This is a genomic window from Haloarchaeobius marinus, assembly GCF_051207415.1.
GTDB lineage: Archaea > Halobacteriota > Halobacteria > Halobacteriales > Natrialbaceae > Haloarchaeobius.
The window spans coordinates 608215-827606 of sequence record NZ_JBPKGD010000001.1 but is presented as its reverse complement, the minus strand read 5'-3'; the positions used below and the strand labels follow the sequence as shown (position 1 = coordinate 827606).

General features: G+C 68.5%; 223 protein-coding genes, 2 tRNA genes and 2 pseudogenes (2 of these 227 only partly in view). 124 read left to right on the top strand and 103 right to left on the bottom strand.

Going from position 1 to position 219392, the window contains the following annotated elements; all coding sequences use genetic code 11:
• The 4 genes from gatB to ACSC1W_RS04250 form a co-directional block, all read left to right on the top strand.
• A protein-coding gene (gatB, locus tag ACSC1W_RS04265; RefSeq protein WP_435345621.1) for an Asp-tRNA(Asn)/Glu-tRNA(Gln) amidotransferase subunit GatB crosses the window boundary here: on the top strand, positions 1–285 show its 3' portion. Its footprint begins 1200 nt before the window's first position; the window shows 285 of its 1485 coding nt (coding positions 1201–1485); the start codon falls outside the window, past its left edge; it ends in the stop codon at positions 283–285.
• Positions 286–373: 88 nt separating this feature from the next.
• Positions 374–1711: a right-handed parallel beta-helix repeat-containing protein gene (locus ACSC1W_RS04260; protein ID WP_435345620.1), complete on the top strand. Its 1338-nt coding sequence runs from the start codon at positions 374–376 to the stop codon at positions 1709–1711.
• 304 nt (positions 1712–2015) lie between these two features.
• Positions 2016–4523, top strand: a complete 2508-nt coding sequence (locus ACSC1W_RS04255) for a right-handed parallel beta-helix repeat-containing protein (RefSeq protein WP_435345619.1) — start codon at positions 2016–2018, stop codon at positions 4521–4523.
• 212 nt (positions 4524–4735) lie between these two features.
• Positions 4736–7234, top strand: coding sequence for a DNA topoisomerase I (locus tag ACSC1W_RS04250; protein ID WP_435345618.1), 2499 nt, complete (start codon positions 4736–4738; stop codon positions 7232–7234).
• Between the two features lie 17 nt (positions 7235–7251).
• Here the strand turns inward: ACSC1W_RS04250 and ACSC1W_RS04245 are convergent, their stop codons facing one another.
• Positions 7252–7914 (bottom strand): hypothetical protein, encoded by a 663-nt coding sequence (locus ACSC1W_RS04245; RefSeq protein ID WP_435345617.1) that lies wholly within the window; start codon positions 7912–7914, stop codon positions 7252–7254.
• 172 nt (positions 7915–8086) lie between these two features.
• Between ACSC1W_RS04245 and dcd the strand changes: the two genes are divergently transcribed.
• The 5 genes from dcd to ACSC1W_RS04220 are packed head-to-tail and all read left to right on the top strand — an operon-like array spanning position 8087 to position 12442.
• Positions 8087–8680: a dCTP deaminase gene (dcd, locus tag ACSC1W_RS04240; RefSeq protein ID WP_435345616.1), complete on the top strand. Its 594-nt coding sequence runs from the start codon at positions 8087–8089 to the stop codon at positions 8678–8680.
• On the top strand, positions 8677–9573 hold the full coding sequence (locus ACSC1W_RS04235) for a thiamine-phosphate synthase family protein (RefSeq protein WP_435345615.1): 897 nt from the start codon (positions 8677–8679) through the stop codon (positions 9571–9573). The genes dcd and ACSC1W_RS04235 overlap by 4 nt, the downstream gene beginning before the upstream one ends.
• Entirely contained in the window at positions 9570–10271 is a 702-nt protein-coding gene (locus tag ACSC1W_RS04230) for a class I SAM-dependent methyltransferase (RefSeq protein ID WP_435345614.1), read from the top strand. Before ACSC1W_RS04235 ends, ACSC1W_RS04230 begins: the two co-directional genes overlap by 4 nt.
• Positions 10272–10330: 59 nt before the next feature.
• Positions 10331–11848, top strand: a complete 1518-nt coding sequence (locus ACSC1W_RS04225; RefSeq protein WP_435345613.1) for a SagB family peptide dehydrogenase — start codon at positions 10331–10333, stop codon at positions 11846–11848.
• A gap of 45 nt (positions 11849–11893) precedes the next feature.
• Positions 11894–12442 (top strand): hypothetical protein, encoded by a 549-nt coding sequence (locus ACSC1W_RS04220; protein WP_435345612.1) that lies wholly within the window; start codon positions 11894–11896, stop codon positions 12440–12442.
• A gap of 39 nt (positions 12443–12481) precedes the next feature.
• On the opposite strand, the gene ACSC1W_RS04215 is transcribed toward ACSC1W_RS04220, so the two are convergent.
• The 10 genes from ACSC1W_RS04215 to ACSC1W_RS04170 all read right to left on the bottom strand — a co-directional run bounded on the left by ACSC1W_RS04215 (position 12482) and on the right by ACSC1W_RS04170 (position 21316).
• Entirely contained in the window at positions 12482–13414 is a 933-nt protein-coding gene (locus ACSC1W_RS04215; protein ID WP_435345611.1) for a sulfide-dependent adenosine diphosphate thiazole synthase, read from the bottom strand.
• An 81-nt stretch (positions 13415–13495) separates the two neighbouring features.
• Complete coding sequence (locus tag ACSC1W_RS04210; protein WP_435345610.1) at positions 13496–14086, bottom strand: DUF6517 family protein; 591 nt, start codon at positions 14084–14086, stop codon at positions 13496–13498.
• A 1-nt stretch (position 14087) separates the two neighbouring features.
• On the bottom strand, positions 14088–14864 hold the full coding sequence (locus ACSC1W_RS04205; RefSeq protein WP_435345609.1) for a hypothetical protein: 777 nt from the start codon (positions 14862–14864) through the stop codon (positions 14088–14090).
• A 123-nt stretch (positions 14865–14987) separates the two neighbouring features.
• The gene (locus ACSC1W_RS04200) at positions 14988–15740 is read right to left on the bottom strand and encodes a 4-phosphopantoate--beta-alanine ligase (protein WP_435345608.1); all 753 of its coding nucleotides are present in this window, start codon (positions 15738–15740) and stop codon (positions 14988–14990) included.
• A gap of 64 nt (positions 15741–15804) precedes the next feature.
• Entirely contained in the window at positions 15805–17163 is a 1359-nt protein-coding gene (locus tag ACSC1W_RS04195; RefSeq protein WP_435345607.1) for an outer membrane protein assembly factor BamB family protein, read from the bottom strand.
• Positions 17164–17213: 50 nt separating this feature from the next.
• On the bottom strand, positions 17214–18044 hold the full coding sequence (locus tag ACSC1W_RS04190) for a pantoate kinase (RefSeq protein ID WP_435345606.1): 831 nt from the start codon (positions 18042–18044) through the stop codon (positions 17214–17216).
• 39 nt (positions 18045–18083) lie between these two features.
• A complete protein-coding gene (locus tag ACSC1W_RS04185; RefSeq protein ID WP_435345605.1) occupies positions 18084–18293 on the bottom strand; it encodes a hypothetical protein in 210 nt (69 codons plus the stop codon).
• A gap of 261 nt (positions 18294–18554) precedes the next feature.
• Entirely contained in the window at positions 18555–19859 is a 1305-nt protein-coding gene (gene aspS, locus ACSC1W_RS04180) for an aspartate--tRNA(Asn) ligase (RefSeq protein WP_435345604.1), read from the bottom strand.
• 150 nt (positions 19860–20009) lie between these two features.
• Complete coding sequence (locus tag ACSC1W_RS04175; RefSeq protein WP_435345603.1) at positions 20010–20438, bottom strand: MaoC/PaaZ C-terminal domain-containing protein; 429 nt, start codon at positions 20436–20438, stop codon at positions 20010–20012.
• A gap of 176 nt (positions 20439–20614) precedes the next feature.
• Positions 20615–21316, bottom strand: a complete 702-nt coding sequence (locus ACSC1W_RS04170) for a phosphoglycerol geranylgeranyltransferase (RefSeq protein WP_435345602.1) — start codon at positions 21314–21316, stop codon at positions 20615–20617.
• 88 nt (positions 21317–21404) lie between these two features.
• On the opposite strand from ACSC1W_RS04170, the gene ACSC1W_RS04165 reads away from it, so the two are divergent.
• The 9 genes from ACSC1W_RS04165 to ACSC1W_RS04125 all read left to right on the top strand — a co-directional run bounded on the left by ACSC1W_RS04165 (position 21405) and on the right by ACSC1W_RS04125 (position 28391).
• A complete protein-coding gene (locus ACSC1W_RS04165) occupies positions 21405–23948 on the top strand; it encodes an Eco57I restriction-modification methylase domain-containing protein (protein ID WP_435345601.1) in 2544 nt (847 codons plus the stop codon).
• Between the two features lie 151 nt (positions 23949–24099).
• Positions 24100–24438, top strand: a complete 339-nt coding sequence (gene pth2 / locus ACSC1W_RS04160) for a peptidyl-tRNA hydrolase Pth2 (RefSeq protein WP_435345600.1) — start codon at positions 24100–24102, stop codon at positions 24436–24438.
• A 5-nt stretch (positions 24439–24443) separates the two neighbouring features.
• Positions 24444–25766 (top strand): tRNA pseudouridine(13) synthase TruD, encoded by a 1323-nt coding sequence (truD, locus tag ACSC1W_RS04155; protein WP_435345599.1) that lies wholly within the window; start codon positions 24444–24446, stop codon positions 25764–25766.
• Between the two features lie 188 nt (positions 25767–25954).
• Positions 25955–26674: a DUF2103 domain-containing protein gene (locus ACSC1W_RS04150; protein WP_435345598.1), complete on the top strand. Its 720-nt coding sequence runs from the start codon at positions 25955–25957 to the stop codon at positions 26672–26674.
• Between the two features lie 80 nt (positions 26675–26754).
• Positions 26755–27027 (top strand): eL43 family ribosomal protein, encoded by a 273-nt coding sequence (locus ACSC1W_RS04145; protein WP_435345597.1) that lies wholly within the window; start codon positions 26755–26757, stop codon positions 27025–27027.
• Positions 27024–27158 carry a DNA-directed RNA polymerase subunit P gene (locus ACSC1W_RS04140; RefSeq protein ID WP_435345596.1) on the top strand — a complete coding sequence of 45 codons (135 nt, stop codon included), beginning with the start codon at positions 27024–27026 and terminating at the stop codon, positions 27156–27158. The genes ACSC1W_RS04145 and ACSC1W_RS04140 overlap by 4 nt, the downstream gene beginning before the upstream one ends.
• A 7-nt stretch (positions 27159–27165) precedes the next feature.
• Positions 27166–27423 (top strand): KEOPS complex subunit Pcc1, encoded by a 258-nt coding sequence (locus ACSC1W_RS04135; protein ID WP_435345595.1) that lies wholly within the window; start codon positions 27166–27168, stop codon positions 27421–27423.
• Between the two features lie 340 nt (positions 27424–27763).
• On the top strand, positions 27764–28141 hold the full coding sequence (locus tag ACSC1W_RS04130) for a prefoldin subunit beta (protein ID WP_435345594.1): 378 nt from the start codon (positions 27764–27766) through the stop codon (positions 28139–28141).
• 4 nt (positions 28142–28145) lie between these two features.
• Positions 28146–28391: a DUF3194 domain-containing protein gene (locus tag ACSC1W_RS04125; RefSeq protein WP_435345593.1), complete on the top strand. Its 246-nt coding sequence runs from the start codon at positions 28146–28148 to the stop codon at positions 28389–28391.
• Here the strand turns inward: ACSC1W_RS04125 and ACSC1W_RS04120 are convergent.
• Together ACSC1W_RS04120 and ACSC1W_RS04115 are read right to left on the bottom strand one after the other, a co-directional pair.
• A complete protein-coding gene (locus tag ACSC1W_RS04120) occupies positions 28388–30241 on the bottom strand; it encodes a DUF2070 family protein (RefSeq protein ID WP_435345592.1) in 1854 nt (617 codons plus the stop codon). The genes ACSC1W_RS04125 and ACSC1W_RS04120 overlap by 4 nt on opposite strands.
• Positions 30242–30283: 42 nt before the next feature.
• Entirely contained in the window at positions 30284–30832 is a 549-nt protein-coding gene (locus ACSC1W_RS04115; RefSeq protein ID WP_435345591.1) for a GMP synthase subunit A, read from the bottom strand.
• Between the two features lie 91 nt (positions 30833–30923).
• On the opposite strand from ACSC1W_RS04115, the gene ACSC1W_RS04110 reads away from it, so the two are divergent.
• Both ACSC1W_RS04110 and ACSC1W_RS04105 read left to right on the top strand, forming a co-directional pair.
• The gene (locus ACSC1W_RS04110) at positions 30924–32738 is read left to right on the top strand and encodes an alkaline phosphatase D family protein (protein ID WP_435345590.1); all 1815 of its coding nucleotides are present in this window, start codon (positions 30924–30926) and stop codon (positions 32736–32738) included.
• Positions 32739–32823: 85 nt separating this feature from the next.
• Positions 32824–32961 carry a hypothetical protein gene (locus ACSC1W_RS04105; RefSeq protein ID WP_435345589.1) on the top strand — a complete coding sequence of 46 codons (138 nt, stop codon included), beginning with the start codon at positions 32824–32826 and terminating at the stop codon, positions 32959–32961.
• A 64-nt stretch (positions 32962–33025) separates the two neighbouring features.
• On the opposite strand, the gene pan1 is transcribed toward ACSC1W_RS04105, so the two are convergent.
• Positions 33026–34243, bottom strand: coding sequence for a proteasome-activating nucleotidase Pan1 (gene pan1, locus ACSC1W_RS04100; protein WP_435345588.1), 1218 nt, complete (start codon positions 34241–34243; stop codon positions 33026–33028).
• Positions 34244–34481: 238 nt separating this feature from the next.
• Between pan1 and ACSC1W_RS04095 the strand changes: the two genes are divergently transcribed.
• From ACSC1W_RS04095 to ACSC1W_RS04085, 3 genes are all read left to right on the top strand, one after another.
• On the top strand, positions 34482–34745 hold the full coding sequence (locus ACSC1W_RS04095) for a MarR family transcriptional regulator (RefSeq protein ID WP_435345587.1): 264 nt from the start codon (positions 34482–34484) through the stop codon (positions 34743–34745).
• A gap of 84 nt (positions 34746–34829) precedes the next feature.
• A complete protein-coding gene (locus ACSC1W_RS04090; RefSeq protein ID WP_435345586.1) occupies positions 34830–35693 on the top strand; it encodes a 3-hydroxyacyl-CoA dehydrogenase family protein in 864 nt (287 codons plus the stop codon).
• 49 nt (positions 35694–35742) lie between these two features.
• The gene (locus tag ACSC1W_RS04085) at positions 35743–37077 is read left to right on the top strand and encodes a hypothetical protein (protein WP_435345585.1); all 1335 of its coding nucleotides are present in this window, start codon (positions 35743–35745) and stop codon (positions 37075–37077) included.
• Positions 37078–37136: 59 nt separating this feature from the next.
• On the opposite strand, the gene ACSC1W_RS04080 is transcribed toward ACSC1W_RS04085, so the two are convergent.
• Complete coding sequence (locus ACSC1W_RS04080; RefSeq protein WP_435345584.1) at positions 37137–38198, bottom strand: phytoene/squalene synthase family protein; 1062 nt, start codon at positions 38196–38198, stop codon at positions 37137–37139.
• A 150-nt stretch (positions 38199–38348) separates the two neighbouring features.
• Here ACSC1W_RS04080 and ACSC1W_RS04075 point away from each other — a divergent pair, with 150 nt between their 5' ends.
• Positions 38349–39494, top strand: a complete 1146-nt coding sequence (locus ACSC1W_RS04075) for an acyl-CoA dehydrogenase (protein WP_435345583.1) — start codon at positions 38349–38351, stop codon at positions 39492–39494.
• A gap of 129 nt (positions 39495–39623) precedes the next feature.
• On the opposite strand, the gene ACSC1W_RS04070 is transcribed toward ACSC1W_RS04075, so the two are convergent.
• Positions 39624–39908 carry a PadR family transcriptional regulator gene (locus ACSC1W_RS04070; protein WP_435345582.1) on the bottom strand — a complete coding sequence of 95 codons (285 nt, stop codon included), beginning with the start codon at positions 39906–39908 and terminating at the stop codon, positions 39624–39626.
• A 95-nt stretch (positions 39909–40003) separates the two neighbouring features.
• Here ACSC1W_RS04070 and ACSC1W_RS04065 point away from each other — a divergent pair, with 95 nt between their 5' ends.
• Positions 40004–40279: a DUF7111 family protein gene (locus ACSC1W_RS04065; protein WP_435345581.1), complete on the top strand. Its 276-nt coding sequence runs from the start codon at positions 40004–40006 to the stop codon at positions 40277–40279.
• Between the two features lie 23 nt (positions 40280–40302).
• Here ACSC1W_RS04065 and ACSC1W_RS04060 read toward each other — a convergent pair whose 3' ends face one another.
• The 4 genes from ACSC1W_RS04060 to coxB form a co-directional block, all read right to left on the bottom strand.
• Complete coding sequence (locus ACSC1W_RS04060; RefSeq protein ID WP_435345580.1) at positions 40303–40563, bottom strand: DUF7410 domain-containing protein; 261 nt, start codon at positions 40561–40563, stop codon at positions 40303–40305.
• Positions 40560–41936, bottom strand: coding sequence for a hypothetical protein (locus ACSC1W_RS04055; RefSeq protein WP_435345579.1), 1377 nt, complete (start codon positions 41934–41936; stop codon positions 40560–40562). The genes ACSC1W_RS04060 and ACSC1W_RS04055 overlap by 4 nt, the downstream gene beginning before the upstream one ends.
• 12 nt (positions 41937–41948) lie before the next feature.
• On the bottom strand, positions 41949–42806 hold the full coding sequence (locus tag ACSC1W_RS04050; RefSeq protein WP_435345578.1) for a cytochrome c oxidase subunit 3: 858 nt from the start codon (positions 42804–42806) through the stop codon (positions 41949–41951).
• A 119-nt stretch (positions 42807–42925) separates the two neighbouring features.
• The gene (coxB, locus tag ACSC1W_RS04045) at positions 42926–43726 is read right to left on the bottom strand and encodes a cytochrome c oxidase subunit II (RefSeq protein ID WP_435345577.1); all 801 of its coding nucleotides are present in this window, start codon (positions 43724–43726) and stop codon (positions 42926–42928) included.
• A gap of 178 nt (positions 43727–43904) precedes the next feature.
• On the opposite strand from coxB, the gene ACSC1W_RS04040 reads away from it, so the two are divergent.
• On the top strand, positions 43905–45266 hold the full coding sequence (locus ACSC1W_RS04040) for a heme o synthase (RefSeq protein ID WP_435346009.1): 1362 nt from the start codon (positions 43905–43907) through the stop codon (positions 45264–45266).
• Positions 45267–45944 (top strand): DUF7546 family protein, encoded by a 678-nt coding sequence (locus ACSC1W_RS04035; protein WP_435345576.1) that lies wholly within the window; start codon positions 45267–45269, stop codon positions 45942–45944. It begins immediately after the preceding gene.
• Between the two features lie 18 nt (positions 45945–45962).
• Here the strand turns inward: ACSC1W_RS04035 and ACSC1W_RS04030 are convergent, their stop codons facing one another.
• Positions 45963–46328 carry a DUF7347 domain-containing protein gene (locus tag ACSC1W_RS04030; protein WP_435345575.1) on the bottom strand — a complete coding sequence of 122 codons (366 nt, stop codon included), beginning with the start codon at positions 46326–46328 and terminating at the stop codon, positions 45963–45965.
• Between the two features lie 133 nt (positions 46329–46461).
• Complete coding sequence (gene mvaD / locus ACSC1W_RS04025) at positions 46462–47469, bottom strand: phosphomevalonate decarboxylase MvaD (RefSeq protein WP_435345574.1); 1008 nt, start codon at positions 47467–47469, stop codon at positions 46462–46464.
• A 239-nt stretch (positions 47470–47708) separates the two neighbouring features.
• Here mvaD and nth point away from each other — a divergent pair, with 239 nt between their 5' ends.
• Positions 47709–48395 carry an endonuclease III gene (nth, locus tag ACSC1W_RS04020; RefSeq protein ID WP_435345573.1) on the top strand — a complete coding sequence of 229 codons (687 nt, stop codon included), beginning with the start codon at positions 47709–47711 and terminating at the stop codon, positions 48393–48395.
• Positions 48396–48427: 32 nt separating this feature from the next.
• Here nth and ACSC1W_RS04015 read toward each other — a convergent pair whose 3' ends face one another.
• Positions 48428–48922: a DUF7321 family protein gene (locus ACSC1W_RS04015; RefSeq protein ID WP_435345572.1), complete on the bottom strand. Its 495-nt coding sequence runs from the start codon at positions 48920–48922 to the stop codon at positions 48428–48430.
• A 115-nt stretch (positions 48923–49037) separates the two neighbouring features.
• On the opposite strand from ACSC1W_RS04015, the gene ACSC1W_RS04010 reads away from it, so the two are divergent.
• From ACSC1W_RS04010 to ACSC1W_RS03975, 8 genes are read left to right on the top strand one after another with little or no spacing between them, the layout of a single operon-like run.
• Entirely contained in the window at positions 49038–49931 is an 894-nt protein-coding gene (locus ACSC1W_RS04010; protein WP_435345571.1) for a DUF308 domain-containing protein, read from the top strand.
• A gap of 59 nt (positions 49932–49990) precedes the next feature.
• On the top strand, positions 49991–50641 hold the full coding sequence (locus ACSC1W_RS04005; protein ID WP_435345570.1) for a plastocyanin/azurin family copper-binding protein: 651 nt from the start codon (positions 49991–49993) through the stop codon (positions 50639–50641).
• 3 nt (positions 50642–50644) lie between these two features.
• Positions 50645–51046, top strand: a complete 402-nt coding sequence (locus ACSC1W_RS04000; protein ID WP_435345569.1) for a DUF7318 family protein — start codon at positions 50645–50647, stop codon at positions 51044–51046.
• Positions 51047–51048: 2 nt separating this feature from the next.
• On the top strand, positions 51049–51930 hold the full coding sequence (locus ACSC1W_RS03995) for a ubiquinol-cytochrome c reductase iron-sulfur subunit (RefSeq protein WP_435345568.1): 882 nt from the start codon (positions 51049–51051) through the stop codon (positions 51928–51930).
• A gap of 3 nt (positions 51931–51933) precedes the next feature.
• Positions 51934–52728 carry a cytochrome b gene (locus ACSC1W_RS03990; RefSeq protein ID WP_435345567.1) on the top strand — a complete coding sequence of 265 codons (795 nt, stop codon included), beginning with the start codon at positions 51934–51936 and terminating at the stop codon, positions 52726–52728.
• A gap of 7 nt (positions 52729–52735) precedes the next feature.
• Positions 52736–53500, top strand: coding sequence for a cytochrome b family protein (locus ACSC1W_RS03985; protein WP_435345566.1), 765 nt, complete (start codon positions 52736–52738; stop codon positions 53498–53500).
• Positions 53501–53518: 18 nt separating this feature from the next.
• A complete protein-coding gene (locus tag ACSC1W_RS03980) occupies positions 53519–53842 on the top strand; it encodes a DUF7315 family membrane protein (protein WP_435345565.1) in 324 nt (107 codons plus the stop codon).
• Positions 53835–54095 (top strand): DUF7314 family protein, encoded by a 261-nt coding sequence (locus ACSC1W_RS03975; RefSeq protein WP_435345564.1) that lies wholly within the window; start codon positions 53835–53837, stop codon positions 54093–54095. Before ACSC1W_RS03980 ends, ACSC1W_RS03975 begins: the two co-directional genes overlap by 8 nt.
• A gap of 281 nt (positions 54096–54376) precedes the next feature.
• Here ACSC1W_RS03975 and ACSC1W_RS03970 read toward each other — a convergent pair whose 3' ends face one another.
• From ACSC1W_RS03970 to ACSC1W_RS03960, 3 genes are read right to left on the bottom strand one after another with little or no spacing between them, the layout of a single operon-like run.
• Complete coding sequence (locus ACSC1W_RS03970; RefSeq protein WP_435345563.1) at positions 54377–54832, bottom strand: DUF7313 family protein; 456 nt, start codon at positions 54830–54832, stop codon at positions 54377–54379.
• A 45-nt stretch (positions 54833–54877) separates the two neighbouring features.
• Entirely contained in the window at positions 54878–55639 is a 762-nt protein-coding gene (locus ACSC1W_RS03965) for an NAD(+)/NADH kinase (RefSeq protein ID WP_435345562.1), read from the bottom strand.
• 54 nt (positions 55640–55693) lie between these two features.
• A complete protein-coding gene (locus ACSC1W_RS03960; RefSeq protein ID WP_435345561.1) occupies positions 55694–57016 on the bottom strand; it encodes a M28 family peptidase in 1323 nt (440 codons plus the stop codon).
• 210 nt (positions 57017–57226) lie between these two features.
• Here ACSC1W_RS03960 and pdhA point away from each other — a divergent pair, with 210 nt between their 5' ends.
• Entirely contained in the window at positions 57227–58291 is a 1065-nt protein-coding gene (pdhA, locus tag ACSC1W_RS03955; RefSeq protein WP_435345560.1) for a pyruvate dehydrogenase (acetyl-transferring) E1 component subunit alpha, read from the top strand.
• A 9-nt stretch (positions 58292–58300) separates the two neighbouring features.
• Here pdhA and ACSC1W_RS03950 read toward each other — a convergent pair whose 3' ends face one another.
• The gene (locus tag ACSC1W_RS03950) at positions 58301–58786 is read right to left on the bottom strand and encodes an Lrp/AsnC family transcriptional regulator (RefSeq protein WP_435345559.1); all 486 of its coding nucleotides are present in this window, start codon (positions 58784–58786) and stop codon (positions 58301–58303) included.
• A 203-nt stretch (positions 58787–58989) separates the two neighbouring features.
• Here ACSC1W_RS03950 and ACSC1W_RS03945 point away from each other — a divergent pair.
• From ACSC1W_RS03945 to ACSC1W_RS03925, 5 genes and pseudogenes are all read left to right on the top strand, one after another.
• Positions 58990–59915 (top strand): annotated as a pseudogene (locus ACSC1W_RS03945) (DMT family transporter).
• Between the two features lie 59 nt (positions 59916–59974).
• Positions 59975–61027 carry a M42 family metallopeptidase gene (locus tag ACSC1W_RS03940; RefSeq protein WP_435345557.1) on the top strand — a complete coding sequence of 351 codons (1053 nt, stop codon included), beginning with the start codon at positions 59975–59977 and terminating at the stop codon, positions 61025–61027.
• Between the two features lie 44 nt (positions 61028–61071).
• Entirely contained in the window at positions 61072–61644 is a 573-nt protein-coding gene (locus ACSC1W_RS03935) for a plastocyanin/azurin family copper-binding protein (protein WP_435345556.1), read from the top strand.
• A gap of 68 nt (positions 61645–61712) precedes the next feature.
• Positions 61713–62402: a potassium channel family protein gene (locus ACSC1W_RS03930; RefSeq protein ID WP_435345555.1), complete on the top strand. Its 690-nt coding sequence runs from the start codon at positions 61713–61715 to the stop codon at positions 62400–62402.
• Complete coding sequence (locus tag ACSC1W_RS03925; RefSeq protein ID WP_435345554.1) at positions 62403–64070, top strand: TrkH family potassium uptake protein; 1668 nt, start codon at positions 62403–62405, stop codon at positions 64068–64070. It begins immediately after the preceding gene.
• Positions 64071–64109: 39 nt separating this feature from the next.
• Here ACSC1W_RS03925 and ACSC1W_RS03920 read toward each other — a convergent pair whose 3' ends face one another.
• From ACSC1W_RS03920 to ACSC1W_RS03910, 3 genes are all read right to left on the bottom strand, one after another.
• Positions 64110–65744, bottom strand: coding sequence for a TrkH family potassium uptake protein (locus ACSC1W_RS03920; RefSeq protein WP_435345553.1), 1635 nt, complete (start codon positions 65742–65744; stop codon positions 64110–64112).
• Positions 65741–67078, bottom strand: coding sequence for a Trk system potassium transporter TrkA (trkA, locus tag ACSC1W_RS03915; protein WP_435345552.1), 1338 nt, complete (start codon positions 67076–67078; stop codon positions 65741–65743). Before trkA ends, ACSC1W_RS03920 begins: the two co-directional genes overlap by 4 nt.
• 74 nt (positions 67079–67152) lie before the next feature.
• Positions 67153–67668, bottom strand: coding sequence for a type II toxin-antitoxin system RatA family toxin (locus ACSC1W_RS03910; protein ID WP_435345551.1), 516 nt, complete (start codon positions 67666–67668; stop codon positions 67153–67155).
• A 127-nt stretch (positions 67669–67795) separates the two neighbouring features.
• On the opposite strand from ACSC1W_RS03910, the gene ACSC1W_RS03905 reads away from it, so the two are divergent.
• On the top strand, positions 67796–68527 hold the full coding sequence (locus tag ACSC1W_RS03905; protein WP_435345550.1) for an FAD-dependent oxidoreductase: 732 nt from the start codon (positions 67796–67798) through the stop codon (positions 68525–68527).
• 67 nt (positions 68528–68594) lie between these two features.
• Positions 68595–69797 (top strand): bifunctional phosphopantothenoylcysteine decarboxylase/phosphopantothenate--cysteine ligase CoaBC, encoded by a 1203-nt coding sequence (gene coaBC / locus ACSC1W_RS03900; protein WP_435346008.1) that lies wholly within the window; start codon positions 68595–68597, stop codon positions 69795–69797.
• Between the two features lie 17 nt (positions 69798–69814).
• On the opposite strand, the gene mnhG is transcribed toward coaBC, so the two are convergent.
• From mnhG to mbhE, 7 genes are read right to left on the bottom strand one after another with little or no spacing between them, the layout of a single operon-like run.
• Positions 69815–70201 (bottom strand): monovalent cation/H(+) antiporter subunit G, encoded by a 387-nt coding sequence (gene mnhG, locus ACSC1W_RS03895; RefSeq protein ID WP_435345549.1) that lies wholly within the window; start codon positions 70199–70201, stop codon positions 69815–69817.
• Entirely contained in the window at positions 70198–70494 is a 297-nt protein-coding gene (locus ACSC1W_RS03890; RefSeq protein ID WP_435345548.1) for an MrpF/PhaF family protein, read from the bottom strand. The genes mnhG and ACSC1W_RS03890 overlap by 4 nt, the downstream gene beginning before the upstream one ends.
• Positions 70487–71197, bottom strand: a complete 711-nt coding sequence (locus ACSC1W_RS03885; RefSeq protein WP_435345547.1) for a Na+/H+ antiporter subunit E — start codon at positions 71195–71197, stop codon at positions 70487–70489. Before ACSC1W_RS03885 ends, ACSC1W_RS03890 begins: the two co-directional genes overlap by 8 nt.
• Positions 71197–72846 carry a complex I subunit 5 family protein gene (locus ACSC1W_RS03880; protein ID WP_435345546.1) on the bottom strand — a complete coding sequence of 550 codons (1650 nt, stop codon included), beginning with the start codon at positions 72844–72846 and terminating at the stop codon, positions 71197–71199. The genes ACSC1W_RS03885 and ACSC1W_RS03880 overlap by 1 nt, the downstream gene beginning before the upstream one ends.
• Complete coding sequence (locus ACSC1W_RS03875; protein WP_435345545.1) at positions 72836–73186, bottom strand: sodium:proton antiporter; 351 nt, start codon at positions 73184–73186, stop codon at positions 72836–72838. Before ACSC1W_RS03875 ends, ACSC1W_RS03880 begins: the two co-directional genes overlap by 11 nt.
• On the bottom strand, positions 73183–73698 hold the full coding sequence (locus tag ACSC1W_RS03870) for an MnhB domain-containing protein (protein ID WP_435345544.1): 516 nt from the start codon (positions 73696–73698) through the stop codon (positions 73183–73185). The genes ACSC1W_RS03875 and ACSC1W_RS03870 overlap by 4 nt, the downstream gene beginning before the upstream one ends.
• Positions 73695–76274, bottom strand: coding sequence for a hydrogen gas-evolving membrane-bound hydrogenase subunit E (gene mbhE, locus ACSC1W_RS03865; protein WP_435345543.1), 2580 nt, complete (start codon positions 76272–76274; stop codon positions 73695–73697). Before mbhE ends, ACSC1W_RS03870 begins: the two co-directional genes overlap by 4 nt.
• A gap of 169 nt (positions 76275–76443) precedes the next feature.
• Here mbhE and ACSC1W_RS03860 point away from each other — a divergent pair, with 169 nt between their 5' ends.
• On the top strand, positions 76444–77034 hold the full coding sequence (locus ACSC1W_RS03860; protein WP_435345542.1) for a DUF7344 domain-containing protein: 591 nt from the start codon (positions 76444–76446) through the stop codon (positions 77032–77034).
• Between the two features lie 72 nt (positions 77035–77106).
• Positions 77107–77676: a hypoxanthine/guanine phosphoribosyltransferase gene (gene hpt / locus ACSC1W_RS03855; protein ID WP_435345541.1), complete on the top strand. Its 570-nt coding sequence runs from the start codon at positions 77107–77109 to the stop codon at positions 77674–77676.
• A 34-nt stretch (positions 77677–77710) separates the two neighbouring features.
• Here hpt and ACSC1W_RS03850 read toward each other — a convergent pair whose 3' ends face one another.
• Positions 77711–78724, bottom strand: a complete 1014-nt coding sequence (locus ACSC1W_RS03850; RefSeq protein WP_435345540.1) for an ABC transporter permease — start codon at positions 78722–78724, stop codon at positions 77711–77713.
• A gap of 266 nt (positions 78725–78990) precedes the next feature.
• Here ACSC1W_RS03850 and ACSC1W_RS03845 point away from each other — a divergent pair, with 266 nt between their 5' ends.
• From ACSC1W_RS03845 to ACSC1W_RS03835, 3 genes are read left to right on the top strand one after another with little or no spacing between them, the layout of a single operon-like run.
• Positions 78991–80646 (top strand): ABC transporter permease, encoded by a 1656-nt coding sequence (locus tag ACSC1W_RS03845; RefSeq protein WP_435345539.1) that lies wholly within the window; start codon positions 78991–78993, stop codon positions 80644–80646.
• Entirely contained in the window at positions 80647–81693 is a 1047-nt protein-coding gene (locus tag ACSC1W_RS03840; protein WP_435345538.1) for an ABC transporter ATP-binding protein, read from the top strand. It abuts the gene before it with no gap.
• A complete protein-coding gene (locus ACSC1W_RS03835) occupies positions 81690–83102 on the top strand; it encodes an ABC transporter ATP-binding protein (protein WP_435345537.1) in 1413 nt (470 codons plus the stop codon). The genes ACSC1W_RS03840 and ACSC1W_RS03835 overlap by 4 nt, the downstream gene beginning before the upstream one ends.
• Here the strand turns inward: ACSC1W_RS03835 and ACSC1W_RS03830 are convergent.
• The 4 genes from ACSC1W_RS03830 to ACSC1W_RS03815 all read right to left on the bottom strand — a co-directional run bounded on the left by ACSC1W_RS03830 (position 83099) and on the right by ACSC1W_RS03815 (position 85296).
• Positions 83099–83608, bottom strand: coding sequence for an NUDIX hydrolase (locus ACSC1W_RS03830; RefSeq protein ID WP_435345536.1), 510 nt, complete (start codon positions 83606–83608; stop codon positions 83099–83101). The genes ACSC1W_RS03835 and ACSC1W_RS03830 overlap by 4 nt on opposite strands.
• Before the next feature lie 194 nt (positions 83609–83802).
• Positions 83803–83877: transfer RNA gene (locus ACSC1W_RS03825), tRNA-Met, on the bottom strand.
• A 125-nt stretch (positions 83878–84002) separates the two neighbouring features.
• Positions 84003–84521, bottom strand: coding sequence for a GtrA family protein (locus ACSC1W_RS03820; RefSeq protein ID WP_435345535.1), 519 nt, complete (start codon positions 84519–84521; stop codon positions 84003–84005).
• Positions 84514–85296 carry a glycosyltransferase gene (locus ACSC1W_RS03815; RefSeq protein ID WP_435345534.1) on the bottom strand — a complete coding sequence of 261 codons (783 nt, stop codon included), beginning with the start codon at positions 85294–85296 and terminating at the stop codon, positions 84514–84516. The genes ACSC1W_RS03820 and ACSC1W_RS03815 overlap by 8 nt, the downstream gene beginning before the upstream one ends.
• A 97-nt stretch (positions 85297–85393) precedes the next feature.
• Here ACSC1W_RS03815 and ACSC1W_RS03810 point away from each other — a divergent pair, with 97 nt between their 5' ends.
• The gene (locus tag ACSC1W_RS03810) at positions 85394–88024 is read left to right on the top strand and encodes a DUF2298 domain-containing protein (protein WP_435345533.1); all 2631 of its coding nucleotides are present in this window, start codon (positions 85394–85396) and stop codon (positions 88022–88024) included.
• Positions 88025–88041: 17 nt separating this feature from the next.
• Here ACSC1W_RS03810 and ACSC1W_RS03805 read toward each other — a convergent pair whose 3' ends face one another.
• Positions 88042–88308 carry an HAH_0734 family protein gene (locus tag ACSC1W_RS03805; protein ID WP_435345532.1) on the bottom strand — a complete coding sequence of 89 codons (267 nt, stop codon included), beginning with the start codon at positions 88306–88308 and terminating at the stop codon, positions 88042–88044.
• A gap of 145 nt (positions 88309–88453) precedes the next feature.
• Between ACSC1W_RS03805 and ACSC1W_RS03800 the strand changes: the two genes are divergently transcribed.
• The 6 genes from ACSC1W_RS03800 (at position 88454) to ACSC1W_RS03775 (ending at position 91735) form a co-directional block, all read left to right on the top strand.
• Entirely contained in the window at positions 88454–89365 is a 912-nt protein-coding gene (locus ACSC1W_RS03800; RefSeq protein WP_435345531.1) for a hypothetical protein, read from the top strand.
• Between the two features lie 166 nt (positions 89366–89531).
• Positions 89532–89813, top strand: a complete 282-nt coding sequence (locus ACSC1W_RS03795; protein ID WP_435345530.1) for a 50S ribosomal protein L44e — start codon at positions 89532–89534, stop codon at positions 89811–89813.
• 5 nt (positions 89814–89818) lie between these two features.
• Positions 89819–89992: a 30S ribosomal protein S27e gene (locus tag ACSC1W_RS03790; protein ID WP_435345529.1), complete on the top strand. Its 174-nt coding sequence runs from the start codon at positions 89819–89821 to the stop codon at positions 89990–89992.
• Positions 89989–90789, top strand: coding sequence for a translation initiation factor IF-2 subunit alpha (locus ACSC1W_RS03785; protein WP_435345528.1), 801 nt, complete (start codon positions 89989–89991; stop codon positions 90787–90789). The genes ACSC1W_RS03790 and ACSC1W_RS03785 overlap by 4 nt, the downstream gene beginning before the upstream one ends.
• Positions 90786–90968 (top strand): RNA-protein complex protein Nop10, encoded by a 183-nt coding sequence (locus ACSC1W_RS03780; protein WP_435345527.1) that lies wholly within the window; start codon positions 90786–90788, stop codon positions 90966–90968. Before ACSC1W_RS03785 ends, ACSC1W_RS03780 begins: the two co-directional genes overlap by 4 nt.
• 5 nt (positions 90969–90973) lie before the next feature.
• On the top strand, positions 90974–91735 hold the full coding sequence (locus tag ACSC1W_RS03775) for a proteasome assembly chaperone family protein (protein ID WP_435345526.1): 762 nt from the start codon (positions 90974–90976) through the stop codon (positions 91733–91735).
• Positions 91736–91782: 47 nt separating this feature from the next.
• Here the strand turns inward: ACSC1W_RS03775 and ACSC1W_RS03770 are convergent, their stop codons facing one another.
• Positions 91783–92619 carry an alpha/beta fold hydrolase gene (locus ACSC1W_RS03770; protein WP_435345525.1) on the bottom strand — a complete coding sequence of 279 codons (837 nt, stop codon included), beginning with the start codon at positions 92617–92619 and terminating at the stop codon, positions 91783–91785.
• A 207-nt stretch (positions 92620–92826) separates the two neighbouring features.
• Here ACSC1W_RS03770 and ACSC1W_RS03765 point away from each other — a divergent pair, with 207 nt between their 5' ends.
• From ACSC1W_RS03765 to ACSC1W_RS03755, 3 genes are all read left to right on the top strand, one after another.
• Entirely contained in the window at positions 92827–93402 is a 576-nt protein-coding gene (locus tag ACSC1W_RS03765) for a J domain-containing protein (RefSeq protein WP_435346007.1), read from the top strand.
• 69 nt (positions 93403–93471) lie between these two features.
• Positions 93472–94428, top strand: a complete 957-nt coding sequence (gene artA, locus ACSC1W_RS03760) for an archaeosortase A (RefSeq protein ID WP_435345524.1) — start codon at positions 93472–93474, stop codon at positions 94426–94428.
• Positions 94415–95113: a metallophosphoesterase gene (locus ACSC1W_RS03755; protein WP_435345523.1), complete on the top strand. Its 699-nt coding sequence runs from the start codon at positions 94415–94417 to the stop codon at positions 95111–95113. Before artA ends, ACSC1W_RS03755 begins: the two co-directional genes overlap by 14 nt.
• 10 nt (positions 95114–95123) lie before the next feature.
• Here the strand turns inward: ACSC1W_RS03755 and ACSC1W_RS03750 are convergent, their stop codons facing one another.
• Positions 95124–96413: an NAD(P)/FAD-dependent oxidoreductase gene (locus tag ACSC1W_RS03750; RefSeq protein ID WP_435345522.1), complete on the bottom strand. Its 1290-nt coding sequence runs from the start codon at positions 96411–96413 to the stop codon at positions 95124–95126.
• 118 nt (positions 96414–96531) lie between these two features.
• On the opposite strand from ACSC1W_RS03750, the gene ACSC1W_RS03745 reads away from it, so the two are divergent.
• The 4 genes from ACSC1W_RS03745 to ACSC1W_RS03730 all read left to right on the top strand — a co-directional run bounded on the left by ACSC1W_RS03745 (position 96532) and on the right by ACSC1W_RS03730 (position 100002).
• Entirely contained in the window at positions 96532–97731 is a 1200-nt protein-coding gene (locus ACSC1W_RS03745; RefSeq protein WP_435345521.1) for a threonine synthase, read from the top strand.
• 116 nt (positions 97732–97847) lie between these two features.
• Positions 97848–98543: a metal-dependent transcriptional regulator gene (locus ACSC1W_RS03740; protein ID WP_435345520.1), complete on the top strand. Its 696-nt coding sequence runs from the start codon at positions 97848–97850 to the stop codon at positions 98541–98543.
• Positions 98540–99265, top strand: a complete 726-nt coding sequence (locus ACSC1W_RS03735; RefSeq protein ID WP_435345519.1) for a TMEM165/GDT1 family protein — start codon at positions 98540–98542, stop codon at positions 99263–99265. The genes ACSC1W_RS03740 and ACSC1W_RS03735 overlap by 4 nt, the downstream gene beginning before the upstream one ends.
• 47 nt (positions 99266–99312) lie before the next feature.
• Complete coding sequence (locus tag ACSC1W_RS03730) at positions 99313–100002, top strand: LysE family translocator (protein ID WP_435345518.1); 690 nt, start codon at positions 99313–99315, stop codon at positions 100000–100002.
• Between the two features lie 22 nt (positions 100003–100024).
• On the opposite strand, the gene ACSC1W_RS03725 is transcribed toward ACSC1W_RS03730, so the two are convergent.
• Positions 100025–100720 carry an HD domain-containing protein gene (locus tag ACSC1W_RS03725; protein WP_435345517.1) on the bottom strand — a complete coding sequence of 232 codons (696 nt, stop codon included), beginning with the start codon at positions 100718–100720 and terminating at the stop codon, positions 100025–100027.
• Positions 100721–100835: 115 nt separating this feature from the next.
• Between ACSC1W_RS03725 and ACSC1W_RS03720 the strand changes: the two genes are divergently transcribed.
• On the top strand, positions 100836–101555 hold the full coding sequence (locus ACSC1W_RS03720) for an alanyl-tRNA editing protein (protein WP_435345516.1): 720 nt from the start codon (positions 100836–100838) through the stop codon (positions 101553–101555).
• A 57-nt stretch (positions 101556–101612) separates the two neighbouring features.
• Complete coding sequence (locus tag ACSC1W_RS03715) at positions 101613–102593, top strand: DUF3179 domain-containing protein (protein WP_435345515.1); 981 nt, start codon at positions 101613–101615, stop codon at positions 102591–102593.
• 45 nt (positions 102594–102638) lie between these two features.
• On the opposite strand, the gene ACSC1W_RS03710 is transcribed toward ACSC1W_RS03715, so the two are convergent.
• The 12 genes from ACSC1W_RS03710 to ACSC1W_RS03655 all read right to left on the bottom strand — a co-directional run bounded on the left by ACSC1W_RS03710 (position 102639) and on the right by ACSC1W_RS03655 (position 115839).
• On the bottom strand, positions 102639–102821 hold the full coding sequence (locus ACSC1W_RS03710) for a DUF5786 family protein (RefSeq protein ID WP_435345514.1): 183 nt from the start codon (positions 102819–102821) through the stop codon (positions 102639–102641).
• A gap of 87 nt (positions 102822–102908) precedes the next feature.
• A complete protein-coding gene (locus ACSC1W_RS03705; RefSeq protein ID WP_435345513.1) occupies positions 102909–105512 on the bottom strand; it encodes a TRAP transporter permease in 2604 nt (867 codons plus the stop codon).
• 2 nt (positions 105513–105514) lie between these two features.
• Positions 105515–105988, bottom strand: a complete 474-nt coding sequence (locus ACSC1W_RS03700) for a DUF1850 domain-containing protein (RefSeq protein ID WP_435345512.1) — start codon at positions 105986–105988, stop codon at positions 105515–105517.
• Positions 105989–105992: 4 nt separating this feature from the next.
• Positions 105993–106961, bottom strand: a complete 969-nt coding sequence (locus ACSC1W_RS03695) for a TAXI family TRAP transporter solute-binding subunit (protein WP_435345511.1) — start codon at positions 106959–106961, stop codon at positions 105993–105995.
• Between the two features lie 213 nt (positions 106962–107174).
• Positions 107175–107279, bottom strand: a tRNA-Gln gene (locus ACSC1W_RS03690).
• Between the two features lie 34 nt (positions 107280–107313).
• Positions 107314–108066, bottom strand: coding sequence for an HNH endonuclease (locus ACSC1W_RS03685; protein ID WP_435345510.1), 753 nt, complete (start codon positions 108064–108066; stop codon positions 107314–107316).
• A gap of 65 nt (positions 108067–108131) precedes the next feature.
• A complete protein-coding gene (locus ACSC1W_RS03680; protein ID WP_435345509.1) occupies positions 108132–108566 on the bottom strand; it encodes a metal-dependent transcriptional regulator in 435 nt (144 codons plus the stop codon).
• A gap of 13 nt (positions 108567–108579) precedes the next feature.
• Positions 108580–109077 carry a ferritin-like domain-containing protein gene (locus ACSC1W_RS03675; RefSeq protein WP_435345508.1) on the bottom strand — a complete coding sequence of 166 codons (498 nt, stop codon included), beginning with the start codon at positions 109075–109077 and terminating at the stop codon, positions 108580–108582.
• A 209-nt stretch (positions 109078–109286) separates the two neighbouring features.
• A complete protein-coding gene (sufD, locus tag ACSC1W_RS03670; protein ID WP_435345507.1) occupies positions 109287–110498 on the bottom strand; it encodes a Fe-S cluster assembly protein SufD in 1212 nt (403 codons plus the stop codon).
• A 2-nt stretch (positions 110499–110500) separates the two neighbouring features.
• Positions 110501–111931, bottom strand: coding sequence for a Fe-S cluster assembly protein SufB (sufB, locus tag ACSC1W_RS03665; protein WP_435345506.1), 1431 nt, complete (start codon positions 111929–111931; stop codon positions 110501–110503).
• A 30-nt stretch (positions 111932–111961) separates the two neighbouring features.
• Positions 111962–112873 carry an ABC transporter ATP-binding protein gene (locus tag ACSC1W_RS03660; RefSeq protein ID WP_435345505.1) on the bottom strand — a complete coding sequence of 304 codons (912 nt, stop codon included), beginning with the start codon at positions 112871–112873 and terminating at the stop codon, positions 111962–111964.
• 188 nt (positions 112874–113061) lie between these two features.
• The gene (locus tag ACSC1W_RS03655) at positions 113062–115839 is read right to left on the bottom strand and encodes a DNA-directed DNA polymerase (RefSeq protein ID WP_435345504.1); all 2778 of its coding nucleotides are present in this window, start codon (positions 115837–115839) and stop codon (positions 113062–113064) included.
• Between the two features lie 144 nt (positions 115840–115983).
• Here ACSC1W_RS03655 and ACSC1W_RS03650 point away from each other — a divergent pair, with 144 nt between their 5' ends.
• The 3 genes from ACSC1W_RS03650 (at position 115984) to ACSC1W_RS03640 (ending at position 117114) form a co-directional block, all read left to right on the top strand.
• Positions 115984–116157: a DUF7331 family protein gene (locus tag ACSC1W_RS03650; protein WP_435346006.1), complete on the top strand. Its 174-nt coding sequence runs from the start codon at positions 115984–115986 to the stop codon at positions 116155–116157.
• A 63-nt stretch (positions 116158–116220) separates the two neighbouring features.
• Positions 116221–116661 carry a DUF7322 domain-containing protein gene (locus ACSC1W_RS03645; protein ID WP_435345503.1) on the top strand — a complete coding sequence of 147 codons (441 nt, stop codon included), beginning with the start codon at positions 116221–116223 and terminating at the stop codon, positions 116659–116661.
• A 24-nt stretch (positions 116662–116685) separates the two neighbouring features.
• A complete protein-coding gene (locus tag ACSC1W_RS03640) occupies positions 116686–117114 on the top strand; it encodes a DUF7346 family protein (RefSeq protein ID WP_435345502.1) in 429 nt (142 codons plus the stop codon).
• An 18-nt stretch (positions 117115–117132) separates the two neighbouring features.
• Here ACSC1W_RS03640 and rad50 read toward each other — a convergent pair whose 3' ends face one another.
• Positions 117133–119832, bottom strand: coding sequence for a DNA double-strand break repair ATPase Rad50 (gene rad50, locus ACSC1W_RS03635; protein ID WP_435345501.1), 2700 nt, complete (start codon positions 119830–119832; stop codon positions 117133–117135).
• A complete protein-coding gene (gene mre11 / locus ACSC1W_RS03630; protein ID WP_435345500.1) occupies positions 119829–121145 on the bottom strand; it encodes a DNA double-strand break repair protein Mre11 in 1317 nt (438 codons plus the stop codon). Before mre11 ends, rad50 begins: the two co-directional genes overlap by 4 nt.
• A gap of 135 nt (positions 121146–121280) precedes the next feature.
• Here mre11 and ACSC1W_RS03625 point away from each other — a divergent pair, with 135 nt between their 5' ends.
• From ACSC1W_RS03625 to ACSC1W_RS03615, 3 genes are all read left to right on the top strand, one after another.
• Positions 121281–121850 (top strand): DUF7409 domain-containing protein, encoded by a 570-nt coding sequence (locus ACSC1W_RS03625; protein ID WP_435345499.1) that lies wholly within the window; start codon positions 121281–121283, stop codon positions 121848–121850.
• A 248-nt stretch (positions 121851–122098) separates the two neighbouring features.
• Positions 122099–122890: a class I fructose-bisphosphate aldolase gene (locus tag ACSC1W_RS03620; protein ID WP_435345498.1), complete on the top strand. Its 792-nt coding sequence runs from the start codon at positions 122099–122101 to the stop codon at positions 122888–122890.
• The gene (locus ACSC1W_RS03615; RefSeq protein WP_435345497.1) at positions 122887–123747 is read left to right on the top strand and encodes a class 1 fructose-bisphosphatase; all 861 of its coding nucleotides are present in this window, start codon (positions 122887–122889) and stop codon (positions 123745–123747) included. Before ACSC1W_RS03620 ends, ACSC1W_RS03615 begins: the two co-directional genes overlap by 4 nt.
• Positions 123748–123775: 28 nt before the next feature.
• Here the strand turns inward: ACSC1W_RS03615 and ACSC1W_RS03610 are convergent, their stop codons facing one another.
• Both ACSC1W_RS03610 and ACSC1W_RS03605 read right to left on the bottom strand, forming a co-directional pair.
• Positions 123776–124588, bottom strand: coding sequence for a class I SAM-dependent methyltransferase (locus ACSC1W_RS03610; protein WP_435345496.1), 813 nt, complete (start codon positions 124586–124588; stop codon positions 123776–123778).
• Between the two features lie 93 nt (positions 124589–124681).
• Complete coding sequence (locus ACSC1W_RS03605; RefSeq protein WP_435345495.1) at positions 124682–125002, bottom strand: ArsR/SmtB family transcription factor; 321 nt, start codon at positions 125000–125002, stop codon at positions 124682–124684.
• Positions 125003–125275: 273 nt separating this feature from the next.
• Here ACSC1W_RS03605 and ACSC1W_RS03600 point away from each other — a divergent pair, with 273 nt between their 5' ends.
• Together ACSC1W_RS03600 and ACSC1W_RS03595 are read left to right on the top strand one after the other, a co-directional pair.
• Complete coding sequence (locus ACSC1W_RS03600; protein WP_435345494.1) at positions 125276–125593, top strand: hypothetical protein; 318 nt, start codon at positions 125276–125278, stop codon at positions 125591–125593.
• A gap of 69 nt (positions 125594–125662) precedes the next feature.
• Positions 125663–127396 (top strand): acyl-CoA carboxylase subunit beta, encoded by a 1734-nt coding sequence (locus ACSC1W_RS03595; RefSeq protein WP_435345493.1) that lies wholly within the window; start codon positions 125663–125665, stop codon positions 127394–127396.
• Between the two features lie 64 nt (positions 127397–127460).
• Here the strand turns inward: ACSC1W_RS03595 and ACSC1W_RS03590 are convergent, their stop codons facing one another.
• From ACSC1W_RS03590 to ACSC1W_RS03580, 3 genes are read right to left on the bottom strand one after another with little or no spacing between them, the layout of a single operon-like run.
• Positions 127461–128015, bottom strand: a complete 555-nt coding sequence (locus ACSC1W_RS03590) for a PH domain-containing protein (protein WP_435345492.1) — start codon at positions 128013–128015, stop codon at positions 127461–127463.
• The gene (locus ACSC1W_RS03585; protein WP_435345491.1) at positions 128012–128623 is read right to left on the bottom strand and encodes a PH domain-containing protein; all 612 of its coding nucleotides are present in this window, start codon (positions 128621–128623) and stop codon (positions 128012–128014) included. The genes ACSC1W_RS03590 and ACSC1W_RS03585 overlap by 4 nt, the downstream gene beginning before the upstream one ends.
• Positions 128624–128664: 41 nt before the next feature.
• Complete coding sequence (locus ACSC1W_RS03580) at positions 128665–130998, bottom strand: heavy metal translocating P-type ATPase (protein ID WP_435345490.1); 2334 nt, start codon at positions 130996–130998, stop codon at positions 128665–128667.
• 183 nt (positions 130999–131181) lie between these two features.
• On the opposite strand from ACSC1W_RS03580, the gene ACSC1W_RS03575 reads away from it, so the two are divergent.
• Positions 131182–131877 carry a J domain-containing protein gene (locus tag ACSC1W_RS03575; protein WP_435345489.1) on the top strand — a complete coding sequence of 232 codons (696 nt, stop codon included), beginning with the start codon at positions 131182–131184 and terminating at the stop codon, positions 131875–131877.
• Here the strand turns inward: ACSC1W_RS03575 and ACSC1W_RS03570 are convergent.
• The 3 genes from ACSC1W_RS03570 to ACSC1W_RS03560 form a co-directional block, all read right to left on the bottom strand.
• Positions 131874–132482: a toll/interleukin-1 receptor domain-containing protein gene (locus tag ACSC1W_RS03570; RefSeq protein ID WP_435345488.1), complete on the bottom strand. Its 609-nt coding sequence runs from the start codon at positions 132480–132482 to the stop codon at positions 131874–131876. The genes ACSC1W_RS03575 and ACSC1W_RS03570 overlap by 4 nt on opposite strands.
• Positions 132483–132615: 133 nt before the next feature.
• Positions 132616–133260, bottom strand: coding sequence for a triose-phosphate isomerase (tpiA, locus tag ACSC1W_RS03565; protein WP_435345487.1), 645 nt, complete (start codon positions 133258–133260; stop codon positions 132616–132618).
• Between the two features lie 108 nt (positions 133261–133368).
• On the bottom strand, positions 133369–133767 hold the full coding sequence (locus ACSC1W_RS03560) for a YlbF/YmcA family competence regulator (RefSeq protein WP_435345486.1): 399 nt from the start codon (positions 133765–133767) through the stop codon (positions 133369–133371).
• 147 nt (positions 133768–133914) lie between these two features.
• Between ACSC1W_RS03560 and dph2 the strand changes: the two genes are divergently transcribed.
• From dph2 to ACSC1W_RS03545, 3 genes are all read left to right on the top strand, one after another.
• Positions 133915–134952 (top strand): diphthamide biosynthesis enzyme Dph2, encoded by a 1038-nt coding sequence (gene dph2 / locus ACSC1W_RS03555; RefSeq protein ID WP_435345485.1) that lies wholly within the window; start codon positions 133915–133917, stop codon positions 134950–134952.
• Between the two features lie 74 nt (positions 134953–135026).
• Entirely contained in the window at positions 135027–135572 is a 546-nt protein-coding gene (locus ACSC1W_RS03550) for an NUDIX hydrolase (protein WP_435345484.1), read from the top strand.
• A gap of 63 nt (positions 135573–135635) precedes the next feature.
• Positions 135636–135920 carry a DNA-directed RNA polymerase subunit L gene (locus ACSC1W_RS03545; RefSeq protein WP_435345483.1) on the top strand — a complete coding sequence of 95 codons (285 nt, stop codon included), beginning with the start codon at positions 135636–135638 and terminating at the stop codon, positions 135918–135920.
• Between the two features lie 16 nt (positions 135921–135936).
• On the opposite strand, the gene ACSC1W_RS03540 is transcribed toward ACSC1W_RS03545, so the two are convergent.
• The 3 genes from ACSC1W_RS03540 to hisF all read right to left on the bottom strand — a co-directional run bounded on the left by ACSC1W_RS03540 (position 135937) and on the right by hisF (position 138496).
• Complete coding sequence (locus ACSC1W_RS03540) at positions 135937–136719, bottom strand: hypothetical protein (protein ID WP_435345482.1); 783 nt, start codon at positions 136717–136719, stop codon at positions 135937–135939.
• A 79-nt stretch (positions 136720–136798) separates the two neighbouring features.
• Positions 136799–137599, bottom strand: coding sequence for a hypothetical protein (locus ACSC1W_RS03535; protein ID WP_435345481.1), 801 nt, complete (start codon positions 137597–137599; stop codon positions 136799–136801).
• A gap of 81 nt (positions 137600–137680) precedes the next feature.
• A complete protein-coding gene (gene hisF, locus ACSC1W_RS03530; RefSeq protein WP_435345480.1) occupies positions 137681–138496 on the bottom strand; it encodes an imidazole glycerol phosphate synthase subunit HisF in 816 nt (271 codons plus the stop codon).
• Between the two features lie 93 nt (positions 138497–138589).
• Here hisF and ACSC1W_RS03525 point away from each other — a divergent pair, with 93 nt between their 5' ends.
• Positions 138590–138784 carry a DUF7550 family protein gene (locus ACSC1W_RS03525; protein ID WP_435345479.1) on the top strand — a complete coding sequence of 65 codons (195 nt, stop codon included), beginning with the start codon at positions 138590–138592 and terminating at the stop codon, positions 138782–138784.
• A 77-nt stretch (positions 138785–138861) separates the two neighbouring features.
• Positions 138862–139314 (top strand): VOC family protein, encoded by a 453-nt coding sequence (locus ACSC1W_RS03520; protein WP_435345478.1) that lies wholly within the window; start codon positions 138862–138864, stop codon positions 139312–139314.
• A gap of 12 nt (positions 139315–139326) precedes the next feature.
• On the opposite strand, the gene ACSC1W_RS03515 is transcribed toward ACSC1W_RS03520, so the two are convergent.
• Complete coding sequence (locus ACSC1W_RS03515) at positions 139327–140220, bottom strand: 1,4-dihydroxy-2-naphthoyl-CoA synthase (protein ID WP_435345477.1); 894 nt, start codon at positions 140218–140220, stop codon at positions 139327–139329.
• Between the two features lie 127 nt (positions 140221–140347).
• On the opposite strand from ACSC1W_RS03515, the gene ACSC1W_RS03510 reads away from it, so the two are divergent.
• Positions 140348–141346, top strand: a complete 999-nt coding sequence (locus ACSC1W_RS03510) for a J domain-containing protein (protein WP_435345476.1) — start codon at positions 140348–140350, stop codon at positions 141344–141346.
• Between the two features lie 30 nt (positions 141347–141376).
• Here ACSC1W_RS03510 and menD read toward each other — a convergent pair whose 3' ends face one another.
• From menD to ACSC1W_RS03495, 3 genes are read right to left on the bottom strand one after another with little or no spacing between them, the layout of a single operon-like run.
• Entirely contained in the window at positions 141377–143143 is a 1767-nt protein-coding gene (menD, locus tag ACSC1W_RS03505) for a 2-succinyl-5-enolpyruvyl-6-hydroxy-3-cyclohexene-1-carboxylic-acid synthase (protein ID WP_435345475.1), read from the bottom strand.
• Positions 143140–144486 (bottom strand): isochorismate synthase, encoded by a 1347-nt coding sequence (locus tag ACSC1W_RS03500; protein ID WP_435345473.1) that lies wholly within the window; start codon positions 144484–144486, stop codon positions 143140–143142. Before ACSC1W_RS03500 ends, menD begins: the two co-directional genes overlap by 4 nt.
• A gap of 46 nt (positions 144487–144532) precedes the next feature.
• Positions 144533–145129, bottom strand: coding sequence for a sulfite oxidase-like oxidoreductase (locus tag ACSC1W_RS03495; RefSeq protein ID WP_435345472.1), 597 nt, complete (start codon positions 145127–145129; stop codon positions 144533–144535).
• Positions 145130–145267: 138 nt separating this feature from the next.
• On the opposite strand from ACSC1W_RS03495, the gene ACSC1W_RS03490 reads away from it, so the two are divergent.
• From ACSC1W_RS03490 to crcB, 3 genes are all read left to right on the top strand, one after another.
• Complete coding sequence (locus ACSC1W_RS03490; protein ID WP_435345471.1) at positions 145268–145486, top strand: ribbon-helix-helix domain-containing protein; 219 nt, start codon at positions 145268–145270, stop codon at positions 145484–145486.
• Positions 145487–145668: 182 nt separating this feature from the next.
• The gene (locus ACSC1W_RS03485) at positions 145669–146052 is read left to right on the top strand and encodes a fluoride efflux transporter FluC (protein ID WP_435345470.1); all 384 of its coding nucleotides are present in this window, start codon (positions 145669–145671) and stop codon (positions 146050–146052) included.
• The gene (gene crcB, locus ACSC1W_RS03480) at positions 146049–146429 is read left to right on the top strand and encodes a fluoride efflux transporter CrcB (protein WP_435345468.1); all 381 of its coding nucleotides are present in this window, start codon (positions 146049–146051) and stop codon (positions 146427–146429) included. The genes ACSC1W_RS03485 and crcB overlap by 4 nt, the downstream gene beginning before the upstream one ends.
• 7 nt (positions 146430–146436) lie before the next feature.
• Here the strand turns inward: crcB and ACSC1W_RS03475 are convergent, their stop codons facing one another.
• From ACSC1W_RS03475 to ppsA, 3 genes are all read right to left on the bottom strand, one after another.
• Positions 146437–146982 carry a YqaA family protein gene (locus ACSC1W_RS03475; protein WP_435346005.1) on the bottom strand — a complete coding sequence of 182 codons (546 nt, stop codon included), beginning with the start codon at positions 146980–146982 and terminating at the stop codon, positions 146437–146439.
• 71 nt (positions 146983–147053) lie between these two features.
• Positions 147054–148127, bottom strand: a complete 1074-nt coding sequence (gene mfnA / locus ACSC1W_RS03470) for a tyrosine decarboxylase MfnA (protein WP_435345466.1) — start codon at positions 148125–148127, stop codon at positions 147054–147056.
• 73 nt (positions 148128–148200) lie between these two features.
• Positions 148201–150519, bottom strand: a complete 2319-nt coding sequence (ppsA, locus tag ACSC1W_RS03465; protein ID WP_435345465.1) for a phosphoenolpyruvate synthase — start codon at positions 150517–150519, stop codon at positions 148201–148203.
• A 201-nt stretch (positions 150520–150720) separates the two neighbouring features.
• Here ppsA and ACSC1W_RS03460 point away from each other — a divergent pair, with 201 nt between their 5' ends.
• Genes ACSC1W_RS03460 through ACSC1W_RS03450 form a run of 3 tightly spaced genes read left to right on the top strand, consistent with a single transcriptional unit; the run spans position 150721 to position 153327 of the window.
• The gene (locus ACSC1W_RS03460) at positions 150721–150924 is read left to right on the top strand and encodes a hypothetical protein (RefSeq protein ID WP_435345463.1); all 204 of its coding nucleotides are present in this window, start codon (positions 150721–150723) and stop codon (positions 150922–150924) included.
• 52 nt (positions 150925–150976) lie between these two features.
• Positions 150977–152077 carry a pyridoxal phosphate-dependent aminotransferase gene (locus ACSC1W_RS03455; RefSeq protein ID WP_435345461.1) on the top strand — a complete coding sequence of 367 codons (1101 nt, stop codon included), beginning with the start codon at positions 150977–150979 and terminating at the stop codon, positions 152075–152077.
• Positions 152078–152136: 59 nt separating this feature from the next.
• On the top strand, positions 152137–153327 hold the full coding sequence (locus ACSC1W_RS03450) for an ArsA family ATPase (protein ID WP_435345459.1): 1191 nt from the start codon (positions 152137–152139) through the stop codon (positions 153325–153327).
• A 133-nt stretch (positions 153328–153460) separates the two neighbouring features.
• Here the strand turns inward: ACSC1W_RS03450 and ACSC1W_RS03445 are convergent, their stop codons facing one another.
• From ACSC1W_RS03445 to ACSC1W_RS03430, 4 genes are read right to left on the bottom strand one after another with little or no spacing between them, the layout of a single operon-like run.
• Entirely contained in the window at positions 153461–154798 is a 1338-nt protein-coding gene (locus ACSC1W_RS03445; RefSeq protein WP_435345457.1) for a glycerate kinase type-2 family protein, read from the bottom strand.
• A gap of 5 nt (positions 154799–154803) precedes the next feature.
• Complete coding sequence (locus ACSC1W_RS03440) at positions 154804–155709, bottom strand: SDR family oxidoreductase (protein ID WP_435345455.1); 906 nt, start codon at positions 155707–155709, stop codon at positions 154804–154806.
• A 25-nt stretch (positions 155710–155734) separates the two neighbouring features.
• The gene (locus ACSC1W_RS03435) at positions 155735–156478 is read right to left on the bottom strand and encodes an endonuclease V (protein ID WP_435345454.1); all 744 of its coding nucleotides are present in this window, start codon (positions 156476–156478) and stop codon (positions 155735–155737) included.
• A 3-nt stretch (positions 156479–156481) separates the two neighbouring features.
• A complete protein-coding gene (locus tag ACSC1W_RS03430) occupies positions 156482–157393 on the bottom strand; it encodes a rhomboid family intramembrane serine protease (protein ID WP_435345453.1) in 912 nt (303 codons plus the stop codon).
• A gap of 163 nt (positions 157394–157556) precedes the next feature.
• On the opposite strand from ACSC1W_RS03430, the gene ACSC1W_RS03425 reads away from it, so the two are divergent.
• The 3 genes from ACSC1W_RS03425 to ACSC1W_RS03415 are packed head-to-tail and all read left to right on the top strand — an operon-like array spanning position 157557 to position 160203.
• Positions 157557–157994: a DUF5788 family protein gene (locus tag ACSC1W_RS03425; protein ID WP_435345451.1), complete on the top strand. Its 438-nt coding sequence runs from the start codon at positions 157557–157559 to the stop codon at positions 157992–157994.
• A gap of 7 nt (positions 157995–158001) precedes the next feature.
• Positions 158002–159741 carry a DNA polymerase/3'-5' exonuclease PolX gene (polX, locus tag ACSC1W_RS03420; RefSeq protein WP_435345449.1) on the top strand — a complete coding sequence of 580 codons (1740 nt, stop codon included), beginning with the start codon at positions 158002–158004 and terminating at the stop codon, positions 159739–159741.
• Between the two features lie 9 nt (positions 159742–159750).
• A complete protein-coding gene (locus tag ACSC1W_RS03415; RefSeq protein ID WP_435345447.1) occupies positions 159751–160203 on the top strand; it encodes a Mut7-C RNAse domain-containing protein in 453 nt (150 codons plus the stop codon).
• A 56-nt stretch (positions 160204–160259) separates the two neighbouring features.
• On the opposite strand, the gene ACSC1W_RS03410 is transcribed toward ACSC1W_RS03415, so the two are convergent.
• Complete coding sequence (locus ACSC1W_RS03410) at positions 160260–161114, bottom strand: cell division protein CdpA domain-containing protein (RefSeq protein ID WP_435345445.1); 855 nt, start codon at positions 161112–161114, stop codon at positions 160260–160262.
• A 93-nt stretch (positions 161115–161207) separates the two neighbouring features.
• Here ACSC1W_RS03410 and ACSC1W_RS03405 point away from each other — a divergent pair, with 93 nt between their 5' ends.
• Genes ACSC1W_RS03405 through ACSC1W_RS03395 form a run of 3 tightly spaced genes read left to right on the top strand, consistent with a single transcriptional unit; the run spans position 161208 to position 162710 of the window.
• Entirely contained in the window at positions 161208–161498 is a 291-nt protein-coding gene (locus ACSC1W_RS03405) for a DUF5789 family protein (protein ID WP_435345443.1), read from the top strand.
• A gap of 4 nt (positions 161499–161502) precedes the next feature.
• Entirely contained in the window at positions 161503–162228 is a 726-nt protein-coding gene (locus ACSC1W_RS03400; protein ID WP_435345441.1) for a CPBP family intramembrane glutamic endopeptidase, read from the top strand.
• Between the two features lie 35 nt (positions 162229–162263).
• Positions 162264–162710 (top strand): DUF302 domain-containing protein, encoded by a 447-nt coding sequence (locus ACSC1W_RS03395; RefSeq protein ID WP_435345439.1) that lies wholly within the window; start codon positions 162264–162266, stop codon positions 162708–162710.
• Here ACSC1W_RS03395 and ACSC1W_RS03390 read toward each other — a convergent pair.
• The 4 genes from ACSC1W_RS03390 to ACSC1W_RS03375 form a co-directional block, all read right to left on the bottom strand.
• Positions 162707–162829: a hypothetical protein gene (locus ACSC1W_RS03390; protein ID WP_435345437.1), complete on the bottom strand. Its 123-nt coding sequence runs from the start codon at positions 162827–162829 to the stop codon at positions 162707–162709. The two genes, ACSC1W_RS03395 and ACSC1W_RS03390, sit on opposite strands and share 4 nt — an antisense overlap.
• Before the next feature lie 43 nt (positions 162830–162872).
• Complete coding sequence (gene nreA / locus ACSC1W_RS03385; RefSeq protein ID WP_435345435.1) at positions 162873–164126, bottom strand: DNA repair protein NreA; 1254 nt, start codon at positions 164124–164126, stop codon at positions 162873–162875.
• Between the two features lie 130 nt (positions 164127–164256).
• Positions 164257–165198, bottom strand: coding sequence for a WD40/YVTN/BNR-like repeat-containing protein (locus ACSC1W_RS03380; RefSeq protein WP_435345433.1), 942 nt, complete (start codon positions 165196–165198; stop codon positions 164257–164259).
• 137 nt (positions 165199–165335) lie between these two features.
• Positions 165336–166298 (bottom strand): transcription initiation factor IIB, encoded by a 963-nt coding sequence (locus tag ACSC1W_RS03375; RefSeq protein WP_435345430.1) that lies wholly within the window; start codon positions 166296–166298, stop codon positions 165336–165338.
• A 175-nt stretch (positions 166299–166473) separates the two neighbouring features.
• Between ACSC1W_RS03375 and rnhA the strand changes: the two genes are divergently transcribed.
• Together rnhA and ACSC1W_RS03365 are read left to right on the top strand one after the other, a co-directional pair.
• Entirely contained in the window at positions 166474–167067 is a 594-nt protein-coding gene (rnhA, locus tag ACSC1W_RS03370; RefSeq protein ID WP_435345428.1) for a ribonuclease HI, read from the top strand.
• Between the two features lie 12 nt (positions 167068–167079).
• The gene (locus tag ACSC1W_RS03365; protein ID WP_435345426.1) at positions 167080–167706 is read left to right on the top strand and encodes a DUF7108 family protein; all 627 of its coding nucleotides are present in this window, start codon (positions 167080–167082) and stop codon (positions 167704–167706) included.
• Positions 167707–167723: 17 nt separating this feature from the next.
• Here ACSC1W_RS03365 and ACSC1W_RS03360 read toward each other — a convergent pair whose 3' ends face one another.
• Positions 167724–168074 carry a PadR family transcriptional regulator gene (locus ACSC1W_RS03360; protein WP_435345424.1) on the bottom strand — a complete coding sequence of 117 codons (351 nt, stop codon included), beginning with the start codon at positions 168072–168074 and terminating at the stop codon, positions 167724–167726.
• 238 nt (positions 168075–168312) lie between these two features.
• On the opposite strand from ACSC1W_RS03360, the gene ACSC1W_RS03355 reads away from it, so the two are divergent.
• Complete coding sequence (locus ACSC1W_RS03355; protein WP_435345422.1) at positions 168313–168846, top strand: inorganic diphosphatase; 534 nt, start codon at positions 168313–168315, stop codon at positions 168844–168846.
• A 57-nt stretch (positions 168847–168903) separates the two neighbouring features.
• Here the strand turns inward: ACSC1W_RS03355 and ACSC1W_RS03350 are convergent, their stop codons facing one another.
• Positions 168904–169098: a YgaP-like transmembrane domain gene (locus ACSC1W_RS03350; RefSeq protein ID WP_435345420.1), complete on the bottom strand. Its 195-nt coding sequence runs from the start codon at positions 169096–169098 to the stop codon at positions 168904–168906.
• Between the two features lie 155 nt (positions 169099–169253).
• Here ACSC1W_RS03350 and ACSC1W_RS03345 point away from each other — a divergent pair, with 155 nt between their 5' ends.
• Together ACSC1W_RS03345 and ACSC1W_RS03340 are read left to right on the top strand one after the other, a co-directional pair.
• Complete coding sequence (locus ACSC1W_RS03345) at positions 169254–169376, top strand: hypothetical protein (RefSeq protein ID WP_435345418.1); 123 nt, start codon at positions 169254–169256, stop codon at positions 169374–169376.
• Between the two features lie 83 nt (positions 169377–169459).
• Positions 169460–170806, top strand: coding sequence for an alkaline phosphatase family protein (locus tag ACSC1W_RS03340; protein WP_435345416.1), 1347 nt, complete (start codon positions 169460–169462; stop codon positions 170804–170806).
• A 60-nt stretch (positions 170807–170866) separates the two neighbouring features.
• On the opposite strand, the gene ACSC1W_RS03335 is transcribed toward ACSC1W_RS03340, so the two are convergent.
• Positions 170867–171946 carry a tubulin/FtsZ family protein gene (locus ACSC1W_RS03335; protein WP_435345414.1) on the bottom strand — a complete coding sequence of 360 codons (1080 nt, stop codon included), beginning with the start codon at positions 171944–171946 and terminating at the stop codon, positions 170867–170869.
• Positions 171947–172021: 75 nt separating this feature from the next.
• On the opposite strand from ACSC1W_RS03335, the gene ACSC1W_RS03330 reads away from it, so the two are divergent.
• The 12 genes and pseudogenes from ACSC1W_RS03330 to ACSC1W_RS03275 all read left to right on the top strand — a co-directional run bounded on the left by ACSC1W_RS03330 (position 172022) and on the right by ACSC1W_RS03275 (position 185564).
• A complete protein-coding gene (locus tag ACSC1W_RS03330) occupies positions 172022–172552 on the top strand; it encodes a DUF7310 family coiled-coil domain-containing protein (RefSeq protein ID WP_435345412.1) in 531 nt (176 codons plus the stop codon).
• Positions 172549–172995, top strand: a complete 447-nt coding sequence (locus ACSC1W_RS03325; RefSeq protein ID WP_435345410.1) for a DUF7311 family protein — start codon at positions 172549–172551, stop codon at positions 172993–172995. The genes ACSC1W_RS03330 and ACSC1W_RS03325 overlap by 4 nt, the downstream gene beginning before the upstream one ends.
• Before the next feature lie 26 nt (positions 172996–173021).
• Positions 173022–174965: an ATPase, T2SS/T4P/T4SS family gene (locus ACSC1W_RS03320; RefSeq protein ID WP_435345408.1), complete on the top strand. Its 1944-nt coding sequence runs from the start codon at positions 173022–173024 to the stop codon at positions 174963–174965.
• A gap of 134 nt (positions 174966–175099) precedes the next feature.
• On the top strand, positions 175100–176779 hold the full coding sequence (locus tag ACSC1W_RS03315; RefSeq protein WP_435345406.1) for a hypothetical protein: 1680 nt from the start codon (positions 175100–175102) through the stop codon (positions 176777–176779).
• Between the two features lie 33 nt (positions 176780–176812).
• The gene (locus ACSC1W_RS03310) at positions 176813–177289 is read left to right on the top strand and encodes a DUF7283 family protein (protein ID WP_435345404.1); all 477 of its coding nucleotides are present in this window, start codon (positions 176813–176815) and stop codon (positions 177287–177289) included.
• Entirely contained in the window at positions 177267–177662 is a 396-nt protein-coding gene (locus ACSC1W_RS03305) for a DUF7285 family protein (RefSeq protein WP_435345402.1), read from the top strand. Before ACSC1W_RS03310 ends, ACSC1W_RS03305 begins: the two co-directional genes overlap by 23 nt.
• Positions 177659–178576, top strand: a complete 918-nt coding sequence (locus ACSC1W_RS03300; RefSeq protein WP_435345401.1) for a DUF7284 family protein — start codon at positions 177659–177661, stop codon at positions 178574–178576. Before ACSC1W_RS03305 ends, ACSC1W_RS03300 begins: the two co-directional genes overlap by 4 nt.
• Positions 178564–181623, top strand: a pseudogene (locus ACSC1W_RS03295) (DUF7286 family protein); the annotation flags it as partial. The gene ACSC1W_RS03300 and the pseudogene ACSC1W_RS03295, both read left to right, overlap by 13 nt.
• 103 nt (positions 181624–181726) lie before the next feature.
• Positions 181727–182158: a DUF5791 family protein gene (locus tag ACSC1W_RS03290; protein ID WP_435345400.1), complete on the top strand. Its 432-nt coding sequence runs from the start codon at positions 181727–181729 to the stop codon at positions 182156–182158.
• Between the two features lie 107 nt (positions 182159–182265).
• Positions 182266–183162: an SDR family oxidoreductase gene (locus ACSC1W_RS03285; RefSeq protein ID WP_435345398.1), complete on the top strand. Its 897-nt coding sequence runs from the start codon at positions 182266–182268 to the stop codon at positions 183160–183162.
• A 44-nt stretch (positions 183163–183206) separates the two neighbouring features.
• Complete coding sequence (locus tag ACSC1W_RS03280; RefSeq protein ID WP_435345397.1) at positions 183207–184385, top strand: DHH family phosphoesterase; 1179 nt, start codon at positions 183207–183209, stop codon at positions 184383–184385.
• Between the two features lie 90 nt (positions 184386–184475).
• Positions 184476–185564 carry an aldo/keto reductase gene (locus tag ACSC1W_RS03275; protein WP_435345395.1) on the top strand — a complete coding sequence of 363 codons (1089 nt, stop codon included), beginning with the start codon at positions 184476–184478 and terminating at the stop codon, positions 185562–185564.
• Here the strand turns inward: ACSC1W_RS03275 and ACSC1W_RS03270 are convergent, their stop codons facing one another.
• Complete coding sequence (locus ACSC1W_RS03270; protein ID WP_435345393.1) at positions 185565–185735, bottom strand: HVO_0758 family zinc finger protein; 171 nt, start codon at positions 185733–185735, stop codon at positions 185565–185567.
• Between the two features lie 257 nt (positions 185736–185992).
• Between ACSC1W_RS03270 and ACSC1W_RS03265 the strand changes: the two genes are divergently transcribed.
• The 8 genes from ACSC1W_RS03265 to ACSC1W_RS03230 all read left to right on the top strand — a co-directional run bounded on the left by ACSC1W_RS03265 (position 185993) and on the right by ACSC1W_RS03230 (position 192713).
• Positions 185993–187168, top strand: a complete 1176-nt coding sequence (locus ACSC1W_RS03265; RefSeq protein WP_435346003.1) for an MFS transporter — start codon at positions 185993–185995, stop codon at positions 187166–187168.
• Positions 187169–187275: 107 nt separating this feature from the next.
• Complete coding sequence (locus tag ACSC1W_RS03260) at positions 187276–188373, top strand: glycosyltransferase family protein (RefSeq protein WP_435345391.1); 1098 nt, start codon at positions 187276–187278, stop codon at positions 188371–188373.
• Between the two features lie 30 nt (positions 188374–188403).
• Positions 188404–188868 carry a DUF7109 family protein gene (locus tag ACSC1W_RS03255; protein ID WP_435345389.1) on the top strand — a complete coding sequence of 155 codons (465 nt, stop codon included), beginning with the start codon at positions 188404–188406 and terminating at the stop codon, positions 188866–188868.
• A gap of 123 nt (positions 188869–188991) precedes the next feature.
• Positions 188992–189162 (top strand): hypothetical protein, encoded by a 171-nt coding sequence (locus ACSC1W_RS03250; protein WP_435345387.1) that lies wholly within the window; start codon positions 188992–188994, stop codon positions 189160–189162.
• 95 nt (positions 189163–189257) lie between these two features.
• The gene (locus tag ACSC1W_RS03245; RefSeq protein ID WP_435345385.1) at positions 189258–189833 is read left to right on the top strand and encodes an NUDIX hydrolase; all 576 of its coding nucleotides are present in this window, start codon (positions 189258–189260) and stop codon (positions 189831–189833) included.
• Positions 189834–190003: 170 nt separating this feature from the next.
• On the top strand, positions 190004–190786 hold the full coding sequence (locus ACSC1W_RS03240) for a DUF7388 family protein (protein WP_435345383.1): 783 nt from the start codon (positions 190004–190006) through the stop codon (positions 190784–190786).
• Positions 190787–190806: 20 nt separating this feature from the next.
• On the top strand, positions 190807–191565 hold the full coding sequence (locus ACSC1W_RS03235; protein WP_435345381.1) for a creatininase family protein: 759 nt from the start codon (positions 190807–190809) through the stop codon (positions 191563–191565).
• A complete protein-coding gene (locus ACSC1W_RS03230; protein ID WP_435345379.1) occupies positions 191562–192713 on the top strand; it encodes an NAD(P)/FAD-dependent oxidoreductase in 1152 nt (383 codons plus the stop codon). Before ACSC1W_RS03235 ends, ACSC1W_RS03230 begins: the two co-directional genes overlap by 4 nt.
• Before the next feature lie 57 nt (positions 192714–192770).
• Here ACSC1W_RS03230 and ACSC1W_RS03225 read toward each other — a convergent pair whose 3' ends face one another.
• Both ACSC1W_RS03225 and ACSC1W_RS03220 read right to left on the bottom strand, forming a co-directional pair.
• Positions 192771–193313: an Hsp20/alpha crystallin family protein gene (locus ACSC1W_RS03225; RefSeq protein WP_435345377.1), complete on the bottom strand. Its 543-nt coding sequence runs from the start codon at positions 193311–193313 to the stop codon at positions 192771–192773.
• Positions 193310–193468 carry a DUF7559 family protein gene (locus tag ACSC1W_RS03220; protein WP_435345375.1) on the bottom strand — a complete coding sequence of 53 codons (159 nt, stop codon included), beginning with the start codon at positions 193466–193468 and terminating at the stop codon, positions 193310–193312. The genes ACSC1W_RS03225 and ACSC1W_RS03220 overlap by 4 nt, the downstream gene beginning before the upstream one ends.
• A gap of 181 nt (positions 193469–193649) precedes the next feature.
• Here ACSC1W_RS03220 and ACSC1W_RS03215 point away from each other — a divergent pair, with 181 nt between their 5' ends.
• The gene (locus ACSC1W_RS03215; RefSeq protein WP_435345373.1) at positions 193650–194621 is read left to right on the top strand and encodes an ornithine cyclodeaminase family protein; all 972 of its coding nucleotides are present in this window, start codon (positions 193650–193652) and stop codon (positions 194619–194621) included.
• 116 nt (positions 194622–194737) lie between these two features.
• On the opposite strand, the gene ACSC1W_RS03210 is transcribed toward ACSC1W_RS03215, so the two are convergent.
• The 5 genes from ACSC1W_RS03210 to ACSC1W_RS03190 form a co-directional block, all read right to left on the bottom strand.
• On the bottom strand, positions 194738–195493 hold the full coding sequence (locus ACSC1W_RS03210) for an ABC transporter ATP-binding protein (protein ID WP_435346001.1): 756 nt from the start codon (positions 195491–195493) through the stop codon (positions 194738–194740).
• Between the two features lie 85 nt (positions 195494–195578).
• Positions 195579–196334: an ABC transporter ATP-binding protein gene (locus ACSC1W_RS03205; RefSeq protein ID WP_435345371.1), complete on the bottom strand. Its 756-nt coding sequence runs from the start codon at positions 196332–196334 to the stop codon at positions 195579–195581.
• Positions 196331–197374, bottom strand: a complete 1044-nt coding sequence (locus ACSC1W_RS03200) for a branched-chain amino acid ABC transporter permease (RefSeq protein WP_435345369.1) — start codon at positions 197372–197374, stop codon at positions 196331–196333. The genes ACSC1W_RS03205 and ACSC1W_RS03200 overlap by 4 nt, the downstream gene beginning before the upstream one ends.
• Entirely contained in the window at positions 197371–198285 is a 915-nt protein-coding gene (locus ACSC1W_RS03195) for a branched-chain amino acid ABC transporter permease (RefSeq protein ID WP_435345367.1), read from the bottom strand. The genes ACSC1W_RS03200 and ACSC1W_RS03195 overlap by 4 nt, the downstream gene beginning before the upstream one ends.
• Positions 198286–198288: 3 nt before the next feature.
• Positions 198289–199584 carry an ABC transporter substrate-binding protein gene (locus ACSC1W_RS03190; RefSeq protein WP_435345365.1) on the bottom strand — a complete coding sequence of 432 codons (1296 nt, stop codon included), beginning with the start codon at positions 199582–199584 and terminating at the stop codon, positions 198289–198291.
• 231 nt (positions 199585–199815) lie between these two features.
• Here ACSC1W_RS03190 and ACSC1W_RS03185 point away from each other — a divergent pair, with 231 nt between their 5' ends.
• The 4 genes from ACSC1W_RS03185 (at position 199816) to ACSC1W_RS03170 (ending at position 204280) form a co-directional block, all read left to right on the top strand.
• Entirely contained in the window at positions 199816–200655 is an 840-nt protein-coding gene (locus ACSC1W_RS03185) for a hypothetical protein (protein ID WP_435345363.1), read from the top strand.
• Positions 200656–200826: 171 nt separating this feature from the next.
• Entirely contained in the window at positions 200827–202431 is a 1605-nt protein-coding gene (locus tag ACSC1W_RS03180; protein WP_435345361.1) for an MBL fold metallo-hydrolase, read from the top strand.
• Between the two features lie 226 nt (positions 202432–202657).
• Positions 202658–202843 (top strand): hypothetical protein, encoded by a 186-nt coding sequence (locus ACSC1W_RS03175; RefSeq protein ID WP_435345359.1) that lies wholly within the window; start codon positions 202658–202660, stop codon positions 202841–202843.
• A 210-nt stretch (positions 202844–203053) separates the two neighbouring features.
• Positions 203054–204280: an MFS transporter gene (locus ACSC1W_RS03170; protein WP_435345357.1), complete on the top strand. Its 1227-nt coding sequence runs from the start codon at positions 203054–203056 to the stop codon at positions 204278–204280.
• 20 nt (positions 204281–204300) lie between these two features.
• Here the strand turns inward: ACSC1W_RS03170 and ACSC1W_RS03165 are convergent, their stop codons facing one another.
• Positions 204301–204894 carry a hypothetical protein gene (locus ACSC1W_RS03165; RefSeq protein WP_435345355.1) on the bottom strand — a complete coding sequence of 198 codons (594 nt, stop codon included), beginning with the start codon at positions 204892–204894 and terminating at the stop codon, positions 204301–204303.
• Positions 204895–205006: 112 nt separating this feature from the next.
• Here ACSC1W_RS03165 and ACSC1W_RS03160 point away from each other — a divergent pair, with 112 nt between their 5' ends.
• On the top strand, positions 205007–205960 hold the full coding sequence (locus ACSC1W_RS03160; RefSeq protein ID WP_435345353.1) for a ring-cleaving dioxygenase: 954 nt from the start codon (positions 205007–205009) through the stop codon (positions 205958–205960).
• A 5-nt stretch (positions 205961–205965) separates the two neighbouring features.
• The gene (locus tag ACSC1W_RS03155) at positions 205966–206625 is read left to right on the top strand and encodes an alpha/beta hydrolase (RefSeq protein WP_435345351.1); all 660 of its coding nucleotides are present in this window, start codon (positions 205966–205968) and stop codon (positions 206623–206625) included.
• A 9-nt stretch (positions 206626–206634) separates the two neighbouring features.
• On the opposite strand, the gene ACSC1W_RS03150 is transcribed toward ACSC1W_RS03155, so the two are convergent.
• From ACSC1W_RS03150 to ACSC1W_RS03135, 4 genes are all read right to left on the bottom strand, one after another.
• Entirely contained in the window at positions 206635–207264 is a 630-nt protein-coding gene (locus tag ACSC1W_RS03150) for a hypothetical protein (protein ID WP_435345349.1), read from the bottom strand.
• An 89-nt stretch (positions 207265–207353) separates the two neighbouring features.
• On the bottom strand, positions 207354–210269 hold the full coding sequence (locus ACSC1W_RS03145; RefSeq protein ID WP_435345347.1) for a hypothetical protein: 2916 nt from the start codon (positions 210267–210269) through the stop codon (positions 207354–207356).
• A complete protein-coding gene (locus tag ACSC1W_RS03140; RefSeq protein ID WP_435345345.1) occupies positions 210266–218449 on the bottom strand; it encodes a hypothetical protein in 8184 nt (2727 codons plus the stop codon). The genes ACSC1W_RS03145 and ACSC1W_RS03140 overlap by 4 nt, the downstream gene beginning before the upstream one ends.
• Positions 218446–219392, bottom strand: the 3' end of a protein-coding gene (locus ACSC1W_RS03135; protein ID WP_435345343.1) for a hypothetical protein. Its footprint extends 1723 nt past the window's final position; the window shows 947 of its 2670 coding nt (coding positions 1724–2670); its start codon lies off the right edge, out of view — the gene reads right to left on this strand; it ends in the stop codon at positions 218446–218448. The genes ACSC1W_RS03140 and ACSC1W_RS03135 overlap by 4 nt, the downstream gene beginning before the upstream one ends.

Below are 219392 nucleotides of genomic sequence, written 5' to 3'. Positions count from 1 at the left end.
ATAACGACGAAGAACGCCGAGGAGGTCGTCCTCAGGAAGATGCTCGACGAGGGGAAGACCCCCGACGAGGTCGTCGAAACGGAGGGCCTGGGCAAGACGGACGCCGCCGCCGTCGAGACCGCGGTCCGCGAGGCAATCGACGAGAACCCCGACGCGGTCGAGGACTACCACGCCGGCGAAGGCGGGGCGTTGAACTTCCTCGTCGGCCAGGTCATGCAGAAGACGCAGGGCAGCGCCGACCCCGGCCAGGTAAACCAGCTCTTACGGGACGAACTGGCCGACTGAACGCGCGACCCCCGGCCGGTCGCGAAACGCCGTCTTTCTCTTCAACGAGGCACATAACAATCGAACCGCGCCCGCCTAGCCTCTGTCGATGCCGGGGAGACGTACACGAAACCTGCCGACCTTCCTCGTCGTACTCGCGTGCCTGATTCTGGCACCCGCCCTCGGGGCGACGACGGTCGGTGCGACGACGGCGACCGTAACGAACGTGGACTCCTGTCGGACGATAGATTCGTCCGGGGACTACGAACTGACCAGAGACCTCACCGACCGAAGAGACGAGATCTGCATCGAGATACGGGCGACGGACGTCACCTTCGACGGGAACGGCCACCGCATCGACGGACGGTCCGACTCGGGGACTACCGGCATCCTCCTCGAGGACGCCGAGGACGTGACCGTCGAGGACGTGCGTGTGACGGAGTGGGGGACCGGTATCCGACTCGAGTACGAGGCCCGGGATATCGACCTCGTCGACAACCGCATCGAGGACAACGACGGTCCTGGAATCAGAGGTGACGACGTCAGTTCCATCACCGTGCGAGAGAACCGTATCCTCTCGAACGGCGACGGTCTCAACTTCGCCGTCAGCGGTCGCCTCGACATCAGCGAGAACGTCATCGACCGCAACGACGGCCACGGAATCTCCCTGGACGACTCGTCCACTCGCCGGATCGAGGACAACGAGATACGCGACAACGGTGGCCGTGGTATCTGGACCAGGGACCTCGGGGCGAACGTCGTCGACAACGTCGTCTCCGGCAACGGCGACAGCGGCATCTACGTCGACGCGGACAACAACGACCGGAACCGGGAGATATCCGGCAACGAGGTCTACGACAACGGCGACGACGGCATCCACGTCCGGGAGATAGCCGACACCACCGTCGAGGACAACGAGGCCTACGACAACGACGACGACGGCATCCTCCTGGGCAGGTTCGAGGACGGTACCGTCGAAGACAACGAGGCCTACGACAACGGCGACGACGGCATCCACCTGTACGGCAGTTCGAGTACGGGCCGAACGGACGCTGACGGGAACGAGATCACGGACAACGACCTCTCGGACAACGACGACGACGGTCTCTTCGTCGAACGGTCGAACGACAACGAGATAGCAGACAACGACGTCGAGGACAACGGTCGCGACGGTGTCGAACTCGCCGACAGCGACGAGAACGACGTGGAGGACAACGTCGTCGACGACAACGGCGACGACGGCATGCGGTTCTACGAGGCAGACGAGAACGACGTCGAGGACAACGAGGTCACCGACAACGGCGACGACGGCCTCGACATCGACAACAGCGACGACAACGAGTTCGTCGAGAACCGCATCTGTGGCAACGCGGACAAGCAGATAGCCGAGGACACCGACTCGACCGGCAACGAGTTCCGCGACAACGACGTGTCGAGTCAGTGCTGACGCTATCGGGTCCATCTTCGTGAGACACGTGCCGAAACGCCCGCTGCGCAGTCACGTCCGAGCACGCGGTCACGACGGAGCCGACGGGACGGGTTCGGGACTGACAGTCGCCGAGCGCAACGCCGAGCTGTGGACCGGACCGTGACGCCGGTCGCCGATGGCGACGACCCCGTGGCGGTGCCCCTCGTCGACGCGGTTCAGTCGGGCGAGTAGATGGGTCGTACCGCCGGAAGAGGCCGGGTCGGCAGGCGCAGACACAAACACTGCCTTACCGGCCACGTCTCGGAGAAGGCACCGTCAAACAATGTGTCCGACAGCCCTGGCCGACGCCATGCAACCGGACTCTCTCTCTGGCGGGTCTCCCGACGGACCGATGCCCCTCTCGACGACGACGGTCGCCGCGGCCGTGTTCACCGGTATCGCGGTTATCGCCGTCGTCACGGTCGGACTGTCGGCGCTCGGCCCGTCGCCGTTCGGGTCGACACCGAGCGACCCCGGCGACGACGCCGTCGCACCGGTCGACCCAGGCATCGACGCGCCGGTGGCACCCGCCACCACGGACGACGGGAACGCGATGGACGACGGTGCCGACGACACGGACCGCACGACGACCGACGACGGTGGGGTAGTAATCGTGACGAACACCGAGACGTCCACGCCGACGTCGGTCCCGACCACCAGCGACACTCCAACTCCGACACCTACGCCGACGGCTACGAGCCCGCCGACAGCTACCCCGACGGACACTCCAACGCCGACGGCCACCTCCACCCCGACGACGACCGAAACGACGACGACGACAACCACGACGACCACGACTACCACGACGACGACCGACACCCAGACCGAGACCACGACGACCGACACCCAGACCGAGACCACGACGACCGACACCCAGACCGAGACCACGACGACCGACACCCAGACCGAGACCACGACGACCGACACCCAGACCGAGACCGACACCCAGACGGAAACGGCCACCCAGACGGAGACCGACACCGTCTCCGGACCCGCCACGACGCTGACCCGTACGACCACGACGATAACAGAAACCGCGACCGAGACGCTGACTGCGACGGGGAACACCATCACCGACACCGCGACCGACACCGTGACCACCGTCAGCGAAACCACGACTACCATCACCGACACCGCGACACAGACGGCGACCGACACCGTGACCACCGTCAGCGAAACCACGACCACCGTCACCGACACCGCAACTGAGACGCTGACCGATGCCGCGACGACCGTCACCGACACCGCGACGAGGACGCTGGCGGACGCGACGACGACAGTAACCGATACCGCGACGGCCACCGCAACCGCGTCCATCACCGGGTCGACCCTGTCGGGGACGGACGTGAACGTCGGGACGGCGACGACGACGAACGTCACGCCGTTGCGCGCCGCTGTACTCCCCGCGACAGACCCGGGCGCACCGGTCAACCGGGCCGCCACGGTCGACTCCTGTACGACCCTCGATTCCGCCGGGACGTACACGCTCACGCGAGACCTCCGGGACGTGCAGGGCGACGTCTGCATCGAGGTCGTCGCCGACGGCGTCACCCTGGACGGAAACGGCCACGTCGTCGACGGCGTCGACGCCACCAACAGCGACGGGGTGCGGGTCGAGAACGCGGCGAACGTCACCGTCCGGAACGTCGTCGTGACCGACTGGGGCGACGGCGTCTCGCTCCGGGGTGGGACGAACGCGACCGTCGCCGACGTGACCGCGCGAGGGAACCGGATGGGTATCGTCGCCGGGTCTCGCTCCCGCGAGGCAGAGGTCCGCGAATCGAACGCGGCCGGGAACGACGCCGACGGCGTGTACGTCGTCGACGCGAACCGCGTCCTGGTCACGGACGTGGTGGCCCGGGACAACGGCCGCCACGGCATCAACGTCGGCGAATTCAGCTCGGGGACCTCGGTCCAGTCCAGCGAATCGGTCGGCAACGCCGAGGACGGCGTCCACCTGCTCGAATCCGCCTTTCTATCGGTCTCGGACACCCGGACCGCGGACAACGGCCGTGACGGCATCTGGGTACTCGAAGGCGGTCGGTACAGCCTGACCGGCAACGAGATACGGGGCAACGCCCGGCACGGGCTCTTCGTGCGCGAGACGAACCACGTCACGCTGGCCGACAGCGAGGTCCGCGAGAACAGCGGCGACGGCGTCCACTGGCTCTCGGCGTTCGGACCCAACGACGACGCCGAGCACGTCCTGCGGAACACGACCATCGCGGACAACGAGGGGGCCGGACTGCGGTCCATCGACGCGAACGCGGGCACCGTCCGGGAGAACGACTTCGACGACAACGGCGTCGGCGTCGTCCTCAACCGGTCCGACAGGACCGAGGTACGCACCAACCGTATCGGCGAGAACTTCGGGCACGGCGTCCTCGTCGCTGACTCCGAAGATGTCCGCATCGTCGACAACGAGATACCGAGGAACCAGGACGACGGCGTCGCCCTCAGGGGAGCGGACGGGAGTCGCGTCCTCGGAAACACCATCGTCGGGAGCGCCGACGACGGCGTCGACGTCGCGGGCGGCACGGACAACCGCATCGAACGAGGGACGATGGCGGACAACGACGGCGACGGCGTCTACGTCCGCGACCGGGCGGACGGAACCATCGTCAGGGACGTCGAATCGCGGAACAACGGCGACGACGGCGTCCACGTCCGCGACAGCACGGGGACGGTGCTCGTCGACGTGACCGCCTGCGGGAACGACGGCGACCAGGTCGTCGTCGAGACGTCGACCGGGACGGTCCGCCAGAACGTCGACGAATCCGAGACCTGTTGACCGGGAGCCGACTCCCCCGGTCCGGTCGTCCGAGAGTCGACGCCCGACCCGCCGTCAGAGGGTAGTCGTTCACGCCCGCTCGCGCCCGGCGCGCGCGAGCGCTCGTGTGCCCGCACACCCGCGCTGTCTGTCGGTTTCTCGCCGAAACGTTTAGGAACGCACTCGACCTATCAGTCGACAATGACCGAGCGACCTGTCGTCCGGGGTGAAGGATGGAACTGATAGTGACCGAGAAGGACAACGCCGCCAGACGCATCGCCGACATACTCAGCGGTGGCTCCGCCTCCGCCGAGCGAGAGAACGGCGTGAACGTCTACAGGTGGGGTGGCAAGCGATGCGTGGGGCTGTCCGGCCACGTCGTCGGCGTGGACTTCCCGCCCGAGTACAACGACTGGCGCGACGTCGAACCGCACGAACTCATCGACGCCGAGATACAGAAGAAGCCGACGAAAGAGAACATCGTGGCGACGCTCCGACTGCTCGCTCGGCGGGCCGACCGCGTCACCATCGCGACCGACTTCGACCGCGAGGGCGAACTCATCGGGAAGGAAGCCTACGAGATCGTCCGCGAGGTCAACGACGACGTGCCGATAGACCGCGTCCGGTACTCCTCCATCACCGAACGCGAGGTGACGGAGGCGTTCGCCGACCCCGACGAACTCGACTTCGACCTCGCGGCCGCCGGCGAGGCCAGGCAGGTCATCGACCTCGTCTGGGGGGCGGCGCTGACGCGCTTCCTCTCGCTGTCGGCCCGCCAACTCGGCGAGGACTTCATCTCGGTCGGTCGGGTCCAGTCGCCGACGCTGAAACTGATAGTCGACCGCGAGCGCGAGATAGAGGCGTTCGACCCCGAGGACTACTGGGAACTGTTCGCCGACCTGAAGCCCGCCGACGAGGACGCCTCGTTCGAGGCGCAGTACTTCTACCTCGACGAGGACGACAACGAGGCCGAGCGCGTCTGGGACGAGGACGTCGCCGACGCCGTCTACGAGTCGCTCTCGACGGCCGCGAGCGCGACGGTCACGGACGTCGACCGTCGCACCCGGACCGACAGTCCGCCCGCACCGTTCAACACGACCCAGTTCATCCGGGCGGCCGGGTCGCTGGGCTACTCGGCGAAGCGGGCGATGAGCATCGCGGAGGACCTCTACACCGCCGGCTACATCACCTACCCCCGGACCGACAACACGGTCTACCCCGACGACCTGAACGAGGAGGACCTCCTCGACGAGTTCGTCGGCCACTCGGAACTCGGCGAGAGCGCCGAGGAACTGCTCGAACTCGACGACATCGAACCCACCCGTGGCGACGAGGAGACGACCGACCACCCGCCCATCCACCCGACGGGCGAGATTCCGGTCCGCGGGAGCGACGTGAACGACGACGAGTGGGAGGTGTACGAACTCGTCGTCAGGCGCTTCTACGCCACGGTCGCCGAAGCCGCGAAGTGGGAACACCTCAAGGTCGTCGCCGAGGTTGGCGACCACCGGCTGAAGGCGAACGGGAAGCGCCTCGTGAAACCCGGCTACCACGACGTCTACCCCTACTACAGCACCAACGAGAGCTACGTCCCCGACGTGACCGTCGACCAGGAACTGGCCATCGAGGAGGTGCGCCTCGAGGACAAGCAGACCCAGCCACCCCGTCGCTACGGCCAGTCGCGGCTCATCGAGACGATGGAGAAGATGGGCATCGGGACGAAGGCGACCCGCCACGAGACCATCGAGAAGCTCTACGACAGGGGCTACATCGAGAACGACCCGCCGCGACCCACTGCGCTCGCGGAGGCCGTCGTCGAGGCGGCCGAGACGTTCGCCGACCGCATCGTCAGCGAGGAGATGACGGCGCAACTCGAGGCCGACATGGACCGCATCGCGAAGGGCGAGGTCAGCTACGACGAGGTGACCGACGAGTCCCGCGAGATGCTCGACGCGGTCTTCGAGGAGCTACGGGAGTCCGGCGACGATATCGGCGACCACCTCCAGAAGAGCCTCAAGGCCGACAAGCGCGTCGGACCCTGCCCCGAGTGCGGCGACGACCTGCTCGTCCGGCGCTCCCGGCGCGGGTCGTACTTCATCGGCTGCAACGGCTACCCGGACTGCGAGTACACGCTCCCGCTTCCGTCGACCGGCAAACCGCTCATCACCGACACGGTCTGTGAGAAACACGACATGCACGAGGTGAAGATGCTCGCCGGGCGCCAGACGTTCGTCCACGGCTGTCCGCGGTGCAAGGCCGAGGAGGCCGGCGAGGGCCCGGGCATCGGCCCGTGCCCCGACTGCGGCGAGGAACACGGCGGCGAACTGGCGGTCAAGACGCTCCGGAACGGGTCGCGGCTGGTCGGTTGCAAACGCTATCCCGACTGCGACTACTCGGTCCCGCTCCCCCGGCGCGGGACCATCGAGGTGCAGGACGAGGTCTGTGACGAACACGGCGTCCACGAACTCCACGTCACCTACGACGACGAGGACCGCGAACCGTGGGAACTCGGCTGCCCCATCTGCAACTACCGGGAGTACCAGGAGCGCGAGAGCGAGTCGGGCACCGACCTCGAATCCCTCGACGGCATCGGTTCGAAGACCGCAGAGAAGCTGAAGGCGGCGGGCATCGAGAGCGTCGACGACCTGAAGGAGGCCGACCCCGAGACGGTGGCCGGCGACGTACAGGGCGTCAGCGCCGACCGGGTTCGGGGCTGGCAGGCGAAGGCGTAGGCGACGTCACGCTCGTCTCAGTTCCGGGTTCGGGTCGCAACCCGCCGGAACGGACGCGTGAGTCGACGCGGTATCCAGACCGCGAACCGGACGACCGGGTCCAGTTTTCCCCACCGTGGCGGGACGGTGCTGTACCGGTCGCCATCGCGTGTGACCTTCCCCGTCTCCTCGAGGAACGTCAGCGCGTCCCCGACCCGGCCCTCGGTGAGTTCGAGGGCCGACGCGAGTTCCGGGGCCGAAACCGGCCCGTCCGCCGACTCGACCTGCCGGTAGACCACCTGGAGCGTCCCCATCCGACGCATCGCCTCGGCGGAGTCGTCGTCGATGCCGGACAGGAACGCGGGGCGCTCGCGAGGTGAGTCGTACCGCATCCTGGTCGCGCCGTCGGCGACGAACCAGACGCCGGCGACGACGAGCACCACACCGACCTGGACCGGTTGGCCGACGATGGGCATCGTGATGCCGACGGCCACGGCGAGTCCGCCGTAGAACAGCCAGTTCGACCCGTCCGGGAGGTCGTAGACGTCTTCGGCGAGGTTCCAGGCCGTCGTTCCCAGGAACGCCAGCGCGAGTGGGAGGACCGACCGTGCCGTCACGTCGGTCAAGACGACGAGACCGGCGACCAGGGCGACGGACAAGGGGACCGTCAGGAACGCAGAGGTGTCGCTGGAGGAGACCATGGTCGAACGGACGGGGAGAAGGACCGTATCCCTTTTGCTGTCGAGCGCCCGACAACAGGGGCGAACGTGACGGTACCCCGCCCCTGCATCGAGGACCCGCGAGAGACCCCGGGCAGTCGACGGCAACCGTCAATCGAGAAGATTTACCCCCTGGGCGGTGGACGAACCAGGTATGATACTATCGGACGCGGACATCCTCCGGCGGCTCGAGGCGGGCGACCTCGTCGTCGAACCCCTCGAGGACGTCGACCTGCAGGTCCAGCCGGCCAGCGTCGACCTGCGCCTCGGGCGTGAGTTCCTGGAGTTCCAGCACACGAACATCCCCTGCATCCACCCGGACGCCGAGAACGAGGTCGACGAGTACGTCAGCGAGACGGTCGTCGACCCCGACGAGGAGTTCATCCTCCACCCCGGCGACTTCGTGCTCGGGACCACGGAAGAGCGCGTCGAGATTCCGGCCGACCTCATCGCACACGTCGAGGGGCGGTCCTCGCTCGGGAGACTCGCCGTCGTCGTCCACGCCACGGCCGGGCTCTGCGACCCGGGCTACCGGGGCCAGATAACGCTCGAACTGTCGAACCTGGGGAGCGCGCCGGTCGCGCTGACGCCGGGCATGCGCATCTCCCAGTTGACCTTCACCGAACTCAAGTCGCCCGCAGACCGTCCGTACGGGGCGGAACGCGGCTCGAAGTACCAGGACCAGACCGGGCCGCAGGCGTCGAAGATACAGGGGGACCAGGAGTTCGGCGGGGCCCAGAAACGATGAGATTCGTCGAGGAGATCGTCGTCGAGGAGTTCCTCCCGACGTTCCGGTCGATGCTGGCCGAGGACCTGCGCGAGCGTGGATTCACCCAGAGCGAGGTGGCCGAGGCGCTCGGCATCAGCCAGTCGGCGGTGTCGAAGTACGCCCACGGCGAGGTGACCCGCCGCCAGGAGTTCGTCGAGGACGAACGCGTCCAGGAACTTGTCGCCCGCATCGGCGAGGGACTGGCCGAGGGGACGATGCACCCCGTACAGGGCCTCGTCGAGACCGAGGTGCTCGTCCGGCGACTCGAACGCGGCGACCTGCTGGCGACCATCCACCGCGAGCAGATGCCCGAACTCGCCGAGTACGGGGCCGACTTCACCATCCACGACCCCGAGAGCGAACTCCGGACCGCAGAGCGCGTGCTCTCGTCGCTCCGTCGCGGCCTCCGCGTGCTGGAGAACACCAGCGGGTTCGCAGCGCTCATCCCGAACGTCGGGTCGAACCTCGTCGCCTGTACGCCCGACGCTGCGACCATCGACGACGTGGCCGGCGTCCCGGGTCGCATCGTCGACGTGAAGGGGCGGGCGACGGTGCCGGCCGAACCGGAGTTCGGCGTCAGCGAGTACGTCGCCTCTGTCCTGCTCGCGGCCCGGGACGCCGGCGCCGACGTCCACGCCGCCGCCAACATCAGGTACGACGAGGACGTCGTCACCGCCCTCGAAGCGATGGGGTACGAGGCGGCTGAGTTCGAGAGCGAGGCCGACCTCCCCGCCGCAGTCGCGGCCGCCGTCGAGGCGACCCCCGACGCGACGGTGCTGTACCAGACCGGCGACGTCGGCGTCGAACCGATCGTCTACGTCCTCGGAGACGACCCGGTCGCGGTGGCCGAGACCATCCGTGAACTGACGTGACCGACGCGACCACCGTACCGGCACCGTCGGACGCCAGCGACGCGGCGAGAGCCTTCTACGCCCGATGGGCCGGCCTGTACGACGTACTGGCGACCTACGTCCCGGGCGTCGGGGCGATACGCGACCGCGCCACGACCGCGCTCGACCTCGACCGCGGCGACACCGTCGTCGAGATGGGGTGTGGTACCGGCGCGAACCTCCCCTACTTGCGCGAACGCGTCGGCCCCGAGGGGACCGTCGTGGGCGTCGACTACACCAGAGGGATGCTCGACCGGGCGGAGCGACTGGTCGAGCGCAGGGGCTGGGAGAACGTCCACCTCGTCCACGGCGACGCGACCCGGCCACCGGTATCGGGTCCCGTCGACGGCGTGCTCGCCACGTTCGTCGTCGGGATGCTCGGGGACCCCGCCGCCGCCGTCGCAGACTGGTGTGACCTCGTCGACACGGGCGGCACCGTCGTCCTCGTCGACGCCGCACTGTCGGATCGACCCGTCGCCCGACCCGTGAACGCGCTCTTTCGCGGGTTGACCGTGCTGTCGACTCCCCCGACGCTGAAGGTCCGGTACGACCCGTCACCCCACGACCTGCTCCGGGAGCGCGTGGAGACTGCACGCGAGACGCTGGAGGGGCGTGCCCGGGCGACCCACCACGAGGAGCACCTGCTCGGCATCGTCCGCGTGACCGGCGGGCGGGTGTGACGGCCCGGCGACCGCTGCGGCCCCAAAACGATTTTCGACGGCCCGTCGAACCACCGGGCATGGTCGACGCCCGCGACTACCACGACCGGACGAACCACTCCCCCCGGAGCGTCCGCGAGACGGACCACTCGCTCGACTTCGACAACAGGCCGCGCCCGTCGAAGGTGTACGTCGACCTGCCACGGGCGTCCCTCGGTGACGTTGTCGACCCACCGGCGACCCCGGCCCTCTCGGCCATCGCCACCTCGACGGCGGTTCCCGACGCGGTGTCAGACGCCTCGACGGGCGTCGACCTCGCGACGCTCTGTCACTACGCCGCCGGCGTGACGAAGACGCTCTCGGTCCGCGGGGAGTCCGCATCGTTCCGGGCCGCCTCCTGTACGGGGAAACTGTACCACGTCGACCTCTACGCGGTCACGAGTGACCTCCCGGACGCTGACGCCGGTGTCTACCACTACGACCCCGAGACGGACGAGTTCCACGTCCTCCGCCGGGGCGACTACCGGGGCGTCCTCGCCGACGCCAGCGGCGGGCAGTCCGGCGTAACGAACGCCCCCGTGACGCTGGTGGCCACGTCCACGTGGTGGCGAAACGCCTGGAAGTACCGGGAGCGAACCTATCGACACGCGTTCTGGGACTCCGGAACCGTCCTCGCCAACCTGCTCGCGGTGGCGCACGGGTTCGGGTACCGGGCCGAGGTGGTGGCCGGGTTCGCCGACGACGCGGTCGTGGACCTGCTCGGACTCGACCCGACCGACGAGGCACCGCTCGAGCTGGTGGCCGTCGGCGAGGGCGACGCCGTACCGGACGCGCCCGCCGTCGACCCCATCCACCCCGAGACCGAACTCGCCTCGGACCCGGTCGAGTACCCCGTCCTCCACGACGCGTGGCGACAGAGCGCGCTCGTGGACGGACAGGCCGCCCGTGAGTGGCGTGTCGAGTTCGACGACCCGGCCGACGTCGGACGGCACGGACCGGGCGACGGCGAGACCGTCGACCTGGACCCGGTCGACGACGCGACGGCGTCCGCCCGCCCCGTCGGGAACACCATCGACCGGCGCGGGTCGCTCAGGGAGTACAGCCACGAGGCCATCAGCGACCGGAAGTTGGCGACGATACTCGACCGGGCGCTCGGGGGCGTGCCGACCGACTGCGTAGACGGCGGCGACGGCCTGCTCGACTACTACTGTCTCGTCCACGCCGTCGACGGCGTGCCCTCCGGTGCCTACCAGTACCACCCCGACGGACCCCATCTCGAACGGGTGGGCGACACCGGGCGTGGAACCGCCGGTCACCTCGCACTGGAGCAGGCCGTCGTCGGCGACGCCGCCGTGAACGTCTACGCGATGGCCGACGTCGAAGCCGTAGTCGAGCGGTTCGGCAACCGGGGGTACCGACTCGCCCAGCTAGAAGGCGGCATCGCGCTCGGCCGACTCTACCTCGCGACGTACGCCCACCGGGCGCTCGGCGGACGGGGGTTCACCTTCTACGACGGCCTCGTTACCGAGCACCTGTCGCCGCGTGCGTCGAACCAGACACCGATGACGCTGTTCGCGTTCGGGAAGCCCGACCGGTGACGCGGCCGACGCAACACCATTGGTCCACTGACACGTGCTCGGCTCATGATAGCGGTCAATCACGTCTCCCTCGCCCTCGCGCTCGTCGCGCTCGTCGCACTCACCGGCTGTGCCGACGGTGGACTCGGCGGTGGGTTCCCGGACGAGACGTACGCGCCGGGCGAAGCAGTCGGCCTGAAACAGGAGAACACGACCATCGCGGTCGCAGTCGAGGACTACCGGCTGACCGGGGCGTACGACGCCGACGACGGCGCGGGTGGCACCCGGACCGTCACCGCCCCGGACGGGGAGCAGTTCCTCTTCGTGAAGGTCACCGTCGAGAACGTCGGGAGCGTGGACGGGGCGACCCCTGCCGTTGCGGTGCGACCGAAGAACGCCTCGTCGGCGGGCGAGGGGCCGACCCCCACCTGGATGACCGACGACTGGTACCGGAGCGTCCGACCGCTCCCGGCCGGCGAGACGCGGACCGGCTGGGTCCGGGCCACCGTCGCCGGGAACGTCACCGCGGCCGACGCCCGCGTCGCCTTCTCGACGGACGTCCTCGTCACCTCTGGCGAGTACAGGTGGCTGCTCGTGCAGGACGACGAGGAATAGCACGCCCGGCCGAAACGGCCGGGCGGGTTCGGGGAGCGGTCAGTCGTCCGCCGGAACCGCCGACTTCGAGGACAGCGCGACCGGTTCGGCGTCCACGTCCAGTTCGTCGAGGGCGACCTGTGCGGCCTTCTTGCCGGAGACGAGCATGGCGCCGAAGGTCGGCCCCATCCGCGGGAGTCCGTAGGCCGTCGCGACGGCCATCCCGCTGGCGACGAGACCGTCGTGGACGACGCCGGTGTGTTCGACGACCTCGTCCTCGCTCCGGCCGACCCACATCGAGTCGTGCCCCGGCGAGTCGTGCCCCGGTGCGCCGTAGCTCTCGTCGCCCGTCTGGTCCATCACCTGGCCGCGCTCGCGGGCCGCCCTGATGCCCGGCGCGTCGAGCACCCCACGCTCGTCGAGTTTGTTGATTGCCATGGCGTCGTGGCCGGTGGAGTCGACGACGAGGTCGGCCTCGACCGCGACCGGGTCGACGCAGGTTATCTCCCGCGGGAGGGCGTGGACCGGCGTGTAGTTCATCACGATGCCCGAGACCCGGTGGTCCTCGCGGACGACGATGTCCGTGAACTCGGTCATGTTCTGTATCTTCGCGCCGGCGTCGCAGGTCGCCTGGACGAGCGCTGAGCAGGCGTGGGGGCCGTCGGCCACGAAGAGGCCGTCCACGTCGTCGGCCTCGTCGTACGTGACGTCGAGGTCGTCGAGGACCTGCTGGGCGGGGTCGCGTACCGTCACCTTGTTCATCAGGAAGCCGCCGAGCCAGAAGCCACCGCCGAGGTAGTTGTTCTTCTCGACGACCATCACGTCGACGTCGCGCTCGGCGAGTTCCTTCGCGGCCATCAACCCGGACGGCCCGCCGCCGACGACGACGACCTCGGAGTCGGTGAAGTCGAGGAACTCGTCGCCCCAGTCCTGTGCGATCGCACGCGTCACGTCGGCCTCGCCGACGTCGCTGAACGAGTCGAACCCTTGCATACCACCTAGTGATACCACAAGGTAGTTATTAACGCTTGTGATGCGTCGAGCGACCGACAGAGCCCGCAAAACCAGCCGGTATCAGGCCAGCGACCGCAGGATAGCGAGCAATTCGTTCCGGTACGTGCCCGGGTCGGCGACGACGCCCGGAACGACGGCGTCCAGTCCCGACACCGGGTAGGCACCGCCGGCCAGTCGGAAGGTGCCGCCGTCGACCCAGACCGACAGCCAGCCCTCGACCGCCACCTCGCCGTCGACGCCTGCCTCTCGAAGGTCGTACGTCGCGTCGTACTGGGTCAACCGGGCCCGCGCGCCGCCGTTCGTCCGCATCCCGTCGCTCCTGCCGCGCTCGACGTTCCGGAACCCGCGCTCGCGCAGGTCGGCGGCGAACTTGCGTCGGGCCGATGAGACGACCGTCGGGAACACCGATGCGGTGCCGACGCCGGGCGACAGCGGCGGCCTGAACGAGAGACGGGTGGTGAAGACGAACCGCCACGGCTGGTCGAGGGCGCCGTCGGTCGCCTCCCGCACCGCCCGGCGGAGCGGGACGTCCTCGTACAGCGCCGTGTCGCCGCGCACTTCGACCGTCGCCAGTCGGAACACGGTCTCCTCCGTCCGGTCGACCAGTTCCCAGCCGTCCCCCCGGACTTCCTGTGGAAGCGACTGCACCATCTCAGACCACCCGTACCCCGGTTCGCGTGTGGACAGCGAACGAGTCCTCCGCGACCACCGCCCACGAACGCGCCAGCGACCCGCGCTCGAAGACGTGCTCGGGGACCAGCGGCATGGGAACCGGCTCGTAGCCGTGTTCGCGCATCGCCCGGACGGTGCCGAACCGGCCGAGTTCGCTCCCCGACCGGTCGTACACGTGGAACGCCTTGTCGTCGCCGCGCCCGTACGAGAGCGGGAACGCGTCGGCCGGCGGGCACGAGAGCGCGTCCACCTCGCCGAACGTCGCCAGCACCTCGCCGTCGCCGGTCAGCACGACCTCCTTCCGGTCCGACCCGGTGCGACCCTCCCGTTCGGGGTGCTCGGGGTCCTGCTCCCTCCAGACGTACTCGTCCGCCTCGGCCAGCGCGTACCGGCCGTTCGCCAGTGGAATCCGGTCCGGCCCGTCGTAGAACGTCCGACAGCCCACGTCGGTCTCCGCCGCGACGCAGTACGGCGCCGAGAGGACCGACAGCGCGCCCTCAATCGCCCCCTGGTCGGGCACGACGAACAGCGCGTCGCGGCCCTCCGCGAGGACGGACGCGAACCGGGGGACGAGCGCCTCCGGACGTGCCTCCCGTGGACCGAGTCCCTCGACGGCGAGTTCGCGGTCGGAGGGCATCAGACGGTCCGTCGCCGCCGTCGGACTCCCCACGGTCACTGCCCCGGTGGCCCCGAGGTCGTAGCCAGCGCGCTCGACGACTCGTGCGCCGTGGTCGCGGCCGGCCGCGTATCGTGCCATGGTAGCTTCTAGCACTCGGTCGGCATGAACGTTCGCCAGGTCGTGTTTTCCTGCTATCAGTTCCGTCCCGACGAGGGAGCACCCGTGCAGGAGGTCGTTCGGGACGCCATCGCAGTCGTGGCGTCAGTCGAACTCGCCGGACCGGATCGCCTCCTCCGCGTCGGCCAGCGCCCACTCGGCGTCGAACTCCTCGACGATATCGCGGAGTTCGGCCTCCGAGGCCCCCTGTAGCGCCCGGGCGTGTGCCGTGATGTTCGGCAGGGCGCGGACGATGTTGTCGACGATGGGCACGTCGGCGACCCGGGCAGACCGCGACCCTGGGTTGAGGTCGACGACGAGTTCGACCTTGCCCATGGCGGCGAGCGCCTCGGCGCGGTCGCCGTCCTCCAGTGGCACGAGCACCACGTCGGCGTCGTAGATGCCGTCGGCGTCGACCTTGGCGCGTTCGTGCGAGAGGCCGGGTATCCGGGCGTCCCCGGCGAGTCCCTTCACCTCGGTCGCGCCGTGCTCACGGAGGTGGTCCACGATGGCCTGCATGCGTTCCTCGGTCCGGTTGAACAGGTTGACCTCGACGTCCGCGCCGACGACCTCGGCGAGTTCGACGACCTCCCCGGGCGCCAGCGCGGCGACGTTCCCGTTGACCGAGAGCACGGGGTGCTCGGCGAGCAGGAGGTACGCGGCGGCGGCGCGTTCGGCGGCCTCCGCGGAGTCGATGGTTCGCTCGCCGAGCAGGTAGTCGAAGGCCTCACCCCGGCCCTGGGCGATGAGACCCTGTCTGCTGGTGATTCCCATGTCGACGCCGGCCTCGATGCGGTGGCGCGTCAGCAACGACTCGTATCGCGGATGGTCCTCGGGTACGTCGACGTGGTGGCTCATGGCCCGCGGTACGTGTGGGACGAAAAAATAGCTCCGGTCTCCGGGCTGACCGGCACAGACCGGTTCAGGGTCGCGCCGGTAACGCCTGTACGCCACCGGCACCGTCGGCGACGAGCACCCTGTCTCCCATCCCCTCTATCGAGAACGACTGCACGTTCCCGAGGCGTGCCAACAGGTCACCCGACGCGGCGTCGACGGCGTAGACCCGGTACGCGTGCTCTGCGAGTGCCTCGACGACGACCGTCTCCGACGTGGCCGCGGCGGGCCAGGCGTTCCGGTGTGGCGGGTCGAACGTCCACTGGGCGGTCCCGTCGGACGTCCTGTGGGCCGTGACGGCGTCCGCCCGGAGACCCGACCGGGTGTACAGCGTCTCCCGCGACGGCCCCGCGAAGAAGTCCCCGCCGCCGGCGTCGGTCTCCCAGCGAACCGACCCATCCGAGCCGATCGCACCGACGCCCGGGTCGTCGACGTAGAGCACGTCGTCGACGGCGAGGTGGTCGAACACCTCCCGCTCGTGCGACCACTGCTCGCTGCCGTCCGTCGCGATACCGGAGACGCGGGACGCCGCCTCGGCACGCTGGAGCAGGAACCGTCCGCCGTCGGCGACCGCCAGACGGGCCCCGGTGGTCGCCAGCGCTCGCTCCCCGCGCTTCGTCCCGTCGTGGGCGAACGCGAGCAGTCGGTCGTCGGCGACGAGGTAGACGCCGTCGGCGTCGACGGCGGCGGTCGCCTCGGCGGCGGTGACGGTCTCGTCCCAGCGCACCTCGCCGGTGTCTGCGTCTACGGCGAGGACGGTCATCGGGCGAGGCTCCGGTTCGTCGTGGGAGTGTTCCGGTTCGAAGAAGTCCGTCGCCAGCACGAAGACGGTTCCCTCGACCACGCCCTCGACGCCGAGGAGGCGGTCGCGACGGAGGTGCCAGAGACGCTCGCCCGTCCCGCGGTCCATCGCGTGCAGCGTCGTCCACTCGAACTGGTCGGCCCGTCCGTTGACGCTGAACACCGCGTCGTCCGCGACGGTGACGCCCCAGTGGTCGTCGCCCTCGTTGGGCATCGCGTACGAGCGCCCGACGGCCTCGCCCTCGTGTTCGGTCGCCCACAGCGTCGACCCGTCCGCCGGGTCGACCGCGACGGTCGCCGAGGGACCACCGTGTTCGTCGCTCGCGGTCACGTAGGCCACCCCGCCGACGGGGTCGACGCCGAGCGCGTTGCTGTAGTCCCAGCTCCGGTACCACTCGTTCTCCCAGTCCGGCGGGTCGTCGAATCCCTCGTCGGTCGCCATTCCGGGGGTCGGTTCGTCTGTCTGGTCGGTCCCCGTGGACGCGTCGGGGGCGGTCGTCTCGGGTCCGGCGTCGGTGGAGAGGCACCCGGCGAGCGACGACAGCATCGCACCGGTCGCCGCGAGGACCGTCCGGCGGTCGTACATGCCAGTAGAACGTGAGCGGACCGGGATAAGCGTTCAGCAGGCTGAAAGAATCACTTCAGCATCGCGCCCGCCGGGTGCGTCGCACACACCGACGGGTCGTAGCCCGCGTCCGAGAGGCCGGTCCCCAGCGCGAACACCGTCTCGCCGAGCATCGCCATCGACGCCTGTCCCCCCGCCTCCACGACGTCCTCGATGACCTCCGAGACGGCGGGGGTCAGCAACTCGGCCTCGCGGGCGAACCGTCGCGACGCGAAGATGAAACTCGGGAGCGTCGGTTCCTTCACCACCCGCGAGAGCGCCCGTCGCCCGGCCTCGGAGAGCAGGTCCGTGTCGCCCGAGAGCACCTCGACGGTCGAGAGCTGGCCGAGGGTCACGTACTCGACGCGTGCCCGCGCCGGAATCGCGTCGAGGTGGTTGACCTGTGGGCCACCCGGTTCGAGCCGTATCGGGATGCCACCCCTGGCCTGCGCGACGACGTCGCCGAGACCGGTCCCGGCCTGCACCTCGGCCCCGTGGGCGATGGTCACGAGTTCGTTCGCTGAGAGTTTGCGGTCGAACACGCGGTTCGTCGCCAGCGCCGTCCCGAGCGCCATCGCCCCCGAGACGCCGAACCCGGACCCGAGCGGGAGGTCGGTCTCGGCCTCGACGGCGGCCGACGCGTCGAGTGCGCGCAGTACCCGTTCGACGGCCTCCACGTCGACGCGCTCCCCGTTCAGCGACAGCGACGGTTCGCCGGCCGGCCGGACAGAGACGGTCACGCCGTCGGTGAGCGTGAGTCCCGCGCCGGTCGAACCGGCCTTCGTCGGGTCGTCCTCGTCCGGATGTGCGCTGAAGAAACCGGTGACGTGTCCCGGCACGAACGCCCGCGCCTCCTCGGTCATGCAACACCCTCGGCGGCGGGTGCCTTAATCCGTTTTCATCTACGGCCAGCTCGCGTCGGCCCCGGCGGGACTGCCGAGCGCGAGGTAGGCCAGCAGCCCGGGCGGACCGGTGACGAAGACGGCGAGACTCCACCCGACGGCGACGTGACCACCGTTCGCGCGGGCGTCGTACCACACCCACGCGGCGACACAGGCCCAGGCCGACGCGACGAGTATCGCCAGCCCGGACAGGAGGGCCATTCCAGACATGCGTGCACTCTCGACTCCGGTCGAATAAGTAAGTTTGGCAACCGGTTCGTCCCGGTCGTGTCGGTCGGTCCGGGACGACGAGAGAACGCGGCGGTGCAGGCTCGAACCGGGGCGACCCGGAATCGGCGGGTCCGTCCGCGGTGACTCGCTCTGGCGACAGTCGCAGCGTCGCCTACGGCGACAGCCGCTGCCGGTCGCGCGGGAACTCGCTCGCAAATCCAAAAGTTGCTCGCTGCTCCCCCGCCACACTCGCGGCGTCGCCTACGGCGACAGCCGCTGCCGGTCGCGCGGGAACAGGACCGCCTCCCGGATGTTGTCCAGTCCGAGCATCGTCATGACGAGTCGTTCGGCACCGAGGCCCCACCCGGCGTGCGGGGGCATCCCGTACTTGAACATCTTCGTGTAGTAGTCGAAGTCGTCGGGGTTCAGGCCCTGCTGCTCGAAGCCGGCGACGAGTTCCTCGTAGCGGTGCTCGCGCTGGCCGCCGGAGACGAGTTCCATGCGCGGGTGCATGAGGTCGAAGCCGGTCGACGTCTCGGGGTCGTCGTCGTGGTCCTTGATGTAGAACGGCTTTATCTCGCTGGGCCAGTCGGTGATGAAGTAGTGCTCCCCGACCTCGTCGCCGAGGACGCGTTCGGCCTCGGTCGAGAGGTCGTCGCCGTAGACGAGCATCTCGTCGAGTTCGCCGGTCGCGTTGATGCGGTCGAGGGCCTCCTCGTAGGTGAGACGCGGGAAGTCGCCGCCGGGGGCCTCGAACTCGTCCACGAGGTCGAGGTGTTCGAGTTGCTCCTCGCAGTTCTCGACGACGGCCTCGTAGGCGGCCGTGACGATGCCCTCGACGACGTCCATCGCGTCCGAGTGGTCGTGGAACGCGCCCTCGAAGTCGATGGAGGTCGCCTCGTTGAGGTGTCGCGGCGTGTTGTGCTCCTCGGCGCGGAAGATGGGGCCGATCTCGAAGACCTTCTCCAGGCCGGAACCGGCCATCAACTGCTTGAACAGCTGGGGCGACTGGTTCATGAACGCCTCCTCGCCGAAGTAGGAGACGGGGAACAGTTCGGTGCCGCCCTCGGTCCCCGTGGCGACTATCTTGGGCGTGTTTATCTCGGTGCAGCCGATGGTGCGGAACTCCTCGCGCACCGCCCGCAGGACCTCGGAGCGAATCTCGAAGATGGCCTTGACGTCGGGCTTGCGGAGGTCGAGCGTGCGGTTGTCCAGTCGCGTCGGCAGTTCGGCGTCGACCTTGCCCGAGGGGTCGAGTGGGAGTTCGGGGTCGGCCGGTGCGATTGTCTCGAAGGACTCCGGCGTCACCTCGACGCCGGTCGGCGCGCGCGGTTCCTCCTCGACGTCGCCGGTGACGCTGACGACGCTCTCGCGGGAGACGCCGAGGCCGGCCTCGACGAGGTCCTCGTCCATCTCGTCCTTCTCGAACTTGACCTGAATCTTGCCCGTCTTGTCCCGGAGGATGAGGAACGCGATCCCCCCGAGGTCACGAATCTCGTGGACCCAGCCGGCGACGGTCACGTGGTCGCCCGGCTCGGCATCCGCGGTGTACGTTCGGTTCTCCATACCTCCGGTTTCCGGAGGGGCCGCCTTAAACACCGTCTTTTCCGTCGGACGCCGGGGCTCAGAACCCGCCCCGGCACAGTGTGAACGCCCCGGCCCAAAAGATATCGGCTTGCCGACACCAGGTCGGTCGGTTCCGGGTCCGCAGGACGGTCAGCGAAGGAGTGCCAGCAGCTCGCACGAGAGCACGACGGTCCCGTCCCCCGTCTTCACCTCGGCTTCCTCGCGGACGACGCCGGCCGCCTCGGGGTGGTCACGCGCCTCCTTCTCTACGACCTCGGTCTCGACGTGAACCGTGTCGCCGACGAACGTCGGCGCACGGAACCGCAGGCGGTCGACCCCGTAGAACGCGACGACGTCCTCGTTCTCCCGGTCCTGCCACAGCAACCCGGTCATCATCGAGAACACCAGCGCGCCGTGGGCGATGCGCTCGCCGAAGTCGGAGTTCGCCATCCGTTCGGCGTCGGTGTGGAGGTAGTTGAAGTCGCCGCTTACTCCGGCGAAGTTGACGATGTCCGCCTCCGTGACGGTCCGGGCAGACGTGGAGCGTTCGTCTCCGACGGCGGTGTCGTCGAAGCTCATGCGTCACCCGGCAACCGGTCGCTCGGCCGCCCGACGGTCGAGGCCGGGCACGAGGTGAATCCGTGGTTGCCAGGGGACGACCGGTGCGTCTCGGAACGGTCGACTGGATCGGTCTGCATTGCCGACTCTCGGGTGAGAATATCCTTAACTCCAGTGGCGGGATGAGACGGACCGAGTCAGGCGTCGTTCGCGCCCGCGACCGTCTCGGCGACGGCGTCGACGCCCTCGTCGTGGACGAGGTCACCGACGACCACGACGTCCGCGTGTTCGCCCATCTGCCGCGCCGTCTCGTAGTCGTGGATGCCGCCGCCGTAGAACAGCGTCGCCTCCTCCAGTGCGTCGCTCGCTGCCCGGACCGTCTCCGGGTCGCCCAGGGTGCCCGAGTACTCGACGTAGACGATCTCCTGTCCGAACATCTTCTCGGCCACCTCGGCGTAGGCCGCGACGTCGTCGGCGCTGAGGTCGCAGTCCGCCTCGGTGTACTCCGCGACGCTCGCCTCGGGGTTCATCACGATGTAGGCTTCCGTGGTCGTGCGGTCCCAGTCGAGGCCCCCGTCGATGCGGACCCACTCCTTGTGTGCGCCGGTGACCCAGAAGATGTCGCCGGCGTTGAACACGGTGGGGACGAGGTAGCCGTCGAGTGCGTCGCTGTCGACGACGACGCTCGGGTTCGACGGTTCCTGGTAGATGGGCACGTCGTGTGCGGCACACGCCTCGATGACCTCGCGCATCTTCTCCTCGGTCATCCCCAGTGTCCCGCCGATCTCGATGGCGTCGGTGCCGGTCGCACACACGTCTTCGAACGTCTCGCCCTCGACCAGGTCCTTGTCCGGGTCGAGTTTGAGGACGTGGTTCCAGTCCGCCCACGGAGCGCTCATACCCGGTCGAACCCTACCGGCGACTAAAACCCCTTCGATACCCGCACCCCGAGATTCTTGTCCGTCCGCGACCATGTCGAGTGAAGGGATGGTTCCCTCCGACCCGCACGCCCACGCCCTCTCGCCGGACGTCACCGCCGCCCGTCGCCTCCTGACGGAGGACGCCGACACGGCAGACCCCGAGGCGACGGTCCTCCGACTGTTCGTCCTCCGGGTCGCCGACGCCCGTGACCGCCTCGACCACCCCGTCGAGTGGTCCACGACGGCCGGCCTCGCCGACCGCGTCGCGACCGCCTGGGCCACGATAACCGACCGGGTTCCGGTCGCGACCCTCCCGGCCGACGACTGGCCGGCAGACGCCTCGCTCGCGGCGGCGGTCGGCCAGCTCGAGACCGTCGGGGACACCGGCGTCGCGCGGTCGTTCGAGACGCTCGACCCCCGGCACGTCGGGACGGTGTACGAGGCGATGCTCGCAGAGGACCGGAAGCCGTCGGGGGCGTACTACACGCCGTTCCCCGTCGTTCGGTACGTCGTCGAGACGACGGTCGACCCGTTGCTCGACGCCGTCGAGACAGGAGAGCGACCGGTGACCGACCTCGCCGTCCTCGACCCGGCGACCGGGTGTGGGCGGTTCCTCGTCGACACAGTCCTCGTCTGTCGGGACCGACTCGCGGGCACTACCCAGACCGTCTCCGGGACGCTCACCGACGCCCTCGTCTCGAACTGCCTCTACGGGGTCGACCTCGACGCACGGGCGCTCGACCTGACGACGCTCGTCACCTGGCTGACTACCGGGGCGTCGGCCGACGCGCTCGCCTCCCTGCACGACCACCTCCACGAGGGAGACGCCCTCGTCGGCCGCGCCAGCGTCGACGACTCGCCCGTCTGTGACCCCCCGACCGACGGACCGGCGGTCGACTGGCCCGAGGCATTCCCCGAGATACGGGGCGAAGACCGACGGTTCGACGCCGCCGTCGGGAACCCACCGTACGTAAGGAGTCGGTCGATTCCCGACGACCGGAAGGCGGACTATCGCGAGTCCTATGCGACGGCCGTCGGCGCGTTCGACCTGTACGTCCCGTTCCTCGAACGGACGTCGACGCTGGCCGACCGGATCGGCGTGGTCGTCCCGAACAAGTGGACGACGACCCGCTACGGGCGACCGCTCCGTGACCGCCTGCTCGACGACCACCGTGTCGCGGAACTGGTCGACCTCTCCTCGCTCGACGTGTTCGACGACGCCGCAGTCTACCCCCTCGTCCTCCGGTTCCAGGCGAACGCCGGGCCGACCGACGAACTCACCGTCACCCACCCGCGGAAGGCGGCCGACATCGACGACGCCCCCCACGCGGCGCTCCCCCGCGACGTGGTGGACGGACTCGGCGACCGGGTCATCCCGACCGACGTCGACGCCGATGCCGCCGGCTTCGTTGCGCGACTCGCGGCGACCGGGTCCCGTCTCGGCGACCACGCGACGGCCACAGAGGGTATCCACACCGGGAACGTCCGCGAGAAACTCGTGGTCGACGAACCGACGCCCGACGCCGTCCCCGTCGTCGGCGGCGACAGCGTAGAGCCCTACCTCGTGGACTGGGACGGCCGGTACGTCCGGACGGACCCCGAACTCGTCGACGAGGCCGCCGGCGAGTACGCCGACCTGCGCGAACCGTCGCTGTTCGCGGGGCCGAAACTGCTCGCCCCCGACGTGGCCCGCTGGCCGACCGTCGCCTACGACACCGAGGGACGCCACGCGCTGAACACCCTGTACGTCGTCCGCCCGCGCGAGGAGACGCCCTACGGGGTCTGGCACCTGCTCGGCCTGCTGAACTCGACTCTGGTCCGATGGTACTTCACGCAGGTGTACGGGGGTACGCACGTCAGTGGCGGCTACCTCCGGTGTAAACCGATGTTCCTGCTCGAACTCCCCGTCCCGCCGTCGCCGGACCCGGCAGACCTCGACCGTCTCGCGCGGGCCGCCAGGACTGCACGCGACGCACGTGCCGACCGCGACGCGCTCGAACCCGACCTCTCGCCGTCGTTCGAGGACCCGGACGGCGCGACGCTGGCCGACCACGGGGCGACCGTCGTCGCCGACGGGCCACTCACGGCGACCACGGAGGAGTACCCGAACCTCCGACTCGGCGACGTGGCGGTCGAGCAGCACGACGGCGTCGTCGAACTCAGGGCGACCGCACGCTACAAGCCCGACGGCGAGCCCGCGGCCCCCGTGGAAGACGGCGGTTCGAGTTCCGCGAGCGAGCGCGAGCGCGACCGCTGGGGCTACGTCGAGACGCCCGCCGCTCCCGCCCTCCGGCTCGAGTGCGGCGACCGCCTCGCCGGCCTCGTGGCCGCGTTCGTCCCCGAGGTGGTCGAGCGCGACGACGGCACCGCGGGGTTCCGGTGTCGGGCCGCGAAGTCCATCGCGCCGGTCGACCGACTGCGTTCCATCCGCCTCCCCGACCCCGACGCTGTCGCCGACGAACTCGACGACTATCGCCGCGCGAGGGACTGTGCCGCCAGACTGGACGAGACCATCGAGGCGACCGACCGGCGCATCGACGAGGTCGTCGCCGACCTGTACGGTGCGACGGACGCCGACCGGACGCTCCTCGACGCGTGGACGGGCGGCTGACCCCGGACTGGCAGCACCCTCGACGTCGGCCGGAGACGGACGGCCGTCACCGACCCCCTGCTCGTGAGTCAAGGCCGGTTCGAGGGCGGCCGGTCGAGCGGTCGACCGGTGGATAGCCACCGTTTTACTGGGCCCGGCCGTCAGACCGACCATGAAGCAGGCCATCGTCGCCCGGACCGACATCGGGATGGGAGAGGGGAAGCTGGCCGCACAGGTCGCACACGCGTCGCTCAGCGCGTACGAGGACGCAGACTCCCGGACCCGGAAGGCGTGGAAGGGCTCCGGGCAGAAGAAGGTCGTCCTGAAGGCCAGCGGCGAATCGGAGTTGTTCGAACTCGCGGACAGGGCCGAGCGGGAAGGGTTGCCCCACGCCATCGTCCGCGACGCGGGCCACACGCAACTCGACCCCGGGACGGTGACCGCACTGGCCGTCGGCCCCGGCGACGACGACCTCGTCGACCGGGTGACCGGCGACCTCTCGCTCTTCTGAGGCCGATGCGCGACGCACATCCTCGCGAGCAGGCGGTCGGGATGACCTACTACGTGAGCGACGCCGACGGCGTGGGCGGACGACTCCGCGACCGGAACGAGGACTTCCGGGTGATCGAGCGGGAGCACTTCGACGCCGAACCGGTCGACGCGCCGACCGGCGACTACCCGTATCTCGTCGTGCGCGCGACGCTCCGGGGCTGGGACACCAACGACTTCGCGAGGCGACTCTCGAACGAACTCGGCATCAGTCGTGGCCGAATCTCCTGGGCCGGGACGAAGGACAAACGCGCCGTCTCGACCCAGCTGTTCACCCTTCAGGACGTCGACCCGGAGGCGCTACCGTCGCTCTCGCGGGCGGACCTCGAGGTCGTCGGCCGGGCCGGTCGCGCCCTCCAGTTCGGCGACCTGCTGGGCAACGACTTCGAGATAACCGTCGCCGACCCCACGAACCCGGATTCGACCGGGTCGATAACCGACCAGCTGCGCGAGTTCGGCGCTGGCTCGGTCTCCGTCCCGAACTTCTTCGGCCAGCAGCGGTTCGGGAGCACGCGACCGGTGACCCACGAGGTCGGTCTCGACATCGTCCGGGGGAACTGGGAGGATGCGGTGCTCACCTACGTGGGCAACCCGCACGAGGACGAACCCGACGGGACCCGCGAGGCGCGCACGATGGTCGAGGAGACCCACGACTGGGCGGCGGCACTCGACGAGTTCCCGCGACGGCTCCGCTACGAGCGGTCGATGCTCCACGCGCTGGTCGAGAACGGCGGCGAGGACGCCGCTGACTTCCGGGAGGCGCTGGAGGTGCTCCCGGAGAACCTCCAGTCGCTGTTCGTCCACGCGGCCCAGTCGTACGCGTTCAACCTGCTGCTGAGCAGGCGCCTCGAACGCGGCCTCCCGTTCACGCGACCGGTCGAGGGCGACGTCGTCTGTTTCGCCGACGCCGACGCGCCGGCCGACCTCTCGTTCCCGGACGTGGACCGCGAACAGCGCGTGACCGAGCGCCGCGTGGACACCATCGCGCGCCACTGCGAGCGCGGACGGGCGTTCGTGACGGCACCGCTGGTCGGGACGGAGACGGAACTGGCCGACGGCGAGCAGGGCGAGATCGAACGGTCCGTGCTCGATGACCTCGGCCTCGAACCCGGGGACTTCGACCTGCCGGGCGAGTTCTACAGTGCGGGGACCAGGCGCGCTGTGCTCGTCCGGGCGAACCTGACCGTCGACTCCGACCCGCTGACGTTCTCCTTCTCGCTCCCGAAAGGGTCGTACGCGACCGTCGTCCTGCGGGAGTACCTCAAGGTGGACCCGCTGGAGATGGGCTGACAGGCGACGCGCTGGCCGACCGAAAGGCATTCCGCTCGCGGACCGCCGCCGTCGCACACCCGCTGTACGGCCCGCGTCGAGTCGTCAGGTCACGCCGACGCTGTGCCCGTCATCGTACGTGAACCCTGGGCCGTCGGTCTGCTCCGGGAACCGCACGGCTTTAGGTCGACAACTGGCTAGAACGCGGCATGCAATGTCGGCGGTGTGCGACGGCGCTCGAACGGCCGGGAGATTACTGTCTCACCTGCCACACCAGCAACGCCGACGCCGTCGTCGTGGACTGCGCTCGCGAACGGGCGACCGTCACCGTGCTCGACGGCGAGGAGGTGGTCGGCGAGACGACGGTGACGACGGTGCCCGACGACGGCGAGGAGACGGCCGTCGTCGAACTCCGGAACTTCGCGGGTCGCGTCGCCGACGAGGTGCGACGGAAGCGGCCGGAGACCGTGTACGCGGCGGGCGACCGCGCGGTCGTCCGCGAGGCGCGGGCGCAGTTGCACCACGAGTTCTATCGCGTCGACGACGAGGACCCCGTGAGCGCCGTCCTCGACGGGTTCGGCGAGGACGCACTGGAGGTGGTCGACGTGGCCCCGCGCGAGAAGATCGGTGGCTCGCACTCGACGCTCATCGGCGGCCGGACCGGCCAGTCCGCCATCCGGACCGTCGCCGAGCACCCACACGTGAAGAAAGTCGTCCCCGGGCCGATCGAGGCAGGCGGGTCGAGTTCCCAGGCGAGCGTCGGCGCGAAGGTGACCCGTGCGGACGGCAACGGCAACGTCAGGATGCTCATCCGCGACGGGTCGAGCGTCCAGGAGAACCGCATCGTCACGACCGCCGGCGACCGTGAGATGGGCGAACGCGTCCGCGAGGACCTGAACGAGGCGCTGGCGACGGCCGAACTGCAGTAGCACGTCGGTCGGTTCGTGCCGGTCGGACCGGAACCGAACTCAACAGGTTTATTTGCGGCCTGACGGTAGAGACGGGTATCATGGCCAAGAAGAAGGGAAAGACCGGCAGTGCCGGTCGCTTCGGCGCTCGCTACGGTCGCGTCTCTCGACGTCGCGTCGCGGAGATCGAAGACGAGATGCGCAACTCCACGGTCGACGGTGACGACGTGACGCGCGTCGGCACCGGCATCTGGAAGAACGAGGAGACTGGCGAGAAGTTCACCGGTGGCACCTTCCGCGCGCAGACGCCCGCCGGTCGCACCGTCCGTCGGTCCATCCGGGCCGCACTGTCCGAAGAAGAAGACGACGAATGAGTTACAAGTGCTCGCGGTGCAAGCGCGACGTGACGCTGGACGAGTACGGCGGCGTCCGCTGTCCGTACTGCGGCCACCGCGTGCTGCTCAAGGAACGTAGCACGGACATCAAGGAAGTCGACGTGCAGTAACGGGCCCATGCCCGCCCACGAGACCGTTCTCGAGTTCGAGTACGACAGCGACGCCACGGCGACGGTCGTCGCCGACAGCGTCCGTCAGGAGGTCGGCGAGATAGCCAGCGACCGCTCCGAGACCCGGCTCGCTCGCGACGGTCGCACCCTCGTCGTGACGGTCGGGGCGTCCGACCTCGTGGCGCTGCGGGCGGGCGTCAACACGTGGATTCGCCTCGTCGCGGTCGCCGAACGGGTGCACGAGCTGGCGTCCGGCCGCGAGTGATGGCCGGCCGCGAGTGATGGCCGGTGGCTCGCACGTCGACGGGCCACCGCGACGCCCGACCGCAGACCGCCACGCATGACCACCGCACCACACCCTCCCCAGCCGACTCCGTTCCTCGGCTCACTCCGTTCGCCTGCGGTACTCGTCCCTCGCACGATGTCGGCTCGCGGCCGTCGGCACGCTCGCCAGCGCGCGCCCCGGTGGGAGAACGAGAACGCGTACCGAATACGAGAACGCGTACCGAATACGAGAACGCGTGCCGGGGCCGACTTCGGCCGGGCCGGACGCTGCCCGTCGTCGAAAGCGGGGGTTTTTCAGGGCGGAAACCTTCCAGCCGAGTATGCAAGGAAATCTGCCGCCGGAGGCACAGGAGAAGATCGAGGAACTGCAGGACCTTCAGGAGACGGCACAGCAGGTCGCCATCCAGAAGCAGGAGGCAGAGTCCCAGCTCACCGAGGCACAGACCGCGCTCGACGAACTCGACGACATCGACGAGGACACCCAGATGTACCGCGAGGTCGGCGAACTGTTCGTCGCGACCGACTACGCCGAGGCCGAGGAGGCCCTCGACGAGAAGGTCTCCAGCCTCGAGATCCGCGTCGAGACGCTCGAGAAGCAGGAAGAGCGCGTCCAGCAGCAGTTCGAGTCGCTCCAGGAGGAACTCCAGCAGATGCTCGGCGGCATGGGTGGCGGCATGGGCGGTGCAGGCGGCGCGTAATCGGATGACCGAACCCACGGCCGAGGAAGTCGTACAGACCGCCGCCGAGGCGGCAGAAGGGCTCGTTCGCTCGCGATACAGGCAATCGGACGTCCGCGACCTCGACGTGACCGTCACGTTCGAGGAGGGGGTGCTCGACGTCGACGTGTACCTGAACGCTCCCGAGGGCGACGCCGACGAGGAGGCGGTGGCCGAAGAGGCCGCACTCGCGGCCCGACGCGCCGTCGACGACCTCTTCGAGGGCGCCTAGGAGAGGAAGAACACGACGACGCTCAGCTCCATCGCGACTCCCGCTATCAACACCGCGAGCGCCCCGCCCATCGAGATCATCGCGTTGGCGTGACTCGCCAGCGTCTCCGTTCTGTCGTTACCGAACACGGTGACGCGAGCGCGCTCCGTGGCCATCCCCGCCTCGACGGGTTCGCGGTCGGCCAGCGCGCGTTCGGTCAGTTCTCCGACGAGGGCGACGATTTCGTCGTGGTCGATGACCTCGCCGACCTGGTTCGAGGAGTCGACCCTGTTGACGATGTGGGTGTCGGTCGTCATCACCTCGGCGGCGTCGACGGCGTCCGGGAGACCGCCGATGACCATCTCCCTGAGGCCGGGTTCCATGTTGTTCCCGTCGACGAGGACGTACGCGGTCACCTGCCCGCCGACGTCGACGCAGGCGACGCGGATGCCGAGGGGGCCGATGCCCTCCGCCGGCGTCCAGTCCGTCCGGTCCCACGCGGTGCCGAGTTCGACGGGGTGCTGCTCGGCGTCGCGGAGTTCCGCGGCGGCGTGTCTGGCCGCCTGCATCATGTCGAACGAGCGTTCGCTCCCCGGCGTTACGTGCCCGAGGTCGTCGCCTCGAAGCCCGTTGTTGCAGTTGTGCGCGTCGACGAGCAGTACGTCGTCGAAACCGCTCGAACGGGCCTCTGCGGCGGCCGAGAGGCCGACGGCGTACTCCACGTCGTCAGCGTACCGCGGCGAGTGCGTGCTCACGAGCAGGAGGTCGTCGCCGAACGCCTGTGCGAGCATCTTCGCGTCGCCGGCGGTGACGCGGACGCTCCCGGTCGCGCCGTCGCAGACCGACAGCGATTCGAGTGCGCTGTCGGCCGTCTCGACGATGGTGTCGACCTCCCGTTCGGTGACGAGGTTGAAGTCGTGCCCGGCGGTGGCGTGCGGCGGAAACGCGAGTCCCTCGGTGGCCGACGCGACGCGCTCCGGGAGGTTCCCGCCGCCGATCTCACCCATCGGGCCGGGATGGACCATCGGGAGGACCACGCGAGCCTTCTCGGACCCCTCGGGCCGGCGGAACGAGAGGACGGTCACCGGCACGACGGCCACCTCGCCGAGTTCCTCGAAGAAGTCCTCCAGTTCGCGCGTGCCCTCCGCGATGTGCCCGACGAACCCGCCGAGGAAGTCCCGCACCGACACGCCGAGGCTGCGCTTCCACGGCCGGTCGATGATGGCGAGGAAGAGCCACACCGACGACCCGTAGAGCAGACAGACGCCCAGCAGGATGACGAAGTCGCCAGGGAGGATCGGGAGTAGGACCTCGGTGTGTTCGGCGCGGGAGAGGTACGCGTTCAGTAGCGGGCCGCTGCCCTCCAGGTACCGGATGGTCCCGCTGTAGACGAACAGCAACGCGGCGGCCGCGAGCGTCTGGATGCTCGCCGGCACGGACGCCTTCGGGATGGAGTGACCGGACACCGCGGCCACGACCAGCAACCGGAGCGCGAAGATGGAGGCGAGTCCCGCGTAGAGCACGTCGAACGCGAAGTTCTGGCCCAGACCGAGGACCAGCGCGACGACGCCGCCGACCGCCATGAACACCAGGACGACGATCTCACAGAGGAGCGCGAGGAGCGACGAGCGGTTCGGGGTCAGTTGCCCGTCGAGACGCCTGTCGACCACGCTCGTGAGCACGCTCGCGACGACCGTCGGCACCCCGATGAAGAAGACGCCCTGCGAGAACCCCTCGAGCGGGCCGGTGTCGAAGACGCCGATGCCGGTCACGCCCGCGACGACCATCGCGAACGCGAGGCTCGTGTACCAGCGTGGTGCGCGAAAGATGTACCGGGAGAGGCGTGCGAGGTCCCCCTGGGTCGCCGTCATTCTGCCCTATCGGTACCCGCGTGACGGTAAATGTGTCCCGGATTACTCGCACCGTGCGAGGAAGTTCTCGAACACTTCCTGTCCCGCTTCGGTGTGGCTGACCTCCGGGTGCCACTGGACGCCGTAGAGTTCGCGGTCGGGGTCGCTCATCGCCTCCACGTCGCAGACGTCGGACCTCGCGGTGACGGAGAACCCGTCGGGGACGGCCTTCACCTCGTCGGCGTGGCTCGCCCAGACGCGCGTCTCGGGGTAGAGCGACCCGAGAAGCGGGTCGTCCTCGTCGAGTATCTCGACGGTCACGTCGGCGTAGCCGCCGTAGTCGCCCGACCCGACCTCGCCGCCGAGTTCGGCCGCCATTATCTGCATGCCGAGGCAGATTCCCAGCACGGGGACGTCGAGGTCCAGGTAGGCTGCCGACTCGCCGCGCCGGTCCATGTCGGGACCGCCCGAGAGGACGATGCCGTCGGCCTCGACCTCCGAGGGGGGCGTCTCGTTGTCGACGACCTCGCTCTCGACGCCCATGTCACGGAGCGCCCGGTGTTCCAGGTGGGTGAACTGTCCGTGGTTGTCTACCACGACGATTCTGGTCATTACGCGCCGGTAGCGCCCCAGTGCTGAAAAACTGCCCGACATTCGGGCGAGCGCGACACGTTCAAAACCCCCCGGTGAGAACGCCCGGAAGATGACCGACGAGGACTGGACGCGAGTCGGCGACGACGAGGAACTCGACGCGACCGGTGGACACGCCGAGCGCTGGTCCCCGACCGAACGAACGATGGCGTCCGACCACGACGAACTCTCGTCGCTGCTCTCGCGCCACGACCTGGCGTTCGCACGAGACCCGAAGGAACCGGACGACCCGTCGGTGTTCGAGTTCGACCCGGCGGCCGACGCGGACGAGACGTTCCCGCAGTCCATCGCGAGCGGTGGGCCGACGACGAACGGCGTCATCCTCTGGACGCGCATCGCCCCGGAGGAGTTCGACCCCGAGTCCCCGCTGGCGGTGGAGGTGGCCGACGACGAGTCCTTCGAGACGGTCGTCCACCGGGGCGTGCTCTCCGACTCGGACGCCATCGAGGCCCACGACTACACGGTCAAGGTGGACCTCGACGGCGTGCTGGAACCGGGCCGGACCTACTACTACCGCTTCGTCTACCGGTCGACGGCGAGTCGCGTCGGTCGGTGTCGGACCCTGCCGGCGGCCGACGCCAGCCCCGACGAACTGTCGTTCGTCGTCCTCACCTGCCAGAACTACGCGAACGGCTACTACCCGGCGTACGACTACGTCGCCGAGGAGGACGTCGACTTCGTCGTCCACGTCGGGGACTTCATCTACGAGTCCGCCGACGGGCACTTCAAGAGCAGGTTCGCCCCGAGTTACCCGGGCCGGGAGAAGGACCTCCCCAGCGGGAACGGCAGGGTCGAGACCGAGGAGGACTACCGCTACCTCTACCGGACCTACAAGTCCGACCGGTTCCTCCAGCGCGCGCTCGAACGACACACGCTCATCCCGGCGTGGGACGACCACGAGATAGCCAACGACATCTACTGGGACTACGAGGACGACGCGCCGAAGGCGGACCACCCGAAGGGCGACGACCCCGAGTTCATGACCCGACTCGCCGCCGACGCGATGCACGTCTGGTGGGAGTACATGCCGGCCCGCATCAACTACGACCCGGACGCGACCCAGCTCCAGGACCGCTTTACGCTCTGGCGGTCGCTCCAGTTCGGGGACCTCGTCTCGCTGGTGATGACCGACGAACGACTGTTCCGGACGGGCGAGCGCGACATGCTGTTGCCGACGCGCCGTGCCACGGCACCCGAACGCGAACCGCCCGACCACACGATGCTCGGCCCGGACCAGTTGGAGTGGTTCCTCGACGAGATAACGGCCGCCGACCGCGAGACGAAGTGGAACGTCTGGTCCGACGAGGTGCTGACCATCCCGTTCAGACTCGGTGCCGGTCCGGCGACACTCTACCCCGTCCAGGGCGGCTGGGACGGCTACCAGAGCGAGCGCCAGTACCTCACGAACGCGCTGGCGGCCCGGGACGTGGAGAACTTCGTCACCATCACGGGCGACATGCACTGTTACGTCGCCGGCTACCAGCAGACGGAGTATCGCGACGCCGTCGACACCAGACTCGCGGGACCCGTCGACGAGGACAAGCGCATCGGCGTCGAGTTCATGACGCCCGCGCTGACCAGTCTGAACGTCGCGGAGGCCCTCGGCCTGACGCAAGACCCCTGGGCGAAACCGACGGAGCGACTCCTCCGGCGACTCGTCACGGCACAGAACCCCCACATCGAGTTCTTCGACAGCCATCACTGGGGCTACTCCGTCGTGACGTTCACGCGCGAGGACTGCACGTACGTGGGGTACAGCGTGGACAAGTCGGTGAACTCGTCGGACGCACCGCGCGAGGTCATCGTCGCCATGCGCGTGCCGGACGGCGAGGTCCGACTGGAGGACGTGACCGACGAGTACCAGTGACCACCACGCAGGTGCGACGGACCGACGGTCCGTCCCGTCGTCACGACCGGTGCAACTAAGCGACGGGAGCGCACACGACACCCGTATGGAACTCCCAATCGACAGCGACCACCCGTCGTGGCTCTCGGTGGCGGGCGTCGCCGGCGGCTACGGACTCATCCTCGTACTGATGACGGTGCTGCTCTTTCTCGTCCCGCTGGCGCTGTTCGTCGCGCTCGGGTGACGGCGGTCGGTACCCTCTCGGGTGACGGCGGTCGGAAAAACGGAACGGTCGGACCGGGAACGGCTCAGGCGAACGTCTTCGATATCTGGTCGTCGTCCTCGTCCTCGGCCTGAATCTTCTCCCAGGCGTCCACGAAGTCCTCCATCGTGATGGTGCGACGGTCGTCGCGGATGGCGAACATGCCGGCTTCCGTACAGACGGCCTTGACGTCGGCACCGGAGGCGTCGGTCGCCATGTCGGCGAGCGCCGCGTAGTCGACGTCGTCGGAGACGTTCATGTCGCGGGTGTGAATCTGGAAGATTATCTCGCGACCCTCGTCGTTGGGCTTGGGGACCTCGATGAGGCGGTCGAACCGGCCGGGGCGGAGGATGGCGCGGTCGAGCATGTCGAAGCGGTTCGTCGCCGCGATGATGCGGATGTCGCCGCGCTCCTCGAAGCCGTCCATCTCGGAGAGCAGTTGCATCATCGTGCGCTGGACCTCGGCGTCGCCGGAGGTCTTGGACTCGGTCCGCTTGGCGGCGATGGCGTCGATCTCGTCGATGAAGATGACGGCGGGTTCGTGGTCACGGGCGACCTGGAAGAGGTCGCGGACCAGTTTCGCGCCCTCCCCGATGAACTTGTGGACGAGTTCGGACCCGGCCATCTTGATGAACGTCGCGTCGGTCTGGTTGGCGACGGCCTTCGCGAGCATCGTCTTCCCGGTGCCCGGCGGCCCGTAGAGCAGGACGCCCGACGGCGGGTCGATGCCGACCTCGGTGAACATCTCGGGCTTCTCGAGGGGCATCTCGACGGTCTCGCGGACCTCCTGCATCTGTTCCTCGAGGCCACCGATGTCCTCGTAGGAGACCTCGGGACTCTCGGTGACTTCCATCACCCGGGCGCGGACGTCCGTCTCGTTGCTCAGGGTCTTCACGATAGAGAGGGAGTTGTTGACGGCGACGCGCATGTCGGGTTCGATCTCCTCGCGCATCTCGTCGGTGACCTCGGTGAGGGCCTCCTGGTTGTTGCCGTGTTGCTTGATGATGACGCCCTCGTCGGTCAGTTCCTGGATGGTGGCGACGAACAGGGGCGACTGCTTCAGCTTCTTGTTCTCGTGGGTGAGCCGTTCCAGCTTCTGCTGGTACTTGTTGTTCTCTGCGTTGGCGTCGAGGAGTTTGTCGCGCATCTCGTCGTTCTGCGATTCGAGAACCTCCAGACGCTCCTGCAGAGCCGCGATTTTCTCCTGTTGGGACGTCTCCTCCTCGTTGTACGGGAGGTCGACGTCGTCCACAGTATCGGTCATCAGCGTCTCATAAGGCACTGATTCTTAAGAGGCTTCGGGTGACACACTGAACGGCCGGCTTCGGGCCTGAGAGGCAGGTCTCTCCCCGTGTCCGGTCTCGCCGACGGTGGCGAGAGCGCTCGAAGCGACGGGCCGGTCACCGGGCGAACGACCCTGCCCGACCAGTCGGGTAAATTATTCATGGTAATCTACTGAATGAGTAAGTATTATTACGGGGTATGCGCAACTACGGTGTACGATGAGTGCAACCGAGCCGAGACACCGCGACCGTCCCACCGGTAGCTGGGACGACGTTCGGGACCTGCCCCCGAGCGCGAAGCTGGTCGCGAAGGTACTGGAATACAACGACACGCTGACCCAGAGCGAACTCGCCGAGGAGACGCTCCTCCCGCCCCGAACCGTCCGGTACGCCCTGAACAGGCTGGAAGAACACGACGTCGTCCACTCGCGCTTCTCCTTCTCCGACGCCCGAAAGCGGCTCTACACCCTCACAGTCGAGTAACGGACCCGTCCCCGGGAACGAGGTCGTGGACGTCTTCGATGCTGGACCGGCACGCTTAGGGCGGATTCCACACAACGCTGGCACATGGTACACGACCTCGACAGCATCGAGCGTATCGGCGTCGTCGGTGCAGGGACGATGGGCAACGGCATCGCACAGGTCGCCGCGACGAACGGCTACGAGGTGACGATGCGGGACATCGAGGAGGAGTTCGTCCAGAACGGCTTCGACGCCATCGAGGACAGCCTCGACCGACTCGTCAGCAGGGACGACCTGACCGCCTCCGAGGCCGAGGCGGTGCTCGACGCCATCACCGGGACGACGGTCCTCGAGGACCTCTCGGACTGCGAAGTCGTCGTCGAGGCCGCCGTCGAGGACGTGGACGTCAAGCAGGACATCTTCTCGGACCTGGCGGACATCGTCGACGACGAGTGCCTGCTCGCGACGAACACGAGCACGCTCTCCATCACGACCATCGCGTCGGCGACGGACGTGCCGGACCGCATCGTCGGTCTCCACTTCATGAACCCCGTGCCGATAATGACCGGCGTCGAGGTCGTCGAGGGGGAGAAGACCAGTCCCGAAGTGCTGTCGCTCGCCCACGAACTCGCCGAATCGATGGGCAAGGAGACGTGGGAGTCCGACGACAAGCCTGGCTTCGTCACGAACCGCGTCCTCATGCCCTGGATCAACGAGGGCGTCCGTGCCTACGACGAGGGCGTCGCCACGAAGGAGGACATGGACAAGGGCATGAAACTCGGCACGAACGTCCCGATGGGACCGCTGGAACTCGCCGACCACATCGGACTCGACATCTGCCTGCACGCGTCCGAGACGCTCCACGAGGAACTCGGCGACCGCTACAAGCCTGCATACCTGCTCAAGCGCAAGGTCGACGCTGGCGACCTCGGCAAGAAGACCGGGAAGGGGTTCTACGACTACGAGTAGGTCGGCACCGACGGTATTTTCTTGACAGTTCCGGGCCTCTACGGGGACGATGTCCCACCACCGTCCCGTCGTCCTGACGGTCCTCTCGCTCCTCCTCCTCGCGTCCACCACCGCCCCGGTCGTCGCCGCACCGCCGCCCGAGTCGGTCTGTGGGCTCTGCGACGGGGACGCGTTCGACGGTGCGGTCGAACGGAGCGAGGTGGACGTGCAGGTCCGCGACGACGGGTCGGCCCGCTGGACCGTCCGGGCGACGCTCGACGAGCGGACCGCCACCGAGTTGCGAGACGACCCGGACCGACGGCAACTGGTACGGCGCGGACTCACCCGGAGGTCCGTCGTCGAGGAGGTCCGGTCGCTCGACACGAGAGTAGAGGGTCGGGACCTCGTCGCCACGTTCACCGTCCCCGGGTTCGCTCACCGTGGCGCCGGTGGCGTCCTCGTCGTCGACGGCTTCTTCCCGTCGAACCAGTACGCGTCGGTCACCGTCCACGCCGACCGCCTGACGGTCAGTGGGCCCGGCGGGACCGCCCCGACGCTCGTCCCCGAGACGGCGCGGGCCGCGGACGGTGCGGTCGTCTGGGAGGGCGGGACCACGGACCTCGGGAGCGAGACCTACCTCGCGTTCGCCGGAGACGGCGGCGTCGTCGCCACGGTGACCAGCTATGCGGTCGTCGGTTCGGAGGTGCTCGCCGCCGACGCCGCGGCCGTACTCCCGGTCGCCGCCGGCCCGGTCGCGGTGTTCGCCGTCGCCCTCGCCGGCCTGTTCGTCGCTGGTGACCGGCTTCGCCCCCCGGACCGTGCGTTCGACGTCCGCGTCGCCGTCGTCGCCGCCGGGGCGACGCCGGCGATGCTCGCGGGTGGCGTCGGCCTCGCCCTGCTCGCCGATTCGTCCGGTGGCGCCCTGGAGCGCCCGGCGTTTCTCCTCGGGGTTGCGACTGCCGGACTGGCCCCACAGGTACTGGTAACCGCCGGCGCTGCTGCGACGGTCGCCTTCGCGCGTGACCGCGTCACTGCTCGGGGGGTTCCCCGCTGGGCGCTCGTCGCCGGGAGCGTCGGCTGGCTCCTGACAGTGGCCGCGACGGGCCCGAACCGCCTGTTCGGGGCCTGGGCGACCACCTCGCTCCTGTTCCTCGCCCTCGGCCTCGCACACGCCCGTGGCGACCGGACGGCGCTTCCCGTCGCCGGGGTGACGCTGTGTGCGCCCGTCCTGGCGACGGCCCCGTTCACCTCGCCCGGGTGGGTCCCGCCCGCCGTCCTCGTCGTGTGGACCGTGGTGACCCTGGTCTGTGGCGTCGCGCTCTACGCCGTCGGACGGAGTGTGGCCGCCGGACCGACCCGGCACCACGACGGCGGGGCGGACGGACGCACCGCTGGCGCATCGTGAGCGGGAGACCGGGTGCGAGTGACCGGTCCCCGTGAGAGAAGAGGACGGCCCGCCCGTACTCAGACCGAGAGGTCGGCCTCGTGGAACGGTTTCTGCTCGATGGTCTGTCGAACCCGTTCCAGGGCTTGCCGGTCGCCGTGCTCTCTGAACCAGTTGATGATGGCGACGACCTCCATCCGGGACACCTTCACGCCGCCCTCGCGGACGACGTCGACCGGTCGCTCCCGGAGTTCGCGGAGCGTCGCGACGGCGAGCAGGTAGGGGATACCCCACGCCGAGAGCGTGTTCCCCCGTCGCTCGGGCAGTGCCTCCAGGTAGCGCTGCGTGTCGTCGAGGTAGCCCGCCGCGTGGTCGACGACGCGCTCGATGACCGACGCGACGGCCTCCTCGTTCTCGGGGTCACACACCGCGTCTCGGTCGACGCCTTCGGCCGCCAGCCACTCCGCGGGCAGGTAGACGTTGTTCTCCTCGTGGTAGTCGTCGCTGACGTCCTTGGCGACGTTGACGAGTTGCAACAGCAACCCGAACGAGCGCGCGTTCTCGCGGAGTCTCGACGCTCGCGTCTCCGTCGTCCCGCGCGTGACCAGGCCGGTCACGAGCGACCCGACGGTCCCGGCGACGTACCAGCAGTACTCCTCCAGTTCGTCCAGCGTCTGGATGCGCAGGCCGCCTGACTCGGCGTGACGCTCGACGAACTCGGCCATGCCGTTGGTGAGTTCGAGCACCGGCGGCAGGATGTTCTCCTTCGCCTCCGGCGAGAGCCGGCGATACGTTCTGACGACGCGTGGCGTCTCCGCGACGACGGTCCAGTCGTCGTCGAGTCGGTCGGGAAGCCACTCGTCGACCTCCGCCCGGAACTCCTCGGCGGTCGCCGGGTCGTCGTCGTCCAGCACGTCCGCATACAGGCGCAGCAGTCCGGCCTTCTCGGTCGGCGGGATGTGTCCCGCGTCCTCGACCGTATCGGCGACTCGACAGAGGAGGTAACCCAGACAGATGTGTCGAGCAGTGGGCTCCTCCAGTTCATCGATAGTAATCGCGAACGTCCGTGAGACGCCTTGCACCGCGTCGTAACACCAGGCAAGGTCGCCGTCGACGGACTTCGCGGCCTCTTCCTCGTTCATCCACCTGTTCTTGTGTATTCCACGCGGAAAAACCCATGGTGTAGCGGTCGAGCGCCGTGCTACACCGACGCAACGCCGGGAGAACCGCTCCTGTTCGGGTGACGACGCCGCGATGGGAACAGTAAAGGAACGACGCCCGTAGTTGTGGACATGGACTTCAGCCTCACTGCGGAACAGGCCCAGATTCGAGACATGGTCTCGGAGTTCGTCGACGAGGAGGTCGTTCCCGTGGCCGAGGACATCGACCACGAGGACGAGTTCCCCGCCGACCTGGTCGACGAGATGGCCGACCTCGGCCTGATGGGGATGCCGTTCCCCGAGGAGTACGGTGGTGCCGGCCTCGACTACCACAGCTACGCCATCGGTCTCTCCGAGATCGCACGCGGGTCCGGCGGCCTGGGAACCATCGTCGCCGCACACATCTCGCTCGCCGGGAACATGCTCTACGAGTTCGGCGACGAGGACCAGAAGCAGGAGTACCTCGTCCCGCTGGCCGAGGGCACCGACGTCGGCGCGTTCGCCCTCTCGGAGCCCCAGGCCGGGTCCGACGTGCCCGCGATGGACACGACGGCCGAGCGGGACGGCGACGAGTACGTCCTGAACGGCGGGAAGCTCTGGATATCGAACGGCTCGGTCGCCGACACCGTCACCGTCTTCGCCAAGACGGACCCCGAGGCCGGCAACAGGGGCATCTCCTCGTTCGTCGTCCGCCCCGACGAGGACGACGGCTTCCACGTCGAGGGCACCGAGGACAAACTCGGCGACAAGGGCTGTCCGACCGCGGAACTCCGCTTCGCCGACATGCGAATCCCCGCCGACCGTCGCATCGGCGAGGAGGGCGACGGCTTCGTGCAGGCGCTCAAGACGCTCAACGGCGGTCGCATCACCATCGCGGCACGCGGCGTCGGCATCGCACGCGCCGCGCTGGACCAGGCCCGCGACTACGCGTCCCAGCGCGAGCAGTTCGACCAGCCCATCGCCGAGTTCCAGTCCATCAAGCACAAACTCGCGGACATGGACACGAAGATCCAGGCCGCGGAGCTGTTGATGCACAAGGCGGCCGACAGGAAGATTCGCGGCGAGAGCTACATCAAGGAGGCCGCACAGGCGAAGCTCTACGCCTCCGAGATATCCCGGGAGGTCGCCAACGAGGGCATCCAGATACACGGCGGCTACGGCTACACCAAGGACTTCCCCGCCGAGCGCTTCTACCGCGACGCCAAGTTGAACGAGATCTACGAGGGCACCTCCGAGATCCTCCGGAACACCATCGGCGACAAGGTCCTCGACGAGTAACGAGTCTCCCGGCGGGCGGTACCGCCTCCCGTCCTCGGGACGACAGTCCTGGACACGCTGATTCTGGTCCAGGACCCCCTTTCTGGTCCCGGACGCCTCGACACGTCCCGGCGAACCGGCGGTCGCGGCTCAGCCGTCGTCGCTGGTCTGTTCGACGACCCAGTCGACGTGCTCGCGCAGGCGCGCCCGACCGGCGTCCGTGAGCGAGTACACGTCGTACAGCCCTTCGGTGTGCGTCTCGACGAACCCCGCCGATTCGAGCGCGTCGAGCGCGCCGTAGAACGACTTCGGCTCGATGCGCTCGTCGTAGTGGCGCTCCAGTCGCGTCTTGAGCTTCTGGGCCGTGAGTTCGCCCGCGTCGTAGAGGAGGATGCAGATGTCCCGCCGACGGCCGCTCTGGATGAACTTCGTCACGCCCGGTCGGTCGCGCCGGACCAACTGGTGCGTTTCGCTTCGGCGGTCGCCCCGGAACCGGTAGGTACGACTTGCCCGGGTCCGAAGCGCCAGGCATGAGCGACGAGACGGTCACGGCCGACGGCATCACGGCACGCTACGAGGAGACAGAGACGGAGCGAATCCTCTCGTTCGAACGCGACGGCGCGACGGCGGCCATCGCACAGAACGTCGACGGCTACGCGATGTTGAAGGTCCGACCGACCGCCGACGGCGACGAACTCGAGCGCTACTACGGCTTCGACATGGCGCTCGACCACGCCGCGGAACTCCTCGGCGTCTCACCGCACGACCTGCCCGTCCCCGACGCGGCGGCCGACATGGGGATGTAGACCCGTCCTCGCGTCGGACCGACTCACCCGACGACCGAGTACAGCATCAGCATCCCGAAGTACAGGACGACGAGCAGGCCGACGAGCTTCAGCCGGTACAGCCCGAGTTCCTCCGACTCGGCGCTGTAGGCGTCGCGGAACGCAGCCTCCTCCCCCGCTGTCATCCGGTCGTAGTGCTCCAGTCCGACGTGGAGCGTGCACTGGTCCTCGCGCCGGAACGGGCGGTTGCAGTACGGACAGCGGTGCGCGGTGACGCCGGGGGGAACGTACGTGTCGTCGGTCATAGGTAGGGTGGGACGAGTGACGGTTCGGCGACGACCCAGAGACTCACCATCGTGTACAGCACCATCACGGCGATGAACGGGTACTGGCTCCGGACCGCCTGGAGGCGACTCGGGAACAGGTCGTACGCCGTCGAGTGGGCGACCCAGATAGCGAGCAGGTGTCCGAGCAGGACGAACGCGAGTTCGGCGCCCCCGACCCACCCGGGCAGGACGAACTGCTGTGGCGACGGCGGGGGCGAGAGCGGGTTCGCGAGGGCGGCCGACAGCGGGAGCGACAGCGCGACGAAGTAGGCCAGGTAGTGTGCGAGGTGGTACCCCGCCGCGATTGCGAGCAGGGGCGGTGCGAACCGACGGGCGAGGACGTCGGCCGTCAGGAACGTCTCGCCCGTGCGACGCGCCCAGCGTGACGCGACCCGGTACGCGCCGACGAACGCGCCGAACCCGAGCAGGTACGCACCCAGGTAGATGGCGAGGGGCGGCACGCCCGCCCCGTACGCCGCAGTCGCGGCGTCGGCCCACGCGGGCGTGGTCACCATGCCGTCGTAGGTGGTCACCCACAGCAGGGTGACGACGAAGACCACGTCGTCCGCCCCGGAGACCACAGCCGAGCGCGTCAGACCCATCCCGGGCAGTCGCAGTCGCAGGCCGTCGTCGTCGCTGGTGACCGGTGCGACCGCGCCGAGCGCGGCGAACACGCGCGAGACCGGGTCTGCACGCTCGAACCACTGGTCCCCGTAGGCGACCGCACCGGCGAGGGTCACGACGCCGTAGCACGCGATGGTACCCGCGAGCAGTCTCGGGTCGTCGGCGAGGGGAGTGACCACCTCGACGAACACCAGTGCGAGCAGTCCCACCACCGCCGGCCAGGTACCGACGTGGTCAGGGTACGGTCTGTCGAGCGTCGGAAGCACGCTGGCGATGGTGCGGAACGGGTTCAGCGCCGGCCAGGTGTTCCCGACGAGGTAGGTCGTCATGGTGAACCCGGCCCACCAGCCGACCCAGACGAGTACCACGGCGAGGTTGCGAAGCGGCGCGGGCGGGCCGGTGAGCCCGAACCAGAGGACGGCACCGAACCCGACCAGTCCGACGAGCGGTGCGAGGTCCCGGCCGACGACGGTCGGGACCCGGCCGAGGGCGCGGTGCCACTCGTCGATGCTCGCGATGTACCGCCTGTCCGTGACCGTCGCCGCGAGCATGAACGACGCGCCGACGGCCGCACCGCCGGTCAGCAAGAACAGCCACGCCGGCACCGCGAGCGTCTCTGCGCCACCTCGTAACGAGCCCCCGTGTGCGAGGACCGTCCCGGTCCCGACCGAGAGCAGTCCCAGGGACGCGAGCGCGAGAACGATTCTTCGACGTCGGTGCCGGCACATCTATCGGCTGGATTACGCCGTGACGGGCGCGCCGACGTAGAGGACGACGACGAGGAAGATCCAGACGATGTCGACGAAGTGCCAGTACATCGAGACCGTGCTCACCGAGACGTGGCGTTCGGCGGAGTACTGACCGCGGAGCGCGCGGACGAAGACGATAGCGATGAGCACAGCGCCGAGGGAGACGTGGAGGCCGTGCAGTCCGGTCAGCGCGTAGAAGCCGCTCGCGAACACCTGGCTGAAGGTCTCGGACCCGAGCGAGAAGCCCTCGTGGACGATGAACTCGTAGTACTCGTACACCTGACCGGCGATGAAGACGACGCCCAGCAACAGCGTGATGCCGAGCAGCGCCTGGAAGCGCTTGCGCTTCCCGTCGAGCAGGGCGGTGTGTGCGAAGTGGATGGTGAAACTGGAGAGGACCAGCAGCAACGTGTTGACGATGACGAGACTCCCGAACAGTTCGGGTACCTCACCGATGTCGCCGACGCGCACGAAGAAGTAGTAACAGAACCCGGCGCCGAAGGTCGCGACTTCGGACCCCAGGAACGCCACCATGCCCCACCTGAGTTTCTTCTCGCTCTTGTGGTCAGCCGCCCGTTCCCAGAACGAGACGACGAAGGTGTGATAGAGCCAGCCGAACAGGCCCACCAGGAACAGGAAGGTGCTCAGAATCGCCACGCCGGCGAAGACGCCGTAACTCAGTACCTCTCTCAACACGAGCACGTACAGTGCGGCCCCGAGGTAGATGCCACCTGCGCCGATGGCGGCGATGAACGGCCACCAGCTGGCCTCGCCGAACCCCTTCGGCCAGTCCTCGACGGCCGGAAGGTGGTGCCCGTGGTCGTCCGCGGATTCTTCAGCGACTGTCATACACGAGGGTTACGAGTCGACTACTAAAAATCCATCCAACCGCGTCTGCCGGTCGGGCGATTCCCGACGGCGGTCCCGGGGCTACCGAGTCTGGAGAACGTCGAAGAACGCGACCGCGTCTACGCCGCGACCGAAGCGTTGCCGTCCGTCGAATTACCGGCGTCGCCGCCGTTGCCAGTACACGTCAGTTCGTCCTCGTTCCAGGTGCCGTCGGCGCTCTCACACTGGTCCGCCAGCCAGGCCTCGTACTCGTCCTGGGGCATTATCTCGACCTCGAACATCATCCCCGAGTGGCCCGTGCCACAGAACTCGGCACAGTAGCCCTGGTAGACCCCGGGTTCCGTCCCCTCGGTCATGATGTAGTTGTGACGGCCGGGGACCGCGTCCTGCTTCAACCCGAGTTCTGGGACGTGGAACGAGTGTATCCAGTCCTGCGTCGTCACGTTGAAGTACGTCTCCTGGTTCGCCGGGATGGCGAGTTTCGTACCGCTGCTCACGTTGTGTTCGTCGTAGGTGAACGTCCAGCCGTACCGGAACGCGGAGACGTTGACGTGTTCCGCGTCCTCGGGAACCTCGGCCCGGTTCTGCACGTCGTCGACGACGACGCTCTGGTCGGCCATCGTCATCGTCGTCGCGAGACCGACGAACAGGAGGATGACCGCCGTCGCGACGGTCCAGGTTATCTCGAGTCTGCGGTTCTCACGCGTCGGTTGCGCCTCGTCGCTATCCTTGAACTTGAGGACGGTGTAGATGAGAACGGCCTCCACGAGGACCGTGATCGGGATCGCGACGACGAGCAGCCTCTCGTTGAGCCCCCATATCGCGTCGGCGCTCGACGACTGCGCCGCTACTGGCTCGGCGACCAGCAGCAAAAGCGCCGCCCCGAGCGCGGCTGTGGGGAGGATCCGCTTTGCGTTCATGACGTTTCCGGCTTGGGTAGATGGGGTTAAATATGTGCTGACTCGGCTGCGGCGACCGGGCGAAAGCGTACACTCTAAGTGGGCGGAGTCGAAGGTTGCGCTAGTACTCGTGCATCGAACGTTCCCGCGCCCAGTCGGTACCCATCGCAGGTTCAGTGGCCTCCTCGCCGCGACGGCGATGGGCGTCTACCTGCTCCTGATCGTCGGAGCGACGACGGCCATCACCGACGCCTCCAGGGCGTGCCCGACGTGGCCGGCCTGCGACGGCCAGTGGCTGGTCGGCCTGTCGAACACGGCACTGCTCGTCGCGTGGGGGCACCGCGTCGTCGCGTTGCTGGTCGGACTCGCCGTCGCCGCCACCGTCGTCGCCGCGTGGCTCGGTGACGCGAACCGACGCGTCCGTCTGGCGGTCACCGTGGCGCTCGCGCTGTATCCAGTCCAGGTCTGGCTCGGCGCACTCGCCGCCACGTCGCCGCCCAGCGGGGCGCTTTCGACCGTCCACCTCGGGGTCGGCGTCTCGATATTCGCGGCCACGATGGGCGCGCTCGCGTGGACGCTAGAGGACTCGACGGCGACCGACGACGACTACGACGCGTCGCTCGAACCCGACTCCATCGAGGAGGAGTCCGGGTCGCCAGCGCGGGAGGTCCCGACCGGCGGTCTCGCCCGCGCCAGGGTCGTCGCCGCCGCGTACTTCCGCCTGATGAAGCCGCGGTTGATGTGGTTGCTCTGCCTGGTCGCCGGTGCGGCGATGGCACTCGCGGCCGCGACAGGCGGGACGGAACTGACAGTCCGGACCGTCGGCCTGACCATGGTCGGTGGCGTCCTCTCCATCGGCGCGTCGGGCACGTTCAACCACGTGCTGGAGCGGGACGTGGACCGCAAGATGTCGCGCACCTCGGACCGACCGCTCGCAGTCGACGTGGTGCCGGTCCGGAACGCGCTCGGCTTCGGCCTCGCGCTGGCGACGGCGTCGTTGCTCGCGTTCGCCGCGGTGAACCTGCTGGTCGCGCTCCTCGGACTCGTCGCCATCCTGTTCTACAGCGTCGTCTACACGCTCGTGTTGAAGCCGAACACCGTCCAGAACATCGTCATCGGCGGCGCCGCCGGTGCGCTCCCGGCGCTCATAGGTTCCGCGGCGGTCCACGGACGCGTCGGACTGCCGGGGGTCGCACTCGCGGCGGTCATCTTCCTGTGGACGCCCGCGCACTTCTACAACCTCGCACTGGCGTACAAGGAGGACTACGCACGTGGCGGCTTCCCGATGCTCCCGCTGGTCCGCGGCGACGCCGTGACCCGCAGGCACATCGTCTGGTACTTCACCGCGACGCTCGCGAGTGCGGGCGCGCTGTCCGCCGTCTCGAACCTCGGCCCGCTGTACGCACTCGTCAGCGTGGCCGTCGGGGCGGTGTTCCTGTGGACCATCGTGCGCCTCCACCGCGAACAGACGGCCGACGCGGCGTTCCGTGCGTTCCACGCCTCGAACGCGTACCTCGGCGCGTTGCTCACGGCCGTCGTCGTCGACTCGATGGTGCTGTAGATGGCCACCGAACGCGTCGACCCCGTCGAACTGGTTCCCGAGCCGTCGACCGTGTTCGCCGCGTTCATCGTGGTCACGGGTGAAGCCCTCGTCGCCGCGCTCTACGCCGCCGAGGTCGGAGGGGTCTCGCTCTCGATGCTGGTGCTCCCGTTCGTCTGGATCGACGTCGGCCTCTGGGCACTCTGGCGGGCGAGCCCGCCGCCGGCACCGACGCGCCGCCGACGACTCGCGGCACTCGTTACGGTGGGCTACGGCCTGGTGCTGGCGTACTTCGGCGGCGTCCTCGACCTCGGCTACGCCTTCTACTCGGTCCCGGGATACGACCCGTCCTACGGCTGGTACGTGACGACGTCGCTCCCGCCGGGACTCGGGCCCGCCGTCGTCTACGAGAGCGAACTCCTCGTCCTCCGACTGTTCCCCTACCAGGTCGTCGGCTACGCCGCGCTGGTGTACCTCGTCTACGCGACGGTCATCGACGCGACGGGTGCGGCGGTCTCCGGCGTCCTCGGCTTGCTGTCGTGTATCTCCTGCAGTTGGCCCATCCTCGCGGCGGTCGCCTCCGGCGTCGCCGGCGGGTCGTCGGCGCTGGCGAGTGCGGCCTACCAGGAGTCCTTCCCCCTGTCGACGGCGGTGTTCGTCGTCACCGTCGGGTTGCTGTACTGGCGGCCGCTGCGGTAGGGCTGACCGGCCGTCGAGTCACGCCCAGGGCGGCGTCAGGTGGACGTGAAACAGCTTCTCGCAGTCTGCCTCGCCACAGACCGGACAGGAGTCCCCGGTGGCCGAACCGCCGTCGGTCCGTGACGGGGCGCGTTCCGGGTCGGCCGCCGAGACGACGCGCGTCCCGGCGTGCCCGAGTTCGTACCCCAACTCGGTCTGGCGGACGTAGTACTCACAGAGCCGAGAGAGGTGGTAGTTGAACTTCCCGGTGTCGCGGACCCCGACGCGCTCCCGGAGCGTCGAGAACGCTAGTGGTTCGTCAGCGTCTGCGAGTTCCCGGAGGATGGCCATGCGTATCTCGTTGCCGAGTACTTCGAGGGCGTCCGTCGCGTCCGCGTCGTCCATGTCCAGGGGTGCGCGGACGTCCGTGATATAGTTCGTGGGAGCACTCGGGCCGGGAACAGAACTGCAGTTCACGGACCGGTCGGGTGGGAGCGGGCCTCGAACACGCGGTCGGGGTCGACCCGGACCCCGCCGGTCAGAAGAGCGCCTCGTCCTCGTCGAGCAGTTCGGCCGGGCCGCCGACCTCCCAGATGGTCGTCCGGACGCCCGTCTCCGAGATGGCCTCTTTGACGCGGTCGGCGTGCTCGGCGGTGGTGTTGACGTACACCGACGCCCCGGTGTCCGTCGAGAACCAGACCGGCACGCTGTCGACGTCGTCGTCGTCCTCGTACCCGTTCGCCCGCAGTTCGCGTACCTTGTTGAACACGGCGAGCGTCGGTGGCTGCCAGTAGACCCAGCCGTCCGGGCCGGTCATCGTGGTCGCAGCGAGCGACAGGGAATCGTGTTCGGCTATCTCGGCGGTGCGTTCGAGGTCGTCGTCCTGGATGGCGTCGCGCACCTCGACCAGCTGGTCCTGGACGTGCGCCCGGCGTGCGTCGAACATGTGGCTCTTTGCGGCCTCGGTGTGTGCGTCGTCGGTGTCCTTGTACGACGGGACGAGGGCGACGATTATCTTCAGTTCGTCCTCGATTTCCGTCGGGATACGCTGTGACCGGCAGTCGTGGTCGTTCAGGCCGGCGCGGAGGTCGGAGAACCCGCCCGTGACGGCCCGGGCCGCAGACGACGACCCGACGCGCGCGATGGTCGATATCTCGGCGAGCGAGGCGTCGAGTTCGGCGGCCTCCGCGACGGCCATCGCCGCCGCAGCGAACCCGGACGAGGACGACCCGAGACCGACGTTCGACGGGAAGGAGTTCTCGGACTCCAGCTTCAGCGGGTAGACGGTGTGGGCCGCGTCGGACATGTCTCGGGCCTTGTCGACGACGCGTTCGACCCGGTCGTAGGCGTGCCCGTCGAGTTCCTCGCCGTCGACGATGTAGACGTCCTCGTCGTAGTCCATGGAGAACTCGACGGTCGTCTTCGTGTGGCTCGGGGCCGTACAGACGCTGATGGAGTCGTGGTACGGGAGCCGTTCGATGTCGTCGCGGAGACCGTGGTACTTGACGAGGCCCTGGATGGGGTGAGCCTTCGCGGTTGCCTTCATACCCCGATAGCCGACCACTGCCCGCTTAAAAGTCACGGGTGTGGCGGCGCGGGCAGGACGTGTCAGTTGGCTGTTCGGTCCGGCGCGTTTCCACCGCTTCGCACGTACCGGCACGACCCGCACTTCGTGTCGTTCTTTCAATAGGAATGGCGGTCGGCGGCGGGCAACGTGCGGTGCCGGCACTGGTGACCAGTGTCCGGAACCGAACCGCTGAAAGTCCCCCCTGCGAACACGAGGACATGGGAACGCCACTGGAGCCCCGGGCAGCACAGGCCGAGGCGGTCGTCGACAGACTGACGGAGGAGTACCCCGACTCGACCATCTCGCTCCGGTACTCGACCCGACTCGAACTGCTCGTCGCCGTGGTCCTCTCGGCGCAGTGTACCGACGAACGCGTCAACGAGGTCACGACCGACCTGTTCGAGAAGTACCGGACAGCCGAGGACTACGCCGAGGCGAGCGAGGAGCAACTGGCCGAGGACATCTACGGCATCACCTTCCACAACAACAAGGGCGGCTACCTGAAGGGCATCGGCGAGATACTGCGCGACGAACACGACGGCGAGGTTCCGGACACGATGTCCGAGTTGACCGACCTCCCGGGCGTCGGTCGGAAGACGGCGAACGTCGTCCTCCAGCACGGCCACGACATCGTCGAGGGCATCGTCGTCGACACGCACGTCCAGCGTCTCTCGCGCCGACTCGGCCTCACCGAGGAGGAACGTCCCGACGCCATCGAACAGGACCTGCTGGAGACGGTCCCCGAGGACGAGTGGCAGCAGTTCACCCACCTGCTCATCGACCACGGCCGGGCGGTCTGTTCGGCCCGGACGGCCGAGTGCTCGGCGTGCGTGCTCGCCGACATCTGCCCGTCGGAGAAGGGCGACTCGGAGGTAGACCTCGCCACGGGCGAACCCTGGAACTGACCGACGACGCCCTCACCGCCGCAGGACTGCCGTCAGATGGACCACTGTACTATCTGGTACAGCACGACGAATCGCATCACGCCCACGACGTAGGCAAGTATCCAGAAGACGACGTAGCCGAAGACGCCGACCCGGAGGCGGAACCGCCACGCTGGCATGTTCTCGTGGATGTCGTCGAGTTCGATGTCCGGGTCGGGGTCCGCGTAGAGGTTCAACCGACGCTTCGCCTGCAGGATGTGGAAGATGCCGGTGAGCGCGAACAGCAACAGGGCGTACGCCTGGAGGCCGAGGAACGCGTGCAGGGCCGCCAGTCCACCGAGCTGGTCCAGCAGCCGTGGAATCATCCAGCTGACCACCGGGACGGTGTTCAGGACGAGGCCGGTCACGATGAACTTGAGGTGGTAGACGAGCGTGTCCCACGTCACCACCTCGGTGTCTATCATGATCCACGCGCCGTAGATGTAGAACGGGAAACTCGCCGTGACGAGCAAGAACGCGATAGAGGCGACGATGACGTCCTCGACCATGGTCGCCCCTCCGCGTGCCGCCGCGTTAAATGGTCGGAATCCGGTCGCAGGGACGAGCAGTCCACGGGTCGAGAAACCGTTACGCTAACCAGTACGCCGGCCCAAGGAGGAGGTAATGAGCGAATCCTCGGACGAGACGCCCACCGGCGAGGGCGAACCCGAAGACGTGGAGTCGTTGCGGCGGCGCGTCGAGGAGAAGTACGACTTCGACGACTTCGGACCGGCCGAGATGGCCGAGATGAGCTACGAGGAGTGGGACGCCGCCTTCGACCCGGACACCTGGATCGTCGGCGAGGAACTGCTCGACCGCGTCGAACGGGACCTCAGGGCCCGGATAGCCAGCCGCGACGTGTTCGCCGTCCTCGAACGTGTCGAGTACGAGGGAGCCGAGACGTTGCTCGCCTACTCCGACGAGGGGTACGCGATGGTGTTCCCTGACGGGTCCATCGACGGGTTCGGGACCGTCCTGCGCGACGTCAAACCGACCGTCGCGCTCTGTTCGATGGACGACTACGAACCGTCGGACGCGCCGGCCGAGGCCGTCCTGCCGGACCCGAACGAGGTCCCACAGGGGACCGGCCAGCTGGGGAACAACATGCTCCAGATAGTGGCCGGGACGCTCCTCGTCGCCGCGGTGGCCCTCCTCGGGGGAGCGTTCGTCACGGCCGACCCGGGCGGTGGCGGAGCCATCGCACGCGGGGTGATGATAGTCATGGCACTCATCTTCGGGCTGGCCGGTGTCATGCTGTTCCTGACCGTCGCGAACGCACGCCTCTCGGACCGGTTCCGGGCCGAGGAGTACCGGGAGCGACTCCGGGCCGTCGGACTGGCCGACGGCGAGCGCCCGGACTTCCTCCCTGTCGAGTTCGACGACGCGCCGGCGTTCGCAGGGGCGACCGACGAGTCCGGAACCGCCGCCCAGGCGACTGGAGGCGAGGAACCCTCGGAATCGCCCGCGACAGCCCCCGGGACGGACCCGTCCGAACCGGCGGCTGACGGGGAGTCGTAGTGCCGCTTTGACGCCTGCATCGGTGGGTTTAAGCGAACCCACTCCTGACCACCATGTGTATGAATAGGCGGGACTTTCTGACGGCTGCCAGCGGCGTTGCCGGCGGCGCTGCAGCAGCGAGTGCGGCCGCCGCCGCCCAGGAGGAGACGACGACCTCCGGTTCGCCCGACGGTACGACGGGCGGCAACGCCACGGGGAACGGCACGACGTCGGCCCCGGGCGGAGGCGGCGGTGGCGGGACAGCCACGGTCGCGGTCGGACCGGGCGGCGACTACGTCTTCACGCCAGGGACCGAAGAACCACTGTACATCTCCCCGGGGACGACGGTCACGTTCAACTGGGAGTCGGACAACCACAACATCAACCCGACGTCCGTCCCCGAGGGCGCGACGTGGGAAGGTCACCTCCCGACCGAGAACACGGGGTTCACCTACGAGCACACGTTCGAGACGCTCGGCACGTACGAGTACCAGTGTGACCCCCACGTCGGTCTCGGCATGGTCGGTACCATCGTCGTCAACGAGACCGGTCAGACGCCGGGCGGTGGTGAAGGTGGTGGCGAGGTCGACCCGGAGGAGATGGGCGTCCCCATCCAGGCACACTGGGTCGGAATCGCGACCATCCTCGCCATCATGAGTTCGCTCATGTTCACGTTCTACGTCCTGAAGTACGGCGAGTCCGCACACAGCAGCAGCCCAGGGAGGAAATAACCCATGTCCACCAAAGGTAGTCACTACGGAGACATCCACCGATACGAACCAGCCAGAGAGAGCACCGCGGCCGCGGTCGCCATCGTGCTCCTCACCGTCGTCGAGGTCGTGTTCGTCGGCCTGTTCACCTACGGCCTCGTCAACGGTTGGGGGCTGAGCGGCGTCGGGAACATGTACCTCGGCTTCCTGCTCGCGGTCATCTTCATCGACCTCGCGTTCATCCTCCTGCTGTACCGCAAGGAGTTCCTCCCCGACGTGATGATCGTCAAGAAGCGCCGTCGCAAGTGGGAGGACCTCTACATCCGCGAGGAGGACGTCGACGGACGCTCCCTCGCTCCCTCCGGTGACGGCGGTGGCGGTCTCGACACACTCAAACGTGCGGTCTACCCCTACTACAAGCGATAACAATGCCAGTCGACGAAGACAAGTATCCGGTCGAATCGGACCGTCGTCGCTTCGTGAAAGGCGTCGTCGGCGGTGCCACGCTCGCGGGCGTCGCGACAGCGGGCGCGGCAGCCGTCAACAGCGCGACGTCTCCCAGCGGGGCGGGCGGTGGTTCAGTCACGTTCCGCGCCGTCGAAAACACGGACGGGCCCGCTCCGCGCGGGATGCCACAGATTCCCATCGAACTCGAACCCATCGATGGCGAAGACGACTTCTACATCAAGGGTCGCTGGCCCGAGGTCGAGGAGATCCAGGAGCAGGGCCGAACCATCCCCGTCGCCCGCGAGGAGATCGCGGGCGAGGAGTACTCGTCCGAGTGGTTCCAGTACTGCGGCGTCCAGACGTACGCTGGCGTGTACCCGAACGCACAGGAGGAGAACTCGGAACTGACGAACTACTTCCGGTACACCGCGAACTCCAAGTACGACTGGCAGAACGAGTCCGTCAGCGGTGGCCAGCGGATGCGTCTGAGCGACTTCGACGACTACGAGACGTGGGGTAACGGCATCGGTACCGCCGGCATCGGGAAACCCGCGTCCGGTAGCTGGCGTTCCGAAGGGCTGGAACCGGCAGAGACGATGCCGGTCGAGGTCATCCGCTCCGAACGTATCGAGCAGATGGCCCAGGAGAGCGAGTGGCTCGGCGCGACGACGGACCAGGGCGTGATGGCCCACCTGAACAAGTGTACGCACTTCTGTTGCGTGCCCGCGTTCAAGGGCCAGGCCGGTGCGGCGGCGTTCGGTGCGGCAGACCGCATCTACTGCCAGTGTCACCAGTCCGTCTACGACCCGTTCAACATCATCAGCACCAACTTCGTGGCACTGCCGCGGCCGGACCAGGAGTAGACCATGAGCCTGCAAAAGAAAGACGAATACGACCACACGGGCTGGATGCAGACGAAGGACCTGACGCCGGTCGAGAAGACCTATCTCCTGACGCTCATCTGGCTCGACAAGCGATTCCGTGTCGTCGACTACCTGGAGCTGCTCGAGGACCTCTACTACAAGGTCAACCTCCAGATGCCGAAGAGTCACACGGAGCAGTACAACCTCGACAACAAGTTCTGGTACTGGTACCCACTGTACGCTCTCGGGTCGTTCTCGACGATAGCGTACGTCGTGGCGTCCATCTCCGGTGCGTTGCTGGGCTTCTACTACTCGCCCTCGACGGCCGGCGACCCGTCCACCGCGTACAACCAGATCGTGTTCATCATGCAGGACCTGAACTTCGGGTTCATGCTCCGGTCGCTCCATCGCTGGTCGGCACAGGTGATGGTCGCGGCCGTCTTCCTGCACATGCTCCGCGTCTACTTCACGGGCGCGTACAAGGAACCCCGTGAGCTGAACTGGATTCTCGGCATCATCCTCATCTCGCTGACGATGGTGTTCGGGTACACCGGCTACCTGCTCCCGTGGGACCAGCTGGCGTTCTGGGCGGGCCAGATCGGCGTCGAGATGTCGCTGTCGATCCCCCTCGCCGGCGAGTGGGTCGCACAGCTCATCTTCGGCGGCTTCACCCTGACGCAGGCCACGCTCCAGCGCATGTACATCCTGCACGTGTTCGTGCTGCCGTTCGTGGTGACGACGCTCATCGCGCTCCACATCGGCATCGTCTGGATGCAGGGCATCGCGGAACCGCACTGATAGAACCATGACCGAAGACAACGACTCCGAACCCATCGCCGACGGAAGCGGAACCGGCATCGTCGCGCCGGACGACGAGACCCCCACGTGGAGCGAGCGCAAGGAACGCTCCCAGGGTCTCTCCCGGTTGACCTACGAGTACTTCGAGCGGGCCCGCCGCGAGGACCAGGACCTGCGGATGGAGTCCGACTACGTCGAGCGCGACGTGTTGGCCTTCCCGACCTGGCCCCACGAGATGATACGGAACTTCGCACTGACGAGTTTCTTCGTCGGGCTCATCCTGTTCCTCTCGGCGACGCTACCGCCCCACATCGGGCCGCCGGCCGACCCGTCGAGTACGCCCGCAGTCATCCTGCCCGACTGGTACCTCTACTGGTCGTTCGGGCTGTTGAAGCTCGGCCCGCTGAACCCCGAGCTGTCCATCCTCGGTGGACAGAAGCTGATGGCCGACCGTACCTACGGCGTCGTCGCGAACATCGTCGTGGTCGGGTTCATCGCCATCGTGCCGTTCCTGAACAAGGGGAGCGCACGCCGTCCCGTCGAACAGCCCTTCTGGGCTGGCGTCGGCGTCATGGGCGTCGTGTTCGCGTTCACCATCTCGGTGCTTTCGGTGAAGAACCTGGTGCCGATGGACGCACACCTCCTGTTCGACCTGACGTTCCTCGTCCCGCCCATCGCGGGGCTCGTCGCCTACACGGTGTTCAAGTCGATGCAGGAAGGGTACATGTACAGCCTCAACCGCCGGTACTACCGCCTCCGGCCGCCGAAGTAACGCCACCTTTCTCCCCTCATGGACGACGCAGACACCGAACAGTCATCCGATTCGACCGGCCTCGGGAGCCGCGAGGTCGAGGTGCCGCTACGGCTGTACAAGACGATCACGGTGTTCACGACGATGCTCGCGATGACGGCGGTCATCGCCGGCTTCGTCGTGCTCGACAGTGCGACGAACCGTGCCACAGCCGACCTCGACGAGGTGAACCTCCTGCTCGCGCTGTTCGGACTGGGGCTCATCGTCGTCGGGGCGGCCACCTACGCGTTCTCGACGCGCTTCCGGACCGCCGAAATGGGAAAGTCTAAAGACGACTCCGGAGAAGACTCCGACAATGGCTGACGAATTCATCAAGGGGCTCTCGATCGCGACCGGGGCAGGACTCATCTGGATGGTCCTCGCCGGCTGGTACAACACCCCCGGCTTCGAGGAGACGCAACTCCTCGGCCCGAATCCGACCGACCCAGGTGCGTTCGAGGCGGTCGCCCTCATCGTGAAGGACGGGCTGTTCTGGTTCATGATACTCGGCGCGCTGACGTTCTGGGTCGTCATCCCGGTGGCGCGCGAGTTGCAGGCGATGGTCGCGACAGACTGACCAACCACTTCTCCTCCCCCGCACGCGAGACTCGACAGCGGCTGCTCTCCCGGGACGGGACAGGACGAGCCTCGACGCACGGACGGCGGACGGCGCGTATTCCAGGGACGCCGTCGGTCGCCTTCTGCTCGCGTGAACCGTCACCGGGAGTCGAGTCGTTGCGAGACGTCGGGACGGTCCCCACGCGACCGTTCTCTGGGCGCTCTACCCGGGACGGCGCCGTCGTGGCCAGATGCACCGCTACCAGTTCCGGCAGCCGAGAAACCGCAACCGCGGGGGCCTCAGATGATGGCGCCCCAGTAGTCGGAGATGAGGAAGAACACTGCCTGGAACCCGGCGTACGCCAGTGCGAACACGGAGATGCCGAGGGCCCCCTTCGGCGCGTCGATGGGTCGGTCCTCGCGGAAACTGACGTCGCGGACCTCCTTCTCGAAGACGTCCGCGATGACCAGTCCGATGACGATCATCGTGAGGACGATGCCGCCGTGGGGAGCGACGGTGGTGTAGTAGAACGCACCGACGAGGAGCAACACGTTCGTCAGTTCGTGAACCGGATGTCGGCTGAGGGCCTCGGTATCCTCGTCCTCCGCCTCCTGGACGTTGCGGCGGTACGCGAGGTAGCGCGTCACCATGTTGGCGATGACGAGTCCGAACAGGACGAACTCGATCAACAGGACGTCGCCGACGACCGTCTGCCCGAGTACGTCGACCGGGCCGAGTAGCGTGGATGGGTCCATACCCGAGACTCTGTCGCTAGCCCATTAGAGTTTTTCCAAAGCGGGCTACCACGGCGGCCCGGCCTGTGGCGGACGGAGGACCGTGAGCGAATCGCCCGGCGAGAGGCGAACCGGGACTGTCGAATCGACCTCGCAGACCGTCCGGTCGTCGACGAGGAGCGACACCGCCCCCTCGTCGCGTTCGACCGAGAGCACGACGTCGGTCGCGTCGACGACCCAGTGGTCGATGTCGATGGCGAAGGGCGCGACGGGCACGATAGACGCCGCACCGAGTCCGGCGTCGACGACGGCACCGCCGGCCGCGTTGGCGTACCCGTGGCTTCCCGCAGGCGTGGCGACGACGACGCCGTCGGCCCGGAACTGTGCGATATCGTGGTCGCCGGCACCGACGCGGTACTCCGAGATACGGGCGGGTTCGGTCGTCACGAGCATCACGTCGAACAGGGCGTCGTAGCGGTCCTCGCCGACGGCGACGGAGAAGCGGCGGTGGGTGTGCGTCTCGGCATCGCCCGCGAGCGTCGCACGGACGGCGGCGGCCGTCTCGGTCGCCGGAACCGAGCGCACGCCAGTCCCGGCGTCGACCGGGAGGACGGGCAGGTCCACGTGCGCGTGGGCGACGTCGATGAGGGCGCGTTCGCCGACGGCGACGACGAACGACGCGTCCGCGAACGACGACGGGTCCCCGGTCAGGGGGACCGCACCGGCGTCTGCGACCGCGGCCTCGACCTGTGCGACGCGTTCGCCGTCGGGGTCGCCGACGACGCCGACAGTCAAGGTCTCGTCGCTGTCACGGGCGGCGCTCTCCATGTACCCTACTCGCGGCCCCGCCGACAAAAAGGCTACAGTACCGTCCGGGGTCGGTCAGTCGTCGTACGGCCAGTCGCCCGTTATCTTCATGCCCTCGGCGAGGTCCTCCTCTTCGAGCGCGTCGGCGATGTCGTCCGGCTGTCTGTGGGCGACCTCGAACGACGACGCGGTGAGGTCGACGGCCAGGTCGGCGAGCAGGACGGACTGTTCGCGCAGGTCGCGCACCTCGAGTTTGTCGAGCGTGTCGGCGTGCGTGTGTCCCCAGCCGCGACCCGAGTCGTCGTTCTCGCTGTAGGCGTGGTAGCCGGGGACGCCCCACTGGACGAACGGCCAGTGGTCGCTGTGGGGACCGAGGTTCGGGATGGCCTCGATGGGGTGGTCGTACCGGTCGGCGACGGCGTCGAGGGCCGCCTCGAGTTCGTCGAACCCGTGCGTGTAGAGTGCGAGGTTCCGGGACTGGACCACGCCGTCGAGGTTGAGAACCGTCTTGACCCGGTCGAGGTCGACGCGGTCGGCCTCGTGGGCGGACCCGACGAGTCCGACCTCCTCGGCACCGAAGCAGACGAACCGGACCCGGGTCTCGAGTTCGTCCTCGCGTTCGGCGAGGACGCGCGCGAGTTCGACGACCATCGCCGTCCCGGCGCCGTTGTCCATCGCGCCCGTCGAGATGTCGTGTGCGTCGACGTGACTCGTGACGTAGACGACGTCCTCGGTCCCGGGGCCGAGTTCGGCGTGGACGTTCTGGCTGGTGGCGTCGCCGGTCTCGGCGGTGACGGCGACGGTGACCTCGTCGCCCTCGTGGCGGCGGCACAGCTGGGCGCCGGTCTCCGCGGAGACGCCGACGGCGGGAATCTCCCCGAGAGGGGCGTCGTCGGTGCCGACGGACCCCGTCGGCGGGAGACAGCCGTCGACGTGGTTCCGGTAGACGAACGCGGCGGCACCGGCCTCGACCGCGTGGTAGTACTTCTCCCGGCGGTGGAGGTAGCGGTCGTAGTGCGAGGGGACGTCGCTCCGGGCCACGACGACCTTTCCCTCACAGTCGGTCTCCTCGAAGTCGGACGGGAGGCCGTAGCCGAGGTCGACGAGGTCGCCGGTCACCTCGTCGGCCGGACTGCGCGGGAGCGCGATGCACTCGTGACTGTCCGCGTAGCGGGCGTCGTCGGCGCGTATCTCGCTGTCGCCGCGCGTCCAGCCCAGGATAGAGAACTCGTCGAGGTGGGCATCGCGCGCACCCACTGCAGAGAGTGCGTCGCGGGTGGCCTCGGCAGCCACCCGTTCCCCCTCGCTGCCGGCCATCCTGTCGCCGATGTCGACGAGCGTCTCCAGGTGGTCCCACCCGGTCTCGCTCGTGAACGTCTGTCCGATCCAGCGGGTCATGTGATGGCGTGGACCCGCCTCTGCCTAAGGGTTGCGACTCGGGTGCACGGCTGACAATTCGTCGGTGTCGAGGGGGAGTTCTCCGGCAATATTGGGCCGATGTCCAGCCCCTTTATACCGCCTACCGATTATTCCACACCGTACGCGGCTTGAGGCGATGTTTTATTACGTACAGTGTCGTTACTCCGATAGACCCTCAGGTGAACTCGAATGTCAAGTGAGGCTGAAAATCTGGTTCGCGTCATGTCACCGGGTGGCTCCGCCGTCGGAGACCATCACCTCGGAGAGAGCGCCGCGAAATCGCTCTACGAGACGATGGTACTCGCCCGGACATTCGACGAGAAGGCCATCAGCCTCCACCGGCAAGGGCGCATCGGCACCTACGCGCCGATGTGCGGGCAGGAAGCGGCCCAGGTCGGTGCCGCAGCAGCACTGGCAGACGAGGACTACCTGTTCCCGACCTACCGCGACCACGCGATGTTCGTCGAGCGCGGCCTCGACCTCCGTGAGGTCCTCCTGCACCTCCTCGGCGACGGCCAGTACATCGACCGGGAGGACGGCGAGGACCTCACCACGTTCCCCATCTCCATCCCCATCGCGACGCAGTTGCCCCACGCGGTCGGCATCGGGATGGCCGCCAAGTACCGGGGCGACGACGTCGCATCCCTCGTCTCCTTCGGCGACGGCGCGACCTCGGAGGGCGACTTCCACGAGGGCCTGAACTTCGCCGGCGTCTTCGACACCCCGACGGTGTTCTTCTGCCAGAACAACGGCTACGCCATCTCTGTGCCTCGCGAGCGCCAGACCGCGAGCGCGACCATCGCCCAGAAGGCACGGGCCTACGGGTTCGATGGCGTCCGCGTCGACGGCAACGACGTGTTCGCCGTCCACGAGGTCGTCTCGAACGCCCTGGCGAAGGCCAGGAACGGCGGTGGCCCGACGCTCATCGAGGCCGTCACCTACCGCAGGGGCGCACACACGACCACGGACGACCCGTCGGTCTACCGCGACGAGGACGAGGCCGCCGACTGGCTCCAGGAGGACCCCCTCGACCGGTCGCGCACCTACCTCGAGGAGGAGTTCGGCTGGACCGGGGACGACGAGGCCGCCGTCGAGCAGTGGGCGACCGAGGAGGTCGCACGCGCCGTCGAGGCGGCCGAGGAACACACCGGCTACGAACCCGAGGAGATGTTCGAGCACGTCTACGAGGACATGCCCGCGCGCCTCCGCGACCAGCGCCGGACCCTCCCCGAGGACCCCCAGATCGGCCACTGAACCCGTCTCTCAATCGGTCGCGAACTTCTCCAGCAACGTCTCCAGGCTGTAGCTCCGCAGTCCGCGCGCGTCGTCCCAGAGCGTCTCGATGACGTACGTCGAGTTCGTCCGTTCGACCTCCGGGACCTGCTCGAACGACCGGATGAGGTCGCCGACCATGTCGCTATCGCCGACGCGCGCGATGGCGATGAAGTCCGTCTCGCCCATCGTCGCGAACAACTGCGTCACGCCTTCGATGCCCCGCAGGCCGTCTGTGACCTCGTCGTGCGAACCGCTGTAGTCCGCCAGCACCTCGACGATGACGGTGACCCCGAGTCCGAACGCCTCGAGGTCGAGGTCGTAGAGGTCGTTCTCGACGATGCCGTCCTCCTTGAGGTTGTTCAACCGGTAGTGGATGGTCGACACCGGGATGCCGGTCTCCTCGTGAAGCCTGTCGGGACTGCCCGTACCGAGTTCCGCGATGGCCTTCAGCAGTCGCACGTCACGCTCGTCCATGGGCAGACCGAGTGTCGACAGGTGTAAAGTAGTTCACCATCGATATTCTGTGAACTGAATTCGATATCTCGTCTGTTTCCTGCTCTAAGTTCGAATTCAACCCGCTGTGCGCTAGAAACTACAGTAAATCCCTGTTCTGTTGCGTTGCTCTTTAATACTCGCACTCGACGAAGGTTGTATAGAAACCATGATTCACCCGGACTATCTGGAGGAGATTTCAGACACGAGTGGATTGTTCGTATTGCTGGCTACGCTCTGGGGCGCCTCGTTCGTCGCTATCGAGGTCGGCCTCCACTACTTCCCGCCCGTCATGTTCGCGGCGCTCCGGTACGACGTCGCCGGCGTGCTCGTACTCGCATACGCCGTCCGGTCGACCGACCGCTGGCGACCGCGAAGCCGACAGGAGTGGCTCCAGACGGTCGTGACGGCGGTCTTCCTCTTCGCGGCCTACCACGCCCTGCTCTACCTCGGCGAACGACACGTCTCCGGGGCCGTCGCCGCGGTCGTCATCAGCCTCTCGCCGATACTGACCGCGGGCTTCGGTAGCGTCCTCCACGTCGAGGACCCGCTCCAGCCTCTCGGTGCCCTGGGCTTCCTGCTGGGTATCGCGGGCGTCGTCGTGGTCGTCCAGCCGACGCCGGGAACCGCCCTGTCGACGAGTCTCGTCGGCGTCCTGCTCGTGTTCTGTGCCGGGACGAGCTTCGCGCTCGGCTCCGTCCTCACCCGCCCGCTGGACACCGGGCTCCCGGTCCAGACCAAACAGGCCTGGTCGATGCTCGTCGGCGCGGGCGTCCTCCACGTCGTCAGCACCGCCCGCGGGGAGTCCTTCGAGGCTATCCAGTGGACCCAGCCTGCACTCGTCTCGCTCGGGTACCTCACCCTCGCCTCCGGCGTCGTCGCCTTCCTGCTCTACTTCGAACTGCTGGAACGGCTCGGACCGACCGAACTCAACCTCGTCGGCTACCTCGAACCGGTCGTCGCCACCGTCGTCAGCTGGGCGCTTTTCGGCACCCTGGTCGACGACGCGACGCTCGTCGGGTTCGCCGTCATCTTCGCCGGGTTCGCACTCGTCAAACACGACGCGTTCGGGCAGGTCCTCGGTCGGCGGTTCGAACGGGCCCGTCGCTGAGTTCTCGCGTCACACGCCGGTTCCGTCCCGTTTTTACGGGCGCGACTGCGATATCGGCCATGGCTGACTTCGACTTCGACTACGACCTCCTCGTCGAACTCACGGAGGTCCACGGCGCACCGGGATACGAACAGAACGTCCGCGACGTCGTCAGACGAGAACTCGAGGAGACCGTCGACCGCGTCGACTCCGACGCCATGGGCAACGTCGTCGGGACCGTCGAGGGCGACGCGGAGTACGAGGTCGTCGTGGCGGCACACATGGACGAGATCGGGTTCATGGTCCGTCACGTCGACGACGACGGCTTCCTGGCCATCGACCCCCTCGGAGGGTGGGACCCGGAGGTCCTCCGCGCCGAACGGGTCACCGTCCAGACCGAAGAGGGCGAACTTCCGGGCGTCATCGGCTCCGTCCCACCCCACTCCGGCGGCGAGGACGGCGACGAGGAACGCGACGTCCACGACGTTCGCGTCGACCTCGGCCTCTCGGCGAGGGAGGCCAGGCGACGGGTCGAGGTGGGCGACGTCGTCACGATGTCCCAGCGAACCGAACCGCTGGGCGACTGCGTCTCGGGGAAGTCCATCGACAACCGCGTCTCGGTGTTCGCCATGCTCGAACTCGCACGCCGGGTCGACGACCCAGAGGTGACGGTCCACTTCGTGGCGACCGTCCAGGAGGAGGTCGGGTTGCGCGGCGCACAGACCATCGGCGTCGACCTCGACCCGGACCTGGCGCTCGCGCTCGACACCACCGTCGCGAACGACCTCAGCGACTTCGAGGAGTACGACTACGTGACCGAACTCGGCGACGGCGTCGCGATAAAGCTGAAAGACTCCTCGGTCATCACCAACCGGAAGGTCCACCGCCGCCTGCGTGCCGTCGCCGACGCCGAGGGACTTCCATACCAGTTCGAGGTCCTCCCGGCGGGCGGGACCGACACCGGGGGCCTCCAGCGTGCTCACGGGTCGGTTCCCGTCGGCGCGGTCTCGGTCCCGACCCGGTACCTCCACACGCCGACCGAGGTCGCCCACGGGGACGACATCACGGGGGCCATCGAACTGACCGCCGCATTCCTCGACTCCGAGGACGGGTCACACGATTACACGCTGTGAGCGGTATCGAAGAATTGAGTACGGGGCATCACGAACCCCCGGCCATGAGCGAAGACACAGACGAAGCGCCGGTCTCGCGTCGGCAGTTCTTGCAGGGTGCAGCAGGCGCGACGGCCGCTGCCGTGACCGCGAGCACGGCCACCGCACAGGAAGGCGAAGGCGGCGGTGGCGGCGGGAGCAAGACGGTCGCGGTCGGACCGGGTGGCGACTACGTCTACACCCCCGGCACCGACGACCCCCTGTACGTGGCCAAGGGATCGACGGTCACGTTCAACTGGGAGTCGGACAACCACAACATCAACCCGACGTCCGTCCCCGAGGGCGCGACGTGGGAAGGTCATCTCCCGACCGAGAACACGGGGTTCACCTACGAGCACACGTTCGAGACGCTCGGCACGTACGAGTACCAGTGTGACCCGCACGCCGGACTCGGCATGAAGGGGACCATCATCGTCAACGAGACCGGTCAGGCACCGTCGAGCGGTGAGTCCAGTGGTCCGGCACTCCCGGCCAGCGCGATGTCCCTGGCCGTCGGGACGGTCGGTGCCATGCTGACCACGCTCTCGCTGGCCTACGTGTTCCTCAAGTACGGCGGCGACTACGAGACGCCCGAGTAACGTACCCGGCACCCGGAAGGGCACGTCGAACGGTACCTTTTCTTCCGACCACGTGTAACCCGCGATAGATGTACGTCATCATCGTCGGGGCGGGGAACATCGGGACTCCACTCATCGAGATCGCCACCGCCGACCGGAACGAGGTCGTCGTCGTCGAGCAGGACCCGGCGAAGGCCGAGGCAGCGGCCACGGCGTTCGACTGCCTCGTCATCAACGCCGACGCGACCGTCGCGGAGACCCTGGAGGACGCCGGCATCGACCGTGCCGACGCGCTCATCTCGACGACCGACCAGGACGCGACCAACATCATGGTCTCGCTCCTGGCGAAGGACCGCCAGGTGCCGGCCATCGTCAGCGTCGTCCACAACCCCGAGCACATGAAACTGTTCGAACGGGTCGGCGTCACGACGATGGAGAACCCCCAGCGACTCATCTCGGAGTACCTCTACCGTGCGGTGAAACGGCCGTCCATCAAGGACTACATGAAGGTCGGCGACGACGCCGAGGTGTTCGAGATAACCGTCGCCGAAGACGCGCCGGTCGCCGGATTGACGCTCCGTGAGGCCAACGAGGAGGGACTGCTGACGGACGACGTCCTCGTGGTCGCCGTCGAACGGAACGGCAGCACGGGCGGACCGATCACGCCCCGTGGGGGGACGCGAATCCAGGCCGGCGACCTGCTGACGGTGTACGCGAGCGAGGGCGCGACGCCCGACGTGACCGACGTCTTCGGCCACTTCGAGGACCACGAGCGATAGATGCCCCGGAGACAGACCGTCGACGGCGTCCCGGCCGACCTCGCCGTCATCCTCCGCGACGTCGGCACGCTCTTGCTCATGCAGGCGGCCCTGCTCACGCTGACCGTGTTCGTCGCGCTCGCGTTCGGCGAGTTCGAACCCGCCCTCGGGTTCCTGACGGCCGGCGGCATCACCGCCGGCGTCGGCGAGGCCAGTCGCCGTCGGTTCGACGACGCCCCGGAACCGCGGATGAAGCACGGGATGGTCATCGCGGCGGGTGGCTGGTTCGCGACGGCCGTCTTCGGCGGCCTCGCGTTCTTCCTCGTCGCGTGGTTCACGCCCGTCGAGGTGATGGCCGGCTACGTCCCGGCGTCCGCCGACTGGGAGGCGGCGAGGGTCGCGGGGGCGACGTCCCGGTCGAGTCTCCTCTACTTCCGGCACCCGCTGCACGCGCTCTTCGAGTCGATGAGCGGGTGGACCGGGAGCGGACTGACGATGGCGATCCACGAACCGTCGCTCCCACGGTCGGTGCAGTGGTGGCGGTCGCTCGTCCAGTACGTCGGTGGCGTCGGGGTCATCGTCCTCACCGTCACCATCCTCTCCCGACCCGGGAGCGGGAGCTACGCCCTGTACCGGTCCGAGACGCGAGAGGAGAAGATACACCCGTCTGTCGTCTCGACGGTCCGGACGGTCTGGCGCATCTTCGTCGGCTACACGCTGGTCTCCATCGTCGTCCTCTTCCTGGCCATCTGGGGGACACAGGACCAGTTGAGCCTGTTCGAGGCGTTCTGGCAGGCACTCAACCACGCGATGACTGGCCTGTCGACCGGCGGGTTCTCCGTCACCGACAACTCGATGGAGTCGTACAACTCGCCGCTCATCGAGTCGGTGCTGTTGCCGGTGATGACCCTCGGCGCAATCGCGTTCCCCATCCACTACGCCATCCTCAGACAGGGGCGGTGGCACGAACTGTACGGCGACGTCCAGACCCGGTGGCTGTTCGTCCTGCTCGGCGTGGGCATCGTCGCCCTGTCGGCCCAGAACCTGCTGGTGAACCTCGCCCCCGAGGGCTACGGCGCGACGGTGCAGTCCCCGCTTGCGTTCGTCTCGACGGCGCAGTTCGACGCGGTCCGGGACGGGACGTTCCAGTGGGTGAGCGCCCTGTCGTGTACCGGCTTCCAGTCGTCGCCCATCGGGCGGTGGTCCGACGGCGGAAAACTGTTGCTGGCGGGGGCGATGACCCTGGGCGGTGCCGCCGGGTCGACCGTCGGCGGCATCAAGATAATCAGGGGCTACACCATCTCGAAGGGCATCCAGTGGCAGTTCTCCCGGGTGTTCCTGCCCCGGGACGCCGTGGTCGGCCTCACCATCGACGACCGGCGACTGGACGAGGACGAGATGAACCGCGAGTTCGCCGAGGCGGCCATCGTCAGCCTGCTCTGGGTCATCATGCTGGTCGCGTCGAGCCTCGTGCTCGTGAACGTGGCCGGGCCGGACTTCAGCTACGCCGACGCCCTGTTCGAGGTGGCGAGCGCACAGGGGAACGTCGGACTCTCGACCGGCATCACCGGGCCGTCCATGCCGCCGGTCGCCGAGGCGATGTTCCTGTTCAACATGTGGATCGGACGACTCGAGATCATCCCGGTGCTCGTGTTCGCACGGTCGGCACTGCAGGGCCTGAATCCGTAAGGGGCGACTGCCGGTCGGACGCCCCGGAGCGTCCTGCGACTACGAACTCCAGTACGCCCGCGTCAGCAGCACGAGGACGGGGAACACTTCGAGCCGTCCGATCCACATCAGCGTAATCATGAACAGCTTCGCCTGTGCCGAGAACCCCAGGTAACTGCCCATCGGACCGACCTCGCCGAACCCCGGGCCGATGTTCCCAAGGGTCGCGGCGACGGCGGTCATCGCCTCGACGATGGTGAGGGACTGCTCGGGGTTCAGGAACGCGGCGTCGGCGGCGAGGACCGCAGACGCGACGAAGAACAGGACCAGGTAGAGCAGCGTGAACGCGTAGATGCCGCGGATGGCGCGCTCGTCGAGCGGTCGACCGCCGAGTCGCACCGGGCGGACGGCGTTGGGGTGGACCGTCGAGAACAGTTCCCGACGGAGCGACTTCATGATGACGAGCCACCTGATGACCTTGATGCCCCCGCCGGTCGACCCGGCCGACCCGCCGACGAACATCGCGAACACGAGCACGTACTTCGCCGACCCGTCCCACGTCGTGAAGTCCATCGACGCGTACCCGGTCGTGGTCACGATGGAGACCACCTGGAAGGCGGCGTGTCGGAGAGCCGCCTCCACGTCCCCGGCGATGGGGAACGTGTGCGCGCGGACCGCCGGCGTGACCGTCTCGTAGGCGGCCCGGGTCGCGTCCGTCGCCGCGTCCGTCAGGCCCACGTCGCCGAACAGCATCCCCGCGAGGAGCGCCGACAGGACCCCCAGGATGCCCACGTAGGTCCTGAACTCCGGGTCGCGGCGGAACCGGTCCGTGTTCCCGTTGGTGAGGTGCCAGAACAGGGGGAAACTCGTCCCGGCGGCGACCATGAACGGCACGACGACCCACTGCACCGCGGCGCTGAACGCCTCGATGCTCCGCGCCTCGGGCGAGAACCCGCCCGTCGCCATCGTGGTGAACCCGTGTGAGATGGCGTTGTACATCGTCATCCCCGGTGCCAGCCCGGCGAGGTGGAGGCCGTACAGCAGGAGCACTTCGAGCAGTGTGATGCCGGCGTAGATGACCCAGAGCGCCCGTGCCGTCTCCGCGATGCGGGGCGTCAGCTTCTCGATGCCCGGCCCCGGCGCCTCGGCGTCCATCAACTGGGCGCCACCGACCGAGAGTTCCGGCAGGATGGCGACGGCGAGGACGACGATACCCATGCCGCCGACCCACTGGGTGAGCTGGCGCCACAGCATCAGCCCGCGCGAGTGATACGTCGGGTCTATCGTCCCCATCACCGTCGCCCCGGTGGTCGTGAACCCACTCATCGACTCGAACAGCGCGTTGAACGGGTCGTGGAGCGTCGAGGACAACAGGTAGGTGAGGGTCCCGTTCTGGACGGTCAACCCCTCGAGGACGTACGGTATCGCGCCGACGACGGACACCACCAGCCACGTGAGCGCGACCATGAGAAAGCCCTCGCGGGCACCGAGGTCCGGGTCCGGTTCGAGTCGTTCCATCCCGACGCCGAGTCCAACCGCGACGGCCGCGGTGACGACGAACGGGAGCACGAACGGGACGAACGCCTCGCCGTAGAGGAGACTCGTCGCGATGGGGGCGAGCAGTGCGACCGCGAGGTACTTCAGGACGCTCCCGACGAGACTCACGCTCGCCCGCCAGTCGACTCGCAGTTTCATAGTTTCGGTGCGATGTCTTCGGCGACGGTCGTATCGAGGAACACGACGACGTGGTCCCCCGGTTCGACGACGGTGTGACCGCGCGGTGTGACGAACTGCTCGTCCCGCGTGATGGCCCCGATGACGACGCCCTGGGGGAACTCCGCCGCCGCCTCGCGGATGGACCGACCGGCGAGGATGCTCTCGTCGTCGACCTCTATCTCGAGGACCTCGGCCCGGTCGGACTCGATGATGGCGATGTTCTCGGTGTGTTCCTCGCGCGTGAACCGCGTTATCTCCTCGGCGGTCACCTCGCGCGGGTTGACGGCGACGTCGACGCCGACCGTCTCGAACAGGTCGACGTAGCGCCCGTTCTCGACGACGGCGACGGTCCTCGCCGCGCCGATGCGCTTCGCCAGGAGGGAGACGAGCAGGTTCTTCTCGTCGGATTCGAGCGTCGTGACGACGAGGTCGGCGTCGCTCACGTGTTCCTGATTGAGGAAGTCCACGTCGGTCGCGTCGTTCTCGAGGACGATGCTGTTGGGCAGTTCCTCGGCGAGTTCGCGCGCCCGTTCGCGGTCGTTCTCGATGATTCGGGGGGTCATCTCGCGCGCTTCGAACAATCTGGCGACCTGGTACCCGATCTCGCTCCCGCCGATGATGTAGACCTCGTCGGGGGCTTCGAGGACCTGCGTCGGGGCGAGCGCACCGGCGAACTGCCGGACGCTGTCCGGGCTTCCGATGACGACGACCGAGTCCCCCGCCTCGATGGTGGTCTCGCCACGGGGGATGGTCACGTTGCCGTTCCGGAGGATGGCCGCGAACGTCAGCGACTCGAACCGGTCCGCGTCCGCGACCGTCTGGTCGGCGATGGGCGAATCGTCGGTCACCTCGAACTCGGCCATCCGGACGCAGCCGTTGGCGAACGAATCCACGTCGCGTGCGCCGGGGAGGCCGGCGATGCGGACGACCGTCTCGGCGGTCAGCAGGTCGGTACAGACCATGAAGTCGACGCCGAAGGCCCCCTCGGACCCGCGCCACGTGTCGAGGAACCCGGTCCGCTTGACCCGGGCGATGGTGAACGGGTCGTCGATGGTCTTGGCCGTCGCACAGGAGACGATGTTCGTCTCGTCGCGGTCCGTGCTCGCGATGACCATGTCGGCCTCGCGGATGCCGGCCTCCTCCAGCGTCTCGAGCGACGTCCCGTCACCCTCGATGGGGAGGACGTCGAGTTTGTAGGTGAGCGACTCGACTCGGTCCCCGTCGGTGTCGATGACGACGACCTCGTGGGACTCAGAGAGACTCGCCGCGATGTTGCTACCGACCTCGCCTGCTCCGATGACGATTACGTACACTCCAGTCTCACCGTTCTATCCAGTTGCACAGGTCTACTTTTGGGGGTGACAAGAGGGTTCGGGTTTGTGCCCGGTCAGGTCCGAATCTCGACGTCGACGTCCCGCCGCCGTCCCTCGATGTCCGCGACGACGCGCTCGACGATGCGTTTCGCCTCGCTCCTGACCCTGGGTTTCACCTTCTCGATGACCCAGGGCAGCGAGACGAACCGCGGTATCTTGATGTCGCCCGCCCGGGCGGACCCGGGGTCGTACTCGACGAGGAACCGGACGCGCGACGCGACTGATTCGCCCTCGGGTGCCGCGTCCGGGGCCTCCTCGACCAGCCAGCGGCCGGTCGCGTCGATGTCCTTGACCACCTTCCAGTCGATGCTGTGCGGCGGGTCGATGGCCGTGACCTCCGACCTGGCGGTGTACGTCAACTTCCACCAGGCGAAGGTCAGTTCGTACTGCGTTCCGGGTTCGCCGTCGCCGTGCTGGCGCACCCGCTTCAGGTACTCCGAGTATCGCGCGTAGCGCGGGAAGTCCACGAGGAACTCGAAGATAGTCTCCGGCGTGGCGTAGATGACGGTGGTGACCTCGACGCGTTCCACACGCTACCTTCCCGCAGTTCCCACGTAAGCCTTTCCGTGGCGGGGGTCGACGGCGCGGCCCGTGCGACGACCGTCTCGACCGGCAGTTCTCGACTGGTTTTTATCCACTGCGGAGTGACACGCGGCTATGGACGCAGACGTCTGCATCGTGGGCGGTGGACTCGCCGGGCTCTCCGCCGGCATCTTCACCGCTCGCGCCGACCTCGACACCGTCGTCGTCGACGACGGCGGGCAGATACTCCGTCGGAACGCGCACCTGGAGAACTACCCCGGCTTCCCCTGCGGCGTCGACGCGCGCCGCCTGCTCGAACAGACGACCGAACAGGCCCGCGTCGCGGGCTGTCGGTTCCGCGACGGCCTCGTCACCGACGTCGAGCAGGCCGACGACGGGTTCGAGGTGCGCGTCGACGACGGGTCCACGACGACGGTCCGCCGTGTCGTCGCGGCGTCGTGGTCCGACGCCTCCTATCTCGACGGGACTGGCGTCGAGACGGAGACGCGCGGGAGCAAGACGTTCGTGCCGGTCGACCACGCCGGGCGGACGAACGTCGAGGGGCTGTACGCCGCCGGTCGACTCGCAGACCAGTACCACCAGGCCGTCGTCTGTGCTGGCCACGGGGCGACGGTCGGGCGGACCATCGTCCACGAGTCGGACGTGGACTTCTACCACGACTGGGTGACGCCCGAGGGCTACTTCACCGGCCGGGACCGCGACGTCCCGCCCGCGACAGAGGAGATATCCGACGCGGAGCGTCGCGCACGCGACGAACGTGCCCGCGAGGCGATGCGGGCGTACACGGAACCGCTCGACGACGAACCGACGATGCACCCCAGCGTCGACCTGGACGCCGAGGACTGAGTCCGGCCGCGTGTGCTGCCCGACCGATACATCCGTAACCCGGGGCTACGAACGAGTTGGCATGACGATGCTCGACGGAGTGAACGTCGCCCTCGGCGTGACCGGGTCCATCGCCGCCGTGAAGACGGTCGAGTTGGCCCACGAGTTGCGTCGTCGGGGCGCGAACGTCCGGGCGGTGATGACCGAGAGTGCACAGGGTATCGTCCACCCCTGGTCGGTCGAGTTCGCCACCGAGAACGACGTCGTGACCGAGATAACTGGCCGGGTCGAACACGTCGAACTCTGCGGGCGCGACGAGTGGGCGGACGTGCTGCTGGTCGCCCCGGCCACGGCCAACACGGTCGGGAAGATGGCACACGCCGTCGACGACACGCCGGTGTCGACCTGCGCGACGACCGCGCTCGGGTCGGGCCTCCCCGTGGTCGTCGCGCCGGCGATGCACGAACCGATGTACGACCACCCCGGCGTGCTGGAGTCCATCGAGCGACTGGAGTCGTGGGGCGTCTCGTTCGTCGACCCTCGGATCGAGGAGGGGAAGGCGAAGATAGCGACCGAGGACGCCATCGCGCTTGCCGTGTCGCGGGCGACGGGCGACTCGCCGCTCTCCGGCCGGCACGTCGTCGTCACCAGCGGCGCGACGGTGGAGTCCGTCGACCCGGTTCGCGTGCTGACGAACCGCTCCTCCGGCCGGACGGGGCGCGCCGTCGCCCGGGCGTGCTACGCCCTCGGCGCGGACGTGACGCTCGTCCACGGGGCGGTCGGCCCCCACGCGCTGACCACCGGCGAGGCCGTCGAGGGCGTCCCCTACGCCGACCTCGTCGCCGTCGAGAGCGCCGAGGAGATGACCGACGCGACGCTCGACGCCGTCGCTGACGGTGACGACCCCGCGGACGCGCTCGTCTCCGTCGCCGCCATCAGCGACTACACCGTCGACCGGGCCGACGAGAAGATACGCTCCGGGCAGGACGAACTGTCCATCTCGCTCGAACCGACCCGAAAGCTCATCGACGCGGTCCGTGCGTCCGACCCCGACCTCCGCATCGTCGGGTTCAAGACCGAGACGAGCGGCGACGACGAGTCGATGGTCGACGCGGCCCGCGAGACGCTGTCCCGCGTCGGCCTCGCGTTCGTCGTCGCGAACGACGCCAGCGTGATGGGGTCGGCGGAGAGTCGCGCACTGCTGGTACACGAGACGGCCTACTCCGAGTTCGAGGGAACGAAGGAGCGACTGGGACTCGAGGTTGCCCGGGCACTGGCGGCCACGCTCTGAGTTCCGACTCCGACCGGTCAGTCGTCCGCGCTGGTGTCGTCCCCGGTCTCCACCGCGTCGCGGTCGATGCCGGCACCCGGAGTCGGCCACTCGACGTCCTCCAGGAAGTCGACGCCCATCTTCTGTGCCGCCCGCGAGATGAGGTGTGCGCCGGTCGGCGCGGTCAGGAACAGGAAGACGATGCCGACGAGGGCCTCCAGTGCGACGCCCTGGCCCTCGAAGTAGACGACGCCGGCGACGAACATCGAGGCGGCACCGAGGGTGGTCGCCTTGCTGGTCGCGTGCATCCGGTTGTACACCGTAGGCAGGCGGATGAGGCCGATGGTCCCGACGAGCAGGAAGAAACTGCCCACGAGGACCGACACCGCGATGACGGCGTACTGGAGCGTCTCTACGAGCGTCATTCGATGATGTCACCCTCCGTGACGTAGCGCGCGACGGCGATGGTACTGATGAACCCGATGATTGCGAGCACGAGGCTCACGTCGACGAACAGGCCCTTCGCACGGATCATCGCCCAGAGCATCGCGATGGCGACGACGTTCGTGCCGATGGTGTCGAGCGCGACGACGCGGTCCGGCGTCGTCGGCCCCCGGACGACGCGGTACGCACACAGGAGCGTCACCGCGCTGGCGACGAACAGTCCCACGTTGAGGACCGCCGTGAACCACCAGGGTGCGCCGGCCAGGTCAAGCATCGTCCGCACCTCCGTCGGGGTCGGGGACCGGCGACCCGGGAGAGAGGCGCTCGTCGAAGATGACGAGCGCGTAGTCCTCCCAGCGCCGGATGGGTTCGATGACCGCCTCCTCGTCGGTGGCGGCGAGCGTGTGTACGAACAGCGAGTTCCGGTCTTCGTCGTAGTCCATGGTGAGCGTACCGGGTGTGAGCGTGATGGAGTTCGCGATGGTCGTGATGGCGACGGCCGTCTCGACGCGCAGTGGCACCTCGATGACGTCCGGTTCGATAGGCATCGACGGCGAGAGGACGCGCCAGGCGACGTCGACGTTGGCGGTTATCAGTTCCCAGAGGAACAGGGCGAGGTAGACCGCCGCCGCAGGAATCACCGAGGCCGCGCGTCGGACGCCGTAGCGAGGGGCGTACATCCGGCGGAACGCGTAGGCGGTCGGCACGCCGACGGCGAGTCCGATGAGGAACTCGCCGACGGCGAGTCCGGGGTCGTCGACGAAGTGAACGCCACGGACGAACAGCCACAGGAAGGCGAGGACGACGCCGATGGCCGGCCACTTCCTGACGCCGCCGTCGCCCTCTGCGTCGTCGCCGGCGACGGCGTAGGTCTCGTCGTCGTCCGCGTCGGCGCCCCGGTCGGATTCGGGCGACGGTGCGGCGGTCGGTTCCTCCGAGTCGTGGACCTCGGTCCGGTCCGTGTCGTCCCCGGTCATCAGTGGTCACCTCCCTCGCCCGTGACGAGTTCCGGTTCGAGACCGACGGCCTCGACGTAGCGGTCGGTGCCGAGCGCGGCGTCCGCCGCCTCTATCGCCCCCTCGACCACCGGGTCGAACGCGACGCCGACGACCACGATGGAGAGGGCGAGCAACAGCACGACGGCGACCTGTCCGGTCGGTCTGGCCGCCGCCGCGACCGCCTCGCTCTCGGCACCCCAGAAGCCCCGGTTCCAGGCGCGGGTGAAGTACGCGATGGTCAGTATCGCACCGGCGAGCGCCAGTGCGATGCCGGCGGCCGACCCCGACGCGACGGCGGCATCGAACACGAGGAACTTCCCGAAGAAGCCCAGCAGCGGCGGGATGCCGACGAGGCCGAGGCCGGCGATGAAGAACGACGCCGAGAGCACCGGCATCCGACCGGCGAGTCCTCCGAGTTCGTCGAACTCGATGGTGCCGACGGACTCGTAGATGGTCCCGCTGACGAGGAACAGCGTGCCCTTCGCGAGCGCGTGGTTCAGCGAGTATACCAGCGCGGCGGCGATGCCGAGTACCGCCACCGACCCGTAGGGCGCCGGCGCGCTCCAGCCCGTGACGACGCCGTGTGCGGCGAAGGCGAGGGGGAGCACGATGAACCCGACCTGTCCGATGCTGGAGTACGCCAGCAGGTCGTCGACGTCGTCTCGGTTCACCGCAGCGGTGCCGCCGACGAGGATGCTCGCCCCGCCCATCACGAAGAGGACGGGCCCGAAGAACGCCAGTATGGAGTCGCCGGCGAGTCCCGGGAACGAGAGGTCCAGCGGCGCGGCGTTGGCGAAGACGGTGAAGTACAGCCTGACGATGGCGTAGATTCCGACCTTCTTCACGACGCCCGCGAGGACGGCCGAGACCGGTGCGGGTGCGGCGCGGTAGGCCGCCGGCACCCACCACTGGAACGGGACGATGCCGGCCTTCAGCGCGAAGACGACGAACAGCACCGCCGAGAGTCCGAGCACCGGCACCAGCGAGACGCCGAAGCTCGCGGGGTCGGCCAGTCGCCGGGCGAGGTCGGCCATGTTCAGCGTCCCCGTCGTCGCGTAGAGGCCGCCGATGGCGAGCAGCATGAGCGCGCTCCCGACGAGGTTGAGCACCACGTACTGGAGCGCCGCCTTCGTGTGTTCCGGGCCGGAGTAGAACACGACGAGGACGTAACTCGACATCAGCATCACCTCGAACCAGACGAACAGGTTGAACACGTCGCCGGTGAGGAACGACCCGGTGACGCCGACGAGCATGAAGTGGTACAGCGGGTGGAACGAGACGCGCTGGGCCGTCTCGTCGAGGTACAGGATGGCGAACGCCAGCGCCCCGACGGAGACGACGGCCGCCAGCGCGAGCATGAACGCCGAGAGGTCGTCGGCGACCAGCGTGATGCCGAACGGTGCGGCCCAGTCGGAGAGCTGGTACGTGAGGACGTTGGCGACGCCGTCCGGTCCGCCAGCGTCGGTCTTGACGCGCCAGACCAGGGCGGCGACGGCCGCGGCGTAGCCGACGCCACCGAGTGCGCTGACGACCACCTGTACCCGCCGGGACCGGTGTGCGACGAGCGCCGCGATGGCCGTCACGAGGGCGACGAGCAGGGGCGCGACGACGACCTGTTCAACTGCCATCGGTCTCACCTCCGAGTTCGACCATGTCGATGGTTCCGTGCTCCTGGTACACCCGGTACGTGAGCGCGAGCGCGAACGCCGTCGTCCCGAACCCGATGACGATGGCGGTCAGGACGAGCGCCTGCACGAGGGGGTCGGTCACCGTCTCGGCCCCCTCGCCGTGGGGTCCGAGCACGGGAACCGTGCCCTCCATGATACCCATCGTCACCAGGTAGACGTTCGCGGACTGCGAGATGATGGTGACGCCCCAGACGACGCGGACCACGTCCCGGCGCAGGACGAGGAACGTCCCGAGTGCGAACAGCAGGCCGAGGACGGCCGCGAGGACGAACTCGGTCATTCGCTACCCACCACCGCGAGAATCGTCAGGAGGCCACCGACGACGACGAGGTAGACGCCGACGTCGAACACGAACGCGGTCGCCCAGTGGATGTCGAACAGCGTGCCGAAGACGAGTTCGGCCACCGGCCCACCGCCGAGGTCGTCGGGCGTGACGGTGTCGTCCGTCTGGGTCAGGAACGGCACGTCGAACAGCATCGCGGCGAGTCCGCCCCCCGCGGCGATGGCGAGTCCGACCGCGAAGAGGGACCGGTAGTACTCGACCACGCCGGGGCCTGCGGGGGTCTCCCCGGGGTCGTGGTCGAGTCCGAACACCGTCTCCTGGACGTACTCCATCCCGAAGACGATGTAGACGAGCGCGAACGCCGCCGCGGTGAGGACGCCGGCGATGAAGCCCCCACCCGGGAGGTTGTGGCCCTGTAGCAGCAGCGAGAACGCCGTGACCAGGATGAGCGGAAGCGTGATCCGCGCGACGGTCCGCGCGATGACGGTCGTATCGTCACCGTAACTCATCGCGTCTCACCTCGTTCCCGCAGGGCGACGAGCGTGACGACCGACAGCGCCGCCATCGCCACGACCGATATCTCTCCCATCGTATCGAAAGCGCGGAAGTCGACCAAGATTACGTTGACGATGTTCGACCCGCCGGCCTCCGAGTACGAGGCCCGGGCGAGTTCAGTCGCGATGGTCGACGGTTCGTCCGGGTGCGACGCCGTCGTCACCAGCACCGTGACTGACACGACCGCACCGACGGCGAGCGATAGCCCGGCGTCCCGGAGCACCCGATAGCGGTCCCACCCGCCGTAGAACGCCGGTAGCTTGTCGAGGACGAGCAGGAAGATGACGAGGACCAGCGTCTCGACGACCAGTTGCGTCAGCGCGAGGTCCGGTGCGTCCGCGAGGATGAAGAAGATGGCCACCATGAACCCGAGGATGGACAGCGTCAGCACCCCGGCGATGTGGGACGGCGCGCTCGTCACGGCGACGGCGGCGACGGCGGCCAGCGCGAGCACGAACACGACCGGTGGCTGGGTCGCCAGGTCCGCGGGTGGCATCCCGAGGCCGAACACGGCCCAGCCGAAGACGGCGAGTGCGACCAGCACGAGGACGCCGGTGACGGCCGTCGCGACGCGGAGCGACAGGTCGCTGAACACCGTCACGGCGGCGACGAGGACGACGACGGTCAGCAGCAACGGGAGGTACGTCTCGGGGTCGGTCGGGAGCGGTGGCTGGACGCCCGTCGCGTTGTAGCCGGCGAGCGTGAGGACGGCGAACCCGCCGACGACCCACGTCGCGTACGTCCGGAGCAACCCGTTCTGGACCAGGTCCCGGACGTCGGTGCTGGCAGGGTTCAGGCCCTCCGTCGCGTTGTCGTACCACCAGTTGGCCCGGACGGGCCCCCGGAGTAGCGACCGGATGCCGTCGTGGAGTCGGCCGTACTGTGGATACGTTATCGCGCCGACGCCGATGGTGATGGCGCTCATGACGGCCGCCGGGGTCGCCGACGTCGGCAGGTAGTAGTGGAACTCGACGTGTTCGGCACCGGCGGGCATGACGCTCTCGACGACGGCGCCGACGGACGAGTCGATGACCTCGATGGGTGCGCCGAACGTGCCCGTGATACCTCCGATGCCAACGACGGCGGCCAGCGTCGCCAGCACGGCCGGCGGCGCGAGCATCACCGCGGGCGGCGAGTGGACGTGTCCGAGTGCGTCCGGTTTCTCGCCGAAGAAGAGCATCAGGAACCGGATCGAGTAGAGGAACGTGAAGATGCTCCCGAAGACGGCGACGACCGGGAACAGCCACGCGAGGCCGCCGGTCGTCTCGGCGGCGTGGTACGTCGCCTCGAAGAGGAACTCCTTGGAGTAGAAGCCGTTGAACGGCGGCACCCCGGCCATCCCCAGCGCCGCGACGGCCGCGACGACGGCCGTTATCGGCAGGTCCTCGCGCAACCCTCCGAGTTCGTCGATGGCGCGCGTCCCGGCCTCGTGGGCGATTATCCCGGCGACGAGGAACAGCGTCGCCTTGAACAGGGCGTGGTTCAGGATGTGGAAGGCGCCCGTCTCGGCCCCGAGCGCGTCGCCGAACCCGAAGCCGGCGACGATGAGACCGAGGTGCGAGGCCGTCGAGTACGCCAGCAGTTCCTTGATGTCCGTCGCGGCGACGGCGAGGATGGCCGTGACCGTCATCGTCAGCAGGCCGAGGACGGCGAAGAGGTCCGTCCAGGACCCCGCGAGCGCGCCCATCTCGGGGCCGACGAACAGCGGCCGCATCCGGCCGACGAGGTAGACACCCGCCTTGACCATCGTCGCCGAGTGCAGGAACGCCGACACCGGCGTCGGCGCCTCCATCGCGTTCGGCAACCAGACGTGCAGCGGGACCTGTGCGGACTTGGCCGCCGCGCCGACGCCGACCAGTCCCAGCACGACCATGAGCAGGCCCTCCGACGCGAGCGCGTCACGGACGAGGCCAGCGTTGGCGAGTATCGACCCCTCGCCCGAGAGGGCCCACGTCGCCTGTCCGAGCGCGTCCGCGGTGACCGCGTGCAGGACGACGAACCCGACCAGCATGAACAGGCCGCCGGCCACCGTGATGAGCATCGACTTCCGTGCGGCGTACTGCGAGGCCGACTCCTCCGTGTAGTGCCCGATGAGGACGAACGAGGTCAGGCTGGTCAGTTCCCAGAACAGGAACAGCGCGACGAGGTCGCCGGCGAGGGCGACGCCGAGCATCGACCCCATGAACGCGAGCAGGGTGGCGTAGTACTTCGCCTGCCCCGGTTCGCCGTGCATGTACCCGCCGGAGTAGGAGAGGATACAGACGCCGACACCGCTGGCCAGCGTCGCGATGAGCAGTGCGAGCCCGTCGACGTAGAACCGGAGGGCGACGTCGAGGGTCGGAATCCAGTCGACCTCCACCGCCCCGTGCGTGCCGTAGAGTCGCACGACCAGTCCGAGACAGACCAGCGCGATGGCCGCAGCGAAGTACGCCGTGCGCTCGCCGAGGACGCGATAGACGAGTGGGACTACCGCCGCCCCCAGAAACGGCAGTCCGACGAGGGTGAGGAGGACCGCAAGGTCCGGTGTCATAGCTAGTCGAGTAAAACGACAAGCCGGACTTAATTGTTCTTAAACAGGCCAACACCGGGTTCGGGAGTACGAAACATTATGTGGGCCGCGGGTACAGGGTTGGGTAGAATGTACGGCGAAGGCGACGACCCAGGGGAGATGCAGTACCGGGCACTGCAACGGGGTGAGTATGCCTGACAGGACCGCCGCGAGCGACGAACGCCTGAGAGTCATGACGGACGGCGGGCTCTCGAAAGGCGAGATATTCGACGTGCTTCGGAACCAGCGACGCCGGTTCGTCCTCCAGTATCTCAAACGACGCGACGAACCGGTCGAACTCGGCGACCTCGCGACGCAGGTCGCCGCCTGGGAGTACAACTCGCCCTGCGAGGAGGTGACCTCGGAGCAGCGAAAGCGCGTCTACACGACGCTCCAGCAGACCCACCTCCCGCGGATGGCCGACGCCAACATCGTCGAGTACGACCCGGACGAGGGCCTCATCCAGCCCACGCCGCGCACACGCGACCTCTCGATATACCTCGAGATCGTGCCCGGGAGCGAACTCCCGTGGCGGGAGTACTACCTCTCGCTGGGCGCGGTCAGTAGCGCACTCTGTACGGCGGTGTGGTGGGACGTCTACCCGTTCTTCCTGCTCCCGGACGTCGCCTGGGCGATGCTCATCGCGGTCACGCTGACCATCTCGGCGGCCATCCACATCTACTACGAGCAGAACATGCGACTCGGCGACCTCGAGATTCCACCGGAACTGGACATCGAGTAGCCAGACGAACGCTGTCGGGTGCGTCGCAACCTACAATCGCCACATTTTATTGCTGCTTCGCGTAGCTACGACATGGACAGACTCACGCAGTCCCTGCTCGAGGCGCCGATCATCGAGAAGAACGACTATCACTACTTCGTCCACCCCATCAGCGACGGCGTCCCCCAGCTCGACCCGCGACTCCTGCGCGAGATCGTCATCCGGATCATCCGGAAGGCCGACCTCGAAGACGTCGACAAGATCGTCACACCGGCCGCGATGGGCATCCACATCTCGACGGCGGTCTCGTTGATGACGGACATCCCGCTGACCGTCATCCGCAAGCGCAAGTACGGACTGGACGGCGAGGTCGCGCTCGCCCAGCAAACCGGCTACTCCGAGAACGAGATGTACATCAACGACGTCCACGCGGGCGACCGAGTGCTCGTCCTCGACGACGTGCTGTCGACGGGTGGGACGCTCGCGGCCGTGCTGGGCGCACTGGACGAGATAGGTGCCGACGTGGTCGACTGCGTCGCCGTCATCAAGAAGGTCGGCGGCGAGAACAGGATAGCCGAGTCGCCGTACTCCGTGAAGACCCTCGTGAACGTCGACGTGGTCGACGGCGAGGTCGTCATCGTCGACGAAAACGGCGACGACTAAATCGGTACTGGACGACCCCCGCCGTCTGTCCGGTCTAGTTCGCGTCGCTGCCGACGCGGGGGTCGAGGACGGTGTAGCCGACGTCCTGCAGGAAGTTCCCCACGATGCCGACGAACGCGACGACCATCGTGACGCCGAGGATGAGTGGCAGGTCGCGCGCGCTGACTGCACCGATCATGAGGCTGGCGAAGCCGTCGATGTTGAACACCGCCTCGATGACGAAGATGTTCAACACGAGCACGCTGAGCATGTCCGTGAAGAACAGCGAGAGCAGGGGTATCGCGGCGTTCCTGAGGACGTGCCTGGCGACACGCAGCGGGCCGGCGCCCTTCGCCCGGGCTATCTTCACGAACTCGGTGTCGACGTACTCCAGGGACTCGGCGCGGGTGTAGCGCAACTGACCCGCGAGTAACGAGGTCGTGAGCGTGAATATCGGGAGCAGGTAGTACTTCTGTGTCGTGTTCAGGTCGGGCATCGGCACGACCCCCTGCCAGAACGTCAGCTGGAACGTCGAGAGCTGGCTCGCGTCGATGGGGTACGGGAACCCGATGAACGAGTGCTGTGCGACGACGGCGTTGAACAGGATCGCCGCCAGCCAGAAGTTGGGGATTCCCAGTCCGACGTACGCGAGCGTCGTTACGAACCGGTCCTCGAAGGTGTGCTGTCTGAACGCCGAGAACAACCCGAAACTGATGCCGAGGAAGGTGGCGAGCACGACGGCCGGGACCAGGTAGTACAGCGTGTACGTCACCCTGTCCTGGATGACGTCCAGGACGGGTTGTCCGGTGCTGAACGAGAGCCCCCAGTCGCCGGTCGAGATGCCGACCATCCACTTCACGTACCGGTCCTGTACCGGTTCGTCGAGGTTCCGGGCCTCGCGGTAGGACTCGACGGCCTCGGTGATGTTCTGTCCCGTGTTCGAGGCGTGGTACGCGACCTGGCCGACGTTCGGGTCGTTCGTGAGGGCGATGACGCCGAACGCGACGCTGACGACGAGATACGCGGAGAAGAGGGCGAACGCGGCCCGGCGGGCCAACTTCCACCGCATGCTCACGTTGGAATCACCCCACTCGAGCGACCCTGGTCCAGTCGTTGCATCGACTGCAGGTGTCGGACCCGAGCTAATAAAGTGGGGGGACGTCCGAACCGGGGCCGGTCGAAACCGTGAGACGGACCGGCGACGATATGTAAAGGACCGATTTGAGCAACTGATGGGTTTTTATATGCATGGGCGGACGGTTCGAACAAGATGGCAACTGGGTATCGTGCCTGTTCGATGGTGGGGACACGCGACTACGGTTGGGGGGCCGATCGATGGCGACGAGTGACGTAGACGGCGGCGCCCGGTTCGAACAGGTCGACTGGAACACGGTCGACCCGTCCGGACGGGCGGTCGGACTCCGGTCGCGGCTGTTCCTGCTCTGCGTCGGCGTCGTGCTCGCGGCACTCGCGTACGACTACTTCGTCGCGGCACCCGACCCGCTGTTCGAGAACGTCGGCCTGGAGGAGGGCCTGCAGGACCCGTTCACGTGGGACGTCAGGGGCATCGACTGGCTGTTCGTGCTCTCGTTGCTCGTGTTCGGGTTCTACGTCCTCTATCCGCTGTACGAACACGCCGACCGGACCCGGCAGTACCTCGACGAACTGACCAACAACCGGGCGGCGACGTTCGCACTGGCCTACCTCACGTGCTTCTTCTTCTTCGGGCTGTTCGGGACGATACTCGTCGGCCGACCGAGCGTCGACGTGTTGCGGTCGTCGAAACCGCCGGTGTCGTTCGCGACGCCGGGGTCGTTCGACCTCGTCGTCGCGACGGTGGCGGTCCCGACCGCCCGAATCGACCTGTTCACGCTGCTCGTGCTGGTCTCGGTCGGTGCACTGCTGACGTGGTCGCTCCTCGCGAAGGTCGACCGGGACCGCGAACTCGACGCCTTCGGCGACATCGCGGGCGTGTTCGGCCGCGTCGGACTCGGCTTCGTCGCCACGTTCTCCCTGGTCGGGACGGTGTTCGCGGTGTTTCCGGTGGCCGACTACGGCGTGGCGGCCGGCATCGGTACAATCGTCGGCGTCGGGTGGGCGGTGCTGTGGCTCTCGCGCTCCGACGTCCCCTTCGGCGTCGAGCACGTCCGGGCCGCTGCGGTGGTCCTGACCGCCTTCGCCGGCGTCTTCCTCGTCGGGTTCGTCGTCGTCCAGACCGTCGTCTACGACTTCTTCCAGTTCGACCCCGTCGGAAGCGGCGTCGTCTCGACGTCCTGCCCCGACTACGCCTCGGCCGGCCCGGGGCAGTGCTACGGGACCTGGGACTACCCCCTGGGGTCGACCCGGTACGGACTCGGGATGATACCCGTCATCTTCAGCGGGATGCGCGTCTCCCTCCAGGTCGCACTCATCTCCTCGATGCTCATCGTCCCGCTGGCCACGATGGTCGGTACCGTCGCCGGGTACGTCGGCGGCGTCGTCGACGACGTGCTGATGAGTTACGTCGACGTCCAGCAGACCGTCCCGGCGATAATCGTCTACATGATCGCGATCCACGTCTTCGGACGGAGCCTGTTCGTCCTCGTCGTCGTGTTCGGGTTGCTCTCGTGGGGCGGCGCGGCACGACTCGTCCGCTCCGAGGTGCTCCAGCGACGCGAGGAGGACTTCGTGACGGCCGCCCGAAGCGCGGGTGCCGGCCACTGGCGGGTCATGTTCCGGCACGTCCTGCCCAACGTCTCGAACACGGTGCTGACCTCCGTGACCCGCCAGATACCACAGCTCATCCTCGCCGAGACGGCTATCGCGTTCCTCGACCTGAACGACATCATGCTGATGTCCTGGGGCGAGACCATCGCCAGCCTGCTGAAGTTCCTCCCCGACGGCTGGTGGATGTCCACGGAGGTCGTGGTCGTCCTCGCCGTCACGGTGCTGTCGTTCAGCGTCCTCGGTGACGCCCTCCGCGACGTACTCGACCCGAGAGGTGATTCCTAGATGTCACTCCTGGAAGTTCGTGACCTCGAGGTCACGTTCGACACCGACTCCGGTACCGTTCACGCGGTCGACGGCGTCTCGTTCGACGTCGACCACGGCGAGACAGTCTGTATCGTCGGCGAGTCCGGGTCCGGCAAGACGGTGACGAGTGAATCCATCACCCGACTCGTCCCGGAACCCCCGGGCACGGTCACGGCCGACCGGGTGACGTTCGACGGCGAGGACGTGACCGTGCTCCCGAAGAAGCGCCTCCGGAAGCTACGCGGGGCGCGCATCGGCCACGTGTTCCAGAACCCGCAGGGGTCGCTCAACCCGGTCTACACCGTCGGTCGCCAGATCGCCGAGGCCATCCGCCTCCACGAGGACGTCTCGAAGGAGACGGCACGCGAACGGGCAGTCGACCTGCTCGACAGGGTCGGCATCCCGAAGGCTGGCGAGCGGTTCGACGACTACCCCCACGAGTTCTCCGGCGGGCAGAAACAGCGCGTCGTCGTCGCCATGGCCATCGCGGCAAACCCCGACCTGCTCGTCGCCGACGAACCGACGACGGCACTCGACGTGACGATACAGGCCCAGATACTCCGACTCCTCCGCGACCTGCAGGACGAACTCGACATGGGCATCCTGCTCATCACGCACGACCTCGGCGTCGTCGCCGAGGTGGCCGACCGGGTCGTCGTCATGTACGCGGGGAAGGTGATGGAGACGGGCGACGTGTTCGACGTGTTCGAGAACCCGTCGCACCCGTACACGAAGGCGTTGCTGGAGTGTCTCCCAGGGAGACGCGACGGGGCAACCGGCATCGACGGGACCCTCCCGGACCCGAAACACCCGCCAGACGGCTGCCGGTTCGCGGACCGGTGTCCACACGCCGTCGACGCCTGTCGCGAGGGCGACCAGCCGCCGCTCGTCCCGGTCGTCGGCGACGATCACGAGGCGGCCTGCGTCTACTACCAGGCGGGCTACGACGCCTCGGTCCTGCGTGACCAGGTCGACGAGGGCGCTCCCGACGAGGACACCTACGCCGACGGAGGTGTGTCACGATGAGCGACGCCGGACGCGACCCCATCCTCACGGTCGAGAACCTGACGAAGTACTACCCCGTGACCGAGGGCCTGTTGCGCCGCGAGGTCGGCCAGGTGAAGGCCGTCGACGGCATCGACTTCACGCTCTACGAGGGCGAGACGCTCGGTCTCGTCGGCGAGTCCGGGTGTGGCAAGTCCACCGCCGCCACCTCGCTCCTCCGACTGGAGGAACCAACCGACGGGTCGGTGTACTATCACGGCGAGGTGCCGGACGAAGACGACGACTCGGTCCTCTCGAAACTGCGGGCGTTGCGCCGCGAGGGGGCGGACGAGCGTACCCCGAACGACGTCCTGGGCTTCTCGTCGTCCCAGCTCAAGCGGTTCCGTCGGAAGGCACAGATGATATTCCAGGACCCGACGAGTTCCTTCGACCCGCGTATGACCGTCGGGGACAGCGTGGCCGAACCGCTCGTCATACACGGACTGGACGACGCCGAGCGTCGCAGCGACGTCGTCGAGGACCTGCTCGAACGGGTCGGTCTCTCGGCCGAGGACTACGACCGCTACCCACACGAGTTCTCCGGCGGGCAGAAACAGCGCATCGCACTCGCCCGGGCGCTCGTCGTCAACCCCGAGTTCGTCGTCGCAGACGAACCGGTGTCGGCGCTCGACGTCTCCATCCAGTCCGAGATACTCACCCTGATGGACGACCTGCAGGACCGCTTCGGCCTGTCGATGCTGTTCATCAGCCACGACATGGGCGTCATCCGGGAGGTGTGCGACCGGGTCGCCGTGATGTACCTCGGCGAGATCGTCGAGGTCGCACCCACCGGCGAACTGTTCCGGAACCCACAGCACCCCTACACGCAGGCGCTCCTCGCGTCCATCCCGACACCGGACCCGAGACAGCGCGGCCTCGGCATCGAACTCACCGGCGACGTCCCGAGCCCGGAGAACCCGCCCTCCGGCTGTCGGTTCCACACGCGCTGTCCGAAGGTCGTCCAGCCAGACGGCCTCGACCTCCCACAGGAGCAGTTCCGCCGCGCGCTCGACTTCCGCTACCAGGTCGACGAGGGCGAGGTCGACGCCGAGGGCGCCACGGAACTCGCACTGGCCCGGACCGGCGACGCCGACAGTCCGGCGGACCTGACGCGAGCGGACCGACGGCGTGCGCTCCGTGACGAGTTCGACCTCCCCGACAGCCTCGACGACGACGCGGCCGAGGCGGCCCTCGACGCGGCGGTCGACGGCGTCCTCGACGGCGACCTCGACGCCGCCGCCGACGCGCTCGGCGAGACGTTCACGACCGTCTGCGAACGGGAGACGCCGGCGCTCGAACGCGTCGACGACGAGCACGTCGCCGCCTGCCACCTCGGCGACGCCGTCGACGCCGTCGACGCGCCGGCCGAGGAGACGGCGGCGGACGACTAGTCCTCGCGCACCCGTCGCAGGACCGCCGCGGCGAACTCGCGGTCGAACGTCTCCGTCGGCAGGTCGTGGAACCAGTCCGCGTCGACGATGTGTTCGTCGTCCTCTCCCAGGTCGTCGCCGACGGCCGTCGTCCTCGGCGTCGTCTCGAAGTGCACGACGACGAACGAGCGCGACCGGCCCTCGAACCGTCTCTCGTGTTCCACCGTCGCGTGCGGGCGCACGGGGTCGACCGGGACGCCGGTCTCCTCGCGGAGTTCCCTGATGACCCCCTCGCGGAGCGTCTCGCCGGGCCTGACGGTCCCGCCCGGGACCACCCACTGGCCGTCCTGCTCGTCGTAGACGAGCAACACGCGCCCGTCGTCGTCGAGCGTCACGCCGACGGCCACCCACCCCATCGAGAACGCCTCGTTGTCGCCCATCGCCGCGAACGTCTCGGCGTCGACCTCCCCCACGTCGTGTTCTTCGAGCAGGTCGTCGTACCGGTCCCGCGGGTCCTGCACGTCCATAGCCGCAACTGGTCGCACCATCGACAAAACGGTTCCGTGACGTGGGCAGCAGTTCCGACGGGGCGACCGACCATCGGTCGCCACCTGCTCCGGTTACGTTCGAGGCCACCGATACGGGTCGCTCCTCGCGTGGGTAGCGTCAGAACGTAGCGGGAGGTAGCTACGTCTCACTCGTCGGTTGTGTTCGGCAGAAGTAGCGGGAGGTAGATTTGAACTACCGATCTGCGGGTTATGAGCCCGCCGGAATCTCCTGGCTATCCCATCCCGCTACCAACACGTAACCCGGTGTGCTAGTTAAGGGTTGTGTTTGGGTCGCCGTATGCGTGTTCCTCCCACTGTGCAGGGGTGTGATTTCGGCGCGAAGGATCCGAAAAAAGCCGCCGACAGAGCGCGGTCAGTTCTCGTGGACCTGCCACGTGAACAGGCTCTCCGCGACGTAGTTGACGACCATCCCGACGCCGATGCCGCCGACCTTCGAGACGACGAACCAGCCGTCGATGCCGAGGAGCGTCAGTTCGAGGGCGACGACGCGGTAGAGGAACCGGAAGGTGCCGAGCTGGACGAGGATGCCGCCGGCGCGGACGAGGTTCGACCGGCCCAGCCGACGGAGCGTCGGGAACAGCCCGGTCGAGCCCTCGCCGGAGAACGTCCAGTTGTCGTTGAGCAGGAACATGACGAGGATGGCGACCTCGATGCCGACGAAGACGGCGAGTTCGGGGAAGACGCCCAGTTCGCGCAGCACCGTCGCCGTCGTCACGTCGAACATCGCGCCGACGACGCCGACGGAGGCGAACCGGCCGAACCGCGACCCGGAGGCGAGCGCTGCGGCCCGGTGTGCGACCCCGGACCGGAGCGCCTCGTCGTCGCCACTCGGGGGCCTCGGGGAGTCGTGGACCGCCTCGTCGTCACTCATCTGCCTCCGTCGCGAGTCGGTCGACGAGGGCGAGTCTGTTGCCCCGTCGGGACGCGATGAACGAGTGTACGGGGTCCCCGTGTAGTCGCTTCGCGCGGTGGCGCGACCGGAGCAGGGAGACGCCGAGTTCGACCGTCGTCGAGACGGGCGAGACGGTGGACTCAGGCTGGTCCTCCCAGGTCACGGGAACCTCGAGCGGTTCGTAGTCGAACGCCGCGGCCATCGCCACGAGTTCGATGTCCCAGGCGAATCCGGGTTCGTAGAGGTGGTCCCGGACCGTCTCCCAGGCGTCGCGGTCGATGGCCTTCGCCCCGCACTGGAAGTCGTAGAGCCCCACCGAGAGGAGGTGCCGGGCGAAGAACGCGAAGCCGTCGCCGAGGTAGCGCCGGGCGACGGTCTGGTGCGAGCGCACGTCGGCCTCCGGGTGCCGGCGGGACCCGACGGCGAAGTCGACGTCGCCCTCCCGGACCGGGGCGACGACGTCGGCGATGGAGGCGGCCGGCGTCGCACCGTCCGCGTCGGCGAACGCGAGGACGTCGGTGTCGAGAGCTTCGAACCCGCAGGTGATGGCGGCACCCTTGCCGCGACGGGCGTCGACGGCGTTGACGGTACCGGGTGCGTCCTCGAGGACGGCGAGCGTCTCGGGGTCCGGCGCGTCGAGTTCGACGCGGAGTTGGGGGGCGTCCAGTCGGTCGTTCAGGGCGTGCAGGTAGTCGACGAGGGTATCGACGACGGGGTCGTACGCGGGGAGGACGACGCCGACGGACCGTTGCATCACTTCGAAAGGGGTCGCCCCGGAGAGTAAAACCATTCGCTTCCGACCGGCCGTCGAAGGGAAAAGTCCTTACCGGCCGAAACCGCCGTTCTCGAACATGGAATACGGGCTGGTCCTGCTGTGGTTCCTCTGCGTCGGCGGACTGGCCGTCGTCGCCGCCCCGTTCACCGCGTTCGTGTTCGCGCCGCTGTCGGACCGCGGCGGGACGCTCGCCCTCCCCGTCTCGCTGGCGGTGCTCGGCCTGACCAGCTACTGGGTCGGCCAGGTGGCGTTCGGCTGGTCGGCGCTCCTCGTCTCGATGGGGCTGCTCTCGCTCGGCTCCGGACTGGTCCTCTACCGCGGCCTCGAACCGGACTGGCGCAGCGTCGGACTCGGACTGGGCGTGTTCGCCCTCGGGTTCGGCCTGGTCGTCGCCATCCGGGGTGCCGACCCAGGCCTCTACGCCGGCGGCGGGGAGAAGTTCCTCGACTTCGGCCTGTTGAAGACGCTGCTCCGGGCCCAGCGATTGCCGCCGGAGGACTTCTGGTGGTCGGGCGACCGGGTACAGTACTACTACGGCGGCCACCTCGTCGCGGCGCAGTTGACCAGGTTGACCGGCGTCGCACCGCGGTACGCCTACAACCTCGCACTGGCGACGTTCTACGGCGCGCTCGTGACTGCAGCGTTCGGCCTGGCCCGGTCCATCGCCGCCGAGCGCGACCTCCCGGAGGTCGCCGCCGGCGGACTGGCCGTGTTCTTCGTCGGGGTCGCCAGCAACCTCTCGACCCTCGCCCGGGTCGTCGTCTGGCTCCTGCCCGCGAGCGCGAAGACGCCGGTCGACCGGAACCCGAACGTCCCCGGGCCGGAGGCGGTCAGGGCGTTCGGGTACGAGTGGGACAGACTCGCGTTGGGTCCCGACAGCTTCCACTACTGGACGGCGAGTCGGGTCATCCCCGACACCATCAACGAGTTCCCCCTGTTCGCCTTCCTCAACGGCGACCTGCACGCCCACATGATGAGCACGCCGCTGTTGCTGCTCGCGGCAGCGGTCGGTTTCGCCTACTGGCTGACGCCCGCCGAGGACGTCTGCCGTCGGCGAGCGTACCTGTTCGCGTGTGCGCCCTCGCTCGCGGCCCTGCTCGCGCTCGTGAACACCTGGAGTTTCCCGTCGGTCGCGGGGCTGACGACGCTCGCGGTGCTGTTCGCCGACGCCCATCCCACGTCGCTGTTGCCTGATGCCGTCCGGCGACGGGTCGAACCGGCCCTCGGCGACCGGGCGGCGAGCGAGGCGCTCCGGATGCTGACCGCTGGGGGCGTGGGCGCGGCCGTCGGTATCCTCGGCGCGCTCCTGGCGTTCCCCTTCTTCCTCGGGGCGACGAGTGGCCAGCACGTCGCGTTCCTGCCCGGGCGGAGCGGGGTCTCCGGACTCCTGCTCGTCCACGGCGCGTTCCTGCTGCTGTCCGTCGCGTACCTCGCGCCGCGTCTCGCGCCCGACGTGGACGCCGACCTCGGATTCGCGGTCCCGCTGTCGGTCTGTGCCCTGCTCGCCGCCGCCAACGCCGTCGTAGGCTGGATTCCGGTCCCGGTCGGACTGGTTGCGGCCGTCGGGTTGCTCGCGGTGACGCAGGTCGACGCCGACGACCGCGGCCCGGCGGCGGTGCTGTTCGTCCTGGCCGTCAGCGTCGCCGGCGTCCTGATGGTCACGGTGGGCGAGTCCCTCGGCAACGTCGGCGTCTACTGGGCGACGCTGCTCGTCGGCGTCGGTGCCGCCGTCTCCGACTTCGACGACGAGACGCGACTCGTCGCCGTCGCAGGTGCCGGCTTCGCCGTCCTGGCCGCCGCGGCCGTCGCGCTCGACGCCGCCGTGCTCGCCACGGTCGCGCCGGTCCTCGCCGCCGGGTGGGTGACGCTCAGACTCGGCCGGCGCCTCGGCTACGAGACGGTCCTGCTCGTCGCGGCCGTGGGGCTGGTCACGCTGGTCGAGTTCGTCTACGTCGCCGAACGGGCCGGTAACGGCCGGTTCAACACCGTCTTCAAGTTCTACATGCAGGTCTGGGTGCTCTGGGGCACCGCTGCCGGCGTGATGCTGGTCGACGTCGTCGCCCGGCAGTGGCCCGACTGGAGCATCGGCGACAGAATCGACGCCGGTCGGCCGACCGGGACCTCGACGCTCCGGCGGGTCGTTGCGGTCGGACTCGCGGTGGTGCTGGTCTCGTCGCTCTCCATCTACGGCGGACTCGCCCTCACGACGCACTTCGAGCATGAGAACGCGGACACCCTCGACAGCAAGGCGTGGATCGCCGAGGAACGCCCGGACGAGTACGCCGCAATCGAGTGGCTGGACGAGAGGGAGGGCCGACCGGTCGTCCTCGAACGGCCGACCACGAGGCACATCTACGGGCTCAACTCCCCGGCGACGCCGCTGGTCACCGGCGTCTCGTCGCTGACGGGGCTCCCGACCGTCGCCGGCTGGTCACACGCCGCCGACTACCACACCGACGCCGGCTGGCAGGAACGGATGGACGCCATCGACGCCGTCTACGACGGCAGCAGCGAGGCGCGTGCGGACGCGCTGGCGAAGTACGACGTCGAGTACGTCTACGTCGGACCGCACGAGCGCCAGCACTACGGGGCGGTCGACTTCGCGGACGACCCGTCCCTGTCGGTCGCCAGGTCGTTCGGGTCGGTGACGGTGTACGAGGTCGACCGGAGCGCGCTCCCCGGGGAGTCGACGAACGCGTCGGCCTGACCGCGAGAAGGAGCCGTTCAGACCGAGAGCTTGCCTTTCCCCTGGATGACGTCGACGTCCTCGGCGTCGACGCGGTCCACGTCGAGGTGGTGCGGGATGTAGTTCTGGCGGTCGAAGTCGTCTCGTTCGTCCTCGTCGCCGACGATGCACCAGAGCTGGACGCGGTCGGGACCGTGCCAGTCCCCGTTGCGCGTCACGGAGAAACAGCGGACCTCCTCGCCCTCGTAGTCGACGATGGCGTCCTTCCGGATGCCGGGATCCCCGTTTATGATGAGCCGCTTCATGGGTCGGGCTTCGGACAGCGACCAATTAAGCGTGTCGAAGGAGCGAACGCGCAAATCGCATGACAGCGACGAAATGATTGTGTATTGGAAAGTCGTGAAATTAATAGCAGTGGAGGAGTAACTACAGCGAAACCGAGGTGCGGGAATGAGTATCACAGAGTCACTCAGCAACACGGAGTCGGCGACCGAGGACGGCATCCGGGTCGAGAAAGGCATCGAACCCGGCGACAACGCGATGACGGTCCACTACCGCATCACGTCCGAGCGGGCGGACGCGGCGGCGATACGGCTGGAGGAACACCTGGGAAGCGGCTTCCCCGTCGGGACGCTGGACCTCGACGCCCCCGGTCACGGCGACTGGTTGCTCGATCCCGACGGGTCGGGCCTCGCACTCTTCGACATCCTCGAGGCGGGCGAGCGCGTGACCACCGGGTACGTCGTCAACTGTAGCGACCCCGACCGGGTGAAACCGGTGTTCGAGGCACCCACCATCGACATGGTCGACCCGGTCGAGAGTCCGTCCGATGAGTCGGTGGACGACGCCGGTTCTGCTGGTACGGACGGGTCCCAGCAGGTGGTGACACCCGAGGCAGTCGCAGACGCGCTATCGCCCGCCGTCGTCGCCGAGGCCATCTCGCCGACCCTCGTCATCGACGCGCTGGTCGCGGCCCTCGAATCCGACGCCGTCGACGACCACCACGTCGAGCGACTGCGTGACAGCCTCGGCGACGAACTGGCCACGGGCGACGGCGGGGACCACGCGGAACGACTCGACGAGGTGGACTTCAGACTCGACAGGTTCTACGACTGTATCGAACGCCTCGACTCGACGGTCGAACGCGTGGACGAACGGACGAAGAAGATGGCTAGACTCGTCCGCGACGCCGACGAAGCGGTCAAGACCGAACGCAAGCGACTGAACGACGTCGAGAACCGCCTCGACGAGTCGTTGACGGAGCTCTCGGAGCAGGTCGAGGAACTGGAGGACGAGCTATCCGAGACCGAGGAGTGGCGCGAGCAACTCGGCGAGGCGTTCAAGCTAGACGGCGACGCGTGACCCGCCGGCGCCGACTCGTCGGCGGCGACCGGACGCGTGGACCGACCGTCACGGGGCGAGAACTGTTCGTGCACTGACCCCTGCGAACCGGAGGCTGGCGGCGCATCGTGGCGAACCAAACGGGTTTTAAAGTACCATCTCCAAACCCTCCGTAAGGTCGATATATATGCAGATGCCAAGACGCTTCAACACATACTGCCCTCACTGCAAGGAGCACCAGGAGCACGAGGTCGAGAAGGTCCGAACGGGACGAAGCACCGGCATGAAGAAGGACCAGCGCAAACAGCGCGAGGGGAAGAAGGTCATCGGTAACGCCGGCCGCTTCTCGAAGGTGCCCGGTGGCGACAAGCCGACCAAGAAGACCGACCTCAAGTACCGCTGTGGCGAGTGCGGCAAGGCCCACCTGCGTCCGGGCTGGCGTGCCGGTCGACTGGAGCTGCAGGAGTGAGACACATGGCAGGTTCATTCATCAAGGTCCGGTGTAACGACTGCGAGAACGAACAGATCGTGTTCGGGAACGCCTCGACCGTCGTCAACTGTGCGGTCTGTGGCACGACGCTCGCCACGCCCACCGGCGGGAAGGCGGACATCCCCCACGACATCGTGGAGACGGTCGAAGCACGATGAAGTACAGCGGCTGGCCCGAGAAGGGCGAACTCGTCGTCGGTGACGTCGACGAGATCGAGAACTTCGGCGTCTTCGTCGACCTCAAGGAGTACGAGGACAAGCGCGGGCTGGTCCACATCAGCGAGGTCGCGAGCGGATGGATCAAGAACGTCCGTGACCACGTCCGGGAGGGCCAGACCGTCGTCTGTAAGGTGCTGGACGTCGACGAGGACTCCCAGCAGATAGACCTCTCCATCAAGGACGTCAACGACCACCAGCGCTCGGACAAGATACAGGAGTGGAAGAACGAGCAGAAGGCCGACAACTGGATGCTCCTCGCGTTCGGCGAAGACGTGAGCGACGAGCAGTACGCGTCCGTCGCCAACGAGTTGCTCGCCGAGTTCGGGAGCCTCTACGAGGGCTTCGAGCAGGCGGCCATCCACGGCCCGGCAGCGCTCGAAGACGCCGACCTCACGGACGAGGAGGTCGACAGCCTCGTCGAGACGGCACGCGAGAACGTCTCGGTCCCGTACGTCACCGTCACCGGCTACGTCGACCTCCGGAGTCCGAATTCGGACGGCGTCGACGACGTGAAGGAGGCGCTCAAGGCGGCCGAGGGCAACGGCGAGGTGCCCGACGAGGTCGAACTCGAGGTGACGTACGTCGGGTCCCCCGAGTACCGCATCAAGGTGAAGGCACCGAACTACAAGACCGCCGAGTCGGAACTCGAATCGGCGGCACAGCGGGCCGAGGTCGCGATCGAGGAGTCCGGTGGTACCGGAGCGTACCACCGCGAGCGTCGCTCCGACGACGAATGAAGTCCGACATCCGGGTGTGTTCGGCGTGGCGCGACCACCACGAACGCCCGGTGTACACGCTTTCTGATACCTGTCCGGACTGTGGCGAGCCTGCGGTCAACAGCGCGCCGGCGCCGGTCGACCCGGAGGACTCCTACGGCGACTACCGACGCGCTCTTAAGCGCGCCGGACGCGAATAGCCGGTATGGAGCAACTCGACATCGAGACCGTCGATTCTGCTGAGCTATCGGACCCGGTGTTCGTCGAGGGACTGCCCGGCGTCGGTCACGTCGGCAAACTCGCGGCCGAACACATCCTCGACCAGTACGAGGGGACGCTGGTCCGCCGTCTCTACTCCCACGACCTGCCGCCGCAGGTCGAGGTGGGCGACGACGGCGTCGCCGAGTTGACCCACCTCGAGTTCCACGCGGTCGAGACCGAGGGCCGTGACCTGCTCGTCCTCACCGGCGACCACCAGGCACAGAGCAACGAGGGCCACTACCGCCTCGCGAGCGCCATCCTCGACATCGCCGAGGAGTTCGACTGCACGGAGACGTACGCACTCGGCGGCATCCCGACGGGCGAACTCATCGACGAGTACGCCGTCCTCGGCGCGGCGACCAACGCGGACCTCGTCGAGTCGCTCGAAGACCACGACGTGGAGTTCCGTGAGGACGAACCGGCGGGGGGCATCGTCGGTGTCTCGGGTCTCCTGCTCGGTCTCGGCCGGCGTCGCGGCGTCGAGGCGGCCTGCCTGATGGGCGAGACGTCGGGCTACCTCGTCGACCCCAAGAGCGCCCGGGCCGTCCTCGAGGTGCTCGAGGAACTCCTCGGCATGGAGGTCGACTACGGGTCCCTGGAGGAGCGCGCCGACGAGATGGAGGACGTCATCGGGAAGATACAGGAGATGGAACAGCAACAGCAGGCCCCCGTCCCGAGCGACGACGACCTGCGCTACATCGGCTGATGCGCTACGTCGGCTGATGCGCTACGTCGGCTGATCCCAGTCGTCTCTCACGCCGTCTCGAGGAACGACCGGACGCGCTCGTTGAACGCGTCCGGTCGCTCGCGCGGCGGCATGTGCCCACAGTTCGAGAGCACGCGCAGCGTCGCGTCCGGGAGCAACGCCGCCGCGCGAACCGCCCAGTCGACGGGGACGAGCGGGTCGCGTTCGCCGTGGACGAGCAGGGTCGGCACCGAGAGGTCGGGGAGGTCGTCGACGAACGCGGTCCGGAGGCCCGACGGACACACCTCGTGTCGCTGGAAGTCGCGCCAGGCGGCCCCGGGGTTTGGTCGGTCCAGCGACGCCACGGCGTCGTCGACGAGAGCCGGGCCGGGCGAGACGGTGACGGCGTCGACTGCTGCCCCGGTCAGCCGCCGACTGCGCGCCATCGCCCGCCAGACGAGTCGGTTCAGGCGGTCGGCCCGTGTGAACCAGTACGCCAGCCGACTGGCCGGCACGCTCGTCCCCAGCCCGTAGCTGTCGACGATCGCGAGACGCGAGACGCCCGTGGGGTCGTCGACGGCGTACCGGAGCGCGACGCCACCGCCCATCGAGATGCCGACGAGAGCCGGGTCCGCCACGCCGACTTCGTCGAGGAATCGCGAGAGGACGCCCGCGTAGTACGCGAGCGTCGGCGTCTCCGCGGGCGGACCGCTGGCCCCGTAGCCCGGCAGGTCCGGCGCGTAGACGCGCGCGTTCTCGGACAGCGCCGGGATGGCGTGCCGCCAGGAGAGTTCGGCCTCGTCGAAGCCACCGCCGTGGAGTAGCACGACGGGTGGGGCCTCCGGGTCTCCCTCGACGCGATACCGGAGGCGGACCCTCTCGAGGTCCAGGTAGTGGGTGGTCACCGGTCGTCGCCTCCGGTCGACCGCGGGGGTCCGGTACGAGACCGCACGTCGTGCGTCTCGCGGGTCATACCCGAATCGACGGCCCCAGTCCACATGAACGTCGGGGGGTCCGTCCAGTGTTTTCTTTACCCAGGGCCCCCTAACACGCCCGTGGAACCACGAGTGCTCGCCCTGGGATTGGAATGGGTCTGGACGCTCCCGTCGTGGATGCTCGCCGGCCTCTCGCTCGGCGTCCTCTTCGGCGTCCTCTCGGCGACGACGTTCGTCGCCGGCGAGTACCTCTTCCCCTCGCCGTCGACGGGTCGCCGGGGCGTCGACCCCGACCTGTCCGGAGACGCCCGCCGCCGCGACGAGATACGCTGGTACCTCGAACAGATCGGAGAACCGTACGCCGAGGACCACCCCGTCGCGGGCAACGTCGTCTCGTTCTACCTGCCCGAACGGGACGTCGCAGTGACGTTCGACGCCCACGTCTTCTTCCGGTTGGAGGGCACCGACACGCACGCCGTCCTCTGCGAGCACGAGATGCACGGCCACCACCTCGGGACGCGCCTGCCCTTCGACGTGCCCGAGGTCGACTGGCGCTTCGACGACGAGGACGAACCCGACGTCATCGCCCAGGCGTTCCGTGCGCTCGGGCTGTCGCCCACGGCGTCGACCGACGAGGTGCGCGAGGCCTACCGCGAACGCGTCAAGGAGGTCCATCCCGACCACGGCGGCACCGAGGAGTCGTTCAGGCAGATACGCGACGCCTACACCACCGCGAAGGAGCACGCGAACTGACCGGCCGTCGCGCCCTCGTCCGGTTACCCGCCGGTAACCACTCGTTACGATGGCGTCAGGACTTTAACGGTGAACGACGATGGGGTGGACATGAACCTCCTCCCGGCAGTCGTCGGACCGACGGTGTTCGGGATGTCCGCGACCGACCTGCTCGCGTGGGTCGTCGTCGCGGCGTTCCTCATCGGTTCGGCCCTCGACGCCTACGACAGGGACCTCGCACGGTACGTCCTCGCCGCGACGTGGGCGACGTTCGGCCTGTTCTGGCTCGCAGTCTTCCCGCACTTCGCGTTCGAGGTCAGGAGTTTCGTCGAGGGCGGACTCGCGCTGGCGGCCGTCCCGGCCTGCATCTACACCGGATACCTCCTCCTGCAGGGTCGCGACCGCCTGCACCTGCTCTCGAAGGCGGTCGGCATCATGGGACTCGTCTACCACCCGACGCAGGCCATCCCGGCCGTCCGGGAGTTCCTCATCGAGGAGGTGGCCCGGCAGACCCTCTGGGGCATCCACCTCCTCGGCTACACGCCCGAGTTCACCACCGGTCCGGAGTACGGCTACCAGAACATGTACGTCTTCAGCGAGTTCGCGACGTACATCGTCTACGCCTGCACCGGCATCGGGTCGATGGCCATCTTCGCCGGCCTCATCGTCGCCGTCGACGCGCCACTCCGTCGCAAGGTGCGCTCGTTCGCGCTGGCCATCGGCGTCATCTGGGTGCTGAACATCGGCAGGAACGTCTTCGTCGCCGTCGCGGCCGGTCGGGGCTGGTTCACGCAGGGACCGGTGCTCTGGCTGGCCCAGACGGCGGGCGTGGCGGAGACGCACGCGTCGTTCTGGTTCGCCCACAGCGTCATCTCGCAACTGCTGTCGGTCGTCGCACTGGTCGGCATCACCTGGGTCGTCGTCCACGTCCTCCCCGAACTGCTCGGCGTGCTGGAGGAGGTGCTGTTCGTCGCGACTGGGACGGAGTACGACCTCGGAACGGCCCTCGGCATCTCCGATCCCGTCCGCGCCGATGGCGGCGAGTGAGTTCTCGGTCGCAGAACGCGCGGTCTACCTCCCGGACGACGACGCGCTCGTCGTCGCCGACCTCCACCTCGGGCGCGTCCACGCCTCGAACGTCGACTTTCCGCTGAACGAGCGAACCGACACGATGGACCGACTCGACGCGTTGCTGACGAGGTTCACGCCAGAGACGGTGGTGTTCGCGGGCGACGTCCTCCACCGGTTCGACGCCGTCCCGGTCCCGGCGAGGACGTCCCTCGACGCCGTCGTCGACCACGTCGGGGACTCGGACGCACACCTCGTCCTGGTCCGGGGGAACCACGACAGACAACTCGACCGCGTCGTCGACCTGCCGGTCCACGACGCCTACCGACTCGACTCCGGCACCGTCGTCTGTCACGGCCACGAGGAACCCGAAGAACGGGCCGACCGCTACGTCGTCGGCCACGACCACCCGGTCGTCGAGATAGAGGGCCGACGATACCCCTGTCTGCTGTACGGGCCGGAGACCTACGAGGGCGCCGAGGTGGTGATGCTCCCGCCGTTCACCCGCGTCGCGCCCGGCGTCGTCGTCAACCAGCTACGCGGCGGGGACTTCGACTCGCCCATGATACGAAGCGTGTCGGGAGTCCACCCCGTCGTCCGGGACGTAGACGCCGGAGAGACGCTCCGGTTCCCGCCGCTGTCGAAGCTACGTCGACTGCTGTGACGGCACGAGGTCAGTCGAGGTCGGTACGCACCGCCTCGGCGGCGTCCCGGCCGCTCTCCATCGCACCCTGGATGGACGACCAGCGCGTGTAGTCCCCGGCGAGGTACACCGCCCCGTCCGGGGCGCGGACGTCCGGAAGCGCCTCCGAGAACCCGGGTGGCTGGTCGAACTGCGCGAACGGGATACGGTCTGTCCGGCGGAGGTCCACGTCGTCGAACCGGCGCTCCGGGTACCACGATTCGAGCGTCTCGACGGTCGTCGAGGCGAGGTCGGCGTCGGACTCGTCCTCGCGTTCGCCGAGGTACGTCGCACTGAGCAGTCGGACGCCGTCCGGCACGTACTCCGGGGCGACGGCGGTGTGGTCGACGACCTGGTTCGGCCCCTCGTCGGCGGCGTTGAGCATGATCCTGCGTCCGGCGTCGAACCCGGTGCCGCCCGACAGCGCGTACCACTGCGTGACGCAGGCGCGGGCGGCCGTCGGGATGGCGTTGACGCCGGTGAGTTCGTTCGCGTGCTTCGGGTCGGCCGCGACCACCACAGCGTCGGCGGTCAGCGTCTCGCCAGCGAGGTCGACGCCAGGGAGGCCACTGTCGCCCGCGCCGCCGCCGTCCACGCGCTCGACCGTCCGGTCCGTCTCGACGACGGCACCGGCCGCCTCCGCCCGGTCTCGCAACTGGGCCGGAATCGCGCCCATGCCCCCGGCCGGCACGACAGTCTTTCCCTCGGAGAGCATCTTGAAGGTGTACTCGAACACCCGCTTCGAGGTCGACAGCGAGCGGTCAAGCGTGATGCCGCCGTAGAACGGCGCGGCGAAGTTCTCGACGAACTTCCGGGAGAACCCACGGGCACCGAGGTAGTCACGGATGGTCCGGTCCGGGCCCGAGAACAGGTCGTCGGTCGAGCGTCGCCCGAGGGCGCGCTGCAGGCGGAACGTCCTGAGTTTGTCGCCGACGGTCACGTCGCGGTTGAGCAGTGACTCGGTCAGCGAACCGGGGTCGCGGAACGGGTCCGAGAGGATGGCGCGGTGGCCGGGGCGACAGATGCACGCTCCCGGCGAGAACGAGCGCAGGTCGAGCGCGTCGAGGTCGAGTTCGCGACGGGCCGCGGGGTAGGCCGTGAACAGCACCTGGAAGCCGCGGTCGAAGGTGTAGCCGTCCTCGTGGCGCGACCGGACGCGCCCGCCGACCTCGGACTCGCGCTCGAACAGTCGTACGTTCGCCCCCGCGTCGGCGAGTCGCCGGGCGGCCACCAGTCCGGCCAGGCCGCCGCCGACCACGATGACCTCGTCGTCGTCGTCCATGGTCGGACTACGGACAGGACCGTGAAAACCGCCGGGGTCGCGGTACGGGGCGTCCGGGTCGGTCGCACCCGCCGGCGACATGGACAGGGCTTAATCTACCCCGACCCAAGCCCCGGCCATGGATACGACCGACGCCTTCGTCGGCCTCGACTGCGTGGACTGTGGCGAACGCTACGACCCCGAGGAGACGACGCACCGTTGTCCGGACTGCGGCGGCATCCTCGACCCGGCGTACGACTACGACGCCATCTCGCTATCCCGGGAGACCGTCGCCGACCGGCCGTTCGACACGATGTGGCGCTACGAGGAACTGCTCCCGTTCGACCGGGGGTCGGCCGTCACGATGGACGAGGGCGCGACGTCACTCGTCGAGTGCCCGAAACTCGCAGACGAGATGGGCGTCGGGTCGGTCTACATCAAGGACGAGGGACGGAACCCGACCGGCACGTTCAAGGACCGCGGGCAGACCCTCGCGGTAACCGCGGCCGCACAGCACGGTGCGACGGACGTCGCCCTCGCCTCGGCCGGCAACGCCGGACAGGCCGCTGCTGCCTACGCGGCACGCGCCGGACTGGACTCGCACGTCTTCCTCCCCGCCCGTGCAGGGTTCACGAACAAGGCGATGGTGAACGTCCACGGCGGCGACATGACCGTCGTCGGCGGACGCATCGGCGAGGCCGGCGAGGCGTTCGCCGAGGCCATGGCCGACCCCGAGAACGAGCACTGGTACTCCGTCGCCACCTTCGAGACGCCCTACCGGCACGAGGGGAAGAAGACGATGTACTACGAACTGGTCGAACAACTCGACTGGGAGACGCCCGACGCCGTCGTCTACCCGACTGGCGGCGGCGTCGGCCTCGTCGGGATGCACAAGGCCGCCGAGGAGTTCGAGACCCTCGGTCTGACCGCGGACGTCCCCGGGTTCTACGCCGCCCAGGCGACGGGGTGTGCGCCCATCGTCGCCGCCTTCGATGACGGTCGGGACCGGCACGAACCGTGGCAGCACCCCGACACCATCTGCGGCGGCATCGAGATTCCCGACCCCGGCGCGAGTCCGTGGATACTCGACGTGCTCCGGGAGTCCGGCGGCGGCGCGGTCGCCAGCGACGACCCGGACATCCTCGACGCGGCCATCACCGTCGCACAGCACGAGGGAATCGAGATGGCTCCGACGTGTGCCGCCTCGGCGGCCGGTGCGTGGGAACTCTCCCAGTGCGGCGAACTCGGCGCGGACGACACCGTCGTCCTGGTCAACACCGGCACCGGCAACAAGGAAGACGACGTCCTCCGCAGTCACCTGATGGGCAAGGGCGTCTAGACGACCGGTCGCACCGGGCGGTGCTCGACCACGGGGCCGAACTCGACCTGCCTCCGGGTCTGTCGAACCGCCGGAACACACAACTTTTGTTTTAGAAGCGTCTAAACCGAGCACGAATGCTCTCGGACGTCATGGAGGACTACCTGAAGGCTATCTACACGCTCCAGGAACGGGAGGGCGTGCCGGTCTCGACCTCCCAGACCGCCGACTACCTCGGGGTCACCCCGCCGACGGTGACGAGCATGGTGGAGAAACTCGACGACCGTGGCCTCGTCGACCGTGAGAAGTACAAGGGCGTCGAACTCACCGCAGAGGGCGAAGCCGTCGCGCTCGAGGTCCTGCGACACCATCGGCTCCTCGAATCCTACCTCACGGAGCACCTCGACTACGACTGGTCGGAGGTCCACGAGGAGGCCGACGTGCTCGAACATCACATCTCCGAGGAGTTCGAACGTCGCGTCGCCGAAGCCCTCGGGAACCCGACCGTCGACCCCCACGGCGACCCTATCCCGAGCGCGGACCTCTCCCCGCCCGACGACGCCGAGTACACGCGCCTGTCGGCCCACGATATCGGGACGAACGTGGAGATATCCCGCGTCAGCGACCGCGACGAGGCGGAACTGCGGTACCTGAAGGAGGCCGGCATCACGCCGGGCACCATCGTCCGCGTCGTCGACGTCGCCCCCTTCGGGATGGTCACGGTGGCCGTCGACGGCCACAGACAGAGCCTCCCCGAGGACGTCGCGGACTCCATCCGCGTCCGTCGCGTCGAACGTGAGGACGACCACGCGGAGGAACTACCGGACGCGTGACTGGGTTCACCGAACTCGTCGTCATCGCCTTCGTCGCACAGCTGGCCGTCCTGCCCGGCGAGAAGGTCCAGTTCATCATCGCCGGCCTCTCGACGCGTTATCACCCGCTGGTCGTCGTCTCGGCGGCGGCGACCGCCTTCGCCGGCTGGACCGCCCTGGAGATACTCCTCGGTGGCGCACTCGCCGCCGTGCTCCCCGAGACGTACCTGGACGTCGCCACGGGGGTCCTCTTCCTCGGGTTCGGCGCGGCGCTCCTCCACTCCATGCCGGAGGACTCCACCTTCGGCGCCGCCACGAGCGAGGACGGCGTCGAGACCGACGGTGGCGTCCTCTCGTCCATCGGGTCCATCGGCGACACCTCGACCCTCTTCGGCCGGGACGTCCCGACGGGCGTCGGCGCGTGGGTTCCCATCTTCGGGCTGATGGCCCTCGGCGAGGTCGGGGACAAGACCCAGACCATCACCATCGCCCTCGCACTCGACCACGGCACCAGGCCGGCGATCTGGGTCGGCGAGATGCTCGCCATCGTGCCCGTGAGCCTGCTGAACGCGTACTTCTTCGACCGGTTCTCCCACCGGTTGAACGCGCGGACCGCCCACCTCGTCTCAGCCTCCCTGTTCGGGTTCTTCGGGGCGGACGTCTTCCTGAAGCTCCTGACCGGCATCTCCATCTGGGAGGAGGTCGTGGCCACGGTGACAGACGTCGCCCTCGGGGTCCTGTAGCGACCGTCTTCACACGACTTTTGTAGTCGTCTCTCGTACGGCCCTCGATGGCTCCACCCGTCGTCTCTCTCCTGGCCGGTCTCGTCTTCGGATTCGCGCTCGCCTCGCCGCCGGGGCCGATGAACGCTATCATCGCAGAGGAGAGCGTGCTACGGGGCTGGACCGCCGGTGCCCGTGCCGGACTCGGCGCGTTCACCGCCGACGCCACGTTCTTCGTGCTGGCGTGGCTCGGCGTCGTCGCGTTCGTCGAGACGATGCCGACCGTCCAGGGCGTGGTAGCCGCCGTCGGCGGCGTCCTGATGCTCTGGTTCGCGTACGGGGCCGCGATGGACGCCCGGTCGGAGACCACGTTCGTCGACGTCGACACCGACGAGGACGGCAACGGGTTCACGAAGGCGTTCGTCCTCGCGCTGACGAACCCCTACCAGATCGTCTTCTGGCTCACCGTCGGCGTGCACATGCTCGACGACCGCACCATCGACCTGTTCTCGCACGTCCCCTTCGTCGGCGAGTCCCTGGCAGGGGCGCTCGTCGTCCAGGCGGGGTCGCCGGCGTTGCTCGTCGGCTTCTTCGGCGGCATCCTCGTCTGGGTCGCCGGTTTCCCCGCGACGCTCGTGGCGGTCGGGTCGCGGGTCGACCGGTTCGCACCCGTCGTCGCCGGCGCGAGCGCCGTCGTCCTCGCCGGGTTCGGCGTCTTCTTCCTCGTGGACGCAGTCACCACTCTGGGACTCGTGTAGCGCGTCGGGAGGAGACCCGTGCTCAGAGGACCGGGTCGACGTCGTCCGGTTCCATCTCGGCGACCTCCTGTTCCAGCCACTCGCGGAACCACTTCACGCGCTTGAGTCGCTGGTGTGCGATACTCTCTGCGGTGTCGCTCTCGATGCGGTCGACCGCGTCGCGGCCACGTTCGAGGACCCGGTCGACCATCTCGGCCGAGTCCATGTGCGTGCGGGCCTCGTACCCCATCCGCAGCAGCATGAGTGCGGTCCCGTTCGCGCCGACCTTGTCGAGGATGTCCGCCTCGATGAGACAGCGCGTCTCGAGGGGGAGGTCCTGCAGGTCGTCCTGGTAGGAGTGGTTCTCGATGGCCCGGCACACCTCGTCGACGAACGACGCCGGGAAGTCGCCCCGGGTCTCGAGGTACTGCCTCGCTACCCGTGCGCCCTCCTCCGCGTGGACGTCCTGGTCGGCGTCGAGTTTGGCGATGTCGTGGAACAGGGCGGCGACCCTGGTGACGTCGACGTCGGCACCCTCCTTCCGTGCGATCTGTGTCGCGAGTTCGACGACGTTGAGGATGTGGTTGTGGCGGTACTCCGCGGAGTGCCACGGGTACCAGCGCATGCGACCACCCTCCTCCTCGTTCTCGACGCTGGCGAGGAGGTAGTCGTGTACGAAACCTTTCATCTCCTCGAACTCGTCGTCGGTTACTCGTGACTCTTTTATCTCGACACCCATAGAGAATCCCACCGAATCAGACGTTCCGTAGTCATTGTTATCCCTACAAACGGTTCTTCGACTCTTAGGCGTTACGACAGCGTTATTTAAATGCTCGGAGGGCATTCCTGCGCGTGTGACCACCGCGATATATCTGGACGATTCGTCCGTTCGACGATTCGAGGCGACGGTCGAACGCGTCGTGGACGACCGGGTCGTCCTCGACCGGACGTGCTTCTATCCGACCGGCGGGGGCCAGCCGAACGACACCGGGACGTTACGTTCCGGTGATACGACGTGGGCCGTCACCGACGTGCAGAAGAAGGACACCATCTACCACACGCTCGACGGCGCCCCGCCGGAGGTGGGGGCCACCGTGACCGGCGAACTCGACTGGGACCGACGACGCGCACACATGCGGTACCACACCGCACAGCACCTCCTCTCGGCGCTCTTGCTCGACGAGTTCGACGCCAGGACGACCGGGAACCAGGTGTACGACGACCGTGCCCGCCTCGACTGCGACCACGACAGGTTCGACGCGGCCGACCTCGACGCCATCGAGGACCGACTGAACGAACTCGTCGACGACGACCGCCCCGTCCGCTGGTACGAACTGGACCGCGAGGTGGCGGAGGCCGAACTCGACACCGACCGTACCAGGATCGACCTCCTGCCCGACTCCATCGAGCGCCTCCGTATCGTCGAGATCGGCGACGAGGACGACCCCTACGACCGGACCGCCTGTGCGGGCACGCACGTCCAGCGGACGGGCGAACTCGGCGCCGTGACCGTCACCGGGCGCGAGACGCGAGGCAGCGACGGCGAACGGATATACTTCGAACTGGCGGACTGACGACCGGCGCGCACGGGCCCGGCGCACTTTTTCCCGTCTCCGGCACAACACCGGGACATGAACGTCAGGCAAGTCGTCCCCCGAGACGCCATCCCGAGCGTCGACGACCCGTCGTTCGGTCCCGTCGCGGCGTACGATGGCGAAGACGAGGACCGGGTCGTGGTGGTCGACGGCGAGACGCCCCGGGCGTACCCCCTCCGGTACCTGCACTACCACGAGATCGTCAACGCGACCAGCGACGGCGACCCCGTCGCGGTCACCTGGTGTCCCCTCTGTGGCAGCGCCGTCGTCTACGAACGAACGGTCCCGGTCGAGACGGGAGGCGACGACGACGGGGAGCGAAGGCTCACCTTCGGCGTCTCCGGGAAACTCGCGGACGACGACCTCGTGATGTACGACCGCGAGACCGGGAGCGAGTGGAAGCAGAGTCGGGGGGTCGCCATCGACGGGCCCTGCGAGGGGACCGAACTCGCCGTCGTCCCGGCCGCGGTGACGACCGTCGCGGCGTTCCGCGGTGCCACCCCGGACGGACGGGTGCTCGACCCGCCCGGCGGCGAGAGCGAGGCGGCCGGCGACGGCGACGACCCCGAGCCGATCGACTACGACGCCGACCCGTACGAACGCTACTTCGACCTCGACGGCTTCGGCCTCGGCGCACACCGTGGGACCGGCGGGCGCGAGTGGGACCGCGACGACGTCGACCCCAAGACGGTCGTCCTCGGCGTCGACTCCGGCGACGACGCGGTCGGGTTCCCCCTGCCACGCGTCCGGGCGGCGGGCGGCGTGGTCCAGACCGCGGTCGGGACGCGAGACGTCGTCGTGTTCGCGACGGACGACGGCATACACGCCTTCGCCGACCCCGGATTCACGCTGGACCCGACCGAGGGTGACGCCTTCCGCGGCGACGGTACCGAGTGGGACGGCGCGACTGGGCGGGCGGCCGACGGGCGCCAGCTGGAGCGACTCCCGAGCCGTCGGCTGTTCGCGTTCGCCTGGCAGGACGACCACGGCCGGGACGCCTTCTACGAAAGCGCGTAGTCGGTCTCCGAGTCGGTTCGCACTCTGCTCGACGCTAGCGGGGCGTCACTCCTCGTCGTCGCGCTTCATCTGCTGGAGCTGTCCGACGAGTTCCTCGTTCGACATCCCACCCTGGTCGAACTCGACCTGCCCCTCGTGGTCGTGTTCGTGAACCGTGACCGCCTCGTCCTCGTCGATGTCACTGTCCTGGTCCTGTTGCTCGGATTCGTCGTAGCTACCGAAACCCATTGGATGTAGACCGACGGGACGAGCGTACGAAAAAGGACCGTTCTCCGTCCACCGGGCTGTCCAGTCACGGCCGCCCGTCGAGGCCGGTCAGCCGGGTGCGGCCACCTCCGTCTCGCCGCCGCGTTCCCCCTGGCGACGGTTGCGGAGCACCAGGGCGACGAAGCCGAGGCCGCCGACGGCCCGTGCCGCGATGCCGAACCCGGCCACCGAGAGTCCGAGGGACGAGGCCGGTCCGAGCAGGAGCGTCGGAGCCATCAGCAACAGCGCCGTGACCGCGAAGGCGACCCGTTCGACCGCCGAGACCTCCGTGAAGAGGTACCCGATGACCGTCGCCGCCAGCGCGACGACGCCGACGAACACGCCGACGATGGGGACGACGACCTCCGGGATGAAGAACCCCAGGTCGGCGAGGTCGGCGAGACCGATGACCCGCATCTCGTTCCCGGTCCCCGTCGGGCGGAGCAGCAGGATGCCCGGCGAGAAGACGAACGCGAAGGGGACGATGGCCTTGTTCAGCGACAGCGAGAACGCCTCGACGCCGGTGTCGAACGGGTCGGACTTCGACACGCCGGAGGCCGCGTACGCAGCGACCGCGACCGGCGGCGTGATGTCTGCGATGACGCCGAAGTAGAGGATGAACAGGTGCGCGGCGAGGATGGGGACGCCGAACTGCTCTATCGCCGGGCCGAGCATCGAGACGAGGATGATGTACGTGACCGTCGTCGGCATCCCCATCCCGAGGATGATACACGAGACGGCAGTGATGAGCAACAGCACGACGAGCGACCCGCCGGCGAGCGAGAGGATGAGTGCGGTCAGGTTCGGGCCGAGGCCGGTGGTCGCGATGACCCCCGGGATGATGCCCGCCGCGGCGACGGCGACGACGACGGGCGTCGCGGTGCGCGCACCGCCGTCCATCGACCGGACGACGAACGTCGCGTACCGGAACGGCGCCTGCTCGGCGAGTTCGGGCCGATGGAGCGCGGTCGCCACGTCGGTCGCATACCGGTCGACCGAGTCGTCGTACTCCAGCAACGGCGCGTCGAGTCCGGGACGGGCGAGAAGCATGGCGAGGCTTCCGCCCAGGACGATCCACCCGGCCGACCCGAGTATCGCCGGAATCGGCTGGAGACCGTTGGCCAGTGCGACGGCCCCACGGAACGCAGCCAGCAGGAGGATGGCGCCGACCAGTGGGAGGCGCGTCTGTTCGTTGTAGGCCGCGACGAAGGCGATGAGGGCAGCGATGGCGAGCACCGTGAACCACGCCGAACGCGCGACCGACAGGCGCTCGACGATGAGGTAGAACAACAGGAGTCCGAGGGGGACGAGGTAGAACCACCCTCGCTTGAGGTGGGTGAAGATGTCGACGAGGTCGACCTCCTCGACGCCGCCGATTCCCGCCCGCGACGCCTCCAGGTGGACCATCACCCAGACGCCGAAGAAGAAGACGACGGCCGGCACCGCCGCCGCGACGATGACGTCGGCGTACGGCGTGAGCGTGTACTCGACGATGAGGAAGGCGGCCGCCCCCATGACCGGCGGGAGTATCTGCCCGCCCGAGGACGCCGACGCCTCGACGGCGCCGGCGAACGACGGCCGATATCCCGACCGCTTCATCAGCGGAATCGTGAACGCGCCGGTCGTGACCGTGTTCGCGATGGACGACCCGGAGATGGTTCCCATGAAACCCGACGCGAGGATGGAGGCCTTGGCCGGACCGCCCTTTCGCTTGCCAGTCACCGTGTAGGCGAGGTCGATGAACCACTTGCCAGCCCCCGACTCTTCGAGGAACGCCCCGAACAGGATGAAGATGAAGATGAACTGGACGGAGACGAGCACCGGGACGCCGAGGATGCCCTGGTCGGTGTACCAGAGGTTGCGGATGATGGTCGACCAGCGGGCCTCCGTCGTCGAGAGCACGCTGATGTAGGGCGCGTCCTGCGGTATCAGGTAGGCGTACTTCGCGTAGACGACGAACGACCCGACGATGGTCATCAGGTAGAAGCCGAGCGACCGACGCGTGGCCTCGAGGACCAGCAGGACGGCCGCCACGCCCAGCAGGTACGCCAGCGACGACTGACCGAGGATGGGCAACGCGTCGAGGGGGGCGAGGAAGGTGTACACCTCCCCGATGGTCCGCCCGGCGTCGAGTCCCAGCGCCCGCATCCGGAGTATCTCGTCGAACTCGGTCAGGTAGTAGATGGCCGTCATCAGCGAGACGGCCATCAGGACGAGGTCGACCGGCGTGATGCGGTTCGCCTCGGGGTCGCCGGCCGCCCAGCCGACGGCCCCCGCCAGAGCGTCGGTCGCACCGGTGACGGGCGAGTCCGGGCCGAAGCGCGACCGGACCGCCGGCGGTATCGCCGCCAACCGACGCGAGAGAAAGCCCCCACCCGTCGACGGCGGATAGATTGCGAACGCCAGGACGAGCGCGAAGACCACGTGGATGGCGTTCACCTGGAGTTGCTGGAGCTTCGCCAGCACCACCTCGCCGACCAGCGGGAGCGTGAAGACGAAGTCGAACCCCCGGGCAGCCAGCCACATCTGGTAGGTCGAGAACGCGATGGCGACGAGCGAGACGGCGACGGCCGTCCAGCCGGTGAGCGTCCGTCGACGTTCCAGTTCCTGGATGAGCTCCTCTCGTTCTTCCTCGGTCAGTTCGTCTGGACTGGGTGCGGAATCGACGGACATGGTCAGCTGTAGACGGGTAGTGGACCGCGACGTCGTTCGACGGAGAGACGAATCGCGCTCGCCGACGATAGTTCGACCAGGTCGTACGTCTCGCCGTCGACCCAGAGTTCGTGGCCGGCGATTCGACCGGGCTGGACGACGACGGACTCGTACGACCGGTCGGGGTCGAAGACGAACCAGCCGTCGCGCTCGCTCACGTTCGCGCCGGCGGGCAGCCCCCAGCCGTACGACTGGAACCGCATCTGCGTGTTGTCAAGGCTGGTCCCGTTCACCACGTAGCGGTCCTCGACGGGCGTTTTCTCGACGCTGTGCGTGTACGCGAGCGTTACCGCCGTCCCCTCGTCGACGGGCACGGTCAGGAGTCGGTCGCCGGTGTCGGCGTCCGCGACGACGAGGACGCGCTCTGCTGGCGACCCCACCGCGAACCCCGCGGTGCAAACGACCAGCGCCATGAGGACCGTGAGACGCCGGCCCATCGGTTCAGCCGAAGTACGCGGCGGCGCCCTCGTGGAGGTCGATCGACATGCCCTCCTGGGCGGTGTCTCTGGTTATGAAGTTCGTCTTGATAGTCAGGGCGTCCAGGTTGTCGAAGATGGCCGCCGTGACCCCCTCGACGGTCGACGCCGAGAGGTCGGCACGGGTCGCTATCATCGCCTTCACCGACACCGTGTCGCGTGGCTCCGAGATGCCGCTGTAGGTCCCACCCGGGATGGTGTCACTGGCGTAGAACGGTCGTGCGTCGAGGACCGCCTGGCGGTTCTCTCCGGTTATCTCTACGATCTCGATGTCGTTCGAGGCCGCGAGGTCCGAGATGGCACCGACCGGCCACCCGCCGACGACGAACGCCGCGTCGATGTCGCCGTTTCGCAACTGGTCGGCCGCCGTGGCGAACCCCGCGTTCTGCTCGTCGTAGTCTTCGATGCCGAGGACGTTCAGTATCTGGTTCGCGTTGACCTGCGTCCCCGACCCGAGGTCACCGGTGTTTATCGTCGCCCCCTGGAGGTCCGACGGCCGGGAGATTCCGGTGTCGGCGAGGGTGACGATGGTGATGGTCTCGGGGTACAGCGTCGCCACGCCGCGCAGCGTCTCGACGGGATTCCCCCTGAACGCGTCGATACCCTCTCCGTTCTTCGCGAAGTAGGCGACGTCGTTCTGGATGAGCGCGAAGTCGGCACTCCCGTTGCCGAGCGACCCGACGTTCTCGACGGACGCACCCGTCGACTGCACCTGTAGCTTGTACTCGGAGTTCGCCTCGACGATCTGCTTGAACTCGTTCGAGAGCGGGAAGTAGGTCCCACCGGTCCCGCCGGCGTGCCAGGAGAGGCGGGTGTCCTCGCCGCCGTTCCCTCCGCCCCCATCACCGCCGCCGCCGAGACAGCCTGCCAGTCCGGCCAGCGCTGCGAGTCCAGTCCCTCTGAGTAGCGTTCGCCGGTCTATCTCCGGGTCCATGTGGTCGTATAAAAAACCGTGATATTTACTCATGTGCCGCTTACTCTCCCGGTAGCGAGCCCGAAATTTACGGGAGCGAGTAACGACGTGCTACTGGGTGGTGTCGTACCGGCGGTAGAGGAGCGCAGACGGGGGCGTACAGCTATTACGGAAGGGACGTCCCACCGGTCGAGGGGTACGAGATACCAACAGTATAAGTGTCAGAAAAGTTAGTAGTCCCGGGCGGATTCGAACCGCCGTCATAGGCTCGCTTCCGTGAATGGAGTGGGTCCAGACACGTCCAAAGGCCCATATGATTGGCCACTACACCACGGGACTTCGAATTGGGGTAGGCCACGGCGATACAATAAAATTACTTTTCGTCCGTCGGGACGGGAGCAGCCACGTCACCGGATTCGACCCGCCGATGACAGGGACGGCACAGCGTCACGACGTTGTCGAGGCGGTGGGCGTCCGAGGGGTCGTCGAAGTCCCGAACCCGAACCAGATGATGAACGTCGGGATTCCGACCGAGGTCGTCGGCATCGTTTCCACAGTTCTGACACTCGTAGCCGTCTCGTTCGAGCGCCTCACGCCGGATTCGGTACCAGTCCTGGCCGTATCTGATGACGCCCCCTTCCCACTGATGGTGGTCAGCACCGATCACGTTCGACGAAAGCCAGGCCGCATAGCACGACTGTGAGCAGAACACGCCGTAAGACTTCCCTTCGAGTCGAGACGGTGAGACCTCGAACTCTCGGGTGCAGTTGGTGCACTCCGCCGTCGTCACTGGAACGTCGTCCATCGGTTGGACGGGGAGCAGTCCGTCCGCACTCTCGACGCACTCCGGGCAGTAGACGCCCTCCTTGTTCGACGGATAGTACTCGAACTCGTCGCCACACTCGCGACAACTGGTTCGTTCCCTGGCGTCGGACCAGTTACCGTTGTGTTCGCCGGCGTTCGGATTGCAGTCGTCACAGAACGTTCGACACGCCTTCGGGTCGTAGAACGCCGTCCCACACCCGGAACACTCTCGATTCGGCAACGAGACGCCGTGGACCTTGGCGTGGTGCTGGCGCATCCCCTGTTCCGTCCGCAGTTCCTTCTCGCACGTCGGGCACTGCATACGTTCAGTGCTTCTGGGATGGAATTAAATCCTCACCGGGCGAAGTGAAAGTGGAACTGGACGGCTCAGTTCGCGCTCTCGCCGACGCCGACTTCGAGGTAGCAGCACTGGTCGGCCTCGGCGTCGAAGCAGTCAGGGCACTCGTCGCGGCGGTCGATGATGGTGTCGAGTCGGTCGGCGACGGTGTCGTCGATGACCGCCTCCAGTGCCCGTGCCTCCTCGCGGTACTCGGCGACCTCGAGCACGTTCGCGAGGAAGCGCTCGATGATGCAGTACGTCTGGAGGGCGTCCTCCGCACGGGCGATGCCCTCGTCGGTGAGCGTCGCTCCCTTGTACTTCTCGTGGTCGACGAACCCACGGTCTTCGAGCTTCCCGACCATCTCGTTGACGCTGGCCGGAGAGACGTCCAGCATGTCGGCCAGTGCCCCGGTCGCGGCGGGGCCGTCGTCCATCCGTTGCACCAGGTATATCGCCTTGAGATACTGGTCTGCCGTGTTCATCGGTTGCCTCCTGTCATGCTCGTCGCTCCATCATCGCGGTCACGTCCTCGACGCCCTCGGCCTCCTCCTCGCGGATGTCCCGCAGGGTAGAGAGGACGCGCTCGCGGTCGATGCCGAACTCGCCGTCGCTGGCTTCGATGGCCTCGATGAGGTCGTCGTAGAACTTGTACGCCGTCTCCTCGTTGCAGAGCTGGTCGTATAGCAGGCCGTCGAAGTCGTCGGGCTTGTTCTGGGCGTACTGTGCTTCGACCAGTTCGTTGATCTCCTCGTACGGGACGGTCTCGGCGTCCAGTTCCTGGATGAGTTCCTCGAGGCGTCGACGGTGCTCCTCGGACTCCTCGGCGGCGTGTTCGAGCAGGTCCCTGACGTCGTCGTCGACCCCCTCGTCGTCGTCGCCGAACGAGTCCAGGTGGTGGTACGCACGCGACTCGACGACCTCCTCCAGCACCGCCCCGATCTGGAGCAGGCGGGCGAGTTGGCGGTCCGTCGAGACGCGCTGACCCAGGCTCATGTCACATAGGCAGGGATGGGAGTACCTAACTCTTGCTGACTCTCGGGGCGATTTCGGGCGATACGGTCGGAGTTGCGGTCGCGCGTCGTCGGCGGCGGTGACTCCGACGACGGCCGGCAGGACGGAGAGCACGCTCCGAATCGGACGTGTAGCGGGGCGAGTCGCTGTCGAGCGGTTCGACCGGGAGAACGAATCGTACCGGACGCGACCTACTCCGCCAGTCGCTGCCGGATCAGGTCGGCGAGGTCGTCGCGGAGTTCGTCGACGGCGACCTCTTCGAGGACGGGGACGAAGAAGCCCTCGACGAGCATGTCCTTCGCCGACTTGGGGTCGACGCCACGGGAGGTCATGTAGAACAGGTCCTGTTCGTCGACCTGTCCGACCGTCGCGGAGTGACTCGCCTCCGTGTCGTGGTTGTTGATGATGAGCTTCGGCGAGGCGTCGGCCTCGGACTCGTCCGAGAGCATCAGCGTGTTCTCGCGCTGGTAACTGTTCGTGTCCCAGGCGTCGCGGCCGACGTCCTGTACGCCCTCGTAGACGGACCGTGCGTGCTCGTCGAGGACGCCGCGGGTGACGAGGTCGGCGGTCGTGTGTTCGGCACGGTGCCAGACACGACTGTTCACGTCGAAGTGCTGGTCGCCGTGACCGAAGAACGCGCCGACGATGTGGGTCTCGGAGCTGTCGCCCTGGAGTTCCGTCTCCACGGCGGACTTGGTCAGGCGCGACCCGATGTTGCCCTCGATCCAGTTGACCGTGGCGTAGGTGTCGGTAACGCCGCGCTTGAGCGTGTAGTTGTACGTCTCCTCGTCGAGGTTCTGGAGGCTCCCGTACTGGACGTGGGAGTTCTCCCCGGCGGCTATCTCGACGATGCCGCTGTAGTAGCGCTGGCCGTCCACGTCGGCACCGGTCGCCTGCCGTTCGACCATCGTGACGGTGGCGTTCTGCTCCGTGACGACGAGCGTGTAGTTGAACAGCGACCGACTGTTCATCGTGGTCCGGATCTTCACGTCCTCGGCGTCGACGCCCTCGGGGACGTAGACGACCGTTCCGTCGGTGAAGAGCGCCGTCGAGAGCGCCGTGAGGTAGTTCTCCTCGGGGTCGACGACGCTACCGAAGTGCTCCTCGACGAGGTCGCCGTGCTCGGCGAGCGCCTCGGTCCACTCGAGGACCTCGGCGCCCTCGGCGCTGACGCGCTCTTTGTCCTGTGCGGCGTTCAGCGGGTCGACGAACGCCTCGAAGTCCAGGTTGTCGAGGTTCGTCCAGTTGCGCCCCGGTGTGCGGATGACGCTCGGCATGTCGAGGGTCGACAGCGCGTCGAGCGCGGACAGTCGGGTCTCCAGCAGCCACTCGGGTTCGCCGAGCCCCTCGGATATCTGCTCTACCTGGTCGCGTGTGAGGTTGGCGTGTACCTGTGTGCTCATGATTACCCGAGGCTCCCCTCCATCTCCAGTTCGATGAGGCGGTTGAGTTCGACCGCGTACTCGATGGGCAGTTCCTCCGTGATGGGTTCGATGAAGCCGGCGACGATCATCTGCTTGGCGTCGTCGTCGTCCAGTCCGCGGGACTGGAGGTAGAAGACGTCCTCGTCGCCGATCTTCCCGACGGTCGCCTCGTGGGCGACGTCGACCTTCGACTCCTGGATCTCCATGTACGGCATGGTGTCGGAGGTGGACTCGTTGTCGAACATCAGCGCGTCACACTCGACGGACGTCGAGGAGTTCTCGGCGCCGTCGGAGATGTGGACGAGGCCGCGGTAGTTGGTGCGGCCGCCGTCCTTCGAGATGGACTTGGACTCGATGGTCGACTTCGTGTTCGGTGCGTTGTGGTACACCTTCGCTCCGGTGTCGATGTTCTGGCCCTCGCCGGCGAACGCGATGGTGATGTGGTTGTCCGTCGCGCCGCGGCCCTTGAGGATGGAAGCGGGGTACAGCATCGTCGCCTTCGACCCCATGGAACCGGACACCCACTCCATCGTCCCGTCTGCCTCGACGATGGCGCGCTTGGTGTTGAGGTTGTACGTGTTCTTCGACCAGTTCTGGACGGTCGAGTACTGGACGTGTGCGCCCTCCTTGACGAAGACCTCGACGCCCCCGCTGTGGAGGTTGAACGCCGAGTACTTCGGCGCGGAACAGCCCTCGATGTAGTGGACTTCGGAGTTCTCCTCGGCGATGATGAGCGTGTGCTCGAACTGGCCCATCCCCTCGGAGTTCATGCGGAAGTACGCCTGCACCGGCATGTTGACGGTCGTGTTCTCGGGGACGTAGACGAACGACCCGCCGGACCAGACCGCGCCGTGGAGTGCGGCGAACTTGTTGTCGCTCGGGGGGACGCACTTCGTCATGAAGTGCTCCTTGACGATCTCTTCGTGCTCCTGGACGGCCTTGTCCATGTCACAGAAGATGACGCCCTTCTCCTCCCACTGCTCCTGCATGTTCTGGTAGACGATCTCGGACTCGTACTGCGCGCCGACGCCCGAGAGCGCCTTGCGCTCTGCCTCCGGGATGCCCAGTTTCTCGAACGTGTCCTGGATCTCTTCCGGGAGGTCGTCCCAGTCGTCGGCACCCCCGCGGGTGTCGATGTCCGGGCGGATGTACGGGACGATCTCGTCGACGTCGACCTCGGACAGGTCCGGCTGGCCGGGCCAGTCGGTCGGCATCGGCATCTGCTGGAACTGCTTCAGCGCCCGAAGACGCCGCTCCAGCATCCACTCGGGTTCGTCCTTGTCTTCCGAGATGAGACGGATGGTCTCCTCGGTGAGGCCCTTCTCGGTCTGGAACGCCGACGACTGTTCCTTCTTGAACTCGAAGCGAGCCTCGGTGTCGGTCTCTTTGAGGTGGTCTTGATCTGAACTCATGATTTGTGTGGTGTCGTGTCTGTTGGGTGGTTACGCGGTGCCGTAGACCTCGTCGCGAACCCAGTCGTAGCCCTCGTCCTCGAGCTGTTCTGCGAGTTCGGGACCACCGCTCTTGACGACGCGGCCGTCGAGCATGATGTGGACCCTGTCGGGTTCGACGTAGTCGAGGATGCGCTGGTAGTGCGTGATCTGCAGGATGCCCGTTCCCTGCTCGTCGCGGAGGGCGTTGATGCCCTTGGAGACGTCCTGCAGGCGGTCGATGTCCAGCCCGGAGTCGATCTCGTCGAGCACCGCGATGGACGGTTCGAGGATGGCGGCCTGGAGGACCTCGTTCTGTTTCTTCTCACCGCCGGAGAAGCCAGCGTTCAGGTAGCGCTGTGCGAACTTCTCGTCCATGTCGAGTTGCTCCATCTTCGCCTGGAGGAGTTGCTGGAACTCGGCGACGCCGATCTCGCCCTCGTCGGCGGGACCCTCCATCGGGGAGGTGTCGTAGCCCGCCTCCTCCGCTTCCTCCTCGGCCTCGTCGTCGTCCTCGAAGAGTTCCTCGCGCTCCTCTAGCTTGGCGTTGAGCGCAGTTCGGAGGAAGTTCGTCATCGTGACGCCCTCGATCTCTGCGGGGTACTGGAAGCCCAGGAAGATGCCGAGCGCCGCACGCTCGTTGGGTTCCAGTTCGAGCAGGTCCCAGGTCCGCTTGTCCTCGGGAATCTCGAAGTCCTCGCCGAAGTCGCCGTCCTCGAGGTGCAGGAGTACCTGTCCGTCTGTCACCTCGTACGCCGGGTGTCCGGCGACGATCTTCGCCGTCGTGGACTTGCCGGAGCCGTTCGGGCCCATCAGCGCGTGAATCTCGCCCGATTCGACCTCGAGGTCGACGCCGTCGAGGATCTGTTCACCGCCCTCTCCCGCAACGCTCGCGTGAATATTTTGAAGTTCGAGTTTTGCCATACTGGCTACCTCTTAGTAGTCTAGCCAAGGGGTGTCCGCCCCATAATGCTTGCGTATCTACCTCCGTTCGATTCCTGTATCGGTAAATATTTTTCGCGAATGTAGAACCATCCGGGCAGAGTATCGACGCCCTCGACGATCAGGGCCGGCCCGGATCCTCCCCTTCGACGACGGTGACGTGGGCGCGGTCACATGAAGTTCCCGAGGCCGGTCTGTTGCTGTCCCGACTTGACCTCTTCCCACGAGATGCCCAGGGCTTCGAGGACGCGTTCGATGGGCCCCTGGAGCGTCTTCTCCAGCATCTTGTCGTAGTCCACCTCGAACTCCCCGGGTATCTGGTCGTCGTACTCGAAGCAGATGACGTCCTGTTCCCGCTTGAACTCGCCGTACCGGTGGTCGGTCCGGGCGTCGAAGCCCTCCTCGTCCTCCATGCGCTCGAAGTAGGATGGGTGGACCTTCTTCAGGTAGATGCGCTTCGGCTTGGACCCGCGGTCGAAGTTCGTCCCGAGCAGCAGGTTCGCGTACTTCGCCCCGCGAACGTGGGCCGTGTCCGTGTCGTAGTCGTCGAGTCGCTTGCCGATGCCGCCCGGGATGGCTATCTCGTCGTAGCTGTATTCCCCGTCGCGGAAGCGTTCGATGACGTCGTGGACGTAGTCCGTGATCTCGGACTCGTCGGCACCGCGGACCACCTTGTCGATGACCTCGTGCTGGACCTCCTTCGTAATCGGGGCGATGTCCGAACGCTTGTACTCGAAGCCCGTGATGTCGACGTCGTCGACGTGCTTGCCCTCCTTCCAGATGATGTGGCCGGCGTAGCGCTTCTTCTTGCCAGCCTGGAAGAACCGGCGGTAGAGCTTCTCGAACTCGATCTGGAAGCGGTGTTCCTCTCCGCCCTCCACGTCGACGTTCAGTTCGTCGTGCGCGAATTCGTCGTAGGAGTCGTTGATGTGCTCCTCGATCTCGAATGACTGCTCTATGGCCTCCTCGGGAGAGACTTCCCGTCCAAGTTCCAACATTACCGAGTCGGTGTCACCATAAGCTACTTGGTAGTTGATTTCGTTCGCAGCCTGTTCGGTGAACTCGATAACCTCACGCCCAGTTGCGGTCACGGCCGCGCCCATCTCTTTGTCGTACAGGCGGAAACGGTCCCATCCAAGCACGCCGTAGAGAGAATTCATAATAACCTTGACAGCTCCTTGTTGCTGGTCGTAGCGCTCGTAGTCCTCGCTCCCCGGGTCGTACTGGTTCCGCAGGGACTTCTTGTCCTCGCGTTCCTCGAGCAGTTCGTCGACCATCGCCCGGATCATCCCGTCCCGGTCCTTCCGGAAGTGGGTCCCGTTCGGGGCACGGTAGGTCTCCCCGTCGAAGGAGTCGGGGTCGACCTTCGTCTCGGGACTGGCGTTGATGGTCACCATGCACATCGGGTAGAGCGACTTCAGGTCGAGCACCGTCACCATCTCCTTGACGCCCGTGATGGGGTCGAACACCGCCCCACCCTCGTAGTCCTCGGACTCCTGTTTGCCCTTCGAGGGCAGCGCCCACCGGCCGCTGACCTTCTGGAGGACGTACATGTCGACGGCGTCGCCCGCCGTCGGCGCGTCCTCTATCTTGCACCCGACGAACGTCCGGACCTCGTCGTAGAACGAGACGATGTCTTGCTTGCGGTCGAGTTCGACGCAGAGTTCGACGTCCCTGAGGTTGTACTCCAGCAGGCGGCCGGGGTCGTCCTCCCAGAGGTCGCCGATGTCGCCCGTGTAGCGCTCCTTGCCGACGCCGAGTTCCTGCTCGCCGACGGCGTCCAGTCGGTAGGAGTCGAGTTCGGAGAACTGCCGGCTCTTGTACGCGTACAGGAGGTCGAAGACCACGCGCCCCTTCACGTTCGGGCCGCCCCAGCCGGACCGCCAGACCTCGTTCACGCGGGAGAGGCGGTCGGGGTCCAGGTCGTAGTCGTGCATGGACGAGTCCAGCAACTCGAGGCGGTCGAGCAGGTACGGCGCGTCGAAGTCCTCGAAGTTCCACCCGGTCGTGATGTCGGGGTCCGTCTCGTCGACGTAGTCGAGGAACGCGTCGAGCATCCGCATCTCCGCCTCCTCCTCGTCCGCCCCGTCGAACGTCTCGACGCGCAGGTCGATGTCGCCCTCGATGGGGTCGTACTCGGGGAGCGCACCGGGCGCCTCGCCGTCGAACTCGTCTGCGACGGCGAGCCAGACGACGTACTCGTCGTCGTACGAGTCGTGCGAGGTGAGACAGAGTATCGGCTCCTCGCCGTCCTCGGGGAAGCCGTTCCGGTCGTCGACCTCGATGTCGAACGTGTTCACGCGCGGCGTCGCCGTGACGTCGCAAGCATCGACCTCCTCGTGGGGGACCCGGACCGCGCCGCTCTCGCCGCGTCGGTCGGGGACCCGGATGCCGCTGTTGATGCCCTTGTCGACGAGGAACCGGTTCGGGAACAGCACGTCGGCCTCGTAGTGGTCGAAGCGGTCGCGGATGTTCCCGACGTCGCGGGGCGTCCGGCCGAATATCTTCGTCAGGTGCTCCCCCCGGATGCTCACGTACGGGTCGCCGTCCTCGTCGGTCTCCTCCCACCCGGTGATGACGTCCTCGGACTCGAGGTCGTCCTCGTCGAGCGACTCCGTCGGGGCGTAGAAGTACGGCTGGAACCCGAACACCATGACGTGTTCGGCCGTCCCGTCCTCGGTGCGCCCGAAGACGTGCATCACCGGCTGTTCGTGTTCGCCGGCCCCCTCGACGGTGTAGTCGACCTGCATCACGGCGAGTTCGAGGACGCCGTCCGGGTCGGGAAACAGCGCTTCGTCGCTCTCGACGATGTCTGAGTTCTCGAGGCCGGGCGTGGTAATCGCCTCCGCCTCGGCGACGAGGTCCGCCTGGTCGAGGCCATCGTCGGTGTCGGCGCTCCCGTCGAATCCGGCGAGCGTCGACTGGGTCGCGTCCCGAGAGTCGGTCATTGGCCTCGCTTGGTGTGGAGCGACTAAAATGTCCGCGATTCGAACCCCGGTGGTCCGGACGGCCGGGGAGGTACCAGCGGATTTCGCCGACGGCAACAAGACATATACCCTGGTACGGCTTAGCACCGTCCAGAGGTGAACGGCTTGTCCGACCACGCAACTGAATCAAACGGACGTACGGCCGACAGGGACGAGAACGACGGCATCGAGTCTATCGAGACATACGAGACCGACGACAGCGTCGTATTCTACGACGCGGAGAACCCGCTCGCGTGGTTGGAAGCCACCCGAACGTTCTCGCTACGAGAGAGCGCCTGAGACGCCACCGGGGCACCGACCCGACGAGGAACGTTTTTCCCGACGTCGGCCCAACGTTTCTGTGTGCTGGACGACGTGCTGAAGGACGAGAAGGGACCCGGCGAACCCGACCCCGAGGCCGACCTCACCGACTACGAGGAGCAACTGGCACCGTCGGTGCGGATTCCCGGTTCCGGGACCCCGCAGTCCACCGCCGAGGGGAGCGTCCCTGGAGAGCTACAGCGCCGGTTCTGGGTGCTCGTCCTCGCGTTCAACGCGGCGCTGCTCGCCGGCAGTCTCGGCGCGATGCTCGTCGTCTTCCGGGGGGACTGGACCACGGGCGGCCGACTCCTGCTCGCCGGCGCCGTCTGCTTCGGCTACGGCTACTATCGGCTTCGGACGTGGGACACGAGCGCCTCGTCGTTCGACGACGACGACGATGAGGGTGGCGGCGACGAGGAGAGTACCGACGACGACGCCACGGGCGAGGATGCCTCGAACGACGTCGCCGACGACAACGACTAACCCGTCGGGGCCGAACGTCGGCGTATGCGAACGGTCCGGGACGCCGACGGTAACAGCTATCTCGTCGTCAAGGAGTCGGACGAGTCGACGCTCGTCCGCGACCCCGAGACGGGTACCGAACGGTACGTGGCGAACGAGTCCCTGCACGACGCTACCGGGTCGTCGCCCCTCGACGTCGCGGCCAGCGCCGTCTCCCCGGGGGTCAGGCGCGTCCTGAGCGCGACTCACGACGACCGGTCGCTCGGCCTGCTCGTCGAACTCGTCGACCGGGGCCCCGTCGGTGTCCGAACCCTCCTGGGCGAGTACGACCTCTGCGAGAGCGACCTCCTCGGCCTGTTGACCGAGTTCCGCGCAGCAGGGCTGGTCGAGGAGGCACGCGTCGCGGGCGAACGCGGCTACGAGGCGACCGACCTCGCCGTCGAGGGGGTCGGAGAACTGCGACGTGGAGCGTAGAGTAGCGTAGCGTCGCCCTCAGTCCAGTCCGACGATGGGTCGCTCGCCCCGGGTCACCGTCGAACGGTTCGTCGTCGGGTTCTTCTCGACGTGGACCAGCGAGTCGGCCGCGCCGACGAGTTCTTCGTCGTGGCTCACGAGCAGTATCTGCTCGACGCCGTACTCGGAGCGCATCGTCTCGACGAGCGTCAGCAACTGCGTGACGTGTCCCGAGTCGAGGAACACGGTCGGTTCGTCGAGGATGAGTGGCGGCATCGGTGCGGCCCCCTCGACGCCCTCCGAGAGCAGGCGGTAGATGGCACACCGGAGGCTCAGGTTGAACAGCGCCCGCTCGCCGCCGGACAACTGCTCGGGGTCGAGCGTCTCGCCGTCCTTCTGGTAGACCGTGAGTTCGTAGTCGCCGGAGAGTTCGATGTGGGAGTAGGAGTCGTTCTGGTAGACCAGTTCGAACGTCTCGTTGAGCATCCGTTCGAGCGTCTCGACGTTCCGGCGCCGCAGTTCCGCACGCAGGTCGCTGTACATCTCCTGGAGGTCCTGGGCCTCGTCGTAGAGGGATTCGAGCGCGGCGACGCGTTCGTCGAGCGCGTCGCGGTCTGCCCTGAGCGATTCGAGTTCCGAGAGCTCCTTGCGGACGCCACCGATACGGTCCCGGAGTTCGTCCTCTTCCGATTCGAGCGATTCCAGCGCCTCCGTCGCCTGTTCGATGTAGTCCTCGGCGCGTTCTTTCTCGGCCCGGGCTGTGTCGACGCGTCCCTCGTCGACCTCGGCTTCGAGTTCAGACTTTCGTTCGCGCTTCTCGGACAGGCGCTCCCGACGCTCCTCGTTCAGTTCGGCCTTGCTCTCGCGCTCGTCGCGCAGTCGTTCGACCGTCCCCTCGGTCGCCGCGATCTCGCCGAACAGGTCGGAGAGGTGCTCGAGCGTCTCGACCTCGGCCTTCACCTCGGCCTGCTCGCCGTTCGCCTCGCCGAGGTCGCTCCGCAGTTCGTCGGCCGCCTCGCGCGTTCGCTCGGCCTCCTCGCGCGTCTCGGTCGCCTCGGTGTCGAGTTCGTCCGCCTCCTCGCGGAGGTCCGCCGCACGCGCTCGTCTGTCCTCGACGTTTGCCGCCTTCTCCTCGCGCAGTTGCTCGATGTTCCGCCGGTTCTCCTCCAGATTCTCGACCGCCCGCTCGGCCTCGCGGAGGTCCTCGGCGCGGTCGATGCGTTCGTCGAGGTCCTCGAGTTCGGCCTCGACGTCGGCGAGGTCTGACTCCCGCGACTCCAGTTCGGCCCGGTCCTCCTCCAGCGAGTCGACGTGGGGTGACCCGTCGACCGTCTGCCCGCACTCCGGACACTTGCCCTGGTCGAGCAGTTCCTCGGCCTCCTCGATGCGGTTCCGGAGTGTCTCGACCTCGGTCCGGCGCTCGCTAGCGGTCTCGCGTCGCTCCTCGCGGTCCTCTCGCAGGTCTTCGAGGTGCGTCTCGGCGTCGCCGAACGCGATGGGTGCGTCCTCGAACGCCTCCCGGTGTGCTTCGATGCGGTCGTCGAAGCCGTCCAGCTTCGCTTCGAGTTCGGCGAGTTCGTCCGCGGCCTCGTCGGCCTCGGATTCGAGGTCGGCGGCCGATTCGCGCCTCTCGTCGGCCTCGGATTCGAGGTCGGCGGCGCGCTCGGCCAGGCGCTCGGCCTCGTCGGTCTTCGAGCCGATGTCGACGGACAACTCGTTGATCCGCTCCTGGAGCGCCTCCGACCGCGATTCGAGTTCCGACAGGCGATAGTCGACCAGCGCCTCGTCGTCGTCCGCGTCCACGTCGTCCGGCAGGTCGGTCGCGTCGGGCAGGTCGGCCTCGGCGAGCAGGTCGTCGCGCTCCTCGCACAGGGCGTCGAGTTCGTCCGTCCGGTCGCGTAGCTTCGACTTCAGTTCCTCGCGCTCGCGTTCGGTCTCGGCGATGTCCGTCTGGAGTTCCTCGACGTCCGCGGCGACTGATTCGAGCGTCTCGCGCTTTTCCTCCTGGTCGTCGAGCACCGCCTGCGCCTCGTCCCTCGTCGTCTCCGCCTCGTCGAGGTTCTCCTCCAGGCGCGCGATATCGCTCCGGGTCTCCTCGAGTTCCGTCTCGAGGTCGTTGAGGCTGTCGTGGAGGCCCTTGTCCTCCTTCGCCTCGACCTGTTCGACGAGCGTCTTCCGCTGTCCTCGAACGTCCGTCAGTACGTCGCTCACGCCGAGTCTGGCCTCGCTGGCGCGCTCGCGGTACTCCTCCAGTCTCCCGAGCTGGAGCAGGTCGTCGATGACGTCCTGTCGCTCAGAGGGGGTGGCGTGGATGAGCTTGTTCACCTCCCCCTGGCGGACGTACGCGCAGTTGACGAACGCGTCGGCGTCCATCCGCAGGAGGTCGGTGACGGCCGTGTCGACGGCGCTGGGGCCTTCCCACGAGGCGTCGCCGCCCTCGAGCAGGCAGTCGTGGGAAACCCGGTCGCCGTAGTCCTTCAGGCTCCGTTCGAGGTGGTAGTCGACCCCGTCGTGGGTGAACCAGAGTTCGACCGCACAGTCCTCCTCGCCCGTTCGGATGACGTCCTCGCGCGTCCCGGGGACGGCCGCCGACCCGTAGAGCGCGAAGAAGCATGCTTCGAGCAGGCTGGACTTTCCACTCCCGTTGACGCCGTGGACGACCGTGACGCCCCGGTCCAGGCGCAGGTCGGCGTCGCCGTAGCACTTGAAGTTCGAGAGACGGACGCGGTCGACCCTCACAGGAACTCCTCCATGGACGACTGCGAGTCCGTTCCGTCGGTCGGTTCGTCTTCGGACGGTTCGTCCTCCGGTGCCACCTCGTCCCGGTCCGCGGCGTCTGACCCCGCGGCGTCCGACCCTGCTGCGTCACCGCCGTCGGCGGAGGCAGCGCCGGTCCCGTCGGATTCGACGGGGTCCTCGTCGGCGAGAGCCCCGTCCACGCCCTCGAAGGCGTCGAGGTCGTCCTCGTCGATGAGGGCGTCGACCCGCTCTTTCACCGAGTCGCGGACGTTCGAGTCGGCGACCTTCGACGCCCGGACGGTCTCGTCCACGTCCCGGGCGGCCCTGCTCAGGCCGAGTTCCCGGACGCGCTCGCGGACCGCCTCGTCTGGGTCGGCGAACGACACCTCGACCTCGCGGTCCTCGTCGAACTCCCGGCGGTCGTTGACCCGGGCGACGAGTGCGCCGCGGTCGATGGCCAGTTCCTCGACGGGTGCCGGCGAGACCGGTTCACCGTCGCCGGTGACGGTGACGACCACGACGGCGTCCTCGCAGTCGTGTTCGCGCACCGCCTCTCGCACGCGTTCGACGCCCTCGTCTGGCGCGAGGTCGACGTCGACGAAGCGGAACGGCCGCGTGTCGGGGATGCCCCGGCGACTGATGGCGACCTCGTCGTCGGTGGTGACGATGTTGTAGCCGCGGTCGTCCCGCTCGCTGGCGCTCACGCGCTCGGTCGACCCGCAGTAGGTGACCCAGGTTCCGTCGACCTGTTCCACGCCGGGTGCGTGGTTGTCGCCGACGAGCATCGCGTCGAAGTCGACCGTCGCCTCGGCGAGGAGGCGTTCGGTGTCCCAGTCCGCGTGGGCGAACGGTTCGAACAGGCCGTGACTGACGAGCAGCGCGTACTCGGCGTCGTGGGCCGCGAACTCGTAGTCGAGGTCCTCGCGGCGAGAGCGGGGCACGAAGTCGAGGCCGTAGAAAGCGGTGTCGCCGATAACGTGTGGGTCGCGCCCGAGTCTGGTCGCGAGTCCGAGGTCCTCGAACAGGTCGAGCCACTGGCCGTCTCGCTTCCCCTCGTGGTTGCCGACGACGGCGAGGAAGGGTATCCCCGCGTCGGCGAGGTCGTCGAGGGCCGCGACCGTCCCCTGGAGGTCCTGCAGGCCCGGGCGTCGGTCGTGGAACAGGTCGCCTGCGTGGACGACGGCGTCGACGTCGTCCTCGATGGCGTCCGTGACGACGCGCCGGAACGCCCGGAGGAAGTCCGCCCTGCGGTCCGGCGAGTGGTACTGGCGATACCCGAGGTGGGTGTCGCCAGTGTGGATCACCCGTGTCATGTCGCCCTCTATTGCCTTCCACCCTATAGACGTTCCGCGGTCCGGTCGTCGCGGGTGGCGTCCGTTCGACGCGGTCGGGGACCGTCCCCCACGACAAGATTCAAGAGCGAGTATGGTAATTGACGACTCGAACGGATGGGTACGGAGGATGGCGGCGAGAAGCTGGTCGCAGACGCGGAGACGCTGGCGACACTCGACGGCGTCACACCGGTCGCGGCCGCACAGTTGACGGACGCAGAGGTGTCGGCGAGGGACATCACCGAGAAGCGGGTGACCTACACGGACCTCGTCGAGGCGGGCGTCGAACCCGACCTCGCGACGGACCTCAGGCGGCAGTACTCGCTGTCGTGGTCGTCGGCCATGGGCGACGGGCTGGACGAGCGCGCGGAGAAGATGAACGGGCTGCACGAGGACGAACGCGACTGGGTCGCCGCGAGCACGAGCGACTGGGAGGAACTCGGCGTGGAGGAGTTCGACCCGGTCGAGCGCGAGGCGGTCGACGTCTGGGCCGACCGGGACCGCCCGACGCCCGTCGAGACGGTAGTCGACGGCTACGTCGCGGAGCAGCTGATGGAGGCCGGCATCAACTCGGTTCGCCAGCTGGCCGTCGTCGACGCGTCTTCGCTCGCGGACGCCCTGGACGTGGACGTGATGCAGGCCCGGACCTGGCGCTTCGCGGCACGCGACGCGATGACCGACCCGTAACCGTCCGCCCTGTGTCTCGACGGCTAGCAGCGTCACCCGGCGAGTCCTGACCACGGGTCCCGTCTGCTCTGGCCGCGTTCCAGCGCCGAGCCCCGGCGAAACATTTACTACGAAAGTAGTGCGATTCTCGGATGTGAAAAACGAGTCGAGAACGCGGTAGCGGGCCCGAGTCCTCGCGTGAGGCCGTATCACCGAACACCGTTACGAACACCATATTTTTATACGCGGTTGGCGGAACTTCCAACCGAATGCGACCCATCGACGACTCTCCCATCGTGCGAGACGGAAAGGTACTGATTCTGGCGATGGACCACGGCCTCGAACACGGTCCAGTCGACTTCGAACCAGTCCCGGAGACCATCGACCCGTCGACGGTGTTCGACGTGGCGACGCACGACGCCGTGACCGCGATGGCGGTCCAGAAGGGCGTCGCGGAGGCGTACTACCCGTCCTACGAGGACGACGTGAACCTCCTCATGAAACTCAACGGCACGTCGAACCTCTGGATGGGCGAACCCGACTCGGCGGTCAACTGCTCGGTCGAGTACGCCGTCGAGGAGGTCGGTGCCGACGCGCTCGGGTTCACCCTCTACGGCGGGTCGAACCACGAGATCGAGATGGCCGAGGAGTTCCGCGAGGCCCAGGAGGACGCCCGCGAGTACGACGTGCCGATGGTCATGTGGTCCTACCCGCGCGGCCAGGGCCTCAAGAACGACCGTGCCCCCGAGACCATCGCTTACGCCACCCGGCAGGCGCTCGAACTCGGTGCTGACGTCGCGAAGGTCAAGTACCCCGGTTCGCCCGAGGACATGGAGTGGGCCGTCGACGCCGCGGGCAAGGTCAAGGTCGTCATGTCCGGCGGGTCGAAGACCGACGACTACGCCTTCCTCAAGCAGGTCGAGGGCTGCATGGCGGCGGGCGGGAAGGGCCTCGCCGTCGGACGGAACGTCTGGCAGCGCGAGAACCCCCGCGAGATACTCGACGCCCTCGAAGCCGTCATCTACGAGGGGGCCTCCGCCGAGGAAGCCCTCGACCGATGAAGGCGGCCGAACCCCACGCGGAGGTGGTCGACGAGATCGTCGACGCCATCTGTCGGAGCGCTCCCGAGATTCGCCGCGGACTCGTCGGCCGACGTGGCATGGTCGACGAGGAGAACCCCAGCGGCGAGGCGCAGGCCGAGGCCGACGTGTGGGCCGACGAACTGCTGGAAGACCGCCTGGCGAGCATCGACGGCGTCGGCCAGTACGCCAGCGAGGAGCGCCCGGCGGTCGTCGACTGCGGCGAGGGCGTCGCCGTCGCCGTCGACCCCCTCGACGGGTCGTCGAACCTCAAGTCCAACAACGCGATGGGAACCATCTTCGGCGTGTACGACGCCGAACTGCCCGCCGCCGGCACGGACCTCGTCGCCGCCGGCTACGTCCTCTACGGCCCCATCACGACGCTGCTCGTCGCCTACGACGACACCGTCGTCGAGTACGAACTCACCAGCGAGGACCGTGGCGTCGTCGAGCGCGACGTGTCCATCCCCGACGACCCCGTCGTGTACGGGTTCGGCGGTCGCGTCCCCGACTGGCCGGACGACTTCGCCGACTACGTCGACGAGGTCGAGGACGAACTGAAACTGCGGTACGGCGGCGCGATGATAGCCGACGTGAACCAGATCGTCACCTACGGCGGCATCTTCGCGTACCCCGCGCTCGAATCCGCACCCGACGGGAAACTCCGCCTCCAGTTCGAGGGCATCCCGATCGGCTACGTCGTCGAGACGGCGGGCGGCGCATCCTCCGACGGGACCCGGTCGCTCCTCGACGTCGAACCGACCGAGCTCCACCAGCGCGTCCCCCTCCACGTCGGCAGTACCGAGTACGTCGAACGCCTCGAAGCGGCGCTGGACTGAGCGACCGCCCTCGAAACCCGAAACCGGCTCACTCGGCCGTCGCCCGAACCACGCATATCTGTGGTCGTCTCTGGACCTCCCAGTCGTCGTTCGCCAGCGGGAGGTACGACGCGGGCGGTTCGGGTTCCGCGAACCGGTCGAGTCTGAACCCGGCGCCTGCGAGGGGCGTCAGCACGGCCGAGAGTGGGCGGTGGAACGTCGTCACGGGCGCATCCCAGCCGAGTTCGACGGGCGTCGGCTCGTAGTACCGGTCCACCTCGTCGTACGCGCTGAACAACTGGAACGGGTGGACGACGGTGAAGACGAGGACGCCACCATCGACGAGGACCCGGTGGAACGACTCGAACGCTCGTGTGAGGTCGGCGACGTGGTCGAGGACGAGATGAGACAGAACGACGTCGAACGACCCGTCCTCGAACGGGAGGGACCCGGAGAGGTCGGTCTGCTCGAACGTCGCCCGGTCGCCGAAGCGCTCGCGCACCCGTTCGACCGCCCGTTTGCTGGCGTCGACGCCGACGACGCTGGCACCCCGGTCGAGCAACCAGTCGACGTGTGCACCGACGCCACAACCGGCGTCGAGTACGCGGCTCCCGTCGAGTGACGGGACGTGCTCCCGGGTCGCCGGCCACGAGTAGTGGCGCTGGAGGGGGTTGTCCCCCCAGGGCGAGGCCCAGTCGTCCGTCCCGCCACGGCCGTCGTCGGGCGTGTCCCCATCGCCGTCGGCGTCTGCAGAGCGACCACCCGACGACGGCCGTCTGTCCGCCAGTTCGTCGTACCCCTCCCACGGTCGGTCGGGGTGCTCGTCGTTCCGTGCGTCGGCGGGAGCATCGTCGTCGGTCATCGGTCGTCCGATACGTTCCGGCCGGACGCCGATATACGTTCCAGCCGACAAGATACGTCGTACGTCTCCGGTCCGTGTCGTGGCCAGACCCCGTCAGACGTCGTCGACTAGGTCTCGGCGGTACGTCACGTCGATGTCGAACCCGCCGTCTCGCAACCGGAACCGGACCTCGTCGAGGTTCGTCTCGTAGGTCCGGAAGTGGTTGCCGTCGTCGTCGACGCGCTCCCGTTCGACGACGAGGTCGTGGTCCTGGAGGACGTCGATGCGCCGGTAGATGGTCGCCTCCGAGGCGTCACAGCGCTCTGCGAGTTCCTTGGCCGACATCGCCTCGACCGACGTCAGCGCGAGTATCCGTCTGGCGTCCGCGCGCTCGAACACGTCGAACAGCGTGTCTGCGTCCCACTCGTTCGCCACGTGGGGTCCGACGGGGCACGGAGGGAAAAAACGTGGGCGTTCGGGGGCAGTTTCACTGCGTGAGAACGCGCCCGACGACGGCCCGGTGCGCCGGCGCTTCCACATCGGCCGGCGTGACGCCCGACGCGTCGACTCTTCCGACCGGCCGTCGCGCGTCGACGAGTGCCGTCCCGAACTGGTGTACTCTGTCGCCGTTTTCGTCCCCGTCGAGCTTCAGGACGCCAGAATAGGCACCACTCCCTTTTCCGTCGCGGTCCAATCGCGCGATGGACGATGACCGAGAGCTACCGAGGACGTGCCGGAACGGCCGAACGTCCGAGCATCGACTTCTCCCTGGACAGGGGGACGGTGATACAGCTACGGAACCGCTATCCGTGGGTGGTTCGCTGGCTCCTGGCCGAGTTGGCGATACTCTCGCTGACGGCGACCGTCCCGTACCTCTTCCCGCAGGGCGGGGAACTCGCCGGGGTCCTGTTCGGGATGGGTCTCACGATGGCGGTGTTCGTCGGCGCGGTCGGCCTCGTCGCCGGCGCTGTCGCGACGTTCTACCGCGTCCGCCGGACCGTCGCGCGAAACCGGTCGTCGCTCTGACCCGGTCGGCAATCCCTGCACCAACCGTAAAGGGAAACCTTTCTCACCGAACGCCGCGCACGCCGTACCATGAAAGTGCGCATCAGCGAGGGCGCCTCCGACGAGGAGGCCTCCGCCATCGCCGCGGCGCTCGCCGAGCACGTCGGCGACGAGGTGGCCGTCTACGTCGGCCAGGCCGACGAACCGGCGGCGACACACGACGCGCCGGAGCCACGGGCCGGCGGCGCGCCCGGGGTCGCGGCCGAAGACGGACTCGGACCAACCGAACGCGAGGAGCGACTGGTCGAGGAGATCGAGGACATCCTCCAGGGCGGCCCGGAGAAGTACAAGGAGACCCTGCCGGAGGAGGGCAAACTCTTCGTCCGCGACCGCCTCGACCTCTGGTTCGGTGGCGCAGACGACGCCTTCCTGTTCGAGGACGGCAAGTTCGCCGAGTTCGACGCCGACGACCGCATCCCAGCCGACGGCCTCATCACGGGCGGCGCGACGTTCGAGGGGCGCGACCTCCACTTCATGGCGAACGACTGGACGGTCAAGCGCGGGAGCATGGCCGCGAAGGGCGTCGAGAAGTTCCTCCGGATGCAACAGCGCGCCCTGAAGACCGGCCGGCCGGTGCTGTACCTGATGGACTCCTCCGGCGGTCGCATCGACCAGCAGACCGGCTTCTTCGCCAACCGGGAGGGCATCGGGAAGTACTACTACAACCACTCGATGCTCTCCGGGCGCGTCCCACAGATATGCGTGCTGTACGGCCCGTGCATCGCCGGCGCCGCGTACACGCCGGTGTTCGCCGACTTCACCATCATGGTCGAGGGGATGTCGGCGATGGCCATCGCCTCGCCCCGGATGGTCCAGATGGTCACCGGCGAGGACATCTCGATGCAGGACCTCGGTGGTCCGCAGATGCACGCCACCGAGTCGGGGAGCGCAGACCTCGTCGCCGAGGACGAGGAGCACGCCCGCGAACTCGTCGCCCAGCTCGTCACCTACCTGCCCGACAACAGCGACCAGGACCCGCCGAAGTCGGAGCCGAAGCCCCCGGCGAAGTCGCCTGCAGGCATCGACAGCGTCGTCCCGCAGGAGCCGAACCGCGGCTACGACATGACCGACGTCATCGACCGCATCGTCGACGAGGGGTCCTACTTCGAGTTGCGACCCGACTACGGGAAGGAGATACTCACGGCGTACGCCCGCATCGACGGTCGCCCGGTCGGCATCGTCGCCAACCAGCCGGCACAGCGCGCCGGGGCCATCTTCCCCGACGCCGCCGAGAAGGCCGCCGAGTTCATCTGGAAGTCAGACGCGTTCAACGTCCCCCTCCTCTACCTGGCGGACACGCCCGGTTTCATGGCCGGGTCGCAGGTCGAGAAAGACGCCATCCTGGAGAAGGGCAAGAAGATGATATACGCCACCTCCTCGGCGACGGTCCCGAAGCAGTGCGTCGTCGTCAGGAAGGCCTACGGCGCCGGCATCTACGCCATGTCGGGGCCGGCGTACGACCCCGAGTCGACCATCGGGCTCCCGTCGGGCGAGATAGCCATCATGGGCCCCGAAGCGGCCATCAACGCGGTGTACGCCCGCAAGCTATCCGAGATCGACGACCCCGACGAGCGCGCAGAGCGCGAGGCCGAACTCCGCGAGGAGTACCGCGAGGACATCGACGTCCACCGCATGGCCAGCGAGGTCGTCATCGACGAGATCGTACCGCCGTCGTCGCTCCGGACCGAACTGGAGAACCGGTTCCGGTTCTACGAGACCGTCGAGAAGGACCTGCCCGACAAGAAACACGGGACGGTCCTGTAGCCGACCGCACCGCACTCTCACGGCGCCGCCGTTCTGGTACCGGCGCAGTACAGGCGGTCCCCAATCACCGGACCGAGCGCCGGTGGCGCTCGGCCGCCGCCCGGAGCCGTCGTACCTCCGCCAGCACGGCCTGCCACTGCTCGACGGTGCCGGGAATCTCGTCGGCACCGGTCCGGGCCGCGTCGCGCTGGTCGAGGACGAGGGACTGGACCGACCGGGGGTCCGCTATCTTCCAGAAGGTCAACTCGGTCCCCATCCCACCGGCGGTGTCTATCTCGACGGTCCCGTAACCGAACGCCGTTCCGAGGACGCCCTGCTCGTAGGCGCTGTTCTCGACCGTCTCGAACGACACCGCGAGCACCGACCGCGAGAGCACGCCCGACTTCCGGTAGCAGCGACGGTTCGTCACGACGAACTCCGTGTTGGTGACGTACAGGTACGCGAGTGCCGGCGGCAGGACCCCGACGAGCGCGACGGGTCGCGGCACTCCAGAGAGGACGAAGGGCACCACCGCGAGCGCCAGTCCGACGGCCAGCCACGGCAGAACAGTCTGGACCCGGGGCGAGGCCGCCCAGAGGACCTCCTCCCCGTCCTCCAGCGTGAGCCAGTCGCGGCTCATCGGTCCGGAGCGTCGGTCGTCGGTCGGTCGCCGTGGCCCGTCTTCCGGCCAGGGGCGTCGTCACGCGCCGGGCCGTCGGCCTCCCCTGCCTCGATGCGCTCGAACGTCTCGCGCATCGCCCGGAGTTCGGTCAGAATCTCGTCCAGCACCTGCTCCTTGTCCGTCGCCTCCTCGCTGTCCGACCGTCCACGCGCCGCCTTGATGCGCCTGTTGATGGTCTCCTGGACCGACTTCGGGTCGGAGACGGACATGAACTGCATCTCGACGCCGGACCCGCCGGCCGTCGAGATGTCGACGTTCCCGTACCCGAAGTAGGTCCCGACGACGCCCTGGCTGAAGGAGATGTTCTGTACCTTGTCGAAGTCTATCTTCTGGACGTCACGGGAGAACACGCCGGACTTCCGGTAGAGGCCGTCGGTCGTGACGACGTAGTTGGTGTTCTCGCGCCAGAGGTACGCCCCGGCCACGATGGGGATACCGACGAGTATCAGCGAGAGGGGGATGCCGATCACCATGGCGGGAACGATGCTCATCCGGTGTGGCGTCGCCGACCAGACGATCTCCTCGTCTTCGTCGAGGCTCAGCCAGTCGAACTCGTGCTCGGACATGTACGGGCGCTGTGTCGTCCGTGAAGAAATGTCTACCCTTTTCACTCGTCCGCGATGGGGACGCGGGCGAGTCGCATCGCGTTCCCGGTGACGGTCGTCGTCATCCCGACGTCGCCCGCGAGGACGACGAACCAGAGCGGGATGGAGACGATGGGGATGGCGACGGCGAGCGCCGCCTTGACGCCGAGACTCCCCCAGACGTTCTGGCGTATGACGCTCGTCGTCTTGCGCGAGAGGTCGACCAGGTACGGGAGACCGTCGAGGTCGTCGGTCAGCAGCGCCACGTCGGCCGTCTCGATGGCGGTGTCGCTGCCGGCGGCCCCCATGGCGATGCCCACGTCTGCCGTCGCCAGCGCGGGGGCGTCGTTGACGCCGTCGCCGACCATCGCGACCGTGCCCCGCGACTTCAACTCCTCGACGGCGTTCGTCTTGTCCTCGGGGAGCAGGCCGGCCCGGACGTCCACGATGCCGAGTTCGTCCGCGACGGCGCGGGCGGTCCCCTCGTTGTCGCCGGTCAGGAGGACCACGTCGAGACCGCGGCCCTGGAGCGCGGCGACCGCCCTGGGGGCGTCGTCGCGGATGGTGTCCCTGACGGCGACGATGCCCTCCAGACTGTCCTCGGTCCCGACTAGGACGACCGTCTTGCCCTCGGCCTGCAGTTCCGGGATGGTGTCCTCGACGAGGTCCAGACAGCCCTCGCGCTCACAGAGCGCCCGGACCTCCGGGCGGGGACCGTGTTCCGGCGTGAGGTGGACGTGGTCGAGGTCGAACCCGAGGTCCTGGAACAGGCCCGGTTTGCCGGCGTAGTGCTTCACGCCGCCGAGTTCGGCCCGGACGCCCTCGCCGGTGAGGCTCTCGAAGCCGGTGACGTCGGCGTGCTCGACGCCCTGGCCCTCCGCGTGCGCCACGATGGCGTCGCCGATGGGGTGCTCGGACCGACTCTCGAGGCCACGAGCGCACTGGAGCACCTCGTCCTCGGTCTTCCCGTTCAGCGGGACGACGTCGGTGACGGCGAGGTTCCCGGTGGTCAGCGTGCCGGTCTTGTCCACTGCCACCACGTCGACCTCCCCCATCGTCTCCAGTCGGTCGCCGCCCTTGACGAGGACGCCGTGGTCGGCCGCGCTCGTGACCGCCGAGACGACGCTGACCGGCGTCGAGATGACGAACGCGCAGGGACAGGCGATGACGAGGAGTTTGATGCCGTCGACGGCCCAGGGGACCCACGCCTGGCCGAACAGGAGCGGCGGGACCGTCGCGACGAGGACGGCCCCGGTGGTGACTATCGGCGTGTAATAGCGTGCGAACCGCTCGACGAAGCGCTCGTGTTCGGTCTTGTTCGAACTCGCGTCGGTCACGAGGTCGACGATGCGCGCCAGCGTCGACTCGTCGGCCGTGGAGGTCGTCTCGACCTCGAGGAAGCCCTGTTCGTTGACCGTCCCCGCGTACACCTCGTCGCCACGGGTCTTGTCGACCGGCACCGACTCGCCGGTGATCGGGGCCTGGTTGACGGCGCTCTCGCCGTCCCGGACGAGGCCGTCCACCGGTATCTTCTCGCCGGGTTCGACGAGGACGACCTCGCCGACGCGCACCTCCTCGGCCGGAATCTCGACGCGCTCGCCGTCGCGCCGGACGACCGCGGTCTCGGGCGCGAGTTCGAGCAGTTCGTCGAGCGACCGCCGGGTGCGCTCGATGGAGTGTCGTTCCAGCAACTCGGCGACGTTGAAGAGGAACGCGAGCGACGCCGCCTCGATGAGCAGGTTCTCCCCGGGAACGGCGACGGTCAACCCGGTGGCTGCGAGGATGGCCGCGCTCATCAGGAAGTCGATGTCCAACGAGCGGTTCTTCGCCGAGTAGAAGCCGTTCCTGAGGATGACCTGCCCACCGGCGACGACCGCACCGGCCAGGAACAGGTCCGAGAGGGCGTACGTGCTCCCGAGGACCGTTCCCAGTTCGGGGTCGGGCAGGACGAACCAGAAGAGCAGGGCGACCCCGACCAGCGCCCCGGAGATGCCCGTCTTCACGCCTCGTGGGGTCCGCCAGACCGCCGTCGACCCTTCGTCGTCGTCCTCGACCACGTCGTAGCCGGCGGCCTCGACGGCCGCGACCACGGACTCGCGGTCGGTCCGGTCGGGGTCGTAGCCGACCACGAGCGTGCCGGTCGTCGGTCGGGGGTCGATGGCGGTCACGCCGTCGACGGCACCGACCGCCTTCTCGACCTTCGTCGCACAGGAGGGACAGTCCATGTCGGGGACGTCGAGTCGCATGGAGGCGGCGGACTCCGCCACCGAGGTCGAGGCCTCGGCTGGCGCAGTCGACCCGTCTGCGGGGGCGGGTTCGCACGCGTCCCCGCACTCGTCCGTAGCGTCGTCGCTCATGTCGAAGGCTAGCCGCCCAGGCGTTATTAATTCGGCTGCTATCAGGGCCGGCTGAGGTGGCCAGTATTAACAATCTGTTCGCGTTCAGTTCACAACCTTGCCGACGACCGTGCCATTGCGGAACGACACTTCACTCGAAGAACACTGAAAACTAATATACGATGACACCGAACGCACGGAGCGATGGCTGTGGTCGAACGACACGCCTGTGAAGGCTGTGGCCGCGTGTTCTCTCTCGACAACCTCACGACGGTCACGATGCCGGGCGGGTCACAGACGGCCTGTTGTCCCGAGTGCCGCGAGTACGCGGAGACGGTGGCCAGCGGCGAGTCGGACATCGACCAGCGACAGCGCGAGTGCGAAGGCTGTACCCGGAAGGTCCTCGTCTCCGAACTCGAGGAGGTCATCCTCCCCGACGGGACGGGCGTCCTCTGCTGTTCCTCGTGTGCCGAACACGCACCGAGACGGGACGGCGGGTCGGACGCGAGCCACCGGAACGAGCGTCAGGAGGCCGAAACCGCCGTCGAACTCCAGTCCAGGGACCCCTCGAAGGCGAGTCGACGCCGGAACCTCTGTCAGCACTGCAACGACTGGTACTCCATCGAACTGTACCGCGTCGTGACCCTCGACGACAGGACCGAGAAGTTCTGCCCCGACTGCGTCGAGGACGCCCGCGACGAGGGCATCATCAAGGACGTCCGCATGCGACGCACCGAAGCCTACGAGGTACTGGGCTGTACCGGGTTCACCGACGAGGACGACCTCAGGGACACGTACGTCGAACGCGTCAAGGAGGTCCATCCGGACCGCGAGGGTGGTTCCCGCGCCGCGTTCAAGGAAGTGCAGCGGGCCTACGAGCGACTCAGCGCCGACGGCTAGGTCTGGTCCACGCGTCGGACGTACCCGAGCGTCGCCGGATTGAAGACGTACCGCGACCCGCACTCGTCGCAGGTCGCGACCAGCGCCTGGTTGTGCTCGTACATCCTCCCGAGCGACTTCTGTGACTCCTCGATGTCCAGCGTCACCGTCGCCCCACACCCCTCGACGTTGCATGGGAACCTGACGAACCAGTTCGGCGTCGACAGCGTCCCCAGCGGGGCGAGGACGGAGCGCAGTCGACCGAGCAGGTCGAACACCGTCGCCTCCCGGTCGTCCGGTCGGAGTCTGGCGCCCTCCTGCTCCTCGAGGTACCCGGGACTGCTCACCGACTCGGCGCACATCGGCACGACCGGGATTCCCTTCGCCGTCGCGTACCCGGTCTCCTGGTTGACCCACTGGTCGGACGCACCGTTCGCCGTGAGGACGGCGACGACCACGTCGCTGTTCGAGAGCCGTCCCTCCATGTGTCGTCGGCTCCGACCGGAGTCGAGTTCTTCGAGCGCGACGTGGACGCCGATTGGCAGGTTCCGAACCGTCGTGAGGAGTTCCTGGACGAGTTCGAGGTCCGCCGGCGCGTGGGAGACGAACACCTGCTCTTCGGCCATAGGCGAGAATCACGGGTCGAACACAAAACGCTTACTCCCCGTCGTGCACCCGTCCGCGGCGGATGGCTCGACTCCCGTACTCGGCTCCAGCGACGACGGCCGTCCCCACGGCCTCCTGGACCGTCGACGCGGCTCAGAGCGGCGAGACGAGGTCTTCGAGCGCCGCACGTGGGTCGTCAGCCTTCGCCACGCCGGATGCGAGCAACACGCCGGTCGCGCCGAGGTCGGCCGCGGCGGCGAGGTCGTCCCCGGTCGAGATGCCGGCACCACAGAGGACGTCGACGGCGGGGTCGACCGACTCGGCCGCCTCGACCGCACCGGTGACCACGTCGGGGTCTGCCTGGCTGACGGGCGTGCCCGTCCCGATGAGTTCCGGCGGTTCGACGGCGACGGCGTCCGGTCCGAGCGCGGCGGCCGCGCCGACCTGTGCCGGGTTGTTCGCACAGACGATGGTCTCGAGTCCGACGCGGTCGGCCGCGTCGAGGCCGCCGTCGACGTCGGCCAGTTTCAGTCTGCGCTCCGAGTGGTTCAGGAGCGTCCCGACGGCGCCCGCGTCGGCCGCCGCCTCGGCCAGCGTGCTCCCCGTGTGACTGCCGTGTTCGACGGGGTCCACGTGCTGTGCCCACGTCTCGACGCCGGTCTCGGCGACTCTATCGAGGTGGGCCGCCTGGGGTGCGACGCCGATGCGGACGCCGGTGTCGTCGCTCACGTTCGCGGCCGCGGTCGCGACCGCGACCGGGTCGCACGGGTACGCCTTCAGGTTGACGAGTACGAACATGTGGGTACGGCCACGAGCAGTCACCAAAAGCGTGTCTCTTCGGCCGTCGCGGTGGACGCGACGGCGACGCGAACCGAACCGGACCGGACCGGACCGGACCGGACCGGACTAGTCGTTACAGCAACCGCCGGCCTCGTCGGCGAAGTCGAGTCCGATCTCGGCGGACAGCGTGTCGTTGATGGCCTCGAGACGGACGTCGAGTCGGTTCTGGGCGTCGAGGTACTCCGCCATGACGGGGATGTCGTGGAGTTCCTGCTGGGCCTGCTGGAGTTCCTGCAGGTCCTCCTGGCTCGCCTGGCCCGTCTGGCGCGCCAGCATGAACTCCTGGCGGACGGACTCGAACTCGTCTATCTTCGCCTGTGCCTCCTCGCTGTCCTCGACCTCGGCCTTGGCGGACTCGAAGCGCTCGAACTCCGGCAGGTCGCGGATTGCCTGCCCGAGTTCGCGGGCCCGCGTCTCGACCTCGCTCTCCTCGTCGACGTCGTCGCCGCTCGCCTCGATGCTCATGGACGCCGTTTGGGAGCGGACGTGTTTCAACGTATCGGAGCACTCCCGGGCCATCCGAGAACGTCGTCCCCGGGTCAGACCCGGCTCTCGCGTTCGGTCGCTCCCGAATCGCCGAAGTTAACCGTCCGTGCCGGCTATTCCGGTGCAATGAGTCAGGAATCGTACTCCGAAGGAGACCTCCGGAATACGGGCATGTCCCTCAAGCACGACCGCGAGTGGGACTACGAACTCGACCGCATCGTCGAGGCCGTCGACGAGCGAGACGCGGACAAGGTGGGCCTGCAGTTCCCCGAGGGCCTCAAGCGCCGGGGCCCGAAGGTGGCCGACGACCTCCGCGAACTGCTTCCGGAGGACGTCACCGTTCTCATCTCGGGACAGCCGTGTTACGGGGCCTGCGACCTCGACACCTACCTGATGCGTCGGACCGACGTGTTCGTCCACTTCGGCCACTCGCCGATGAAGGAGTCGGACAAGATACTCTACGTCCCGCTGTTCTCCAACGTCGAGGTCCTCCCGAGCGTCGACCGCGCCATAGACGAGGAACTGGCGGGGGACGAGGTCGGCCTCGTCACGACCGCACAGCACATGAACCGCTTCGAGGAGATGCGCGAGCGCCTCGAGGACGCCGGGTACACCGTCCACACCCGGAAGGGCGACGACCGTCTCACGCACGAGGGGCAGGTCCTCGGCTGTAACTACGCCTCCGCCGACATCGACGCGGACCAGATACTCTACGTCGGCGGCGGCAAGTTCCACCCCCTCGGACTGGCGATGGAACACCCGGACAAGAAGGTCGTCATCGCCGACCCCGTGAACAACGTCCTCACCGTGGCCGACACGGAGAAGTTCATGAAACAGCGCTACGGCGCCGTCCACCGCGCCATGGACGCCGAGCGGTTCGGCGTCATCTTCTGTACGAAGATCGGGCAGGGTCGCTGGGACCAGGCCGAACAGATCGTCGACGAGAACGAGAACGCCTACCTCATCACCATGGACGAGGTCACGCCGGACCGCCTGCGTAACTTCGACATGGACGCCTTCGTCAACACCGGTTGTCCCCGCATCACGACCGACGACGGCCCGCAGTTCCACAAGCCGATGCTCACCCCGCAGGAGTACCGCATCGCCATCGGCGAGGAGCCCCTGGAGGACCTGTCGTTCGACACGTTCCACGGCACCTGGTGAGGGTCGACGACCTATCGGGCAGGATATTTCATTACATAGAAACTTTTTCCCCGGGTTGCGTGGTACCGTCGGCTATGGTCGACATCGACTCTATCGCCGTCGTCCCGGACCACTGCCACCGATGCGGGACCGAGGTCGGCACCACCGAGTGGGAGGGTGACGAACACCCCTGGTGCCCCGAGTGCGACATGGTCCTCTCGCGTCACCCGGTGCCGGGCGTCCACGTCGTCGTCCACGACGACGACAGCGTCCTGTTGCTCGACGAACCGATTCCACAGCACGAGGGACTCCTGAGTCTCCCCGGCGGGTTCGCCAAGTACGACGAGGGGCCGAGGGAGACCGGCATCAGGGAACTCGAGGAGGAGACGGGCCTCAGCGCGGACCCGGCCGACCTGCGGTTCGTCACCGTCCTCCACTCGGAGTTCCCGTCCACCTCCCTCTACCTCCTCACGTACGAGGTCCACCGGTCGAACGTCTCTGGCGAACTCGAGGGGGAGGCCGAGGGCTTCGAGGCCGCGTTCCGCCCCATCGAGGAGGTGCGGTCGGCGACCGACCGGATCCGGGACTCCGACCGGGAGCGGATCGAACTCGCCCTCGACCCGTCGAGGCGTGCGGCGTGACGCGACGGACCGTCTCGTACGCGTTCCGAAACCTGTAAACGCCACGAACGACCATCCGACTGTATGGAACTCACCGTTACGGAGAACCTCGAACAGGAACTCCGCGTCGAGATCGCCGGCGAGGACCACACGTTCATGAACGTCCTCAAGGGCGCGCTGCTGGAGACAGACGGCGTCGCGGCGGCGACCTACGACCTGAATCCCGAGCAGTCCGGTGGCCAGACGGAACCCATCCTCACCGTCAAGACCGAGGACGGGACAGACCCAATCGACGCGCTGCAGGCGGCGGCCGTCCGCGTCCAGGAGAAGACCGACGCGTTCCGCACCGCGTTCGAGCAGGCGGCCTGATTCCTCGCCAGAGTTCTCAGCAGACGACGTAGACCACGTAGACGCGACCGTCAGGACCGACGTGGACGTCGACGCCCTGCCCCGTCGACGCGGTCTCGATGGCGGGGCCGGCGTGCGAGACGAGCGCGTCGAACAGCGCGTCGGCCAGTTCGGCCTCGGTTCCGTAGTTCCCTATGGCGGCCACGCCCCCGTCGGTCGAGCCGACGACGAACCGGGGTCGCGAACACGGGGGCGAGAAGTCGGAGAGGTCGCCCCGGACGGAGCCGCCGTCGTAGGACTGGACGACGCGTCGCTGGTTGGCGAACGTCGCCATCTCGGCCAGCGTCTCGTCGCGTTCGAGGCCGTCCGCGCCGCGTTCGGCCCGATAGGCGTCGGCGCGGTCCGCGATGCCCGACTCTACGGCCGAGAGGTTCAGGCCGTCGGCCCGGTCCGCGGACCCCGGAGCGTCTGTGACGCCCGGGCCGTCCAGCGCCACCGCCAGGTCCTCCGGGAGGGGCAGGACGCCCGTGGCGAACAGGGCGACGAGGAGGACGACGGCGGCGACGACGGGGAGCAGCGGCCTGGCGAGGTCCCGGTAGCTGGGCACCGCCAGTTCCTCGTCCAGGTCCTCGTAGTCCGGGCGGCGCTTCTCGAGGTCCATCCCGCCACACCGGGGGCAGGGCGGGTTGTACCTGGTCGACTCGCGCCCACACTCCGGGCACACCCAGACGAACCCGGTGTACTCGCCCGTCTCGCTCCCGCACTCGTCGCAGGGTGGCGACGTCGACAGGGACCCGCACTCCGAACACTCCCACGCCATGCTCGTCAGAACGTTCGACCGAGGAGGAAAGTAGTTGCCGATGGTACGGACCGACCCGGCCGGCGTCACGCCGGCCGGGTCAACAGACCGCGTGGACGACCCAGATGGTCCCGTCGGGGGCGACGTGGACGTCGACGCCGTAGCCGTACTGGCTGTTCTCCACGGCGCTCCACGTGGACGGATCACGGCCGACGTTCGACACGACGGCGTCGGCGAGTTCTCGTTCGGTGTCGAAGTCCTCGATGGTCGCGGCCAGGATGCCTTCGGACGTCGACGAGGACAGCAGCAGGTTGACCCGCCGCTGGCAGTCGGGTGCGAACTCGTCGGTCGTGCCGTGGACGCTCCCGCCCTCGTACGACCCGACGACTCGTCGCCTGTTCTCGAAGGTGGCCAGGTCGTCGAGCGTCGAGTCCCGTGCCAGCGTCGACCCCCCGCGTTCGGTGAGGCGTTCGTTCACTCCCTCGTGGACGGCGTCCTCGACGGCCGCCAGGTCCAGGCCGTTCGCCTCCTCGGCGTGCCCCGGCGCGTTCGAGACGTGCGGTCCCTGCATGGCGTTCGTCAGCGGGGCGGGGACGGCGACGACGCCGCTGAGCACCAGCGCGCCGACGAGCGCGAGGACGCCGAGGACGGGGAGGGCCGGTTTCGCGAGTTCGACGTAACTCGGACCCGCGAGTTCGTCGTCAATGTCCTGGTAGTCGTGGGGACGCTTCTCGAACTGCATCGACCCGCACCGACCGCACGGCGGGTTGTGACGCGATTGCTGTTTGTCGCACTCGGTACACGCCCAGACGAACCGTTCGTACGCGCCCGACTCCGACCCGCAGGCGTCACACGGCGGTGCCCTGCTGGTCGACCCACAGTCGTCGCACTCCCACGTCATAGTCGGCTAAACCCAGACCCGTACTGTTCAAAAACTTACTGGTACGTCGGTGAATTCAACCGTTCGACGACGCGCACGGACTCAGAGGCGAACCGGCACGCCGCGCTCGTCGAGGTACTCCTTCACCTCGCGGATGGTGTACTCGTCGAAGTGGAAGATGGAGGCGGCGAGGCCGGCGTCCGCGCCGGCTTCGGTGAACACCTCGTACATGTCCTCGGGGCCACCACAGCCGGAGGAGGCGATGACCGGCGTGTCCACCGTGTCACAGACCGCCTTCGTGAGCGGGATGTCGTAGCCGTCCTTCGTGCCGTCGGCGTCGATGGAGTTGACGAACAGTTCGCCGGCGCCGCGTTCGGCGGCCTCGCGCGACCACTCGACCACGTCGCGGCCCGTGCCCTCGCGGCCGCCCTTGACCGTACACTCGAACCAGCAGGACTCGCCGTCGACGGAGACGTAGTGCTCCCCGTCCTCGTCGTAGCGCCGGCGGGCGTCGACGCTGATGACGATGCACTGGTTGCCGAAGGACCGGGCGCCGGCGTTCACCAGGTCCGGGTTCGCCAGCGCGCCCGAGTTGATCGAGACCTTGTCGGCGCCGGCCCGGAGCGTCTCCTTGATGTCGTCCGTCGTCCTGATGCCCCCGCCGACGGTCAGGGGGATGAACACCTCGTCCGCGACGGCGCTAACAGTGTCCAGCATCGTCTCGCGACCCTCGGCCGAGGCGGTGATGTCGAGGAAGACGAACTCGTCCGCGCCCGCCTCGTTGTACCGGCGGGCCATCTCCACGGGGTCGCCCGTGTACGCGAGGTCCTCGAAGTTGACGCCCGTGTAGACGGCGGCGTCGCCGTCTTCGTCGAGGTCGACGTCGATGCAGGGGATGATGCGCTTGGTGAGAGCCATCTACTACCCCGACGTTCGCACGTGGCGGGTTTGACGGTTTCGACGGCGGCGGGATTCGATAGTTTCAGGTAGTCGGTCCAGATACTCCTGCGTATGAGCGACGAGACCGAGGACGGCGACCAGCACGACTCGCACGAGAGCAGCCACCTCGAGGGTCACGCCGAGACCCACTCCGAACGCGTCACCTCGCCGATGCAGGACTTCGGGATGGACAAGGTGGGTATCGGCTTCGTCGTCTTGCTCGTCGGCGTCGCAGTGACCGCCGCCGTTCCGCTGTTGCTGGTCTGACCGGGTCGAACCGACCGGCCGGGGACTCCCGGGCCGGTGACCGAACAGTTAGTAGGCCAGGCTTGCGAACTTCTGTCATGGGTATCGATGGACTCCACCACCTGGTCCTGCTCGTGGACGACGTCCCCGAGGGGGAGCGGTTCTACCAGGAACTGTTCGACGTGGACGTTCTCTTCCGGGAGGGGACGCTCGACGGCGAACCCGGGACCGTCCCCGACGACCGCTCGTGGCCGGCGGCGCAAGCAGCGGGCGTCACGCCGTACATGTCCTTCCTCGGCCGGGACGAGTTCTTCCTCGCCCTGGCGGCGGCAGACGACGGCGAGGACGGGACCGGCCGCATCGACCACGTCGCGCTGGCGGTCGACGACGACACGCTCGACTCGATAGCGGAGCGTGCGCGGGCGCAGGGGTGTCGGGTCGAGCAGACCGCCGGTCACCACTGCTTCGTCGAGGACGACCACGGCGTCGAGTGGGAACTGAACGCGGGGTCACGGCCGCCGAGTCGGACGTTCGGGGAACTGGACGTCTGAGGGGTCGTCCCCTCAGTAGTGCCACTCGAACCCGGAGAAGTCCGGGTCGCGCTTCTCGACGAAGGCGTCACGACCCTCCTGGGCTTCGTCGGTCATGTAGGCGAGTCGCGTCGCCTCGCCGGCGAACACCTGCTGGCCCACCATACCGTCGTCGGTCATGTTGAACGCGTACTTGAGCATCCGCATCGCCGTCGGCGACTTCGAGTTCATCTCCTCGGCCCACTCCAGGGCCACGTCCTCCAGGTCCTCGTGGGGGACGACCTCGTTGACCATGCCCATGTCGGCGGCTTCCTCGGCGTCGTAGGTCTTGCCGAGGAAGAACACCTCGCGGGCCTTCTTCTGGCCGACCTGCTTGGCGAGGTACGCCGAGCCGAACCCGCCGTCGAAGCTGGCGACGTCCGGGTCGGTCTGCTTGAACTTCGCGTGTTCCTCGCTGGCGATGGTCATGTCACAGACGACGTGCAGGGAGTGGCCGCCGCCGACCGCCCACCCGGGGACGACGCAGAGGACCGGCTTCGGGATGTGCCTGATGAGCCGTTGCACCTCGAGGATGTGGAGTCGCCCGCCCTCCGCCGCCTCGTCCCGGTCGGCGTCGTCGTCGCGGTACTCGTAGCCGGACCCGCCGCGGACGCGCTGGTCGCCGCCCGAGCAGAAGGCCCAGCCGCCGTCCTTCGACGACGGGCCGTTCCCCGTCAGCAGGACGCACCCGACGTCCGTCTGGCGCTTGGCGTGGTCCAGCGCGTCGTAGAGTTCGTCGACGGTGCCCGGTCGGAAGGCGTTCCGCACGTCCGGCCGGTCGAAGGCGATGCGGACCGTCCCGGAGTCGGTCGCACGGTGGTACGTGAGGTCGCGGTAGCCGCGGTCGACGACCGCCCACCGGTCGGGGTCGAACAGTTCCGAAACCATGGTCGGGTGTGGGGCGGGGCGGTCAAAATAGGTTCGCTTCCGTGGCCGGGCGGGCGATTACCAGTGCCGATAGTCAGAAGTGTTTTGAGCCCCCCCTGCGAAAGTGGACCAACCCCCACCACATCGCATGACGGAGACGTTCTACGACGTGCTCGGCGTCCCCTCCGACGCCACCCAGGCCGAGATCACCGACGCGTACCGCGACCGGGTCAAAGAGACCCATCCCGACCTCAACGACAGCGAGGACGCGAGCGAGCAGTTTCAGCGCGTCTCCGAGGCCGAGGAGGTGCTGGGCGACCCGGACGAACGCGCACGCTACGACCGACTCGGCCACGCCTCCTACCAGCGGACCTTCGGCGACCCCGGCGACCCTGGGGCGGCGGACACCGGCGACGACGGGCGCGATAGCGGTGCCGACGACGCCGCGTCGTCGGCCACCGACGACCACGGGTGGGCCGAAGACCTCTTCGGGAACCGGAACCACAGGCGGCGGTACCCTGGGTCGGACAGCGAGGCCACAGGCGACGGCAACGAGACCCGGCGAAGCTACTACGTCGGCGGCCCCGACTCGTCGTCCGGGTCGTCATCGGGTCCGGGGCCGACGTCGAGCGCGTCGACCTCGGCAGGCGGCGGCGCGAGCAGTGGCGGCGGTGCGAGCGGTAGCTGGTGGGCCAGCGGGTCCGTCGGATACGCTCGCCGGGCCGCGTGGGGACGGCGCGAGCACGTCTCGGCCGACGAGGACCGCGACTGGACCGGCTACTCGGTCCACGACTGGGACCAGGAGGAACTCCGACAGGACCCGGTCCGCGTCGGTCTGTCGCGCCACTCGCTCGGCATCGTCGGATTGACGTTCGTCCTGTACCCGCTCCTCGCGTACATGTCCGTCTCCCCGGTGGCCAACCTGCTGGTAAACGTCGTCGTCGCCGGGTGTACCCTGTTGCTGCTCGGCTTCCTGCTCACCGTCCCCCGGGTCTCGATGGTCGGGTTCGGCACGCTGAGCGTACTCGTCCCGCTGTGGCTCCTGTTCGTCGGGACGAACCTGCTCTCGCCGATGAGTCTCTTCCTCGTCGGCGCGTGCGTCGTCCCGTTCGGCTACTCGGTGCTGTTCAGCCGCGTCGTCGACTGACCGCCGTCGTTCGACGGTCGTCCCGTCGCCTCAGAACAGCGCCGCGACCGACTCGGCCAGTCGGTCGCGCGCCTCGTGACTCGCCCCCGAGTCGAAGGTGACCTCGACGACCTGGGTCCCCTCGGCCGCGAGGGCCTCGCGATAGGCCGACGCGAACTCGCCGGGTCGGACCCGCCGGAACGAGAGGTCGTAGATGTCGCCGGTCGGTTCGAAGTCGAGGCCGTGGGGCGTGACGAACTGCTCGGTGAACGGTGGGTCGAACTCCTCGATGGGGAGCAGGTGGAAGATGCCGCCGCCGTCGTTGTTCACGCAGACGACGGTCGCGTCGACGTCGCAGCGCGCCAGCGCCAGCAGGCCGTTCATGTCGTGGTAGTACGCGAGGTCGCCGGTGAGCACGACGAGGGGGTCGTCGGTCGCGCTGCCGGCGCCGAACCCCGTCGAGAGAATGCCGTCGATGCCACTCGCGCCACGGTTGGCCAGGACCGTCAGGTCGGCCTCACGGGGCGCACCGAACCGGTCCACGTCCCTGACCGGCATCGAGTTCGAGACGAACACGGTCGCCGGGTCGGGCGCGTCGGCGAGGACCCGGCGGGCGACAGCGCCCTCCAGCGTCGTCGCGAGGGCGTCGTCGCCGTCGAGGACGTCCGCGACGTGGTCCCAGTAGGTCGCTTCGGCGTCCGCGAGTCGGTCGCGGAACGCGGGGTCGCCCGGTTCGGAGACCGCGTCGGCGAGCGCCCGGGCCGTCGCGGCCGGGTCTGCGACGACGAGGTCCGAACAGACGAACTCGGCGTCGCGCCACGCCCCCACCGGGTCGACGAGGACCTGTCGCGCGTCGGTCGCCGCGAGCGCCTTCCGGACCGGTTTCGAGGTGGCCGACGCGCCGAACCGGAGGACGATGTCGGGGTCCAGGTCGACGGCCTCGACGTAGCCGTCGTAGCCGCCGAGCACCGGTGCGTCGACGACGTGTGCGCCGAAGCGCACGCCGGAGAGCGGGTCGGCCAGCACCGGGAAGTTCGTCGCTCGCGCGAGCGCCGCGACCGCCGGTCCGACGTCGTGGAGGTCGGTCGGGTCGGCCGGACCGGCGAGGATGAGGCCCGTCTCCGCGTCGTCGACGGCCCGTGCCAGCGCGTCGAGGTCGGCGTCGGCGAGCGTCGGGCGGCCCTGGACCCGCCGGACGTACGGGCCACGGTCCCGACCCTGCGAGGCCCGGGCGTCGCCGTCGTCCCAGCCCTCGGGCACGTCGCCGGGAACCGGCGTCGGCTCCAGGGGCTTTCGGAACGGGCAGTTCAGGTGGACCGGGCCGGCGGGCGTGCCCGTCGCCTCGGCGAGCGCGCGGGCCGCGTCGGTCCGCAGGCGACGGAGTTTCCGGGGCGTTGCCTCGGGTTCCGGCAGGTCTCGGTACCAGCGCACCGCGTCCCCGTAGAGTTTCTCCTGGTCGACGGTCTGGTTCGCCCCCGAGTCGCGGAGTTCCGGCGGACGGTCGGCCGTCAGTGCGAGCAGGGGGACCCGGGCCTGGTTCGCCTCGACGATTGCGGGGTGGAAGTTCGCCGCCGCCGTACCGGACGTACAGACGAGCGCCGTCGGTTCGCCGGTGCGTCGCCCGCGACCGAGCGCGAAGAAGGCCGCAGAGCGCTCGTCGAGGAGCGAGAACGTCTGGACGTCGTCGTGTGCGTCGAACGCGACGGTCAGCGGCGTCGACCGACTCCCCGGGGCGATGCAGGCCGCAGAGAGGCCGCCCTCGGCGAGTTCGTCCACCAGCGTCTCCGCCCAGAGGACGTTCCGGTTTGGAGCCGTCATTCGAACTCGTCAAGCAGCGGTCGGTACTTCAGTTGCACCTCGTCCCACTCCTCTTGCGGGTCCGAGTCGCCGACGATACCGTTCCCGGCGTACAGCGTCGCGCGCCCGTCGCCCGCCAGACCGGACCGGATGCCGACGAGGAACTCCCCGTCGCCGTCGGCGTCGAACCAGCCGATCGGGGCGGCGTACCACCCGCGTTCGAACGTCTCCACGTCGCGGATGGTCTCGGCCGCCGCGTCGGGCGGGAGTCCCCCGACGGCGGGCGTCGGGTGCAGCGCCGCCACGATGTCGAGGACGTGCGTGTCGCGGTCCAGTTCGGCCGAGATGGGCGTCCGGAGGTGCTGGATGTTGTTCAACTTCCGGACGCTCTGTTCGCCCTCCGTGACAGTCCCGAGGGGGTCGAGTTGCTCGCAGATGGCGTCGACGACGAGGCGCTGTTCGTGCTGTATCTTCTCCGACTCGACCAGCGACGCGGCCAGTTCGGCGTCGGCCTCGGGCGTGCCACCGCGGCCGACCGACCCCGCCAGCGCCTCCGTCTCGACGTGCGTACCGGTCTTCTCGACGAGTCGCTCCGGCGGCGCGCCGAGGAACCCGGCCGCCTCCGTCGGCTGGACGAGGAACCGATAGCAGTTCGGGTACGTCCGGCGGAGTCCCTCCAGCACGTCCGGCAGGTCGACCGGGCCGTCCAGGTCGACCTCGAGCGCACACGCCAGCACGACCTTCTGGAGCTGGCCGTCGCGGATCCGCTCGACGGCGTCCGCGACCTGGGCCGTCCACTCCTCCTTCGGCGTCGTCCGGCGCGTCGAGGCGACGCCCGGCCTGCTCCCGGCCGGTTGCATCTTCGGGAGGTCGGCCACCTCGTCGACCGCCCGCGTCAGTTCCAGTTCGACCTCGTCCGGGTCGACCTCGGCCCCGTACCGGTTCACGGTCAGCCAGGTGCCGTGGTTCGTCCGGGTCAACTGTACCGACGGGAGGACGAACTCGGCGGCCCGGAAGCCGGTCCACGGTGGGTCCGGTTCGTGGTCGTCGAGGAATGAGAACCCCCCGACGAGACGCGGGCGTGGCGCGTCGTCGTCGGTGCAGTCGGCCGCGTCGAACAACTCCTCGGCGGCGTCGCGGACCGACTCGAAGCGGTCCGTCCCGCTCGCGGTGACGCGTGCCGCGACGCCCGCACCGGCCAGTTCGAGTCCCTCGGGGCTGGCCCAGTGCAGTCGTGGCGGGGCCTGCGACGCGAGGAACGCCCGATAGGAGACGTCCGGGATGGACCTGCTCCGACTGACGAGCGCGGCGTCCTCGCGCGTCGGCGGGGGCGCGACACTCCCTTCACTGCCCGCTCGTTCCATTGCAGTCAACTCAGGAGCAGGCCGTCTAAAACGTGTTCATTGCTCGTTAGCTGTACCGCTCCTCGTTCCAGGGGTCCGCCGTGTTCGAGTAGCCCCTGCGCTCCCAGTAGCCGCGTTCCGGTTCGGTGAGGAACTCGACGCCCGTGACCCACTTCGCGCCCTTGTAGGCGTACTTGTGCGGCGTGACGACCCGGAGGGGACCGCCGTGTTCTCGGGGGAGGTCGTCGCCGTCGAACGCCCACGTGAACAGAACCTCCTCGCGCATGCACTCCGAGAGGGGGAGGTTCGTCGTGTAGTCGTCGAGCGCGGAGAACATGACGTGCGTGGCGTCGTCGTGGACGCCCGCGCGCTCGGCCAGTTCGGGGAACGTGACGCCCGTGAACTCGCAGTCGAACTTCGACCAGCCCGTGACGCAGTGGAAGTCCTGGCGCTGGGTCACCGCCGGCAGGTCGCGGAACGCGTCGTAGTCGAACGTCAGCTCCTCCTCGACGGCGCCCGAGACGCGGAACTCCCACGTATCCGGGTCGAACGGCGGCGTGCCCCCCTTCGAGAGCACCGGGAACTTCGACGTCTCGCGCTGGCCCGGCGGGAGTCGGTCGGCGCCGAACTCCTCGTAGAGGTCGGTCACGTCTGTGACGGTCATACCGGTGGGTGAGTGCTCCGCGACCGTAGGGGTGACGGAACCGGCCCAGCAGGCGCAGGCAGGCGCGTATCGGCCGCTCCGCCGGCGGTACCCTCCCCAACAGGCTTAAATACCACATCACCGAAGCCCCTACCACTGATGCCAAAAGTCGAAATCAATATCCCCGAACATCTCGAGATGCAGATAACGCAGATGGTAGAACAGGGGGAGTTCGTGAACCGCGAGGAGGCCATCGAGGACCTGCTCGCGACGGGTCTGAAGGCGTACAAGACCAGCGGCCCGATGGACGACGACGAACCGGGCGGTGGCTTCGAGGACGACGGGATGATGGGCCACGAGGACGAGTACGTCTTCTGAAGTTCTCTCGGGTGGTGTGTGCGGGTGGGTCCGTTCTCGCCGATTCGAGTCCGTCGAGCACCCGGTGCGTCTCCGGTCGATAGCGTCCCTCGGACGAACGTCGATTCGACGACTCGTCAGCCTGGCGTCCGTTCGCACCAGATTCGGCGGGTTTTTGCCCCGACGGGGGCGACCCAGTCTCGATGACTGACAGACGGCTGGTCGGCCACCTCCGGACGCTGGCGCTCGTCGCGGCCGGTGGCTTCGCCGGTGCGAACGCGCGCTACGGCGTCGCCGTCGTCCTCGCTGGCCTGCCGACCGGACTGGTCGGGACCCTCGCGGCCAACGTCGCCGGGTGCGTCCTGCTCGGGTTCCTCCTCTCGCTCGAAGACGGGGCCGTCTCCCGTCGGGCACGCCTCGCCGTCGGGACGGGCTTTCTCTCCTCGTTCACCACCTACAGCACGTTCGCCGTCGACACCGCGACCAGTCCACCGGCGCTCGCGCTGGCCAACGTCGGCGCGAACTACGCGCTCGGGTTCGCAGGCGTCGCACTCGGCCGGCTGCTCGCCCGGGAGGTGTCGGCGTGAGTCTCCCGCCGTCGGTCCTGGTCGGGGTCGGCGGTGCCCTGGGCGCGGTGGCCCGGCAACTGGTCTCGGTCAGACTCACCCGGAAACGTGAGGTGGTGCCCCGGGGCACGTTCGCGGTCAACGTCGCCGGCAGTTTCGCCCTCGGACTCGTGACCGCCCTCGGCGTCGGTGGCGACGTCGCCCTGTTCGTCGGCACCGGCGCGTGCGGCGCGTTCACCACCTTCTCGTCCTTCGGGGTGGCGACCGTCGACCGACTGGAACGCGGGCAGTGGCTGGCCGCCGTCGCGAACGCGCTCGGGACGCTGGTCGCCTGCCTGCTGGCCGTCGCGCTCGGGTTCGCCGTCGCTGCGCTACTGGGGTCGGCGAACCTGTGGTAGTGCCGCCTCAGAAGAAGAACGGCACGAGGTGGAAGATGGCCTCGCCGCCGGCCACCCAGACGACGAGGCGGCCGATGCTCCCGACGAACGTCGCGAGCGCGAACTTGAGGTAGTCGCGTTCGAGGACGGCGAAGGCGTAGATGGAGAGCGTGTCGGGGAAGAACGGCACCGAGAGCGCCATCGCCAGGCCGGCGTAGCCGTACTTCCGGGCGAGTTCCACGGTCGCGTTCTCGGACCACTCGACGATGTCGAACCGCGACCGTTTGAGGAAGCGGACGATGGGACCGGCCTCCTTCGCCTCCTGGCCGATGTGGAAGGCGAAGACGCTCCCGACGGCCTTCCCGAACCCGCTCGCGACCATGATGAAACCGGTCTCGACGTAGCCGGGGAAGCCGAGGTGGAGTTCGGGGACGAGGACGACCTCGCTCGGAAGGGGGAGGACGAACGCGATGAGGAAGGAGTAGACCGCGATGATCCCTAGACCGGCCCAGCCGGTCGCCGTCTCTACGGCATGTGCTAGCCACTCGTAATCAATCAGCGCGTCGAGGACCACCGGGTCGTGGAGGGCGGTGGGAACGGCTGTGAATGCGGCGGCCACTGACCACCAGTCACACCCGACGAAACCTAAGTGTTGATATTCGCGGTGGGCGTGAGCCTGTCGACGTCGGAGACGAAGGCCGCCAGCATCTCCCGGGTGACGTGGGGCATCATGACGACGCGCATCTCGTCGTCGCCTGTCGTCGAGACGCGCCACCCCGCGTCGCGGAGTCCCTCGAACAGGCCGGACGGGACGTCGACGGTGACGAGCGGGAGGTCCGGTTCGACCACGTCGAAGCCGCGGTCGCCCATGGCGTCGGCGTACCACTCGGCGTTCGCCATCGACCGCTCGTACTGCTCACGGTACCCGTCCGGCCAGAGTTCGTCGAGGACCGCGGCGGCGCTGGCGACGCCTGCGCCCGAGCGCGTGCCGGTCAGCGTGGCCTGCTTCGCGGATTCGAGGTACGGCGTGTCCACCGCCAGCGCGTCGAACAGGGCCTCGTCCCGGGCGAGGAGCCCACCTGCGGGGATGGCGGCCTGCCCCATCTTGTGGGGGTCGATGGTCATCGTGTCGACGTCGGCGTGGCCGAAGTGCCACTCGTGGTCGGTGAACGGGAGGACGAACCCGCCCCAGGCGGCGTCGACGTGCAACATCGCACCCACCTCGTCCGCGAGGTCGGCGAGTATCGGGATTGGGTCGACCCGGCCGTACTCGGTCGTCCCGGCGATGCCGACGACGAGCGCCGTGTCCTCGTCGCAGAACCGACGCACCGCCCCCACGTCGACGGTGAGGTCGTCCGTCATCGGGGCGACTCGGAGTTCCACCGAGAGCACGTCGGCGGCCTTCTGGAAGGAGAAGTGGGCGCTCTCGGGGACGACGACGTTCGGCGTGCTCGTGACGGCCCGGTTCCGTGCCATCCGGACCGCCTGGATGTTCGCCTCGGTGCCACCGCTGGCGATGTAGCCCGCCGGGTCGTCCAGTCCGACGAGCGAACCGAGGGTGGCGACGGCGTCGTCTTCGAGGTCCGCGACGGCCTGGTACGTCGCGGGGTCGCCTGGGTTCGTCGCGAGGTACCGTTCCGCGGCCTCGCGTGCGACCGGGTGTGGCTCGGTACACATCGAGGAGAGCACCCGGTCGAACTCCTGTGGCTGGCCGCGCATATCACTACGTTCGGGTTGCGGAATTTAGGGATTGCGTTCTGGGAAGACGCCGCCAGTGCCGCGTCGGCCCCCGTCAGCGAACCGAGTCGAGGACGAGTTTCTGCTCGGTGCGCTTGACCTCGTGCTGGACGTCGCGGACGGCGTCGATGTTCGCCGAGATGCTGGAGACGCCCTCGTTGACGAGGTGTTGCACCATCTGGGGCTTCGACCCGGCCTGGCCGCAGATGCTCGTTCGCACGTCGTGTTCGCGGCAGGTGCTGATGGTCTGGGCGATGAGCTGGAGGATGGCCGGGTGGAGCTCGTCGAACCGGTCGGCGACGTTCTCGTTGTTCCGGTCGACCGCGAGGGTGTACTGGGTGAGGTCGTTCGTCCCGAAGGAGGCGAAGTCGATGCCGGCCTCGGCCATCTCGTCGACCGACAGCGCCGACGCCGGCGTCTCTATCATGACGCCCCAGCGTCGCTTCTTCGGGTCGATACCGGCCTCCTCCATCAGGTTCCGCGCCCGGATGACGTCCTCCGCGTCGTTGACGAGCGGGAACATCACCTCGACGTTGTCGTAGCCCATCGAGAACAGGCGACGGAACGCCTCGAGTTCGTGCTTGAACACCTCCGGTCGGTCGAGGCTCCGACGGATGCCCCGGTAGCCGAGCATCGGGTTGTGCTCCTCGGGTTCGTCCTCGCCGCCCTCTAGCTGGCGGAACTCGTCGGTCGGCGCGTCGAGCGTCCGGACGCGGACCGGACGGGGGTAGAACTCCTCTGCGACGCGCTGGACGCCCTCGACTATCTCGTCGACGTAGGCCCTCGCGCCGTGGTCCTCGACGTAACGTTCGGGCGTCTTGTTCGTCGACATTATCATGTGCTCCATCCGGAGCAGGCCGACGCCGTCGGCGCCGGTCGCGGCCGCGCGTTCCGCGGCCTCGGGGATGGAGACGTTGACCTTGACCTCAGTCGCGGTCATCGGCTTGACGGGGTTCTGCGGACGGACCTCCTCGACGGGTTCGCGCTGGGCCGCAGGTTCGATTTCGCCCTCGCGAATCGTCCCCTTGTCGCCGTCGATGGTGATCATCTGGCCGTCTTCGAGCATCGACGTGGCGTTGCCGGCACCGACGACGGCCGGGACACCGAGTTCGCGGGAGACGATGGCGGCGTGGCTGGTCATGCCGCCCTCGTCGGTGACGATGCCGCCGGCACGGCGCATCGCCGGCACCATGTCCGGGGTCGTCATCTCGGTGACGATGATGTCGCCCTCGCCGACCTTGTCTAGCTGGTCGAGTTTCTTGACGATGCGTGCTCGGCCGGACGCGATGCCCGGACTCGAACCGAGGCCCTGGACGAGGACGGTCGCGCTGGCACCGCTCCCGTCGGCCACGCTCGCGTCGCCCGCGTCTTCCGGGGCACCGCCGATGTCGGCGTCGACGCGGGTCTCGTCCGCCTCGCCGACCTCGCCCTCGTCGATGGTGGTGATGGGTCTGGACTGGAGCATGTAGACGTCGCCGTCGTAGATGGCCCACTCGACGTCCTGGGGGGTCCCGTAGTGGTCCTCGACGGTGATGCCGATGTCACGGAGCTTCCCGAGTTCCTCGTCGTCGAGCACCCGTGCCTCGCGCTCCTCCGATGAGACGTCGACCTCGACCGTCTGGCCCGTCTCCGGGTCCTTGATCATCTTGACCTTCTTGTCGGCGACGGTCACCTCGTCGACGTGGCCGGACTCGCGGTCGAGGTGGTAGTTGTCGGGCGAGACGCTCCCGGAGACGACGGCTTCACCGAGTCCCCAGGCGGCCTCTACGATCATCGTCGGCTCGCCCGTGGAGGGGTGGCTGGTGAACATGACGCCCGACTTCTCGGCGTCGACCATCTGCTGGACGACGACGGCGATGTTCACCTCGTCGTGGGCGAATCCCTGCTGGGTCCGGTAGTAGATGGCGCGCTGGGTGAACAGGGAGGCCCAGCACTCGCGGACCCGCTGGAGCAGGTCCTCCTCGGTGACGTTGAGGAACGTCTCCTGCTGTCCGGCGAAGGAGGCGTCCGGGAGGTCCTCCGCCGTCGCGGACGACCGGACGGCGACGAAGGAGTCTCCCTCGCCGAGGTCTGCGTAAGCCGCGAGTATCTCCTCGCGGAGTTCCTCGGGGAACTCGGTCCCGAGGATGAGTTCGCTCGCGCGTGCTTCGGCTTCGGCGAGCGCGTCGGTGTCGTCGACGTCGACGTCGACGGCCTCGAAGAGTTCGTCGTCGATGCCGGCGGTTTCGATGAACGTCCTGTACGTGTCCGCCGTGACCACGAATCCCGGTGGCACGGGAAGCCCGGCTGCTGTGAGTTCGCCGAGGGACGCTCCTTTACCCCCGACCGCTTCCAGGTCGTCGGCACGGATATCGTCCAGCCAGAGTACTGCCATTCGTGTTTCAAGGAATCCCGCCACGATTAAAGAAGATTCCGGGAATAGACGGCCGATTCTCACTCGAAATCGAGTGAAGATTCGCCCGGAGGGGCAAGAGTTGCCGGGCTTTATCTCTCGGCCGTCGCGTGATAAAACTAGTCCCGCCGCTACATCATCGGCGACCCCATCACTTGTCACTCGTGACGTCGAAGGACCCGTATGGGTAGCGACGGGCTCGTCGAACTCGACCAGTTCTGCTGGGTCACGCTCGCGAAGTACAACCTCGCGCTGGCGACCGGGTTCGGTGCGCTGGCCGTCCTCGCCCGGACGCCCGTCGTCGACAGCACCGCACTCGTCGTCGAGAACGCCGCGCTCGCACTGCTGTTCGGTGCCATCCAGACATACGCCTGGCTGTCGGCGTGAGTCCGGGCCGGAACCCGAAAGAAAGACCCACTCGGCCGACGACAGGCCGACCATGGAGTACGAGAAGCCGCTGTTCTTCGAGATTATGGCGTATGCGGTCCGCGCCGACCGCGACGTGGTGGACATGGTCAGCGGGAACCCCGACTGGGAACCGCCCTCGTCGCTCCGCGAGGGGCTGCACGAGTACGCCGACCTCGACTCCCTCGAGTTCCAGTACCCGCCGTCGGAGGGGCTTCGCGAACTTCGCGAGGAGATCGCCGCCCGCCGGGGCGTCGACGTGTCACAGGTCGTCGTCACGAACGGCGGCGGCGAGGCGAACTACCTGGCGATGGCGCGGGCACTGGAGCTCGGGGCCGGCGACGAGGTCGTCCTGACAGACCCAGTCTACCCGTATTACCCGGGCAAGACCTCGATGCTCGGCGGGAAGCAACGGTTCGTCCCGGCCGACCCCGACGGCCACCTCGACCCCGACCGCGTCCGGGCGGCGGTCAACGAGGACACCGCCTGCATCGTCGTGAACTCGCCGAACAACCCGACGGGTGCGGTCTACGCCGAGGAGACGGTCCGAGAACTCGTCGCCATCGCGGAGGAGAACGACGCCATCCTCGTCAGCGACGAGGTGTACGACCACTACGACCTCTCCGGACGCTTCACGAGCGCCCTGACGGTCGACTCGCCGAACCGCATCGTGACGAACTCCTTCTCGAAGACGTTCGCCATCACGGGCTTCCGGGTGGGCTACGCCGTCTTCCCGGACGAGCACGTCGAGGCCGCGAAGGCACGGCACATGCTCGTCAACGTCGCCGGAAGCCGACCAGCGCAGTACGCCGTCCACCGTGCGCTCCGGGACACCGACCCGGCCTACCACGAGGCGAACCGGGAACTCCTCCGCGAGCGCGTCGAGACGTTCACCGACGCGCTCGACGCGGCCGGCGCGTCCTACACCGAACCCGACGGCGCGTTCTACGTGATGGCGCGGTTCGAGGGCACGCCCGGCACCGTCGAGAACACGAAGCGCCTGATCGACGAGGCCGGCGTCGCCGGGATGCCCGGTGAGGCCTTCGGCGAGGCGCGGGCCGACTGGTTCCGGTTCGCGCCCGTGACCCCCCGCGTAGAGGAGGCGGCGAACCGACTGGCCGACTACTTCGACTGACCCGTCGACCTGCTCGCGCGACCGATTAGTACACAAGTCGTCGCCCGATACCCCCCTGCATGAGCGACATCAGCGTCGAGGCGGTCGACGAGGTCGAGGCGGCCGAGGAGCCGTCGGAGGCGGTCCACGGTAGCGACGTCGACGTCTCGGTCGTCGACGACGAGACGACCGCAGACGCACTCGACGGCGTCGACGCCCCCGAGTACGTCCTCTACGGCGGGAAAGGCGGCGTCGGGAAGACGACCATGGCGGCCGCGACGGCCCTGGCGAGCGCCGCCGACGGGACGCGTACCCTGGTCGTCTCGACCGACCCGGCGCACTCACTCTCGGACACCTTCGAGACGGACGTCCCACCGGAACCGACCCGGATTCGCGACGACGTACCGCTGTACGCGGCAGAGATCGACCCCGAGGCCGCGATGACCGATGGCGCGGCCGTCTTCGGCGGCGGCGCGGCCGGCCAGGATGCGGGAACCGGAGTGGCCGACGACGACGACCCGTTCGCGACCGACGACACGGGCGCGGCCGGTCCGATGGGCGGACTCGGCGACCTGCTCGGCGGCGACGGCGAGGGTCCGATGGACGCCCTCCTCGGCGGCGCGATGCCGGGTGCGGACGAGGCAGCGGCCATGCAACTCTTCCTGGAGTACCTCGACGACCCACGGTTCGACCGCGTCGTCGTCGACACCGCACCGACCGGCCACACGCTCAGACTGCTCGAACTCCCCGAGATAATGGACACGATGCTCGGCCGCATCGTGTCGCTTCGAGAGCGTCTCGGCGGTCTGATGGGCGGCCTGAGTGGGATGTTCGGTGGGGACGACGGAGAAACGCGACAGTCGCCGGACCTGGACGAACTCTCCGACCGGATCGAACGCCTCAGGGCGGTCCTGCGGGACCCCGGTCGGACCGACTTCCGCATCGTGCTGGTGCCCGAGGAGATGAGCGTCTTCGAGTCCCGACGGTTGCTGGCTCAACTCGACGAGTTCGACATCCCCGTCGGCACCGTCGTCGTCAACAAGGTGATGGAGGACCTCGCCGACGTGACGGACGACGTCGACGCGGAAGAGTTCGTGCAGCCGAGCCTCGACACCTGCGAGTTCTGCCAGCGACGGTGGGACGTCCAGCAGCGCGCGCTCGCGGAGGCCCAGGAGCTGTTCCGCGGTCACGACGTCAGGCGCGTCCCGCTGTTCGCCGACGAGGTCCGGGGCGAACGGATGCTCCGCATCGTCGCCGCGTGCCTGGATTGAAATACGAAACCGGGACCATACCCTGCGTGTCCTGAGATGCTCGCCACGCGAGGGTCCGCGGTAGTACGGCACAGCCTCGCGTGACGGACCTCGTGCCGTCTGTTCGCCACTCCATCCCGTCGACGCGACGCCGTCAGGTCCCGGGTCCTTCGACGACGACGACCCGCAGGTCGTTCACGTTGGTCCCCGTCGGGCCCGTCCGGAGCGTCGCCGACCGCGAGTCGAGGAAGCCGAGGCTGTCGTTCGCATCGAGTGCCTCCAGGGCGACACCCGGGTCGTCGGCCGTCCCCCCGTCGACCAGCGCCCCGGCCACGTCGGTCGAGCCGTCCCGACCGTCGGTGTCGACGGCGGCGACTGCGACGTCCTCGGCCCCGCGTAGCGTCAGCCCTGCGGCCAGCGCGAACTCCAGGTTCGGCCCGCCGGTGCCGTCGCCACGGACCGTCACGGTGCACTCGCCCCCGGAGAGCAGGACCACCGGCGGTTCGGCCGGTTGACCCGTCTCGTGGACCTCGCGAGCGATCGCCGCGTGGAACCGGCCCGCCTCGCGCGCCTCGCCCTCGACGCTGGCCGAGAGCACCATCGCCCGATATCCCTGCTCACGGGCGGTCTCTGCGGCCGCCGAGAGCGCCGTGTGGGCGTTCGCCAGCAGGTGGTAGGCGGTCCGGTCGAACGTCGCTTCACCCGGCTTCGGGGTCTCCGGGACCTCACCGCCGACGCCGCGCTCCAGCCGGTCCCGGACCGGCGGTACGTCCACGCCGTACCGGTCGACCACGTCGAGCGCGTCGGCGAACGTCGTCTCGTCACCCACGGTCGGCCCACTGCCGATCACTGAAGGGTCGTCGCCGACCACGTCCGAGAGCGCGAGCGTGAGGACGGTCGCCGGGGTGGCCGCCCGCACCAGCTGGCCGCCCTTGAGCGTCGAACAGTGCTTGCGGACCGCGTTCAGTTCGTCGACGGTCGCACCCGCATCGAGGAGTTCTCGGGTCACCTCGCGCACGTCTGCCAGCGTCAGCGGTGGCGCAGGTGCCGGCAACAGCGCGCTCGCGCCGCCGGTGAGAGCGACGACGACGAGGTCGTCCGCGCTCGCCCCCTCGACGCACTCCCGGACCCGCCGTGCGCCGTCAGCACCGCGCTCGCTCGGGACAGGGTGGTCGCCGACGACGACGGACACCGGACCGGCGTCCGCTGGTTCGTCAGAGACCACGACGCCGTCGTCCACCGCGTCGTCGAGTTCGTCGACGAGGGCCGCCGCCAGCCGGCCCGCGCCCTTCCCGGCACCGACGAGGAGGATGCGCGAGAACGACGCGAGGTCGTACGCCTGGTCGGCGACGGTCAGCGTCTCGTCGGCCACCGCGACGCCGTCTTCGACGGCCCGTTCCGGGGTGGCGGCCTCGATGCCCGCCTCGACGCAGTCGACGGCTGTCTCCCGGGCCGGAGTCGTCGCGACGCGCTCTCGATTCTCGACGGCCATGGTGTCTAGCTGGCGAAGCGGCGGAACAGACGGAGCGCCACGTCCCTGAGCCGGTCGGGGAGAAATCGTGCGAGTGACCCGTACTTCGCGGCGGCACCCACCGAGTAGCGCGTCGCGGGTTCGGTACTGCTGGCGGCGTTCACGATGACCGACGCGACACGTTCGGGGTCGACCGCCAGCGGTCCCTCGCCGGTGACCATGCCCGCCTCCTCGTAAATCTCGTAGAGGTCGGCGTACGCGTCAGAGCGTGGCAGGTCGTCGACCTCGGCGTCGGCCCGGTCGGTGAACTGCGTCTCGACCGGGCCGGGTTCGACGACGACGACGTCGACGTCGAAGGGGTCGAGTTCCGTCCGGAGCGAGTCGCTCATCGCCTCGACGGCGAACTTCGAGGCGGAATAGACGCCAGCACCGGCCACGGCGAGCCGGCCGGCGAGGCTGGAGACGTTGACGAAGGTACCCATCTCCGCCTCGCGCATGTGCGGGGCGGCGGCGCGGACGAGTCGGTGCTGGCCGTACACGTTGACGTCGAACTGCTCGTGGACCTTCCTCGTCGGGACGTCCTCGACCGGTCCGAGCTGGGCGTAGCCGGCGTTGTTGACCACGCAGTCGAGTCGGCCCGCCTCGTCCACGACCCGGTCGACTACGCGTTCGACCTGGCCGCGGTCGGTCACGTCGAGTTCGGCCGTCTCGCAACCGGCCGCCGCGAGGTCCTCGACGTCGTCGGTATCTCGTGCCGTCGCGTAGACCAGCCAGTCCTCGTCCAGGAACGCTTCTGCCGTCGCCCGGCCGATACCGGACGAACAGCCGGTGATGAGTACGGTCTCCAGTTTCGGCTCCGGCCGTGACGACTCCTCGTCATCCGGCGTCGCGGTCGCCGACCCCGACGAGTCCGCGTCCTCGTCTCCTGTCATGGTCCCGGATTTGCCCGGGAGGTACCTAAGTGTCGATGGTTCGTTTCACCTCGTCGGCGTACGCGTCGGCGAGCCTGGTCGGTTCGGGGAGTTTGTACCCCGCACAGGTCGCCTCGACCAAGTCTGCCGCCGTCTCCGCGCCGACGCGGTGGCCCGGACTGACGTACAGCGGGTTCACGTGGCGGTTCGACGAGTCGTACTGCTTCGTCTGGACGGCGTAGCCGATGCGGGTTCCGGCGGGAGCGTCGACGCGCCCGTCCGCGTCGATGCCGACGCGCGTGCCGGCAGGGAGGTCGGCTGTCGAGTCGACGGGGGTCCCACAGAGCAGGTTCTTCGCGACGCCGACGCTCGGCAGGTCGAGGATGACGCCGAGGTGCGTCGCCAGCCCCGCCTGTCGGAAGTGGATGCGACCGCTCCCGTCGAACAGCACGCAGTCGGGGTCGGTCTGGAGTTCCTCGAACGCCGCGAGGATGGGGCCACCCTCGCGGAACGAGAGCAGGCCGGGGATGTACGGAATCGAGAGCGGGGTGACGGCGTGGGCGCGTTCGACGACCGTCTCCCCGCGCGTGACGACGACGGCGCTCACGGCGCGGTCGTCGCCGAGGAACGCCTGGTCGACGCCCGCCACGAGGGGACCCACGTTTGTACCGACCAGTTCGACGTCGAAGTCGAAGTCGTCGTCGAATATCGCCGCCTGCGCGACGGCGCGTTGCTGGGCCTCCATCTCCTCTCGGGTTGCGGAGGGGTCGGGCACGAACTCGGTCCGCATCGCTCAGAAGGGGCCGCGACCGCCACCACCACCCCGGCGACCGCCGCCCCCGAGCTGGGTCTCGCGGGGCAGGGTCACCTTGTCCTTGACGTACTGGCCGTAGACCAGTCCGAGCAGGAGTCCGAACATGTGTGCGCCGTGGGCGACGCTCTCCTGTCCGGGGAGGGTCGCCCCGAGGATGCCCGTCACGCTGAGGAGCGCGTACAGCGCGGTGAGCACCCAGATGGGCGTCGGGATGATGAAGTAGATGAGCACTGTCAGGTTCGGCCGGATGACGGTGAGCACGCCCATCATCGCGAGCGCTGCACCCGAGGCACCGTACAGGGCCGTGGGGCTCCCGGTCGCCAGTGCGAGACCGACCTGGCCGAGGCCGGCGAGGACGCCGCTGCCGAGGAACAGCAGCGTGTAGTCGCGACTGCCGACGTACTGCTCGACCAGTCGGCCGAAGAAGAATATCACGATGCTGTTGCCCGCGATGTGGAAGAACCCGAAGGCGTGTGCGAAGATGGAGGTGAACCACGCCCAGACGTACTCCGGGTGGTCGCTCTGGAGCGTGAAGATGTCGTACCAGACCTGCGAGCCCGGTTCGATGTTCGTGAACACCGGGAGGAGGAACCACTGGAACGCCCACGTCACCCACATCAGCGCGAGGAAGACGTAGGTCATGTTCCCCCGGAAGTAGCTAAACGCGCCGCCGCGTCCGAACAGGTCCGAACCGACGTCGTCGAGCAGGCCGCCCTCGGCGCTCGTCGCTGCAGTCCGCTCCTCGGCCCAGACGCCGTCCGGGTCGTTCCACTGCAGGCCCGGACAGTCGTGTTTCTCCGGCAACCGGTGTACGCCACAGAACTTCTGCCCACACCGGTTGCACGTGTACGGCATGTTCGTCTGTTCGCCGCACTCGTCGCATTCGGCCATTGTCCCGCCGTAGGGGGAGGGAGGGCAAATGGGTTGGGGTTTTGAACCCATCCGATTCCGGATACGGGTCGACACTTCGCCGAGGCTGACCGTCGTCTCCCGGTCCGTGCGTCGAGTCCCGTCAGCGAGAGGGTTTTTGCCCCCTCGGGACCGAACTCGGTGTGTGAAACGGTACGAACAGAAGCAACTGCTCGCGCGACTCGAACGCGAGGGGGCGACCGTCGGTGCGGAGATTCCCGACCGCATCGACGTCCAGGGAGAGCCCGTCGACCTGCGCGAGTTCGTCTTCGAGATAAAACGCCGGGAGACGATACCGGCCGGCGAGCGCGAGCGCGTCCAGCAGGCGAAGAAGAACCTGCGGCGCGAGCGCCTCCAGCGGAAACAGCGCATCGAGAACGAGTGGCGCGAACTGAGTCGGGAGGAGGGCGAGGAACTGGTCGAGGCCGTCGTCGGCCTCGACCGCGCCCTGAACGCACTGGAGAGCCTCGGCCCGACCGACATCGAGGCCGAGGCGGCGGCCAAGGAGGCCGCAGACCAGAAGCGCTGGATGAACTTCCTGAAGCAAGCGCTCGGCCACGACGACACCGGCCCACGACACTGAGAGACCGATGAGCCTGCAACACGACGTAGCCGACCGACTGGAGGAACTGGCGAACCTGCTCGAAGCCGACCACGTCGAGTACAAACCGAACGCCTACCGACGGGCCGCAGAGAGCGTCCGCGACTACCAGGGGTCCTTCGACGACCTGGTCGCGGAGGGCCCGGAGGCCGTCGACGAACTGCCCCACGTCGGCGACGCCATCTCGAGCAAGATCGTCGAGTACGCCGAGACGGGGTCCATCGCGGAACTCGACGCGTACCGCGAGCGCTACCCCGTCGAACTCGACGCCCTGCTCCGCGTCGAGGGCGTGGGCCCGAAGACCGTCGGCACGCTCTACGACGAACTCGAGATAGAGACGCTGGCCGACCTGGAATCGGCCGCCCGGGACGGGAAGATACGGGAGCTTCACGGCTTCGGTGCGAAGACCGAGCAGAACATCCTCGAACACATCGAGTTCGCCCGGTCGGCCGGCGAACGGTCGCTGCTCGGCGACGCCCGTCCCGTCGCCGACGGCGTCGTCGACCACCTCTCCGGCGCGTCGCCGGTCGAAGCTGTCGAGGTCGCCGGGTCGCTCCGGCGCTGGCGCGAGACCATCGGCGACGTGGACGTCCTCGTCGCGACCGACGACGGCGAGGCGACCATCGACTCGTTCACCGGCTGGGAGGAGACGGACGAGGTCATCGAGGCCGGGACGGAGAAGGCGAGCGTCTGGAGCGACGGCATGCGCGTCGACCTGCGCGTCGTCGTCCCGGACGAGTTCGGGTCGGCGCTCCAGTACTTCACCGGGAGCAAGGCCCACAACGTCGCCCTGCGGAACTACGCCATCGAGCGCGGCCTCAAACTCAACGAGTACGGCGCGTTCGACGTGAGCGACGTCGTCGACCCCGACGCCGGCCAGCGGGTCGGCGACCGCGTCGCCGGCGAGAGCGAGGAGTCGATGTACGAGGCGCTCGACCTCCCGTGGATTCCCCCGGAGATGCGCGAGGACCGCGGCGAGATAGCGGCCGCCGCCGAGGACGACCTGCCGGACCTGCTGACCCTCGACGACGTCCGCGGCGACCTGCACGTGCACACCGACTGGTCCGACGGGAAGGCCCCCATCGAGGAGATGCTATCGGGTGCGGCCGCCTACGGTCACGACTACGTCGCCATCACCGACCACGCGACCGGGCCGGGGGTCGTCGGCGGGATGGGCCTCCCCGACGAGGAGTTGCTCGAACAGGTCGACGCGGTCAGGGCGGCCGCCGAGTCCGCCGACGTCACGGCGTTCACCGGCGTCGAGGCGAACGTCACCGCCGACGGCGAGGTCTCCGTCGCCGACGAGGTCCTCGCGGAACTTGACGTGGTCGTCGCCTCGCCCCACGCCGCCCTCGACGGCGACGGGACCGACCGACTCGTCCGCGCGATGGAACACCCGGCCGTCGACGTTCTGGGCCACCCGACCGGCAGACTGCTGAACCAGCGCCCCGGGCTCGACGTCGACGCCGAGCGACTGGCCAGGGTGGCCGTCGAGGAGGGCGTCGCACTGGAGGTCAACAGCAACCCCCACAGACTCGACCTCGACGGCGGCCCGGTGAAGGCCGCGATCGACGCCGGGGCGACCATCGTCGTCGACACGGACGCACACCACCCGTCGTCGTACGAACTGGTCCGCTACGGCGTCCACACCGCCCGCCGCGGGTGGGCCGAGACTGCCGACGTGCTCAACACCTGGGACACGGACGCGGTCGGCGACTTCCTGCACTGACCGCCCGGCATGGTCCGGTTCCTCCTCGACGTGATGCTCGGGAATCTCGCGGTGTACCTGCGACTGTGCGGGTACGACACCGTGTACGCACTGGACCGTGACGCGGAAGCCGACGACCGATTACTCGCGCTGGCCGCCGAGGAGGGACGCACCGTCGTCACGCGCGACGAACATCTGGCGGCGCGAGCCGACGACGCCATCCTCCTCCGGACCCGCGGGACGGAGCCGCAACTCCGCGAACTCGTCGAGGCCGGCGTCGAACTCGACCCCACCGACGACCCGGTCCAGTGTGGCCGGTGTAACGGCCGTCTCGACCGCGTCGACGGGGGTTCGACCACGCCGGAGTACGCACCGGACGACGACACGCCCGTCTGGCGGTGTCGTGAGTGTGGCCAGTACTTCTGGAAAGGGAGTCACTGGGACCGGATGGTCGCGACGCTGGCGGAGGTTCGAGACGCCTGAACCGACGAGCAGGGAGATACGCCAGTCGAACGAGGGGGCAGGCAGACGCCGCCGAGTCAGTTGTTCGGTTCCCACTCCCGGCACGCGTCCATGTCGTCCATTATCGCGTCGTGTGCGCCGCAGTACGGTTGCATCCCGCGGTTGGTCTGGACGTAGTCGAAGTACGCGCAGTTCCCGCAGTAGCGATCCGCGAGGTTCCGGCGTCGGTGGGACTGCTCCGGCGAGAGGACCACGCCGTCGTCGTGGGTGCCATCGAGCGGCGACTGGACGTTGCGGGTCGACGCACCGCCGTCGCTCGCGGGCGTGCTCGCGGTCTGGGTCTCGACGGCGCCGTCGGGCGTCTCACCGAACGTGCCGATTCCGCCGTAGACGGCCTGTTCGGCCTGTTCGGCGGGCACCTCGACGACTCGCGTCTCGCCCTCGCGCGTGACGTGCATCGTGACGGTCCCGCCGGGGTCGTTGCGGGTCTTGAAAGTCACGACGGCGCTGAACAGGCACGCGACGGTGGCGAACGCCCCCAGCGAGTACACCGCAGCCACGAGGAGGGTCAGGTCGCGTTCGGCGGGGGAGGTGACCCAGTAGGTCGGGTACGCGTGCCAGAACAGGGCGACGCCGAGGACGCAGACGCTGGCACCGATGGCCGCCGCAGCCCGGATGCGCTCGCTCGCCGGGAGGACCGTGAACACGCCGACGAGTACGGCCGGGACGCCCAGGCCGCCGAGGACGCCGGCCAGTTTGCGGGCGTCGTAGACGCCGACGCCGACCGCGCCGAGGAGGTCGGTCCCACCGGCCACGATACCGACCAGGGTCAGCAGCGCACCGGCGGCGAAGAGCCCGACGCCGAGATAGAACCGTCGGACGCTCTCGACCTCTCCGACGTTGTTCTCGTAGACGTTCGCGAGGCTGGTCATGGAACCGGGTTGGGTCTCCGGCCACAAAACAGTACGTCAGACGCTGGCCGCGGAAGCGAAAGGTTGAATCGACGGGATTGCAAATCGTCGTCCATGGCTGACGACGAGGAAGAAGACACGGAACCCGCCGTCGAACTCGGCGAGGGCGAACCCGTCGAGGGAGCGCCGCTTGCACGCGTGAGCTCGCGGCTCACGTGGCCCATCAAGCAGAGCCGGCTCGACGCCCTCGAGGGAGACTCGGTCATCCGAACGCCCGAGGGGCCGACGACGATATCGGACGTCCTCGAAGACGTCGACGTGACGTACTTCGAGAAACGCCAGGAGTTCGAGTCGGCCGTTCGGGACGTGGTCGGTCGGGGGCCCGTCCAGACCGCCGACGAGTGAACCCGTGCTGACACGGGCCGCACGGACCGCCGGGGACGCCGTCGACTGGCTTCGCCCTCGGCTCGCGTCGCTTCGCTGGTCGCGTCTCTCCTGGGCCGGGAAGTCGCTGGTCGCAGGTGCACTCCTCTCGGTGCTGTGGATGGAGTACACCAGACCGGGACTCGACGAGCGGCTCGTGGTCGACGGGCTGATATTCTTCGTCGGACCGATGACGCTGGCGACCTACTACGGCAAGCAGATCGGCTACAAGGTCGACAGGGTGGCGGTCAGGAACGCGCTGTTGCTCGCGCTGTTCGTCGCGCCGTTCTACGTCGTCGGGTCGTCCCTCCAGTCGATACGGCTGTACTACCCGATGTGGGAGACGAGCACCCAGCTCCAGGACTTCGTCCCCCACGCAATCAAGCAGTTCCTGCTCGTGCTGGCGGTCGAGACGTACTACCGCGGCCTCCTCTGCGTCGGCGTCGGCGACCGGTTCGGCATCAAGGCGGCGTTCATCAGCCCCGTCGTCTACGCGCTCCACCACCTGGCGAAGCCGCCCATAGAGATACTCCTCTCGGGACCGACCGACGTGCTGTTCGGTGCGGTCGACTACAAGAGCGACTCCCTGCTCCCCTCCGTCGTCGCACACGGGGCCGGACTGGTGTTGCTCGACTGGCTGGTGCTCCACGACCCCATCGTTCCGCCGGACACGGTCTACCGGTGGCTGGAGTGGGTTCCTGTCCCACTGTAGGTACGCTTTTGGTTTGGACTGCCGTCGTCCCGTGTATGGGAATCGATACCGAGATGCCAGACCTCCGTGACGAAGACATCGGGGAGCGACGGGCGACGCTGGAGATGGGCCACGAGGAAGCCATCGAACACGTCCGCGAAGCCTTCGCCGAGGCCGGGTTCGGGACTGCAGTCGAGTTCTCCGTCTCCGGCCTGCTCGAAGAGAAACTGGGCGGGGAGCGCGACCCGTACTACATCCTCGGTGCGTGCAACCCGGAGATGGCCGACCGCGCACTGGAGCAGTCGCTCGAACTCGGCGGGTTGATGCCGTGCAACGTCGTCATCTGGGAGGAGGAACCCGGACGTCAGCAGGTCTACCACGTCTCCATCATGAAGATAGCGCCGCTGCTCGGGATGGCCCCTGACGACGAGGACTGGGCGGAACTCGTGGCGGATACGGGCGAACTCGTCGAGAGAGCGTTCGCCAACCTCGACGCCGACTAGGTTCCCCGGACCCGGGAGCGATAGTACTCCAGGACCAGCGACACCGCGACGACGGCCAGGAGTCCCGCGACGGCAGGGGTGTGACCACCGAAGTTCGGAAGGACGGCTCCCTCGACCATGTGTCTAGTTACCACGTTTTCCTCACCCATACGTGTACCGACGTCAGAAATCCCCGAGCGACGACTGCACGCCTGCGACCAGTTCGGACTTCCGGCGGAGTCGGTCGTACGAGACGGGGAGTCGCTCGGTGATGGTCCGGACCGCACCGTGGAACGTCTCGGCCTCGCCGTGGTTCCCGTCGAAGGCGTTTCGAACGCTCTCGCGAACCTGCCAGACGCCGACCGGTGCCCAGTAGTCGTCGCTGACCTCGCGCAGGACCAGGCACTTGGCCTGTCGTCCGCGCCCGGCGAGGTGTTCGAGCACACCGAGGCGACTGGCGTAGTACGCACCCGCCGTCTCGTCGACGTACCCCGTTCGGCCCTCGAACCCCTCCGAGGCGCTCCCCATCCAGATGCTCCCGGACGGGTCGGGGTTCCAGACGCTCCCCGGTGCCTTCATCTCGACGAGTTCGAACTCCCACTGGCCGGGTGCGAGGACGACCCAGAAGCGGTTCCCCATGTACTCGTTCTCCCAGACCTCGACGCTGTCGACGCTCTGGGTGCCACGTAACTGGCCGCGGAGGTACTGGCCGATGGTGTCGTCGACGGCGGTGATCGACCAGCGCGTCGGGACGAGTCGGCGGTTCTCGCCCCGGCCGAGCGCACCCGCCGAGAGGACTCGATTGATGTCGTAGACGTCGAGGCCGCGGCGGTAGAGGTACGTCATCGCGCCCTGGGCCTGCCAGTCGTCGTCCTCCAGCGTCTTCTTCACGGGGCGGGGAACGTAGGGATTCTCCGTGAGGTCGACCGACGTCGCACTGGCGCTCGGACCGGTCGGGGTCGCGACGCCGTCGCCGACGTCCAGGTCGAGGTCCAGTCTCCCGTCGAGGCCGATCTCCACGTCGACGGGGTCGCCGGCGATGGCGACCTCCCGCTGGACGCCGACGAAGCCGTCCCACACGTCCTCGACGTTCACGTTCGCGCGACGGCGCGAGTTCAACAGTCCGGACCGTCGTTCGACCACGTCGCCGACGCCGAGGCCCTGCCGGTACCACTCGCCGTCGGTGACGAAGTCGGTCGGGTCCCCCTCGGCGACGGGCGAGAGCAGTCCCGTCGAGACCCGCGGGTAGTTCGTCCGGCCGACGAAGATGGACGGGGCCGTCGCACCGTAGAGGGAGTCGCCCTGGACCGTCTCCTCGAAGCGGGACTGGAAGTCCTCGAGGTAGTCGGTGATGGCGTAGGACTTCTCCTCTGCGAGTCGACGACGGCGGACCGACTCGTCGGGTTCCAGGTCCTCGATGTACTCGTCGAGGCGCATCGGCCGAAGTACGGCGACGACGGCCATGAATCTGGCGGACAGGCGACGGCGACCGGTCCCGACTGCGACGCGTCGCACACCGGCAGAGCGCAGTCGGACGGCTACTCAGGGCACGCCGCGTCTGGCCGCGTCATGCCACTTGAACCGTCGCAAGGGTCCGGGGGGCGGCCGGCACCGTCGCCACCTCGAACCACCCGCTCGACTCGCGCCGGAGGATTCGGCCCGGGTCGTACCGCCCGAACCCGTCGGTCACGTCCATCGTGCCGGCGTAAAGGGTGCCGCGGTCCTCTGCCCACGAGACCACGAACGAGTCGTTCTCGCCGGGATATGGCACACGGGCCACGTCGTCGCCGGTCACCTCGAACAGCGCGCCGCTTGGTTCGGCGGGACCCCACCCGTTCGCCGCCGTGTACAGCGTCCCGTCGTGTCGAATCGTCTCGCGGAAGTACGTGTACCAGAAGTCCCTGAAGTCGGTGTCCTGCCGGACCCACGTCCGGCCGGCGTCCTCGGTCCGGTAGAAGCCGTTCCCGCAGGCGGCGACGTACTCGTCGACGTCGAGCGCGAGCAGGTGGTGGACGTCGTCGTGGACGCCGTTCGACCGCGACGTCCACGTCTCGCCACCGTCGACGCTGAGGTAGACGCCCCCGGGTTCGATGCCGACGGCGAGGCGGTCGGGCGCGTTCGGGTGGACGACCATCGTCCGGACGCAGGCACCCTCGCCCTGGGCCCGGTCGCGCCAGCGGTCGCGGTCCGGGAGAGTCTGCAGGGAGTCGAGTTCCGACCACGTCGCACCCTCGTCCGACGTGACGTACACCGCCGCGGGTTTCATTCCGACGTACAGGCGCTCGCCGTCCGGGCTGAGGACGACGGAGGTGACGTCACACGTCGATGTCCCGACCGACTGCCACGTCTGCCCGTCCGTCGTTCGGTACAGACCCTCGGACGTCGCCGCGAAGCAACCGACGTCGAACGACCGGAGGCGATGGACCGTCGCGTCCAGCGTCCGAATCGGGTCCGACCCGTCGTTCGGGAGCAGGTAGGCACCGCCGAGGGTGCCGATGAGCAGGGACATCGCGGCCACGTCGGCCCCGGCGGGAGATAAGCGTTGTGACGTCCATCAGGCGACTGTTACGATTCACGTGGGGCGAACCCGAGTGGTCACTGAACGGTGGGCGTCGGAAGAACCGTAGGATGCTGGGCGCGGAGCGGTTAGCTGTGGATGCCCATGGCCTCGATCTGTTCTTGGTAGCGGTTCCGGATGGTGACCTCGGTCACCTGGGCTACGTCGGCGACCTCGCGCTGGGTCTTCTTCTCGTTGCAGAGCAACGACGCGGCGTAGATGGCAGCGGCAGCGTAGCCGGTCGGCGATTTTCCGGAGAGCAATCCTTTCTCGGCCGTGGTCTCGATTATCTCGTTTGCCTTGGTCTGGACCTCCTCGGAGAGTTCGAGTTCCGAGCAGAACCGGGGTACGTACTTCTTCGGGTCGACGGGTCGCATCTCCAGGCCGAGTTCCTGGGAGATGTACCGGTAGGTACGACCGATCTCCTTGCGTTCGACCCGCGACACTTCGGATATCTCCTCGAGGCTCCGTGGGATACCTTCCTTGCGGCAGGCCGCGTAGAGCGCGCTGGTCGCGACGCCCTCGATGGACCGGCCACGGATGAGGTCTTCCTTGAGCGCACGCCGGTAGATGACGGACGCGACCTCGCGGACCGAGCGTGGGACGCCCAGTGCGCTGGCCATGCGGTCGATCTCGCTGAGCGCGAACTGCAGGTTGCGCTCGCCCGCGTCCTTGGTCCGGATGCGTTCTTGCCACTTGCGCAACCGGTGCATCTGGCTGCGCTTCTTCGAGGAGATGGAACGGCCGTACGCGTCTTTGTCTTTCCAGTCTATAGTCGTCGTCAGCCCCTTGTCGTGCATCGTTTGAGTCGTCGGGGCGCCGACGCGAGACTTCTCCTGGCGTTCCTGGTGGTTGAACGCTCTCCATTCCGGACCGGGGTCGATCTTCTCCTCCTCGACGACGAGCCCGCAGTCGTCACAGACGAGTTCTCCCCTGTCGGAACTTTTGACCAGGTTCTCGGAATTGCATTCGGGACACTCCCTGACTCCCTCCTGCTCGTCCGACGCCTCGGTCTCGTGTTCTCGCTCCCGCTGGCGGGTAGACCGTGTCATCGCACTTTTATAGTAGTAGTTCCGAAGCACTTAAACCCTTTGTGGGAATATGTCGGGTCTTCCAAGGTCACAATGTAGTGAAAGGAACGGAACCGACAGACGCCGTGATTTACGTTTCGTTGACACTGGACGGGAATCAGAACGGTTATATCTCGGGTTCGGTGACCTTCGGTCAATGCCGGTCATCGAGTGCGACGTCGAGGAGGCCCGACGGAGACTGGAGGCCGCCGGGGCCGACGTGTCCGAGGGCAACACCGAACACGAACGCTGGCGGGCGACGCGCGGGGACGCCTCGGCCGTCGCCTACGACGGGAAGGTCGTCGTCCAGGGCGGGCGTCCGAGCGACATCGAAGCCGTCCTCGGGGACGGCGGCGGTCGCGCGCACCTCTACTTCGACGGCGCCTGCCGAGGGAATCCCGGCCCGGCCTCTATCGGGTGGGTCGTCGTCACGAACGACGGCATCGTCTCCGAGGGCGGCGAGCGAATCGGCGAGGCCACGAACAACCAGGCGGAGTACGAGGCGCTCGTCGCGGTTCTCGAAGTCGCGCGCGACTACGGGTACGACGAGGTGGAGATCCGCGGCGACTCGGAACTCATCGTCAAACAGGTCACCGGCGAGTACGACGTGAACGACCCGACGCTCAGGGAACTGCGCGTCCGCGTTCACGAACTCCTGTCGACGTTCGACGAGTGGACCATCGGTCACGTACCGCGAGAGATAAACGAGCGCGCCGACCAACTTGCGAACGAGGCACTGGACGACGCCTGAGGAGACCGACCGATGTCCGAAGACCCACACACACCGACCGAGGACCGACAGACGGAGACCGAGACCGACGCGGACGGCGAGGGGTCGGGCCTCCCCGGAGACGTGGTCGAGGAGGCAGAACGACTGACCCGACTCGCACGCGAAGTGGTCGACGACGCGGAGGCGGGGGCCTATCGCGAGCGCCGCGCCGACCTCGTCGACGAGTACGGGTACGCGTCTCGCGTCCGGACGGAGGACAGGGGCGAGACGCTCGTGCTCTACCCACAGGACTGGCTCGACGACGAGGGCACCGTCAGGACCGAGCGCATCGAGGACACCTCGCGCGCCGAGGAAGTGTCCCTCTCCGGACCGGGCGACCCGGAGCGGTGGCGCGACCTCGACAGGCGGAACCGGGAACTGGTGGCGGACGTCCGCGAGGAACACGGAGCAGTCCACGGACGGAACGCCGACGCGTTCGCCGACTTCATGGGAAACCACTACGCGAGACCGGTCGAGAGCGCGTCCGCGACGGAGGTCCGGGAGTTCCTGGACTGGTACTTCCCGCGCAACGCGTGGCCGACCGACGAACAGCGGGACGTGGTGGAGTCGTCACTCCGCATCGTGTTCGAAACGGCGGAAAAACGGGTGCCCGAGTTCTAGTCCGCCGGGGGTGCTGTTTACTCGACGAGTGCCCGGATCTCGTCAGCGCGCTCCTCGTTCGTCGCGATGTTCGAGAGGGTCCACTCGACCTGGTCCATGACGGCCGCGAAGCCGTCGTCGGTCAGTTCGTACTGGTTGGTCCGCTTGTCGAGTTCGCTCTTGTCGATGAGTCCGAGCCCGACGAGTTCGTCGAGGTTCGGGTACAGACGCCCGTGGTTCACCTCGGTGCCGTAGTAGTCCTCGAGTTCCCGCTTGATGGCGAGCCCGTACATAGGCTCTTTGGCCAGTATGACCAGAATGTTGTGCTGGAACGCGGTGAGTTCGCGTGCGATGCCCTGCTTGCCGGTGACCTCCTGTGCCTCTGACATGGTTACATAAATGTCATCGAGCTATTTAACACTTCTCAACTATTAGTGTGTTTGGTCACGAGGTCCGTTCGCCGTCACGACGTAAAGGGACGAGGGAAGTGCGTTCGAGACGTCGAAGGTAACGGACCCGTCAGATGGGCGTGCTAGCACACACCACGACAGGGCTGCTACCGCCACCGTGTCGCACGTGCGAGGGAGACGAAAGGACTTTCTGACGGCCAGTCGCACCCGCAGACGTATGACGAACCTCTGGGAAGACATGGAGACGGGACCGAACCCGCCGGAGACCATCTACGCCGTCGTCGAGTGTCTCAAGGGAGAGCGCAACAAGTACGAGTACGACAAGGACATCCCGGCCGTCGTCCTCGACCGCGTCCTCCACTCGAACGTCCACTACCCCTCCGACTACGGGTTCATCCCGCAGTCGTACTACGACGACGAGGACCCCTTCGACGTTCTCGTCCTCGTCGAGGACCAGACGTTCCCCGGCTGCGTCATCGAGGCACGACCGGTCGCCCTCATGAAGATGGACGACGACGGCGAGCAGGACGACAAGGTCATCGCCGTCCCCACCGAGGACCCACGGTTCGACCACATCCAGGACCTCGAGGACATCCCCCAGCAGCGACTCGACGAGATAGACGAGTTCTTCGAGACGTACAAGAACCTCGAGAAGGGCAAGGAAGTCGAGACGCAGGGCTGGGAGGACAAGGCAGCCGCGAAGGAGGCCATCGAACACGCGATGGACCTCTACGAAGAGAAGTTCGCGTAGACCGACGGCACGACACCTGTTCCCTTCGTCGGCACGTCGGACCACGAGAATCCGACTTCAGTTCCCGAACGCGCGCCGAACTGGACAGAACCGCACCACGCCGGTGAGCAACAGCACGAGCGCGACGACCGCGAGGACGGCCGCGACGCCGACCTGCTGGAGTCCAGCACCGACGACGGCCGCGACGAACAGTACCACCGACCCGAGACCGATCCGGACGACCTGACTGGCGTCACCGACGTTCCGTTCCATGCCCGCCCGTTCGCGCACCGTCACCAAAAGCGTGTCTCGACGAGTCGACCGGCCGAGTACCCGGGACGGATTCACCGTGGTTATCGGCGCGCGTCCGTCGATGCGTTATGAGCATGAGTAATTATATCCGCCGTCCGTCCGTAGGTACACCTGTGATGGCAACGAAACACGGAACGTCCACGAGCGACCGTGCAGACATCGACGAGCCCCGGACTCGGGGTGTCGGGATGGCCCACGTCACCGTCGTCCCGACGAACTTCGAGTCCGAGGACCGGTAACGGATCTTGCCGGGAGCGCCGACCTCCGGCCGGGATGCCCGCTGAAAAGAACCTTCTTGTATCCGTCTGCAGTACGGGACCGTATGGGTCTCTTCGATAGGCTGCGCGGTGACGACGCCCCACGTGTCGCGTTCTTCGGCATCGACGGCGTGCCCTACAGTCTCGTCGCCGAAAACGAAGACGTCTTCCCGAACCTGTCTGCGATCGCACGCGACGGCAGTGCGGGCCCGATCGACAGCATCGTCCCTCCCGAGTCGAGCGCCTGCTGGCCGTCGCTGACCACCGGCGTCAACCCCGGTGAGACCGGGGTCTACGGTTTCCAGGACCGCGAGACGGGGACGTACGACGCGTACGTCCCGATGGGCGACGACGTACAGGCCACGCGACTCTGGGACCGCGTCCAGCGCGACGGCCGCGACGCGACGGTGCTGAACGTCCCCGTGACGTTCCCGCCGCAGCGGAACGTCCAGCGACAGGTCTCTGGCTTCCTCTCCATCGACGACCTGAGCAAGGCCGCCCAGCCAGAGGAACTCCAGCAGTACCTGGAGTCCATCGACTACAACCTCGACGTGAACGCGAAACTCGGCCACGAGGACGACAAGTCGGCGTTCATCGAGAACGCCCACGAGACCGTCGACAAGCGATTCGACGCGTTCGAGCACTACGTCGAGCAGGACGACTGGGACCTCTTCTTCGGCGTGTTCATGACCACCGACCGGGTGAACCACTTCCTCTTCGAGGACTACGAGCGCGACGGCGACTACAGGGAGGAGTTCCTCGAGTTCTACCGGACGGTCGACGACTACCTCGGCCGTCTCCGCGAGAAACTCGACGACGACGTGACCATGGTCGTCGCGTCGGACCACGGGTTCACCACCCTCGACTACGAGGTCCACCTCAACGAGTGGCTCCGCCGCGAGGGGTGGCTCTCGTTCGGTACCGACGACCCGGACGAACTCGGCGACATCGCCGACGACGCGCGCGCCTACTCGTTCATCCCCGGACGCGTCTACCTCAACCTCGAGGGGCGCGAACCCCGCGGGAGCGTCCCGGCGGAGGACTACGATGCGGTCCGCGACGAACTCAAGGCCGACCTGGAGGCCATGGAGGGACCGGACGGGACGCCGGTGGCCGACCGCGTCGTCGAGAAGGAGGACGCCTTCCGGGGCGACCACGACGACATCGCGCCCGACCTGGTCGTCATCCCGAACCACGGATTCGACCTCAAGGCCGGGTTCAAGGGCCACGACGACGTGTTCGACAAGGGACCGCGCAACGGGATGCACAGCTTCGACAACGCGGCGCTGTTCGTCGACGACCCAGAGGCGACCGTCTCCGACGCCGACCTCTTCGACATCGCGCCGACCATCCTCGACCTGCTCGAGGTCGAGTACAAGCGCACCGAGTTCGACGGGGCGTCGCTCGTCTGATTCGACTTCCAGAGCCATCGACGCGCCGGCGAACCCGGCTTTCGCGACAGAGTCCGCCGGTCAGAACAGGTTGTCGAGTTCGTCGGTCTGGAAGGCCGCCGCGTGGTCGACCGGGTCCTTCTGCTGTTGTTCCTGTGCCTCCCTGGCGCGTTCCATGAACTCGTCGATGCGCTGTGAGCGCTCGACGCCAGCGAGCAGGACCAGCGAGGCGATCCGGTCCGAATCGAGCGGGAAGTCGCCACCACGGACCTGCAGGCTCCCGGTCTGCTCCTCGACCCAGCGCCGGGCGCGTTCGACGCCCTTGCGCGGGATGGCGTTGGGGCGGCCCGCGACGACGAGCAGTGCGGCGTCGGCGGTCACCGCGTCGGGGAGGCTGGTCCCGGTGAACAGCGCCGACCGGGTGACGCTCGTGACCGCGTTGATGTTGTCCTCGGCCTCCTCGCCGACGACGGCGCTGGAGTAGCCGACACAGGCGATGCCCCCCTCGCGGAGGGTGTTGATTATCTCGGACGAGTCGACGACGGACTCGCCGACGCCCTCGACGGCCTCGCCCGACGCAAAGAGCAGTCCGATGCGCTGGGCGATGTTCTGGTTGATGGTGTCGAACGCCGCCTCGACCGACTCACCGGCGTCGTGCCACGCGTCGTTGTCCACGAGGATGGTCGCGTCGGCCTCGCGCACCAGCGTCTTCAGCGACCGGCCCGCGTTGGCCTGGTACATCGTCCCCTCGCTACGGCCGGGGAGGATGCCCAGAGCGTAGATGGGGATGTCGTAGACCTCTTTGAGTTCGCGGACGAGGGCGGGCGACCCGCCTGACCCGGTCCCGCCGCCGAGACCAGCCACGACGAACACCGCTTCGGCCTCGGCGGTGATCTTTCCGTCGAGCGCTTCCATGACCTCGATGGCGTCCTCTTGCATTATCTCGGCGCCGAGTTCGTTGTCGCCGCCGACGCCGTGGCCCTTCACGCGGTTCTGCCCGATGAGCTGGGTCTCGATGTCCAGGTTCCGCAGGTCGGCACTCGCAGAATTCACCGCCAGCGCCCCCTGCACCGCGTCGAAATCCATCTGGTAGTCGAACTCGGCCAGGGACTGCGTGAGTTTCCCACCAGCCTGACCGACACCAATAAGGACGACTTTCATACCAGTTACCTGCGCAGAGGGGGACGTAAAACGTTCCGACTGGAATTTATATACCAGTACGCGGCCAGGGTGGGTATGCCCGACGCCCTCGACGACCGCCTGCGTGCGGTCGAACGCGCTCTCGACGAAGCGACGGACGGCCAGTCGCTGTCCGACCCGACGGACGTGCATGCCGACGGATACGAGACCGACACCTGCGCCGAGAGGAACTCGGTACAGGACCGACTCGACACCGTCGAGGACCGCCTCACGGAGGCCGAGGAGACGCTCGCGGACCTGGACGCCGCCGTTCAGGCCCTCCGTGGCTACGCCGGGCAGGTCCGGTCCGTCGACGAACGTGTCGAGGAACGGGCGGACGCCGCACTGGCCGCCGTCGCGGACGTCGAGGACCGACTGGCAGCGCTGGAGGCCGACCGGACGCTCCCCGGCGACGAGGCACGAGCGCCGAGGTCGTCGTCCGACCCGGAGCCTGAGACTGCGAGGGCCCGGAAGACCGGGCACGATGTTCCCGACGCCGAGTGGCCGAACTCTCCGGCACCGACGTTCGACCGGGACGCGGACCGGGACCGACCCGGACTCGTCGCACGACTCCGCGAGTTGCTGTGATACGGGTGCTGCTGGCCGTGGCCGTGACGCTCGCACTCGTCGCAGCGGCGACGCCGGCCATCGACGCCGCCAGGGAATCCCGGAGCGAACGGCTCGTCCGTACCGACCTGGCGGCCGTCGAGCGCGCCGCAACCGGTCTGCTCGCCAGCGAGGAACCGACGCCCGGTGCGGGCGCGCGCCGGGTCGTCTCGGTCCGACTTCCGGACGGGACCCCGACCACCAGCAGCGTCGACTGGGTCGCCATCGGTGGCCGTCCAGGGGCCGACGACCCGGACCCCCACGTTCTCGCCTACGCCGTCGCGGGACGACAGCCTCGAACCGTCTCGCTCCCCGTACCGGTCAAGACCGGCGGAGACCCGCTCGTCCTCCACGGCCCGGGCACGTACGAACTCGAACTGACCCTCCACGAGGACGGGGTCCAGGTCGTCCGTACCGGAGTTTAAGACGGAGTGGGCGACCAACCGGGGGCATGCGACCACTCCGTTCACTGCTGTCGGCCGACGACGAGGCGCGCTGTGGCTGTACGCCCACGTTCGAGGACGACACGCTCCTCGTCGACGCCGCCCACTGCGACGGTCGCGGTGACCTCGCGGCCGAACCGGACTGCCGGGCGACGGTCGTCTCGGCGCTGGCCTCGCGGGACGCGGCACACGTCGTCTGTCGCGCCGACGGCCTCGACAGGGCGTACGAGGACGACGCGGCAGCCCTGCTCGTCTCGGCCGGCCGGTTCGCCGAAACCGTCGCGTACCGCGACCCGACGCTGGCCGAGCGTGCACGAACCGACCCCCTCAGGGCCGCCACGGACGCGGCGGCACGCGCCGGGCCAGTCGGGGACGCCGCCGGGGAGACCGGTCTCGCGGTCGCCGCCGAACGCGCCAGGGACCGTCTCGAAGCCGCCCGAAACGCCGGGGACGAGGCTTCCGACCCGTACGAACTCGCGTTGCGGCCCTTCCTCGGGCCGTCGCTGGCCCGCGCTCGCGTCGCCGCGTCGCCACCGCCCGGTGCGACTCTCGTCACGGCTCGAGAGACGTCGACCGACGCCGCAGTCCGGGAGTACGTGGACGCCGAGGGACGACGCCGATACCACGTCGGACCGGTCGAGGCCCGCCTCGACGTGGCCGGACTCCGGACGCTCGACGCGGCCTACGAACGGCTCGCGTCGGGCGGCGTCGACGGTGCCGACGGTGGCCGCGCACCTGGCCGTGCCGTCCGGGACGTCGCCGACGAGGACGACCCGGTCGAGACGCTCGCCGCAGTTCTCCGGAAGCACACCCGCGGCTACGGCGTCCTGACCGACTGCTTCGCCGACGACGCCGTCTCGGACGTGTTCGCCTCCGCACCGGTGACCGAGACGCCCCTCCGGGTCACCGCCGGTCAGCACACGATGCCGACGAACGTCCGACTCACCACGTCGGGCGCGGCCGCGCTGGCCTCTCGCTTCCGACGCGAGAGTGGCCGTTCGTTCTCCCGCGCGAGTCCGACGCTCGACGCGACGGTGACCATCGACGGGGGACGCGTCCGCGTCGCAGGGGTCACCGAACCGGTCAGCGACGGGTACGGCTTCGCCTTCCGTCGCTCGGGTGGCGAACGGTGGACCCTCCCCCGACTCGTCGCCGTCGGCTCCGTGCCGGCCCGCGCCGCCGCGCTCCTCTCGCTGGCGGTCGAGCGTGCCGCCGCGACGCTCGTCGCCGGGACGCGCGGTGCTGGCAAGACGACGACGCTCGGCGCGTTGCTGTGGGAACTCCCGGTCGAGACCCGGACGGTCGTCATCGAGGACACGCCGGAACTCCCCGTCGCCGGGTTGCAGGCCCACGGGCGGGACGTGCAGGCACTCAGGACCGCACCGAACGACGGGCCGAGCGTCACCCCCGCCGAGGCGCTCCGGACCGCACTCAGACTCGGCGAGGGTGCGCTCGTCGTCGGAGAGGTCCGTGGCGAGGAGGCCGGGGTGCTCTACGAGGCGATGCGGGTCGGTGCGAGCGGGAGCGCAGTCCTCGGTACCATCCACGGCGACGGCGGCGACGACGTTCGTGAACGCGTCGTCTCCGACATGGACGTCCCGGCCTCCTCGTTCGCGGTCACGGACCTCGTCGTCACCCTCAGACCGCTGGAGACGCCCGGCGGTCGCGTCCGTCGCGTCTGTCGCGTCGAGGAGGTTCGTGACGACACCGCCGAGGGTGAGGTCGGCTTCGCGTCGCTGTTCGAACTCGACGGACTGGCGCTCGAACCGACCGGTCGCATCGACCGGGGCGAGAGCGACCTCGTCGCGCGACTCGCCCGTCCAGACGAGTCCTACGCCGACGTCAGGGAGGCGGTCGCGAGGCGAGCGACCGCCATCCGGTCGCTGGTGGACGACGGGCGAACCGACCCGGCCGACGCGACACCGGTCGCCGAGGCGGTGACCCGGCGGTGACCCGAAGTCGTCCGTCCGACCCGGACGTGCCAGTCCCGACCGCGTCGGTTGGGGCTGGGCAGTTGGGCGATCCGGTCCTCCCCGTCGTCCTCGTCGCCGCGGTCAGACTCCTGGCCCGAGGGTATCCGTGGCCCGTGAGCCCCAGCGAGGAGGTCTCCCGTTCGCTTCGGTTCCTCGGCAGCGGCCTCGCGGCGGAAGCCGTCGTCCGGGCCGGCTACGTCTTCGGCGGACTCCTCGCGCTCGCGGGGACCGGACTGGCAGTCGTCGCCGACCTGTCGCCGACCACGGTTCCCATCGTCGCGGCGGCACTGGGACTCGGGGGGACGCACGCGGTCCACGCCGCACCGGGGTCGCTCGCGGCCGCCAGACGGACAGCAGCCCTCGGCGACGCGCCGGACCTCGTCGGGCGGGCCGTCCTCCGGATGCACGTCGAGCCGACGGCCGAGCGCGCCGCAGCGTTCGCCGCGACGACCGACGACGGCCCACTCGCGGCCAGCCTGGCAGCCCACGTTCGACGCGCCCGGGGCGCACCTGGGACCGGGCTGGGTAGCTTCGCCGACGAGTGGGGTGACCGCTTCCCGGCGCTCCGTCGCGCGCTGCACCTCGTCGACGCCGCCGCGGACGCGCCTGCCGGCGAGCGGGCGCGGACGCTCGACCGCGCGATGACTGCCGTCACAAGGGGTACCCGGGACCGGATGGCCGAGTTCGGCGCGCGCATCCAGGGGCCGGCAACGGGCGTCTACGCCTTCGGCGTGTTGCTGCCACTGGCGCTCGTCGCGGTGCTCCCGGCCGCCCGGGTCGCCGGCGTCCCCGTCACGGTTGGCGCACTCGTGTTCGTCTACGACGTGGCACTCCCGCTGTGCCTGCTCGGCGCGAGCGCGTGGCTGTTCGCCCGCAGGCCGGTCGCGTTCCCACCGCCGTCGGTACCCCGGTCCCATCCCGACGTGCCCGACCGGCCCTGGCGCGCCCTCGCGTCCGGCATCGGTGTCGGACTCACCAGCGCCGCCGTCGCCGTGCTGGTCGCGCCGGCCTGGACGCCGCCGCTGGTCGGCCCTGCCGTCGGCGCCGGGGTCGCTCTCGCGGTCCGGTACCGTCCTGTCGCTGCGGTCCGGGACCACGCCCGGGCGGTGGAGGCAGACCTGGTCGACGCGCTCTACCTGGTCGGCCGTCGCGTCGCCGAGGGGACGGCGGTCGAGTCGGCGGTCGACCGCGCTGCCGCCGAGGTCGAGGGAGCGACGGGCGAGGCGTTCGCGGCCGCGGCCCACCGCCAGCGCCAGTTGCGCACGAGCGTCGACGACGCCTTCGTCGGCGAGCACGGCGCACTCGTCGACGTGCCGAGTCCCCGTGCCCGGAGCACCGCGGCACTCCTCGGACTGGCGGCCGACGAGGGCGCACCGGCCGGCCGGGCCGTGGTCTCGATGGCCGACCACCTCGCCGACCTCCAGGCGCTCGAACGCGACTGCAAGCACGACCTCGCCAGCGTCACGGGCACCCTGTCGAGCACCGCGACGACGTTCGGGCCGGTCGTCGCCGGCGCGACCGTGGCGCTCGCGGAGGGCATGGCCGTGGACGGTGGGTCTGTCGGCCTGTCGGGGGACGCGGCCGCGACGGGCGTCCCGCCGCTCCCGGTCGCGGAACTCGGACTGGTCGTCGGAGTCTACGTCTGCCTGCTCGCCGTCGTGCTGACGACGCTCTCGACCGGGCTTCGGCACGGACTCGACAGGGCGCTCGTCGGCGTTCGCGTCGGCCGGGCACTTCCGACCGCCGTCGCCGTCTACGTCGGGTCGGTCGTCGCCGCCGGCGCCGTCGTCTGAGGGTTCAAGTACGAACACGCGGCCAACCTCGGCATGTTCGACGTTCCACTGGACGCGTGGTACTGCTGGCTGGCCGTCGCTGTGGCGAGCGTGGCCGTCGCCGGGGTCGCGGTCGACCTGCCGACCCGGCCCGCACCCGACGCCCCCGCCGCGGCCGACACGGTCGACGCCGTCGCCGGGGCGACATACCCGACGGTCGCCGAACATCGCCTCGATGCGGACTCGGTCCGGCTCAGACCGGGCGAACTCGGCCTCAGGAGCGATGGCGAGACGAGTTACGCGACGTTCGCGTTCGGGCCGGTCGTTCCCGTCGCCGACGGAACGACGCTAGCCCGCGTCCTCGCGGGCGTACAACCGGCCGACGCGTTCGACTCGCCGTCCGACTTCCGGCGCGCAGTCCGGTCGGCCCGGGTCGACGCCGAGGCGGCCGACTGGCGACCCGCCGCCGACCGACTCGTCGTCCGCCGCGTTCACTGGGGTGATGTGCGTGTCACGCTGGTCGACGCGTAGGGGACAGACCGAACCGACGGCGGCGCTCGTCTCCGTGTTCGCCGTCTGCGTCGGACTCGCACTGTACGCCGGCGCGCTGGAGGGTACCCTCGCCGGCGACGACCGGTCCAGGGCCGTCGCGGAACCGACGCTCGAACGCGTCCACGAGACGCTCGCACCGGCAGGCGTCGCAGACCCCGACGCTCTGTCCGACACGCTGGACGCTGGTCCCGACGGCTACCACCTCGCCGTGTCGGTCGCCGCCGACGGCGAACGCTGGCGTGCCGGACCGGCCGCACCCGAGACGGCGGCGACGGCCGCCCGTCCGGTGAGCGTCAGCGTCGCGCCGGGCGTCGTCGTCGCCGGGACGCTCCGGGTCGAGGTGTGGACGTGACCGCGCCGCCGGCACTGGACTCCGGCGACCGCCGGGCGGTCAGCACCGTCCTCGACGTGGCGGTCTGCCTCCTGTTCGTCACGGCGTCGGTCGCCGTCCTCGTCGACGTCGACCGCCCGACGGTGAGCGATCCGTCCAGCGCCGACCGTGCTGCGTCGTTGCTCGGGACGACGACGGCGACGGTCGCGTACTCGCCCACCGGGACGACTGACCTCGGCAACGGGGCGGGCACGACGTGTGCGTCGTCGAACGATTCGGGGGACTGCCGAACGGCTCACGGGTCGCTCGCCTCGCTCCTCGCCCGCGCCGCCGTCTCGGAGGCGACCGTCGACGGGACGCGAATCTCGGCGACGAGTGGCGGGTTCGAGCGGGCCGTCTCGAACGCCACCGCCCGGCGGTTGGCCGTGCTCGAGACCGACTGGCAGGTCGTCGCCACCTGGCGAGCGTACCCCGACGCACCCCTCGCAGGTTCGGTCGTCGTCGGTGACGACCCGCGACCGGGCGTCGACGTCCACGCCGCGACGCTCAGCGTTCCGGTCGCCGTCGGACGGTCGACCGGTGAGGGCCGTGCTGGCGAAGTTCCCACGGGTGTCGATTCGGTAGCGCGGGACGCTGCCCGGGCGACGGTCGGCCGACTGTTCCCGCCGGAGCGAACGCGCCTCGCTCTCCTCGGCAGTTCTCCCGACGACCGGTTGACGGCAGCCCGGTACCGCCGAACGGCTGCGACGCTCGGGGTCGGCCTGACGGACACCGTCGAGTCGGGAGCCACCGAGCGTGCGAACGCCTACCTCGTCGACGCGCTCGCGGCACGGTACGCCGCCGACATGCGCGAACGTACAGACGGGCCGGCCGACGCGGCCGCCTCCGTCTCGCCTCGAACCGTCACGGTCACCGTCAGGACGTGGTCGACGTGAGATTCGCTGACGACGAACGGGGGCGAGTCCCGTTCGCACTCGTCGGCGTCCTCCTGCTCGTGGGGAGCACGACGCTCGCGGCGACGCTCTCGACGCGCCCCCACGGCGGTGCGACGCTCGACGGCGACGTAGCGATGGAACGGGCCGATGCCGAGGTGACGACGGCGCTCCGGACGGCCGTCGACCGGGCGAGTCGGAACGCGGCGACGGACCCGGTCGTCTCGCCGGCGAACACGACCTACGGACGACTGCTGAGCGACGCCCGACCCTTCCGGGACGCGCTCCGACTGCGGGTGTATCGACAGTCGCGACTGGCACTCACCGCCGTCGACGTGCAGGCTGGTTCGGCGCGCGCCACGGCGTCGCTCCCTCCGGTGAGCGACATCGCCAGCGCGAAAGCAGCGATGGCCAGCGTCTCGCTGGACCTTACCGGCAACGGGTCGATGCACGTCGCCATCTCGAACGTGACCGTCGTCCTCCGGCGCGAGGGTCGCACCGTCGCGCGCGAGACACGAACCGTCCGGTTCACGAGTTCGACGCCGGTCCTGTTCGTCCACGACCGCGTGTCGTCGTTCGAGGAGCGACTGAACCGCGGTCCGACCGAGGGCGCCGGGTTCGGTCGGCAGCTCGCCGCGCGACTGTACGCGTGGACCTGGACCCGGGGCTACGCCCAGTACGGCGGCCTGCCGGTGACGAACGTCCTCGGGACCCGACACGTCTCGCTGTCGGCGAACGAGGCGGCGCTCGCAACCCAGCGCGCGTCCTTCGGGCAGGCCGACGACGCGGGACGCCGGGCACTCGGACGGGCGCGCGGCCGACTCGTGGCAAAGGAGGCCATCGAACAGACGCCTGGACAGACCGGCGCCACCGCGGGTACCTGGGTCGACCTCGTCCTCGACGAACCGGACGGGACGCTGGCCAACAGTGTCCCGGACGTCCCACCGTCGGGCACGCCAGGAACCACGCACGAGGACCCCATCACCGTCGGCGTGAACGAGAGCGCCGACGTCGCGTTCCGTCGCCTGCTCGACGGCGACGGGGGACGGTCGCTCGACGAGGTGGTACAGTCCGCGTACAGCGCCGACGTGTCCATCAGGGCGGCCGTCCGACACACGTCGACCGTCAGGGGACCGGCGACGGTTCCACCCGGGCCGACCTGGCGGCGCGTCGGGACGACGGTCGATACGGACGTGCGAGTCCGCGTGGGTGACGCTCCGACGCCCGACGAACGAACCGACGCACGCCGGTTCGGGACCTACCAGCGAGTCGTGACCGTCGTCGAGACGACCACGACGTACTGGACGGACGGGACCCATCGGGAGACGACACGGCGCAACGAGACGCGGCGGTACCTGGTCGGACTGACCGTCGACGCCCGCACCGCCGTCGGCGCACCCGGACCGAACCGTCCCATCGAAGGCGCGTTCGCGCCCGGCGGCGTCCTCGGCGGCGAGACGCAGGCCGACGTCCGTGAGACGGTGACCGCCGTCGTCGCCGACCTGGGCGGCACGAACCGCCTCGCTAGACGGGCAGTGACTGGCGACTTCGACGGGACCACGACCCGAATCTACGGCGACGTCCCCGCCCGTGCTGGACGCGTCGCGTACCGTGGACTTCCCGACCTCCGCCGACACACGCGGAACCTCTCCGTGACCACGTCTCGGGGCGACCTCGTGGCCGAGGCGACGCCCGCCGCCGCGCTCCGGTCGCGAATCGCCGACCGTCGCGCGTCGCTCGTCGACGCACCGGACCCGTACGGGAGCGTCCTCGAACGGGCCAGGACCGCCGTCCGGGCGGCCTACCTCTCCCGACTGTCCGACGAACTCGCTGGCCGCGCCGAGGCGACCCGGCGAAGTCGCGACGGCCTCGACGACGTCCTCTCGGACCACGGCCTCGCCCTGTCAGACGTCTCCGCGACGATGGACGCCGCCGCGGCGGCGAGTCACCCGGCGGCACCGACGCTGGCGAGCGGCGGTCCGGCAGGGTCGCTCTCGCTCCACGTCGAGAGCGCGCCCGCCTACCTCGTCACGACCGGTCTGGACTCCGACCGGGTCCGGTCGATTCGGACCGACGGCTTCCACCCGCTCGTCGCACGGAACGTGAACCTGTTCACCGTGCCGTACGGCGAGGCCGGCGAGACCGTGGCCCGGAGCGTCGACGAGGACACACCGCCCGGCGTGAGTCTCGCGACGGGAACGCAGAACCTGCTCGCGATGGAGCGCGTCGGACGGGCGGCCGCCGACGCTGCCGCCGAGCGGCGACGCGAACGACTCCGGCGGGAGGTCGCCGGGTCGTTGACTGCCGTCGAGGTAGCCGTCGCCGGGGACCTCGCCGCCGCGACGGTCCTCTCGTACCGCGAGGCGCGGTCGGCCGTCGCGGCGGGACTCGACCGCTGGCCAGTGACGGCCGACCGGGCACGGGCGGTCGTGAACGGTTCGGCGGCGTCAGCCATCGCAGCCGAGGTGGCGACGCGAGTCGAGGGGAGGGCCGCCGAGAGCAGGCCGAGCGACGGGACGCTCGACGCGCGCCGACGCGACGAACTGACAGTCAGGACCCGGACCGCGCTCCGGACGGCGGTCCACTCGGAGTCCGCGAGCCTGTCGGTGGGGCCGGTCGAGGACGCCGCCTCGTTCCTCCGGGACCGTCAGGAGACCCTCGTCGCGGCGGGGGCCACCGAGGCCCTGCGGAACGGTGTCGAGGGCTACGCCACCGGCAGGTACGGCGAGAACGTCACGACCACGTTCGCCGGGCTGCCCCTGGTTCCGTTCTACTCGTGGGTCGTCACGACGAACGTCTGGGTCGTCGACGTGCGGGGGACCTACACCAGGTTCGCGGTCCGGGCCGACCGCGGCGGGCCGGATCAGCCCGGCGGCTTCGTCTACGTCAGGGATGGCGGTCCCGTACGGTTCGACGTGGACGGCGACGGACAGGTCGAACAGATCGGCGACGCCGACCGGGTGACCGTCGAGAGCACCGTCGCCGTCGCGGTCGTCGTCCCACCCGGGCGACAGGGCGTCGGGGACACCGACGGCGTCGCCACAGAGCAGTCCGGCGGTTGGCCCTGTCCCGGACCCGAGACGTGGCCCGGAGCTACCGCGAACGAGACCGATTGCATCAACGCCTTGTACCCGCCCGGCCAAGCCAGCCCACATGTTCCACGAACACCGGACCGACGTCTCGGGGCAGTCCACAGCGGACCTCGAAGCCGAGTACGCCGCCGACCTCGCCGCCATCGTCGACGAGCAGGGCGTCGACACGGTCGTCGCACAGACCGGGCTGGACCGCGAGACGGTCGAACGAATCGCCGACGAGGAGATTCCGGAGACGCTCGCGCTGACCGATGCGGCGGCCATACAGGCCCTGGCCGACGGTGTCGCCGACGCCGACACTGTGTACGAGATGGCCTGCGAGCACCTGCTCCTCGGGATGACGACCGGTGTGATGGACGTCGAGGCCGTGGCCGCGAACCTCGACGTCGACCTCGGGCCGACGGAGGTGCAACAGAAGATTGAGCGCCGTGCGCCGATGACCTTCCACGAGTTCGTCGACATCCAGCACGCCATCGCCAGCCGACAGCGGTAGTCGAAGCGACGCCCGGTCCCCGCCCGCCGTCGTACGCCGGTCGTCGTCTGCGAGCCGACAGTCCCACCGCCGACATCCATAACCGCCAGCCAGTCCAAGCGGCGGCCATGCGCGTCGCGATACTGGGCTGTGGCTACGTCGGCATCGAACTGGGACGACAGTTGACGGCGGCGGGACACGACGTGGTCGGGGTCCGGCGCTCGCCGTCTGGACTGTCTGCCATCGATGACGCCGGGTTCGAGGCCGTCGAGGCGGACCTGGCCGACCCCGACAGCCTCCACGCCGTCCCAGATGCGGATGCGCTGGTGTTCGCCGCCAGCACCGGTGGCCGAGGTGCCGACGTCGCACGACGGATATACGTCGATGGCCAGCGCACCGTCCTCGAACACTTCGCGGACCGGACTGCGAAGCCTGACCGACTGGTCTACACGTCCAGCACCGGCGTCCACGGGGACCACGGCGGTGACTGGGTGGACGAGACGACGCCACTGGACCCGACGACGCCGAAGACGGAGGTGCTGGTCGCCGCCGAGGAACTGGCGCTCTCGGCCGGCGAGGAGTACGGCGTCGACGGTTCTGTCGCCCGGTTCGCCGGCCTGTACGGTCCCGACCGGTACCGACTCGACCGCTACCTCACCGGGCCGGTGACCGAAGGGTACCTGAACATGGTCCACCGGGACGACGCCGCCGGAGCCGTCCGCTTCCTCCTCGACGGCGGGCACGCCCGGGGAGAGGTCGTACAGGTCGTGGACGACGAACCCGTCTCGAAGTGGGCGTTCGCCGACTGGCTCGCGGACGCCTGTGGCGTCGCGCACCCGCCGAAGCAGACGACGGTCGAACGACTGGCAGACGAGGACCTCTCGGCGGCCGCGAAACGGCGGATACGCACCTCCAAGCGGTGCTCGAACGAGAAACTCCGCGGTCTCGGCTACGAGTTCCGTTACCCGACGTTCCGCGAGGGGCACCAGGACGCAATCGACGAGTTTCGCAGTCGACACGCCTGACGAAGTGGGGAACCTTCATACTGGTCGGATGTGAGAAGGTGGTTATGGGGTTCGATGTCACCCCGGGTTCCATCAGTGGCCGCGCCGCAGGCGTGGTCGAATCCGCGACTGCGGATCCACTCCTCCTCCTGGGGGTGGTCCTCGCGGTCGTCCTCGGAACCGGGGCGGCGTGGTTCGGCGTTCGTCGATTTCGACGGACGCCGGGGGAGCGCTTCGTGCGTGCGATGAGAGGAATCGACGAGGTGACCGTCCTGTTGCACCCGAATCCGGACCCGGACGCCATGGCCTGTGCGATGGCGACTGCGGAACTGTGCGAGTACGCCGGTGTCGAAGCCCACCTCCAGTACCCGGGCGAGATACGCCACCAGGAGAACCGGGCCTTCCGGACCGTCCTCGACCTGGACCTCGACCGAATCGAGACCGCCGCAGACCTCGAGACGAACACCGTCGTCCTCGTCGACCACAATACGGCGCGGGGGTTCCAGGGCGCAAAGCAGGTCGAACCGTACGCGGTCGTCGACCACCATCCGGGCAACGGGGCCGGAACCCGCCACACCGACATCAGAACCGACTACGGCGCCTGTGCGACCATCTTCGCCGAGTACTTCGAGGGACTGGACGCAGAGGACGGGAACGGGAACGGGAACGGCGACGACGACGTGACCCTGAACTCGAAGACGGCGACGGGGCTTCTCTACGGTATCCTCTCGGACACGAACAACCTCACGAACGGGTGCTCGGCAGCGGAGTTCGACGCGAGCGCGTACCTCTACCCGGCGGTCAACGAGGACCTGCTCGACCGCATCGCGAACCCACAGGTGCCCGACGAGGTGCTGCGGACCAAGGCGAAGGCGATCGTCGAGAAGGACGTCAACGGACCCTTTGCCGTCTGTGACCTCGGGAGCATCCCGAACGTGGACGCCATCCCGCAGGCAGCGGACGAACTGATGCACCTCGAAGGCGTCAGCGCCGTCGTCGTCTTCGGCGAGCAGGACGGCACCGTCCACATGTCCGGGCGCTCGCGCGACGACCGCATCCACATGGGCGAGGCGCTCCGGTCGGTGGTCGCGAACATCCCGATGGCCGACGCCGGTGGACACGCCCGGATGGGTGGCGGGCAACTGTCGAAGGAGCACATGGAGGGCATCGGCCCCTCCGACGGCGTCTCGCGCGACGAGTTCAAGCGCAAACTGTTCGACGCCCTCGCCGGCGCACGCGGATAGCCGAACCGACGTCCTCGTCGACGACGGGTCGGGGCGACGGTCGAGGACGGCGAACGCGGCGCTTTTCACGCCAGCGAACCGAGTGCGTCCATGGTCACAACCACGGCGTCGTGGGCGTACCGGGACGCGTTCCACGAGTCGTTCGCCCGGACGTACTTCCGACGGTTCGGCGACGGTCTCGTGTCGAGCATCGGTCTCGGGACGTACCTCGGCGACCCGACTGACGAGGTGGACGAACGCTACCACGAGGCCATCGTGACGGCCCTCGAATCGGGTATCAGCGTCCTCGACACGGCCATCAACTACCGGTGCCAGCGCTCCGAACGGGTGGTCGGTGAGGCGCTGGCCGACGCCGACGTCCACCGCGAGTCGGTCCTCGTGGCGACGAAGGGCGGATTCGTCCCGTTCGACGGGTCGCGGCCGGCCGACCCCGGGGCGTTCGTCCAGTCGGAGTACGTCGACACGGGCATCGTCGACCCCGACGACCTGGTTCGCGGGAGTCACTGCATCGCACCCGGGTACGTCGACGACCAGCTCGACCGGTCGCTGGACAACCTCGGGCTGGAGACCGTCGACCTCTACTACGTCCACAACCCCGAGACCCAGCTTGCCGAACGGTCGCGGGAGACGGTGTACGACCAGCTAGAAGACACGTTCGAGGTGCTGGAGCGCCGCGCCGCCGCCGGCGACCTGCGTCACTACGGCGTCGCCACGTGGGAGTGCTTCCGCGTCCCCGAGGACCACGACTCGTACCTCTCGCTCTCCGAGGTGGTGCGCCGGGCGCGTTCGGCCGCCGACGCGGCGGGCAACGCCGCGACGCACTTCCGTGCGATCCAGCTCCCGTTCAACGTGCACATGGCCGACGCGTTCACCGTCCGGGCACAGGAGTCGGCCGACGGGCCGGTCAGTACGCTCGAACTCGCACACAGGGCGGACCTCGACGTGTTCACGAGCGCCTCGATGCTCCAGGGCGACCTGGTCGACGGACTTCCGGCGGCCGTCGCGGAGCGGGTCGCGGGCGAATCGCCCGCTCAGAAGGCGATAAACTTCGCACGGTCCGGGCCCGGCGTCACGTCGGCCCTGGTCGGTGCGAGTCGGGTCGACCACGTCTCGGAGAACGTCGACGCCGGGCGGTTCGAACCGATGGGCGCCGACGCGTTCGACGCGACGTTCGAGTGATCAGCGGATCTCCTTCCACTCCCCGCCGCAGTCGGGACAGGCCCGTACCGTCCCGATCTCGTCGGGGTCGTTCTTCGTCTTGAGCGTCTGCCCGCACTCGGCACAGGTAACTCGCTCGTACGTGTCCTTCTCTAGCGTCCCATCCCTGAGCGCCTTCCTGACCGATTTCATAGGGGGCAGTATGCAGGGCGAAGGGAAAAATACCGGGGTGTCCTGTTCGAAAGCTGTTCCTATCGGCGGATGGGACGGTTCTGGACGTGACCGGACCCGCGGCCCGGCGTTCGGACGGCGACCGACCGAGGGGAGCGTTTCGGTTCGAAAGCTTTGAGCGCCGGCCGCGTGTAGCTGCGTTCGTGACGGACCGGACCGGGAGCGACCACGCGACGCGACGACGCGGACGGCTCGGCGTCTTCGGGTCGCTCTGTACGATGGTCTTCCTCGTGAACTTCGCGCGGGTGGTCTTCGCACCGATGCTCGACACGTTCCAGCTGGCCTTCGGCATCCAGACCGAGGGGGCCGTCGGTCTCATCGCGACGGTGGCGTGGGTCGGAAGTGCACTGCCACGCATCCCGACCGGGTACGTCCTGACGCGAGTACCGCGACACCGGGTCGTCGGCTGGACCGGGGCGGTGCTCACCGCATCGGCAGCGCTGACCGCCGTCGCGGACTCGCTCTCGATGCTGTACGTGGGGGCGCTGTGCATGGGACTGGCCAGCGGTGCGTACTTCATCGCGGCGAACCCGCTCGTCAGCGAGTTGTTCCCCGACCGGGTCGGCCGGGCGATCGGCATCCACGGGATGTCCAGCCAGCTGGCGGCCGTCGGTGCGCCGCTGTTCGTCGGCCTCGTGTTCGTCCGGCCGTCGTGGTGGCTCCCGGTCGTCGGTCGGACGGCGGCGTGGCGCGTCGTCTTCGTCTGCATCGCGGCCGTCGCCGCCGCCACGACGCTCGCGTTCTACGTGGTGGCACGGCGGACGACGATGCCGACCGCCGGAAGCGAGGACCGGGCGTTGCTGGCCGCGCTCTCGCGCCAGTGGCGGATGATCCTGACCGGCGTCGTCCTGCTCGGCGGGACCGGCTTCGTCTGGAACGGCGTCTTCAACTTCTACGTCAGCTACATGACCGACGTGAAGGGGCTCGAGGCGTCGCAGGCGCGGACGTTGCTGACGCTGGTCTTCCTCGCCGGCGTGCCCGCGTTCTTGCTGACCGGTGACCTGGCCGACCGGATTCCACACGTCCCGCTGTTGCTGGCGTTGCTCGGCGGGTTCGCGGCGAGTCTGTTCGTGCTCACCACCGTCGGTGGGTTCCTCGCCATCGTCGTCGTGACGCTCGTCCTCGGCTACCTCGTCCACAGCACGTTCCCCGCGATGGACACGTTCCTGCTCGACTCCCTGCCCGACGAGAACCGTGCCTCTGCCTACGCGCTCTACTCCGGGGCGATGATGCTCGTGCAGGCGATGGGGAGCGTCACCGTCGGGACGCTCGCCGACGCCGGCCTCAGCTACGACGCCACCTTCCGGGCCTTCGCCGGGGGGCTGACTCTGTTGCTCGCGGTGCTGGTCGCCCTCTACCTCGCCGACCTGCTGCCGACGGACGCACGGACGTAGTCCAGCGCGGACCGGCGTGTGACTCGCCCGACTCGAACGTGTCATCGAAACGGCAACCCGTGCCCGAGTCGGGGCCATTTTACGACTCCCACCCCCAGTAACAGGTGATGGAGTACGTCCAGGAGCGGGTCACGACGCTACACGACTTCACGGACCCCCGCCCCGACGCCCCGACCGACCGCGCGGCCGTCGTCGTCCCCATGACCGAACGGGAGTACGCCGGCCTGGCCGCCGAGCGCGTGCTGTCCACGCTCGCCGACCTCGACCCGGCGTCGGTCGTCGTCCCGCTACGCGCGCCGGCCGAGTGCGTCCCGGACTTCGCGGCGTGGCTCGACTCGTTCGACGTCCACGTGGACCTGCTTTGGTGCTCGGCCGACGCCGTCACGGACCTGCTCGCCGACCACGGACTGGACAACGGCTTCGGCAAGGGGCGGGACGTGTGGCTGGCCCTCGGCGTCGCCGCCGAGCGCGCCGACTACGTGGTCGTCCACGACGCCGACGCGAAGACCTACTCGGACCGGCACGTCCCCCGCCTGCTCGCGCCCGTCGCCGAGGGGTTCGACTTCTCGAAGGGGTACTACGCCCGCGTCGAGAACGGGCGTCTCTACGGGCGCCTGTTCCGTCTGTTCTACACGCCCCTGGTCCGCACGCTCCAGGCGGAGCACGACGACCCGTTCCTCGACTACCTCGATGCCTTCCGGTACGCGCTCGCCGGCGAGTTCGCGACGACGGCCGACCTCGCCCGGCGGGTCCGCGCCCAGCGGGCGTTCGGCCTCGAGGTCGGCGTCCTCGCGGACACGTTCGACCACGTCGGCTTCGACGGCACCGTGCAGGTCGACCTCGGGCGACACGAACACGACCACCGGTCGGTGTCGGGGCCGACCGGCCTCTCGGACATGGCCGGTCAGGTCGGCCGTGCCCTGTTCAACGCGCTCGCCGACCACGGCGTCGACCCGTCGTTCGACACCCTCGCGGGACGCTACCGCGAGACGGCGGAGATGCTCGTCCGCCAGTACGCTGCAGACGCCCGGTTCAACGGCCTCGACTACGAGGTGGCGGACGAACGCGGGCAGGTCGACACCTACGCCGCGGCCGTGCGGGAACCGACCGAGGACAGTCGACTCCCCGCGTGGACCGAGGTGTCCGTCTCGCCCGGTGCGGTCGCCGACGCCGCGGCCGACGCGGCGGACCGTGTCGCCGAATGAAACTTAACCGTCCCGGGCATCCGGGCGACCATGCGCCTGAGTGAGGACGAACTCGCCGGGGTGGTCGAGTTGTTCGGGGGGTTGACCCACGCCGAACTTCGGCGGGCGGTCGACGAACTCGCGTTCCGCGCCGGTGAGGAGGTGACCGACGAGGAGGTAGACGCGTGGATAGACGACGCGGTGGCGGGGTACCACCTCGTCCGGTACGAGCAGGCCGACGACGACGTGCTGTACGTCGCCGGGCCACGTGCGTTCCCCGAGGAGCCCCCACACGGCGAGGACCTGCCGCACATCATGGACGTCGGTCACCGGACGGTCGACCGGGGCGACCTGGGCGAACAGGTCCACGGTCGACTGGCCGACGAGACGACGGCGGCGCTGGCCGGGGCCGCGGAGACGCGCGCGATGGAACTGCTGGACGTCAGTTACGACCTCGAAGCGTGGGCACCCGTCGAGTGCGCCGACGTGCGTGGCCGCCTCGACGCCAGGTTCTGAGAGCCTCGCCACCGGAATCGACGTGTTCGCGCTCCGGGTCTTACCCGGAGCGCCCCACGGTGCCGTGCGAACAGTTGACACGAACCAGCTACGTTTATTGAGTTGACCGTCCGAGGTTCCGGTATGGACGTCCAATGGGACCGGTTGGCCTCCTGGAAGACCGGCGGTCTGTTCGCAGTCATCCTGCTCGCTGGACTCCTCACGGCCTACTACGCCGACAGTCTCGTTTCGACCGTGCTCGTACTGGTCGTCACGGCCGCCGTGCTGGTCGTGGCCGACTACTTCCAGCGGTAGCGGAGTCCCCGGCGACCGTTCACGAACCGAGAGCCCCAGACGCGTCCCGGCGGGGAGAGTGAACGCTTTAGGGCAGCAGGTCGTACCCGAGAGCGATGGACCTCGGTGGCGTCAAGAAGTTCAGCCCGCAGGCGGTCGACGACGAGCGTCGCGACGCGGGCGTGCTCATCCCCATTGTCGAACGCGAGGGCCGGTACTTCCTGCTGTTCACCAAGCGCTCGGAGGACCTCGGGAAGCACCCCGGGCAGATGAGCTTCCCCGGCGGCGGGTACGAACCGGGCGACGCCGACATCCGCGAGACGGCGTTGCGCGAGGCCTACGAGGAGATCGGTCTGCTCCCCGAGGAGGCCGACCTCGTCGGCCAACTCGACGACATCCGCACGATAACGGAGTACGCCGTGACGCCCTTCGTGGCCCGCGTCCCCGACCGCGAGTACCACCCCGACGAGCGCGAGGTGGCCGAGGTGGCGCTGCTCGCGCTCGACGCGCTCCTGGACCCGGCGAACTACCGACACGAGCGTCGCGACCACCCCCACTACGGCGACGTCGTCATCCACTACTTCACCGTCGACGGCTACACTGTCTGGGGGGCGACCGCCCGCATCCTCGTCCAGTTGCTGGAACTGACGACCGACTGGCGGGCACCCGAACGCGTCGACAGGCAGGTGTGACCGCCACGCCGGGCGACCCCCGGCAGAAATTCCCGCAGGTCGATACGCTTATCCCGGACCGCTTCGTCTACTTCCAGTACATGGTCGCACAGACGATGGATCGCGTTCCACTCCGATTCCGATAGTCTCCGAGTATCCTTCTGTATCGCCGTCACTGGAGGTCACGACCGATGTTGACCAGTGGCGTCTCCCTCGCACGAACCGGCCTCGACGGCGTCGCGCTCAAACCGGTCGAGGTCGACGTCGGCCGTGCCGCCGACCTCGACGCGGACGTGCTGGTCGTCGACTACGAGGGCCGCGAACACCTGCCAGACACCTCGACGCTTCGCGAACTCGCCCGTTCGTCGACCGTCCGCGTGACGACGCCGGTCAGGGCCGACGGGTTCGACCCCCTCGGCGACGACGCGCTCGACAGCGCGCTCCCCGACGAGGTAGAGCGCGTCCTCGTGGCAGGAAACGGCGCGTACCTCACCGAGCGGGAGCGAGGGCGAGCCATCGCACCCCGCCTCGGCCGCGCCAGGCAGGCAGACTCCGACGCCTGGGTCGGCACCGAGGGCATCGAACGCGTCGCACTGGCGGCCGGCGGCACCCAGTTCGACCTGCTGTCGCGGTCGACCGACCGCGACCTGAAGGCGCTCCGGGCCGCCGGCATGGACGGCGAACTCGCCGTCTACGCGCCCACGGTGCTCACCACCGACGACGACGCCGTCCTCGACGCGCTCGGGGGGTACGTCAGCCGTCGCGGGGCGGTCGAACGGGCGCTGCCCGACGACCACGCCACCGATTCGAGCGCGACCGGCCGCGCCCGCGAGGTCCTGCTCGCGGCGTGTCGTGACTTCGCCCTCGTCGGCGACACCTCGACGGTCCGCGAACGGGTCGCGGAACTGCACGACCTCGGCGCGGACTACGTCGTCGGCTACCCCGCCCGCGGACTGGACGAGTTCTTTAACTGACGGCCGGGCGCAGGGTCCGTATGCACCTCGCACGTCAGACGACCGCGACCGTCGACCCCGACGACCGCGCGGTCGCACTGTTACCAGTCGGCAGCGTCGAGCAACACGGCCCAGCACTCCCGCTTGGGACGGACTACATGGCCGCCGAAGCCGTCACCGACGCCGTCGCCGACCGCGACGACGTACTCGCACTGCCGACGCTCCCGGTCGGCGTGAGCGAGCACCACCGCCAGTTCGACGGGACGCTCTGGACGGACCCGTCCACCTTCGAGGACTACGTCGCCGACGTTCTCGCGAGCGTCGCCAGCCACGGCGTCCGCAGGGCCGTCGTCGTCAACGGCCACGGCGGAAACGCCGACGCCATCACCCGGGCCGCCCGCCGACTCCGCCGTGAGGAGGTCGCGTTCGCCGCGCCGTGGACGTGGTGGTCGAACCTCGACGGCCTCGACGAGGAACTGTTCGGGTCGGCCGGCATCGGCCACGCCGACGAACTGGAGACCAGCATGGTCGCCCACGTCGCCCCCGAACTCGTCCGTGAGGAGCGCCTCGCGGACGCCGAGGCGGGCGCGGCCGACTCGTGGGGTCGGTCCGTCCACGGGGCGTCCGTCGGCTTCGACACCGCGGACTTCTCCGACTCCGGCGCGGTGGGCCGGCCGACCCGTGGCTCCGCCGAGGCCGGGGCGCGCCTGTTCTCGAAGGCGACCGAGGAACTCGACGCACTCGTGGACTGGCTTGCGGAACAGCCGTTCGAGGCGCTCCTGCCGGAGGCGCACCGATGAGCGGAACGGCCGACGACGCGCCCGGGTCCGTCGCCGTCCTCGGCGGCGGTGCCGTCGGCACGACGGCAGCCTACGACCTCGCCCGCGCCGGCGTCGACGTGACGCTGTTCGAGGCGACCACCATAGCGGGCGGGAGTTCCGGTCGCGCCTCGGGCATCTGCTACGACGCCTTCGCGGAGGACGTCGACGCCCGAATCGCCGGGCGTGCCATCGAGCGATTCCGGGCGTTCGACGGCCAGGGCGAGTTCGAGTTCGCGGACAGCCCGTACGTCTGGCTGGCCCGCGAGGGCGACGACCGGCGGGCCGACGCCATCCGCGAGCAGGTCCCCCGGATGCAGGCGAACGGTCGTGACGTCGAACTGGTCGACCCCGGTGCCCTCGACGCCGAGTTCGCGGACCTCCGGACCGACGACGTCGCCGTCGCCGCCGTCGCCCGGGACGCCGGCGTCGTCGACCCGTCGACCTACCCTCCGTTGCTCGCGTCGCTCGCCGCGGACGAGGGCGCGACGGTTCGGGAGGCGACGCCCGCCAGGGTCGACGCGGACGCGGACGCGGACTCCCGGCCCCGCGTGGTCGCCGGCGGCGAGACGCTGGCGTTCGACGCCGTCCTCGTCGCTGCCGGTGCCCACTCGAAGCGCCTGCTCGCTGCTGCCGGCGTCCCCATCGCCATGAAGCCATACCGCGTGCAGGCGCTGACCGCGACCGACGACCTCGACGTGCCGACCTGCTACGACGCGACAGTGGGAGTCTACCTCCGCCCGCACCCGACCGGACTGCTCGTCGGCGACGGGACCGAGGAACGGGAGGCCGACCCGGACGGGTATCGACGCGCGGCCGACGACTGGTTCGTCGACTCGGCGACCGCGGGCGTCGCCCACCGGACCGGCCACGAACCGTCGGTCGAACGCGCCTGGGCCGGCCTCTGTACCGCGACGCCGGACCGCGACCCGCTCCTCGGCCACCTCGGTGGCGGACTCTACGTCGCGACAGGCTTCCAGGGCCACGGGTTCATGCGCGCGCCGGCGCTGGCCGAGGCCGTCGCCGACGAACTGTGTGGCGGCGCGGGCGTCCCCGAGTTCGACCCGACGCGCTTCCACGGGGACGAGTCGTTCGAGGTGGTCGAGGGGATGCTCGTCGAAGAACGGTAGTCGAGGCCGGGTCGGCCTGTGATGACGGGCCGAGAGACTGCGGGGGAGCCCCGTCGGTCAGGACTCGTCGACCGCGTCCGCGTCGGTCGGGTCCTCGGTCTCCGCGGAGACCTCGTAGTCGGAGCCGACCTCCTCGTCACCCTCGTACTCCGACGCCGAGTCGTCGTCGGGTTCGGCGATGGTCACGGTGTCGGTCTCGCGCCCGGCGTCCTCGCTCGACTCGTCGACGCGTTTCGGCACGCGAATCTCCAGGGTCCCGTTCTTCCGGAGCGTCGCCGTCGCCGACTCCGCGTCGACCAGCGCGTCCCGGGGCAGTTCGACGTGGCCGTCGAGCGCCATCCCCCGACCGGGGAGACGCATGTCGAAGTCCTCGTAGAACTCGCGGAACCGGTCGATGCGGACCTTCACCATCCCGTCGTCGTACCGGACCTGCACGTCGCTCTGGGTCGCACCCGGCGCGTCGAACACGGCGAGGTAGGCGTCGTCGCTCTCCAGCAGGTCACTCGGGAGCGGTCTGCTCTCCTGGACCTGCGACGACGCGCGCCCGATCTGTCGCAACACCGAGTTGCTGACCGAGCGTCCGAACTCTCGGATGGTCATACGACGATCTCCTCCAGACAGTCCGTCTGACGGCAGTACGGACAGGTGAACTCCCCGACGGTGACGTCGTCGGGCATGTCGTAGGTGTAGTGCAGTTCGAACATGTCGAGTTCACAGTCCCCGTCCGTACACCTGACCTCCATCGTCGCGGGCATACACCGCAGTTGGGTCGTCAAGGGAAAACAGTTTTCGGAGGTGAACGGGGGAAACTGCGACCAGGATTCGAAGCACCGGTTGTGCCACGACCCTTCGGGAACGTGGCTATCGGGCGACGACGCCGGTGGCACTCGCCTGCCCGGAGCAACACCTAACCCGCAGGACCCTGTCGCCCAGTACATGGTACTGGTACTCTCGGACGCGGACGTCGCAGACCTTGTGGACCTCGAATCGCTCGCGCCGGTGGTCGAGCACGCGCTCGTGAAGCAGGGCCGAGGGGAGGTCGAGCGCCCCGAGCGCCCGCACTACCCGGTCGGCACCGGACTGGATGGCCCGGATCCCCTCGGGACGGGGCTGGCGATGCCGGCGTACGTCCACGGCGACCCGTACTTCGCGACGAAACTGGTCGGCGTCCACGGCGACAACCCGGAGCGCGGCCTGCCGACCATCCACGCGCAGGTCGTCCTCGCTGACGCGAGGACCGGCCAGCCAGTGTCGTTCATGAACGGCGGGCGCATCACGAACGCTCGGACGGGGTGCATCGGCGGCCTCGCGGCGCGCGACCTGGCGACCCGACCGGTCACCGTCGGCGTAATCGGCGCCGGCGCACAGGCGCGCTGGCAGACCCGCGCCATCGCGGCGCTCACCGACGTCGAGTCGGTGCGCGTCTACTCGCGGAGCGACTCGAAACTGGACTGTGCGGCCGACCTCCGCGAGTACGGCATCGACGCGTCGGCCGTCGAGACCCCGGCAGACGCGGTGACCGGCGCGAACGTCGTCGTGACGGCGACCACCAGCGCGGACCCGGTGTTCCCGGCCGACGCGCTCTCGCCGGGCACGCTGGTGGTCGCCGTCGGCGCGTACAACGAGGAGATGCAGGAACTCGAATCGGCAGTGTTCGCCCGGGCGGACCGCGTGTTCGCAGACGTTCCCGGGGAGGTGGCCGGTATCGGCGACCTGCTCGCCACCGACCTGACCGAGGACGACCTCGTCCCGCTCTCGTCCGTGTTCGAGGGCGAGGTCGGTCGCGAGTCGGACGCGGAGATACTCGTCGTCGAGAGCGTCGGGACGGCCGTCCTCGACGCGGCGACGGCCGCCGAGATGTACGACGCCGCGACGGAGGCGGGACTCGGCACCGAGCAATCGTTCTGAACTGGTGGCGGTTCGCTCGCGCACCACGAGGTCGAAGAGTCACCTCCGTGGAGTGGGCAGTCGGCCGGGGTACTCCCAGGTGGTCCAAAAAAGTCGAGGGGTCCCGGGAGGCCGCCTCACCCGCCGAGGAACTGCCGGCGGACCTCGTCGTCGTCGAGGAGTTCGTCGCCCCGGCCCTCGTAGCGGTTCTCGCCCTGTGCGAGGACGTAGCCGCGGTCACAGCGCCGGAGCGCCTCCTTGGCGTTCTGCTCGACCATCAGGACTGACGTGCCGGCGTCGTTCACGTCGTCCACGCGGTCGAACATCTCGTCGACGAGGTCGGGAGACAGCCCCGCCGACGGTTCGTCGAGCAACAGCAGGTCGGGGTCGAGCATCAGTGCACACCCCATCGCGAGCATCTGCTGCTGGCCGCCCGAGAGCGTGCCCGCGTTCTGGTCGAGGCGCTCCTCCAGGACCGGGAACCGGTCGAAGACGGCCTGCTTGCGCTCGGCGGGCACGTCGTCGAGGATGTACGCGCCGAGTCGCAGGTTCTCCTCGACCGTGAGCGAGGGGAACACGTTCTCGGTCTGTGGCACGTAGCTCATCCCGACGTGGATGACGTCCTCCGGGTCGAGGTCGGTGATGTCCATGCCGTCGAACGTGATGGTCCCGCCGAGGCGGTCCGCGAGGCCGAAGACCGACTTCATCGCCGTCGACTTGCCGGCGCCGTTCGGGCCGACGATGGTGACGTACTCGCCCGCGTCGACGTGGATGTTCACGTCGGTCAGCACCTGCAGGTCGCCGTAGCCCGCGTCGAGGTTCGACACGTCCAGCAGGTGGTCGCCGGGCGCGTCCGTCCCGGAGGGCGTCGCCTGGGCCTGTTCGCTCACGATACCACCACCGTCGTCGTACTCTCGTCGGGCCGCACGTCGCGACTGGCGTCCGAGTCGTCGGAGAGCGTCGTAGGTTCGTCCATGGTCATCCTCCGAGGTAGGCGTCGATGACGCGTTCGTCGTTCAACACCGCTTCCGGTTCGCCCTCGACGAGCAGTCGCCCCTGCTGGAGCACGACGAGGCGGTCGACGAGGTCCGTCAGCGTCTCGAGTTCGTGCTCGATGACGACCACGGTCATCCCGTCGTCGTTCAGGTCCCGGATGCGGTCTGCGATCTCGTTCGTGAGCGTCGGGTTGACGCCGGCGAACGGTTCGTCGAGCAGGAGCAGGTCGGGGTCGAGCATCAGCACGCGCGCCAGTTCCAGCAGTTTGCGCTGGCCGCCCGAGAGGTTGCTGGCGTACTCGTCGGCGAGGTGGTCGAGTTCGAACGCCTCGACGAGTTCGTCGGCGCGTTCGGTCACCTCCCGTTCCGTCGCCTGCATCTCGTCGGTGCGGAACAGCGCCGAAAGCGTCCGTTCCCCGGGCTGACCGGGGGCGGCGAGGCGCACGTTCTCCCGAACCGTCATCGTGTCCAGCTGGCGGGTGTGCTGGAACGTCCGGACCATACCGTCGCGGGCGATCTCCTCGGGCTGCTTGCCGGTGACGTCCTCGCCGTCGAAGACGACGGTACCCTCGTCCGGCGTCACGACGCCGCTGACGCAGTTGAAGAACGTGGACTTGCCGGCGCCGTTCGGTCCCATCACGCCGACCAGTTCGCCCTCGTCGACGGTCACCGAGAGGCCGTCGATGGCGCGCAGGCCGCCGAAGTCCTTCACGAGATCGTCGACGTCGAGGAGACTCACGAGTCGACCCCCAGTTCCTGTTCGTCGCCCCAGATGCCCGCCGGCCGGTACCGGATGACCAGCACGAGGACGAGTCCGATGACGATGAGTCGTATCGACGCGAAGTCGCCGGCACTGACCGGCGTCACCTCGAGGGCGAACCGGGAGAGCAACCGCATGCCCATGATGATGGCGAGGCCGCCGAGCACCGCCCGGTGGTTCGCCGCGCCGCCGAGCAACATCCCGATCCAGATGGTCACCGTCACCTGGAGTCCGAAGTACTCCGGCGAGATGGCGCCGTTGTACAGTGCGAACAGGCCACCCGCGAAGCCCGCGAGGGCGGCGCCGTAGACGAACACCTGCATCTTGTAGACGAACGTGGACTTCCCGACCGACCGGGTCACCAGTTCGTCCGCCCGGATGGCGCGCAACACCCGGCCGTACGGTGCCTCCGTCAACCGGGCGACGACGGCCAGCGTGATGGCGGTGAGGCCGCCGAACAGCACGAGCGTCACGAGGAGCGTCGCGTCGCGGCTTCCGGCGAGGTCGCTCAGCGGTTGTGGCACGCCGAAGATACCCGTGGTCCCGCCGAAGACGTCCGTGAAGTTGCTGAACAACGTGTGGAATATCTCGGCGGTGGCGAGCGTCGCGATGGCGAGGAAGTCGTCGCGCAGACGGAGCGACGTGGCGCCGACGATGGCACCCAGTATCCCCGCGGTGACGACGCCCGCGACGAGCGCGAACGGCCACGGGTAGCCGAGGCTGATGCCCTCGAAGGAGTCGACCGCGGACAGCATCGCGACGGTGTAGGCACCGACCGCGAAGAACACGACGTGCCCGAAGTTGACGAGGCCGGTGTGGCCGTACTGGAGGTCCAGTCCCAGCACGAGGATGCCGTAGAGCACGAAGACGATGCCCACCTCGAGGAACACGTAGGTGCTCCCGGGAATCATCACGGAGATGGGCGACACCGCGATGACGAGCGCCACGACGATGGCGACGACGCCGAGCAACACGGCGCGGTCCGAGGTCCGCTCCGGCAACCGGTCGGCGACGCTCACGCCTCACGCACCTCCTTCCCGGCGATACCGCTCGGCTTCACGAGCAACACGACGACCAGGATGAGGAAGGCCACCGCCGACGAGATGCCCGTCATCCCCGTGGGGAGGAACGCCGTCGACAGCGCGAGGACGATGCCGATGACGTACGCGCCGGCGATGGCGCCGTAGGGACTCCCCGCCCCGCCGAGGATGGCGGCAGCAAGTATCTGGAGGATGTGACTGAACCCCGTCGTGACGCTGACGTTCGTCTGGATACCGATGAGCACGCCCGAGAGTCCCGCGAGCACGCCCGCGAGCACCCAGACGCTGTTCCGTATCATCTGGGTGTCGATGCCGCGGACGCGTGCGAGGTCCTCGTCGTCGCCCATCGCCCGCATCGCGATGCCGACGTCGGTTCGCGTCAACAACGTGTGCAACACGACGAACACGGCGACGGCACTGCCGACGACGACGAGGTGCTGGGACGTGACGAAGAAGTCGCCCAGCACGTCCACGGACCCGACGCTCAGGTCGGGCAGGCCGCGGAACTGGTACGTCGCCGTCTCCGTATCGTAGTACCTCGCGCCCCGGCCCGCCGCGAGGCGGATGGCGTTCCGCAGGATGAGTCCGAGACCGATGGACGTGAGCAGCATCGGCACCGGACCGGTGTGGTTGATGGGGGTGAAGAACACCTTCGCGAGCACGAGGCTGGCGACGCCGCCGCCGACCATCGCGACGACGACGGCCACCGGCAACGGGAGCGGGAGTGCCCCCGCAGCGAGGATGCCGACGAACGCGCCGATGGTGAGGTACTCGCCGTACGCGAAGTTTATCATGTTCACGATGCCGTAGATGAGCGTGAACCCGATGGCCGCGATGGCGATGTACGAGCCCGTGACCAGCCCGAAGATGAGGTTCTGTGCCAGTCCCATCGCCTAGTACTCGCCCTCCGGAACGAACTCGCGGAGGTCCTCCGCGGGGATGGTCTCCACCTGGGTGTACTCGCCGCCCTGTACCTCGTTGATGACGACGGACCCGACGACGTTCCCGAAGTTGGTGAAGGTCACGGGCGTCGCGGCGCCCATGTACTTTATCTCGTCGCCGTTCTCGAGCGCCTCCTTACCCTCGGCGAACGTCGCGACCTCGGTGCCGGGACCGCGCGACACCGGTCCGAGGTTCCGTTCGATGGCCTCCGTGGTCGCCTCGCCGGCGCGTTCGACGGCGAGTGCGGTTACCTGGATGGCGTCCCACGCGGGCGGGGTCCACGCGTTGATCTCCGCGTCGCCCTCACCGCTCTGGTAGGCCTCCTCGAACGTCGCGTAGTTCGGTCCGGACTCGCCGGGGCTGGCCGCCCACGCGCCGTTCAGGTCGCTCCCGACCTGGGTCGCGAGTTCGTTCTGTGCCAGCGGGTCCGAGAGGATGGGCTGTCGGCCGTACCCGCCGTCCGACCAGTCGGTCAGCAGGGTGATGGCGTCCTCCAGCGGGAGACTCACCGCGAACGCGCTGAAGTCCTCGTTGAACAGGCGGTCGAGCGCGGACTGGTAGCTCGACGCGCCCTGGCTCACCTCGACCTGCGTGGCGACGGTACCGCCGTTGGCCTCGTACGCGTTCCTGAAGCCGTTCACCCAGCTCCGGGCACCGGACGTGGTCCCGTTGATGATGCCGACCGTGTCGTGGCCCTGGTCGAGCGCACGGAGCGCCGCACCGGCCGTGTGGACGGTGTCGCTGATGACGGTCCGCCAGATCCAGCCGTCGTCGCTGAGGTCCTCCGGCGTGCCGTTGTCTCCGCCACGGGTGTCGAGGAAGTTCGACCCCGGCCACGGCGTGACGACGGGCGTCTCCTGCTCCTGCAGGAATTCGTACAGCGGTTCGAGTTCGCTGGAGAACAGGCCCAGCAGCGCGACGGCGTCGTCGTTCTCCGTCAGTTGCGTGACGACCGTCCGTGCCTCCTGTGGACTGACTGCAGTGTCGCGCCGCTGTACCTCGAGTTCCCGGCCGAGTGGACCGCCGGCGTCGTTGATGGTCTGCAGTGCGACGTCGGTCGCCTTCGAGACGCCGGGTTGCAGGAAGTCCCACTGGCCGGTCAGCGCCGCCGGCTGACCGAACGTGATGGTGCCACCACCACCGCCACCACCGAGTCCGAGACAGCCAGCGGTCGCCGCCAGCCCACCCGCACCGGTGAGTTTCAGATACGCTCTCCGCGATACCGTCCCCTTGCTATTTCGCACCATGTCGTTAGGTCACTCTGGTCACCGGCATAAATACCACGGGCCGACCATGGTCGGGTCCCTCCACGCCGTGATACGTTCTCGAATAGACGTGTCGGTATAAAAACCGGTTCGGTGGGGTGGTGACACCGGTCGGGAACGTCGCGCCCGGGCAGGCCAGCGGTCGACGCGAGCGCCGTCCCTGCAGTCGCCGCCCCCACGAATTTGCACGTCGGGACCGAAGCAGTGAGACACATGACCCACCCAGATGCCGATGCGAATTCCGGTCCGGAGTCGGCCGTCGACGCGGTCGAAGGGGGCGCTGGCGGCCGTGGCTTCGTCTCGAAGGCGTTCGGTTCCGTCCGGCGTGCCGCCGGGTCCGGTGCGCTCGCGACCGTCGGCGGACTCGTGAGCGTCCTCTCTGGACTCCGGTCGTTCCGCCGTGGCGAGCACGTCCGCGGCCTCGGTCGACTCTTCCTCGGAGCCGTCCTCTTGCGTTTCGCCGCCACCCAGCGCCAGTCGATCGACGGCGAACAGAGAGCGGAGACTGGCGGGACGCCCGTCGAGATCGAAGCCGTCGGTTCGGAGGCTGCCAGCGAGGCCGACGCCGAAGCGGTCGCGACCGGCGAGGACGTGAGCGCGACCGACGTCGAGGAGGCGGGCGAGGCCGACGTCGAGGAGGCGGGCGAGACAGAACCCGGCCACGAACGACTCGGCGAGGCGGCCTTCGACGAGCACGCCAACGAGGTCCCGGTCCCCCAGCACGCCTTCGACCGCGAGTTCCTCGCGCCCGGCGCCGAGGCGTTCTGGGGCGTCCGCGAGACGGACGACGCCGTCCTCGTCTCCCAGCTGTACAACCCACTCGACGAGGCCGGGGACGTGCGCTACGTCGGGAGCAGCGACGTCGACGACGACCGGATGCTCTCGGTCCCGGACGTCGTGCTGGACCACTGGGACGAGGTCGCCGGTGGCGGCACCCCCGTCACCAGCGGTACCGAACTCGTGTTCGCGTCGAGCGGCGAGCTCGCCGAACGCAGGCAACTGCTGGTCGTCCCGGAACAGTGGGCCGGGGACGTGCTCGGGGCCGAGGTCTGACACCGGTTGCCTGGCATCAGGTGCGTCCGGTCTCGACCGCCCACGGCAGGGGGCCACGGCTCCGGAACCCCGACGACATCACGTCCCTTCAGTGACACGTCTACGCCCGGTCTAAGGACGTTTTAGGATGTAATTACTTACAACCCTCGCTGTAGATGTATCTCTGTTCGGATGCAAGTTAGTTTCCAGCACGCGAACCCGCACTCGGGGAACGAGTCCGTTCTGGTCCGGTTCACGGGCGGGGTGACCGGCCAGTCCGCGTGCGTCCTCGTCGATTCCGGAACCGGAGTCGACCTCGACGCCCTCCTCCGGGACGACGAGTACCTCACAGCAATCGTCCTGACGCACGCCCACCTCGACCACTACGAGACGCTCGGCGAGAGCGTCCGCGACGGGGCGCCCATCTACGCGGCCGAACCGACCGCCGCCATCCTCGACGACGTGCTCACCGAGGCGACGTCGAACTACGACGTGACGAACGTCGACGACGTGCTCGACGCGCTCACGCCGGTCACCGACTGGACGACGGTGCTGGGCGACGTCGAGGTACGGCCGGTCCCCGCCGGGCACGCCCCGGGTGCGGCCGGGTTCCTGTTCCGGTTCGACGACGGCGGTGACCCACACACGATGCTGGCGACCGGCGACTGGACCCGGCGCCGGGTTGCGGGCTTTCCCGGCCTCCCGACGACGCTCTCGCCCGAGGCCCTCGTCCTCACCGGCGCGACCCGGGACGGGTTCAGCGCCGAACTCACCGACGCCGTCTCGACCATCGTCGAGCGTGCCCGGGCGGGGTCGTCCGTCCTCGTCACGGCCAGCGGTCTGGTGGGGGTCCACCTCGCCTACCTCATCGCCAGCCTCGAGACGGCGGGCGTCGAGGTTCCGTCCGTCTCCATCGTCGGTCACGCCGCGAAACTCTACGACACCCTCGGCTACGACCACCCGGCAGTGACGTCGGTGCCGCGGTTCGGCGACCCGGACAGGTACGTCGGGCCCGGCACGGTGACCGTCGCCGGCCCGGAGGTCCCGGTCGAGGGGAGCGCGCGCCGACTCTACGGCCAGATCCGCGACGACCCCGGCGCGACGCTCGTCCAGGTGACCAGCGGGCCCGCCTCCCCGGTGGAGTCGGCCCGGTGCACAGTGGACCGCTTCCAGTACAGCAATCACCCCACGGAGGAGACCGTCGACGGCCTCGTCGAGGACCTCGCGCCGAACCAGGTGGTCGTCACCCACCAGACGGGGACGGGCCTCTCGCGGTACAAGGACCGATACGATAGCTTCGTCTGGGCGACCACCGACGCTGACGAGTACACCATCTACGACGACGGCCGGTGGACGAAACCGCCGTGGGTGAACGACCGCGTCGCCCGTCGACTCCGGAGCAGACAGTACGGGAACGGCGGGCAACTCGGCGTGCTAACCGACACCGGGGAGTCGCTCCCCGCCGTCGAACGGGCCGGCGTCGACCTGGAGGCCGAGGGACTCGACGTCTCGGCGCTATCGGACCGGTTCTGCCGGCCGTCGCCGACGGCGTGCCACGGACCGGACGCGGACGCGGATTCCGACGAGTCGGGGTCGGCGGCACTCGCCGACGTCGAGGACCGGCTCGGCCGACTCGAGGCGAGACTCGGGGCGAACGACGCCGGCGGGGCCGTCGACGTTCGCGTCGTCGACGCAGGCGACGGCGACCGGTTCCTGTGGGTGCTCGACGGCGGCGAGACGCTCGCCCACCTCGGACACGGGGACGAGGTGACGGTTCGACTCGACGGCGACGGCTGACACCGCCCCGACGTCGGAACGCCGACCGTCCTTTAAGTGCTTCTCGCGACAAGGGGTCGTAGTAAGAGGGATTCTCCGTGGACTCGACCGCCGAGCGGCCGCGCTAGCCGGGCATCTCACACCATCGTCTCGTCTCTCGCCATCACCCCGTCGTCGGCGACCGCACTGTTTCCGGGTCGGAAAATCGTCGTCGGCCCTTTTGGGAGTCCCCGGCCTCGGCGTGCCCATGAGCGACACCGAGAACGGGTCCGCAGACGCTCGGCTGGCCGGAGTGCTGGCCGTGGCGGGGGTCTTCGGCGCGCTCGCGTTCCTGTGGGTCGACGGGTCACTGCTCTTTCGCGCCGGGAACGCAGCGCTGGGTGCGACGCTGTCGACAGCCGCCGGCATCCTCGGGTTGCACGTGCTGGAGTGAACGGCGCTCGAAGGCGCGACGTGTGCTGGCGACGAGGAGCCCTCAGGACCGTCGCCCGCCGCCCGTAACCGATGGTCAGTAGTGCCTCCCGGGCAACGTACGAGGTATGAACGACGGCATCGACGGACGACTGCAGGGGACGCGAGCGTCGCGTCTCGCGGACTCGACCCGGGTCGCACCGTGCTGAGACCGTCCGGAGGCGTCCCGTAGATGGAGGCGTCTCGACCGCGAACGGTCGTCTGGGCCGTCATCGCGTGTACCTTCTTCGTCGGGTTCGGTGGCGGCGTCGTCTTCCCCATCCTCCCGAACCTCGGGGCGGTGCTCGGCATCTCCTCGTTCATGGTCGGCCTCATCCTGAGCGCGAACCGCTTCGTCAGACTGTTCGCCAACGCGCCGTCCGGCGCGCTCGTCGACCGCATCGGGACCCGGAGACCGTTCATCGCCGGTCTGGGCATCGAGGGAGTGGCGACGCTCGGCTACAACGTCGCCATCTCGTCGGCGCTCCCGGAGGTCTGGTTCCTGCTCGCCCGTATCGCCTGGGGCTTCGGCAGCGCGCTCGTGTTCGCGACGGCGTACACGATAACGGCCGACGTGAGCGAGGCCGCGTCGAGGGGCACCAGCATGGGCCTGGTCCGGGCGGGCATCACGTTCGGCTTCCCGGCGGGCCTCGTCCTCGGCGGCGTCCTCAGCGACCTCTACAGCATCCCGGTCGCGTTCTCCGTCGCCGCGGTGTTCGCCCTGGTCGCCAGTCTGCTCGCGTACTTCATCGTCCCCGAGACGCACACGAGCGAGACGCGGTCGTCGGTGAAGCCGTGGGCCATCGACCGCAGCGTCCCGGCGCTGACAGCCGGGTTCGTGAACTTCGGGCTGTACTTCTCCTACGTCGGCGTCCTGTTCGCCACGCTCGTCGTCTTCCTCGACGCCCACTCGATGACCGTCTTCGGCTACACCGCCCAGGGGACCTCCGGGTTCCTGATGGCGGCGACGGTCCTCTCGGGGTCCGTGTTCATGTTCCTCGGCGGCAGCCTGAGCGACGCACTCGGCGCTCGAATCCCCATCGTGCTCGCGTTCCTCGTGACCGCCTGCGTCGGCTTCCTCGTGCTCTCGGTCGCGGAGACGCCGCTGCACCTGCTCGCCAGTTGTCTGCTCATCGGTGCGGGCCAGGGCGGCGTCGGCGGCCCGTTGCTGGCCCTGCTCGCGGACCTCACCCCCGCCGACCGGATGGGACGGGCAACGGGGACGAACAACGTGCTTGGCGACGTCGGCGGCGGCCTCGGCCCCATCGTCGCGCTCCCCGCGGTCGACGTGCTCGGGTTCCCCCCGGTGTACGCCGCCTGTGCGCTGATTCCGCTCGCGGCCGGCCTGGTCCTCCTCGTCGGTATCTACAGCCACACGGGGACGCTCAATCCTCGGGTAGCCGACTCGCCCCAGGACTGAGGCGGCGGGCCGACGGTCGGTCACTCGCCGAGGTAGGAGACGAACACCAGCCCGTCGGTCTGCAGTTCGTACTCGACGTCGGTCGAGAGCGCGTGGTAGTCGAACGGGTCGGTGACGAGGTGGAAGCCGTTCGGCGTCGACCGCCGCAGTCGGACGGTCGTGTGCGCCGCGAGTTCGTCGGCGAGGGCGTCCGCGTCGGCCGCCGTCGCGCCGTCGAGGTCGAAGAGGAAGTTCGACTCGTCGCGACAGCCGTCGGACTGGAGGACCGACCTGAACTCGCTGTCGACGCGCCCGAACTTCCGGAGCACGTCCTCGGAACCGTTGAGACGGGCCGCCAGCCAGTCGTCCATGTCGCGACGGAGCGCGAACAGCGCGCTCGTGGTATCGCGTGCGTTCGCCGTCAGGTAGAGCCGGAACGTCGCGTCGAACCGCGAGACGGCGTGGTCGAGTTCTTCGACCGCCGGCGCGACGTCGTCGGGGTCGCGAACGACCTTCCTGATGGCCGAGGGTGCGTCACCGTCGACGTCGTCGTTCTCCTTCGACCGGGCCAGTGCGACCAGCATGTAGACGCGCCCGGGGCCGAACTCGCAGTACTCGCGGAGGACCTGCTCCATGGTACCGGCCGTTTCGCCGGCGGGTGCAAAACTGTCACGGGGCCGTGGGTCGTGGTCACGGTCGACAGACGCTACGTACATTCATCCCCCGCACCAACGTACGTCTCGACAGATGCTCACCGACTCGCCCGGTATCCACCACGTGACGGCCATCGTCGGCGACCCGCAGGAGAACGTGGACTGGTACGCCGGTGTCCTCGGCCTCCGCCTCGTCAAGCGGACGGTGAACTACGAGGACCTGCTCCGGTACCACCTCTACTACGGGAACGGGGCCGGCCTTCCGGGGACCGTGCTGACCTGCTTCCCGTACCCGAACGACGTGCCGTCGCGGCCGGGGAAACCGCAGGTCAGTTCCGTCGGGTTCGTCGTCCCGCCCGACTCCATCCCCTACTGGACCGACCGACTCGACGCTCATGGCGTCGCCATCGCCGGTCCCGTCGAGCGGTTCGACGAGACGGTCCTCCGGTTCGAGGACCCGGCAGGGACCCGCGTCGAACTCGTGACCGGCGACCAGGCGATCGACCCGTGGACCGGCGGGTCGGTCCCCGAGGAGCACGCTATCCGGGGCCTCCACGGCGTCACGGCGCTGTCGGCGAACCCCTACGCGACCGCGAGCACGCTCGACACCCTCGGGTTCGACCTCGTCGCCGAGGAGGCGGACGACGAGGGCGACGGGACCCGGGTTCGCTACCGGGCCTCCGGGGACCGGGCGACGGTCGTCGACCTGCTCGACCGGCCCGTGGAGTACGGCCGGGAGGGCATCGGGACGATACACCACGTCGCCGTCCGCGTCGAGAGCGAGGCGCAACTGTACGAGTGGCACGACCTGTTCCGGGACCGGGACTACGACGTCTCGCGGGTGCGCGACCGGCACTACTTCCACTCCCTCTACGTCCGCGAACCGGGCGGCATCCTGTTCGAACTGGCGACGGAGGACCCGGGGCTGACCGTCGACGAACCGGTCGACTCCCTCGGTGAATCGCTCGTCCTCCCCGACTGGTTCGAGGACGACCGCGACCTCGTCGAGCGCCAGTTGCCGCCCCTCGCGGTGCCGGGGGTGGAGTGAGTTCGATGGACGAGGGCGCCGACCCCCACGGCGACCAGCCGCTGGTCACGGCCGGGGCGCCGCGAGGTGCCGCCGAAGTCGCGGTCGTCCTCCTCCACGGGCGCGGTGCGACGGCCGACGGCGTGGTCAATCTCGCCGAACCCCTGTACAGTCACGGCGTCGCCTTCGTCGCGCCGCAGGCGTCCCGCAGTCGCTGGTTCCCCCACGCCGCCACGGCACCGGTCGAGCGCAACGAACCGCACCTCTCCTCGGCGGTCCGGGCCGTCGAACGCGCCCTCGACCAGGTCGAGGCCGCCGGGATACCGCCCGAGAGGACGGTGCTGTTCGGCTTCTCGCAGGGCGCGAGCCTCGTCACGGAGGTCCTGCTCCGGGAGCCCCGTCGCCTCGGGGCCGTCGTCGTCCTCAGCGGTGGGTTCGTCGGGCCGTCGGACAGGGGCCGACCGGTCGAGGGGTCGCTCAACGGCACGCCGGTCTTCGTCGGCTGTGGCGACGCGGACGGGTACGTCTCCCTCGACAGGGTACGCGAGACGGCCGACGCGTTCCGTGCGCTGGGCGGGGACGTGACCGAGCGGATCTACGAGGGCCTCGAACACGCCATCTCGGACGAGGAGTTCGCGGCGGTCGCGTCGCTCGTCGCGCAGGTACGGTCGTCGTCCGAGGAGTGAGACCCGGCGTCAGGGCAGCGCCAGCAGGTTCACCAGCGAGAGGAGACTCGGCTCCATCACGAACAGACCGAATCCGAGCGCGCCCCCGGCAGCGAGCGCCAGCAGCGCGTACCACGGCTCGTACCGGATGGTCTTGAACGCCTTGCTGCTGTAGCGCCTGTAGCCGAGACTGCCGGCCACGAACGCGACGACGATGCCCGTCACCACCTCGGTCCGGCCCTCGACGTAGAGCCACGTCGAGGCCAGTCCGACGACGAGGCCGAGTTCGACCGCGTGGATCTCGTGGTGCGTCACGTTGCGGATGCCGTCCGAGACGGGCAGGAACGACGGGAGCGTGAACGCGACGTTGTGCTTCGACCCGCTGGCGCGCGTGGTCGTCGTGGTCGTCGTCGACGCCATCCCCTTGCTGGCGGTGCCACCGCCGGTGTTCACCGTCGTTCCGGTCGCGGCCGATTCGAGCGTCCCGCCGGCACGTCGCTTCACCAGCCAGCGAACGCCGGCGACGCTGAACAGTCCGCCCGCGCCGTACATCGCCGCGTTCGTCGGGGTGATCGTCCCGAGCACGTCGTCCATCGCTGCCGCCACCTCGGGTGGCAGTCCCTGTAGCACCAGCCCTTGCAAGAGCACCACGAGGAGCATCGACCCGACAGAGACACGTATCCCCTAAATAACACGATGCTAGTGACGTAGCGTCTCCGGCGGACCCGGTGGCGGGCACCCCGAGGGCCTCACTGCCCGCCGGCGGACACGTCGCGCTCGTCGGGTTCCACGACGTCATCGTATCGCAGACGACTCGCGGACTCGCCCCGGCCGGTCGAGACTCGACGGCTCGACCAGAGGTGGGCCGACCCGTCGGTCCAGCGAGCGAGCTGGTAGTGGCGCTCGACCTCTCGTCCGGCCCGGCTGACCTCCTCCTCGTAGAGCCGGAGCGGGTCGTCGGTGTCGAGGATGCGCCCGAGCGGCGTCGGGAGTCGCTGGAGGGGGTCGCCCATCGAGTCGGCGTCGAGCAGGAGCGAGAGGGCGAGCCGGTAGGTGTCCCGTGCACCGGCGTCCGCCTGCGGCCCGGTCCTCGGCCGGACGGGTCTCATCGCGAAGAAGTGGTCCGGCACGGAACTCGCGAGTTCGTACGCCGGCAGGTCCGTCGGCGCGTGCGTCACGACCGCACGGGTGACGAACCGCTCGTCGGCGGTCCCGTCGCCGGACCGGCGGACGACGACGCTCCCGACCTGCTGGTCCCAGACCGGTGCCGACAGGCTCGACGAGTCGTCGAGTCCGTCTAGGTAGACGTTGCCCTCCTCGGGCAGTTCGTCGGGTGCGTCCCCGGTGTGGATGGTCACCGTCTCGTCGGCGTCGAGGACGACCGGGTCCCCGTCGGTGGCGAACGCGTACAGTTCGTCCGTCGCCGCACCGACCGTCGTCGTGCCGACGGTGACCTCCACGGTCCAGTCGGTCACGTCGAGCGGTGCGTCGCCCACGTTCCGGAGGACGAGGCGCTCGTCGGTCACGTCGGGGCCGGCGACGACGCGGTCGACGGTCAGGGCTGGCTCGCGGAACTCCTCGCGGTCGAGGAGCGTCCCGACCGGGCTCTCGACGCGCTCCTCGACGGCGAACGCCAGGTTGGCCATCTCGTCGCGGGTGAAGGTCACCCGTTCGACCGCCTCGCTGGACCGGCTCTCGCCGAGCGTCGGCGGGAGGAACAGCCCCGGTTCGTCGTCCTCGGTGACGCTCCCGGGGAGGTCGTCGAACGCGAAGGCGTTCCAGCGGTCGGTCGACCCCGTCACCGGTTCGACGTCGGTCGTCTCGCCGAAGGTGTCGGTGACGGTCAGGTCGGTGATGCGGGTCATCGTACCGATGGGCGTCGAGAGCGGGAAGAGGAACCAGTCGTCGCCGTGGACGAGGCTGAAGTCGAGCAGGAGGAGCTTCGAGAGGTCCTCCGGCCCGGCCGGGACGTCGTCCAGGTTGACCGTGCCGTCCTCGAACTCCCACCAGCGCGACGCGGGCATCCCCCGGTACCGGAGTCTGCTCAGGGTCACGTCCCGGCTCCCGGACTCGGTGAGCGTGCGGTCCGAGTCGGCCACGCTCGGCGGCGAGAGCGTGTCTCCGGGGCCGCTCGCGACGGAGAAGGAGTACCAGTCGAGGTCGCCGCCCGGGTACTCCTCGGCCTTGAGGACGGTCTCGCCCCCCGCCGGGCCGGTCGAGACGGAGAACTGGTACTCCTGTCGGTCGTCCTGCCACGCCGGGTTCGCGCCGGCCCCGGGGTCGTCGTACAGGTCGGCGTACCAGTCGACGAAACCGGTCGCGGCCCGTTTGAACCCGTCCGAGAGCGCCTCGCCGGCGGGCAGGGGCAGGCCAGCGGCCGAGGACGGCCACGACGGGGCCTCCCAGCCGTCGGCGTCCCGGATGCCCTGGACGCCGGCGGCGAGGGCGCGATAGACGGCGTGGCCGTCGACCGCCCGTCCGTCCGCGAGGGAGACGAACCGCCTGTCGGGCGCGTCGAGCGCCTCGTCCGGTTCGGCGAGCAGGAACTGCTCCGGGTCGCTCGCGTCCGTGTCGACGATGTCGGCCGCCGCGTAACTCTCCCGGTCGTCGTCGGGCGTCACGTCCGCGTCGGCGAGGAACCGGAGGTAGGTCTGGCCGGCGTCCGCCCGGAGTCTGGCTGGTGGCACGTCCTCGCCCGCCAGCCCGGTCGTCACCGGTTCGCGCTCGACCAGCACCTCCAGGGGTTCGCCCCGGTAGGGTTCGGCGTCGCCGGTCACGGTCTGCTCGGGTCCCGTGCCGCCGTCGGCCCCGTCAGCGCCGTCGGACTGCTGGTTCTCGTAATCGAACAGCACGCTCTGGGCGAGCGAGACCACCGTGAGCAGGTGGCTCGTCGTCTCGTCGCTCCCCGCCTGGACGAGGACGGCGAACGTCGTCGCGGCCGCCTGCCAGCTTGCACCGCCCCGTGCGTAGGCGACGAGTTCGGTCACGAGCCGTTCGACGCCGTCGTCGCCGACGGTCGTCTCCGAACTCGGCTGCCCCGCCAGGTAGGCCGTCGCCCGGTCGGCGAACGTCGTCCCGGTGGTCCCGCCGTCCTCGGGCAGCGGGGTCGTCAGGTACGCGAGCGCCTGTCGACGCGCCGACGGGGTCTGGCCGTCGTCGGGGTGCAGGTACGTCTCGAACGCGGTCTGGGCGGCGGTCGCCTTCTCACCGCCCTCGGTCTGGGCGGTCCGGTGGGCGTCGAGTGCTGCCACGACCGCGTCGAGCTGGGTCCGCTCGTCAGCGACGGGGACCGAGCCCGGGCCACCGAGTTGCGCGGGCGGCGTGATGGGGCGGTCGAGGCCGTCCTCGCCCGGGAACACCTCGGAGGCGTCGAGGCCACCGAGTTCGTACCGGCTCAGGTAGTCCCGGGCGTAGGAGAGTTCGGCGGTGACCGGCGACCCGGCGTCCTCGCCCTGGAACTCCCCCACCTGCCACTGCCGACACAGCAGCCAGGCCGGGTCGTGGACCTCGGCCCGGAGCGGTCTGTCGACCTGCGAGTCGCGGGTCCGGGGTTCCAGGCGCGTCCAGAACGTCTTCGACTCGGTCCACGCCTCGACGTCCAGCAGGGTCGCCGTCCCGCCGGAGTCGGCCGACTGCGGGTCGACGTCGAGACCGTTACCGCTCATCGGTCGTCACCCCCGTCGGACCCAACGCCGAGGTCGTCCGCGAGGTCGCGGTCGAGGTCGAAGTCGACCGTCGGCGTGTCCGGCACGTCGCGGGTGTTGTGCGGGAACGTAAGCGCCGGGAGCAGTTGCCCGAGGAGGCGCTGTCTCGGGTCGGTCCGTGGCTTCCCGACGACGTCGAGGTCGACCCCGCGCATCTTCGCCAGGTCGACGCTCTCGAGGACCGTCCGGAGGAGCGTCTCGGTCGACCACGGTGCCTCGCCGTCGTCGGGCGGGACCGCCAGCAGGATGGACTGTGGCGGCTCCGTGCTCGGGTCGTCGTAGTTGACGGCGACGCCGGTCGTCTCCTCGGTCGCGGGTACCGACTCGCGCCAGTCGTCGACGAGGAAGCCGGCCAGCTGTGCGCCGGGGGCACCGTCCCGCCCGCCCGCCCCCGGTGCGACGGGGTGGTCGGCGTGGTAGGCCGTCGGGAACGTCGTCACCATCGAGACCCGTCCCCGTTCGGGCGTCTCGTCGAGGCCGTCGATGCCGACCCAGTCGTCGGGGTCGCGGTAGGGCAACTGGCCGACCCGGAGGTCGTCCCCCCGGAGCCGACCGGAGACCATCTCGGCGTACGAGAACGTCTGCTGGAGGTTCGCCGGCCGGTCGCGGACCCGCGCCGAGCGCTGGAGCCACGTCTCGGTCTCCATCGGCGCGGCGGCCGACAGCAACTCGTCGGTGTGGCTCCCCGCGAACGTCTTCGAGAGTTCGGCCTGGTTCGGCGGCGACAGCGGCGGGAGCACGACGAACGAGTCGCCGAGGAGTGCCGTCAGCCGGTCGCGTTCGTGCTCGGCCGCCGCCACAACGACCGACGGGTCGGCCGACCCGCCCGAGAGCGTGGTAGCCGCCGCGTCGTAGTCCGTCGCCCCCGGGACGAGCGCCGTGACGGCGTCGGCGTGGTCCCCGGCCGCGTCGAGGCGCCGGTGGAGTCGGTCGGAGACGCCCCGTGCCTGTGCGAGGAGCGTCCGTTCGTCTTCGGGCGTCCCACCGGTCGCCGACCGGGGCGTACTGGCGTACACGCCGGCGTAGGACGCGCGCAACAGCGGGATTCGGAGCGTCTCCAGGACGCAACGGCGGAACGTCTCGTCGAGCCGCGTCGACCGTGCGACCGTCGCGAGCGGTTCGACGGCCGACGTTACCTCCTGGCGGAGCGTGCCGGCCGTCGAGTCCCACCAGCCCCGAAACTCGGCCCGGGCGGTCGCCGGCTGGAACACCGGTTCGGTGCCCGGTGCGTCGGAGCGCTCGTCGAACTCCCGGAGCGACTGCCCGAGGGACTCGAGGACCGCGACGAACTCCGTGGACGGCGTCGCGTCGTTCGAGGGTCGTCCGTCGACGCCGAGTTCCGCGTCGGCGTCCTCGAACCGTTCGTCGAAGCGTTCGAACCGCCGCCACGGTTCGGCGTCGTCGGTGCGCTCGCGCAGGCGCACGACCGCCACCGACAGTCCGTCGAAGGCCTCCCGTGTCGGTTCCAGGTGGTCGACGTCGTCGACCTCGCCCATCGGTTCCTCCAGCGCCTCGAAACCCCGCTCGACGTCCGCCTCGGTGCGGGCCTCGCGGAACCGTTCGAGCAGGTCGAGTATCCGTTCGACCCCGCGGACGGCGGTGTCGTACGCCGTCGGTTCCATCTCACGTTCGATCCGGTCGCGGTCGAGCACCTCGGCGAACTCCCTGGCCCGGGTCACGGCGTCGCCGAGGCCGGGGAGACCACCGGCCGCCCGGTAGTGGTCCGCGAGCGCGTCGAAGTCCGCGTCGAGTGCCGTCCGGTCGGCCGCGTCGAACGACTCCGGATAGGCGACGAACCGCCGGAGTCGTCCGAGGAACCGGGGCGCGTCGACGGCGGCGTCGAACGTCTCGGCCGCCCAGGCGGCGTCGGCGAACAGCAGGTCCAGGTAGACGAACGCCCGCCCTGCGGGGTCGGAACGGGTCGCCTCGACCGCGGCGACGAACTCGGGAGCGAACTGGAGCAGGTCGCGCTCGTAGCCCCGGCCCGCCGGGTTGCGGAGGAGCTGTGCCAGTGCGGTCCGCACCTCGGCGAGTCGCTCCGGATCGACGGTGGGCCAGAACCGTGCGTCCTCGACGCGGTCCTCGCCGCCGGTCAGGTCGAACAGGTCGTCGACGCCGGCCGCGGTGAGCGGGACCAGCGCCGAGGAGAGCGTCCCGGCGAGCGTCCCGAGGTCGAGCGTCTCCAGTCGCTCCAGCGCGTCGAGGACGGCCACGTCGTCGTCAGAGACGTCGACCGCCGGGCGGCCGGAGGCGCCGCCGGCGCCGGTCGACCGAGCGTCGACGCTCCCCTTCCAGGCCTCGACGAGCGCCGTCTCGTCGCCGATGGTCGACCAGTCGGTCGTCCCGGACGCGAGTCGTGCCTGGAGCACGTCGGCGGGCGAGTCTGCGACGGCGGGGTCGAGCGTCGCCTGCTGGCCGGCGAGCCAGAGCAACTGCGGGAGCACCGACATGTCGGCGAGCAGGTCGCGGAGGTGGGTATCGTACGCCGGGTCCCGGACGTGGCCGTCGGCGTCGTAGACCTCGTTCCCGTCCCCGTCGGTCGCGGTGACGCTGAACGCCGTTCCCGGGACCACGTCGGTCAGGTCGAGCGTGACGCCGAAGGTGCCGTCGGCTCGCGTCGTCGTCGTGGTCGTCGCATCGAACGCGGTCGGGTCGTCACCGTCCTGGTCGGTGGTGACCGTGACCGTGACGGACGTCTCCGTCGTCACGTTCGCCCGCCCGGTCAGTTCCTCGCCGTCCTCCGGGTCGAGGACGTGGACGCTCCGGGGTTCGACGACCCGGACGGGTTCGGCGTAGACCACGGTCTCGTCGCTGCTGGCGACGACGAGGACAGTCGCCCCGGGCGTGAGGTCGTGGCAGTCGAGGGCCACGGAGAACGCCCCACGGTCGTCGGTCCGGACGGTCCGCGTCTCGACGTACTGGGTCGCCAGTCCCGTCTCGACCCCGTCGGCGGCGGTGGTGCCCACGACGGTGACCGAGAGGTCCGTCGGCTCGTCGAGGTCGGTCTCACACCCGAGCGTCCGACCCGCCAGCGCCTCGACCGTCAGCGCCTCGTCGAACTCCCCGGGGTCGGTCGGCCCCGCAGGGAGCGCCCGGAGCAGGCGCTCGAGTTCGGTCTGCAGGACGCCCGGGGACCCGCTGCTGGCCTCCCCGACCCGTCCGCAGGCCTCCTCGACGCCCGAGATGGGTACCTGCGCACGGAACGCGGAGACGGCGTCCTGGACGTCGTCGACCTGCTCGCAGACGTTCGGTTCGTCGCGGTCGGCTGCCGGCGTGTCCTTCGCCGCGGTCGGGTCGCGGTCGACGTCCAGCAGTTCGAGGCGGTCGTCCACGAGCGCGGTCACGTCGGCGAGCGTCTCGGCCGTCGCGTCGGCACGTGCGTGCAGTTCCGCGTAGGTCGCCTCGTCGTAGCCGGGGCCGGCCTGCTCGGCGGGGTGTGCGTAGTCGTCGGCGGTGGCGGCCCGCCCGTCGGCGACGGTGTCACGCACCGTCCGGACGAGTTCGAGGAAGTCCGCCGTGCTGACGAGGGCCCCGCCGTCCTCGCGGAATCGAAGTTCGACCGTCGCGTCGTCGGGTATCGGCGGGTGGCCGCCAGTGGCGGTCGTCGGCTTCGTCTCGCGGTTCCGGCTGAGGTAGAACGCGATGTGCTCCTCCAGCTGGGTCCGTGCGGCGTCGGCGTCCTCCTTCGAGAACGCGAGCACGTCCAGCGGCGAGAGTCCGAGTTCGTCGACCGTCAGCGTGGTGTCGGCGACGAACTCGCGCTCGACGGGCGCCGCGGGCCACGCACGGTAGACGACCAGACAGTCCGCCGGATCGCCCTCGGTGAACTCGACGGTGAAACTGCCCTCGTCGACGCCGGTCAGTTTCACGCTGGTCGAACTCGACGCGCCGGTCGGGACCGAGACGACGGCCCCGGTCGCGGTCGGCGCGGCGAGCGACCCGTCGGTCACCGCGTCCCCCATCGCCAGCTGGCGGCCGACGCCGGTGGTCAGCCCGTGGCCGAGGCCCACGGCGGCCGATGGCGAGACGTCGGCGCCGTCCGACAGGTCCGATGCAGTGACGCCCGGAAGTGCGACGAACTCGACCGCTCCCGGCCTGAACCCGCCGTCGAGCGCGTTCTCGCCGGCGTCGAGCACGCCGACCTCCGGCGTCGGTTCGTCGGGTGGCGACTGCATGGCGACGTATGTCACGGGCCGGGCCGTCCCGCCCGTCGACGTCGCGCTCAGTCGCAGGTCGGTCCCGAGGCCGGTACACGAGAGCGACCAGTCGCCGGGCAGGTGGACGACCCTGTCGTCCCTCGCGGTCGCGGTCGGCGTTTCGCTTCCCGCCGGGTCCCGGGAGACCGAGAGCGCGTGCTGGGTTATCCCGTTCGCGCCGGCGGTCACGTGGCCGTGGGAGACGCCGACCGCACCGCCCGTCGACCGGATGGTCGACCCCTGTGCCCCGAGTGCGCCCGCGTCGACGGCGTCGGTGGCGGTCAGGACGACCGTGTCGGCGTCGACGCCGAGCGGGACGGTGGCGTCGCCCGACTGCGTCTCGAAGTGGCCGACCGCCACGAGTCCCGGGTCGGTGACCGACAGTGCGAGGTACTCGACGGTGACCGCGTCCGCACCGCCCTCGACAGTCACGTCGAACTCGAAGCCGTCTGTCGTCGTCTCCGCGACGGTGGCCCGGACCGACTCGGCCCCGCTCCCGTCGAAGGCGAGGTGGAGCGCGTCGTCGGTGTCGGCCGTCCCGACGGTCGCCCCTGCTGCGGTATCGTACACGGTCGAGACGGCGCGCTGGGTGAGGCTCCCGTCCGCGTCGCGCTTCGCGGAGCCGTGCCCCCAGCCGTGGTGCGTCGGCGGCGCGTCGTCGTCACCCCCGGCGGCGACCGACGCCGTGAACACGAGCACGTCCGGTTCGAAGCCCACGTCGGCCACCGAGACCCGACCGGACGACGTGGGCGTGCGGAACCTGCCGGCGGCGAACTCGCGCCCGGCGGTCCAGCGATAGCTCGCCTCACAGCCCACGTCGCCCGGGTCGGGGAGCAACTCGCCGACCCAGGCGTCGAGGTTGGGTTCGGCCGACGGGCGTACCTGCAACGGGAAGCCGTCGGACTGGCCGACGGCGGGGACGTCCGGGTCGGTCGCGTCCGCGTCGGCGTCGGACGAATCGGCCGGCGGGATGGCCGGGTGCGTGAACGTCGTGTCGTCCCGCCACGGCGCCGGCGTCGTCGCCCCATCGGCGTCGCCGAACGTGACGAGCAGTCGGTGGGTCAGCCCGACCGACGTTCGCGGCGTGTCGACGACCTGTGGCTCGGGCACCGCGTCGCCCCTCGCCAGCGCCTCCAGCGAGCCCTTCGCCCGCGAGTAGTTGCCCTGCGTGAACTGGTGGACGCTCTCGGCCGTGAGCACGTCTCGGACGGCGTCGACCGCCTCGAACAGGTGCCACAGTGCCCCGGCGACCGCGGCGTTCGACAGCGGTGGCAGCCCGTGTTCGGTCCGCCTGTCGCTGTAGGACGATACCTCCGGACGGCCATCGGTGTCGGGGCGTCGCGGCGGCGTCGGCGCGATGGTGTGGGTCCCGTCGTCGAACGTCACCGACCGGTAGAGCCTGTAGCCGTCGACCACGTCGCTCCGTGCGGCCGTCTCCGACGACCCGGGACCGCCGAGGGTCCCCGTGAACGTCGGGTACGCCCGCCTGAACTCCTGGATGTACTGCTGCTGGCCCGCCTCGTGCAGGCCGCGTTCGAACCGGTACCCCAGCAGTGCGCCGAGTGGTTGCCCCTCGCGGACGCCCTCCAGCACCTGCTTCGCGACGCGGACCCGGTCCGAGGAGAGGTCGACGGCCGAGAGGTTCCCGTCGTCCTGGTTCTCGTAGGCCCTGTGTCCACCCCGGAGAACGGCAGCCGTCGTCGCCTGTTCGAGCGACGGCGCGTGGACGAACTCGCCGTCGTCGTCCCCCTCGTCGGGGTGGAGGTCCTCGACGAAGCCCCACGCCCCGACGTGGATGCCGGCGGAACTCTCTGGCAGCGGCACCGAGGGCGAGACGCTGTCGGCGGACGGTTCGCCGACGAGGTCGTTGCCACCGAGCAGGCCACCGTCGTGCTCGCCGAGCGATGCGGTCGCTTCTGCCGCGTTCTGCTCCGCCTCGGTCGGGGCGTCGACGTCGGTCGAGCCGTCGTCGTCAGCGAGGTCGGTGTCGGTGTCCGTCAGGTCGCCTTCGCCCTCGTCTTCGTCGTCGTCGGACTGCACGGACTCGGGTGGCCACTCCGGCATCGGCCCCGGCGGGACGTAGGCGTCGGCGTCCGCCCAGACGTTCTCGCCGGATTCGTTCCGGTAGGTCGTCCGTTCCGGCGCGAACCAGTTGCCCTGGTCGTGGCGATGGTCGGCGAGTCGCCGGGTGGCGATGGAGGTCCACCACGCGTCGAAGCGGTGACTGGCGAGGTCGAGCGTGCCCCGGACCAGTCGGTCGACCGTTTCGTCGTCGGCCGCCTGGAGGTACCGCAGGCTGTGGCCGACCTGTTCGAGTCGGGGGTCGTCGGCGGCGCTCACGTCCCCGAGGTCGAGCGGGAACTCGACGTCTTCGGTCGACGGCTGCCCCCGATGGAACCGGTCGGGGTACTCGGCCCTGTCGAGGAACTCGTTGAGCGAGAAGGCGTCGCCGACGTAGTCGTCGGTCGCGTTCTTCCTGACGTCGACGCTGACGGTGTCCGTGAACTCCGATGCGGTCCCCACGTCCACCTGGCCGTCGAGGAACGACTGGCGCAGGACCGCCGAGTGGCGGGCCCGCAGCAGGCTGAACCGGAACAGGTGGTGGGCGAGCGACCGCAACAGCGCGGGGTTCTCCTCGTACCGGTCGTCCATCCCGAGGCGGTGCAACACGGACAACTTCTCGAAGCGGGCGCGACGCTGGCGCATCGGATAGAACAGGTCCACGCCCAGTCGGTCGTAGGTGAACTGCTCGTCGGCGTCCCGGAGGACCGACGGCGTCATCCCCACCATGTACATCGGCGTCCCGGGCCGGTAGTTCGCGAGGGGGTTCGGCCCGTCGAGCAGGGAATAGGCGTCGTCACCGACGTTGTCGAGGGTCGCGTTCTCGGTGAACAGGTCGAGTTCCTCCCCGTTCTCCAGGTACGACCGGACGAAGCGGGTCTCGAGCACCTCCTCCGTGTCCCCCATGCTGCTCGTCTCGGCGACGTCGTGTGGACCCTGGCCGCCGACCGGTTGGCCACTGGCCATGCGCTCCAGCGTCTGTCTCTCCTCCTCGGTCAGGAAGTCCCGCGACTCCACCTCGTCGACGTCCAGGTACGACTCCTTCTTGAACTCGTTCGAGAGTCGGCCGTCGTCGTCGTACTCCAGCTGGGTCCCCATCTTCCGGATGGTGTCGTAGTCCTCGGTGAGCAGCGCGAGGACGTGGTCCTGCACACCGTCGTCGACCACCGGGAGAACGTCGTCCTCGGGGTCCAGGTCCTGGAAGAGCAGGTTCGCGACGTGGACGTCGAGCGCGCGTCCGGACGGACCGTCGTCGCCGAGTCCGTTCGTAATCGCGTCCGCGAGGATGCGTCGTTGCTTCTGGAGGACCGCCGACCGGCTGGTGCCGAGGACCACCTCGTCGTTCCAGAGCGCCTCCTCCTCGGTCCCATCCTCGGTCTGCCGGACGAACGCCTGCCGTGCCGGGTCCCACTGCCACTCCAGCGCCCGGAAGTTCGTCATCGTCCGCTGGACCGTGGCACTCACGTGTTCGTTCGACCCGCCGACGAGAGCGTCCATGGCGGTGTCGTCGTACATCTCGAGCACGCCGAGCGAGAACGGTTGCTTTCCCTCCTCCCCCAGGTCTCCGCTGGCCCCCAGTCCGGACGTGTCGAGGCCGAGCAGGTTCCCGAGCGCGTTCTCGCCGGCGAGGTAGCGCCTGAAGTGGTGACCGTCGGCCGTCGCGGTCATCGAGAGTATCTTGCTCAGGTTCACGACGTCCCCGGACCGGCCCACGTGCGGGACGCCCGGGACCGCCTGAGTGTTCGGCCGGGTCGCACCGTCGGCCCAGGCGTCCCGGAACAGGTTCAGCCACCTGTCGAGGTGGCCGGGGTCGTCCTCGGTCCCGACGACGTCGTCGTCGCGGACGCCGATGCCGGGCGGTGGCGTCTCGTCGCCGGGGCTCATCGGAACTGCCCCCCATCGGGGTCGGCCTCGTCGTCGGGTCGTTCGCTGTCGACGACGCGACCGTCGGCGTCGGTCTCGACGGACGATACGGCGAGTTCGGCGCCGGAGTAGTGTGCGTTCAGTTCGTCGGTCGAGAGGACCGTCGCTGCGTCGTCTGGCGTGTAGTGTGTGGCTAGCTTTTCGGACGAGAACACGGTTGCCGCCTCCTCTGGCGTGTAGGTCTTCGCGAGGTCCGCGTCGGAGATGGCCCCCTTCGCGTCCTCGGGTCGGTACGTCTCGCGGAACTGCTCGGTGGAGGCGTCGGCCCAGTCGCCAGCGGGGTCGTCGCCAGCGAGCACCGCCTCGTCTACGGTCGCGCCCGTCACGGCGGTCTCGTCCGACTCGTCGTCCGAGCCGCCGATTTCGACGTCCGCGACCGACCAGTCCGTACCGGCGGGGTCGCGGGGGACCGTCACCTCGCCGCCACCGACGCTGCCCCGGTCGTCGGACCCGTCGTCGACGACGCCCGAGAGGTCGACGCCGGCCCAGAGTCGGTCGTCGCTCCCGGGGTCCGTGACCGTCGTCGGCAGGACCCCGTACGGCTGTCTGCCGGCGCGGAACGTCGGGAGCGGACCGCCTGCCCTGACGTACTCGACGAAGTGTCGCCGGTACGCCTCGTACAGTCCGGCAGGGTCCTCCTGGTCGAACCAGTCCGCGAGGTCCGGGTGGTCTCCCAGGTCGAGTTCGTCGAGCAACGGTGGCGTCGCGGACGTGCCGTCGTAGCGGTTCGGCCTGAGCATGGTCTGGAGGTAGTACCCGAGCGTGCCCGACCAGAGCGCGGAGTTCGCGTGCCAGGCGTCGAGTTCGTCGGTCGCGTCGGCGTTCGCGACGTGGGCGAACACGTGGTCGTCGTCGCCCAGCGAGGACGGGTCGATGGCCAGCGCCCTTGCCAGCACGTCGCCGT

What these genes read in the sequence shown, in the direction of transcription:
- ACSC1W_RS04260 (WP_435345620.1), top strand. Translation starts at nt 374, where the DNA reads ATGCCGGGGAGACGTACACGAAACCTGCCGACCTTCCTCGTCGTACTC.
- ACSC1W_RS04255 (WP_435345619.1), top strand. Translation starts at nt 2,016, where the DNA reads ATGTGTCCGACAGCCCTGGCCGACGCCATGCAACCGGACTCTCTCTCT.
- ACSC1W_RS04250 (WP_435345618.1), top strand. Translation starts at nt 4,736, where the DNA reads ATGGAACTGATAGTGACCGAGAAGGACAACGCCGCCAGACGCATCGCC.
- ACSC1W_RS04245 (WP_435345617.1), bottom strand. Translation starts at nt 7,914, where the DNA reads ATGGTCTCCTCCAGCGACACCTCTGCGTTCCTGACGGTCCCCTTGTCC.
- dcd (WP_435345616.1), top strand. Translation starts at nt 8,087, where the DNA reads ATGATACTATCGGACGCGGACATCCTCCGGCGGCTCGAGGCGGGCGAC.
- ACSC1W_RS04235 (WP_435345615.1), top strand. Translation starts at nt 8,677, where the DNA reads ATGAGATTCGTCGAGGAGATCGTCGTCGAGGAGTTCCTCCCGACGTTC.
- ACSC1W_RS04225 (WP_435345613.1), top strand. Translation starts at nt 10,331, where the DNA reads ATGGTCGACGCCCGCGACTACCACGACCGGACGAACCACTCCCCCCGG.
- ACSC1W_RS04220 (WP_435345612.1), top strand. Translation starts at nt 11,894, where the DNA reads ATGATAGCGGTCAATCACGTCTCCCTCGCCCTCGCGCTCGTCGCGCTC.
- ACSC1W_RS04215 (WP_435345611.1), bottom strand. Translation starts at nt 13,414, where the DNA reads ATGCAAGGGTTCGACTCGTTCAGCGACGTCGGCGAGGCCGACGTGACG.
- ACSC1W_RS04210 (WP_435345610.1), bottom strand. Translation starts at nt 14,086, where the DNA reads ATGGTGCAGTCGCTTCCACAGGAAGTCCGGGGGGACGGCTGGGAACTG.
- ACSC1W_RS04205 (WP_435345609.1), bottom strand. Translation starts at nt 14,864, where the DNA reads ATGGCACGATACGCGGCCGGCCGCGACCACGGCGCACGAGTCGTCGAG.
- ACSC1W_RS04200 (WP_435345608.1), bottom strand. Translation starts at nt 15,740, where the DNA reads ATGAGCCACCACGTCGACGTACCCGAGGACCATCCGCGATACGAGTCG.
- ACSC1W_RS04195 (WP_435345607.1), bottom strand. Translation starts at nt 17,163, where the DNA reads ATGTACGACCGCCGGACGGTCCTCGCGGCGACCGGTGCGATGCTGTCG.
- ACSC1W_RS04190 (WP_435345606.1), bottom strand. Translation starts at nt 18,044, where the DNA reads ATGACCGAGGAGGCGCGGGCGTTCGTGCCGGGACACGTCACCGGTTTC.
- ACSC1W_RS04185 (WP_435345605.1), bottom strand. Translation starts at nt 18,293, where the DNA reads ATGTCTGGAATGGCCCTCCTGTCCGGGCTGGCGATACTCGTCGCGTCG.
- aspS (WP_435345604.1), bottom strand. Translation starts at nt 19,859, where the DNA reads ATGGAGAACCGAACGTACACCGCGGATGCCGAGCCGGGCGACCACGTG.
- ACSC1W_RS04175 (WP_435345603.1), bottom strand. Translation starts at nt 20,438, where the DNA reads ATGAGCTTCGACGACACCGCCGTCGGAGACGAACGCTCCACGTCTGCC.
- ACSC1W_RS04170 (WP_435345602.1), bottom strand. Translation starts at nt 21,316, where the DNA reads ATGAGCGCTCCGTGGGCGGACTGGAACCACGTCCTCAAACTCGACCCG.
- ACSC1W_RS04165 (WP_435345601.1), top strand. Translation starts at nt 21,405, where the DNA reads ATGGTTCCCTCCGACCCGCACGCCCACGCCCTCTCGCCGGACGTCACC.
- pth2 (WP_435345600.1), top strand. Translation starts at nt 24,100, where the DNA reads ATGAAGCAGGCCATCGTCGCCCGGACCGACATCGGGATGGGAGAGGGG.
- truD (WP_435345599.1), top strand. Translation starts at nt 24,444, where the DNA reads ATGCGCGACGCACATCCTCGCGAGCAGGCGGTCGGGATGACCTACTAC.
- ACSC1W_RS04150 (WP_435345598.1), top strand. Translation starts at nt 25,955, where the DNA reads ATGCAATGTCGGCGGTGTGCGACGGCGCTCGAACGGCCGGGAGATTAC.
- ACSC1W_RS04145 (WP_435345597.1), top strand. Translation starts at nt 26,755, where the DNA reads ATGGCCAAGAAGAAGGGAAAGACCGGCAGTGCCGGTCGCTTCGGCGCT.
- ACSC1W_RS04140 (WP_435345596.1), top strand. Translation starts at nt 27,024, where the DNA reads ATGAGTTACAAGTGCTCGCGGTGCAAGCGCGACGTGACGCTGGACGAG.
- ACSC1W_RS04135 (WP_435345595.1), top strand. Translation starts at nt 27,166, where the DNA reads ATGCCCGCCCACGAGACCGTTCTCGAGTTCGAGTACGACAGCGACGCC.
- ACSC1W_RS04130 (WP_435345594.1), top strand. Translation starts at nt 27,764, where the DNA reads ATGCAAGGAAATCTGCCGCCGGAGGCACAGGAGAAGATCGAGGAACTG.
- ACSC1W_RS04125 (WP_435345593.1), top strand. Translation starts at nt 28,146, where the DNA reads ATGACCGAACCCACGGCCGAGGAAGTCGTACAGACCGCCGCCGAGGCG.
- ACSC1W_RS04120 (WP_435345592.1), bottom strand. Translation starts at nt 30,241, where the DNA reads ATGACGGCGACCCAGGGGGACCTCGCACGCCTCTCCCGGTACATCTTT.
- ACSC1W_RS04115 (WP_435345591.1), bottom strand. Translation starts at nt 30,832, where the DNA reads ATGACCAGAATCGTCGTGGTAGACAACCACGGACAGTTCACCCACCTG.
- ACSC1W_RS04110 (WP_435345590.1), top strand. Translation starts at nt 30,924, where the DNA reads ATGACCGACGAGGACTGGACGCGAGTCGGCGACGACGAGGAACTCGAC.
- ACSC1W_RS04105 (WP_435345589.1), top strand. Translation starts at nt 32,824, where the DNA reads ATGGAACTCCCAATCGACAGCGACCACCCGTCGTGGCTCTCGGTGGCG.
- pan1 (WP_435345588.1), bottom strand. Translation starts at nt 34,243, where the DNA reads ATGACCGATACTGTGGACGACGTCGACCTCCCGTACAACGAGGAGGAG.
- ACSC1W_RS04095 (WP_435345587.1), top strand. Translation starts at nt 34,482, where the DNA reads ATGAGTGCAACCGAGCCGAGACACCGCGACCGTCCCACCGGTAGCTGG.
- ACSC1W_RS04090 (WP_435345586.1), top strand. Translation starts at nt 34,830, where the DNA reads ATGGTACACGACCTCGACAGCATCGAGCGTATCGGCGTCGTCGGTGCA.
- ACSC1W_RS04085 (WP_435345585.1), top strand. Translation starts at nt 35,743, where the DNA reads ATGTCCCACCACCGTCCCGTCGTCCTGACGGTCCTCTCGCTCCTCCTC.
- ACSC1W_RS04080 (WP_435345584.1), bottom strand. Translation starts at nt 38,198, where the DNA reads ATGAACGAGGAAGAGGCCGCGAAGTCCGTCGACGGCGACCTTGCCTGG.
- ACSC1W_RS04075 (WP_435345583.1), top strand. Translation starts at nt 38,349, where the DNA reads ATGGACTTCAGCCTCACTGCGGAACAGGCCCAGATTCGAGACATGGTC.
- ACSC1W_RS04065 (WP_435345581.1), top strand. Translation starts at nt 40,004, where the DNA reads ATGAGCGACGAGACGGTCACGGCCGACGGCATCACGGCACGCTACGAG.
- ACSC1W_RS04060 (WP_435345580.1), bottom strand. Translation starts at nt 40,563, where the DNA reads ATGACCGACGACACGTACGTTCCCCCCGGCGTCACCGCGCACCGCTGT.
- ACSC1W_RS04055 (WP_435345579.1), bottom strand. Translation starts at nt 41,936, where the DNA reads ATGTGCCGGCACCGACGTCGAAGAATCGTTCTCGCGCTCGCGTCCCTG.
- ACSC1W_RS04050 (WP_435345578.1), bottom strand. Translation starts at nt 42,806, where the DNA reads ATGACAGTCGCTGAAGAATCCGCGGACGACCACGGGCACCACCTTCCG.
- coxB (WP_435345577.1), bottom strand. Translation starts at nt 43,726, where the DNA reads ATGAACGCAAAGCGGATCCTCCCCACAGCCGCGCTCGGGGCGGCGCTT.
- ACSC1W_RS04040 (WP_435346009.1), top strand. Translation starts at nt 43,905, where the DNA reads ATGGGCGTCTACCTGCTCCTGATCGTCGGAGCGACGACGGCCATCACC.
- ACSC1W_RS04035 (WP_435345576.1), top strand. Translation starts at nt 45,267, where the DNA reads ATGGCCACCGAACGCGTCGACCCCGTCGAACTGGTTCCCGAGCCGTCG.
- ACSC1W_RS04030 (WP_435345575.1), bottom strand. Translation starts at nt 46,328, where the DNA reads ATGGACGACGCGGACGCGACGGACGCCCTCGAAGTACTCGGCAACGAG.
- mvaD (WP_435345574.1), bottom strand. Translation starts at nt 47,469, where the DNA reads ATGAAGGCAACCGCGAAGGCTCACCCCATCCAGGGCCTCGTCAAGTAC.
- nth (WP_435345573.1), top strand. Translation starts at nt 47,709, where the DNA reads ATGGGAACGCCACTGGAGCCCCGGGCAGCACAGGCCGAGGCGGTCGTC.
- ACSC1W_RS04015 (WP_435345572.1), bottom strand. Translation starts at nt 48,922, where the DNA reads ATGGTCGAGGACGTCATCGTCGCCTCTATCGCGTTCTTGCTCGTCACG.
- ACSC1W_RS04010 (WP_435345571.1), top strand. Translation starts at nt 49,038, where the DNA reads ATGAGCGAATCCTCGGACGAGACGCCCACCGGCGAGGGCGAACCCGAA.
- ACSC1W_RS04005 (WP_435345570.1), top strand. Translation starts at nt 49,991, where the DNA reads ATGAATAGGCGGGACTTTCTGACGGCTGCCAGCGGCGTTGCCGGCGGC.
- ACSC1W_RS04000 (WP_435345569.1), top strand. Translation starts at nt 50,645, where the DNA reads ATGTCCACCAAAGGTAGTCACTACGGAGACATCCACCGATACGAACCA.
- ACSC1W_RS03995 (WP_435345568.1), top strand. Translation starts at nt 51,049, where the DNA reads ATGCCAGTCGACGAAGACAAGTATCCGGTCGAATCGGACCGTCGTCGC.
- ACSC1W_RS03990 (WP_435345567.1), top strand. Translation starts at nt 51,934, where the DNA reads ATGAGCCTGCAAAAGAAAGACGAATACGACCACACGGGCTGGATGCAG.
- ACSC1W_RS03985 (WP_435345566.1), top strand. Translation starts at nt 52,736, where the DNA reads ATGACCGAAGACAACGACTCCGAACCCATCGCCGACGGAAGCGGAACC.
- ACSC1W_RS03980 (WP_435345565.1), top strand. Translation starts at nt 53,519, where the DNA reads ATGGACGACGCAGACACCGAACAGTCATCCGATTCGACCGGCCTCGGG.
- ACSC1W_RS03975 (WP_435345564.1), top strand. Translation starts at nt 53,835, where the DNA reads ATGGCTGACGAATTCATCAAGGGGCTCTCGATCGCGACCGGGGCAGGA.
- ACSC1W_RS03970 (WP_435345563.1), bottom strand. Translation starts at nt 54,832, where the DNA reads ATGGACCCATCCACGCTACTCGGCCCGGTCGACGTACTCGGGCAGACG.
- ACSC1W_RS03965 (WP_435345562.1), bottom strand. Translation starts at nt 55,639, where the DNA reads ATGGAGAGCGCCGCCCGTGACAGCGACGAGACCTTGACTGTCGGCGTC.
- ACSC1W_RS03960 (WP_435345561.1), bottom strand. Translation starts at nt 57,016, where the DNA reads ATGACCCGCTGGATCGGACAGACGTTCACGAGCGAGACCGGGTGGGAC.
- pdhA (WP_435345560.1), top strand. Translation starts at nt 57,227, where the DNA reads ATGTCAAGTGAGGCTGAAAATCTGGTTCGCGTCATGTCACCGGGTGGC.
- ACSC1W_RS03950 (WP_435345559.1), bottom strand. Translation starts at nt 58,786, where the DNA reads ATGGACGAGCGTGACGTGCGACTGCTGAAGGCCATCGCGGAACTCGGT.
- ACSC1W_RS03940 (WP_435345557.1), top strand. Translation starts at nt 59,975, where the DNA reads ATGGCTGACTTCGACTTCGACTACGACCTCCTCGTCGAACTCACGGAG.
- ACSC1W_RS03935 (WP_435345556.1), top strand. Translation starts at nt 61,072, where the DNA reads ATGAGCGAAGACACAGACGAAGCGCCGGTCTCGCGTCGGCAGTTCTTG.
- ACSC1W_RS03930 (WP_435345555.1), top strand. Translation starts at nt 61,713, where the DNA reads ATGTACGTCATCATCGTCGGGGCGGGGAACATCGGGACTCCACTCATC.
- ACSC1W_RS03925 (WP_435345554.1), top strand. Translation starts at nt 62,403, where the DNA reads ATGCCCCGGAGACAGACCGTCGACGGCGTCCCGGCCGACCTCGCCGTC.
- ACSC1W_RS03920 (WP_435345553.1), bottom strand. Translation starts at nt 65,744, where the DNA reads ATGAAACTGCGAGTCGACTGGCGGGCGAGCGTGAGTCTCGTCGGGAGC.
- ACSC1W_RS03905 (WP_435345550.1), top strand. Translation starts at nt 67,796, where the DNA reads ATGGACGCAGACGTCTGCATCGTGGGCGGTGGACTCGCCGGGCTCTCC.
- coaBC (WP_435346008.1), top strand. Translation starts at nt 68,595, where the DNA reads ATGCTCGACGGAGTGAACGTCGCCCTCGGCGTGACCGGGTCCATCGCC.
- mnhG (WP_435345549.1), bottom strand. Translation starts at nt 70,201, where the DNA reads ATGACGCTCGTAGAGACGCTCCAGTACGCCGTCATCGCGGTGTCGGTC.
- ACSC1W_RS03890 (WP_435345548.1), bottom strand. Translation starts at nt 70,494, where the DNA reads ATGCTTGACCTGGCCGGCGCACCCTGGTGGTTCACGGCGGTCCTCAAC.
- ACSC1W_RS03885 (WP_435345547.1), bottom strand. Translation starts at nt 71,197, where the DNA reads ATGACCGGGGACGACACGGACCGGACCGAGGTCCACGACTCGGAGGAA.
- ACSC1W_RS03880 (WP_435345546.1), bottom strand. Translation starts at nt 72,846, where the DNA reads ATGGCAGTTGAACAGGTCGTCGTCGCGCCCCTGCTCGTCGCCCTCGTG.
- ACSC1W_RS03875 (WP_435345545.1), bottom strand. Translation starts at nt 73,186, where the DNA reads ATGACCGAGTTCGTCCTCGCGGCCGTCCTCGGCCTGCTGTTCGCACTC.
- ACSC1W_RS03870 (WP_435345544.1), bottom strand. Translation starts at nt 73,698, where the DNA reads ATGAGTTACGGTGACGATACGACCGTCATCGCGCGGACCGTCGCGCGG.
- mbhE (WP_435345543.1), bottom strand. Translation starts at nt 76,274, where the DNA reads ATGACACCGGACCTTGCGGTCCTCCTCACCCTCGTCGGACTGCCGTTT.
- ACSC1W_RS03860 (WP_435345542.1), top strand. Translation starts at nt 76,444, where the DNA reads ATGCCTGACAGGACCGCCGCGAGCGACGAACGCCTGAGAGTCATGACG.
- hpt (WP_435345541.1), top strand. Translation starts at nt 77,107, where the DNA reads ATGGACAGACTCACGCAGTCCCTGCTCGAGGCGCCGATCATCGAGAAG.
- ACSC1W_RS03850 (WP_435345540.1), bottom strand. Translation starts at nt 78,724, where the DNA reads ATGCGGTGGAAGTTGGCCCGCCGGGCCGCGTTCGCCCTCTTCTCCGCG.
- ACSC1W_RS03845 (WP_435345539.1), top strand. Translation starts at nt 78,991, where the DNA reads ATGGCGACGAGTGACGTAGACGGCGGCGCCCGGTTCGAACAGGTCGAC.
- ACSC1W_RS03840 (WP_435345538.1), top strand. Translation starts at nt 80,647, where the DNA reads ATGTCACTCCTGGAAGTTCGTGACCTCGAGGTCACGTTCGACACCGAC.
- ACSC1W_RS03835 (WP_435345537.1), top strand. Translation starts at nt 81,690, where the DNA reads ATGAGCGACGCCGGACGCGACCCCATCCTCACGGTCGAGAACCTGACG.
- ACSC1W_RS03830 (WP_435345536.1), bottom strand. Translation starts at nt 83,608, where the DNA reads ATGGACGTGCAGGACCCGCGGGACCGGTACGACGACCTGCTCGAAGAA.
- ACSC1W_RS03820 (WP_435345535.1), bottom strand. Translation starts at nt 84,521, where the DNA reads ATGAGTGACGACGAGGCGGTCCACGACTCCCCGAGGCCCCCGAGTGGC.
- ACSC1W_RS03815 (WP_435345534.1), bottom strand. Translation starts at nt 85,296, where the DNA reads ATGCAACGGTCCGTCGGCGTCGTCCTCCCCGCGTACGACCCCGTCGTC.
- ACSC1W_RS03810 (WP_435345533.1), top strand. Translation starts at nt 85,394, where the DNA reads ATGGAATACGGGCTGGTCCTGCTGTGGTTCCTCTGCGTCGGCGGACTG.
- ACSC1W_RS03805 (WP_435345532.1), bottom strand. Translation starts at nt 88,308, where the DNA reads ATGAAGCGGCTCATCATAAACGGGGATCCCGGCATCCGGAAGGACGCC.
- ACSC1W_RS03800 (WP_435345531.1), top strand. Translation starts at nt 88,454, where the DNA reads ATGAGTATCACAGAGTCACTCAGCAACACGGAGTCGGCGACCGAGGAC.
- ACSC1W_RS03795 (WP_435345530.1), top strand. Translation starts at nt 89,532, where the DNA reads ATGCAGATGCCAAGACGCTTCAACACATACTGCCCTCACTGCAAGGAG.
- ACSC1W_RS03790 (WP_435345529.1), top strand. Translation starts at nt 89,819, where the DNA reads ATGGCAGGTTCATTCATCAAGGTCCGGTGTAACGACTGCGAGAACGAA.
- ACSC1W_RS03785 (WP_435345528.1), top strand. Translation starts at nt 89,989, where the DNA reads ATGAAGTACAGCGGCTGGCCCGAGAAGGGCGAACTCGTCGTCGGTGAC.
- ACSC1W_RS03780 (WP_435345527.1), top strand. Translation starts at nt 90,786, where the DNA reads ATGAAGTCCGACATCCGGGTGTGTTCGGCGTGGCGCGACCACCACGAA.
- ACSC1W_RS03775 (WP_435345526.1), top strand. Translation starts at nt 90,974, where the DNA reads ATGGAGCAACTCGACATCGAGACCGTCGATTCTGCTGAGCTATCGGAC.
- ACSC1W_RS03765 (WP_435346007.1), top strand. Translation starts at nt 92,827, where the DNA reads ATGCTCGCCGGCCTCTCGCTCGGCGTCCTCTTCGGCGTCCTCTCGGCG.
- ACSC1W_RS03755 (WP_435345523.1), top strand. Translation starts at nt 94,415, where the DNA reads ATGGCGGCGAGTGAGTTCTCGGTCGCAGAACGCGCGGTCTACCTCCCG.
- ACSC1W_RS03750 (WP_435345522.1), bottom strand. Translation starts at nt 96,413, where the DNA reads ATGGACGACGACGACGAGGTCATCGTGGTCGGCGGCGGCCTGGCCGGA.
- ACSC1W_RS03745 (WP_435345521.1), top strand. Translation starts at nt 96,532, where the DNA reads ATGGATACGACCGACGCCTTCGTCGGCCTCGACTGCGTGGACTGTGGC.
- ACSC1W_RS03740 (WP_435345520.1), top strand. Translation starts at nt 97,848, where the DNA reads ATGCTCTCGGACGTCATGGAGGACTACCTGAAGGCTATCTACACGCTC.
- ACSC1W_RS03730 (WP_435345518.1), top strand. Translation starts at nt 99,313, where the DNA reads ATGGCTCCACCCGTCGTCTCTCTCCTGGCCGGTCTCGTCTTCGGATTC.
- ACSC1W_RS03725 (WP_435345517.1), bottom strand. Translation starts at nt 100,720, where the DNA reads ATGGGTGTCGAGATAAAAGAGTCACGAGTAACCGACGACGAGTTCGAG.
- ACSC1W_RS03715 (WP_435345515.1), top strand. Translation starts at nt 101,613, where the DNA reads ATGAACGTCAGGCAAGTCGTCCCCCGAGACGCCATCCCGAGCGTCGAC.
- ACSC1W_RS03710 (WP_435345514.1), bottom strand. Translation starts at nt 102,821, where the DNA reads ATGGGTTTCGGTAGCTACGACGAATCCGAGCAACAGGACCAGGACAGT.
- ACSC1W_RS03705 (WP_435345513.1), bottom strand. Translation starts at nt 105,512, where the DNA reads ATGTCCGTCGATTCCGCACCCAGTCCAGACGAACTGACCGAGGAAGAA.
- ACSC1W_RS03700 (WP_435345512.1), bottom strand. Translation starts at nt 105,988, where the DNA reads ATGGGCCGGCGTCTCACGGTCCTCATGGCGCTGGTCGTTTGCACCGCG.
- ACSC1W_RS03695 (WP_435345511.1), bottom strand. Translation starts at nt 106,961, where the DNA reads ATGGACCCGGAGATAGACCGGCGAACGCTACTCAGAGGGACTGGACTC.
- ACSC1W_RS03685 (WP_435345510.1), bottom strand. Translation starts at nt 108,066, where the DNA reads ATGCAGTGCCCGACGTGCGAGAAGGAACTGCGGACGGAACAGGGGATG.
- ACSC1W_RS03680 (WP_435345509.1), bottom strand. Translation starts at nt 108,566, where the DNA reads ATGAACACGGCAGACCAGTATCTCAAGGCGATATACCTGGTGCAACGG.
- ACSC1W_RS03675 (WP_435345508.1), bottom strand. Translation starts at nt 109,077, where the DNA reads ATGAGCCTGGGTCAGCGCGTCTCGACGGACCGCCAACTCGCCCGCCTG.
- sufD (WP_435345507.1), bottom strand. Translation starts at nt 110,498, where the DNA reads ATGAGCACACAGGTACACGCCAACCTCACACGCGACCAGGTAGAGCAG.
- sufB (WP_435345506.1), bottom strand. Translation starts at nt 111,931, where the DNA reads ATGAGTTCAGATCAAGACCACCTCAAAGAGACCGACACCGAGGCTCGC.
- ACSC1W_RS03660 (WP_435345505.1), bottom strand. Translation starts at nt 112,873, where the DNA reads ATGGCAAAACTCGAACTTCAAAATATTCACGCGAGCGTTGCGGGAGAG.
- ACSC1W_RS03655 (WP_435345504.1), bottom strand. Translation starts at nt 115,839, where the DNA reads ATGACCGACTCTCGGGACGCGACCCAGTCGACGCTCGCCGGATTCGAC.
- ACSC1W_RS03640 (WP_435345502.1), top strand. Translation starts at nt 116,686, where the DNA reads ATGCGAACGGTCCGGGACGCCGACGGTAACAGCTATCTCGTCGTCAAG.
- mre11 (WP_435345500.1), bottom strand. Translation starts at nt 121,145, where the DNA reads ATGACACGGGTGATCCACACTGGCGACACCCACCTCGGGTATCGCCAG.
- ACSC1W_RS03625 (WP_435345499.1), top strand. Translation starts at nt 121,281, where the DNA reads ATGGGTACGGAGGATGGCGGCGAGAAGCTGGTCGCAGACGCGGAGACG.
- ACSC1W_RS03620 (WP_435345498.1), top strand. Translation starts at nt 122,099, where the DNA reads ATGCGACCCATCGACGACTCTCCCATCGTGCGAGACGGAAAGGTACTG.
- ACSC1W_RS03615 (WP_435345497.1), top strand. Translation starts at nt 122,887, where the DNA reads ATGAAGGCGGCCGAACCCCACGCGGAGGTGGTCGACGAGATCGTCGAC.
- ACSC1W_RS03610 (WP_435345496.1), bottom strand. Translation starts at nt 124,588, where the DNA reads ATGACCGACGACGATGCTCCCGCCGACGCACGGAACGACGAGCACCCC.
- ACSC1W_RS03600 (WP_435345494.1), top strand. Translation starts at nt 125,276, where the DNA reads ATGACCGAGAGCTACCGAGGACGTGCCGGAACGGCCGAACGTCCGAGC.
- ACSC1W_RS03595 (WP_435345493.1), top strand. Translation starts at nt 125,663, where the DNA reads ATGAAAGTGCGCATCAGCGAGGGCGCCTCCGACGAGGAGGCCTCCGCC.
- ACSC1W_RS03590 (WP_435345492.1), bottom strand. Translation starts at nt 128,015, where the DNA reads ATGAGCCGCGACTGGCTCACGCTGGAGGACGGGGAGGAGGTCCTCTGG.
- ACSC1W_RS03585 (WP_435345491.1), bottom strand. Translation starts at nt 128,623, where the DNA reads ATGTCCGAGCACGAGTTCGACTGGCTGAGCCTCGACGAAGACGAGGAG.
- ACSC1W_RS03580 (WP_435345490.1), bottom strand. Translation starts at nt 130,998, where the DNA reads ATGAGCGACGACGCTACGGACGAGTGCGGGGACGCGTGCGAACCCGCC.
- ACSC1W_RS03575 (WP_435345489.1), top strand. Translation starts at nt 131,182, where the DNA reads ATGGCTGTGGTCGAACGACACGCCTGTGAAGGCTGTGGCCGCGTGTTC.
- ACSC1W_RS03570 (WP_435345488.1), bottom strand. Translation starts at nt 132,482, where the DNA reads ATGGCCGAAGAGCAGGTGTTCGTCTCCCACGCGCCGGCGGACCTCGAA.
- tpiA (WP_435345487.1), bottom strand. Translation starts at nt 133,260, where the DNA reads ATGTTCGTACTCGTCAACCTGAAGGCGTACCCGTGCGACCCGGTCGCG.
- ACSC1W_RS03560 (WP_435345486.1), bottom strand. Translation starts at nt 133,767, where the DNA reads ATGAGCATCGAGGCGAGCGGCGACGACGTCGACGAGGAGAGCGAGGTC.
- dph2 (WP_435345485.1), top strand. Translation starts at nt 133,915, where the DNA reads ATGAGTCAGGAATCGTACTCCGAAGGAGACCTCCGGAATACGGGCATG.
- ACSC1W_RS03550 (WP_435345484.1), top strand. Translation starts at nt 135,027, where the DNA reads ATGGTCGACATCGACTCTATCGCCGTCGTCCCGGACCACTGCCACCGA.
- ACSC1W_RS03545 (WP_435345483.1), top strand. Translation starts at nt 135,636, where the DNA reads ATGGAACTCACCGTTACGGAGAACCTCGAACAGGAACTCCGCGTCGAG.
- ACSC1W_RS03540 (WP_435345482.1), bottom strand. Translation starts at nt 136,719, where the DNA reads ATGGCGTGGGAGTGTTCGGAGTGCGGGTCCCTGTCGACGTCGCCACCC.
- ACSC1W_RS03535 (WP_435345481.1), bottom strand. Translation starts at nt 137,599, where the DNA reads ATGACGTGGGAGTGCGACGACTGTGGGTCGACCAGCAGGGCACCGCCG.
- hisF (WP_435345480.1), bottom strand. Translation starts at nt 138,496, where the DNA reads ATGGCTCTCACCAAGCGCATCATCCCCTGCATCGACGTCGACCTCGAC.
- ACSC1W_RS03525 (WP_435345479.1), top strand. Translation starts at nt 138,590, where the DNA reads ATGAGCGACGAGACCGAGGACGGCGACCAGCACGACTCGCACGAGAGC.
- ACSC1W_RS03520 (WP_435345478.1), top strand. Translation starts at nt 138,862, where the DNA reads ATGGGTATCGATGGACTCCACCACCTGGTCCTGCTCGTGGACGACGTC.
- ACSC1W_RS03515 (WP_435345477.1), bottom strand. Translation starts at nt 140,220, where the DNA reads ATGGTTTCGGAACTGTTCGACCCCGACCGGTGGGCGGTCGTCGACCGC.
- ACSC1W_RS03510 (WP_435345476.1), top strand. Translation starts at nt 140,348, where the DNA reads ATGACGGAGACGTTCTACGACGTGCTCGGCGTCCCCTCCGACGCCACC.
- menD (WP_435345475.1), bottom strand. Translation starts at nt 143,143, where the DNA reads ATGACGGCTCCAAACCGGAACGTCCTCTGGGCGGAGACGCTGGTGGAC.
- ACSC1W_RS03500 (WP_435345473.1), bottom strand. Translation starts at nt 144,486, where the DNA reads ATGGAACGAGCGGGCAGTGAAGGGAGTGTCGCGCCCCCGCCGACGCGC.
- ACSC1W_RS03495 (WP_435345472.1), bottom strand. Translation starts at nt 145,129, where the DNA reads ATGACCGTCACAGACGTGACCGACCTCTACGAGGAGTTCGGCGCCGAC.
- ACSC1W_RS03490 (WP_435345471.1), top strand. Translation starts at nt 145,268, where the DNA reads ATGCCAAAAGTCGAAATCAATATCCCCGAACATCTCGAGATGCAGATA.
- ACSC1W_RS03485 (WP_435345470.1), top strand. Translation starts at nt 145,669, where the DNA reads ATGACTGACAGACGGCTGGTCGGCCACCTCCGGACGCTGGCGCTCGTC.
- mfnA (WP_435345466.1), bottom strand. Translation starts at nt 148,127, where the DNA reads ATGCGCGGCCAGCCACAGGAGTTCGACCGGGTGCTCTCCTCGATGTGT.
- ppsA (WP_435345465.1), bottom strand. Translation starts at nt 150,519, where the DNA reads ATGGCAGTACTCTGGCTGGACGATATCCGTGCCGACGACCTGGAAGCG.
- ACSC1W_RS03460 (WP_435345463.1), top strand. Translation starts at nt 150,721, where the DNA reads ATGGGTAGCGACGGGCTCGTCGAACTCGACCAGTTCTGCTGGGTCACG.
- ACSC1W_RS03455 (WP_435345461.1), top strand. Translation starts at nt 150,977, where the DNA reads ATGGAGTACGAGAAGCCGCTGTTCTTCGAGATTATGGCGTATGCGGTC.
- ACSC1W_RS03450 (WP_435345459.1), top strand. Translation starts at nt 152,137, where the DNA reads ATGAGCGACATCAGCGTCGAGGCGGTCGACGAGGTCGAGGCGGCCGAG.
- ACSC1W_RS03445 (WP_435345457.1), bottom strand. Translation starts at nt 154,798, where the DNA reads ATGGCCGTCGAGAATCGAGAGCGCGTCGCGACGACTCCGGCCCGGGAG.
- ACSC1W_RS03440 (WP_435345455.1), bottom strand. Translation starts at nt 155,709, where the DNA reads ATGACAGGAGACGAGGACGCGGACTCGTCGGGGTCGGCGACCGCGACG.
- ACSC1W_RS03435 (WP_435345454.1), bottom strand. Translation starts at nt 156,478, where the DNA reads ATGCGGACCGAGTTCGTGCCCGACCCCTCCGCAACCCGAGAGGAGATG.
- ACSC1W_RS03430 (WP_435345453.1), bottom strand. Translation starts at nt 157,393, where the DNA reads ATGGCCGAATGCGACGAGTGCGGCGAACAGACGAACATGCCGTACACG.
- polX (WP_435345449.1), top strand. Translation starts at nt 158,002, where the DNA reads ATGAGCCTGCAACACGACGTAGCCGACCGACTGGAGGAACTGGCGAAC.
- ACSC1W_RS03415 (WP_435345447.1), top strand. Translation starts at nt 159,751, where the DNA reads ATGGTCCGGTTCCTCCTCGACGTGATGCTCGGGAATCTCGCGGTGTAC.
- ACSC1W_RS03410 (WP_435345445.1), bottom strand. Translation starts at nt 161,114, where the DNA reads ATGACCAGCCTCGCGAACGTCTACGAGAACAACGTCGGAGAGGTCGAG.
- ACSC1W_RS03405 (WP_435345443.1), top strand. Translation starts at nt 161,208, where the DNA reads ATGGCTGACGACGAGGAAGAAGACACGGAACCCGCCGTCGAACTCGGC.
- ACSC1W_RS03395 (WP_435345439.1), top strand. Translation starts at nt 162,264, where the DNA reads ATGGGAATCGATACCGAGATGCCAGACCTCCGTGACGAAGACATCGGG.
- ACSC1W_RS03390 (WP_435345437.1), bottom strand. Translation starts at nt 162,829, where the DNA reads ATGGTCGAGGGAGCCGTCCTTCCGAACTTCGGTGGTCACACCCCTGCC.
- nreA (WP_435345435.1), bottom strand. Translation starts at nt 164,126, where the DNA reads ATGCGCCTCGACGAGTACATCGAGGACCTGGAACCCGACGAGTCGGTC.
- ACSC1W_RS03380 (WP_435345433.1), bottom strand. Translation starts at nt 165,198, where the DNA reads ATGTCCCTGCTCATCGGCACCCTCGGCGGTGCCTACCTGCTCCCGAAC.
- ACSC1W_RS03375 (WP_435345430.1), bottom strand. Translation starts at nt 166,298, where the DNA reads ATGACACGGTCTACCCGCCAGCGGGAGCGAGAACACGAGACCGAGGCG.
- rnhA (WP_435345428.1), top strand. Translation starts at nt 166,474, where the DNA reads ATGCCGGTCATCGAGTGCGACGTCGAGGAGGCCCGACGGAGACTGGAG.
- ACSC1W_RS03365 (WP_435345426.1), top strand. Translation starts at nt 167,080, where the DNA reads ATGTCCGAAGACCCACACACACCGACCGAGGACCGACAGACGGAGACC.
- ACSC1W_RS03360 (WP_435345424.1), bottom strand. Translation starts at nt 168,074, where the DNA reads ATGTCAGAGGCACAGGAGGTCACCGGCAAGCAGGGCATCGCACGCGAA.
- ACSC1W_RS03355 (WP_435345422.1), top strand. Translation starts at nt 168,313, where the DNA reads ATGACGAACCTCTGGGAAGACATGGAGACGGGACCGAACCCGCCGGAG.
- ACSC1W_RS03350 (WP_435345420.1), bottom strand. Translation starts at nt 169,098, where the DNA reads ATGGAACGGAACGTCGGTGACGCCAGTCAGGTCGTCCGGATCGGTCTC.
- ACSC1W_RS03345 (WP_435345418.1), top strand. Translation starts at nt 169,254, where the DNA reads ATGGCAACGAAACACGGAACGTCCACGAGCGACCGTGCAGACATCGAC.
- ACSC1W_RS03340 (WP_435345416.1), top strand. Translation starts at nt 169,460, where the DNA reads ATGGGTCTCTTCGATAGGCTGCGCGGTGACGACGCCCCACGTGTCGCG.
- ACSC1W_RS03335 (WP_435345414.1), bottom strand. Translation starts at nt 171,946, where the DNA reads ATGAAAGTCGTCCTTATTGGTGTCGGTCAGGCTGGTGGGAAACTCACG.
- ACSC1W_RS03330 (WP_435345412.1), top strand. Translation starts at nt 172,022, where the DNA reads ATGCCCGACGCCCTCGACGACCGCCTGCGTGCGGTCGAACGCGCTCTC.
- ACSC1W_RS03320 (WP_435345408.1), top strand. Translation starts at nt 173,022, where the DNA reads ATGCGACCACTCCGTTCACTGCTGTCGGCCGACGACGAGGCGCGCTGT.
- ACSC1W_RS03310 (WP_435345404.1), top strand. Translation starts at nt 176,813, where the DNA reads ATGTTCGACGTTCCACTGGACGCGTGGTACTGCTGGCTGGCCGTCGCT.
- ACSC1W_RS03290 (WP_435345400.1), top strand. Translation starts at nt 181,727, where the DNA reads ATGTTCCACGAACACCGGACCGACGTCTCGGGGCAGTCCACAGCGGAC.
- ACSC1W_RS03285 (WP_435345398.1), top strand. Translation starts at nt 182,266, where the DNA reads ATGCGCGTCGCGATACTGGGCTGTGGCTACGTCGGCATCGAACTGGGA.
- ACSC1W_RS03280 (WP_435345397.1), top strand. Translation starts at nt 183,207, where the DNA reads ATGGGGTTCGATGTCACCCCGGGTTCCATCAGTGGCCGCGCCGCAGGC.
- ACSC1W_RS03275 (WP_435345395.1), top strand. Translation starts at nt 184,476, where the DNA reads ATGGTCACAACCACGGCGTCGTGGGCGTACCGGGACGCGTTCCACGAG.
- ACSC1W_RS03270 (WP_435345393.1), bottom strand. Translation starts at nt 185,735, where the DNA reads ATGAAATCGGTCAGGAAGGCGCTCAGGGATGGGACGCTAGAGAAGGAC.
- ACSC1W_RS03265 (WP_435346003.1), top strand. Translation starts at nt 185,993, where the DNA reads ATGGTCTTCCTCGTGAACTTCGCGCGGGTGGTCTTCGCACCGATGCTC.
- ACSC1W_RS03260 (WP_435345391.1), top strand. Translation starts at nt 187,276, where the DNA reads ATGGAGTACGTCCAGGAGCGGGTCACGACGCTACACGACTTCACGGAC.
- ACSC1W_RS03255 (WP_435345389.1), top strand. Translation starts at nt 188,404, where the DNA reads ATGCGCCTGAGTGAGGACGAACTCGCCGGGGTGGTCGAGTTGTTCGGG.
- ACSC1W_RS03250 (WP_435345387.1), top strand. Translation starts at nt 188,992, where the DNA reads ATGGACGTCCAATGGGACCGGTTGGCCTCCTGGAAGACCGGCGGTCTG.
- ACSC1W_RS03245 (WP_435345385.1), top strand. Translation starts at nt 189,258, where the DNA reads ATGGACCTCGGTGGCGTCAAGAAGTTCAGCCCGCAGGCGGTCGACGAC.
- ACSC1W_RS03240 (WP_435345383.1), top strand. Translation starts at nt 190,004, where the DNA reads ATGTTGACCAGTGGCGTCTCCCTCGCACGAACCGGCCTCGACGGCGTC.
- ACSC1W_RS03235 (WP_435345381.1), top strand. Translation starts at nt 190,807, where the DNA reads ATGCACCTCGCACGTCAGACGACCGCGACCGTCGACCCCGACGACCGC.
- ACSC1W_RS03230 (WP_435345379.1), top strand. Translation starts at nt 191,562, where the DNA reads ATGAGCGGAACGGCCGACGACGCGCCCGGGTCCGTCGCCGTCCTCGGC.
- ACSC1W_RS03225 (WP_435345377.1), bottom strand. Translation starts at nt 193,313, where the DNA reads ATGACCATCCGAGAGTTCGGACGCTCGGTCAGCAACTCGGTGTTGCGA.
- ACSC1W_RS03220 (WP_435345375.1), bottom strand. Translation starts at nt 193,468, where the DNA reads ATGCCCGCGACGATGGAGGTCAGGTGTACGGACGGGGACTGTGAACTC.
- ACSC1W_RS03215 (WP_435345373.1), top strand. Translation starts at nt 193,650, where the DNA reads ATGGTACTGGTACTCTCGGACGCGGACGTCGCAGACCTTGTGGACCTC.
- ACSC1W_RS03195 (WP_435345367.1), bottom strand. Translation starts at nt 198,285, where the DNA reads ATGGGACTGGCACAGAACCTCATCTTCGGGCTGGTCACGGGCTCGTAC.
- ACSC1W_RS03190 (WP_435345365.1), bottom strand. Translation starts at nt 199,584, where the DNA reads ATGGTGCGAAATAGCAAGGGGACGGTATCGCGGAGAGCGTATCTGAAA.
- ACSC1W_RS03185 (WP_435345363.1), top strand. Translation starts at nt 199,816, where the DNA reads ATGACCCACCCAGATGCCGATGCGAATTCCGGTCCGGAGTCGGCCGTC.
- ACSC1W_RS03180 (WP_435345361.1), top strand. Translation starts at nt 200,827, where the DNA reads ATGCAAGTTAGTTTCCAGCACGCGAACCCGCACTCGGGGAACGAGTCC.
- ACSC1W_RS03175 (WP_435345359.1), top strand. Translation starts at nt 202,658, where the DNA reads ATGAGCGACACCGAGAACGGGTCCGCAGACGCTCGGCTGGCCGGAGTG.
- ACSC1W_RS03170 (WP_435345357.1), top strand. Translation starts at nt 203,054, where the DNA reads ATGGAGGCGTCTCGACCGCGAACGGTCGTCTGGGCCGTCATCGCGTGT.
- ACSC1W_RS03165 (WP_435345355.1), bottom strand. Translation starts at nt 204,894, where the DNA reads ATGGAGCAGGTCCTCCGCGAGTACTGCGAGTTCGGCCCCGGGCGCGTC.
- ACSC1W_RS03160 (WP_435345353.1), top strand. Translation starts at nt 205,007, where the DNA reads ATGCTCACCGACTCGCCCGGTATCCACCACGTGACGGCCATCGTCGGC.
- ACSC1W_RS03155 (WP_435345351.1), top strand. Translation starts at nt 205,966, where the DNA reads ATGGACGAGGGCGCCGACCCCCACGGCGACCAGCCGCTGGTCACGGCC.
- ACSC1W_RS03150 (WP_435345349.1), bottom strand. Translation starts at nt 207,264, where the DNA reads ATGCTCCTCGTGGTGCTCTTGCAAGGGCTGGTGCTACAGGGACTGCCA.
- ACSC1W_RS03145 (WP_435345347.1), bottom strand. Translation starts at nt 210,269, where the DNA reads ATGAGCGGTAACGGTCTCGACGTCGACCCGCAGTCGGCCGACTCCGGC.
- ACSC1W_RS03140 (WP_435345345.1), bottom strand. Translation starts at nt 218,449, where the DNA reads ATGAGCCCCGGCGACGAGACGCCACCGCCCGGCATCGGCGTCCGCGAC.